The organism is Amycolatopsis sp. NPDC102389, from assembly GCF_044765885.1.
Lineage (GTDB): Bacteria > Actinomycetota > Actinomycetes > Mycobacteriales > Pseudonocardiaceae > Amycolatopsis.
Genome location: NZ_JBIWKX010000004.1, coordinates 53,625 through 239,668 on the forward strand (window position 1 = coordinate 53,625; position 186,044 = coordinate 239,668).

The following is a 186,044-nucleotide window of genomic DNA, read 5'->3' on the forward strand; positions in this document are numbered from 1 at the left end:
GTGACGGCCTGGCATCGGCGAAGAGGCGGCGAGAGGAACGGAATGCCGGTTGACGGCCGGGTGGCCCGCGGTGACGCGACGAGGCGGATCGTGCTTCGGCGCGCTGTCGACATCGCGTCCGTCGAAGGGCTCGACGGGTTGTCCCTCGGTAGGCTCGCCACCGAACTGGAATTGAGCAAATCCGGGGTGTTCGCCCTGTTCGGTTCCAAGGAGGAATTGCAGCTCGCGGCGGTCGAGACGGCGAGCGCGATCTTCGCGGAGAACGTCGTCGAGCCGACGCTGAAGGTCGAGCAGGGGATCGAGCGGCTGCGCACGCTGTGCGCGAACTGGCTCGACTACTCGGAACGCCGCGTGTTCCCGGGCGGCTGTTTCTTCTTCAACACCGGCGCCGAATTCGACGCGCGGACCGGCCGCGTGCACGACGCGGTCGCGAACGCGAGCCGGGCCTTCGCCCAGTTCATCCGGTCGACCGCCGTCGAAGCGCGGAAGGCCGGGCACTTGCGTGAGTCGGTCGACGTGAACCGGCTGGCTTTCGAGCTGCACGCGCTGGGGCGGGCCGCGAACGCCGATTCGGTGATGTTCGGCGGTACTGAGCCGTACGCGGTCGCCCGGGCCGCGATCACCGCCCGTCTCGACGCCGCGGCCGTGCGATGAACGGGCCGTTCCTTGCGAAATTCGCAAGGAACGGCCCGTTCATCGCCCGCTACTTCCAGTCGACCTGCGTGGACCGATAGAAGTCGATGCCCTGCTGAACCCATCGCGGGCTCTGTTTCGCGAGCCGGAGCCGGTAGGCGTCCCAGGTCCGGGATCCCTTCGGCGACCAGCCGATCTCGGCGTATCCGGGAAGCCTCGGGAACGCCATGAACTCGATGTGGTCACTGGTGATCAGCGTTTCCGACCACAGCGGAGCCTCGACGCCGATGACGTTCTTCTCCGTCACACCCCGCAGATAAGTGGCCGGATCCCAGTCGTAGCCGTCCTTGACCTCGATCAACGCGGCCCAGTCCTGGCCGAGCGGGGTCCCGGGGTGGTACTTCATGTCCAGGTACGCCTTGTTCGCGGGCGACATCAGGATCTTGTTGCCGCGGGCCGCTGCGGCGGCCACGTCCGCGTCCGTCCCGGTCGTGCCCCAGAACTGCGGGACGGCCGAAACCGGCGGATTCGTCTTGGCGATGTCGTGCCAGCCCGTGATCGTCTTGCCGTACTTCGCGACGATCGGGTTCACCTTCGTGGCGAAGGTCTGGTAATCCGCCGGAGTGGTCGAGTGCGCCTCGTCGCCACCGATGTTGATGTACTTCCCGGGGGTGATCGCCGACAGTTCGCGGATGACGTCGTCGACGAACTTGTAGGTGATGTCCTTGCCGATGCACAGCGAGCTGTAGCCGACCTCGATATCCGTGCGCGGCGGTATCGGCTTGCCGTCGCAGTTCAGTTCTGCGTACGAATACTGGGCCGCGTTGGTGTGTCCCGGCATGTCGATCTCGGGAACGATCGTGATGTGCCGCGAAGCCGCGTAGCGCACCAGGTCCTTGTACTGCTCCTGCGTGTAGTAGCCGCCGGGAGCGCCGCCGACGGCCGTCTGCCCGCCCACGGTCGCGAGCTTCGGCCAGCTCTTGATCTCGATCCGCCAGCCCTGGTCGTCGCTCAGATGCAGGTGGAGGTTGTTGATCTTGTACTGCGCGATCTGGTCGATGTACAGCTTGACCTGCGCGGGGGTGAAGAAGTGCCGGGCGACGTCGAGCATCGCGCTGCGGTAGCCGAAGCGCGGGTAGTCGAGCACCGTGCCGCCCGAGACCACCCACGAACGCTTCTGGACGGTCTTCGACTCGATCTCCGACGGGAGCAGCTGGCGCAGAGTCTGCACGCCGAGGAACAGGCCCTCGTCGGTGTTCGCCTTCAAGGTCACGCCGGAAGGCGACACCTTGAGCTGGTAGCCCTCGGTGCCGACGCGGCCGCTCGCCTGCCCGGTTTCGAGTGAGATGGCGGGGCCGCCGCCGCGGTGACCGGTGACGACGGGCAACCGGTAGCCGGTGGCGGGCCGGAGCAGCCCGGCCAGGTACTCGGCGACCTGCTTGCCTTCGCGGTCGGTGCGGATGACGGTCGCGGGGCCGAGACGGAAGTTCGCGCGAGGGTCGGGTTTCGCGTCGACCGGCGCGGGGACGACGTCGGTGACGGTCCGTTCGGCCTTCGCGTGCTGTCCCGCGCTCGCCGTGGCGGGCAGACCGAGCGTCACGAGGCTCAGGACGGCCACGCCGAGCACGGCTCTGGACAGGCGTTTACTCATGGAGCACCTCCGGTCGGATAACTGGAGACTCTCTTCCCTGAGAAGGTATAGACCAATAGGGCAAAGGCGACAACACCCGATCGGACCAGCACGCCGTACCGATCACCGGTCACTCGCCGCGCAGAACCGCTTTCAAGGCATCGAGAACGCTCGCGTCCTCGATCGTCGAGGGCACCTGCTCGTCGCGGCCGTCGGCGATGCCGCGCATGGTCTTGCGCAGGATCTTCCCGGAGCGCGTCTTCGGCAGCGCGTCCACAATGGACACGTCGCGGAACGCGGCGACCGGGCCGATGTCGCGCCGCACCAGCGCGACCAATTCGGCCTTGAGCGTCTCGGCGTCGACGTCGGCGCCTGACTTCAGCACCACGAAACCGCGCGGAAGCTGCCCCTTCAGCTGGTCCCGGACGCCGATCACCGCACATTCGGCGACGGCGGGATGCGACGCCAGCACGGCCTCCATCGAACCGGTCGAAAGCCGGTGGCCCGCGACGTTGATGACGTCGTCGGTTCGGCCCATGACGAACAGGTAGCCGTCTTCGTCGACGTATCCGGAGTCGCCCGTCAGGTAGTGGCCTTCATACCGCGAGAGATACGCCTCGTGATACCGCTCGTCGTCCTGCCACAACGTCGGCAACGATCCCGGCGGGAGCGGCAGCTTGATGGCGATGGCGCCCTCCCGGCCGGCGGGGAGCGGGTCGCCCGCCTGGTCCAGGACCCGCACGTCCCAGCCCGGTACCGGTTTCGTCGCCGAGCCGGGTTTGACCGGCATGGGTTCCAGTCCGCGCGGATTCGCCGCGATCGGCCAGCCGGTCTCGGTCTGCCACCAGTGATCGATCACCGGCACCCCGAGCTTGTCGTGCGCCCAGTGATAGGTCTCCGGATCGAGCCGTTCACCGGCCATGAACAACGTCTTGAATCCGCTGAGCTGGTATTTTCCGATTTCGACGCCGTCCGGATCGACCTTCTTGATCGCCCGCAACGCGGTCGGCGCGGTGAACAACGCCTTCACCCCGTGGTCGGCGATGACCCGCCAGAACGCGCCCGCGTCCGGGGTCCCGACCGGTTTGCCCTCGTACATGACCGTCGTCGCCCCGATCAGGAGCGGCGCGTACACGATGTAGGAATGGCCGACGACCCAGCCGACGTCGGACGCCGTCCACCAGACGTCACCAGGCTGGATGTCGTAGATCGCGCCCATCGACCAGGCCAGCGCGACCGCGTGCCCGCCGGTGTCGCGCACGACGCCCTTCGGCTTCCCCGTGGTGCCGGAGGTGTACAGGATGTACAGCGGGTCGGTGGCCGCGACCGGCACCGGATCGGCGGGGGATGCCTTCGCGACGAGCTCGGTCCAGTCGGCGTCGCGCTCGCCCAGTTCGGCGCGAGCGCGCTCCCGCTGCAGCACCACGACCTTGTCCGGCTGGTGGGCGGTTCCCGCGAGCGCCTCGTCGATGATCGGCTTGTACTCGACGATCCGCGTCGGCTCGATCCCGCACGAAGCGGCGACGATGACCTTGGGTTTCGCGTCCTCGATGCGCGCCGCGAGCTCCTTGGGCGCGAAGCCGCCGAAAACGACCGAATGCACCGCGCCGAGCCGGGCGCAGGCGAGCATCGCGACCGCGGCCTCGGGAACCATCGGCATGTAGACGATGACGCGGTCGCCCTTCCCGACACCGAGGGAGGCGAGCGCGCCGGCGAAGCGCGCGACGTCGTCCAGAAGCTGTGCGTAGGTGAACCGGCGGACCGAATCGGTGACGGGCGAATCCCAGATCAGTGCGGTCTGCTCGCCGCGGCCGTCCCGCACGTGCCGGTCGAGCGCGTTGAACGCCGTGTTCAGTTCGCCGTCCGGGAACCACCGGTAGAAGGGCGCCTTCGACGCGTCGAGGGCCTGCGTCGGCGGGCGGGTCCAGTCGATCGCCTGTGCGGCCTCGAGCCAGAAACCCTCCGGGTCTTCGAGGCTCCGCTGGTACGACTCGGCGTGCATCGAATGCTCCTTCGCGTTCGGGTATCCGGACCCATCATGGACTTCCGGGCGGGCCGATGCCTGGTGGTAACGGCGGAGAGACGCCCCCGACAACCCGGCAACCCTGCGAGGGCATGGAGCGTCCTAAGCTGAACTAGGGGGAAAACCGCCGGAAACGGCCTCGACGAGCGAGGGGAGCAGGGTCCATGGGACTAGCGAGCGCGCTGCTTTCGTTCGCGCACAGCCTGTTCGGGCCAGGGATCTGGCCTGGGGACTGGGTGTGGGCGACGAGCACCGCGGGAGCGCTGGTCGCGCTGCTGCCCGCACTGGGAGCGATGATCGTCGCGATCATCCGCAAAGGCACCGGCAACCGCTACGACGTGGTGACCCTGTCCGTCTTCGGCGGGATCGGCGTCGTCGCCGTCTTCCTGCTGCCGTGGCTGCTGGCCACCGGCGTGTCGCAGACGTATCAGGAGGCCGCGTCCAAATCGGGCGGCCAATCCGGCTTCTCGAGCAGTGATCTGTCGACCTTCAACACCGACTACAGCCCGCTGATCGGCAGGCAGAGCGAATATCTCGGCCGCGGCCAGAACGTGTACGAGGTCCTGTTCTACCCGAACGGGATGCAGCTCGGTTACGTCTTCTACCTGATCCTGCTGGTCGGGCTGCCGGCGCTGTCGCTGCTGTTCGTGATGCTGCAGGCACGCACCGCGTTCCGCCGGGGACCGAAGTGGCCCTCGCGGTTCTTCTGGATCCCGTTCGTGCTGATGGTGCTGGCGAGCGTCGGCATGGGCGCGAACACCGCCGTGCACTTCTGGCTCGGGTTCCTGCCGTTCAGCGTGCTGGGGCTGATCCCGGTCGCGCTGGTCGGCCCGCCGCCGTGGTCGGTGATCAACCGGCCGGACCCGCAGCCCCGGCAGAAGATCGAGCCGTACCGTCCGGAGCCGCCCGCCCCGAAGCCGCAGCCGCAGCTGCCGCCCCCACCCGCCAAGCAGTACCCGGCGACCGCGCTGGCGCAGGCGCCCGAACCTCCCGGGCTGGCCGCGGTCCCGGGCCCGATCCCGCCGCCTCCGGGTTCCCGCAACTCCGGCGGCAGCCGCTACAAGCGCGTCCGGCGGCTCGGCCACGGAGGCTTCGGCACCGTCTGGGAAGCGGTCGACACGCAGCTCAACCGCACGGTCGCGCTGAAGATCGCGCACGCGCCGGACCGGGACACCGAAGAGCGCATGCAGCGCGAGGCCCGTGCGCTGGCCGTGGTGAACCACCCCAACTGCGTCAAGGTGTACGACCTCGTCGAGGAACCCGACGGGCTCGCGCTGGTCATGGAGTACCTAGAAGGGCGCTCGCTGGCCGAGATCGTCGACTCGCAGGGCCCGCTCGACGACATCGCCGCCGGACGGCTCTGGTCGACCATGGCGGGTGCGCTCGCGGCGGCGCACGAGAAGGGTGTGCTGCACCGGGACCTCAAGCCGTCGAACATCATCCTCGACCGCAACGGGCTCGCCCACCTGATCGACTTCGGCATCGCCCGCAGCCAAGGCGACTCCAAGATGACCGCGACCGGGATGATGATCGGCACGCCGGACTTCGTCGCTCCCGAGCAGGCGATGGGCTCGCCGGCCAGCCCGGCGTCGGACGCCTGGCAGCTCGCCGCGACGGTCAGCTACGCGCTGTCCGGCCAGCCGCCGCGCGGCACCCGGGAGACCCCGATGGCCGCGCTGATGGCCGCCGCCCGCGCCGAACCGGTGTCGAAGCTGCCGAACCGCAGCGCCCACGCCCGGATCCTCATCGCGTCGCTCGACCAGGAGCCGCGCCGTCGCCCGACGCTCACCGCCGTGCGGCGCGACGTCGAAGGCTGGCTCGCCCGCGCCGGCAAGTCGCCGGACGGCCCGGTGACGCAGATCGTGACGCGTCGCCCTCCGCAGCCTCAGCCGCAGCCCCACCAGCAGCCGCAGCCGCAACGCCACCCGCGCTGACCTGCGAAAAGAGAGCAAGGGACCTTTGCTACCACTTATCTCGACATCGAGACAAGTGGTAGCAAAGGTCCCTTGCTCTCCCTCAGGCGACGACGACCCAGGTCCCGCCCTGCCAAGCCATGGTGAATGCCTTGGGGTCGGAGGCCATCATGGCGATCTGCGGCGCGATCGCGCCCGGCGGGACGACGACCTTGTCCGGCCCCTTGCTCTGCAGCTTCGCCCGGTCGACGCGGGTTTGCTTCAGCTTCTTCACGTCGTCGGCCGACAGCATCCCGAACTGGATCGGGGTGAGTTGGCGGCATTCCTTCATCCCGCCGTCGAACGCCGGCCCGGTGATCCGGCAGACGGTTTCGAGGTCCTTCTCGCCCAGCGCGTGGTGGTACTCCTCCATCACGCTCGCGGCCCCTTCCGGGGTGTGCGCCACCGCGCCGCCGGTGGCGGGCTTGCTGGCCTCGGAGACCGTCGCCGCGGTCGCCGAAGGCTTCGAAGCACTGGCTTGTGTCGTGCTCGTGGCCGGTGCTTCGGAGGTGCTCGGAACGGCTGAACTCTGCGGCGACGCCGCGCCCGGCGTCTGCTCCTCACAGCCGCCGATCAAGAACAAGGCCGCGGCCGCGCAGGCCGCTCCGAGCGGTCGGATCGTCATGATGCCCCCTGTAGAGCTGCTGTTGACCAGGGAAGAGTAACAACTCAAGGGCAAGTGTCACACTTGAATCGGGAAATCAGGAGTCGCCGGTGATCAGGCCCAGCATCGATACCGACAAAATGAGCTGAGCGGCCTTCTTCTTGCCGACGAAGTCGACCTGAACGACCTGGCCGTCGCTCAGCTGGACGCTCAGGGCACAGAGCCTGGCCTCCAACGTGCCGGACCGCCCGTTCCGCACCTCGGCGCCAGGCTTCGGCGGCACGGTTCCGAGGTCACCCGTGCACGTCGTGTACATCCCGACGGCCTTCGCGTACGGGACCTCGTGAGAAATTCGAACTGACAGTCGCTCAGCACGCCCTTGGCGTTCGTGAGCCCGAGCGGCTGCAGATCCGGTTTGAGTCAACCGGTCGGGTTCACCGCCAGGACGGAAGCCACAGCTCGGCGTTCCAGTGCTCGTTGGTGATCGCGTTGCCGTTCAAAATCGGCCACAACCAGGCGAAGTTGGCCACGACGAGCCCCACGTAGAGGGCGACGACGAGCAGCCCGGTGCCCCGGCGTTCGAATCCGCGTTTCGCGCTCCCGAGGATCTGCCCGAGGATCAGCGTCAACCCGAGCACCAGGAACGGCGCCAGCGGGGTCGCGTAGAAGTAGTACATCTGGCGGTCGAGGTTGGTGAACCACGGCAGGAACCCGGCGAGGTAGCCGACGAGCACGGCGGCGTAGCGCCAGTCCGCTCGGAAGACCGACCGCCAGACACTCCAGCCGAGCATCGGCAGCGCCAGCCACCACATCGCCGGCGTCCCGATCAGCATTGTCGCCCGCACGCAGGTCGACTCGCCACAACCGGTCGCGTCGGTGCCGCCCGCGTACGCGTAGAGCATCGGCCGCAGCCCCATCGGCCAGGTCCACGGCTTCGACTCCCACGGATGCGGTTTGTCCTTGGGGGTCACCAGGTTCGCGTGGAAGTCGAGCACGTTCATCGAATAGTCGCCGAGCGACCGCAGCGCGGGCGGCATCCAGGCCCAGAAACCGGGATCGATGTCCTTGATCGCCACGTAGTTGCGGTCGGTCGCGGTCTCGCTCGCGAACCAGGCCCAGTAGCAGGCGAAGTACACCAGGATCGGGATGACGACGATCGCCCACAGCGCGGGCAGCACGTCGCGGCGCAGCGTGCCGGTCCAAGGTCGCTGCACCCCGGCGGCCCGGCGTGCGGCGACGTCGAAGAAAACGGTGAGCAGGCCGAACGCGGCGATGTAGTAGAGCGCCGACCATTTGACGCCGAAGGTCAGCCCGATCATCAGGCCGCCGGCGAACCGCCACCACCGGAAACCCAGCTTCGGTCCGAAGCGGGATTCGTCGATCCAGCCTTCGCGGACGGCCACGGCGAGCCGTCGCCGCACCTGGTCGCGATCGCACAGCAGACAGGCGAACGCGGCGAGGACGAACAACGCGATGAAGATGTCGAGCATGCCCATGCGTGACTGCAGGTGCAGGACGCCGTCGCTGATCACCAGGATCCCGGCGACCGCGCCGAGCAGCGTCGACCGCGTGAGCCGCCGGGCGACCCGGATGGTGAGGAAGACGATCAGCGTGCCCGCCAGCGCCGGCATGATCCGCCAGCCCCAGGCGTTGTAGCCGAACAACCATTCGCCGATCGCGATGAGATGCTTCGCCAGCGGCGGGTGGACGATCAGTTCGTAGCCGTAGTTGTCCTCGTAACCGCCGTTGCGCAACATCTGCCACGCCTGCGGGACGTAGTGCTTCTCGTCGAAGACGGGGGTGCCCTTGTCCGTGGGCGTTCCCAGGTTCTGGATCCGGACGATGCCGCCGATGAGTGTCAGCACCAGCGTGACGATCCAGCCGCGCAGGCGGTCCGTCGGCATGCCGCGGCCGAGGAGGGTGGCCTCCCGGTCATTCGGTGGCCTGAGCGCGTCGACCGGATCCGGCCGCACGCTCTCGTCGTCACGGGTCAGCAGTGCGGTCACGGGGCATGATCCTACGGGCGGAAGAGTGAACTCGGTGTCCGGATCTGCGAACCGGTTAACCTTCGGGAATGACCGAAGGACGCCTCGTGCTGGCAGCCACCCCGCTCGGAGACGTCCGTGACGCTTCGCCGCGCCTGTCCGAAGCCCTCGCGACGGCGGACGTGATCGCCGCCGAAGACACCCGGCGCCTGCGCTCCCTCACCGCGGCCCTCGATGTCTCGCCGGTCGGACGCGTCGTCAGCTTCTACGAGGACGTCGAGACCGCCCGTCTGCCGAAACTGCTCGAATCGCTTCAATCGGGGGAGACGGTGGTCCTGGTGACCGACGCGGGGATGCCGAGTGTCTCGGATCCCGGATTTCGCCTGGTGGCGGCCTGCGTCGAGGCGGAGGTGCCGGTGACCTGCCTGCCCGGCCCGTCCGCGGTGACCACAGCGCTCGCACTGTCCGGCCTGCCCTGCGACCGGTTCTGTTTCGAAGGTTTCGCTCCGCGCAAGCCCGGTGAACGTGCGAAATGGCTCGGCTCGTTGAAGGACGAGCCCCGTACGGCCGTGTTCTTCGAATCCCCGCATCGCCTCGCGAGCACGCTCGCCGACGCCGCCGAGGTCCTGGGCCCCGAGCGCCGGGCCGCCGTCTGCCGCGAACTGACCAAAACCTACGAAGAGGTCAAACGCGGCAATCTGCCGGATCTGGCCGCTTGGGCCGCCGAGGGGGTCAAGGGCGAGATCACCGTCGTTCTCGCGGGTGCGCCGCCGCGTTCGGTGAGCGTCGAGGACCTGGTCTCGGAGGTCACTTCGCGGGTCTCGGCAGGCGAACGCCTCAAGTCCGCCGCCGCCGAAGTCGCCGAGGCGACCGGGGTGTCGAAGAAGGAGCTCTACGACGCCGTTCTCGCGTCCCGCAAGCGCTAGGACAACAAGGCCGTCACGGCCGCGTGCGCCTTTCCGGCATCGGGTTCGGCGCCGGTGATGACGTCGGTGTAGATGAAGGACTCGCCGATCCGCACCAGCAGATAAGCCAGGTCTTCGACCGGCAGCGGCGGAGTGAGCCGCCCGGCCTCGACCTCTTCGTCCAGAAATTCGCGCATCTTCGCGATCGCGCGGCTCTGCACCACGCTGGCCTTCGTCGTCAGGATCCGCAACGCCCGCTCGGGCTCGTTGCGCAGGAACTCCCGGAACGGTTTCGAGCCGTTCACGGTCCGGACGAAGGTGCCGACGAGCTCCGCGATCCCTCCGGCGCCGCGGCCGAGCTTGCCGGAAGAGCGCGCCTCGAAGACCTCCACGGTCATCGACCAAAGGATCTCGCCGAGCAGCTGATCCCGGCCGCCGACCCATCGGTGCAGGGTCGCCCGGCTGATCCCCAGCTCGCCCGCGAGTTCGCCCATGTCCACCCGGCGCCCCTCCAGGAAGCGGGCGCGCGCGATCGTGAACGCGCGCAAGGCGTCCGGGCGCGGCGAAGTCAGCTGGCGTTCGAGTTCGGTTTCGATAAGTGAAACATATCACGCCATGTCTCATGGATGAGACATATGCAAGAATGTCTCGTCTCGACGAGGAGGATGCGGATGCGCGCAGTACAGGTGACCGAGTTCGGCGGACCCGAGGTGCTCAACCTCGTCGACCTTCCCGATCCCGTCCCCGGCCCAGGTCAGCGGCTGGTCGAGGTCGATCGGATCGGTATCAACTACGCCGACACGCACCAAGCCGAAAACTCGTATCTCGCACCGAGCAAGCTTCCGCTTGTCCCCGGCGGCGAGGTCGTGGGCCGTACCGCCGACGGCGAGCGGGTCGTCGCCCTGCTCAACGGCGGTGGCGGCTATGCCGAGCGCGCGGTTGCCGACGACGTCACCAGCTTCGCCGTTCCCGACGGCGTAGACGATCTGACCGCGCTCTCCTTCATCGTCCAGGGCACCACCGCCTCGCTCCTGCTGCGCAAGAGCGCGCACCTCGAACCCGGCGAAACCGTCGTCGTGCACGCGGCCGCGGGCGGGGTCGGCTCCATCGCCGTGCAGCTCGCGAAGGCATGGGGAGCGAGCCGGGTCATCGCGACCGCCAGCAGTGACGAGAAGCGCGCCCTCGCCCTCGAACTCGGCGCCGACGTCGCCATCGATTCGCGCGCCGAGAACATGACCGACGCGCTTCGCGAGGCGAACGGCGGCAAGCGCGTCGACATCGTGCTCGACATGACCGGCGGCCCGGTCACGGACCAGAGCATCGCGGCCCTCGCGCCGTTCGGCCGTCTCGCGTTCTACGGCATGGCCAGCCGCGAGAACCCGAAGCCGATCGAAGCCCGCAACCTCCTTAGGCACAGCACCGCCGTGGCCGGGATGTGGTTGCCGCACGCCTTCAAGCTCCCCGGCAACGTATTCGGGCGCGCGCTCGACGAGCTTTTCGAGCTGGCTCTCGCCGGCCGGGTCCGGGCCATCGCCGGAGGCGAGTACGCGCTGTCCGACGCGCGCGCCGCCCACGAGGCCCTGCGTTCGCGCGGCACGATGGGCAAGCTCCTGCTGGACCCCGCCAAGTAGGTCAGCCGAGCAAGCGCTCCAGCGGAGCGGACTTGTGCAGGCATTCCTGCCATTCCGCTTCGCTGTCGGAGTCGGCGGTGATCCCGCCGCCGACTCCGAGCGCGATCGTGCCTTCGTGGATTTCGAAGGTTCTGATCGCGACGTTCAGTTCCACTCCGGCGATCGGCGAGGCGAGCCCGATCGCGCCGGTGTAGACACCGCGCGCGGTGGGCTCCAGCTCGGCGATCAGATCCAGCGCCCGGATCTTCGGCGCGCCCGTCACCGAACCCGGCGGGAACGTGGCCGCGAGCAACGCCGCGTCGTCGATCCCGTCGGCGAGCGATCCCTCCACAGTGGACTCGAGATGCCAGACCCCCGGGGCGGGCCGGACCGCGAGCAGTTCGGGGACACGCACACTGCCGGTGGCGCACACCCGGCCGAGATCGTTGCGGACGAGATCGGTGATCATCACGTTCTCGGCGACGTCCTTGGTGGATTCCCGAAGCCGTCGCGCGAGGTGTTCGTCCGCGGCGTTCCGCCGAGGCAGGGTGCCCTTGATCGGCGTCGACCGGACGTGTCGTCCATGCCTGGCAAGGAAAAGCTCAGGGGAGAACGACACGACCGAGCCCCAGTCGCCGGCGAGGAACGCCGCCCGGCGGGCTCCCAGGCGACGCACGCCTTCGGCGAACAGCGCGATCGGATCGCCCGTGAACCTTCCGCTGAAGCGGGCGCAGATGTTCGCCTGGAAAAGCTCGCCGGCTTCGATCGCGTGCACACACGCCTTGACGGCGTCGAAGTGCTCCGAAGGAAGCGGCCGTGACAACGGTCCGGAACTCCAGATCGTCGCCTCGGGAAGCTCGGCGAGCGCGGATTCCACCGCGGACACCTCGTCGACCGGATCCGGATCGCCGTCGGGAACCAGGGCTTCGAACCACCACGCCCCGTCCGCGTCCAGCCGGAGAACCCGGTCGACCCAGCCCCACGCGGCAGGCGGAAGCGCCCCGGAGCGGCCCGAGGGGTCGGTCAGGTCGTAACTCAGGTAGCCGAACCAGCCACCTCCGACCGTGCCGGGTGCCGCGTCGCGAACGTCAGGCATCCGGGTGGGGATCGCGAACGCTTCGGCCACGTCATGGACCGGAGTCAAGGAAGCGCTCAGCGCGATGACCGCACGCGACGAGAACCACTCTCCGCAAAGCGCGGCGGGCGGCGCGAGCCCGAGCTTCTCGGCGCGTACCCCGAGGACCGCCAGTGCCCGTTCGGGCCCGACGTCCGTCCGCAGCCTCCGGCACATCAACCGCACGCGACATTGTCGCCGTCAGAGTGGCCGGAAAGGCAACCCGCGCCCGCGGGAAAGTGAGATCCGCGACCACGTGGTGACGTCGTGCACATCCGTCGTCACGGAGTGAGCATTACAACAGCACGTCCGTGAGCTTGAAGGGATAGACCACGGCGTCCTGTGCGATCGGTCCGTCCACGCCGGGCAACCCGGTGCCGAATCCGTGCTGATGCAATCCCAGCCGCGAGTGGAACCATCCCGGCCTTCCCGGGATTTCGTTGTGCCTGACCAGCCACAACACCACTTCGCTGTCCGCCCACTTGTCCGGCCGCAAACGGTCCGTCCAGCAGTCGAGCCCCGCGTACACGAGGACCCGTTCGACGCGCGCCGCTTGCCTGACGTGTTTGATCCACGCCTTGATGAACCGGTCGTCGACGCTGGGCGCCTCCACTTCGAGCGCGGGCGCGAGCGAACCGGGTGCGAAGGCGCCGAGCGCGCTCGCCGTCCGCACGAAATGGTCGGCTTGGTCATGGACGGCGCCAGGGCGTGCGTAGTGCCGCGCGCCGGTGTGGATACCGGCGTGCTGCGCGCCGGCCAGATTGCGTTCCGCCGCGGCGTCCCGCCAGTTCGTGTTTTCGGTGACGGTGACCGACGCGAACCGGATGTCGGCGCCACGCACCGCCGCCCAATCCGTCACCACCTCACGGTGGGACAGGGTGACGCCGTGCTCACCTTCCGGATCTATCAAACCCACACACCTCGAATTTCGCCCCAGTACGACCGAAAGGTCACCTTACGTCCGCGGAGCGGCCGCAAGGTGACCTTTCGGTACAGCGTGTCTCAGGCGTTTTCGCGTTGGAACGTCCGCGAGCCCCACCAGATGGCCAGAACGGCCATGACCAGCACCACGACGCTCCCGGTGAACAGAGCGTCCATCGAGAAGTCGCCGCGGAAACTGTTCCGCTCGACGTCCACCACGTGCCGGAACGGATTGATCCGGGAAATCGTGTACAGCCAATCCGGCGCCGAGCCCGCGGTGATCGGGATCAAGATTCCGGAAAGCAGCAGCAGCGGCATGAGAACCGCGTTGAGCAAAGCCGGGAAGGCGTCTTCGCTCTTGAGGGTCAGCGCCAGCGCGTACGAGCACGACGCCAACGTGACCGACAGGAGGAAGACGATCAACAGGCTGAGCACGACACCGCCGAACGGCGCGTTCAGATCGAAGACCAGATACGCCAGCGCGATGATGAGCAAGGCCTGGACGACGGTCTGCAACGCGTTGGCGAGCACCTTGCCCAGCAGCAACGCCACCCGGCTCACCGGGGTGACCCGCATCCGTTCGACCACGCCCGAGCGGAACTCCGCGAGGAGCCCGAACCCGACGAACGAGCTGCCGAACAACGCGAGCTGCGCGATGATCGCCGGCGTGAAGATCATCCATCCGTCCACATCGGACAGGCCCTGTGCGTTGAGCGCCTTCACCAGAAGCGGTCCGAAGAAGAACAAATAGAGGAGCGGCTGCATGATGCCGATGACGAGCCACGTCGGGTTGCGCAACGCCGCGAGCATGTCGCGGCGGAAGATCAACCAGGTGTCATGCAACATGCGTGGCCTCCTTCTCCGCCGCGTCGTCGATCGGCGCGCCTTCTTCGGCGTCGCGCAGGCTCCGGCCCGTCAGGGTCAGGAACACGTCGTCGAGCGTCGGCCGGTGCACCTGCATGGACGCCATCGCGATGCCGCGCGCGTCGAGCGCCCGCAGCAGTTCCGGCATCGCGGTGTCCCCACGTGGCACGCGGAAACGCACGGTGCCGTCGGTGACGGTCATTTCGTGCACCCCTTCGAGGCGGCCCGCGACCTCCGCGGTCTCCGCCGCCGATTCCGGTGAGACCCCGATGACGACACTGTCGCCGGAAACCCTCGCTTTCAACGAGTCCGGTGTGCCTTCGGCGACGATCTTCCCGTCGTCGATGACGATCAGCCGGTCGGAGAGCGCGTCGGCCTCGTCGAGGTAGTGCGTGGTCAGGAAGACCGTGACTCCCTGCTCGTCGCGCAGCCTGCGGATGTGGTCCCACAGGTTCGCCCGGCTCTGCGGGTCGAGCCCCGTCGACGGTTCGTCCAGGAAGACGAGCCCGGGCGAGTGGATCAGCCCGAGCGCGATGTCGAGCCGCCGGCGCTGCCCGCCCGACAGCGTCGCGGTCGTCCGCTGGTCGAGCCCGGCCAGGTCCAGTTGCTCGGCGAGGACGGCACCGCGCGCGAGCGCGTCCTCCTTGCTCATCCGGTACAGCCTGCCCTGGAACTCGATCTCCTCGACGACCTTGCTCGCCGGCGCCGTGCCGCCGCCCTGGGCGACGTAGCCGATTCGCCGGCGCACCCCCAGTGGGTCGGCGAGCAGATCGCAGCCGCCGACCGTCGCCTCACCGGCGGTGGGCTTGAGCAGCGTCGTCAGCATGCGCAGGGTCGTGGTCTTCCCCGCGCCGTTCGGTCCGAGGAAGCCGACCAGTTCCCCGGCCGACACGTCGAGATCGACGCCTTTGACGGCGTGGACCTCGCCCCCATTGCGGCCCTTGCGGCGGAAGCGCCGCTCAAGGCCGCGTGCCTTGATCATGTCTACTCCTTTCGAAGCGCAGCTAGTCAAGTTTGACTAGTGGCTGGACGCACTGTGCCCTAGGAGTCGTTCCGTGGTCAAATTTGATTACTTGGGCGGCGCGCCGAATACGGCTTCGTCGCCCTCGCCCGCCATCACGTACTCGCCGGCTTCAAGACGGCCGATCAAATCCCGCATCCAGGTCACGTTCGCTTCCGCGTGCACGCTCCACAGGCGGTACAGCTCGCTCACGTGGGGAGGCTTCCCCAGGTCGACGGCGTGTTCACGGGCGTAATGGGTCGACTGGGCGTGCGCTTCCATATTCGCCAGCTGCTGTTTCAGCAAAGCCAGCACCTGCGCGCGGGGCAGCGTCGGCATAAAGGTGACGGCCGCCGAAAGCGAGTACCCCGTGGCGTCGTCGCTCGACAGCGCCCTGCCGAGCTGCACGAGGAACTCGGTCTCGCCGTCTTCGGTCAGCCTGTACGCGATCCTGTCGGGCCCACCGCCCGCTTCGACGTCCTCGACCTGTTCCAGAAGACCTTCGGTGGTCATCTTCTTCAGCGCGTGATAGATCGAACCCGGCTGGACGTTGCCCCACTTGTCGGCCGCCCACGAGAGAAGCTCGCGCCGGACCTGATAGCCGTGTGCCTTCCCGTACATGCGCACGACACCCAGCACCAGCAGACGCGTGGCGGACACCGAGGCCTCCGATCCTCTCCCGGACAACAATGCCTTAGACGACGTCCGTAGGCTAAACAAGCATGAGCACCCCAGTGTTGACTGCGGTGGCCTGGCCCTACGCCAACGGCCCCCGCCACATCGGCCACGTGTCCGGATTCGGCGTCCCGTCCGACGTCTTCTCCCGCTACCAGCGAATGGCCGGCAACCGGGTGCTCATGGTGTCCGGTACCGACGAACACGGCACCCCGATCACCGTCCAGGCCGACAAGGAAGGTCTGACCTCCCAGCAGACGGCCGACAAGTACACCCGCCAGATCGGCCAGGACCTGCAGGGGCTCGGCCTCACCTACGACCTGTTCACCCGCACCACCACCGGTAACCACGCCGAGGTCACGCAGCAGATCTTCCTCGCGCTGCACCGCAACGGTTACGTCGTCCCCAAGACGACCCGTGGCGCGATCAGCCCCTCGACCGGCCGCACCCTTCCTGACCGGTACATCGAAGGCACCTGCCCGATCTGCGGCTACGACGGCGCGCGCGGTGACCAGTGCGACAACTGCGGGAATCAGCTCGACGCGGCCGAGCTGATCAACCCGAAGTCCCGGATCAACGGTGAAACGCCGAAGTTCGTCGAGACCGAGCACTACTTCCTCGACCTGACCGCGTTCGTCGAAACCCTGGGCAAGTGGCTGTCCAGCAAGACCGACTGGCGCCCGAACGTCCTCAACTTCACGAAGAACCTGATCGACGACATGCGGCCGCGGCCGATCACCCGCGATCTCGACTGGGGCGTGAAGATCCCGCTGGACGGCTGGCGCGACCAGCCGCTCAAGCGCTTCTACGTCTGGTTCGACGCGGTCATCGGCTATTTCTCGGCGAGCGTCGAGTGGGCGCGCCGAACCGGCAACCCGGACGCCTGGCAGGAGTGGTGGAGCAACCCGGACGCCCGCTCCTACTACTTCATGGGCAAGGACAACATCACCTTTCACGCCCAGATCTGGCCTGCGCTGCTCTTCGGCCACAACGGCGAGGGCGACCGAGGCGGCGTGCCCGGCAAGTACGGCAAGCTGCACCTGCCCGACGAGATCGTTTCCAGCGAGTTCCTCACGATGAGCGGCTCGAAGTTCTCGACCTCGCGCGGCACGGTGATCTACGTCCACGACTTCCTGCGCGACTTCGGCCCGGACACGCTGCGGTACTTCATCTCCGTCGCGGGTCCCGAGACCCAGGACACCGACTTCACCTGGGACGAGTTCGTTCGCCGGACCAACTTCGAGCTGGCCAACGAGTGGGGCAACCTCGTCAACCGGTCGATCTCGATGGCGCATAAGAACGTCGGGGCCATCCCGCGTCCCGACGCCCCCACGGCCGCCGACGAGGAGCTCAAGGAGCTCTCCCGCAAGGCGTTCGACACCGCCGGTGCCCACCTGCAGCGGTCGCGGTTCAAGGCGGCGGCGAGCGAGGCCATGCGCGTCGTCACCGCCGCCAACCGGTACCTCTCGGACCAGGAGCCGTGGAAGCTCAAGGACGACCCCGCGCGGCGCGACAGTGTTCTGCACACCGCACTGCAGGTCGTCTCCGATGCCAACACGCTGCTGACCCCCTTCCTGCCCCACTCGGCGCAGAAGGTGCACGAGGCCCTCGGCGGCACCGGCGTCTGGGCGGCCCAGCCGGAGCTTCAGGAAGTCGAGGACCTCGACATCCCCGGCCGGATCAACCCCATCATCACCGGGGACTACAAGGCCGAGCAGGCGCGCTGGAAGTCCGTGCCGATCGAGGTCGGCAAGCCGCTGGAGAAGCCGACCCCGCTGTTCGCCAAGCTGGACCCGGAACTCGGCGAGACCGGTCCCGAATGGGCGCCGATCTCGAAATGAGCAACTGATGGGTGCGGAGAAGAAGGAGCCGCCGCCGATCCCGGACAGGTTGCCGGTTTCGGTGGTGGACGCCCATACCCACCTCGACGCGTGCGGCGCGGTCACCGCGGCTGATGTGACAGCCATGGTCGATCGCGCCGAACGCGCCGGTGTGTCACGGGTGATCACCGTCGCGGACGATCTGGCGGCTGCTCGCTGGGCCGCGCAAGCGTCTACTTGGGACCCTCGGGTCTGGGCCGCCGTCGCGATCCATCCCACGCGCACCAAGGAGTTCGGCGAGGCCGAGAAGTCCGAAGTGGAGAGTCTCGCGAAAGAGTCCCGAGTGGTCGCGGTCGGCGAGACCGGCCTCGACTACTACTGGGACTATTCGCCCCACGACGCCCAACAGGACGCCTTCCGGTGGCATATCGATCTCGCCAAGCGCATCGGCAAGCCGCTGATGATCCATGATCGAGACGCCCACGACGACGTCCTCCGGATCCTCGAGGAAGAGGGCGCGCCCGAGCAGGTCGTCTTCCACTGTTTCTCGGGGGACGAGCACATCGCGCGCCGGTGCGTCGACGCGGGATATGTCCTCTCGTTCGCGGGAACGGTCAGTTTCCGCAACGCCCGCGGACTCCACGAGGCGGCGCGAATCGTTCCGGCGGACCAGTACCTCGTCGAAACGGACGCTCCGTTCCTGACCCCGCATCCGTTCCGTGGCCGGCCGAACGAGCCCTACTGCGCCGCCTACACGGTTCGGCACCTCGCCTCCTTCAGAGGCGAGGCGGTGCACGAGGTGGCCGAATCGGTGCGAAAGACCGCTGAGCGGGTCTTCCGTTTGCCGACAGTCACCTCCGGTTGAACGGATTGCGACATTAGTGATCAACAATGCTCCACTCTGATGAGTGACCAACGTCACGACACTCCGGGCGGTGTTTGCGCAACCCGGCGAGGTTCGTTACTGTCCCGTGATCGTGCCGGTCGGTACCCGCTCATGCGGTTTCCGGCTGATACGCCCACAGTCACGTCAGTGCACGTCGGGGAAGCGGAACCAGGAGCGGTACGGCCTGGAACCGTGACGATGGCGCTGGCTGCGGGTGTCGGACTTCTAGAGGTGTGCCGAAGTGCGCATCGAGACGAAGGACGTAGTGGAGTGGTTGTCGAGCTCCTCGACGTCTTGGGAAAGGGAACGACCCAGTGACTGGTAGCAGTAGGCAGGATGGCTCGCGCCTCGGCGCAGAGACGAACACCTTCGCTTCCTCCGGTTCGGTTGCCGTGCTCGACCGCGACACTCAGTACGGCGAGCTGGACTACTCCGACGATCCGCGCATCACGCATCAGGACGTCCTGGCCGCGCTCGGCCCCGACGCCGACACCCTGATGGCGGAGATCGACGTCGACGTCGACGAGCTGATCCGCCTGATCAGCGCCGAGACCACCATGCTCCCGCCGATCGTCATTCCGGACGAAATGGCCGAAGACCGCACCGCGGGCGCGCCGATGAAGGCCGCGACCAAGGACGAGGTCATTTCGAGCGCGACCCGTGTTTGGAAGAAGCGGTTCCTCAAGGGGACCGTCATGGCGGTACTGCTCACCCTCGGTGGTGGCGGCGCGGCCGCGATGGCGATGAACAAGAGCGTCACGCTCGACATCGACGGCAAGCAGCAGACCGTCCACAGCTTCGGCGACACCGTCGGTGAGGTCCTCGAAGACGCCGGTCTTTCAGTCGGCGCGCACGACTCGCTCTCGCCCTCGCCTCAGGCCGAGGTCGGCGACGGCGGCGTCATCAAGCTGGAGCGCGGCCGCAAGCTGAACCTGATCGTCGACGGCGCACCCCAGCAGGAGTCCTGGGTCCGCGCGACCAACCTCGGCGAGGCGTTGAACCAGCTCGGTCGCGCCGACCTCGCCAAGGCCGGCACCTGGACTTCGCTCCCGCAGAACGGTGAGCTGCCGCTCGAGGGCGCCACCGTCGAGGTCAAGACCCTCAAGAACGTCACGGTCTACGACGGCGCGAACGAACCGCGAAAGGTTCAGACCAACTCGGTGACCACCCAGGAATTCCTCGGTGAGCTCCGGATGACCCTCGGCCCGGACGACGAGGCCGTCGGCGGCCTCGACGTCAAGCTGGTCGACGGCGCCGAGGTCCACATCAGCCGGACCGGCGTCACCATGGTCAAGCAGAACGAGGAAATCGCGCCGCCCGAGCAGAGGGTCGACGACCCGGAGCTCGAAAAGGGCAAGACCAAGGTCGAGGACCCGGGCACCCCAGGGCAGAAGACCGTGACCTACAAGGTCACCAAGCGCAACGGTAAAGAGGTCGGCCGCGAGAAGGTCTCGGAAGAGGTCATCACCGAGGCCAAGCCCAAGATCGTCAAGGTCGGTACCAAGAAGCCCGCCGATCCGGTCATCGGAGACGCCGGCGCCTGGGACCGCATCGCGCAGTGCGAGTCGACCGGTAACTGGGCCGCCAACACCGGTAACGGCTACTACGGTGGCCTGCAGTTCAACAAGAGCACCTGGGACGCTTACGGTGGCGACCAGTACGCCGCGTACCCGCACCAGGCCAGCAAGGCCCAGCAGATCGCTGTCGCCGAGAAGGTCCGCGACGCGCGTGGTGGCTACAGCGCTTGGCCGCACTGCGGCAAGAAGGCCTGACGCCAGATCATTCTCCTTTCCTGAAGGTCACCATGTGGGTTTGCCCGCAAGGTGGCCTTCAGGCCGTTAGAGGCTTCTGAGGTTGTGTCGCGTTTCCGGATCTCGGTCTCGAGAGTCGTGCCCACCAACGAGGGGGACGTATGTGGGCGACATTCCGGGAGCCTTCAGCCGCAGTGCCCTCTCGAACGCCTCCGCCGCGATGAGGGCCTTGGCGGCCCTGTGGTCGCGCCTGGGTGGACGTGGGACGGCTCGCGGGTCCCTCGCCGGGCTCTGCGGGCTGAGGCTGTTCAGGGGCCCGTTCCGAGGTCTGCCGGGGCATGGGGATGTCGGGGCCGGCCTCCGCGAGATCGACGATCTCCGCGAACGCGTCGCCGCGTCTCTCGGCCGGTGCACGGTCATCGGCTTCTCCGCCGGGGGCTGGATAGGCCCGCGGCACCAGGAGCGCGTTCAGGCGGGCGCCTGTCTCGGGGTCGAGGTCGCCGCGCATGTCCCAACGGCCGGTTCGTTTCTGGCGCAACCAGAATTGGCTTCGCTGATGGTTCGGAGCGGGGTCGTCTTTGGGGTTTCCGTCAGGGTTCAGTTGTGCGAGCAGATCTGTGCCCGCCACCGTGACGTCGCGCGGTCTCGCGACGCAGGCGAGCTCGACCAAGCCCTTCTCGGCCTCGAGCCGTGCGCTCGCGGTGACGTGCTCGGGCAGCTTCTTCATGACCGTGACGATCCGGTCGATACTGGCCTCGGCCAGCGCGCCGGTGGTGGCCGAGGTACCGGTCAGGGGCGCGACGGGGTCGATCGACGTGCCGTCGCGCGCCCGTCTCGAATTGAGCGCCAGCGCTCTGCCGGTCACTCTCTGAGCCTCTGCTCGAGGTACCCGGGCCACATGCTCGTAGAAGACGGCGATCGAGTTGTGTCCGTAGAGATCACGGACACCACGTGACTCGATCTCGGCCAGGATCTGGCCGACTTCGGCGACAAGACGTCGCCCTTCGCGTAGCCGCGTCTGCAACTCGTCGAGAAGCAGTTCGGCGTCACCTTCCGGCAGATTGAGCGGGAAGGCCTTGGGAATGTTTGTGCTGGTCATCCCTCGATTGTCGAGGCATATTCGAACGAATGCACGGTATCGATCGGGTGGATGATCATTACGCTCCGGCTGCGCGAACCTGCGCCCATCACCCTTGAGTGGGATGCGTGTCGCTTCGGAAAAGCCATCCGGATGGTGGGGCCGGATCAGGCCTGCCCATGGCTCGGGCGACGCATCTGGTCCCACTCCTCACGGAGCACCCCGTAGACGACGGCGTCGTGCACTCCGCCGGGCCAGCGTCGAGCGCGTCGGAACCGGCCTTCTTCGACGAACCCCAGCCGCCGCCCGACGGCGATCATCCCGGGGTTCCCCGAGAACGTGGCGAAGTCCAGGCGGAGGGTGTCGGTGCGGGCGAACAGGTAGGTCGTCCACATACGCATGGCGTCGGTGCCGTACCCGCCGCCCCAATAACGTTCGTCGTAGATGACCAGCCCCATCCGCCGCCAGTCGGTCTGCCTGCTTTCCCAGTACCAGCTGACCCTGCCGATCAGCCTGTCGTCCCTCAGGTCGCATACGGCGAGGCTGGTGCGGGGATCGGGTGGCTCGGCCTTGATGGTGGTGAGTTCGCGTGCCGTCGAGTCGGCGGCCGCCGCGGTCGGGGTACCGAAGTAGGGACCGTTCGTTTCGTGCCAAGGCCGTGTGGGATCGAGCAGATCGCGAAGAGGTCGGAGGTCGCTCGGCCTCCAGTCGCGCAGCCGGACTTTCCCGCCTTCGAGTACGACGTCGTCCACCGGCCAATCGTGGCCTGCCGGGGCTGGTTACGATCGTCGGGTGACTGAACTGCTCGGTCCTGCGGAGATCAGGGCGCTGGCGGCCGAGCTGGACGTACGTCCGACCAAGAAGCTCGGCCAGAACTTCGTGCACGATCCCAACACGGTGCGACGCATCGTCGACCTTTCGGGGGTCGGCGAAGGCGACATCGTGCTGGAGGTCGGGCCGGGCCTCGGCTCGTTGACGCTCGGGCTGCTCGCGACCGGCGCCGAGGTCGTCGCGGTCGAAATCGATCCCGTGCTGGCCGGGCGATTGCCGAACACCGTGGCCGAACGGGGCGGGGCCGAACGACTGACGGTCGTCGGCGCGGACGCGTTGCGGATCACCGCGGACGACCTGCCCGCGCGGCCGACGGCGCTCGTCGCGAATCTGCCGTACAACGTCGCCGTTCCCGTCGTGCTCCACCTGCTCGCCGAGCTGTCGTCGCTGACCAGTGGCCTTGTGATGGTCCAGACTGAGGTCGCGGACCGGATGGCGGCCGGCCCGGGGAGCCGGACTTATGGCGTGCCAAGCGTCAAGCTCGCTTGGTACGGAAAGACGCGCAAGGTCGCCGCGGTGCCTCGCGCGGTGTTCTGGCCGGTTCCGAACGTGGACTCCGCGCTTGTCGCCTTCGAACGGGGTGATGTGGTGTCGTCCGTGGACAGGGAAAGACTGTTCGCGGTGGTCGACGCCGCCTTCTCCCAGCGGCGGAAGACTTTGCGAGCCGCGCTGGCGTCATGGGCCGGTTCCGCCGAACGCGCGGGGGAACTGCTCGAGAAGGCGGGTATCGATCCCAAGACCCGCGGTGAGCAATTGGATGTTCATCAGTTCGCGCGGATCGCCGCGGCCGCCGGCTGATCGCCTGCCGCAAGTGTGACCGGCGCCGCGCGGACGCGGGCTGGGCCAGGTCAGCACAAGTGCGTAAGCCTTCTTCTGGATCTGTATGAGCCACCGTTGTCTTAGCAGGTAGCGCGCCTGACGGAAGCCGGCGCCGCCGATCACTGTTCCAATATATGGACAGCGGATCCTGTATAATGGACGCGACCAGACGTGTGATCTGCGCCTACGCGCTTGCTTTCATCTAGTGGGATCGGTTTTACTCAGTGGGCCATCCCGAGCGACTGAGAGACCTGGCTCGCCGAAGTCGCAGCAACCACCCTCCACAGGGCAGGTGCTACCGCCAGGACCGATGGAGGCTGTGTCTAATGAACAGGGTCACCCACCCGCTCCTGCTGACCAGGCGACGTGTCGTCGATGAAGGTCGCCGCACGGTAAGTGCGTGTCGACGCTCCACCGTTACTGCCTGAGTCCTTCTCCCTTACCTCTGAAATCCGTCCCTTCTCGGACGGTTACTCGGTGACGGTCGGCGCGCTCGAAAGAAGCAGCGCCCCATTCGCATGGAGCCTTTCGTGATCACTGTCGAAAACCTGTCCAAATCCTTTCCCCTCAACGGAAATCCCGTCGTCGCACTGCGCGATGTAAGCGTGGACATCCAAGCGGGCTCGCTGTTCGGGGTCGTCGGCCCGGCCGGCTCCGGCAAGTCGACCCTCGCCCGTTGCATCGGCCTTCAGGAGCGTCCCGACCGCGGTGTCGTCCGGCTCGACGGCCTCAACACCGGAACCCTCGACGGACGCCGTCTGCGCGAAATCCGTCGGCAGGTCGGCGTCGTGAGCACCAAACCGGAATTGCTCGCCGAGCGCACCATCGCCGGCAACATCGCTTCGCCGCTCGAGCAGCTCGGCCTCGACGGACCGCAGCGTCGCAACCGGGTCGGCAACCTGCTCGACCTGGTCGGGCTCACCCCCCGTGCGGGGCAGCGGCCGGGCGAGCTGTCCGAAGGGCAGCTGCGCCGAGTGGCCATCGCCAAGGCGCTGGCCGCCGGGCCGTCCGTGCTCTTGGCCGACGACCCGACCGCGGGTGTGCAGTCCGAGGAGTCCGGCGCGGTCTTGACCGTGCTCGACCGGGCGCGCGCCGAGCTCGGAGTCACCGTGCTGCTCACCACTCCCGACGCCGGCGTGGTTCGCCGGGTCTGCGACGACGTCGCGGTCCTGGAGGCCGGGGCGATCATCGAACGTGGGACCGTGCTCGACCTCGTCTCGGACCCGAACAGCCGGACCGCGCAGGCGCTCCTCCCCGCGATCGAGACCGGGCGGGCGCAGGCTTCGAAGTACGACCGCGCGGTGGACGTCGTGCTCGTCGGCTTCGCCTCGGTCGGTGCGCTGCTCCCGGAAGCCGCCGGTCGCTTCGACGTCGAACTCGCCACGATCGGTGGCGGTCTGACCCGGATCGGCGACACGCCGGTCGGCCGGTTCCGTCTCGGTGTGCGCGGTGAGCGCGCGGACGCCGCGCTCGCCTGGATCGCCGAACGCGGCGGCCACGTGACCCACCCGGTCCGCGGACCGCAGGGCGTCGCCGCCTGATTCCTCCACGAACGGGCCGCCCAGGACGAATTCAGTCCGGGGCGGCCCGTTCGTGTCCGACTCGTCCTGTTCTCTTTTCTCCTGGTGACGGCGCAAGTGGAGCGGCCACGTAGGCTTGACAGGTGCTCGCCGTCGTACCGCCCCCAGTGACCGTCAGGGTTCCCGCAAAGGTCAACTTGCACCTGTCGGTCGGTGACGTACGCCCGGATGGCTACCACGAGCTGGTGACCGTGTTCCAGGCGCTTTCCTTGACCGACGAGGTGACCGTCGCGGTCACCGAGGACCCGGGCGTCGAGGTCTACGGGGAAGGCGAAGGTTCCGTACCGACAGGGGCCAACAACCTCGCTTGGAAGGCTGCGCAGGCGTTGGCGGCCCACGTCGGCAAGGCGGACGGCGAGTCCAAGGTCAGGGTGGTGCTGCGCAAAGGCATCCCCGTAGCGGGTGGGATGGCCGGTGGCAGTGCCGACGCGGCCGCGACCCTTGTCGGTCTCGCGTCGCTTTGGAAGCTCGACATCTCCCGAGACGAGCTGGCTGGTATCGCCGCGAAGCTCGGCAGCGATGTCCCGTTCGCGCTCTACGGCGGGACGGCGTTGGGCACCGGCCGAGGTGAGCAACTGGTGCCGGTCTTGTCGCGGCACACCTTCCACTGGGTCCTGGCCTTCGACCAGCGTGGTCTTTCGACTCCCAGGGTGTTCGGCGAACTGGACAGGTTGCGTGAAGAGGGCAGCCCGCCGCGAATCGGTTCGCACACTCCGGTGGTCGAGGCGTTGGCGTCCGGCGACCCGCGGCAGCTGGCGCTGCTTCTCGGCAACGACTTGCAGGCGGCCGCTGTCTCGTTGCGTCCGGGACTGCGCCGCACATTGCGGGCGGGGGTCAACGCGGGCGCGCTCGCCGGCACCGTCTCCGGATCCGGCCCGACCTGTGCCTTTCTCTGTGCGGATGCCCAATCGGCCGTCGAGGTCGCCGCGGAGCTGTCCGGTGCGGGTGTCTGCCGCACGGTGCGCGTCGCACACGGGCCGGTGCCCGGAGCCCGGCTGGTAGGGGGCGACGACGCGCCACGGCCGTCACCGCCGCGGGTGCACGCCTGAGGGTGTCCGAAATGGACACCGACTAATTCGTTGTGGTGCGAGCTTTTTGGAAAGGATCGGCTGAGGCATGGCCAACTTGGTCAACCTGGAGTCGGTGAGCAAGTCCTTCGGGGTGCGCCCGCTGCTCGACGGTGTTTCGCTCGGTGTGGCGGAGGGGCAGCGTATCGGTGTCGTCGGTCTCAACGGGGGTGGGAAGACGACGCTGCTGGAGGTTCTCGCTGGGATCAGCGAGCCGGACACAGGACGCGTCAGTCAGGTCCGCGGCTTGCGGATGGCCGTGGTCACCCAGCGGACCGAACTCCCCGAGGGCAGCACGGTCGGGGATGTCGTGCTGGAGCGCTACGGTGCCGAGCACGAGTGGGCCGCCGACGCGCGAGTCCGGTCCATTATGGATGGTCTGGGGATCACCGCTCTCGGCGTCGAGAAGGAAACGGCGAACCTGTCCGGTGGCGAACGCCGCCGGGTGGCGCTGGCGGCCGCTCTCACCGGTGAACTGGACCTCGTGGTCCTCGACGAACCGACCAACCACCTGGACGTCGAAGGGGTGCGCTGGCTTGCGGATCACCTGCTGAACCGCAAGATCGCGGTCGTGGTCGTCACTCACGACCGGTGGTTCCTCGACACGGTCGCGAGCCTGACCTGGGAGGTCACCAACGGTCGCGTCGAGCAGTACGAAGGCGGGTACGCGGACTGGATCTTCGCGCGGGCCGAACGGGCGCGGCTGGCGGCGACGGCCGAGGAAAAGCGGCAGAACCTGGCGCGTAAAGAGCTCGCGTGGCTGCGTCGCGGCCCGCAGGCCAGGACCTCGAAGCCGCGCTATCGCGTAGAGGCGGCGGAGGCGCTGATCTCCGACGTGCCGGAGCCGCGTGATTCGGTCGAGCTGCAGGCGTTCGCGCGTCGACGGCTGGGGAAGACCGTGCTGGAGATCGAGGACGCCACGTTGACCGTCGGCGACCGCACTCTGCTCGATCACGTCACGTGGCGGATCGGGCCCGGCGATCGGATCGGTCTGGTCGGCGTCAACGGGTCGGGCAAAACGACGCTCCTCAAGCTGCTCGGAGGCGACACGGAGCCCGAGACTGGGCGACGCATCCAGGGCAAGACGGTCAGCCTCGCGCATCTACGGCAGGAGCTCGACGACCTGCCGGGTGATCTGCGCGTGTTGCAGGCGATCGAAGAGGTCTCCGGCCGGGTCGTGTTCGGCAAGCAGGAGCTCACCGCTTCGCAGCTTGCCGAGAAGCTGGGGTTCCCCGCGTCGAGGCAGTGGACGCCGGTCGAAGACCTTTCCGGTGGCGAACGGCGCCGCCTGCAGATGTGCCGGCTCCTGATGGCCGAGCCCAACGTGCTGCTGCTCGACGAGCCGACGAACGATCTCGACATCGACACCTTGCAGCAGCTCGAAGATCTGCTGGATTCTTGGCCGGGCAGTCTCGTCGTCGTCTCGCACGACCGGTACCTCGTGGAACGCGTCTGCGACACGATCGTCGCCTTGTTCGGCGACGGGCAGGTGACCCACTTGCCGGGCGGGATCGAGGAGTACCTGGACCGGCGCGTCAAGAGCCTCGAAAAGGCCGGCGGGGACCGGAAGGCGGGCAATACGCAGGCCTCCGCGCCCAAGAAGAGCGCCGCGGAACAACGCGCGGCGCAGAAGGAGCTGTCCCGTCTCGAACGCAAGCTCGACCAGCTCCACGCGAAGGAAGAGAAGCTGCATGCGGCGCTGCTCGCCGCGGCGACCGACCCGACGAAGCTCATCGAGCTGAACACTGAATTGAAAGCCGTCGAAACGGAGAAGGAGGAGGTCGAGGCACAGTGGCTCGAGACCTCCGAAGCGATCGAATGAGTTCACTCGACGGCGAGCGGGTCTTCCAGCGCGGACAGTAGTGTGACGCGCATGAGTCGGTTCGTGGACACGCTCGTCGCCACCGCGGCGGGGCGAGGTCAGCAGCGGGGAATGGTCACTGGGGAGCCCAAGGAGCCGGTTCGGCGTACCTGGGCCGAGATCCACGAGCAGGCCAAGCGGGTCGCCGGGGGCTTGGTGACGGCTGGGCTGGAGCCCGGCAAAGCGGTCGCGGTATTGGCGGCGGCGCCGTCGCTGATCGCGCCGACGGTTCAGGCGGTATGGCTCGCCGGCGGCAGCGTGACGATGCTGCACCAGCCCACGCAGCGCACCGACCTCGCCGAATGGGCCGAGGACACCGTTCGTGTGCTGCGGATGATCGGATCCGGCCTCGTTCTGCTCGGTGAGCCGTTCGACCAGCTGGCGCCGGTGCTCACCGAGCACGGCATCGCCTTCCAGGTCATCACCGAACTGCTCGAGGCAGAGCCGCTGGCGGAGCCGGTGTCGACGGCCGAATCGGACACGGCGCTCCTGCAGCTGACCAGTGGGTCGACAGCCGACCCGAAGGCGGTCCGGATCACCTACGGAAACCTGTATTCGAACGTCAAGGCGATGGTCGAACGCGCCGAGTTCGATTTCGACGTCGACGTAATGGTTTCGTGGCTGCCCACCTTCCACGACATGGGGATGGTCGGCTTCCTGACGGTCCCGATGACGTTTGGCGTCGAACTCGTCAAGATCACGCCGCTCGAGTTCCTGTCGGGGCCGTTGATCTGGCCGCAGCTGATCAGCAAATACAACGGCACGACCACGGCCGCGCCGAACTTCGCGTACGCGATCGTGGGCAGGCGGATGGCCCGTGTCGAGGACGACGACGCGTACGACCTCTCGAAGCTTCGGATCGCGCTGAACGGCGCCGAGCCGATCGACGAAACGGCTGTGCGGACGTTCGTCGATGCCGGGGCACGCTTCAAGATGCCCGCCGAATGCGTCTTCCCGGCATACGGCATGGCGGAGGCGACTCTCGCGGTTTCGTTCGCGCCGTTGTTCACAGGCTTGACGCTCGACGTCGTCGAAGCCGACGCGCTCGAGGCGGACAACCGCGCGGTGCCGGTCCCCGAGGGCGACCCGCGTCGCGGGACCGACGAGGTCCGGTCCTTCGCGGTGCTCGGGCCGCCGCTCGACGGGCTCGAAGCCGAGATCGTCGACGACAAAGGCACCGTGCTCGGAGAACGCGAGGTCGGGGAGATCCGCCTGCGTGGCGAGGCCGTGACGCCGGGGTACCTGACCATGGAAGGTCCGCTCGCGACACAGGACGAGGACGGCTGGCTGCTCACCGGCGACCTCGGTTACCTGGTCGACGGCATGATCGTGATCTGCGGCCGCCGCAAGGACGTCATCATCATGGGCGGCCGGAACCTGTATCCGACCGACATCGAACGGGCGGCGACCTCGGTCGAAGGGGTGCGGGCGGGGAACGCCGTGGCCGTGCGGCTCGACGCCGGCAGCCGGCGGGAGCGGTTCGCCGTCGTCGTCGAATCGAAACTCGCCGGGGACCCGGAAACCGAGAAGGCGCTGGCGAAGGAGGTCGCGGCCAAGGTACGCGGTGCCGTCGACATGCGGCCCTTCGCCGTTGTGGTGCTCCCGGCAGGAAGCCTGCCCAAGACGCCCTCGGGCAAGGTGAAGCGGGCAGCGACAGCCGTCCAGTTCGCGGACAAGATCGCCAAGAACGCGGCGACCAGCTGACACGAAAGGGCCGGGCCCGCGAGTATCGCGGCCCGGCCCTTTCGCTGCACCTCCCGTTGGTCAGCGGCGTCGCCACAGTGGCTTGCGGTTGTGGGTGTGTTCCAGGGCGGGCGCTATGTAGTAGCCGGAGGACTGGGACAGTCCGGCCAGCGTGCCCTCGACGTCTCGCAGGAACGCGTCGACGGCTGCCGGGTCGTAGCCTCGTTTCGACAGTGGCGCCTTGGCGAACGCCACGTTGTGGACGTCCGAAACCGACAGGTCGTCGTCGCCGTCGAGAGTCGCCGCGACCCGTTCGAGGAAGGCGTCGACCGCGGGTTCGTGATAGCCACGGGCACCGATCGGCGCCCTGTCGAACTGCCGGGTTCTGGCCTCGAACGCGGTGACGGGCACTAGCGCTCCCGCAGGGACTCGACGGCACCGCGGTCCGGGACGGCGCGCTCGGCGGTCGCCTCGTCCGCTTCGCGGGCGCCGGGCACGCCGAGTGCGTGCTGGCCGGTCCGGTGGGCGAGTTGCCCCTCGACCTTGTCGAGGAAATCGTCGACTTCGCGTTCGTCGTAGCCGCGCTTTCCGATCAACGGACGCGAGAACATGACGTGGTGGACCTCGGCGGCCGTCAGGTCGTCCCGGTCCGAGATCGTGTCGGCGATCCGTTCCAGGAACGCGTCGACCTCGTGTTTGGCGTATCCGCGCCGCCCGATCGGGGCGTTCGGGAAAGTGGCGCCGGTGATGTCTTCGGCCGTAAACGACATGAAACTCTCTCCGGTTTCGGTGGGGAATGCGATCTCCGCATTCCGTCCTAACGGGTTTGAGAGTTCCCCGGAAGAGTTCGCGCTATTCCACGACTCGATCAGGGGCGTGGTGAAACGCCTTCGAGTGACGAGGTGTAACGCACCGCCATGTGAGCGGGTTCACCCAGCGTGGAAGGTGTTCTGGGCCGCCGCGAGGCCGGTGCTGATAAGCGCTTCAACAGCGTCGGCGCAACGATCGATCTCGAAAGCGAGCTCTTTGCGTTCGACCGTCGAGAAGTCTTTCAGCACGAAATCGGCCGGATCCTGCCGCCCTGGCGGGCGGCCTACACCGAAACGGACACGGTAGTAGTCCTTCGTGCCCAGGGACTTGGTGATCGAGCGGAGACCGTTGTGGCCGTTGTCGCCACCGCCCAGCTTCATCTTGATCGCGCCGAAGTCGACGTCCAGCTCGTCGTGGACGACCACGACACCGGCCGGGGGGATCTTGTAGAACCGGGCCGCGCCCACGACCGGGCCGCCCGAGAGGTTCATGTACGAACGCGGCTTGGCCAGGACCACGCGCCGCCCCGCCAGCCTGCCTTCGAGGATTTCGGCGCCGCTCTTGTGGGCTTTGAACTTGCCGCCGACGCGGCCGGCCAGTTCGTCGAGCACCATGAAGCCGACGTTGTGCCTGTTGCCCGCGTATTGAGGGCCGGGATTGCCGAGGCCGGCGAGCAGGATCTGCTCGCCGGCCCCGGGAAGTACTGCTTCGGTCACACCGGTGACTTTATTCGGCGTCCTCGGCGGGGGCTTCCGCAGCCTCGGCCTCTTCGCCCTCGAGCGAGGACTCGGACGGCGACTCGTTCACGGCGACGACCAGCGCGTCGGCGTCGGTGACCAGGGTGGCGCCCTGCGGCAGGGTGACCTGCGAGGCGAGGATCTGGGTGCCGGCTTCGACGCCTTCGACCGAGACCTCGACCTGCTCGGGGATGTGCAGCGCCTCGACCTCGATCTGGATGGTGTCGAGGTCGGTGGTGACCAGGGTGCCCGGGCCGGGGGTGCCGGTGACGACGACGGGGATGTCGACGGTGACCTTCTCGCCGCGGATGACGACCAGCAGGTCGACGTGCTCGATGTAGTTCTTCAGCGGGTGGACGACGATGGTCTTCGTCAGCGCCAGCTCGCTCTTGCCTTCGAGCTCGAGGGTGATGACGGCGTTGCTGCCGTTCTCACGCACGACGCGGGCGAACTCGAGGGCGGGCAGGGCGTAGTGACGCGGTTCCGAGCCGTGCCCGTACAGCACCGCGGGGATCTTGCCGGCGCGACGCGTGCGGCGCGCGGCACCCTTGCCGAATTCGGTGCGGGGCTCGACGGACAGGGTTACCTCGGACACGGTGTAGCACTCCTTCAATTCACCAACATGTTCAGCGAAAGCATGCTGAGGCGGGGATGGTTCGGGCGGTTCAGGTGTTCGGCGGCGAATTCCACAGGCGTGCTCGACCGCGTGTGGCCACTCAAGCCGCCGCGTCGATCACGTCGGGCACCAGGTGCTCACGGAACCCGCCTCGCCGAGACCGGGAAAGTGTAGACCAACCGGTCGTGCCGGGGTCCCGCCGGGTGGCTCGTTCAGGTGACAAGTCGGTGACAGCTGCTCCGGGAACCCGCGGATGCGGTGGTGCGTGACCCCTTTTCTAAGGTGTGATCTCCTCGCACTCGAGACAAGAGGGGGCGGAATGGCGGCACGACGGTCGAGGATCGGCGCGATCGCCGCCTTGTGCTGCCTCGTGGCCGGTTGCGACGTCGCGATCGACGGGGCGGCCGGGATCTCACCCGCCGAGCAGCAGAGGGCGGACCGGCGTACCGAGCAGCGCGGCGCTGTCGAGAGCGCGCTGAAGGCGCTTGAGCAGGCGCCGGCCGTCGTCTACAAGTCGACGACCAAGGACGCTTCCGGCAATCCCGCCGAACTGCAGTTCCGGATCACCCGCAACGGCAGCGCGCACGGCGCGTTGCCGATCGACGGCCAGACCATCCAGGTCGTCGCGGCGGACAAACAGCTGTACCTCTCGGCGACGCCGGAGTACTGGAAGGCGCACGGGCTCGGCAACAGCGAGCAGTACGGCACCAACTGGGTCCGCACGGACAGCTCGGACCTGCCGGTGAACGCCGTCGAGGTGCTCAGTCCGCGTAAGGCCGCGTCGACGCTGAGGTCCGCAGTGGCCGCGATGAACCCGCTGACCGATCCGGTCCGGTCGAAGTTGCCCGACGGGACCGAGGTCTACGACGTCGGCAGTGGGCTCGGGGCACTGCGGGTGACCACCGCCGCGCCGCATCGCGTCGTCAGTTTCGCGCCTTCCCTCGTCGCGGCGGCCGGCGGCAAGACGCTCGGCGCCGAGATGCGGGTCGAGCCGCTCGGCGGGGACGCGCTCAAGAAACTCCAGACCGATCTGGACGGCGCGATCGGCGGAATCGGGCAGCCGTTCGACGCGCTCACCCAGGTCAGCGTCAGCGTCGTCAACGACAAGCTGGACTGCACGGACTTCGTCGGAACCTGCCGGGCGACCATCGACGTCGCCAACACCGTCATCGGCGGCGTGAGCGGGACGCCCGTGCATCTGACGCTGACCGTCGATTTCACCGCGCAGTCCCTCGGAGGGCAGAGCTGTACGGCGAACGCCGACGCGGCACCCGGCGCCACGACGAGCATGACCTGCGAGGTCAAGTTCAAACTGCCGAATCGGAACGCCAGCTATCAGGTGCAGGCGAAGCCGTCGGCACGCGGCGAGGTCCGGGCAGCGGTCGACGTCAACGCCGTCCGCGAGAAGCTCAAGTCCGAGTTCGCCGCATTGGGTGGCTGACCTGCACACTCACCTCGGGGTGCGTTGCATACGTTGAAGTAGCCGAACTCGCGTTCTTAGCATCGGCGTGGTCGCCGATGAAAAGGGAGAAACGTGATGGCGAAGTTGGTCGTGTTCGGAGGAACCGGGTACGCGGGCGGGAAGATCACCGAGGAGGCACGCGGCCGCGGTCACGAGGTCCTGGTGGTGTCGAGGAACGCCGAAGGCGAGGGGACCAGGGCGGGGTCGCTCTACGACGAGGCCTTCCTGGCCGACGTCGCCAAGGGCGCGGACGTTCTGGTCATCGCGGTTCACGGGCAGAGCGGCCTGCTCGATGCGGTGCCCTCGATCGCCCAGGTCGCGAAGGACAACGGCGCGCGGATCGGCGTCGTCGGCGGGGCCGGCAGCCTGAACGTGGCCGAGGGCGGGCCGCGGCTGATCGACACCCCCGAGTTCCCGGACGAGTACAAGGGCGAGGCGGGTGCGCACGCCGAAGTGCTGGAAGCGTTCCGGAAGCTTCCTGAGGACGTCGATTGGTTCTACCTCAGCCCGGCCGCCGAATTCGGCGCGTGGGCCGAGGGCGAGCGGACCGGCGAGTTCCGGCTCGGCGGAGACGTGCTCCTGACCGACGAGAACGGCGGATCGAAGATCAGCGGCGCCGACTACGCGATCGCGTTCGTCGACGAGATCGACAAGCCGGAGCGCCGCCGTCAGCGTTTCTGCGTCGCTTACTGACCGGACAGTTCCTTCACGATCGGCGCGAACGTTTCCAGCATCGGCTCGAACACCGTGATGTAGGAGAAGCCGTAGCGTTCGCGACGCTCCTGGAGCTGCCGGACCATCTCCTCGGTGGTCCCGAAAAGCAATTGGGGCGTTTCGAGCAGGACGTCGACGTCGAGGGTGTCCTGGTCCTTGAGCTCTTCACGCCAGGACTCGGCGGCCGCGCGCCGGTCGTCGGTGACCACGACCCGCTGGACGAGCATGTTCAGCTCGGGCTCCCGGCCATTCGCGTGTGAGCGGAAGAAGGCGACGCGTTCGTCCATGCGGTCGGCGTCGTCGAGGCGGAAGGTGCCCGGCGGCTTTCCCGGTGCTTGACGAAGGCCCGCGAAGCCGACGATGTCGGCTTCGCGGGCGGCGAGGGAGAGCACGCCGTCGCTGTTGCCCGCGAGGAGCAGGGGCGGGGGCGTGATCCCTTCGGTGGCGAAGTGTTCACGCAGGTGGTCAAGGCCCTTGGTGAGGTGCTCGATGCGTTCCTTCGCCGGGATCCACGGCAGGCCGGCATCGTCGAATTCCGATTTCATGTGACCGGAGCCGAGGCCGAGGTCCAGCCGATCGCCGGTCATCTTCACCGTCGTGACGACGTCGCGCGCGAAGAGCGCGAAGTTGTAGAAGGGCACGTTGGAGACGAGCGTGCCGACGCGGGGCCGTTGAGTCACCGCGGCGGCCATGGTCAGCGCCGGGAAAGGCGCGTTCCGCCCCGGGCCGAGGTGATCCGGTACGGAGATGACGTCGTATCCGAGGGCCTCGACTCGGCGGCACTTCGCGACCCAGTTTTCGCGGTTCTCGGCGCCCCACAGGTTCACGCCGAACTTGAATTTCCCCATGACGGCAACCTAGCCACGTGGGGAGGCCGGCGCGCTCCGTTTCGCGAGGGGCCGAAAACGAAGCAGGGGACCTTTGCTACCACTCTCCAAAAGAGAGTGGTAGCAAAGGTCCCCTGCTTCGTTGAGGATCAGGCGTTGCCGTCGAAGAGGGACGTGACCGACCCGTCCTCGAAGACCTGCTGGATGGCCTGCGCCAGCAGCGGCGCGATGGACAGCACGGTCAGCCCGGGGAACCGCTTCTCCTCGGGGATCGGCAGCGTGTTGGTGACGATCACCTCGCGCGCCTTGCAGTTCGACAGCCGCTCGGTGGCGGGGTCGGACAGGATGCCGTGGGTCGAGGCGATGACGACGTCGGCCGCGCCTTCGTCGAGCAGGGCCTCGGTGGCCTTCACGATCGTGCCGCCGGTGTCGATCATGTCGTCGATCAGCACGCACAGCTGGCCGCGGACCTTGCCGACGACGCGGTTGGCGACGGCCTGGTTCGGCTTGTCCGGGTCGCGGGTCTTGTGGATGAAGGCGATCGGACGGTCACCCAGCTGCGCCGCCCACTTCTCGGCGAGGCGCACCCGGCCCGAGTCCGGCGAGACGACGGTGATGTTCTCGTCCTGATAGGTCTTGTTGATGTGCGCGGCCAGCACGTTCTGCGCGAGCAGGTGGTCGACGGGACCGTCGAAGAAACCCTGGATCTGCGCGGTGTGCAGGTCGACCGTCATGATCCGGTCGGCGCCCGCGGTCTTGAACAGGTCCGCGATCAGGCGCGCTGAGATCGGCTCGCGGCCCTTGTGCTTCTTGTCCTGCCGCGCGTACGGGTAGAACGGCATGATCACGGTGATCCGCTTGGCGCTCGCGCGCTTGAGCGCGTCCACCATGATCAGCTGCTCCATCACCCATTCGTTGATGGGCGCAGGGTGGCTCTGGATCACGAACGCGTCGGTCCCGCGCACCGATTCGTTGAACCGGACGAAGATCTCGCCGTTGGCGAAGTTGTGCGCGGTCTGCGGGACGACGGCCACGTTGAGGTGCTTGGCCACCTCTTCCGCGAGCTCCGGGTGCGCGCGCCCGGAGAACAGCATCAGGTTCTTCTTCGGTGTTCCGGACTTCGAGCTCATGCTGGCGACTCCCCGTCGTTTCCCTTATTCGAATCGGACACGGCGGTGGTGTCCTGCTTCGCGGCGGAAGCTGCTTCCGCCGCGGGTGTGCCCGGCCTGCGCCGGGACACCCAGTCTTCGATGTTGCGCTGCGGCCCGGTGGACACGGCGAGCGCGCCCGGGGGCACGTCTTGCCTGATCACGGTGCCTGCCCCACTGTAGGCGCCGTCGCCGATGGTCACCGGGGCGACGAACGTGTTGTCCGCGCCGAGCCGCACATGGGAGCCGATCGTGGTGTGGTGCTTGTTCACGCCGTCGTAGTTGACGAAGACGCTGGAACACCCGATGTTGCTGTTCTCGCCGATGGTCGCGTCGCCGACGTAGGTCAGATGCGGAACCTTCGTCCCCGCGCCGATGTCGGCGTTCTTCGTCTCGACGAAAGCGCCGAGTTTGCCCTTGGTCCCCAGTTTGGAGCCGGGACGCAGGTAGGTGAACGGGCCGACCTTCACGCCGTCGCCCAATTCCGAATCCGAACCGTGCGTCCGCACCACCGACGCGCCCGCGCCGACGGAGACGTTCTCCAGGGTGCTGTCCGGGCCGATCTGCGCGCCCTCGCCCACCGAGGTCGAGCCCTTCAGCTGGACACCGGGTTCGATGACGACGTCGCGAGACAAGGTCACGCCCGCGTCGATCCAAGTGCTCGCCGGGTCGACGACGGTGACGCCCGCCCGCTGCCAGCCACGGACGATCCGGCGGTTCAGCTCGGCGCCGAGGACGGAGAGCTGGACGCGGTCGTTGACGCCTTCGGTCACCCACGGGTCGTCGATGACCAGCGCGCCGACCCCCTTGCCGTCGCCGCGGGCGATGCCGAGGACGTCGGTGAGGTAGAGCTCGCCCTGCGCGTTGTCGGTCGAAAGCTTCGAAAGCCCGTCGACCAGGACGGAAGCGTCGAAGGCGTAGACGCCGGAATTGATTTCGGCGATTTCGTGCTGTTCGGGGGTGGCGTCCTTCTGCTCGACGATCGAGGTGACGACGCCGTTCTCGTCGCGAATGATCCGGCCGTAGCCGGTCGGGTTCTCGACGACCGCGGTCAGCACGGTGACCGCGTTGCCGGTGGAGGTGTGCTCGGCGACCAGGGAAGCGAGCGTTTCGGTGTCGAGCAGCGGGACGTCGCCGTAGCTGACGACGACGGTGCCGGTCAGCCCGGCGGGGAGCGCCGAGAGCGCGCACGACACGGCGTGCCCGGTGCCCTTCTGCTCTTCCTGGACGGCCGTGACGACCTCGCGGCCGAGTGCCTCGCCGACCTTCGCCAACCGGGCGCCGACCGAGTCGCGACCGTGGCCGATGACCACGACCAGGTGCTCCGGGGTCAGTCCCGCGGCGGCCCGCACCGCGTGCTCGACCAACGGGCGGCCGGCGATCGGGTGCAGCACCTTCGGGGTGGACGAGCGCATGCGGGTGCCCTCACCCGCGGCGAGGATCAACGTGCTCAGCGGGCCGGTCACGGCACTCCCAACATTTCACCAACGGTGGTTGTCGGGCATTGATCCTACGTGGGCTGCTCGGCGTCCCACGCGGGGTCGGTCGGAGCATCCTCGCCGGGCCATCCGGTCACCGGATCGATGGCCATCGAGTTCACCGACGAAACCTGGTTCCCGCCGCCGCGTTTCGCCTGGTACATGGCCGCATCGGCGCGGGCGAGGACCTGTTCGGCCCGTTCCTGCGGGCGGAGCGAGACGAGGCCGACGGAGAGGGTGACGCCATGCGAAAGATGGTGCGGCAGAGATGCGACGGCATTCACAGAACGACCTAGCGCCTGCTTCGCCGCGGACGCCGGAGCCCCAGGTAGAAGCACGATGAACTCGTCTCCGCCGTAGCGGGCGACGACGTCGTCACCACGCAGGGCGTCGCGCAGCGTGCTCGCGATGACACGGAGCACGTTGTCGCCCTCGGCGTGGGACTGCTTGTCGTTGACGTCCTTGAAACCGTCGAGGTCGACCAGCGCGACCGCGAGCGGCTGGGCGTCGGCGGACGACGCCAGCGAACGCAGCTTTTCGTCGAGCGCGCGCCGGTTCGGCAGCCCGGTGAGCGGGTCCTGCAACGCCTGCTGGGTGATGGCGCCGTGCTCGGCGGAGAGCCGTTCGTGCTCCCGACGTGCGTTGAGCGTGGCGATCTGCGATTCCCGCAGCGACCACATCTCCGTTTCCAGGATGGTGGCGTAGTCGATCAGCGACTGGCTCGCGCCGGACGCGTAGTCCGGTGTGGTGTCGAGCCTGGCCAGCTCGCGGGCGAGGTTCAACCGCATCGACGGCAGCGAGCCGTCCTCGTTGTCCTCGCGAACCTCTTTGAGCACCTGCAGCGCGTCCTCGCGGCGGCCGTCGTTGTCCAGACAGCGCGCCAGCGCGATGGCGATGATCTCGCGTTCGTGCGGGAACACCAGTTCCGGATTCAGCAGCGAGTTCAGTCGGTCGATATGCGACGAATCGGGCGACGCCAGCGCGGCCGCGGCGGCGAGCACGCCGACCTGGTCGATCGCGGGCACTCCGGTCTTGCGCGGGAACAGCGACTCGGTGAACGGGCCTTCGGCGGCCTGGGCCATCGACGCCGCGGTGCGGAACTTGTCCGCTCCCTCGTCGTATCGCTCGATGCGTTCGAGGCGCAGGCCCCAGCCGAGCAGCATCTTGACCCGGTTGATCAGCTGGAGCGCGATCTCGTGCGGGCTCGCGCTGTCACGGATCGCCTGCGCGGCGCGGGCGATCGCCTCCTCGGCCGCCTCGTAGACACCCAGCTGGTTCAGCACCAGCCAGCAGTCGACCAGGGTCGTGGACAGCATCCGGTCCCAGTTGCGCCTGCCGACCTGGCGGTCCGGGACCGCGGAGTCGTCGAGGATGGCCAGCGCCCTGGCGATCTCGGTGAGGGCGGCGTCCTCCTGTTTGGCGATCACCAGCCGCCGCCCGCGCATGGCGTGCGCGTCGGCCCGCATCAGCGCGAGACCGTGCCGCCTGGTGTGCGCCAGCATTTCGTCGAGCCTGGGTTCGGCTTCGGCGGCGAGACCGCGGGTGACGAGCCTGGCCATCGCCGAGTAACGCAGCAGCTGGGCGACCAGCAGGGGCTCGCCGCGACGCTGCGTCTCGTCGAGGAGCTCGTCGAGGCTGGTGACGATGTCCAGCTGTTCGGCGAAGCTGACGCGCTGTATGGCCGCACCGAGTTCGCGCGCGCGGCCATACAGCCAGGCGTCGGACATCTCCGCAAGCGCCGGCCGCCTGCCACTGGTCGTCGCGTCCTCGGTCAGCCGCACACACCCCCACCGTTGAAAACGCCGCTGGTCATCTGTTCGTCTGCTCCGCCGCCAGGATTCGAACCTGAACTGTCAGAACCAAAATCTGAAGTGCTGCCGATTACACTACGGCGGATCGATCCTGGTCAGGATAGCCATGTCGGGGACATCCTCGTGCGCCCGGGGGTGACCTCACCGTCGCGGGCACTCCACAGGGGACGAAACCTCCTGTACCGTAACTTACGGCATCGTAGGTAAGGTCACCCTTAGGGAAACCCTGGGGGTTGCGCATAGAAAAGAAGTGACTGCATGACGGCTACCCTGGACCGTTCCCAGAAGCCCGCGAAGGGCCCCAAGCCGGTAATCGAAGGACATCGATCGAGCGGCGTGCAGCTCTCGGTCTACCTCGGGGTCATCTTCCCGCTCGCCGCGCTGCTCGCGGCCGTCCCGTTCGCCTGGGGCTGGGGACTGACCTGGGTCGACGTCGGCCTGTTCGTGGTCTTCTACGCGATCAGCGGGCTCGGAATCACCGTTTCGTACCACCGCTACTTCACGCACGGCTCGTTCAAGGCCAAGCCGTGGCTGCGCGTCGCGATGGCGATCGCCGGCAGCATGGCCGTCCAGGGCCCCGTGATCACCTGGGTCGCCGACCACCGGCGCCACCACGCCTTCTCCGACCGCGACGGCGACCCGCATTCGCCGTGGCTGTTCGGGACGACGCCGGTCGCCATCGCCAAGGGTTTCTGGCACGCGCACATGGGCTGGCTGTTCGACCGCGACCAGACCAACGCGGAGCGGTTCGCGCCGGACCTGGTGAAGGACCCGGCCATCAAGAAGGTCGACGACCTGTTCTGGCTGTGGAGCCTGCTCACCCTGGTGCTGCCCGGGATTCTCGGCGGGCTGATCACCTGGTCGTTCTGGGGCGCGGTGACCGCGTTCTTCTGGGCCGGGCTGGTGCGGGTCTGCGTGCTGCACCACGTGACGTGGTCGGTCAACTCGGTCTGTCACATGATCGGCGAGCGCCCGTTCGCCGCCCGGGACAAGTCGGCCAACTTCTGGCCGCTGGCGATCTTCTCCTTCGGCGAGTCGTGGCACAACCTGCACCACGCCGACCCGACCTCGGCCCGGCACGGCGTCCAGCGCGGTCAGATCGACATTTCCGCGCGTCTGATTTGGATCTTCGAGAAGTTCGGCTGGGCTCATGACGTGCGCTGGCCGACCCCGCAGCGCCTCGCGCGCATCGCCGCCGAAAGCAAATAGCGAGGTCGCGTTAGTCTTCTGCGATGGCGGGGAGAAGGCGGACCAAACGTGAAGCGGTCACCGGGGCGCGTCCTGTCGCTCCGGTGGCCCGGGTGCGGATGACGGGGACCGAGCGCAGACAGCAGCTGCTCAACGTCGCCAGGGCCCTTTTCGCGGAGAAGGGTTTCGAAGGCACGTCCATCGAGGAGATCGCGCATCGCGCGAACGTCTCCAAACCGGTGGTGTACGAGCACTTCGGCGGTAAGGAAGGCATCTACGCCGTCGTCGTCGACCGCGAGACGCAGCTGCTGCTCGACCGGATGGTCTCCACCCTCCACGGTGGACACCCGAGGGTGATGCTGGAGCAGGCGGCGATCGCGTTGCTCTCCTACGTCGAAGACTCGCACGACGGCTTCCGCATCCTGGTGCGGGATTCGCCGGTCGCGAGTTCGACCGGCACGTTCTCGACGGTGCTGAACGACATCGCCAGCCAGGTCGAGCACATCCTCGCGCAGCAGTTCGCCGCGCGGGGCTACGACGAGAAACTGGCCGCGCTGTACGCGCAGGCGCTCGTCGGGATGGTGGCGCTCACCGGGCAATGGTGGCTCGACGCCCGGAAACCGAAGCGCGACGAGGTGGCCGCGCATCTGGTCAACCTCGCCTGGAACGGTCTGTCCAATTTGGAGCACAAGCCCAAGCTGCGGCTGTACTGAGAGCTGCGTCGCGCGGCAGTAACGTTTCCCGGGTTTCGAGCGCTACGTCCCCCATAGAGATCATCCAGCTGGGGGAACGACCGTGGAAAACTATCCCGCGCCCGCCATCGAACAGATGGTGCCGCAGTCGCAGAAGAAGAGAACGTGGCTGAAGCCCGTCATCCGCTTGGGCATCTTCGGCGTCATCGCCCTGATCGCGTTCTTCGTCGCGAATCCGTTCACGGCGTCGAGCACCGAGGTCGGCGCCTGCCTCAAGGGCAATGTGGACAATGCGGACAGCGTCAAGAACGCCGAATGCGGAACGCCCGACGCGAACTTCAAGGTCGTCGGGAAACAGGAGAACAAGTCGGAAATCGGGCTGAAGCTCTCGGGTGGATCCGAATGCGACGACTATCCGACGACGGACGCCTACTTCTTCCAGGGAAAGAAGGGGGCCAGTGACGGCACTCTGCTCTGCCTGGAAGATCTGAAGAACCCGGGCGAGCGGGCACCGGTCGTCGGCGACTGCCTGCCGTCCGACGTGGTCGAGGCGAAGAAGCTGACGAAGGTGGATTGCGCGAACGCCGGCTACAAGGTGCTCGCCATCGAGAAGAGCACGGCGTTCCTCGTCGACGACAGCACGGTGTGCACCCAGGTGCCGTCGACCGACGAGAAGATCGCGTGGCAGCGGTCCGGCGGCGGGCTTCCGCAGTCGCGGGTGCTGTGCCTGGACAAGCTCAAGTAGCGGTCAGCGCAGGAGGCCGGTCTCCCGCAGGTGGTCGAAGATGATCTTGCCCACCGTGGAGACCCGGTCCCTGTCCTCGTAGCCCAGCCACGCGATTTCCTCGATCTCGCTGCTGGCCGCGAGTGTCCCGCTGAATTCGGCGAGGTAGCAGGTCGTCCGGACCAGGAGTCCTGACGCGTGCCCGTCGGCCCGGGCTTCGAACGCTCCAGCGGGCTTCATGCTCGCGGGATCGATCTCGACGTTCAGTTCCTCCCGGATCTCCCGGATCAGCGTCTCGGCATCGCTTTCGCCGGGCTCGCGTTTGCCGCCGGGCAGGTAGAACACGGACTTGCCACGCGAGCGGGCGCCGAGGACGCGGCCGTCCTGGAAGTGGAGCCAAGCGATCTTGTCGATCATGGTTCAGCCCAGCGCCGCGGCGGTCTCGGCGGTCGTGAGCACTTCGCCCAGCCGCGGGAACACCTTCGTGATCGCCGATTCGTGGGAGATCGCGGCGATGCCCGCCATCGCGTCCGAAACGGCGATGGTCTCGTAGGCGTGGTCGATCGCGGCCCGCAGTGTCGATTCGACGCCGTACTCCGTGGCGATCCCGGCGAGCACGAGTGTCTTCACGCCGAGCCCGCGCAGGAGTTCGTCGAGTCCGGTGCGGTAGAACGCGCCGATCGTGTTCTTGGTGATCAGGTGTTCGCCTTCGCGAGGCGTCAGTTCGGCGACCAGTTCACTGCCGGGCGGCTGCTCGTCGACGCCCGGCCGATGTGCCCGCACGTGGACGATCGGCGAGCCGGCCGCGCTGAAGACGTCTCGCAGCAGGACGGCGTTCGACACGACTTCGGTGCCTTCGATCGGGACGGTCTCCAACGCGACGATCCGGGTCTGGAGGTCGATCAGGACGAGCGCCGTCGTCGCCGGGTCGATCTTCGTCATGGGGGAAGCCTAGTGTCCCTATGCTGGAGGCATGGGGCAGAACAGGGAAGTAGTGGTCACCGGCGGCGGAACGGGAATCGGCTACGCGGTCGCGGCGGCGTTCGCCGCGCGAGGTGACCGGGTGACGATCACCGGCCGTCGCGAGCAGGTCCTCACCGAGGCAGCCGCGCTGCTCGGCGCGAACCCGGTCCCGTTCGACGCGGCCGACCCGGACGCCGTGGAACGGGCGCTGGGCGAATTGCCGGAGCACGTCGACGTCCTGGTCAACAACGCGGGCGGGAACACCGATTTCCGGAACGGGCCCGCCGAAGACCTGAAGACGTTCGCCGCCCACTGGCAGGCCAATCTCGACGCGAACGTGTTCAGTGCCGTACTGGTCACCCGCGCCTTGCGGGAAAGGTTCGCCGACGGCGCGCGGATCGTCACCATCGGCTCGATCGCCGCGCGCACCGGGGCGGGTTCCTACGGTGCCGCCAAGGCCGCCCTGGAGGCGTGGAACATCGACGTGGCAAGGGAATTCGGGCCGCGCGGGATCACCGCGAACATCGTCGCGCCCGGACTGGTCGGCGACACCGAGTTCTTCCAGGGCAAGCTCTCCGACGAGCGCCGGGCGTGGCTGATCGGCAACACGCTGACCAAACGCGCCGGCGAGCCCGCGGACGTCGCCGAAGTGGTGGCCTTCCTGGCGAGCCCGGAGGCCCGGCACGTCACCGGCCAGATCGTCCACGTCAACGGCGGCGCGCACCTCGGCCATTAGGCGCCGGGCGTGACCTTCAGCAGTTTGTCGTCCTGGCCTTCCGAAGTGGTGATGTAGAGGGCGCCGTCCGGGCCGCTTCGGACGGCGCGCAGCCTGCCGAACTTGTCGTCGAATTCCGGCGGCAGCGTCACTTCGGTGACCTTGCCGGCGTCGTCGAGGCGGAACAGCAGGAGCTTCTGGCCTTTCAACGCGGTCACGGCGAGCGAGCCTTCGAGCGCTCCCCACTGCGATCCGGTCAGGAATTCCGCGCCACAGATCGCTTCGGTGATCTCACCGGTCGTCCACAAAGGACTGACGGCGTCCGGGAAGCGCTGCTTGTCGGTCATCGGGACGCTTTCGTCGTAGCTGGTCTCGGTGCCACCCTTGGACGGGTCCCAGCCGTAGTTCGCGCCCGCGCGTTCCAGGTTGACCTCGTCGTCGATGGTCGGCCCGTGCTCGGCGGTGAACACCTGCCCGGTGCCGGGACGGACCGTGACGCCCTGGACGTTGCGGTGCCCGTAGGTGAACACGCGCTGTTCGTTCGGGTTCGCGGACGTGATGAACGGGTTGTCCGGCAACGCGTTGCCGGTCTTGGCGTCGATTCGCAGCACCTTGCCGCCGAGACTCGTCCGATCCTGCGGATGCTGCGGGCGGGCGGTGTCGCCGGTGCCGACGAGCAGCGCGCCGTCCGCGCCGAACGTGGGACGGCAGCCGGAATGCCTGCCGCTGGGGTTCACCGGCAGCCCGGTCAGCAGATCCTTGACCTTCGTGGCGCTCGCGCCGTCGTCCGAAAGCCGCCAGGTGACCAGCCGGATGTCGACGGCCTTGTCTCCCTCCTTGTGGGTCTGGCAGGTGATGAACTCGCGCGAAGTCGCGAAGTCCTTGCTGATCACCATCCCCATCAGGCCGCCTTCGCCGCGTACGTGGACGTCGGAGAAGTCCGCGGCGACGTCACGCTTCGCGCCGCCGTCGATCAGGGCGAGCTTCCCGGGGCGCTGGGTGACGAGGATCTTCCCGTCCGGCAGGAAGCCGACGTCCCAGCCGTGCTCGAGCCCGGCCGTCACCTGCTCGGCCTTCAGTTTCGACACCGGGGGCTTCGAGGTGACCGGCGGCGCGCTCTGCGCCGTCTCGCTCGACGCCCCGGAACAGGCCGTGACCAGCAAGGACAGGGACGCGAACGCGACGACCGCGGAAGTGCGCATGGCATCAGCATGCCAGCCTCGCCAATCGCCCGCGAAGAACGAACCGGTCATCCGGTGAGGATCGCCGCAGTCTCGGCGTCGGCGGGAAGGAACGTCTCCAGTTTCAATTCCGAAACCGTGACGTCGGCCGCGGTCGCGAACGTCGTGATGGCCGTGATCAGGCGCAGTTCGCCCGCCGAAGTGGACAAGCGCATCGGCACCGCGAACCCGAGATGATCGGGGCCGGGCGGGCCGGGCTCCGGAACGTAACCTTCGAGTTCGGCCAGCAGCGCGGTGAGCCGCTCGTCGGGCGCGTGCGCGATCTCCTGCGTCAGCCGTTCCAAGATGTGCCGGGCCCAATCCGCGAGGTTCCGCACCCTCGGCGCCATCCCCTTCGGATGCAGCGCGAGCCGCAGGGTGTTGACCGGTTCTTCCAGCAGTTCCGGCGCCACGTCCTCGAACAGCAGGCCGAGCGCGTCGTTGCGGGCGACGAGCACGCCGTACCGGTCGACCACGATGGCCGGATACGGCCGGTGCCCGTCGAGCAGCCGCCGCATACCGTCGAGGACCGGCCGCAGCCGCGGGTCGTCCAATGCGGTTTCGGGGAAACCGGGAGCGAACCCGGCCGCGAGCAGCAGGCCGTTGCGTTCCCGGAGCGGGAGTTCGAGCGATTCGGCGACGCGCAGCACCAGGCCGCGGCCGGGGATCGACCGCCCGCCTTCCAGGAAACTCACATGCCGTTGGGTGGTCCCGGCCCGAAGCGCCAGTTCCAGCTGGGAAAGCCGCCGCCGTTCGCGCCAGCCCCGGAGCGCGGGGCCGAATCCGGAAACCATGGCGTCATCTTGGCCGAGCCGTCGTCGGCATCGCCATTCCCTCGAAGGAATTGAGACGATTCCCCGCCGCGGAGATGCTTCCGGCATGAAATTCGGTCTGGTCGTCCCCACTTATCGGTCCACCCTCGACGCCGGGCGCACCGCGCCGGAGATGGTCGCCATCGCGGTCGAAGCCGAACGCCTCGGCCTTGATTCCGTCTGGGTCGGCGACACTCTCGCGAAAGCGCCTATCGATTCCTTGACGTTGCTCGGCGCGTTCGCCGCCAGAACCGAGCGGGTCACCCTCGGCACCGCCGCGCTGCTGCCGGCGTTGCGGGATCCGCTCCTTTCCGCGAACGCGATCCTCTCGCTCGACCTGCTCAGCCAAGGCCGCGTCACGCTCGGTGTCGGTGCCGGATTCGCGGGTCGCAGCGAACCCGAGTTCGGCTTCACCCGGGTCCCGTGGGAACGCCGCCGCGCCCGGCTCGACGACATCGTCGCGTTGTGGCGGCACGTCTGGAGCGGGAAGAGCGGCCCGTTCCACGGCGACGTGCTGCACTACGACACCCTGCCGGAGTACCCGGAACCGCACCGCCCAGGTGGCCCGCCGGTGTGGCTGGCCGCGTTCACCCCGGGTGCGCTGAAGCGGGCGGGACGGCTCTACGACGGCTGGTTGCCGTATCCGCCCGACGTCGCCGACTACTCCGATGGTCTCGCGAAGATTCGCGAAGGGGCTGTACGCCCCGTGACGCCGGCGTTGTTCGCGACAGTGCTCATCGAGAATGACCCGATCAGGGCACGCGAGCGGCTGGAGGACTACGCGCAGCGGAATTACGGCGTTCCGCTGGACTTCGTCGAGAAGATCCAAGCGATGATCGCGGGCAGCCCGGCGCAGGTCGCCGACCGGTTGCGCGAGTACCAGGACGCGGGTGCCGAACACGTGCTGATCCGCATCGCGACGCAGGAACCGGCCGAGTTCGACGAGCAGCTTCCGAAGGTCGTCGACGCCCTGCCCAGGTAATCGCGCGGCGGACTGTCGGTGCCCCCACGTAGGCTGGGACGGTGACAAACGCTCCATTGTCCGGACTCCTTCATTCCATCCTTCCCGATCCGGCCCTTCGCGGGGTCGTCGAGCGGGCCGGTGCCCCGGTGCTCGAACTCCAGGGCGCGATCGCCACCCGCCAGCTGGTCGCGGGCGCCCTCGCCGCGGACGAGGGCGCCGGCCGCCCCGTACTCGCGGTGACCGCCACCGGCCGCGAGGCCGACGAGCTGACCGCGTCTCTGAAGTCGTTCCTCGGCGAAGGCGCCGTCGTCGACTTCCCGTCCTGGGAGACGCTGCCGCACGAGCGGCTGTCCCCGCGGGCGGACACCGTCGGGCGGCGGCTGGAGGTGCTGCACCGGCTCAAGACGGGTGCCGACGACCTGCGCGTCGTCGTCGCGACCGTCCGCAGCCTGATCCAGCCGATGGCGCCCGGGCTCGGTTCGCTCGCGCCGATCGACCTGGTCGTCGGCGAGGAGCAGAGCTTCGAAGGGCTGCTGGAGCGGCTGGTCGAGCTCGCGTACACGCGGGTGGACATGGTCGAGAAGCGCGGCGAGTTCGCCGTGCGCGGCGGCATCCTCGACCTGTTCGGGCCGACGGCGCAGCATCCGGTGCGGGTCGAGTTCTGGGGCGACGAGGTCAGCGAGATCCGTGCGTTCGCGGTGTCCGACCAGCGGTCGCTGCCGGGGGAGATCCAGCACGTCAGCGCGCCGCCGTGCCGTGAGCTGCTGCTCACCGAGCCGGTCCGCGCGAAGGCCGCCGAGCTGGCGACGACGTACGAGGCCGATGCGCAGCTCACCGAGATGCTCACCAAGCTGTCCGGCGGGATCCCCGTCGAGGGCATGGAGGCGCTCATCCCGGTGCTGTGCGAGGGCGAGCTGGAGCTGCTGACCGACGCGATGCCCCAGGGCGCGCACGTGCTGCTGGCCGATCCGGAGAAGATCCGCGCCCGCGCGGCCGACCTGGTCCGCACCGGGCAGGAGTTCCTCGAGGCGTCCTGGACCACGGCCGCCGCGGGCGGCCAGGCGCCGATCGACCTCGGCGCGTCCGCGTATCGGGACCTCGCGGAGATCGCGAAGCACGCTCAGGAGACGAAGCGCCCTTGGTGGACGCTGACGCAGCTCGCGAGCGACGATCCCGACGTCTACCGCGTCTCGATCGAGGCCGCGCCGAACTACCGAGGTGAGGTCGAGCGCGCGACGACCGATCTGCGCGCGCATACGGCAGCGGGCGGGACGGCCGTGCTCGTCGTCGCCGGGCACGGCACCGCGTCCCGCGCCGTCGAGCAGCTGTCGGCGGGAGACGTGCCCGCCTCGCTCGCCGAAGGCATCACAGGTCCGCTGACGCCGGGCGTCGTGACGGTGACGTGCGGCGGGCTGTCGGACGGTTTCGTCTCGCCCGAGCGTGCCCTCGTGGTGCTGTCCGAATCGGATCTCACCGGCCGGGGTTCGGGCGCCGGGACGTCCACAAAGGACTTCAGCACCAAGATGCCGTCGCGGCGCCGCAACGCCGTCGACCCGCTCGCTCTCAAGACGGGCGACTACGTCGTGCACGACCAGCACGGCATCGGCCGGTTCGTCGAGATGGTGCAGCGCACCGTCGCCGGCGCGACGCGCGAGTACCTGCTGCTGGAGTACGCCTCCTCCAAACGCGGGCATCCGGGGGACCGGCTGTTCGTCCCGACCGACCAGCTCGACGAGGTCTCGCGTTACGTCGGCGGCGAGCTGCCCACGCTGAACAAGCTCGGCGGGTCGGATTGGAAGAACACCAAGGCCAAGGCGAAGAAGGCGGTCAAGGAGATCGCCGCCGAGCTCGTGCAGCTCTACGCCGCGCGGCAGGCCGCGCCGGGGCACGCGTTCGCGGAGGACACCCCGTGGCAGGGCGAACTCGAAGACGCGTTCCCGTTCACCGAGACCAACGACCAGCTCGCCGCGATCGACGAGGTCAAGTCGGATATGGAACGCGGCGTCCCGATGGACCGCGTGATCTGTGGCGACGTGGGCTACGGCAAGACCGAGATCGCGGTACGCGCGGCGTTCAAGGCGGTGCAGGACGGCAAGCAGGTCGCGGTGCTGGTGCCCACGACGCTGCTCGCGCAGCAGCACCTCAACACCTTCACCGAACGGATGAGTTCGTTCCCGGTGAAGATCAAGGGGCTCTCGCGGTTCACGAACAAGCCCGAATCCGACGCGATCCTGGAGCAGCTGGCCGCCGGCGATGTCGACATCGTGATCGGCACGCACCGCCTGCTGCAGACCGGGATCCGGTACAAGGACCTCGGCCTGGTGATCGTCGACGAAGAGCAGCGGTTCGGCGTCGAGCACAAGGAACACATCAAGGCGCTGCGGACGCACGTCGACGTGCTGACCATGTCGGCGACGCCGATCCCGCGGACCTTGGAGATGTCGCTCGCCGGGATCCGCGAGATGTCCACGATCCTGACCCCGCCCGAGGACAGGCACCCGATCCTGACCTACGTCGGCGCGTACGACGACAAGCAGGTCGGCGCCGCGATCCGGCGCGAGCTTCTGCGTGACGGCCAGGTCTTCTACGTGCACAACAGGGTTTCTTCGATCGAGAAGGCCGCGAAGCGCATTCGCGAACTGGTGCCGGAGGCGCGGGTCGTCACCGCGCACGGGCAGATGAACGAGGACAAACTCGAGAAGATCATCCAGGGTTTCTGGGAGAACGAGTACGACGTGCTCGTCTGCACCACGATCGTCGAGACCGGGCTGGACATCTCGAACGCGAACACGCTGCTCGTGGAACGCGGTGACCTGCTGGGGCTCGCGCAGCTGCACCAGTTGCGCGGCCGGGTCGGGCGCGGGCGTGAGCGCGGGTACGCGTACTTCCTGTACCCGCCGGAGGCCCCGCTCACCGAGACGGCGCACGACCGGCTCGCGACCATCGCGCAGAACACCGAACTGGGCGCGGGTATGGCCGTCGCGATGAAGGACCTGGAAATCCGCGGCGCGGGCAACATCCTCGGCGCGGAACAGTCCGGGCACATCGCGGGCGTCGGTTTCGATCTGTACGTGCGGCTCGTCGGCGAAGCGGTCGACGCGTTCCGGCGGCACGCGGGCGCGGACACGGCGGAGGAGGAAGAACTCGCCGATGTCCGGGTCGATCTCCCGGTGGACGCGCATATCCCGCACGACTACGTGCCGGGCGAGCGGCTGCGGCTGGAGGCGTACCGCAAGATCGCGGCCGCGCCCGACCGGGCCGGGCTCGACGCCGTCCGCGAGGAACTGATCGACCGCTACGGCCAGCCGCCCGCCGCGGTACGGAGGCTGCTCGCGGTCGCCGCGTTCCGGCACACCTGCCGCGCGGCGGGGGTCACCGAGGTCGCCGTGCAGGGCACGTCGATCCGGTTCGCGCCGCTGCCGCTGGCGGATTCGCAGCTGGTGCGGCTGAAGCGCTTGTACCCCAAGGCTCTCTTCAAGGCGGTGACGAACACGGTTTCCGTGCCGAAGCCGACGGAGGGCCCGGCGGGCGGTCGTATGGGCGCCCCGGCGCTGCGCGACGAGGAACTGCTGGACTGGTGCGCGAAGCTGCTGACGAATCTGATGAAGTCGCCGGCGCCCGTCGCCTGAGACGGCCGTCGGGGCGCGTTGGTCGTGAGTGGGGATTCGGCTTAGAACCCGAATCGCCACTCACGACTGTTCTCACGCCCGAAGCGGTATGAGAGGGTAGGCCCTGTGATGCGGATCATGGGGCGCCGTCGCGCGCTGGTCGGGGTTCTTGCCGGTTCTCTCCTTCTCGCCGGATGCAACGCCGGTCCCGGACAGGTCGGTGCCGCGGTGATCATCGGCGGCAAGACCGTTTCGGTGGATCGAGTGCAGCAGCTGATCGACAAAGCCGTCCGTGAGCACCCGTACGGGCAGCAGCTCGCCAGTGAGCACAAACTCGACCTCGTCGGCCGCGAGATCGTCCGCCAGGAGATCCTGCACGACCTCACCGAGCGCGCCGCTCAGCGGGAAGGCGTCCGGGTCGACGAGTCCCTCGTCGTGAACGCGTTGCAGAACGACCCGCTGGCCAAGCCGATGGAGGCCAACCCGCAGAACGACCCCGCGCTGAGCGTCCAGCAGCTCGTGGCGCGGGTGCGGGACCACCGCGATGCCCTGGTCGACGCCGCGCTGCAGACCCAGCTCGCGATGAAGTACCTGGACAAGCTCACCGTCACCTTCGATTTCAGCTCGGTCTCCTCGACCGACGCCACCGGTTCCGACGCGGACAAGCTGCGCGACCAGGCGATCGAGAAGGCACGGAAGTTCGCCGCCTCGCCGAACGCGGCCGCCGAGCTCATCGCGCAGGACCAGCAGACCGCCGACACCCAGGCGGGCACCGGCCAGAAGCTGCCGGCGATGCAGTCGCCCGCGACCGCGGCCACCGTCCTGTTCGGTCTCGAACCCGGCACCGTCGCCGCTTTCCAGCCGACACCGCAGCAGCCGCTGTGGGTCGTCGTCGTGGTGCGTGAGCGGGCCGCAGACAAGCCCGTCGCGTCGGATCAGGCCGCGCAGCCCAGCGCTCAGCAGCTGGCAGGAGTGGGTATCCGGCTCCTTCAGCCGTACCTCGACCAGGTCGACCTCAAGGTGAACCCGCGCTACGGCGTGTGGGATGTTGTGGGCATGGACCTCGCGCCCAACGAAGCTTCGAAGAAGGGCATCGTGCTGCCTGTGCACGGTGCCGCACCGCAAAACCCGTGACCGCTGCCGTCGTCGTGATCGCCCGCGGGGCGACACTGCCCGCCGCGGCACTCCCGATCCTGCGAAGCAGCGCCGCCGTGTACGCGGCTTCCGATGTCGATCCCGACGTTTTCGGGGTGCCCGCGCTCGGTGACACGCAGGCGCGCGACCTCGTGCTCATCGCGGGTTCGCGAAGGGAAGCCAAGGCCGCGGCGCTGATCAGGTCGGGTGCGCGGGTGATCGAAGGGCCCATTCCGCCGCTGGTCGAGGCCGCCGAGGTGATGGACCGCCTCCGGTCGCCGGGCGGATGTCCGTGGGACGCCGTCCAGACACACGAGTCGCTGCGCCAGTACCTGGTCGAGGAGACCTACGAGCTCCTCGACGCGATCGAGGAGGGCGACAGGGCCGCCTTGCGTGAGGAGCTCGGCGATGTCCTGCTCCAGGTGCTGTTCCACGCGCGCGTCGCCGTCGAGGACGCGGCCGATCCGTTCGGGATCGACGAGGTCGCGTCCGGTTTGGTCGCGAAACTCGTCGGACGTCATCCGCACATATTCAGTGACGCGCCCAAGGTCGAGACCGTCAGCGACCAGAATCTGAAGTGGGAAGAACTGAAGCAGGCCGAGAAGAGCCGTAAGTCCATTGTGGACGGCGTGGCGCTCGGTCAGCCCGCCGTGGCGCTGGCCGGGAAGCTCGGCCAGCGCAGCGGCCGGGCCGGGATCCCGCTCGACCTGTTCCCCGACGGCGCCGAGGCGGCGGCCCAGCTGTTCCGGGTGGCCGCGACCGCGCGCCGGGCGGGGATCGATCCCGAAGGTGAGCTCCGCGCCGTCGCGAAGCGGTTCGCACGCGACATCCGGGACGCCGAACAGGCCGCGCGGGACGCCGGTCTGGAACCGACGACGCTGGAGGCCGACGGCTGGCGCAAGTTCTGGCCGAGCTAGATCGTCAGCACGAGCTTGCCCTGAACGCGTCCGGACTCGCTCAGTTCGTGCGCCTTCGCCGCCTGTTCGAGAGGGAAGACCTCGGCGATCGAGACCCGCAGTGAACCGGCGTCGGCCAAAACGGCGATTTCCGCCAGATCCGATCCGGACGGCGAGACGTAGAACTCGTCGAAACGGAGACCGAGTTCTTCGGCCTTCCGACGGCTCTCCGTACGGTCCGGCCCGTGGCCGACGATGTCGATCAACGCACCGCCCGGCTTGAGCGTGTCCAGGGAGCGAGGACCGTATTCGCCGGAGATCGGGTCCAGCACGACGTCGACGACCTGCGATTTTGAAAAATCGCTGGTCGTGTAGTCGATGAGTTCGTCCGCGCCGAGGTCGCGCAGGAATGCGTGCTTCGCCTCCCGGGCGGTTCCGATGACGTACGCGCCTTTCGCCTTCGCGATCTGGACGGCGAGGTGGCCGACCCCGCCCGCCGCGGCGTGGACGAGCACCCGGTGACCCGGTCCGACCGGGAAGAGCCGGGTGAGCGGCTGCCAAGCGGTGAGCGCCGCGATGGGGAGCGCGGCCGCCTCGACGTGATCGAGACTTTTCGGTTTCGGCGCGAGCGCTTCCTCGCTGACCGCGATGTACTCGGCGTACGAGCCGTTCGGCGGGAACGTGATGCCATAGACCTCGTCGCCGGGGCGGAATCGCGTCCCGGCCGAATCGACCACACCCGAGAAATCGAGGCCCACGGTCAGCGGCAGCTCGCCGGTGACCAGCCCGTTGCGGATCTTCCAATCCGCCGGATTCACCCCGGCGGCGTGGACGCGCACCAGGACCTGGCCCTCGCCCGGAACGGGCTTTTCCGATTCGGTGAGCTCGAGAACGCCGGGCCCGCCGAAGGAGACTTGCTGGATCTTCCTCATGGTGACGAGCATGTCGGGACCTGGTACCCGTTGTGAAGTAGGCACTCTCCTGATATCTAGGTACCTCATGGGTACCAACGATGAGCGGCGGTTATTCGAGGAATGGGTGGCCGTGCACGGCCGTGACTGCCCGTCCAGGACGGTCATCGAAGTGCTCGCGAACAAATGGGCGCTTTACGTCCTCGGCGCGATCCGGCGTTACGAGCGGCCGATGCGGTTCAGCGAACTTCGCCGGTTGCTCGACGGGATCACGCAGAAGATGCTGACCCAGACCCTCCGCTCCCTGGAACGGGACGGGCTGATCCGGCGAGACGTCTATCCCACCGTCCCGCCGCGAGTCGAGTACGGGCTCACTCCGCTCGGTGTCGACGTCGGCAGGCTGACGAACGCCGTCGCCGAATGGGCCGTCGATAACGTCGACCAGATCGTCGCCGCCCGCTCCGCTTTCGACGAGAAGGCCGCTGAGGCCGCGAAGCCGCTGTGATGCAGGACACAATCGGGTGAGAACCGTTTCGATGATCTCGGCGTCTTGCGGGATGTGAAGGGAACGGAACCGGACGAAGAGCAGCTCGTCCGCCGCACGGCCAAAGGAGACCGTGCGGCGTTCGAGGAGCTCTACCGCCGCACGTCGCCGTGGCTGGCCGTACGCCTGCGCCGTCGCTGCGCCGATGAACAGATCGTCGCCGAGGTGATGCAGGAGACCTACCTCGCGGTCTGGCGCGCGGCCGGCGCGTTCGCCGGTTCGGCCGTCGGCGGGAGCGCGGTCGGCTGGCTGTGGACGATCGCCGCGAGGCGGCTGGTCGACGCCTTCCGCCGCCGGGCGAAGTTTGCGCAGCCGCCGCCGGTCGCGGAACCGGCCGTCTCGCCGGCGGCCGAAGACGAGGCGCTGGCCGGTGCGGTCGGTGACCACGTCGGTGACGCGTTGCGACGGCTCGCTCCCGAACTCCGCCAGGTCCTGCAGGCCATGGTGCTCGACGGGCTGACCGTCCGCGAGACCGCGGTCCTGCTCGGCGTGCCGGAAGGAACCGTCAAAACCCGCGCCAGGCGGGCTCGGATCGCGATGCGGGAGGCGCTGTCGTGAACAAGGAACACGTGTCCGAACAGCTCCTCGCCGGTTACGTCCTCGGGGACGACGGCTTGGCCGGTGACGAGGTGTGGGCGGTCGAAGCCCATCTCGAATCGTGCGCGGAATGCCGGGGGAGGTTGTCCGCCTTCAGCCTGCCGTCGGTGTCGGCGCTGGTGGACGACGTCTGGGCCGGGCTGGGGCCGAAACTCGCCGAAGCGGGACCGAGCCCGATGCGGAGGCGGTGGGCCGGACGGCTGCACACCTGGGTGACGCCGGTGATGCTGCCGTGGCTGGTGATGATCCTCTTGATCCCGGCGATCGGCCTCCTGCTGGACGGGATCGGGTTCACCGGGAGCAAGGGCTACTCGTTCGTCCAGCTGTTCTCGCCGGTCCTGCCGGTGCTCGGGGTCGCGGTTTCGTGGGCGAAGGGGCTCGACCCCGCGTACGAACTCGTCACCTCGACGCCGAGGGCCGGGCTCTACCTGCTGCTCCGCCGGACGACGGCGGTCCTCGCCGTCGTCTTGCCGATCCAGGGCCTTTCGAGCTGGCTCGCCGGCGGCGGATTCGGGCTCGGTCTCCTGCCGAGCCTGGCCTTCACCACCGGGACGCTCGCGCTCGGCGGGCTGATCGGGGTGACGCGGGCGGCCTATGTCCTCGCCGGGGTCTGGGTGGCGGTGATCTTGGCGCCCGCGGTGGCTTCGCAAGGGCGTGCCACCGCGCTCGAACCCCGGCTGCTCCCGGTGTGGGGCGCGATCTTCGCGGTGACCGCGGTCGTGGTGGTGCTCCGGCGGAGCGTCTTCGGCCTGCTCACCGGATCCGAACGTTGAACGAAGGGGAGAACATGATGCGTGCTGTCGGGGCCGCAGAGGTCGCACCGACGACCTATGCGTGGCAAATCAAGGCGGAGGGACTGAAGGTCCGGGTCGGCAAACGCAAGTTCGCCGTGAACGGGCTCGACCTGGACCTGGGCGCGGGGGTGCACGGTCTGCTCGGCCCGAACGGGGCCGGGAAGACCACGCTGATCCGGGCACTGGCGACGGTGCTCCGGCCGGCGGAGGGAGGGCTGGCGCTGCTCGGTGAATCCGTCGGGGGGTTCACCGATCAGCGCCGCCTGCGCCGCCGTATCGGCTATCTGCCGCAGAATTTCGGTTTCTACAAGCGTTTCACCGTCCGTGAGTTCGTCGAATACATCGCCTGGCTCAAGGAAATGTCCAAAGAGGACATCCCGGCGGCGGTGCAGCGGTCGATCGAACGGGTCGGGCTCGCCGATCGCGCCGACGACAAGATGAAGACCCTGTCCGGCGGCATGGTGCGCCGGGTCGGGATCGCGCAGGCGATCGTGAACGATCCGGACATCCTCCTGCTGGACGAGCCGACCGCCGGACTCGATCCCGCGCAGCGCGTGCGGTTCCGGGAGCTCATGCAGGAACTGGGCCGGGACGCCTGCGTCGTCGTCTCGACGCATCTCGTCGAGGACGTCGCGACGGCCTGCACCGACGTCGTCCTGTTCGAAAACGGGAGGCTCGTCTTCCAAGGGACTCCGGACGAACTGGCCGCGGCCGGGAGCGAGGAGCACGTCGGCGACAGCCCGATCGAGCGTGGCTATTCGGCGCTGCTGGGGCACGAGCCGGGGAAGGGGAACTGGTGAACACGCGCGTCCTGCGGACCGAAGTCCGCCGTTCCATCGCCCCTTGGGCCACGCTCGCGATCCTCGTCGTCGCGTTCGGCTTCCTCTATTCGTTCAGCGGTCCGTGGACAAAGGCGCCGCTGGCCTGGAACGAACACTGGACGCACGCGGCGGAGTGGAGCCGGTTCCTGCTGGTGTTCCTGTGGCCGATCGCGATCGGCGCCGGTGTCATCCAAGGTATGCGCGACAGCCGGTCCGGCACGGTCGAACTCATGACCACCATGCCGCGTCCCGGATGGCAGCGGGCCGCGAAACTCGCCGGCGCGCTGGGCGGCCTGCTGGTGCTGGGCTATCTGCTCATCTTCGCCGTCGGTGCCGTCCAGGCCGCCTTCAACGGCGGGTTCTTCACCTTCGGCTGGCTGCCGATCGTCGTGGCCGGTGTGCTCGCGATGCTCGCGGGCGCCTGGATCGGGCTGGGGATCGGCCGGTTGCTGCCGCATCCGCTGACCGCGCCCGCGGTGGCCGTCGCCGCTTTCGTGACCGTTCTCCTGTTCCAGTTCGCCGGATCGGAGGGCAGCGCGCTGGCCGGGATCGTGCCGTTCCGGGTCTCCATGCTCTCTCCGGCGCTGGACGTCGTCAGGGATCCGTTCAGCACCACCGCGAGCCGGATGGATCTCGGGCAGGTGGTCTGGCTGGCCGGGCTGGCCGCGACCGGATTCCTCCTGCTGGCGGCCCGATCCAAGCGGGCGAAGGGACTCGCCGTCGTCCCAGCCCTGGTGGCGGTCGTGATCGCCTTGCCCGTTCTTCCCGGCAGCACGGCCGAAGCCGAGGTCTCCGACCCGGCCGCGACGGAGATGGTCTGCGACGGCCCGGTCTGCGTGCCGCGCATGCTCGAGGCCGAACTGCCCCGTCTCGCCGGGCCGGGCAAGGAAGCGTTGCGGCTGCTGGGAACTCTGCCGGACGCGCCGGTGAAGGTCGCGGTACTGGACCGGCGGCTGGGCTACGACGAGGTGCCGCCGCGTGCCGCCGACACCGTCTACGTGGACCTGGTGGATTGGTCCATCCGTTCGGCCTTGAACTCGGACGACATGACGCGGACACTGGTCGCCGGTGCCGGGACTCCGACCTGCTACAGCCTCCATGGCGTCAACGGGTCCTTTTTGGACGAACTCACCGCGCGGTCGATCTCGGCGAGCTGGTTCGTCGGCGAGTGGCGCCTGTCCGGGGCGACCTGGCTGAGCGAGGACAAGAAGAACGAGGTCGTGCGGAAGTGGGAGACCTTCCGCGCCCTTCCGCCCGAGGTACAGCGAGAGCGGATCATCGCGCAGCGGCGGGCGGGCCTGACCTGTCAGGGCACCCAGATCGACATCCTGCTCGGAGGCGCGCGATGAGGTGGGCGGTGCTGTACGCGCGGTCACGCGCCATGCCCGCGTCGTTCGCGGGACTGGTGGTGAGCATGGCCCTGATCTGGTTCCTGGCGCGGGACCACTGGTCGGAGATCCCGGTTTCCCTGGCGCTCCTGGTGGCGATCGCGGTGACCGCGATCGGCCTCAGCGGCCAGGACACCGATCTCGACCGGACCGCGGCGATCCGCTGGGCGCCGCGCCGCGTCGTGCATCTCCTGCTGATCGGCGGCCTCGCCGTCGGCGCCGCGCTGCTGCCGCGGCTGTGGGAGGTGGATCGTGTCCCGGTGGAGATCGTCGTGCGGAACGCGGGCGGGCTGCTCGGTCTCGCCGGGATCTCCGCGGTCCTGTTCGGCGGGGCCTTCGGGTGGGCGTTGCCGCTGCTCGGGTTCGCGGTCGCGGTCACGGTCGCGGTCACCACGTCGGGCTCGGAGAGCTCGCACCGGGTGATCACTTGGCTCTTCCAGCCCACCGGCGTCGCGGAAGGCACGTGGACCGCGGTGGTGCTGACCGTGGCGGGCCTCGGGATTTACGCGGTCTTCGGTAACCGCCGCTGAAGGGCCGGGAAAGGGTCGTTGTCGACGACCCTTTCCCGGCCTCGCGGGTCAGACGTTCCGGTTGTGCGGAACGAGATCGAGCGGGTCGTGGTCCGGATCGTCGACACCGAGGCTGATGATCCGCGTCGGGTGGATCCGGATCACCGCGCCGTCGAAATGCCCGTCGGCCGTGCGGGCGCCGGTCAGCGCCTCGGCCCGGCCGCGGATCTCCAGGCAGCGGATCCTCGGCGGGTCCTGTGAAGGCATGTCGTCCACCACGAACGCGGCCTGCCCGTTGGCGGCCACGTTCCGGAACTTCTTGCTCTTCGCCAGTTCGTAGCCGGTGATGTCGATCGTCTCGGTCTCGGTGTTGTAGGCGTAGCCGACGGGGCTGACCTGCAGCGTGCCGTCCGGCTGCGCCGTCGCGAGCCGTCCGAGCCCTTGGGTGGCGAGGTAGTCGAGTTCCGCTTCACTGAACATGACGCCCAGTGTGTGACCTCCACTTAACTGGAGGTCAAGAGAACCGTCAGACCGGTAAGTGTCACGTCATCACTACCTGGACCAGGCGCGTTTGTTTCTTGAATGAGGTACTGGTCATCAGATGGTGGTTCGTCGGCCGGGCGGCGCCCGAGCAATTGAGGCGGGTTTCGTAACGGTGTGGTGTCGGCTGTATCGCCTTACACCACCTGGGCGATGAGAACTTTGATCTATTCGGTGGCGAGAAGGGTGACGGCTGTGGCGAACAAGGACGCTGCTCCGAATTCGCGGGGTACGGCGGTCGATCGAGCGGTCAGGCTCTTCCAGTTCCTCGCGCGAAGCCAGCAGCTCAAGTCGAACTCGCCCCGCACCACCGACAGGTACGACTCGGTCCAGTGGTTCTGGCAATTGCCCGAGCATCCGGCCATCCGGTCGACGCACCGCGAGGAAGCGCCCGAGCCGGGCGATGTCTTGCTCTCGGTCGAGAGAGTCGCGCACCAAGAACCACCCGAGCCGGACACGGAGCTGAAGTCTTGGCTGGACGGTGAATGGGACGACCCGAACGCACAGCCACGGCTGCGCGAGTCGATCGGTGAAGGTGATCAGCGCGTCTTGCTCGAGAAGACGCCAGGTATTCGCAACGCCCACGTCGAATGGGCGGCTCGGTGGTCGAAGTGGGCTGAACGTGAACAAACCGACCAGCCTGCCCGGGACGTCTACAATGATTTGTTCTCCGCCTATGTCACCGCGGCCGCGCATGCGGAAGAGCTCGAACTGGTCATCGGCGTCGGCTGCCTGTCGTGGGCCCCGCCCGGTCACTACGTCGTCCGCCGGCACCTCGCCACGGTGCCCGCGACGATCCATTTCGACGACGCTACCGGCCGGTTGACTCTCCACCAGGCCGAAACGGCTGACGGCTTGAACATCGAGCTGGACATGCTTGATCCTGGTCGTGTCGCCAACCCTCAGCATGTGGTGCAGATCAGGAACGAAGGCCGCGAGGTCACCGCCGCGGTGCTGAACCGCGAGATCGTGGGCGGCGTGTTGCGGCGTCTCGTGCACGCTCTCGATGGAGACGCCGCGTACCTCGACGAGGACGACGTGCAGAAGCCCGGTACGCACGCGGCGGCGGCGTTCGCCCCCGCCTTGATTCTGCGCAGGCGTTCGAGCCAGGGAATCGTCGACATCCTCGATTCGGTCGCCGCGCAGATCGACGAGTCCGGTGTCGTTCCGGACGGGCTGCTGCCACTCGTCGACCCGGACCACCGACCTGCGGCGGAGCGCTCTCCTGAACCTGGTGCCTTGGTCGAGGTCGACGATGAACCCTTCTTACCGCTTCCGGTCAATGACCGGCAGCTGCGTGTCCTGGCGCAAGTCGACTCGAAGGCCCAAACTCTCGTCCAAGGTCCTCCTGGGACCGGCAAGACGCACACCGTCGCCGCATTGCTGTCCCACCTGCTCGCACAGGGGAAGCGGGTCCTCGTCACCGCGCACACCGATCGGGCGCTGAAAGAAGTCCGGGCGAAGCTGCCGGAAGCCATCGCGCCGCTGGCCGTTTCGGTCGTCGGATCCTCGCGGTCGGACCTGGCCGACCTCAAGGTCGCGGTGGAGCGGATCAGTCATATGGCCAGTGAGTACGACGCTGGCGGGGCGCGAAGGGCCATCGACGATCACCTTGGCTCGATCGAGGACCTGAGGCTTCGTCGCGCCGGTTTGTACCGGCGTTTGATCGACGCGCGTGGCGGGCAAGTGGTGAAGCACGACATTTGTGGCTACCACGGCACCCTGGCCGGCATCGCGCAAAGGCTGGAAGCGGAACGTCCGCGTTTCGGTTGGCTGGAGGGCCTGGTCGACGTGCCCGGTGTCGTTCCGTCCCCGATCGCCGCGAGCGACATCGCCGAATGGCATCGGAGTGTCGTGGACGATGCGCTGAACGCCGACGAGGCGGAGTCTCGACTCAAGTTGCTGCCGCTCGCTGATGTGCCCACACCAGAGGCGTTCTTCGTGCTCGTGGCTGCGGAACGACAGGCCATCGCAGTGGAAGAGGGGCACGGAAGCCTTACGCAGCACACTGCGTTCGACGCTGTCCGCCGCCTCGATCAGGCCACGCGAACCGTTCTTCGCGAGCGGCTCAACGGGTTCGCACGAGAAGCCGAGGACCTTTCCAGGCGTCGCGAAGAGTGGATGAACGACGCGCTTTCCGACGTGCTCGTCGGGCGTGCGAACCACTGGCGGTCGCGCTGGAACCAGATCGCCCAGCTCATCGGACGCGTCGGTCCGCTCGTCGAGCGCCTCGGCCCGGTCACCGAGGTACGGGTCGATTCTGCCGACATGGGTGTACTCGTCGCGCTGGCAGGGACACTTCGCGCACATGTCGGTACCGGTGGAAGGCTCAAGGTCAATCCAGACGGTTCGCCCAAGACCGGAGCGCTCGCCCCCAAGGCCGTCAAACAGGCACTGCCGCTGTTCCAGGCCGTCCGGGTGAATGGAATCCCGCCGACCACGGCAGACCAGCTCGACGCGTTCCTCATCTGGGCCGACGGCAGCAGGACACTGGACGCGCTGGACCGGGCGTGGCCGGAGTCGGTGCGTATTCCCGCCGAAGACACATTGGGCGAGCGTCTGCAGTGGCATGTGACCGAGCTGGAGCAGCTGCGTCGAGTCTTGGCGCTGGGCGAAGCCCTCGAAACGGAGGAACGAGGTTTGGCAGGACGCGGCCTCCCGCGCCCGAACTGGACCGACCTCCATGCTGTGCAGACCTACGCCCGGCTCGTCGATGCCGCCGCGGCTTCCGATGCACGCACCGCCGCGACCACGCCGTTGCTGGACGTCGTCCGGGTCATCACTGACGTAGCCCAGTGGGCGGACGCGGCGCCATGTGTGAAGCACCTGATGCAGGCTGCAGAGCAACGCGACCACGAGTCCTACGCTGCCGCTCACCGGAGGATGGTGCGCCTGACGGAAGTCGCAGAGCTGGCGCGTCGACGCGACGAGATCGCGGCTACTCTCGCTCACCTGCTGCCGCGTGTTCATGGGGCGGTGTCGGCGGATCCTCGTGACCCCGCCTGGCTGGAGCGGCTGGCCGATTGGGAGTCCGCGTGGTCGTGGACCGTTGCGTTGAAGTGGCTACTGGCACGGAAAGACGAGGACGTCAATTCACTCCAGGCCGAGGTGCTGAACGTCGAGAAGCAGATACGCGGCCGGGTCGAACGGCTGGCGGCCGAGCGGGCGTGGGGGCATGCCGTGTCCCCGGAGCGGTTGTCCGGTAAGGCGCGCGCCGACCTGCTTCAATACGCGCAGCTGGTCAAACTGCTCGGCAAGGGCACCGGGGTGTACGCGAACCAGCGCAGGGCCGACATCAAGGCCGCGATGGACCGTTGCCGCCCGGCCGTACCGGTTTGGATCATGCCCGTCTATCGGATCGCCGAGCAGTTCCGTATCCAGCCCGACATGTTCGACGTCGTCATCGTGGACGAGGCATCGCAGGCGGGTTTGGAGGCGACGTTCCTTCAGTACCTCGCGCCCAAGATCGTGGTCATCGGCGACGACAGGCAGGTTTCGCCCACGGCGGTGGGTGTCGACCAGCAGCAATTGCGCCACCTGGCAGACCAGTACCTGTGGGACAACCCGTATCGGGCGACATGGCAGGAACCGAAGAGCAGTCTGTTCGACGAAGCGAAGAAGCGCTTCGAGGGCATGACGACGCTTGTGGAACATCGTCGCTGTGTACCGGAGATCATCGGCTTCTCGAACCGGATCGCTTACGAGCCGGATGGCATCCGGCTGGTGCCCGTACGCCAATACGGTGCGGATCGTCTTGAACCGATCAAGCCGGTGTTCCTCGAGAACGGCTATGAGCGTGGCGTGACCGACAAGGTCAACCCGGTCGAGACGGACGCCATCGTCGACCAGATCGAGAAGTGCATCGCCGATCCTCGGTACGACGGGTTGACGTTCGGCGTCGTTTCGCTGCTTGGCCGCGCCCAGGCGAAGAGGATCGAGAAGCGCTTGTTGGAGCGCATCCCGCCCGAGGAGTGGAAGGCACGTGAACTGCGATGCGGTGATTCGGCCGACTTCCAGGGCTCCGAACGCGACGTGATGTTCCTGTCCATGGTGAAGGCGGCCGAACCGGGTAAGCGGATCGCGTCGCTCACCCAAGACATGTATGTCCAGCGTTTCAATGTCGCGGCGTCCCGTGCCAAGGACCAGATGTGGGTCTTCCACTCCCTGCGCCTGTCCGACTTGGGCAATCCCGAGGACATGCGTTTCCAGCTGCTGGACTACTGCTACGCGCTGTCCGGGCGGGCCGACGACGTGGATGGCGCCAGGTGGTCGAGCGTCCCTGACGATGAGCGCGTGAAACCCTTCGACTCGTTGTTCGAGCAGCGTGTGTTCAACCGGATCGTCGATCGTGGGTACAGCGTCGTCCCGCAGTTCCCGGCTGATGGCTATCGAATCGACCTGGTGGTCGTAGGTGCCAAGGCCAGGCTGGCGATCGAGTGTGACGGTGACGCCTGGCACGGCCCTGAGGCGTATGGCCGCGACCTCGCCAGGCAGCGTGACCTCGAGCGATGCGATTGGCGGTTCTTCCGCATTCGCGAGTCGGAGTTCTACGTCGATCGGCCGGCGGTCCTGGCCCGGCTGTGGGACACGTTGCACAGTTTGGACATTCACCCCTCCGGATGGACATCGGATGGTGAAGATCCGTCGGCTGTGGAGCCACGACAACAGGTGGAGGACACCGAGGTTGCTCCGATGACGGTTCGGCTTGAATCGGTGGTGCCAGAACGACCAGCCCTCACTGAGCCGGTTGTTTCGCAGCAGACCTCGCACGTTCCGGCGGTGGATCCCGTTGTGCTGCCGCAACCTGTGGCCGCTGCCGAGAACCCGGAAGTGGCAGGGACAGTGCTCTTGGAGCGCGAGGATGAGTTGCCGCCGATGACTGACGGGAAGCAAAAACCGCCCGGAGCGGATTCCATCCTCGCCGGGTACGGGCAGTTCAGTGGAGCCGCCGTCCAGGTGGGCACAGCGTCTAGGCGGGAACTGGTGGAAGGTCTGGTGCGGATCGTCGAGGCTGAAGGGCCCGTCCTCGGCAGCAGGCTGCACACAGCCTATGTCCGGGCGTCCGGAGCCGTCAGGGTCACGAAGCTGGTCGCAGGTGAGCTGAACAAGGCGATCGCGCAGGCGGTCAGGCAGGGTCAACTGGTCGAAGACAACCCACTCGGCAAGAGCGGGGTCAAGCCACGCACCTACCGGCTTCCTGGTCAGCCGGAGGTGATGACTCGCCAGTTGGGGCCACGTTCTTTCGAGGAGATGCCTCCGACCGAGCTGGCGACGTTGCTCGATCACGTCACCGACAGGGACGGCGATATGGGAGCGGAAGTGTTGCAACGGGCCGTCTTGGAACTGCTCGGTTTGAAAAGGCTCACCGACAACGTCAAGAATCGCTTCGCCGAGGTTTGGGCTCTTCGGTCTTGAGAGATCGTCTTGCGTTCGGGTAAGCGAAGGTTCTCTGGTCGACGTGACCGGACCGGTCACGTTGGACTGTGTGGATTTCGGGTCATCCAACGCCCCAAAATCCACACAGTCGAGGCAGAGACCGGCATTAGGCCGAAATCACTGCCTTGCCTGTGAACATGACGCCCAGTGTGTGACCTCCACTTAACTGGAGGTCAAGAGAACAGGCCCTCGCCCCAGAAACCGCCTTCGCGCACACCCGGAGGCACGGCGAAATGGGCGGATCCGTTGTGCTGCAGGTACTCCATCATCGCGTCCTTCGACGACAGCGCCTGCTGCATCGGCACGAACTGCTTGCGCGTGTCCCGGTTGAAGGCGAGGAAGAACAGCCCCGCTTCGAGATGCCCGACGCCGTCGGAACCGTCGACGAAGTTGTAGCCACGACGCAGGATCCGCGCGCCGTTCAGGTTTTCGTGCGAGGCCAGCCGGACGTGGGAGTCCTCCGGGATCAGCTTCTCGCCGCCGGCGCCGCCGACCTGGAAATCGGGGGTGTCGAATTCGGCGGCCTGGCCCAGTGGCGCACCCGTGCCCTTGGACCGGCCGACGATTCCTTCCTGGCCCTTCAGCGATTCCCGGTCCCAGGTCTCGATGTGCATCCGGATCCGCCTGGCCACCAGGTACGACCCGCCCGCCATCCACGGTTGCCCGTCTTCGGCCGCCGCCCACACCTGGTCGCGCAGGACGTCGGTCTCCTCGGCCTTGATGTTGCGCGTCCCGTCCTTGAAGCCGAACAGGTTCCGCGGCGTGGACTGCGCCCGTGACGTCGACGAGCTGCGGCCGAAACCGAGCTGCGACCAGCGCACCGCGGTGACGCCGAAGCCCAGCCGCACCAGGTTGCGGATGGCGTGCACCGCGACCTGCGGATCGTCCGCGCACGCCTGGATGCAGATGTCACCGCCGCCGCGCGCGGGATCGAGTTTGTCCTGCGGGAACAGGGGGAGGTCGATCAGCGCGGCGGGTCGTTTCGGGGCGAGCCCGAACCGGTCGTCGAACAGCGAGGGGCCGAAACCGATCGTCAGCGTCAGCGAGGACGCCGCCAGGTCGAGCGCCTCGCCGGTGTCGCTCGGCGGGGCGGCGGGGGCGCCACCGACGGCGCCGCCCGTCCCGACCTCCTGGCCCACGGTCATCCGCCGGGCCGCGTCCGTCCACGTGCGCAGCAGCTTGACCAGCTTTTCGCGATCCCTCGTCGTCACGTCCAGCGCGACGAAATGCAGGTTCTCCTGCACGGGAGTCACGATCCCCGCCTGGTGCTCGCCGTGGAACTCGACGACGCTCTGCGCCGCCTGCGCCGGGCTGCCCTCGCCGAGCAGCCGGTTCGCGCCGAAGCCCGCCGCGGCGCCGGTGCCGACGAGGGCGGCGCCCGCGCCCGCCATCCCGAACAGCTTCCGGCGGGTGACCGGGGTGTGCTCCGCCCCGGTCATTGCGCCGCGACCTCGGCGACCTTGCTCAGCGGTTCGCTCAGCGCGTCCACCGCCGACGCGAATTCCTTGACCTGGTCCTGGCTCAGCGTGGTGTACAGCTTGAAGCCGTCGCCTTCCCGCTGCTTGTCCAGCAGTGCCTGCACGTTGCCGAACTCCTTGTCCAAAGTGGACACCAGGGCCGGGTCCTTCTCCTGCAGCAGCGGGCGCAGCGAGGCGATCGCGGCCTTCGAACCGTCGAGGTTGCCCTGGAAGTCCGAGAGGTCGGTGTGCGAGAACGCCTCTTCCTCGCCGGTGATCTTGCCGGTGGCGATCTCGTCGAGGAGCTCCTTGGCGCCGTTGGCCAGGTCGAGCGCGTTCAGTTCGATCGACGCCGACTTGGTGACCAGTTCCTTGACGTCGGCGAGCAGCTGATCGGCGATCTGGCCCGCGTCCGGCTGCAGGCCGGTCACCCAGAGATCCTTCTCCAGCCGGTGGAACCCGGTGAACTTCTGGCCCGGTTCGAGGTCGGCCTCGCGCGCGTCGATCTTCGGGTCGAGGTCGCCGAACTTCTCGGCCACCGGCTCGACCCGCTCGAAGTAGACGCGTGTGCGGGCGTACGCGGCCTTCGCCTCGTCGACCTTGCCCGCCTTCACCAGAGCGACGAACTTGGTGGTCTCCTCCTCGAGCGCCTTGGTGTTGTTCGCGACGTACTCCGCGTAGCTCTTGACCGCCTGCGCCTTCTGCGAGTTCGGGTCGTTCTGCTTCGCGCCGCCGCCGGTGACGGTGAAGTCACCGCGGATGCCGGTGCCGGTCATGCCCGGTTTGCACGCGGTCTGGTACTTGCCCGCTTCGGCGACCTGGACGATGAGCCGCCGGTTCAGCCCCGGCGCGATGTTCTCGACCTCGCCCATGATCCGGTCGCCCTCGGCGTAGAGGTAGAACTCGGTGACCTTGGTGCCCTTGTTGGTGATCTCGAAGGTCACGTTGCCCGCGTTCGCGGTGTTCACCGAGACGGCACAGGCGCTGTCGGAGGCTTCGACCTTGATCGGGCCGCCTGCCTCGGCGGGCTTTTCCTCGCCGCCACCGCAGGCGGTGAGCACCAGGGCGCCGGCGCCGGCGAGCGCGACGAGCGGGAATCGACGGGACAAGAGGTCACTCCTTGATCGCGGCCGCGACGGGCGCCGCGGCCTTCTTCTTGGGCCTGAGGAACAGCGGCAGCACGATCGCGACGTACGCGATCCACGCGACGGCCTGCAGGACCGTCGTCTGCTGCGAATAGTTGAAGATCCCCTTGAGCAGCGCGCCGTACCAGCTGTCCTCCGGCAGGACGGCCGACGCGTCGAACGCGAGCGTGGTCAGCCCGGGCAGGAAGGCGGCCTCCTGCAGATCGTGCAGGCCGTAACCGAGTACGCCCGCCGCCACGAACACCAGCAGGACACCGGTGATCGTGAAGAACTTGCCGAGGTCGAAGCGGACGGCGCCGCGGTAGATCAGGTATGCCAGCACGACCGCGACGAGGATGCCGGCGGTGAAGCCGATCAACGGCTCGGTCGTGCCGCCCTGCGCGGTCTGCACGGTGGAATAGAAGAACACCGCCGTCTCCAGGCCTTCGCGGCCGACGGCGAAGAACGACAGGACGAGGACCGCGACCGGGCCCACGTCGAGCGCTTCGTCGAGTTTCCCGCGCAGTTCCGCGGCGATCGTCCTCGACGCCTTGCGCATCCAGAAGATCATCGCCGTCACGAAGCCGACCGCGACGATCGACAGCGTGCCGCCGAGCAGCTCCTGCTGTTCGAAGGTCAGCTGGGCGGTGGAGTAGGTGAGGATCGCGCCGACCCCGACCGACAGCAGGACCGCGACGCCGACCCCGAGCCAGACCCAGCGCAGCGCGTGCCGTCGTTCGGTCTTGACGAGGAACGCGACGAGGATGCTGACGACGAGGGCCGCTTCCAGACCTTCACGCAGGCCGATGAGCGCACTCGCGAACCACACGTCGTTCTCCCTGGTCGTGCCGACTGAACCCTCCTGGTTTTAGGTAAGGCTTCCCTGAAAGTCCAGGGGGAGTGACGTGGTCTCGAACTGGACGAAACGCTTGAAGAGGTCTTGATCGGACGGGGCGTTCGTGAGCATCCCCAGGTCAGCGCGACGTCGACGGTTCACATAACGAATCGGCCGCCGGGGACCGGTCGCCGATTCGTTTTACCGTCAGTTGGCTTCGTAAGCCGAATGGGTCATCGCCCGGAAGTGTGGCGAAGTAACCTGTCCGGGTGGCCGAAACCGCCCAGAGCACCGACGCCCCGGAGCACCATGCGCGCCCTCTGCCGCCGTACGTCCCCAGGCTTGCCTTCGCGGGCGGGCTCGTCCTCACGGGCGTGGTGCTGATCATGACGGTCGGGGTGAACCGGCCGGCCGGGGAGGAGCCGCCACCTCCGGCGCAGCAGCCCCAGCCCGCGCTCGCGGTTCCCGACCAGAAGCCGCGGCCGGGGGTGGCGACGCCGCGCGCCGGGCTCGCCGCGCCGCCCGACCGGCCCACCGTTTCCGACGCTGCCGAACTGGAGACCTGGGCGAAACGGGTCGCCGCGAAGACCCGGCTCTCCGTCACCGATCTGTCCGCGTACGGCCGGGCCGAGATGTGGCTCCGGCGGCAGAAGCCGGGCTGCCATCTGTCGTGGGCGACCCTCGCCGGTATCTCCCATGTCGAGACGGCGCAGGGCAGGCCCGGGCCGATCACGCTCGCGCCCGAAATCTGGGCCAAGCACTCCGCCCGGGCCAGGAGCGACGGCAAACAGCCGGACCCGAAGGATCTCGACGACGCCGCCTTCGCCACCGCCCGCTATCTGTGCGCCGCCGGCGACGACGTCGCCACCCCCGACGGCTGGTGGAAGTCGATGCGGGTCTTCAACCCCGCGGTGCCCTACGTCCAGGATGTCTTCAGCGCGGCCGACACCTACGCGGACGCCAGCGTCGCGCCCTGATCTTCGAGCGCCAGGTCGAAGTTGAGCGCCGCGGCCATCCGGTAGGCGTCGCCCGCCGCGACGACGAGCTGCGCCATCGGATCGACGACGTTCCCCGCCGCCCAGACGCCGTCCACGTTCGTGCGGCCCTGCGCGTCCACCGCGATCGAGCCGCTTTCGGTACGAGCGCAGCCGATCTGGGCGAGAAGGCGGTCGTGCGGGACGAACTTCGGGCCGACGAACACGACATCGCGTTCGACGAATTCGCCGTCGACGAGCCGGACGCCGGTCAGCCGGTCGTTTTCGACGGCGAGCTCGGACACCTTCCCGTCGACGATCCGGATGCCCAGCCCGGTCAGCTTCGCCCGGTCTTCGGCCGAGAGCTGCTGAGTATGCGTGAAGAAGGTCAAGTCCTTGCTCCATTGCCAGACGATCAGCGCCTGGTGGACCGCCTTGTCGGAAGTGGCGAGTACCCCGAAACGCTGATCGCGCACTTCCCAGCCGTGGCAGTACGGGCAGTGCAGCACGTCGGTGCCGAAGCGCTCCGCGACGCCTGGGACGTCCGGCAGTTCGTCGGCCAGCCCGGTGGTCACCACGATCCGGCGGCCGCGGACGACCCGGCCGCCCGCCAGTTCCACCGCCTTGTCGTGCCGCAGCCGGTGGACGACGTCGTCGACGATCTCCACGCCGTAGCCGCGGACTTCGTCACGGCCTATCGCGACCAGTTCTTTGGGTGGAATGCCGTCCCTGGTCAGGAAACCGTGGGCGTGCGCGGCGGGCGCGTTGCGCGGGGTGCCGCCGTCGATCACGACCACCCCGCGCCTTGCCCTGCCCAGCACCAAAGCCGCGCTGAGACCCGCCACGCCACCACCGATGATCACCACGTCGTATTCGTCGTTCATGCTGCCGAGCATCCGGATTCGCGCGAAAGTTGGCAAAGTTCATTGCCGATTTGGCAAACTGGAGGCATGGAGGACATCGAACGACGGCTCGCCGAGGTCGGCCCCAAGCTCAAGGCCCTTCGGAAGGAACGCGGCACCACTCTCTCCGCTCTCTCGGAGGCGACGGGGATCTCCGCCAGCACGCTCTCGCGGCTCGAATCGGGCTCCCGGAAGGCCACGCTGGAGCTGTTGCTCACGCTGTCGGCGGCACATCAGGTCCCGCTCGACGAACTGGTCGGCGAGCCCGAACCCGCCGACCCGCGGGTCCGGATGAAGGCACAGAAGTTCGGCCGGTTCACCGCGTGGGCGCTGACCGCGCAGCCGGGCCAGCCGCAGGCGTTCAAACTGCTGATCCCGGTCGAGGACATCGAGCCGGTGCAGCGCACGCACGAGGGCTACGAATGGATGTACGTCCTCAGTGGACGGTTGCGGGCGCTGCTCGGCGATCGCGACTTCACGATGGGTCCCGGCGAGGCCGCGGAATTCGACACGCGGGTGCCGCACTGGTTCGGCAGCGCGGGCCCGGGGCCGGTGGAGCTGCTGGTGCTGTTCGGCAAGCAGGGTGAACGGGCCCACCTGCGGGCCAGGTCGAAGTGAGAGCAAAGGTCCCTTGCTCCCCCGGCGACGGGCTCAGTCGCGCAACGCGATCCGCGCGCTGACCTCGCTGATCGCTTCCAGATATTCCGGGATCGGGTGCATCGCCGACGCGATCCGCATCTGCGCGAGCGCCTCGGTCAACCGGCCGAGGCGCTGGAGGGTCCGTCCGAGGACGAACCGCGCGTAATGATCGGTGGGATCCAGCTCCAACACCCGGGTGAAAGCGCGCTCCGCCCGCCGCAACTGTGCGGAGTGGAAATACGCGCGGCCTGCCAGCAACTGAACACTCGGTTTGTCGGTTTCGTGCTCCAGCAAGGGCTCGAGGGCCTTGAGCGCGTCGAGCGGCCTGCGGCTTTCGACCAGCGCCTCCGCCTGTCGGAAGGCGCGGAACCGTGACTCGCCGGACGAGTCCTGACCTGGTTCTGGGGCGGGTTCGGCATCCATCATGGTCCGCTCCACGATACGCCTGGGCAGGGTCGATCTCGACTGCTGAAACGGTCATGGTGGACTGTCCTGCCATGAGCAGTGCCGAAGCGGATAGGCCCGAAAACGAGCCCGGATACCTCGGGCTCGCGCCATACCTTTACTACGCCGACGCCACCGAGGCGGTCGCGTGGCTGGTCAGAGTGTTCGGGTTCACCGAAGAAGTGCGCTTCGCCGACGCCTCCGGAGAGGTGTTCCAGGCCACGCTGTGCGCCGGTCCGGCCAAGATCCAGCTGGCCGGCGTCGGCCCCGAGTACTGGCAGGCCAAGGGTGTCGACGGCCCGGTCGGGCAGCTGAACATCGTCTACGTCGCCGACGTCGACGCGCAGTACGAGCGGGTCCGCGCCGCGCTGGGCGACGACGCCGACATCGACGCGCCCCAGGATCAGCCGTACGGCGCCCGCGTGTTCACCGTCTCCGACATCGGCGGCAACAGCTGGACCTTCTGGCAGCAGTTCTCCGACACCGTCGAGCTTCCGTCGGGCTGGAAGGAAGTCCGGGCGGACGAACCTGCCGATTCTTAGGTTCGGTCAGCGCGCATTGTGGCGCGTGCCTCCAACGGGTGAACTGCGGTGACGGCTAGGCTGGGCCCGGTCACCGCAGGCACAACCCACATGAGGAGCATGGCGTGGCGCTCATCGAGCAGGTAGGCGCTCGCGAGATTCTGGACTCGCGAGGCAACCCGACGGTCGAAGTGGAGGTGGCTCTCGACGACGGCACGCTGGCGCGGGCCGCGGTCCCCTCGGGTGCGTCCACCGGCGAACACGAAGCCGTCGAGCTGCGTGACGGCGACACCGGCCGGTACAACGGCAAGGGTGTCGAGCGCGCGGTCGCGGCCGTCCTCGACGAGATCGGCCCCGACCTGGTCGGCACCGACGCCGTCGACCAGCGCATCGTCGACCAGAAGCTGGTCGACCTCGACGGGACGCCGGCGAAGTCCCGCCTCGGCGCGAACGCCATCCTCGGTGTTTCGCTCGCCGTCGCGAAGGCCGCCGCCGAATCGGCCGAGCTGGAGCTGTTCCGCTACCTCGGCGGCCCGAACGCGCACGTGCTGCCGGTGCCGATGCTGAACATCCTCAACGGTGGCGCGCACGCCGACACCGATGTCGACATCCAGGAATTCATGATCGCGCCGATCGGCGCCGAGTCGTTCCGCGAGGCCCTGCGCTGGGGCACCGAGGTCTACCACTCGCTGAAGTCGGTCCTGAAGGGCCGCGGCCTGGCGACCGGCCTCGGCGACGAAGGCGGCTTCGCGCCCAGCCTGAAGAACAACCGCGAAGCGCTCGACCTGATCCTTCAGGCGATCGAGAAGGCCGGGTACGCCCCGGGCCGCGACGTCGCGCTCGCGCTCGACGTCGCCGCGACGGAGTTCTTCTCCGACGGCGCGTACACCTTCGAAGGCGCGAAGAAGAGCGCCGAGCAGATGTCCGCCTACTACGGCGAGCTCGTCCGCGACTACCCGCTCGTGTCCATCGAGGACCCGCTGAGCGAGGACGACTGGGACGGCTGGGTCCAGCTGACCACCGAGATCGGCGAGAAGGTCCAGCTGGTCGGCGACGACCTGTTCGTCACCAACCCGGACCGCCTCGAAGAGGGCATCACCCGCCGCGCCGCCAACGCGCTGCTGGTGAAGGTCAACCAGATCGGCACCCTGTCGGAGACCCTCGACGCGATCTCGCTGGCCACCTCCTACGGCTACAAGTCGATGATGAGCCACCGGTCCGGCGAGACCGAGGACACCTTCATCGCCGACCTCGCCGTCGCGACCGGTGTCGGCCAGATCAAGACCGGCGCCCCGGCGCGCGGCGAGCGGATCGCCAAGTACAACCAGCTGCTCCGCATCGAGGAGACCCTCGCCGACGCGGCACGCTACGCCGGCGACCTCGCGTTCCCGCGGTTCAGCACCGAGGGATAACGAACGATGGCGGACCGGGGGAGGGCGCGGACCCGTCGTAGCGGGCGCGCGAGCGGTGGCGGCTCCAGCAGGGGCCGCCGGCCGGAGCGCGCCCGTCGCACGACGACGACGGAGGTCCGCGCCCGAACCCGGCTGCGCCGCAGCCTGGCGGCGAAACGGGCGTCGGGTGCCGCGAAGGTGCTCGGCATGTCCACCACCCGCCGGGCCGCGGTGGTGGCGATCGTGGTGTGCGCGCTCGCGTTCACCATCGCCGTCCCGCTGCGCACGTACCTCAGCCAGAAGTCCGAGGTGAACGAACAGCAGCAGCTGCAGTCCGAGCTGCAGCGCAGCGTCACCCAGCTCGAAGGACGCAAGGCCGAGCTGAGCGACCCGGCGCAGATCGAGGCCGAGGCCCGAAAGCGGTTCGGTTTCGTCAAGCCCGGCGAGACGCCGTACATCGTGCAGCTCCCCGAGGACAAGGCGCCCGAGCAGGGGCAGCCGCAAGGTCAGCAGCCGGTCCCCGCGGGCTCCTGGTACGAGAAGCTGTGGGATCAGGTCGCGGGCGGCTGAAGCTCTCCCTTTAGCCTTATGGGTGTGAACAGCACGGAAAAGTCTTCATACGAGCCTGTGACCGACGCCGACCGCGAGATCATCGCGGAACAGCTCGGCCGGGCACCCCGTGCGCTGCGCGCCGTCGCCGCGCGCTGCCCGAGCGGCCACCCGTCGGTCGTGCAGACCAGCCCCCGCCTCGACGACGGCACGCCGTTCCCCACGCTCTACTACTTGACCTGCCCGAAGCTGACTTCGATGGTCGGCACGCTCGAGGCGTCCGGGCTGATGAAGGAGATGACCGACCGGCTCGCGGAGGACCCCGAGCTGGCGGCCGCCTACCAGCGGACCCACGAGAGGTACCTCGCCGAACGCGACGCCATCGATTCGCTCGGGCACGAGGTCAGCGCGGGCGGAATGCCCGGCCGCGTCAAATGCCTGCACGTCCACCTCGCGCACACGCTCGCCGTCGGCCCCGGGGTGAACCCGTTCGGTGACGAAACCCTCGCGCTGCTCAAGGCCAACGGATGGCCGTCGGGCGACTGCCAGGGGTAACACCGGCCGCCGGTGTACAGATAGTTCCTCCAGGTGGGTTAATTCACCCGATGTCGGCAACTGGTCCTCCTCAATGGGGTGAAACCGGTCACGGTATGCGGCAGGCTGTGTACCAGTCGTGGGTTGTCGGGGTGGGCGAGTACCGGATCGCCGAATGGTGATCCGCCGGGAGGGTTCTGAGGTATGCGCGTGAGGCACGTGCCAGGCGCGGTGACCGGTGCTGTGACCATGGGCTTTCGCCTGAGATACCTACCTCGAGCCGCCAGGAGACTCTGTCTCCGGCACCGCACGATCGCCGCGGTGACCGGAGGTGTCCTCGCCATCGTCCCGGCCGGTGCCGCGGTCGTCGGGACCGGCAGCTGGATCGCGACGGCGAGCACGATCCACAGCGACAACGTCGCCCTCGTCGGCGGCTATGACCCGAAGAACCCACTCGTCCAGCAGATCGGTGTCGACGGCAGCCTGCCGAACGCGCCGACCCCGCTCCCGCTCCCTGCGGACGAACTCCCCAACGGACCGCTCGGCATCCCGGTCACGGCGCTCGCCGCGTACCGCAACGCCGCCGACATCCTCATCGCCGAACAGCCCGGCTGCCATATCGACTGGGCTTTGATCGCGAGTATCGGCCGCATCGAGTCCAACCACGCGCGCGGCGGTTACGTCGACGCCAAGGGCAACACCCTCGAACCGATCCTCGGCCCGCAGCTCAACGGCGCCGGACCGTTCGCGGCCATCCCGGACACCGACGGCGGCAAATTCGACGGTGACCCGGTGTGGGACCGCGCCGTCGGCCCGACGCAGTTCATCCCGTCGACCTGGGCCCGCTACGCCTCCGACGGCAACGGCGACGGCGAGTCCAACCCGAACAACATCTTCGACGCGGCGCTGGGGACGGGCCGGTACTTGTGCTCCGGCGGTCTCGACCTGTCCAAACCGGATCAGCTGCGCGCGGCCGTGTTCCGCTACAACAACTCGGACACCTACGTGAACACCGTGCTGATCTGGGCCGAGGCCTATCGCACGGGAGTGCTGCCGACGCCGGACAGCAAGGTGCCGATCGGCGCCCCGAACGCGGCGGCCGCTCCGCCGCCCACGTCGGTGCCGCCGCCTCCGGTGCCGTCGACGCCGCCCGGTTCGGTGACGCCGCCGCCGTCGAGTTCGCTGCCGCCGAGCAATTCGGGTTCGTCGTCCAAATCGTCGTCGTCGACCCCGAAGCTGCCGCAGTGCCCGACGGTCACCGTGACGGAGACGCAACCGACTTCGACCACGAGCACGAGTCCGACGACCACGACGCCTACTCCCGCGCCGACCTGCTCTTCGCCGACGACGACCACAACGACGACGACGGTGACGTCATCGGGCTCCAGCACCAAACCCACCTGATCGCATTGACTACTCCATCCATGCCCCCGCCACCACCCTCAACGGAGAAGCTCCGCTCCGCTGTAATCTCCGGGGCATGCCTCGTGTTGCCGCGATCGACTGTGGGACCAACTCCATCCGCCTGCTCGTCGCCGAGCTGACCCCCCGCCACGACGGGACGGTCGACCTGCGCGACCTGCACCGCGAGATGCGGATCGTCCGCCTCGGCCAGGGTGTGGACGCCACCGGCAGGCTGGCCCCCGAGGCGCTCGAGCGCACCCGTAAGGCACTGGCCGACTACACGATCGCCGCGCGCCGCAAGGGCGTGGAGAAGGTCCGCATGGTCGCGACTTCCGCGACTCGCGACGCGAGCAACCGCGACGAGTTCTTCGCGATGACGCGTGAGGTGCTCGGCACCGAGGCCGAGGTCATCAGCGGCGACGAAGAGGCCCGCCTTTCGTTCGCCGGCGCCGTCGGCGAGCAGGATCCCGACGACGGTCCCTTCGTGGTGGTCGACGTCGGCGGCGGCTCGACCGAACTCGTGGTCGGCACCTGGGACGGCCGCCAGGCCGAGGTCATCGCGGCCAAATCGGTCGACATCGGCTGTGTGCGCATCACCGAACGCGCGCTGAAGTCGGACCCGCCGACCGCGGCCGAGATCGCCGAAGCCCGCGAGCTGGCCGCGAAGGTGCTCACTGAGGCCTTCGACGTCGTGGACGTGTCCACCGCCAAGACGTGGATCGGCGTCGCCGGGACGGTCACGACCCTGACGGCCGTGGCACAGGGCCTGTCGGAGTACGACTCCGAGCGCACGCACCTCTCGAAGCTCTCCCACGCCGACATCGACCGCGTCGCGCAGTCGCTCCTCACGGCCGACCACGCGACCCGCGCGGCGAACCCGGTGATCCACCCGGGCCGGGTCGATGTGATCGGCGGCGGTTCGGTGATCGTGCAGGTGCTGGCGGAGCAGTTCGCCACGCGCGGTGGTCCCGACCAACTGGTGATCTCCGAGCACGACATCCTCGACGGGATCGCGTTGTCGTTGGCTTGACAGTCGGGTTTTCTCTTACGTGAAGCCATTTCTTTAGGTGATCAAGCGGTGACCTCCAGTCGGGATTGGGCCGTTCGGCCCAGTCTCGTTCCTACCAACGTTGTGCTCTGACCGGGTGGTCCGGAAGACCGTCACACATTTGCAACACCAACGCACTGTGATCGGCTTCACCGGTCCCATAGCGTCGTCTCACCTTCTGGGCGGTAGGGCGCGACCAGCGCTCGCCGGACTATCCGACGACGAGAGTTGGAGTTGGACATGCGGGCTTCACGCGGGTTCTGGGGAGCGACGGCGGTGGTGGCCACGGCGGCCCTGCTGCTGACGGCCTGTGGGGGTGGTGGATCCGGTGAGAACAAGGGATCCGGCGCCACCGACGCCAACGCGTCGGTTTCGGTCTACGGCACCGAGCCGGAGAACTCGCTGATTCCCGCCAACACCAACGAGCTGGGTGGCTCCAAGGCCCTCAAGCCGGTCTTCTCGGCGCTGGTCGGCTACAAATCCGACACCGCCGAGCCGTACAACCTGATGGCCGAATCGATCACCACGACCGATTCGAAGGTCTTCGACATCAAGATCAAAAAGGGCTGGAAGTTCCACGACGGGACCGAGGTCAAGGCCAAGAACTTCGTCGACGCCTGGAACTACAGCGCGAACGGCAAGAACGGTATGCAGAACGCGTCGTTCTTCGAGCAGATCCAGGGCTACGACGAGATCAGCGCCAAGGAACCCGCCGTCAAGGAGATGTCCGGGCTCAAGGTCGTGAACGACTATGAGTTCCAGGTGACCCTCAAGGGTCCGTTCTCCGTGTTCGCCACCAAGATCGGTTACCTCGCGTTCGCGCCGCTGCCGGACAAGTTCTTCGCCGACCCGGAGGCGTTCGCCAAGGCCCCGATCGGGAACGGGCCGCTGAAGTTCGTTTCGCGCACGCCGAACCAGAACATGAAGCTCACGCGGTTCGACGAGTACCAGGGCGAGGACAAGGTCAAGTTCAAGGACCTGGAAGTCCGCATCTACACCAGCCAGGAGACCGCGTACCAGGATCTGCTGAGCAACCGCCTCGACTTCATGGAGGCGCTGCCGCCCGCGGCGAAGGCCGGAGGCAAGTACAAGACCGACCTCGGTGAGCGGCTGGTCGAAGGCAAGCTGCTCGGCATCAGCGCGCTCGCGCTCCCGTACTACGTCCCCGGTTACAACAACCTGGACCTGCGCAAGGCGATCTCGCTGGCCATCGACCGCGAGCAGATCGTCAAGACCGTCATGAACGACACCTACGCGCCCGCCGACGGCTACGTGTCGCGCGGTATCGAGGGTTTCCGGCCCGGTGTCTGCGAGTTCTGCAAGTTCGATCCGGCGAAGGCCAAGGAATTCTTCGCGAAGTCCGGCTACACCGGCAAGCTGACCATCGCTTCGAACGCCGACGGTGGCCGCAAGGAGCCGCTGGTCGCGGCGTGCAACAGCATCAAGAACGCGCTCGGCGTCGAATGCGACTTCGTGCCGGCGACCGACTTCGGGCAGTGGCGCAGCATCGTCAACAACCGCCAGCTGACCGGTATGGGCCGCTCCGACTGGTCCGCCGACTACCCGTCGATCGAGAACTACCTGAACCCGCGCTACAAGAGCACCGGTTCGTCGAACGACTCCACGTACAACAACCCGGCCGTCGACGCGCTGCTGACCCAGGCGGACCAGACCGCCGACAAGGCGGCCGCGATCAAGCTGTACCAGCAGGCCGAGGACCTGATCGCGAAGGATCTGCCGCAGATCCCCGTGTGGGAAGAGAAGGGTGTCGGGGGCAAGTCGAACCGGCTCAAGACCGTGAAGCTCGACTTCGGCCGTCTCGCGGACTACTCGTCCATCGAGGTCGCGGCGAAGTAATCGCGTGGTCGTGCGGTGGGGGGGGGGGGGGGGGGGGGGGGGGGGGGGGGCCGGGCGCCGCCCCCCCCCCCCCCCCCCCCCCCCCCCCCCCCCCCCCCCCCCGCCGGACCCACAGCTCCCACCACGCGATCCCCAGGACGGCACGCCCATGCCCCAATACATCCTCCGACGCCTACTTCAACTCATCCCGGTCTTCTTCGGCACGACGTTCCTCATCTACGCCCTCGTGTGGGCGGTGCCCGGTGACCCGTTCGCCGGCAAATGCGGCCAGGTCGCCTGCCCGCCCGCCTACATCGAGATGATGACGGACAAGTTCAACCTCGACGATTCGATCTTCGTCCAGTACTTCAAATACCTCGGCAACCTGTTCACCGGCGACTGGGGCGAGACCTTCAACGGCGTCTCGGTCGGCGAGCTGATCGGGAACGCCTATCCGGTGACCGTCCGGCTCGCCCTCATCGCGGTGGCCATCGAAGCGATCATCGGCCTGTCCGCCGGCATCCTGACCGGCCTGCGCGGCAAGGGTTTCCTCGACAACCTCGTGCTGATGTCCACCACGTTCCTGATCTCGATCCCGGTGTTCGTCACCGCGATCGTGCTCCAGATCGTCCTCGGTTCGGAGCTGGGCATCATCGACGCGAGTGTGTCCGAGGACGCCACGATCGGCGAATTGATCGTGCCGGGCATAGCGCTCGGCAGCCTTTCCATGGCCTACATCGCCCGGCTGACCAGAACGAGCATCGCGGAGAACCGGCACGCCGACTACGTCCGCACGGCCGTCGCGAAAGGACAGCCGCGCAGCCGGGTCGTCGGCGTGCACCTGCTCCGGAACTCGGTGATCCCGGTGCTGACCTTCATCGGCACCGACATCGGCGCGCTCATGGGCGGGGCGATCGTCACCGAAGGCGTGTTCAACATCAACGGCATCGGCGGGCTCATCTTCCGCGGTATCCAGAACCGGGAGGGCGCCACCGTCACCGGCGTCGTCGTCCTGCTGGTGATGGTGTACCTGCTGGTGAGTCTCACCGTCGACCTGCTCTACGCCGTTCTCGACCCGAGGATCCGTTATGACTGACCCCAACGTCGCCGGCGGCGTGTCCACTGTGGACGTCGCGAGCGCCGGAGTCGCCGACGATTCCGCGGTGGCGCACAAACCGCGCAGTCTCGGCGGCGACGCCTGGCGGATGCTGCGCAAGCGGCCGTCGTTCATCATCTCCGCCGCCATCATCGCGCTCGTCGTGCTCATCGCGATCGCGCCCGACCTGTTCAGTTCCCGGCCCGCCGGGTTCAGCGATCTGCTCCACGCCAACGAAGGACCGTCCGCGGACGCCTGGTTCGGTTACGACAACCAGGGTTACGACGTCTACGCGCGGACCATCCACGGCGCGCGGGCGTCGCTGCTGGTCGGTGTCTTCGCGACGGTGCTGACGATCCTGATCGGCTCGGTGGTCGGGATCGTCGCCGGGTACTACGGCCGTCTCGTCGACAGCCTGTTCTCGCGGGTGGGCGACATCTTCGCGGCGCTGCCGTTCGTGCTCGGCGCGATCGTCATCCTGACCACGTTCAACGCACCCGGCTCGAACCCCGGCGCGGTCACCATCATCGTGCAGGTGGTGGTTTCGATCGCCGCGCTGAGCTGGCCGGTGGCGATGCGCATCATGCGGTCGGCGACGCTGGTGGCCAAACAGCTCGACTACGTCAAGGCCGCGCGCGGTCTCGGCGCGAGCACGCCGCGCATCGTGTTCCGGCATCTGCTGCCCAACACGGTCGCGCCGGTGCTGGTCTACGGGACCATCGCGCTCGGCGCGTTCATCGGCGCGGAGGCGACGCTGGCGTATCTCGGTGTCGGTGTGCGGCCGCCGGTCGTCTCGTGGGGTGTGATGATCAGCGACGCGCGGGACTACTTCCGGGTGAATCCGCACATGCTGTTGTTCCCCGCCGGGTTCGTCACCATCACCGTGCTCGCGTTCGTCATGCTCGGTGACGGGATCCGCGACGCGCTCGACCCGAAGGCCCGGTGATCGGCTGTGACCGACGAATTGCTGTTAGAGGTGGAAGATCTCCACGTCGAATTCCGCACGTCCGACGGCGTCGCGACCGTGCTCAACGGGGTCGACTACGCCGTGCACGCCGGGGAAACCCTCGCCGTGCTGGGAGAATCGGGCTCCGGCAAGAGCGTGACCGCGCAGACGGTGATGGGCATTCTCGACAGCCCGCCCGCCGTCGTCACCGGCGGCGCCGTCCGTTACCGCGGCGAGGATCTGCTCACCGCCACCGAAGAGCGGCGGCGTGAGATACGGGGCGGGGAGATCGCGATGATCTTCCAGGACGCGCTGTCGGCGTTGAATCCCGTCTTCACCGTGGGATTCCAGATCGAGGAGCAGCTGCGGGTCCGGCTCGGCATGTCCAAAAAGGACGCGCGCAAACGGGCGATCGAACTGCTCGACATCGTGCGCATCCCCGCGGCGGCCCGCCGGGTCCGCGAGTACCCGCACCAGTTCTCGGGCGGGATGCGGCAGCGCGCGATGATCGCCATGTCGCTCGCGCTCGACCCGGATCTGCTGATCGCGGACGAGCCGACGACCGCGCTCGACGTCACCGTGCAGGCCCAGATCATGGACCTGCTGGCGGAGATCCAGGCCGAACGGCGGATGGGCCTGATCCTGATCACCCACGACCTGGCGGTGGTCGCCGAGGTCGCCGACCGGATCGCCGTGATGTACGCGGGCCGGATCGTCGAACAGGCCGACGTCACCGAGCTGTTCCGCTCGCCGGGGCATCCCTACACCGAGGCGCTGATGGCCTCGCTGCCGCGGCTCGACCTCAAAGGACAGACGCTGGAGACCATCAAGGGCCTGCCGCCGAGCCTGCTGAACGTGCCGCCCGGCTGCCCGTTCCATCCGCGCTGCCCGCGGGCGGAAAGCCGGTGCGAGACCGAACGGCCCGCCCTGCACAACCTCGGCTTCGGCCGGGTCAGTGCCTGTCACTTCGCCGACGAGGTGGTGAGCGGTCGTGTCTGAGCCGATTCTGCGGGTCGAGAACCTGGTGAAGTACTTCCCGGTGCGGGCCGGGATCCTTTTCAAACGCACCATCGGGCATGTGAAGGCCGTCGACGGGGTCTCCTTCGAGCTGATGCCGGGGGAAACCCTGGGCGTGGTGGGGGAGTCCGGCTGTGGCAAGTCCACGCTGGCCCAGGTGCTGATGCGGCTGGAGGAACCCACGGGCGGGCTCGCGACCTTCGAAGGTCGCGACATCTTCGCGTTGCGCGGAGCCGAACTGAGGAAGCTGCGGCGCGAGATCCAGATCGTGCTGCAGGATCCGTACACCTCGCTGAACCCGAGGATGACGGTCGGCGACATCATCGGCGAACCCTTCGAAATCCACACCGAGGTGGCGCCGAAGGGGTCACGCGCGGCGAAGGTGCGGGAGCTGCTCGACGTCGTCGGGTTGAACCCCGAGCACATCAACCGCTATCCGCACCAGTTCTCCGGCGGGCAGCGTCAGCGCATCGGGATCGCGCGGGCGCTGGCGTTGCGGCCGAAGGTGATCATCTGCGACGAACCGGTTTCCGCGCTGGACGTTTCGATCCAGGCGCAGGTGATGAACCTGCTCGGTGAACTGCAGAAGGAATTCGGCCTTTCCTATGTGTTCATCGCACACGATCTGTCCGTTGTCCGTCACCTTTCCACGCGGGTGGCGGTGATGTATCTCGGCAAGATCGTGGAAATGGGGACGGAAGAGGAGATCTACGAACATCCGTCACATCCCTATACGCAGGCGCTGCTGTCCGCGGTGCCGGTCGCTGATCCGGCGTTGCGCGGGCAGCGGCAGGTGATTCGCCTGGAAGGCGACGTGCCGAGCCCGCTGGATCCGCCGTCCGGCTGCCGGTTCCGCACGCGGTGCTGGAAGGCTCAGGACATTTGCGCGGATCAGGAACCCGAATTGATCACGCGGTCCGGCGGGCATTTGTCGGCCTGTCATTTCGCGGAGGAGAAAACCGTCGTCCCCTGACTTTCGTAGGGACTTCGTTGATAAGCAGAGATCGCTGACGTAGCTTGCACGAACAGTTTTCTTCAGGAGGCAGGAAGTGAAAAAGCCCAGATCTCTCGTCATCGCGCTGGCGGTACCGCTGTTCGGCGCGATCGTCGCTGCTCCGGTGGCATCAGCGCAACCGGCGCTTTCCGGCGCCGCGACCGAATTCTCGGTACTGGCCCGCGAAGGTCAAAGTGTCGCTTCGGTCGAGAAGGCGATCCGCGCCGCCGGTGGCACCGTCGTGACCAGCAACGCCGCTGTCGGCCTGATCACCGCGACCGCGCCCGCCAACGGTTTCGCCGAACGGGTCTCCGCGGACCGCGCCGTTTTCGGTGCCGCCAAAGCGAAGCCGATCGGCACCGCGCCGAAGAGCGGCAAGGTCAAGGACAAGCCGGGCGTCGTCGAGAAGGAGGGCCGTGGCGCCACGTCGGCCAAGAAGCCGGTGCAGGCCAACGCCGTCGGCATGGACCCGCTCGACGACCAGCTGTGGGGACTCAAGTCGGTCCGGTCGGACCTTTCGCGCACCAAGCAGCCGGGCGACAAGCGGGTGAAGGTCGGCATCATCGACACCGGTGTCGACGGGAGCCACCCGGACATCGCGCCGAACTTCGACCGCGCGGCGTCGCGGAACTTCACGAAGGACATCGTGTCCGACGTGAACGGCGCCATCGTCGACGGACCGTGTGAATTCCGCGGCTGTGTCGACCCGGTGGACCACGACGACAACGGCCACGGCACGCACGTCGCCGGCACCATCGGCGCCGCCGCGAACGGTTTCGGCGTCTCGGGCGTCGCGCCGAACGTGACGCTGGTGAACCTCCGCGCCGGCCAGGACTCGGGCTCCTTCTTCCTGCAGTCGACCGTGGACGCGATCACCTACGCCGGCGACGCCGGGGTGGACGTCGTGAACATGAGCTTCTTCACGGATCCCTGGCTGTACAACTGCACCGCGAACCCCGCGGACACACCCGAGCAGCAGGCCGAGCAGCGCACCATCATCGAGGCGACGACCCGCGCGCTGAACTACGCGCACCGCAAGGGCGTCACCCAGGTCGTCTCGCTGGGCAACCAGCACAGCGACCTCGGCGCCCCGCAGCCCGACGCGTCGAGCCCCAACTACCCGTCGAACAGCACGCACCCGCGGCAGATCGACAACGCGAGCTGCCTCTCGCTGCCCGTCGAAGGCCCGCACACGATCGGCGTCTCGTCCTTCGGTCCTTCGCAGGCGAAGGCGGACTACTCGAACTACGGCGTCGAGCAGATCTCCGTCTCCGCGCCCGGCGGATACTTCCGTGACGGTTTCGGCACCCCGTGGTACCGCACGCTCGAGAACGAGATCCTCTCGACGTACCCGCGCAACGTCGGCGTCGCGGAGGGCAACATCGACGCGGCCGGGAACATCACGCCCGACGGTGTCACCGCCGGTATCCAGAAGGCGACCGCCGCCGACGGCCGGGTCGGCTACTACCAGTGGCTGCAGGGGACGTCGATGGCGTCGCCGCACGCGACCGGTGTCGCCGCGCTGATCGTTTCGCAGTACGGCAAGGGTTCCCGCGATTTCGGGATGAACCCGGACGCCGTGCAGCGGGTGCTCGAGGGCACGGCTTCGGACATCGCCTGCCCGACGCCGCGGACCGTCGACTACCTGAAGGAAGGCCGGGACGCGTCGTTCACCGCCACCTGCACCGGTGACGCCGCGTTCAACGGCTTCTACGGCCACGGTGCCGTGGACGCCTGGTCGGCCGTCACCCGCGGTTCGCAGTTCCTGCGAGGCTGACCCCTCGGTTTCCTCCGTACAGTCCGGACAGATCCGCGCCACCCGACTCCGGGTGGCGCGGATTTGCCTTTTCAGACCGCTTCGCGCGGAGGATCGGGCACTTCTCTGTAACGTCACCCGTTCGGGTGACGATGCGCAGAGTGATCGGGACAGCTTGGCGTTCCGGCCGTCGGGCTGACTTCTACTGGGGGTTTCGTGACAGTCGACAACTATGTGGTTTCTGGGCACCCGAGACTCGAGCAGGTTGTTCGGCGCATCGCCGATCGATCCTGCTCGGTAGTCTCTTTCGATATTTTCGATACCATTCTTTGGCGCCGGACTCCGCGCCCGGCCGACGTGTTCGGCCTGGTGGCGGCCCGTCTGCGGAGGGCAGGCAAATGTCCGGAATGGATTTCGGACGCCGCTTTCCGCCGTATGCGCATCGCGGCTGAAAGAAACTCGCGAAAAGGCCAGGAGGCGCTGGGAAGCGAAGTTTCCCTCTTTGGTATTTGGCGGGCCATGCCGCTTGCGTTGTTCCCCGGCGCCACCCTCGACGAACTCGTCCGGGCCGAGGTCGACGCGGAGCGTGAGCTCACCGAGGTCGACCTCGACATCGCCGAAGTCATCCGGCTGGCGAAGGACAACGGTGTCCCGGTCGTCCTCGTCTCCGACACCTACTTCACCGAAGAGCAGCTGGGCCACCTGCTGGACCGTCCCGAGCTGGAGGCGCTGAAGGGCGCCCGGATCTTCCGGTCCCATGAGCACGGTGTGGACAAGGCCTCCGGGTTGTGGGACGTCGTCCTTTCGGATCTCGGCCGCAGGCCGGAGCAGGTACTGCACGTCGGCGACAACCCGGTCGCCGACGTCGAGGTGCCCGGTGAGCTCGGCATCCGGACGGTGCACTACGAACGGGTCGACGAGGGTCTGGCCGGGTTGCTCGACCGGGAAGGGGAGCCTCAGGACCCGTTCGGGCCGTATTCCCCCGATCTGGATCCCGAGCACGGTGACTTCGGGATCACCAGCCTTCGTGCCAAGACCTTGCAGGCGCACACGCCCGGTGGTGCTTCGTCGACCCGCTTCGCCTGGCGGTACGGAGCGTCGGTCACCGGCCCGGTGATGACCGGATTCGCGGAGTGGGTCGCCCGCACGGCGCACGAGGCCGGCACCCCGGTGGTGTGGTGCCCCATGCGGGAGGGTGAACTTCTGGCCGAACTGGTCGAGAACGCCGCCCTGGCGCGAGGCTGGGACGTCGCCGCCAAACCGGTGTGGTTGTCCCGGCAGGTCACCTCGATCGCTGCGCTGGACAGCGCCGACCGGCACTCGATCCACGAGTTCGTCCGGCAACGTCATCAGCTGACCGTCCGGCAGCTGCTGGAGATGCTCCACCTGCGGGTCGGTGACGTACCGCACCTCGCGCAGGACCTCGACACGGTTCTGGACAACGACGACATCGTCGGCCGCCTCGCCGTCGCGCTGACCGAAACCCCGCACCTGGTGAACCGGCTCTCCGTCACCGCGACGGCGGCGAGAGAACGGCTGATCCGCTCACTGCGCGAGGCCGGCGCTTTCGATCGACCGGACCTCACCCTCGTGGACCTCGGCTGGGGCGGCACCATCCAGCTCCAGCTCGCGAGGGTGCTACGGCTGGCCGGCATCGACATCGCCCCCTCGGGCCTCTACCTGGCCACCGACGACAGGTCGGAGAAGGTGCTGCTCGCGGGCCTGCGCGCGGAAGGTTTCCTCGGCCAGGCAGGACATCCGCGGGAGATCGTCGGGACCATCGTGCGCAGCCCGGAGGTCCTCGAACAGTCGGTGAACGCCCTTTGCGGTTCGCTCATCGACTTCACCGACGAAGGGACGCCGGTACTCGGCGTCGCCGCGGGAAGCGACGCGCAGAACGCCGAACGCTCCGCCATCCAGGACGGCATCCGAGCCTTTCAGCACCAGTGGAACCGCTACGTGACCGCATCGGACGGTGCCTGGCCGACACTGACCGGCATCGGCCGCGACAGGCTGGCGAACATCCTGGTCTCCGGGCTGAAACTGCCGACCGCCGCCGAGGCTTCGGTGTTCGGGAACTGGGAGCACGAGGACAATTTCGGCTCCGACATGGTCACCCGGGTCCTGCCGGAGGACCTCGTCCCGGCGGTGCCGTACCTGTCGCCGAGCGATCTCGACGATCTGGGCATGCGGGACTCGTTCTGGCCGGCACTGCTCGCGGCGTCCGATCCGCACCTGGGCGCGGCCGCCCGCGCCGTGCGCGACGGTGTCATCGATCCGGCGATGTTCGAACCGGCGGGCGAGCCTTCCGCGACTTCGGTGCGGTTCCGCACCACCGACGGAGAGTGGTTCGACGGCGCCGACCGCCGGGTGCGGATCAACCACAACGGACTGTCGTTCGCGCGGCTGGACGTCCAGGCGGTCGACGTCGAGGAGATCGCGCTGGCGGTGCCGGGCAGGCCCGCGCTCGTGCGGGTCGACTGGATCGAGGCGAACGTCATCGCGGGCGGGCGGCCTCAGGTGCTGCGCTGGAACACGGCCGAAGACTTTTCCCGGCTGCACTACGAGGACTGCACCTGGCTCGGCGCGAACATGGTCGAATTCCATTCGCCGCTCGCCGCGATCTGGCTGCCGCTGGCGGCCCGAGCCGGCGCGCCGGTGAGCTCGTTCCAGCTGACCGTCGCGTTCGCGATGCTGCCGCGTTCGCGGTCCGGGCTCGGCCACCGCATGCCCGCCGCCGGCCGCACACAGCGGCTGTCGGCGAAGGTGCGCGACGAGTTGCGTGAGCACGGCGCCGCCGGTCTCGCCGTCGGCGCGGCGCGGGTCGCGGCGAGGAAGCTGAGGAATCGGTGACGGACTTCGAAGTCGGCACCAGGGAAGATCCGCACGCGCAGCCGAGGGCGGCGCGGAACGCGCCGGTACTGCTGCATTCGATGTCGGTCTTCCGGGAGATCTTCGAGGTCGTTTTCACCCGGCGCGAGATCCGCACGGTCGTGGAGATCGGGGTCGAATCCGGTCAGGTCAGCGGAATCTACGCGGAACTCGGCGCGTCGGAGGTCTATTGCGTCGACCCCGCGCCCACCGAGCGGGTGCGGGAGACGGTCAAGGCCCACGACGCGCTGCACCTGGTCACCGTGCCGTCGCCCGAGGTGCTGCCCCAGTTGCCGGTCGCCGATCTCTACGTGCTGGACGGCGATCACAACTACGCCGTGGTGAAGGGGGAACTCGCCTGGATCCTGGAACACGCCCCGGACGCCGTCGTCGCGATGCACGATGTCCTCTGGCCATGGGGCAGGCGGGATCTGTACTACGAACCGTCCGCGCTCTCCCCGCGAGACCGGCATCCGGTGAGCGAGGACGGGCCGACGGTCTGGCACGACGGCCTCACACCGGCGGGGTTCGTGGGCCTGGGTGCCTTCACCGTCGCTCAGCAGGCCGGCGGCGAGCGGAACGGCGTCTTGACGGCTGTCGAAGACGTGTTGGCCGAGCATCCGGATTGGCGATTCGAACTCGTGCCCGCGGTCTTCGGGATGGGTCTCCTGTACCGGACGGAGCATGAGTCCGCAGACGGGCTGCAGCGCGCGCTGCGGCCGTACACGTCGTCGAATCTGTTGGCCGCCATGGAGAACAACAGGATCGCGCTGTACACCAGGGTGCTGCAGTTGCAGTTCGAGGCGGCGGCGCAGGCGGGGCATCTGGATGAACTGGCGGGCACTGTCGCCGTGCAGCGGCGTGAGATCGACCGGCTAACCGCGGAGTTGCACCGGGCGTGGGCCGTGCTCCGGTCCGGGCGCTAGGCCGTAAGTACATGAAGGCCCTCTTCCTTGCGTCAGGCGCAAGGAAGGGGTCCTTCATGTACTCAGGAACCGTCCGTCAGGAGGCGGTCTTGATGAACTTCGCCAGGTCCTTCGCCTGCCGCACCCGCGACTCCTCGTGCACATACATCATGTGCCCGGCCGGGTAATACGCCGTGTCGATGTTCTCCCGCAGTTCCTCGGGAATCTGCAGGCGCGCCAGCACGTGCTCCGACGCGAAGTACGGCGTCGCGCCATCGTAGTGACCGAAGGCGACGTGCACCCGAAGATGCGGGTTCGCCCGCATGGCCGACGCGAGAGAGTCCACAGAGGACACCGAGCGGCCCTCGAAGTCGGAGTACGACCAGGCCTTGAAGACCTCCGTCGACAGGATCTCGTACGGCAGGTCGTTCTCGTAGCCGAGTTCGGCCCGCACGTAGTGGTTGAGCCCGCCCGTGTAGGCGCCGATGATCCGCGAGATCGACGGGTCGTCGCTCATGTGCTCGCGCCCGCCGTCGGGCTCCCAGGTGGTGAACCGGCCGTCCATCCGGCCGACGACCAAGCCCTTGTCCCGCAGTAGTTCGGTGAAGTACCGGACGTGTTCGATCCGCAGGTTGACCCGGTCCACATAGGATTCACTGAGGCCGGTCAGGGAAGCGAGCGTCGCCACCGCTTCGGCTCGGTCCTGTGTGGACAGACGCGCGCCGCGCGCGAGAGCCCAGGGGAGTTCCTTGGCCGCGAAATCCTCGGCGTCGGCGAGGACGTCGTCGAGTGGCCGGTCGCCGTGGAGTCCGTGGTAATGCGCGATCGCCGCGTACGTCGGCACGTAGAGCGAGTACGGCAGGTCGTTGCCCTCGGTGAACCGCAGCGTGCCCAGATCCAGCACGGACGAGATCAGCAGGAGCCCGTTGAAGTACATCCCGTGACGTTCCTGCAGATGCGACGCCAGCCCGGCCGCGCGGAGCGTGCCGTACGACTCGCCCGCCAGGAACTTCGGCGACAGCCAGCGCTGCTTGCGCGAGACCCACAGCCGGATGACCTCGCCGATGGACTCGATGTCGGCGGTGTACCCGTGGTATTCCTTGGCCGCCTCGCCGTCCACGGCGCGTGAATAGCCGGTCGACACCGGGTCGATGAACACCAGGTCGCTGTGCGCCAGCAGGGTTTCCTGGTTGTCGGTCAGCCCATAGGGCGGCGCGACCGGGTCGTCGACATCGCCCGAAAGCACGCGGCGCGGACCGAGCAGGCCCATGTGCAGCCAGACGCTCGCCGAGCCGGGCCCGCCGTTGAACGCGAACGTGACAGGGCGCGAGCCGGGCTCCGCGTCGTCGAGCGTGTAGGCGGTCAGGAACACCTCGGCCTTGGCCTTGTGGCCTTCGGACTTGCCGTCGGTGATGACCTCCTTCCGCAGCACGATCCGCCCGGTCTGGGCCGTGTAGGCGAGCTTCTTGCGCTTGAGCGTCAGCGTGTGCTTCGTGGTGACCAGGTCGTCGGTCGGCTCGACCTTGGTTTCCACCGACGGAGGGTCCTTCTCGTCGGTGGCCTTCGAATCGGGATTGGTGTCGGGCATGCCTCCAACTTACTGGCAGTCTGTAAGCGTGGACATCGTCACGGCGCATGATCGCCCGGGCACGCCCCGGCAGGCGATCGAGATCCAGGAGACCCTGCGTGGCCTGGTCGATCTCGAGGATCGCTGTCCACAAGAGATCGCCACGGTCACCGGATTGGACGTCGCTTACGACGAGGGCGGCGACCTGATCGCCGCCGCCGCGGTCACCCTCGAGACTTCCGGATTCCGCGTCGTGGAAAAGCGAACCGTCGTTTCCCGGGTCTCGTTCCCGTACGAACCGGGCCTTTTCGCGTTTCGCGAGCTTCCTCCGCTGCTCGACGCCCTCCGCGCGCTCGACCACGTACCGGATCTCCTGGTCTGCGACGGCCACGGCCTGGCGCACCCGCGCCGGTTCGGGCTCGCGTGCCATGTCGGTGTCGTGACCGGTCTGCCGTCCATCGGGGTCGGCAAGACGCGGTTCGTCGGTGAGCACGACGAACCCGGCGCCACCCGTGGCTCGCGGGCACCGCTGGTGGACGAGGGCAAGGTCGTCGGCGCGGTCCTGCGTACCCAGGACGGCGTGAAGCCCCTCTATGTCTCCGTCGGCCACAAGATCTCGCTGGACAACGCGTGCCGCCAGGTGCTGCGGCTGTGCCCGGCGTTCCGTCAGCCGGAGACGACCCGGCGCGCCGACCGCCTCGCCCGCGACGCGTTGAAGGAGGCGCTATGAGGTTCCACTCGCTAGCCGAACTCGACGCCGAAGTCATCGGCTGCCGGGCCTGCCCGCGGCTGGTCGCGTGGCGCGAGGAGATCGCCGTGGTCAAACGCGCGGCGTTCGCCGGCGAGACCTATTGGGCCCGGCCGGTGCCCGGTTTCGGCCCGCCGGACGCGTCGCTGGCGATCGTCGGGCTCGCCCCGTCGGCACATGGCGCGAACCGGACCGGCCGCCTGTTCACCGGTGACCCTTCCGGCGACGTTCTCTTCAAGGCGCTTCACCGGGTCGGGGTCGCGTCGCAGCCGACGTCGACCCGGATAGGTGACGGGCTCGAGCTGCGAGGCACCCGGATGGTCTCCCCGGTGAGATGCGCGCCACCGGCCAACAAGCCCACACCTGAGGAACGGGAAACCTGCCGATCGTGGCTCGCGGCCGAGCTCGCGTTGCTGAAACCGACGCTGAAGGCCGTCGTGGTGCTCGGTGCCTTCGGCTGGCAGGCGCTGCTGCCGGTGCTCGCGGAGGCGGGCTGGCCGGTGCCCGCGCCACGCCCGAAATTCGGTCACGGAGTGGAAGTGGAACTCGGCGACCTGCGCCTTTTCGGCTGTTACCACGTGTCGCAGCGCAATGTCCAGACCGGCCGCCTGACGCTTGACATGGTGTGCGACGTCCTGGCCTCCGCGACCTCGGCGGCCGGTCTGAACTGAATCGGTGCGGAAACCGTGGCGACGCTGGTCACAGCCGGATGGGGTCTGCGAGCGATCTCAGCAGATGGGTGCGACTATAGGAATATGGCTGGTGTTAAGTCGGAACCGACACGGATCCTCGTCCTTGGTGGTGGATACGTCGGGCTCTACACGGCGTACGGGCTCCAGAAGATGCTCCGGGCCAACGAAGCGTCCGTGACGGTCGTTGATCCGCAGCCGCACATGACCTATGCCCCCTTCCTGCCCGAGGCGGCGGCCGGTGCGATCGAACCGCGGCACGTGGTCGTGCCGCTGAGGCGCGTGCTCAAGCGCTGCCACGTGCTCACCGCGCGCGTGACGAAGATCGAGCACGAGCGCAAAGCCGTGACGGTCGAGGCCGCCGACGGGCACGTCGAGCAGCTGAACTACGACGTCCTCGTGGTCGCGCTCGGCGCCGTCGCGCGCATCCTGCCGATCCCGGGCCTCGTCGAAGAAGGCATCGCCTTCAAGACCATCGGCGAGGCTATCTACCTGCGCAACCACGTCATGACGAAGCTGGACGAGGCCGCCAGCACGCTCGATCCCGAGCAGCGCAAGCGCCTGCTGACGTTCACCGTCGTCGGCGGCGGGTTCGCCGGTATCGAAGCCCTCGCCGAACTCGAGGACATGACCCGGTTCGCGGTGGAGAACTATTACCCGAACCTCAAGGTCGAGGACATCCGCTGGGTGCTCGTCGAGGCGGCGGGCCGGATCCTTCCCGAGGTGCGCGAGACGCTCGGTGTGTACACCGTCGAGCAGCTCGAAAAGCGCGGCATCGAAGTCTATTTGTCGACAGCGGCGAAGTCGTTCGAGAACGGCCACGTCGTGCTCTCGGACGGGACCGAGTTCGACACCGACACGATCATCTGGACCGCCGGTGTGAAGGCGAACCCGGTGCTCGCCAGCTCGGATCTGCCGCTGGACAAGCGCGGCCGCGTCGAGGCCACCGCCGCGATGCAGGTCGTCGGGCACCCCGACGTCTGGACCGCCGGTGACAACGCCGCCGTGCCGGACCTCTCGCGTACCGAGCAGGACCCGACCGCGACCTGCCCGCCGAACGCGCAGCACGCCGTTCGCCAGGCGCGTCTGCTGGCGAAGAACATCATCAAGGTGATCCGCGGCGGCAAGCCGAAGGACTACTACCACAAGAACCTGGGTGCGGTGGCCAGCCTCGGCCTGCACAAGGGTGTCGCCGACGCGCTGAACCTGAAGATCAAGGGCTTCCCGGCCTGGCTCTTCCACCGCGCGTACCACCTCAAGGCGATGCCGACGTGGAACCGCAAGATCCGCATCCTGTTCGACTGGATGCTCGGTGGCCTGTTCCGGCGCGAGGTCATCTCGCTCGGCCAGATCAACAACCCGCGCGAGGAGTTCGACCGGCTGTCGAAGTCCTGAGTCCGTAGGTCCGTGAAGGCCTCCTTCCCTACCTTGAGCGTGGGGAAGGAGGCCTTCACGGCGTTCAGGGTGTGCCGGTGCAGGCATTCCGGAAGTCCGTACCCGCTGTTCCGCTCGCCACCGGCCTGGCTCCGACCGAACTGGCAAAGCACGTTTTGGAGCGGATCGAGCGCGACAACGCGCACGCCCGCTCCCGGAAGAGGCGTTTCCGTTGGCGGGCCGTGTCCATCAGGATTCTGCTGCTCGCGCTGTCCGCGGCGTCCACGATCATCCTCGGTTTGCAGAACCTCAACGGCTGGACAGGCGTGGCGTTCGCCCTCGTGGCCGTGACGACCGTCATCGGCGCGCTCGAGCCCTTCTTCGCCTGGCGCTCCTTGTGGGTCCTGATGGAAGAGGTCCAATTCCGGCTCTATCGGCTGCGCGACGAGCTCAGCTTCTACATCGCGTCGACCCCGCCTGACCAGGTCGATCCACAGCTGGTCAACGCGAAGTTCGAGGAGTACCAGGCCGTTTGGAACGAGCTCGGTCTCCGTTGGCTCGAATATCGGCGTACTGAAGCGGCGAACTGAAGGGCATCCCTTAGGCTGTGCCGTGCCCCGGTAGCCCAACTGGCAGAGGCAGTCGACTTAAAATCGACCCAGTGCGGGTTCGATCCCCGTCCGGGGCACGAACGGCGTCCCGGACATGGAGTGTTCCGCCCTGTGGACGTCCTGGTCCGCGCGGACCGCCGCTGCCGACAATGAGCCGCATGACCGGAACCGGCCTGACCGACGAAGCCACCTACGACCGCACTCGGATCGAGCAATGGCGGGCGGGGAAGGCGCTGTCGCGGCGCGGGATGCTCCGGCTGGCGGCCGGTGGCTCACTAGCGCTGACGGCGTTCGGATCGCTGCCGGCGGGGACCGCGTCGGCGGCCACACCGATCGCGAAACCCCTGCCGCCGGAGATCTTCGAGGTCTACGGCACCAACGCGGAGACACGCTGGGAGGCGCTGAGCGGTCAGGGTTATCTGACCCCGGTCGAACGGTTCTTCGTGCGAAACCACACCGCCACGCCATCGATCGACGTAAACACCTGGCGGCTGAAGCTGTTCGGGACCGGGCTGAGCGGAGGGCCGGTCGAGTTCGGCTACCGGGATCTGCTCCGGTTGCCGTCGGAGACGATCACGTCCGCCATCGAATGCGCGGGCAACGGGCGTAGTCACTTCACCGGTCAGCAAGGGCAGGCGGTCTCCGGCACGCCCTGGAAGCTCGGCGCGATCGGCGTCGCGCGCTGGCGTGGTGTCCGGCTTTCCACCGTCCTGGCCAAAGCCGGGCTGACGCGGCGAGCGGTGGACGTCCTGCCGGAAGGGCTGGACGCGGACTACGTCACCGGCGGGGTCAACCTGGGGAAGGTGCGCCGTCCTCTGCCGGTCGCGAAAGCGCTGCAGGACGTTTTGCTGGCCTACGAGATGAACGGGCGCCCGCTTCCGCCGGATCATGGCTATCCGGTCCGGCTGGTGGTGCCGTCCTGGGTCGGGATCTCGTCGATCAAATGGCTGGGGCGCATCGAAGTCTCGGAAACGCCACTGGTGTCCCCGTGGAACACGCAGTACTACCGGCTGCTCGGGCCGGACTATCCGGCGGAAGGCACGCTCGTGACCCGGCAGGTGGTCAAGAGCGCGTTCGAACTGCCCTGGAACGCCGAGTTCGCGGCCGGCGGCAGGCAGGTGCTGCGCGGTCGTTCGTGGTCGGGCCACGGCCGGATCCGGCGGGTCGAAGTCGATACCGGGGCCGGTTGGCGGCAGGCGAAGTTCGTGGGCGCCGCGGCGGATCGAGGCTGGCAGCGTTGGGAGATCCCTTGGCGCGCCGGTGTTCCCGGTGCCCACACCCTGCGGGCGCGAGCCACGGACATCACCGGGCTCACCCAGCCCGATGTCACCCCGTACAACACCCAGGGCTACCTGTTCGACGCCGTCGTCCGGCATCCGGTCCGGGTGGTGTGAGATGACGCAGCCGGTCGCGGTGAGCGTCGAGCCGGCCGTCGAGCTGACACTGGCGTTACGGGTGAGCACCGACTCCGAGCACGCCGCCGCGATCGCCGCGCGCCTGCTTGAGTCCTTTGAGGACACTGTCGGCGTGACGCTGACGGCACGGACCGTCCAAACCGGTCAGGTCGTCGAACTCGCCGGACGACGGCGGTCCCAGGAGTCCGTCCCGCCGCTGCGCATCGAGCCGGATTCGCGGCGAGTGCTGCTGCGTGGCGAGGTACTGGAGTTCACCAGGCTCGAGTTCGACCTCCTGCTGTTCCTGAGCCGGAACCCGGACCGCGTCTTCGACCGCGTCACGCTCATGTCGCGGGTGTGGGGCCTGTCCGGTGGCAACGGGCGGACCGTGGACGTCCACGTCCGCAAGATCCGCGGGAAGCTGGAACCCGTGCTGACGCCGATCACGACGGTGCGCGGGGTCGGTTACCGGTTCGACGGCGCGGGCCAGGTGCTCATCGCGGACTGAGAGAAGGATCCGCGGTGTTCGACTCCGCGGTTTCGGCCGTCCTGGGATCGGAGGAGACCGTCGAGTTGTAGCGAGCCACGGTCGTCCGGAGGTGATCGGCGTGCTGGTAGATCTCCTCGACTGTCGTGATGGGGATACGGGTCTCGACCTTGTTCTCATCGAAGACGCCGAGATACTTCTTGGCTCGGTTGAACCACAACCGAGCGATAGGCTTGCGATTGTTGTCGTCCAACAGCACGCCGAAGTAGGTCTTAGTGTCGCGGGCGACGATCCTCGCCGCCGGGACCTCTCCGCAGACGATGGCGCGGACGATTCGGTACCCCTCGAGTTCTTCTTCGGTTGTGACCACATCGCCGTTGTTGTCACGTTGCCTTGCTTCCGCAGGAGTTGCGGGGGATTTCTCTGTGGGGATTCCCTGCTCGGGAAGGTCGGGTGCGCCGGCTGAAACGCTGACGAAGGAATCTGGTCCGCCCAGCGCGTTCTTCAGCCGGTCGTTAACCTGCTCGTTGAGAAACTGGCGGGCGGCCTTATCCACAAGTGGAGCGAACTGGTCGCGAACCCGCTGAGTGAAGGACCCTTCGTAGACTCGGCCTGCCAGGAACTTCACCCACTCGTCCTCGGGCGTCTTGAACTGGGTCGCCAGGATTCGTTTGATCTGGCCGATGTACTTGAGTTCTTCCGCCGCGTTGATCACCGAGTCCAAGTTGAAGGACTCTTTGCTCAACTTCGCGAGTTCGGGAATGAGCGTCTCGTCGATATCCGAAAAATCAAGGACAAGGAAGGGTTTCGCGTCCATGCGGTTCGGTGCGTCGAGATCGGTGTAGAACTGGTAGGTCTCGCCGTTCGTGAGAATGGCGATCCTTGCATTGGTCACAGCGAAGTATCGGAAGAGCTGGGACGCGTGCTCAATGCGAAGAGGGTCATTGATCTTCTTCGCCTCGACAAGCACCTGCACTTGTCCGTCGTGCACGATGGCATAGTCGATCTTCTCGCCCTTTTTGGTGCCGACGTCAGCTGTGAATTCGGGGATGACCTCCGCGGGGTTGAAGACGTCGTACCCGAGGACCGTGCTGATGAAGGGCATCACGAAAGCGTTCTTGGTGGCCTCTTCCGTCTGAATGTCGGCCTTGTGCTTCCGGATTTTCAGAGCCAGAGCTTGTGCGCGCTCTGCGATCTCCATGGTGATGTCCTCCATTTGGCACGTTCTTCGGTGCGTGATGGCCGCACCTTCCCCAGTTGCTCTCGCTGTGTTGCGGGACCTAGGTCGTAGACGGAAGCTCGCGTGTTACACCTCGTGACTCGATGGTGATGTCGAACGTCGGCATGCGATCGTCCGGCAACGCCGACAAGGGACCACCCGGAACGTGACGAGCCATGAGCCGGCCCTCACAGCCGTCACCCGGGCAAAGCCGGGATGTCAGGATACGAACCGTGATTCCCACTTACGTCCTGATCCATGGTTCCAGCAGTGCCTCGTTCACCTGGGGCCCGCTGCAACGCGAGCTCGCCCTGCTCGGCCACCGCACACTGGCCGTCGACCTTCCCGGACATGGCTTCGCCGCCGGTTTCCACCCCGCCTACCAGGCACCGCAAGACCTCGAAACGCTGGCGACGACGCCCTCGAACCAGGCGGGCGTCACCTTGGCCGACGCCGTCGAGCACGTGGTGGACGTCGTGCGCAAGGTCGCCGAGCACGGTCCGGTCATCCTGGTCGGGCACAGCCGCGGCGGGCTCGCGCTCACCGGCGTCGCGAACGCCGTTCCCGAACTGATCGACCGGATTGTCTACATCTCGGCGTGGTGCTGCGTCGACGCGACGGTGGGTGAGTACATGCAGGCGCCCGAGTACGCGAGCAGCGCGCTCAACAACGTCGGCGGGGTCGTCGTCGCGAACCCCGCCGAGCTCGGCGCGCTCCGGATGAACTGGCGCACCGCCGATCCCGAGCTGCTGGCCGCGTTGAAGATCGCGATGATCGAGGACGGCACGGAGCAGGAGTTCTTCGCCTACCTCAACACGCTCGAACCGGACGAGAGCCTTGACGCGGGTACCGAACTCGCCGACGCCGCCACGTGGGGCCGGATCCCGCGCACCTACATCAGGCTGACCGAAGACCGGTCGATGCCGCTCGCGCTGCAGGACCGGTTCATCAAGGAGGCGGACGCGCTCACTCCGGACAACCCGACGGACGTGCGGTCGCTGGCGAGCAGTCACGTCCGGTTCCTCGTTCACCCGCAGGAGGCCGCCGCCGTGCTCGCCGAGCTCGCGAGATGACGGACACGCAGTTCACCAAGGGGCACCTGGTCACCTTGCTGATCAGCTCCGCGATCGGCGTGGGATTCGGTGCTGGGTGGTGGTTCTTCGGCGCATCCTCCGTTTCCGGCGGATCGATGCCGCTGGTCGTCGCCGGTGTCGCCGCTGTGCTTGGGTTGGCGGGCTGGCTAGCCCTGGCCGCACGCCGGGGCGCCGGTCTGCCCGCGGGTGGTGGGCGGGAGGAAAGCCCGTTCGGCAAGCGGTACGGGATCGCCGTGCTGCTCATGCTGGTGGGGATCTTCGCCGGGGCCAGGGTGCTTTCGGCGGTCTTCGAAGTTCCCGAAGCCGTGCCCGCGTGGGTGCTCTTCGTGGTCGGCCTGCACTTCCTGCCGTTCGCGAAGTTGTTCGGCTCACGGCGTTTCCTGGTGCTGAGCGCCTTGTTGTGCGCTGTCGCCGTGCTGGCCGCGGTATCGGCGCTCGCGGGCTGGGCCTCGGCCTGGCAGCTGGTGCCGGGCTTCGGAGGTGCCATGGTCCTCTGGGGGACCGTCGTCGCCGGGCTGCTGAGTACGAGCCGTCAGGGAGCGACGAGCCCGGCTTCGTAGGCGAAGATCGTCAGCTGGACCCGGTTGGTCGCGTCGAGTTTCGCGAAGATCCGGGTGATGTGGGTCTTCACCGTCGCCTCGCTCAGGTGCAGTTCCGCGCCGATTTCGGCGTTGGTCCCGCCCTGGGCGACGGCGGTGACGATCTGCCGCTCCCGTTCGGTCAGGGTGCCCAGCCCGGCTCGCGCCCGATGACGGCGCGGGCTCGTCCTTGTCGCGACGAAATGCCCGATGAGTTTCCGCGTCGTCCGCGGCGACAGCATCGCCTCACCCGCCGCGACCACGCGCACCGCGTCGATGATCTCCTGCGGTGAGCCCTCCTTCAGCAGGAATCCGCTGGCGCCCGCACCGAGCGCGTCGAAGACGTACTCGTCGAGGTCGTAGGTGGTGAGCACGAGCACCTTCGGCGGGTTGGGCAGCGCGGTGACGGCGGCGGTCGCGGTGAGGCCGTTCATCCGCCGCATCCTGATGTCCATCAGCACGACGTCGGGCGCGTGCATGGTCACCTTCGGCACGGCCTCGTCCCCGTCACCTGCTTCCGCGACGACCTCGATGTCGCCCGTGCTCGACAGGATCATCGACAAACCGGTTCGCACGAGCGGGTCGTCGTCGACGAGCAGCACTCGCAGTGGGCGCTGGTTCACCCGGACAGGTTAGTGGTGTCCCCACGGCAGCCAAGCCCGGACGGCGAATGTGCGCTCTTCGGTGGGGCCGGCGCTGACGTTCCCACCGATCAGCGTGACCCGTTCGCCGATCCCGGTCAGTCCGGCGCCCGCGCCCGGCGCCTTGCCGATGGGAGCCGCCGCGGGCAGCGGATTGACGACCTCGACGGTGAGCCCGTTCCCCGGCCCGCCGCGAACCGAAACCTCGGCCGTCGTACCCGGAGCGTGTTTCAGGATGTTGGTCATCGACTCCTGGACGATCCGGTACGTGGTCGTTCCGAGCAACGCCGGCGCGCCGCCCGCGTCGTCGAGCAGGATCGTCACGTTGACCCCCAAACCGGCCCGGCGGGCATTGGCGACCAGTTCGGGGATGTCCGCCAGCGTCGGCTGCGGCGGTTCCGGATGGGTTCCGTTCTCGCCGTTTTCGCCGAAACCCTGACCATCGCGCAGGACTCCGATGACCTGCCGCAGATCTTCGAGCGACTGACGCGCCGTCGTGCGGACGGTCTTCGCCGCTTCCGTCGTCGCGGGTCCCTTGCTGACCTCGAGCGCGCCGGCTTGCAGCGACAGCAGCGAGAGCCGGTGCCCGAGGACGTCGTGCATTTCGCGCGCGATCCGGGTGCGTTCCGCGCGGCGGGTCATTTCGGCGCGGAGTTCCTCTTCCTTGGCCTCACGGATCGCAAGCGTGTCCTGCATCCCGCGGACGACGCCGACGGTGAGCGGTACGGCCGTCATCACGACGGCGACCGTCAACGTCCCCATCAGCTGTACGGCGGAGAACTGCTTTCCGACGATCTGCCCCGCGACGGTCACGTCGGGATGGCGGTTGGCGTCGCCGAACAACGCCCACGCGGTGGCGACGTAGACCAGGACGGACCCGACCCACAGGACGCGGTCGCGGCGGCGCGCGGCCAAGGCGGCGAGGGCGACCAACGCGGCCAGCGCGTCGGATCGGAAGCAGAGCGGCGGTACCAAGGCGATGCCGAGGACGAGTTCCGGCCATTTGTGCCGCCAGCAGAGCATGACCGCGGCCGCGATCCCGGTGAAGAAGCCGAGCGTGGACCACCACGTCGGGTCGAACGATTGCGTCGCCGGAAGATAACCCTGGGCGCTGAAGACGAAAATGCTGCTGATCACGCACGCCGCGACCGCCACCACGGTGAGCACCACACCGAGCACACGCCTTGCCATGCGCTGAGCGTACGCAGACCCGCTTGGCCGGCCGCATCAGCGGAACCGGTCCTTCACGACCCGTGAATTACGACTTTCGTCGTAACGGGTTCGCGCGCCGAGGACGACGCGGGCGCCTCGCGATCGCTGGTTGTATGCCGCGTCGTTCATCCCGTTGGAAAGGAAAACCCCGTGACCCAGCAAACCCCCTACACGCCGGCCCCGCAAGCCCCCGCCAGCCCGATGCCGCCCCGCAACGGCATCGGCGTCACGGGCTTCGTCCTCGGCCTGGTGGGGCTGGTCTTCTCCCCGATCCCGTTCGTCGGCGTCGTCGCCTGGCCGCTGGTGATCCTCGGCCTGATCTTCTCGATCATCGGTCTGATGCGCGTCAAGAGCGGGAAAGCCTCCAACAAGGGGCTCTCCATCACCGGTATCGCCTTGTCCGCGCTCGGGCTCGTGGTCTGCGTGGTGTGGATCTTCGTTTTCAACGCGGCGGTCAACGAGGTCAACGACGAGATCAACCGCACCGCAAAGGTGTCCTACGAGATCACCGGCGACGCCACGAACGTCGAGGTCATCTACGGCGAGGTCCTCAACCCCATCACGGAGACCGTCCCGGCGCTGCCGTGGAACAAGGAAGTCGAGAACAAGGGCGTCTACAAGGGCGGGACGCTCACGGTCACGACGGGTGAGACCGGTGGCTCCGTAACTTGCAAGATCACCGTCGACGGCGCGGTGGTTTCGACCAAGACCGCTTCGGGCGAATTCGCCATGGCCGCCTGCACCGGAGTGTGACGATCGGGCGGTGAAAGGCCTCCTTCGCCATTCTCGGGGTGGCGGGGAGGCCTTCGCCATTCCGGCATGATGCGGTCATGACCCATCCGTTCGCCCCGCCCGCCCACGAACGTCACTGGATCGAAACCGTCACCGACCTGGCGAGGGACTTCGCCGCGAATGCCGCCGAGTTCGACGAAACGGCCGAGCTGCCCATCGCCAACCTCCGCGCGTTGCACGCGGCCGGACTCGACAGGGCGACCTTGCCCGCGGAGTTCGGCGGCGAGGATCTCAGCTATCGGAGCTACGGCGAGATCGTCCGGATCCTCAGCGCGGCCTGTTCTTCGACAGCGTGTGTCTGGGTGATGCACATCGGCGCCGCCGTAGGGCTGGCCCAGCTGTCCGCCCCCGACGTAGGTCGCTTCTACGCCGAAGAACTCATCGGCGGCAAGCGGTTCGCCAACGCGCTTTCGGAACCGAGCAGCGGCAACATGTTCCTGATGCCGCAACAGGTCGCCGAACCCGTCGACGGCGGGTACCGGCTCACCGGCGCCAAGCGCTTTGTTTCCGGCTGCGAGGTCGCCGACCACTTCCTGGTCAACGCGCTCGTCGGCGGCGCGCCCGCCTTCTTCGGCGTCTCGCCGGACGACACGATGACCTTCGTCCCCATTTGGGACACGATGGGTCTGCGCGCCAGCCGAAGCCAGCTCGTCTCCTTCGAGGGGACCATCTTGCGGGAGGACCGCAGGTGCCCGCCCTCGACCGAGCGGCGCCCGAACCACATCGCGGCGGGTCTCGCCTTCCTGTCCTTGGGGATCGCCGACGCGGCGGAGGACGCGCTGGTCTCACATTCCCGAAGCCGTGTCATCCCCGCGACCGGGGAACCGCTCGCCGGAATGCAATGGCTGCAATTCGAAGTCGCGGATGTCCACACGCGTCTCGAAGCCGCGCGTATGTACGCACGGAACATGGCGTGGCTGGCGGATCAGAACTCGCCGGAGTTCCTGCCCGCGACCATGACGGCGAAGGTGCTCGCGAACGACATCGCCCGCGACGTCGCCCAAGTGGCGCTGAAAGCGGGCGGCGGTTCGGGCTTCCTTCGCACCTCGCCGATCCAGCGGCTGTTCCGGGACGCGCAGGCGGGCGGCCTGATGGCCTACTCGGCCGAAGTCTGCAAGGACCGGATCGGCAAGACGGTGCTCCTGCCGCAGGACTGACCTCGGATGGCCGGCCGGGTGACGTCACGCCCGGCCGGTCCCGCCGAAGCGGGTCAGCAGCAGCCGGTGCCGCAGCAGTCGCAATCGCACCAGTCGTCGTTACGCATGGTCATCCACCTCCTCCCTCGGGTTCGCGGTCAGGTGGGCACCAGGCGCCGGGAAGCGGATCGGCGCAGTTGTCGCTGGACATCCCGGACAGCATGGAAGTGAGTTCGGCGCGCAGTTCGCCGAGCCGGGCCATCTCCGCTTCGATCTCGGCGAGATGGCGTTCCAGCATGGTTTCGGCGGGTTCGCACGGGCACACCCCGGTGTCGCGCACGCTCAACAGGTCACCGATCTCCGTCAGCGTCAGCCCGAGCCGCTGGGTGCCGCGGATGAACCGCAGCCGGTCGATGACACCCTCGTCGTAGCGCCGGTGTGCCCCGGTCGTCCGCGCGGGCGCCGGCAGAAGACCGATGCGCTCGTAGTAGCGCACTGTGTCCGGCCGGACTCCGGCGCGAGAGGTCACCTCGGACATGGTCAACGCCGTCAGCGCTTTGGTCGCTTCGGTTCGCATGATGCGAGGGTAGAACTTGGACCCGGCTCCAGAATCAAGTTCGAATTCGACGGGGCTCGCGAAGAGAAGACGACGGCCCGGCGCGACCGGATCATTCGAGAGGGTGAAAACGGCGAGAGGACGGCACGGTGACTGACTTCCGGAACGTGATCAGGGACCTCACCACGGAGGGCGAACAGGTCGACGCCCTGGTGGCCGGCCTGGACGACGCGGGATGGGAGCTGCCGACGCCCGCCGCGGGCTGGTCGGTCAAACACCAGCTCGCGCATCTCTCCTTCATCTTCAAGATCGCCGGGCTGTCCGCGGGCGAGCCGCAGAAGTTCGGCGAAGTCATGAAGAGCTCGATGGCGCGCGGTTTCGACGCCGCGGTCAACGCGGCCCTCGACGACTACCTCGGCGACCCCAACGAGGTCCTGCTCGGCCGCTGGCGTGCCGAACGCGACGCCGGGATCAAGGCGCTCGCCGCGGTCCCGGCGGACCAGGTCGTCCCGTGGCTCGTCAATCCGCTGCCGCCGGCGATCCTCGCCTGCGCCGGGATGATGGAACTGTTCGCCCACGGTCAGGACATCGCGGACGCGCTGGGAGTGCGGCCGGAGCGGACGGACCGGCTCGCGTACCTCGTCGGCTTCGCCGTCCGGGTGCGGGACTTCGGCTACGAGGCACGCGGCCTGACCCCGCCGGAACAGGAATTCCGATTCGAGATCACCGCGCCGTCCGGACAGCTGTGGACGTTCGGACCCGAGGACTCCCGGCAGCGGGTCACCGGGAGCGCGGAGGACTTCTGTCTCCTGGTCACGCGGCGCCGTCACCGCGACGATCTCGACGTCCGCGCCGAGGGCGCGCTGGCGGACCAGTGGCTCGACATCGCGCAGGCGTACCGCGGTCCCGCGGGCGAGGGACGATCGCCGGGACAGTTCGGCCGGTGAAAATCCCGCCGCTTCCGCGGTGATCGCGCATCCTGGAAGTCGCGATCAACCTCCGCTCGGTGCGATCGTCGTTGGCACACGGGGTCTAGGAGGCGATCGTGGCACGGGTGTGGCTGATCAGACATGGCGAAAGCGAATCCAACGCGGGGCTTCCCGGCTGCGAGCCGGGGGCTTCGGCGCTCACCGAACTCGGCCGGCGGCAAGCGCTCGAAATCGCGGACTCGCTGGCCGAACCGCCGCGTTTGATCGTGACGTCGCCGTTCTTGCGGGCGCGGCAGACCGCCGAGCCGACGATCGAACGCTTCCCCGGCGCGGAGCGTGAGGAGTGGCCTGTCCAGGAGTTCACTTTTCTCGGCGAACTCCATGGACAGGTCACCACCACTGCCACCCGAAAGCCGTACACGGAGGCCTACTGGTCCCGTGCCGATCCGCACCATGCGGTGAACGGCGCGGAATCCTTCGCCGCCCTCTTCATCCGGACCCAGGAATTCCTGGCGCGGCTGGGAGAACGGGAACCCGGGCCGATCGCCGTCTTCACGCACGGGCTCTTCATCCGCGCGGTCATGTGGTCACTGCTGACCGGTACCACCGCCCCGGACAGCCGGGCCATGCGGGGATTCCGCACTTTCGCCGACACGTACGTCGTGCCGAACGGCAACATCACCGAACTGCGGTACACGCCCGGGAAGCGAATTCCGCGCATGGTGGTCCCGCTCGCTTCCCGGTTCGCCGACCGCTAGGGCTTCAGCAGCAGCTGGAGTTCGTTCACCCCGGTCATGTGCGGGCTGGGGATGAACGACGGCGGAACGGCCGGATCGGTGCGCAAATCCGGGAAACGGTCCAGCAGGATGTTGAGCGCCGTCTTGCCCTCCAGCCTGGCGAGCGGGGCACCGATGCAGAAATGGATACCGCGGCCGAACGCCAGATGCGGGTTGTGCGTCCTCGCCGGATCGAAGACGCCCGGATCCGTGAAGGTGCGCGGATCCCGGTTCGCGGCCGCGACCCAGATCCCGAGCATGCTGTCCGCCGGGATCGTTCGGCCACCCAGTTCGACTTCGGTCGTCGTGGCGCGGGCGACGAGCGCGAACGGGCTGAGGAATCGCAGTGATTCCTCGATGGTGGCGGGCAGCAGCGTCCGGTCCTCGCGGACACGCCGGTACTCGTCCGGATGGGAATCCAGGCACAGCACCGTGTTCCCGAGCAGCATCGTCGTGGTGATGTGCCCGGCGAGCAGCAGTACGTTCGCGAAGTTGACGACTTCGTTCTGCGTGAGTTTCGCGCCGTCGACTTCGGCTTCGACGAGTTTGGTCAGCAGGTCCTCGCGCGGGTTCCGCCGCCGGTCATCGACGTGTTCGGAAAGGTAGTCCACCAGGTTCTTCACCTGTGCGGCCGTTTCCTCGGCGGCCTTCTTGTCCTCCTCGGTCTGCTTGATCAGCGACCGCTGCTGGCTGTTCCGCAGCAACGTGTCGACCCATTCCTTGAACAGGTCGCGATCGCTCGCCGGGATGCCGAGCAGTTCGGCGATGACGATCACCGGCAGCGGGTACGCCAGATGGGTCACCAGTTCCATCGAGTCCGCGCCGTCGACCGCGTCGAGGAGCTCGTTCGTCAGCGCGGCGATCCGCGGCTCGAGATCCGCGACGACCTTCGGCGTGAAGGCGTGGCTCACCAGCGTGCGCAGTTTCTTGTGATCCGGCGGATCCATCTGGAGCAGGTTGCCTTCGACGAACAGATCCTTGTCCGGCGAGAGCTCCTTGGGGATCAGCCGGGTGGTGTCGGAAGAGAAGACCTTGGGATCACTCAGGGTCTTCAACGCCTCGGCGTGGCCGTAGACGTTCCACATACCCGTTTCGGGGTCGAAACGGACCGGTTCGGCCGGAAATTCGTCCCGAAGCCAGAACTGGCCTTCGTGGACGCCCCAGGTTTCGGCGATCGTGGTCATGACTTGCCCCCTTCTTCTCGTGGTGGAGGAGCGCGGATCAAGCGGGCTCCTCGGGGCCGTCCTTCCGGTAGATCCAGGCGCGATAGGAAGAGATCAGATCCTGGAACGCCTGGATCACTTCGGCCGCGGTGGCGGCCAGATTCGCCGTGGACGGTGGCTCCGGCGGCTCGAACGCCGTCCGGATGATGTGCGCGAGAGCGTCGGCCTTCTCTTCGATGGTGAGGTCGGCGCCGTCGCTGGTGAAGCTGTCCATCAGGTAGAACCCCAGCGCCGAGGCACGCAGGGAAAAGAGCAGATTCGGGATGTCGTCGCGCAGCAGGCCCCGGTCGGTCATCGTCTTCAGGTACCGCTCGGTCACGACCGCGTCCTGATCCTGCAGAGGATGTTTCTTCAACCGGCCCAGCAGTTCGGTGTTGCCGGTAATGAGCGCGCCGAGCAACGGGTTTCGCTGGGTGTAAAGGAAAGCGGCGCGCTGGAACCGGTGCGGGACGACTTCCGCCGGATCTTCGTCCAACCGATCGAGAAGGTTCTCGGCGGCACGGAGGGATTCGCGCAGGAGCAACGCGTGGAAGAGGGTTTCCTTCGTGGGCCAATGCAGGTAGATCGTGCCCTTCCCGATGCCCGCCTGGCTCGCGATGTCCTCGATGGTCACCTTGCGATAGCCCAGCCGCGACAGCAGGACGCCGGCCGCGTCGAGGATGCGATCGGCGCGGCCGGCGGTGCGGTCCGGACGTTCTGCCACGTGCGCTCCCTGTCTCTGACTTCGTGACCAGATTTGTTCATCTGGTCATCCAGTCAGTTCGAAGGTAGCGCCAGGTGGACTGGTCCGGCAAGGAAATCGACGAGTTCTTAACGCAGACGGTGGGCTTGCAGGAACTTCCAGATGACCGGAGTCGCGTCGATGACGGTCGGAGTGGCGGAGTCGTTGTTCGGCGCGGTGCTCGGCCAGACGTGCCCGGCGCCTTCGATCCGGTAGTGCTGAAGCGAGCAACCGAGCCATCGCTGGACGGTGACGTCGGCTTTCGGCGAGTACTCGATCGGACGTGGGAAGCAGCCGTTCCGGTCCGCCCACGCCGCGAGCCAGTCCGGCAGCGTCGGCAGACCCTTGGCGGGATTCCCGGCGTAGGGGATCGTCGCGTCGGCCGTGCCGTGGAAATCGAGGATCGGCGCGGGGCGCGACGGGTGGCACTCGCCGCCTTGTGGATAGAACGCGCCGGCGACCGGGGCGAACGCCGCGATCCGGCCCGGCATCCGGCAAGCGAGGACGCCGACGAACCCGCCGCCGTTCGACTTGCCCGTCGCATAGATCCGGTGGGAGTCGACGCACAGTTCACGCTGGAGCGTGTTCAGCAGGTCGCTGGTGAAGAGCACGTCGTCAGCGGCCGCCGAATACGGTGCGCCGGTCCATGCCGACTCCCCGTCCGTGCCCGGAAGTCCTTGCGGGTAGACGGAAATCGCGTCATACGCGGAAAATCCGGACAGTTCCTCCTGGTACTTCGACGTCCGTTTGTGGCCATGGAACGACAACACCAGTGGGTACGGCCGTGAAGGCCGGTACTGCGCCGGCACATGGACCGTGTACTCGCGGACCAGGCCGCCGGACGTCAAAGTCCGCAATGTCGTCGCCCCGGCGGGGACCGGGGACGGACGCTGGCAGCCGGTCGTCCGCACCGGATGATCGACCGGCGAGGGCGTGGCCGACGCCATCGGGGCGGTGAGCAGGCTCAGTCCGGCAGCGGCGGCGGCCGCCAGCGCGAGACGACGCAGGTATTTCGTGGGACCAGGCACGCGATCCTCCTTGATCGGGCGGCAGGGCGGTGATCAGGGTCACTCCTGACGCCGGCCTGGTCAGCATTGTGTTCATTGAGTTTTCGGACCGCTTTTCACGTCACCCTGCCGGGCGACCGTCTGACCGCCCCTGACCTGGGCCGCGGCTGGTCAGCCGCAGGCGCGTTTCGCCGTGAGCACGCGGGACAAGGCCTCGTCGACCCGGGCGGCCGGGAGCTCGCCGGACGCGAGCGCTTGCTCCAACGTGGTCAGCACCGCGCCGACGTTGCCGCCGGAGGACCACAACGCCTGATCCGCCCCCGCCTGCAAGGCCTTGAGTACGGCCGTTGGCAGCGGGTACTGCGACGTGATCGCCTTCATCGCCCCGAGATCGTCCGTGATCACCGGGCCGTCGAACGCGTAGTCCTTCCGCAGCAACCGGTACGCCGACGCCGACAGCGTCGACGGTGTACCGCCGGTCAGATCGGGCACGTCCAGATGTCCGACCATGACGCCGATCTCGCCGTACTCGCCGATGTCGCGATACGGAACCAGGTCGACCTTCCGCAACGAGGCCAGCGGCGGTGTCCGCACCAGTCCCTTGTGGGAATCGCCGGTGGCGTGCCCGTGCCCGGGGAAGTGCTTCAGCACCGGCTGCACTCCGGCGTCCCGCAAGCCCTGGGCGAACGCCAGGACGTACTTGCGCGCGGCTTCGGGGTTCGCTCCGAACGACCGGTCGCCGACGATGTCACGGTCCGGCTGATCGGTGATGTCGGCGTCGGGCGCGTAATCGACGGTGACGCCACGGGCCAGCATCTGCCGCCCTCGCTCGGCGGCCTTCACTCGCACCTGTGCCGGCGTCAGGGTCGAGGCCATCTTCCGTGCGCTCGGCATGTCACCGTCGAGGGCGTCGATCCGCTGAACGCGACCGCCTTCCTCGTCGATCGCCACCGATACCGGGACCTTCGCCGCACGCTGGACCTCGTCCAGCGCGCGGTTCCGCAGGAGGGCCGTCTCGTTGCCGCCGAGGAAGATCCCGCCGACCTGCTGATCGCGGACCAGCTTCACCGCCGCCTGCGGGTCGCCGGCGTTGACGCCGACCACCACCAGCTGGGCCAGCCGCTGCCGGGGGCTCATCCCGGCGATGACGGCTTCGCAACCTGGAGCGGGCGCCTGCTCGACCCTCGGTGACGGCGAGGGCGCGGGCCTGCTGGAGCTGGGCGGGGCCGGAGCGACGCTGCTGCTCGGCGGAGGAACCGTCCCCGCCGGCTGCGCGGACCCGGCTTCGTCGTTCGCCGTACCGCACTGCACGCTGGTGAGCAGAACGGTCGCGGCTCCCAGGATGACGGTCGCCCATCGCTTCGTCGTCTTCGGTCGCCCGGAGTTCATCGGCTCGTTTCGTTCGTCGTCCATGCCGGTATCGACGGTAACCCCACTTGCCCTTTCGTACGCGCTTGCATGCCCTTTGGTCCCTGAGCGCGCCTGTCGGATCTCCGGCCTCACCTCCTTCCTATTCCGTGTTCGCCCTCGTCAAACGGATGTCCGGACTTGACAACTCGATCTGCTCCGCCGTAGATTACCACATGGTTATGGAACCGCAAGGTTATCCACCGAAGCAGTAGGCGCCGAGGGCAGCCGCTCGTGAGAACTCGAACATGTGAAACGAAAGGCGGGCGACCGTGACACAGGATCTGCTCGATGTCACCTTCGCGGCGCTCGCCGATCCCACCCGCCGTGCGATCCTCGCGCGGCTGGCGCGCGGTGAGGCCACGGTGACGGAGCTGGCCGAGCCGTTCGCGATGAGCCAGCCCGCCATCTCCAAGCATCTGAAGGTGCTGGAGCGGGCGGGGCTGGTGGCAAGGGGGCGTGATGCCCAGCGCCGCCCGTGCCGGCTGGTGGCCCAGCCGTTGAAGAACGCGAACGAATGGCTCGGTGGCTACCGCCGCTACTGGGACGAGGCCTTCACGGAGCTGGATCTCGTCCTCGAAGGGGAGATCCGGCACCAGGAACGCCAGGGCGAGACCGACTGATCACCCGCACGAGCGGAAAGGAACAGCACGATGGGACGAACTCTCAGCGTGACGAAATCCGGCGATCTCGAGATCGTCATGACGAGGTCCTTCGACGCACCGAGGGCGTTGGTGTTCGACGCGTGGACCAAACCCGAGCTGGTACGCCGGTGGTTCGGGCCACGCGACTGCGAGGTCGTCGAATGCGAGATCGACCTCCGGGTCGGCGGCAGATGGCGCTACCGGCTGAGCCACGGCGGCGGGATGGAGATGCTGCTGCAGGGCGTCTACCAGGAGATCGACCGGCCGGGAAGGCTCGTTTCCCTCGAGACGAACGAGGACTGTGAAGCATCGGAAGGTCAGGCTCTGGCGACTCTGACGTTGGTCGAACACGACGGGGTCACCACGCTGACCCAGGTGGTGCGGTACGACTCGAAGCGGATCCGGGACGCCGTGCTCGAATCCGGGATGGAGCGGGGCGTCGGTGAAGGCTTCGACAAGCTGGCCGAGGTCGTGGCCGCTCCGGCGGGGGCGGGCACACGATGAACGCCATCGCCGATCGTTATCGCGTCCGGGCCGACGCCTTCGAGAGCAAGGTCGCCGCTGTCGAGGCCGGGCAGTGGGAGAGCAAGTCGCCTTGTGCGGACTGGAACGCCAGGGATGTCGTCGGGCACATCGTCGACATGCACGGCGTGATCCTGCGCCCCTTCGGACGTGACCTCGGGCCGGCGCCATCGCTCCTGGACGATCCGCTGGGCACTTTCAGGGCGGCTCGCGCCGATGTCGAAGCGATCCTCGGCGATCCCGTTCTCGCGGCCACGGAGCACGAGACGCCGTCGGGGAAGATGACCGCCGAACAGCACATCGATCAGGTCGTCAGCGCCGACATGGTGATCCACGGCTGGGATCTGGCCAGGGCCACCGGTCAGGACGACACGATCGATCCGGACGAGGTCGCGCGGATGTGGCCGGCGGCGCAGGCGATCCCCGACCAGATGAGGATCCCGGGTGCCTTCGGGCCCGGCATCGTCGTCTTCGGCCCCGAAGTGGAGGTGCCCGAAGACGCGCCCTTGCAGGACAGGCTGCTCGGACTGATGGGCCGCGACCCGAACGCGTGACACGGAGCAGACATGACCCCTCGGCCGCGGCCAGGACACGTTCCAGAACCGACAAGAAAGGTGGTGAGCAAAGAGATCCGGTTCTGGATGCGGGTTTTGGCGATCTCCGGTCATCTCCGGAGAGGGCTGCCGGTCCGATTCGCTCTTCACGCCCCGCTCGACGAGGCGGATCACGACGTCCGCTACGGCGCCCGGCTCGACGGCTGCACCGATTTCCCGGCGCTCGAACCGGCCTCGGCGAAGTTCGCCTGTTCGGCGCGCAGCTGATCTTCGCCGCCCGTTCTACAGTGCGGGGATGGTCAAGACGGCAGTGGAAATCGCGGCGGCTGTGCGTGCCAAGGAACTCGACCCGGTCGAGGTGACACGTGAGGCGCTGGCCCGGATCGAGGCGGCGGACGGGGTGGTCGGCGCGTTTCGCCGCGTCAGGGTGGAGGAGGCGCTCGCCGAGGCCGCCGCTGTCGCCGAACGCGCCGACCTGGCCGATCTGCCCTTGGCTGGAGTGCCGGTCGCCGTCAAGGACGTCGCGCCGATCGAGGGCGAATTCGCCTCGTGGGGGTCACGCGCAGGTTCGTCGACGCAGTCCACAGAGGACGGTGAGATAGCGCGGCGGCTGCGCGCCGCCGGTGCGGTGATCGTCGGCCTGACCCGGGTGCCGGAGCTGTGCATCTGGCCGTCGAGCGACGATCCGGACGGGACAGCGCGTAATCCGCGCAACCCGTCGTACGCCGCCGGCGGTTCGTCGGGTGGGAGCGCCGCGGCCGTCGCGGCCGGACTGGTGCCCATCGCGCACGGCACCGACGGTTTGGGCTCGATCCGGCTGCCGTCCGCGATGTGCGGGATCGTCGGTCTCAAACCGGGTAAGGGCGTGGTCCGTGTACCGGGGGAGAACGGCTGGTTCGGTCTGTCCACGCACGGTCCGATGACGACCACGGTCGCGGATGCCGCCGTGCTGATGTCGGTCCTCGCCGAACAGCCCGGCTTGGCGGACCTCGGCGACCCGAAGCGGTCCCGCATCGCCCTGTCGACCCAGGTCCCGTTGACGAGGGCGCCGCTGCCGCGCGCGTTCAGCCGGGCCGTCGCACGGGCCGGAGAGCTGTTCCGCGGGGCCGGGCACACAGTTGCGCCCGGAACACCCCGGTACAGCGCCGGAGCGATCGGTGGCCTCCTCGCGCGCTGGGTCGCGGGTCCGGCCGAACAAGCGGCCGAGTTCGATCTCGGCGCGCTCCAGCCCCGGACCCGTACACACGTCCGGCTCGGGCGGCTGATGGCCAAGCGTGTCCGGGAAACCACCCGGGAGCGCTGGCTGGAGCGTGCCGAAGAGTTCTTCGCCGACCACGATGTCCTGGTCACGCCCATGATCGCGACTCTCCCGCTCAAGGCGCGCCCGTGGCACGACAGCCGATGGATCGCGAACGTGCTGCCGTCCCTGCGGGTGGCGGGTTTCGCCGGCCTGTGGAATCTCGCGGGGTATCCGGCGATGTCGGTGCCGGTCGGCGTGCATCCTTCGGGCATCCCGGCCTGCGTTCAGCTCGTCGCCGCGCCCGGCGGGGAAGCGCTCCTGCTGGGCCTCGCCGCCCAGCTCGAAGCGGCCAATCCCTGGCCACGCACCACCGCCTCCTGACAACGGCCGAAAGAGAGCAAGGGACCTTTGCTATCACTCTCCAAAAGAGAGCGATAGCAAAGGTCCCTTGCTACTTCGCGCTGGTCAGGAGCCTGCTTTGGCCGGTGACGGCTTCTGGCCGTTCGACTTCGGGCCGCCGTTCTGCTCGCTCTGTCCGTTCTTCGGCGCAGCGGCGGCAGGCGCCGAAGGAGCGGGCTTGGCGGGAGCGGGTTTGGCGGCGGCCGGAGCGGCGGCCTTCGACGCGGGCGGCTCGGCCGGTTTCCCCGACGGCTTCGCCTCCTCGGCCTTGCTGTCGCCGCCGACGAGCTTCGAAGCGTGCGGGATCACCGACTCCTCGGGCAGCGCGGCGAGCATCGCCTCACTGCCCTTCAGGACCTCGTCGGCCTGCAGGAGGCTCTTGCGGGCCTGTTCGCGGATCTCCGCCAGCCGCTCGACCTTCCGCTGGGCGGCCGTCGTGCGCTGGGCGGCGGTCGTCGTGGCCTCGTCGAGCCGGCGCTTGGCCTCGGTCGTCGCCTCGTCGATGCGGCGCTTGGCCTCCGCGGTGGCCTCCGCGATCCGGCGTTCGGCCTGGTTCTTGCTGGCCGTCTGCTGATCGGTGATGTGCTTCTCGTGCGACGCGCGCTGAGCCGCGATCGTCTGCTCGAACTCGCGCTCGATCTTCCGGCGCTTGCGCTCGGCCTCGTTGTCCAGCAGTTCCCGGCGCTGGGCGGCCTCGACGGTCAGCCGCTGGACCTCGGCTCGGGTCTCGGCAAGTGCGGATTCGTGCTCGGAGTGCAGCGCGTCCGCCTGCTTGTCCAGCTCGGCGACGAGCCGCGTGTAGCGCTCGCGGAGCTTCTTCGAGGCTTCACTCGAAGAAGCCCAGTGCTTCTCGGCGGCGACTTCGGCACGCTTCGTGATCTCATCCGCGCGCGCCTGCGCGAGCGTGACGGTGCGCTGCATCCGCTCGTCGAGGTCTTCGAGCCGCTCCGGCGGCTTCTTCAGTTCCTCGATCCTGGCGTTCAGCTTCGCCACCTCGTGGCGCACGGTTTCGAGTTCGCGCGTGGCCGAGGTCGCCTGCGCGATCGCGGCGTCGCGGTCGCTGATCACGCGATGCAGCTGGGCTTCGAGATGATCCAGATACTGGCGCACTTCGTTCCGGTCGAAGCCGTGCCAGGCCTGGGTGTACTCGCGCCGCAGGGGCAACAGGCCATTGTCTCGCTCGGGAACCATGGCCACGACGGTACCTGCGTACCCGGGGTCGCCGTTGTCAGGCTTGGTGATTCACCGACGTGTGTCGGCTCTCAGCTGCGTTCCCTCACCTGAACGGCCGCTACCCGTGTGCGCAGTGTCACCAATGGAAGCCGCGGCTGAGCCGAGCGAGCGCCATCGCCGCGCGGGACAGATGCTGCTCGCCCTTCCCGATCTTGAGCCCGCCCTCGCCGCCCGCGGCCGCGGAGTCCGGGAACACGCGGAATCCTTGGTAAGCCACGGCATCCGTGAGACCCGGCGTGAGCGTGTACGCGAGCCCGATCGCCTGCCCGGCGGGAGTGCCGATGTGCTTCGGGCGCTCCCGCAGCGCCTTCATCACCATGTCCGCGGCCTGATCCGGGGATTTGGTCGGAAACGCGTCGTAGATCTTCGTCGGCCGGATCATCGGTGTGCGCACGAGTGGCATGTGGATGGTCGTGAAGGTGATTCCGTCGCCGTGGGTCTCGGTCGCGGCGATCCGCGAGAAATAGTCCAAAGCGGCCTTCGACGCCGCGTACGCCGAAAAGCGCGGCGCGATTCCCTGCACGCCGATCGACGAGACGTTGACGATATGCCCGAATTTTCGCTCGGACATATGCGGCAGCACCGCGAGGATCAGCCGCACCGCGCCGAAGTAGTTGATCGCCATCGCGCGTTCGTAATCGTGGAACCGGTCGTACGACAGTTTGATCGACCGCCGGATCGAGCGGCCGGCGTTGTTCACGAGCATGTCGATCCGGCCGTGCTCGGCGAGCATCGCGTCGACGGCCTTGTGCACCGATTCCTCGTCGGTGAGGTCGGCCGGGTACACCGACGCCGTGCCGCCCGCGGCGATGATCTCGTCCCGCACTTCTTCGAGTTCGTGACGGCGCCGCGCGACGAGCAGCGGCACCCCGCCCGCGGCCGCGACCTTGATCGCGGTCGCGCGGCCGATCCCCGAGGACGCGCCGGTGATGATCACGCGACGGCCGTCCAGTTCGCCGCGGGGGCCGTGCTTGCGCGCGCGGAACGGGTCCAGGTGCTCACGCCAGTAGCGCCACAGGGTGGGCGCGTACTCCTCGATCCGGGGCACCTCGACACCCGAACCGATGAGCGCCTTGCGCGTCGACGCCGACGAGAACACCGACGGGAACGCCATGGTCTCCAGCAGCACCGGCGGGATGCCGAGCCGCTCCATCACGGCGTCGCGCGCGATGGTGAAGCCAGGGATGTGCTCGCTCAGCTTCACGAGGTTGACGATGCCCTTGGACACGCGTTCGTTGAGCTGCACGGAGATGGTCGGCGCGCCGGCGGCCTTCGCGAAGGCGTTGTAGACCGAGACGACCGGCTGGGGCTCCGGGTTGACCAGGTGGAACGCGCGCCCGTCGAGCCCCTTCGTGGTGATCAGCGCGTTCAGCGATTCGGCCACGTAGTCGACCGGGACGACGTTGGTGTCGCCGAGGTCGGGGCCGACGATCGGCACGTCGGGCAGCCCGGCGAGCCTGCTGATCGCGGGGAACAGGTAGTACGGGCCGTCGATCTTGTCCATCTCGCCGGTCTCGGAGTTCCCGACGACGACCGCGGGCCGGTACACCCGCCACGGCACGTCCTGCTGTTCGCGCACGAGGCGCTCCGCCTCGAACTTCGTGCGGTGGTACGGCGTCACGAGCCGCTGGCCGACGTCGAACATCTCCTCGGTGAACATGCCCTCGTGGTCACCGGCGACGGCGACCGAGGACACGTGGTGCAGGCAGCCCGCGTTCAGTTCGGCGGCGAGTGCGATCACCTGCGCGGTGCCTTCGACGTTGGCCTTGATGCTGGCTTCGTCGTCGGCGGTGAGGTCGTAAAGGGCGGCGAGGTGCACGACGTGATCGACGCCGCGAAGCTTCTCTCGATCCTCTTCGGCGACGCCGAGCAGCGGCTCGCCGAGATCACCGGTGACGAGGGTGACGCGTTCGGGATGCGGCCAGGCGTTCACGAGTTTCGCGAGTTTGTCCCGTGAGGACGCTCGGACGACGAGCGCGACCTTGTCGACGTCGTCCCTGGTGAGCAGTAGCCGGGTGAACTGGCGCCCGATCAGTCCGGTCGCCCCGGTCACCAGAAAAGTCGCCATCTGCCTCACCCTTCACCGTGCTCGCCCGCGTCCCCCGGCATTCTGCTGCATTAGGACGGCGAGGACCACCACGGCGCCGGTGAAGTTACTCACGGGTAACTAGACCGGGTCGGCGATGACGACCCGGTTCTCGGCGTAGCCGGTCTCCCCGCCGACCCAGCGGCCGCCGCAGGTGACGAGGACTATCCGATGTGGACCGGACTGGCCGAACAGCTCGTCCGCCCGCTGCGGCAGCTCGTTCTTCTTCAACGTGATCAGCTGGGAGACCTTGTACTGCCAGGACTTCCCGGCCTTGTCGACCACGGTGACGGCGCCGCCGATCCGCTCGGTCCACAGTTCCGCGAAGGGGCCCGTCGCGCCCTTCCAGTTCACGTGCCCGGCGAACACGCTCGCCCCGGTGGCCGAGCTCAGCTCGGCGCCCCACCAGGTCACCTCGCCGAGATTCTCCGGCACCGGAAGCTCGGCGCCCGGCCCTAGTTCCTTGCGCACGAGTTTCGCCGCGCCGCCCGCGGGCAACCGGATCGTCCCCGGGCCTTGCGGTTTCGGGGCTTCAGGCTCCTTCGACGCCGGCGGGGCGGCCGTCGGCGTCGTCGGGACGACGTCCGGTGGGGGAGGGACCTCTTGCTGCGCGGGCGCGGCGGGCGCGCCGCCCGCGACGGAGACGGAGACGGGCTGAGCCGTCCCCGTCACCACTGTCGTCGGCGGCCAGACGATCAAGGCCGCGACGAGGTCCGCGCACAGGACCGTGACGGCTCCCAGCGCGAACCCGCGTCGTACTGACATTCCAGAACCTCTTAGCGTCGCGAAGACCGCCGCGCGGCCACGCCCACCATCACCGAACCGAGCAGCGCGAGCGCGCCGACACCGAGGATGCCGGCGGTCGACGCCGAGTTCTCGACGGTGCCCTGCATCATCGCCACCGGCCGGTCGCCGGCGGGGATGGTGCGCGGAACCTCGTTGGGCGTGTTGGCGACCTTGAGCGCCAGCGTCTCACCCGGCTTGAGCTCGCCGCAGGCGGACGGCGGATTCTTCGGGTCGAACGCGTTGGTGTACCCCGGCGGCGCGCTGACCTCGACCACGCAGATCTCCTGCGGGGTCCGCAGGTTCTCCACGGTGACCGTGCCGTTCTCGCCTTCGGTGGTGACGACGGCGGGTTTGCCGTCGGCGCCGTTGAGCGGCTTGCCGTCGTGGCCGACGGCGGCGGTGGACTTGTCCTTGGCGGTGATCCGCAGCGCGGCGCCCGCGATGCCCTTGCCGGTCTTCGCGTCGACCTTGGTCACCTGGACCTTGCCCGGCTTCGAAACGACGGCGACCCCTTGGGCCTTCAGTTCCTTCTCGCCACCGGTCGACACGACCTTCTGCACGCCGGTCTCGACGGGGAACTGCACGTACGGCCGGTCCGCGGGGGCGGAAAGCGAGCTGGCCAGCTTCGGCTGGTCACCGGTGGGCGTCACCTTGACCGTGACGGTGCCGTCTTCGCCGGTCTTCACGGTGGTGGCCTTCTCGGACTTGGCGTTCGACGTCGACGCGGGCTTGGTGCTCTCGCCGTTGTCGACGGTCGCGTTCGACGGCGTGAGCTGCACGGGCACGCCGGAGACGCCCTTGCCCTTGGCGTTCTTGACGCTGATCGTCCACTCGCCTGCGGTGCCGATGTGCTGGTCTTCCTTCGGCGGCGCGATCGCGGTGGTCCACGGACCGCGGTTGGCCTCGGCGTCCTTGGTCAGCTTCTCGACGGCCGCGGCGGCGTCGGGCTTCTGAGCCTTCAACTTGTCGAGGTGACTCTGGACGTCGTAGCCGACCTTCTCCGGGGGGAGGCTCGGCTTGAGGTCGTCGGCGGAACGCGGTTTCGACGTCCACGAGTGCAGCAGGTGCGCCAGCGCGGCGGCCTCGGCGTTGTCCTTGGTGCCGCCGTAGCGGAGCAGCAGGTAAGAGATGTTGGCGGCGGTGTCCTCGGGGAGCTTCGCGCCCCACTTGTCGAGGAGTTCGTCACCGGGCTTGTACTTCTCGTTCGTGTCCGGAGCCTTCAGCTGGAAGGAGACGCAGAACACGTGCTTCCCGTTGACGACGTACGAGCCGAGCCAGTCGCGTTCTCTGGGCTTGCTGTCGACCGTCTGGCCGGGCGTGACCTGGTAGCCGACGCCCTCCTCCTTGGCGGCCGAAGCCGGTGTCGCCGCGACGGTGGCGGACAAAGCGCCTAGCAGGCACGTCGCGATCAGGCTGGTCAAGGCGCGCGAACGCACGCTCGGGCGTGTGGTCCACCCCATGGTGTGTTGACTCCTTTGGCCGTGCTCTGCCCCGGCGCATTTACGTCGGCGCAGGCCACACGATCGATAGGTTCCCCGACACGCCTTCGGTGATTATCCGAACACGCACCGTGGAGGGTGGCCTGTGATCAGCGGTTTTGGCAAGAGGTCATCAGGTGGGGTATCGGTGAACGGTCGGTGATCTCCGCCGCATACGGTGTGGGGGATGGGCGTCGCGCCGATTATGAGTAAAGTCGTCTTTACTTCGACGGGAACCGGGCGGCCCACGCGGTCGTTGAACCCGATGCAGGTGCCAGTAGATCCAGGAGGATCAGGTGCGATCCAGTAGCAACCCGGCGTTCCGGAACCTGCCGCGTGGCGCGGCGCAGTACGGACCCAACGTAGGCTTCAACCAACCCCAGGGCGGCGTGCCCGGCTACGGCCCTCCGCAGACCTCCGCCGGCGCCGCCGACCGTCCGATGACCGTCGACGACGTCGTCATCAAGACGGCGCTGAGCCTCGGCACCGCGCTGGTGACCGGTGTGCTCACCGCGATCTGGGCGATCAGCCAGCTGCCCGTGGACGCCGCGGGCCGGGTCACCGGTATCAGCGGCGGCGTGATCGGCGCTCTCGTCGGCGGCATGATCGTCGGCCTCGTGATCTCGCTCGTCATCATCTTCAAGCAGAAGCCGAGCGGCCCGCTCACGCTGGCGTACTCGGCCGCCGAGGGTGTCTTCCTCGGTGCGATCAGCGGTCTTTTCGAAGCGCTGTACCCCGGTATCGCGCTGCAGGCGATCATCGGCACCGCGGGTGTGTTCATCGCGATGCTGGTCGTCTACAAGACCGGCGCGGTCAAGGTCACCCCGAAGCTGACGAAGTGGATCATCGGCGCCGTCGTCGGTGTCGCGATCCTGATGCTGGTCAACCTCATCACCAGCTTCTTCGGCTTCAACCCGCTGCGCGACGGCGGGCCGATCGCGATCATCTTCAGCCTCGTGGTGATCGGTGTCGCGGCGTTCAGCTTCCTGCTCGACTTCGACCAGGCCGACCGGATGATCCGCGAAGGCATGCCGTCGAAGTGGGCGTGGTTCGCCGCCTTCGGTCTGATGACCACGCTGGTCTGGCTGTACCTCGAGATCCTGCGGCTGCTGTCGTACTTCCAAAACGACTGACGCCGATTCTCCGCGAAAGGGCGCTCCGAGCGATCGGGGCGCCCTTTTCCGTGGTGACGAATACCCTGCTGGCATGACCGGACACAGGCGTTCCAAGTGGTTCTGGCTGGGCATCCTGCTGCCGGTCGCGATCGTGGTGCTCAGCGCGTCTTCGTGGGTCATCGGGTATCTCTCCAACACGGACGACATCCGGGTGGGCGACTGCTACGCGGTCACCACCTTCGGCGACGTCGACGAGGATCCGGCCAAGGCGGACTGCGGCTCTGTCGAGGCCAACGCGAAGGCCGGCGCGAAGACCGACGCCGGCGGCGCGTGCCCGGCGGGGGAGTACGACCAGCTCACCGTCGACAAGACGTTCGCCTCGTACCGGCTCTGCATGATGATCAACGCGAAGCAGGGCGACTGCCTCGAGAACTTCCTCGCCGACAGCGTGGCTTATCAGAAGGTGCCCTGCTCGGACCGCGCGAAGGACGCCGAGGTCCTGAAAGTGGTCGACGGTGTCGTGACCTGTGACGACACGGGAGCGACCGATCTCAAGAGCTACTCGACGCCGCCCTCGACGGTCTGCGTGAAGAGCCTCAAATAGGGCCCTCGACCAGGAGCTTTCACCCGTTCGGGGTCCCGGTTTATCCGGTTGATCACGGTACGTGTTTGATACCGAGGTTCTTATTCCTCTTCACACCTGTGAGGTTTCTCGGTGACCACTTCCCAGCCGGCCCCTGGGGGCCAAATGCCGGTGGGACAGCCCGACGTTTTCGGTCAGCCGTCTGCACCCAAGAAGTCCAAGCTCACTTGGCTGAGATTCGCCATCCCGGTGCTCGTCGTCGTGATCGGCGGCGGCCTGTTCCTCTTCAATTACGTCACCGGGACGGGCAGCGCCCAAGCCGGCGACTGCCTGAGCGTGACCGAGTTCTCCCGGAAGGCCGACGATCCGAAGAAGGCCGATTGCGGCGCGCAGGAGGCGAACGTCAAGATCGCCGCTCGCGTGGGCGGCGGCGAATCCTGCCCGGAGGGCGACTACGACAGCATCTCGATGTCCGGCCGGATCTCGTACAAGCTGTGCCTCATGCCCAACGCCGGACAGGGTGACTGTCTCAAGGGCTACATGTCGAAGACCGACGGCTACCAGAAGGTGTCCTGCACCGACCCCGCCAAGGACGCGGAACTGGTGAAGATCGCCAACGTCGCGGACGAGGCGTCCTGCGAGGGCACCGAAGCCAAGCGGGTGGCGACGTATTCGACGCCGCCGACCACGATCTGCATCAAGACGGCGGAGTAAACCGAAGCGCGTGAAGGCCCCCTTCCCTCGGCTCAGCTGCGGGAAGGGGGCCTTCACGCGATTCCGGGGGAGCAAGGGACCTTTGCTACCACCCGCCATCCGGCCGCGTCGGAGCCGCCGTTCGTCGCACAGTGTGGGACGGGCTGCGATCGGGTGGTCACCGGTCCTAACGTTGCTCGTCCCCCACCCCGCCGATCGATCTGGAGTCCAGGTGGCGACGACGGAAACCCAAGCCGGTGAGAAGAAGCTCCTCGACTTCCCGACCTCCTGTGCCGCCCCGGTCCCGCGACCGGAAGAGCCGGTCAAGGTCGTGCCGCTGGCGGTCGCGGGTGCCCTCGCGGTCGGACTGACGTGGTACGTCTGGGCCGCGCACGGGGCGAAGTTCGGGGTCCTGCTCATCCTCGGCCTGCTGCTCGGCCTTGCGCTCTTCCACTCCCGGTTCGGCTTCACTTCGGCCTGGCGCCAGCTGATCGCGGTCGGGAACGGCCAGGGACTGCGGGCGCACACGCTGCTGCTCGGCACGGCCGCGACGTTGATCGCGCTGATCGTGGGCACCGGCTCCGGTCTCTTCGGCAGCACACCGAAGCCGACCGCGGGCGGGCTGGGGCTCGCGCTGTTCGTCGGCGCGACGATCTTCGCCATCGGCATGCAGCTGGGCGGCGCTTGCGCGTCGGGAACGCTGTTCGCCGTCGGTTCCGGGCAGTCGACGATCGTGCTGACCCTCGGCGGCTTCATCACAGGATCGGTCCTCTACACGTGGGCCTATCCGCTGCTGTCGGGCTGGCCCGAGTTCAAGGGCGTCCTGCTCGCCGACCACGTCGGCTGGTTCGGTTCGTGGGTGATCACCGTCGCCGTCCTCGCCGCGATCGTGCTGGGGACGCGGTTCGTGCAGAAGCGCCGCAACCCGCCGCCGGTCGACGTCGTCCCGACCGCGCGCGGGTTCGCCCGGATCTACCGCGGTTCCTGGCCGGTCCTCGTCGGTGCCGTCGTCCTCGGGGTGCTGGCGGGCGCGGTCTTCCTGGTCTCCGGCGGGATCTGGGGCGTCACGAGCGCGTTCAGCCTGTGGGGCGCCAAGATCCTGCAGGTGTTCGGCCTGCACCCCGAGACGTGGGAGTTCTGGCGGCTCAAGGCGAACGCGGCTTCGCTGGCCGGGCCGATCTGGAAGGACAAGAACAGCCTCACCGACATCGGCATCATGATCGGCGCGGGAGTGGCGGCCGCGGCGGCGGGAGCGTGGAAAATCCACAGCTCGATCCCGTGGCGGACCGCCGTCGCCGCGGTGCTCGGCGGGATCCTGATGGGCGTCGGCGCGCGGATGGCGGGCGGCTGCAACATCGGTGCCTACCTCGGCGGTATCTCGGTCGGCAGCCTGCACGGCTGGCTGTGGGGCGTCTTCGCGCTCGGTGGCACCTGGATCGGGCTCAAGCTGCGGCCGCTGTTCGGTCTCGGCAATCCGGCCCCGACGGACAGCGTCTGCTGATCACTCTTCGTGACACCTTGTACGCGGGTCTGCCCTTTCGGCCCGCATACAGGGAAAAAGTTGGCAGGTAAAACCCGTGTTCGGCTACCCTCGGCTACATACCCGAGCTTGCGCCTTGACGCACAAGCTCGGTTGGGGAAGGCCCGGCGCTGTGCCGGGCGTCGATTCCGTAGCCGCGACCACGGGGGTCGTCGCGTCCACTCAGTAACAGGGACGGACTTTTCATGTCAACGCAAAGCCCGGCCGCACCGGGCGGCGACAAACTCGACGCGGGCGTGCTCAAGGTCGCCGGCGTCGTCATCCTCGGCGCGATCATGGCGATCCTCGACACGACGGTCGTCAACGTCGCGCTCCAGAAACTGACCATCGAGTTCCAGACCTCGTTCGACACCATCCAGTGGATCGCGACCGGTTACATGCTCGCCCTGGCGACGGTCATCCCGATCACCGGCTGGGCTTCGGACCGGTTCGGCACCAAGCGGCTCTACATGACCGCGATCGGGCTGTTCCTGATCGGCTCGATGCTCGCCGGGATGGCCTGGGACGTCGAATCGCTGATCGTCTTCCGGATCCTGCAGGGCTTCGGCGGCGGCATGCTGATGCCCGCCGGAATGACGATCCTGACCAGGGCCGCCGGCCCGCACCGGATCGGGCGGGTGATGGGCGTGCTCGGCGTGCCGATGCTGCTCGGCCCGATCGGCGGCCCGATCCTCGGCGGCTGGCTGGTCGACGCGGTGAGCTGGCGCTGGATCTTCTACATCAACGTGCCGATCGGCCTGATCACCATGGCGATGGCCTGGCGCCTGCTGCCGAAGGACCGGCCGGAACCCAGTGAGCGGTTCGACTTCGTCGGCATGCTGATGGTCTCGCCGGGTCTGGCGGCGCTGATCTTCGGGGTTTCGAACATCCCGTCGGCGGGCGGTGTCGGCGCGGTGGACGTCTGGCTGCCCGCGCTGGCCGGGATCGCGTTGCTGGTGGCGTTCGTGTTCCGGGCGAACCGGGTCACGAACCCGCTGCTCGACCTGAAGCTGTTCAAGAACCGGTCGTTCTCGGTCGCCATGGTGACGATGACGTTCTTCTGTGTCGCGTTCTTCGGCGCGATGCTGCTCCTGCCGACGTACTTCGTGCTGGCACGCGGCGAATCGGCGATGAACGCCGGCCTGCTGCTCGCCCCGCAGGGCGTCGGCGCGATGCTGACCATGCCGATCGCGGGCCGTTTCGCGGACAAGATCGGCGCGCGGAAGATCGTGCTGCCCGGTCTCGTGCTGATGCTCGCCGGGTTGATCGCCTTCACCCAGATCACCGCGGCGACGCCGTACTGGCTGCTGCTTTCGGCGCTGTTCGTGATGGGGCTCGGCATGGGCGCGACGATGATGCCGATCACTTCGGCCGCGTTGCAGACGCTCAAGCCGCAGGACATGGCGAAGGCGTCGACGGCGACGAACATCCTGCAGCAGACCGCCGGGGCGATCGGTTCGGCGGTGCTGTCGATCATCCTGGCGGCGTTGCTGGCCGGGAAGTTCGGCGTCCCGACCGCGCAGGGCCAGCTGGCCGCGACGGCGGCGGTGATGAACCCGGCGACGCGCGAAGCGGCTTCGGGACTGACCGCGGACGCGTTCTCGACGACGTTCCTGTGGTCGATGATCCTGCTCGCGCTGTGCCTGATCCCGGCGGCGTTCCTGCCGAAGACCAGGCCCGCGCTGCCGGAGGGCACGGCCGACGGTGAGGTCGCGGCGGCACCGCCGATCATGACTCACTAGGCACGGAAAAGAGAGCAAGGGACCTTTGCTATCACTCGCTTAGCGTGGCTAAGCAATCGATAGCAAAGGTCCCTTGCTCTCTTTCCGCAGGTCAGAGGGTCAGGAGAGGCGCTCCAGTACCATCGCCATGCCCTGGCCGCCACCGACGCACATCGTCTCGAGGCCGAACTGCTTGTCGTGGTGCTGCAGCGAGTTGATCAGCGTCGAGGTGATCCGCGCGCCGGTCATGCCGAACGGGTGGCCGACGGCGATCGCGCCGCCGTTGACGTTCAGCTTGTCGAGGTCGATCCCGAGGTCCTTGTACGACGGGATGACCTGCGCGGCGAACGCCTCGTTGATCTCGACGAGGTCGATGTCGCCGATGGACATCCCGGCGCGCGCGAGCGCCTGCTTCGACGCCTCGACCGGGCCGTAGCCCATGATCTCCGGCGACAGACCGGAAACGCCGGTGGAGACGACGCGGGCGAGCGGCGTCAGCCCCAGCTCGCGAGCCTTGGTGTCGGACATGATGATCACCGCGGCGGCGCCGTCGTTGAGCGGGCAGCAGTTGCCCGCGGTGATACGGCCGTCGGGGCGGAAGACCGGCTTGAGACCGGACACGCCTTCGAGGGTGACGCCGGCGCGCGGGCCGTCGTCCTTCGAGACCACCGTGCCGTCGGGCAGGGTGACCGGGGTGATGTCCTTGGCCCAGAAGCCGTCGGCGATGGCCTTCTCGGCGAGGTTCTGCGAACGGACGCCGAACTCGTCCATCTCCTCACGCGACACGTTCTTCAGCCGCGCCAGGTTTTCGGCGGTCTGGCCCATCGCGATGTAGACGTCCGGCAGGGCGCCGTTCTCGCGCGGGTCGGTCCAGCCGTCGGCGCCTTCGGCCGCGACCTGCGCGGTGCGGGCCTCGGCGTCGGCGAACAGCGGGTTGTGCGTGTTCGGCCAGGAGTCCGAGCTTCCATTGGCGAAGCGGGACACGGTCTCGACACCGGCGGAGATGAACACATCGCCTTCGCCTGCCTTGATCGCGTGCAGCGCCATGCGGGTGGTCTGGAGGCTGGAGGAGCAGTACCGCGTGATCGTGCAGCCGGGAAGGTGGTCGTAGCCGAGTTCGACGGCGACGGCGCGGCCCATGTTGAAGCCCTGCTCGCCGCCGGGGAGACCACAGCCCAGCATGAGGTCTTCGATCTGGGCCGGGTCGAGTTCGGGGACCTTGTCGAGCGCGGCGCGGACCATCTGCACGGTGAGGTCGTCCGGGCGGATGCTCACCAGCGATCCCTTGCCGGCGCGGCCGATCGGGGATCGGGCGGTGGAGACGATGACGGCTTCGGGCATGGAACGACACTCCCTTGTTTTCGATCCAGACGCGCTAAGCGGTTGCTCACCTCGCATCCTCCACCGGAGGGACGTGCGGGTCAAAGGCGAACGCGACCCACGCCACTCTCCGAAAGTGCGGTTTTCCCGCCGCCCGGTTGAGTGGACACAGCACGACCTGCGGCGTTTAGGCTGTGGGAGTGGAATACGTCGAGCACATCGTGGACCTCGTGGGCAACACCCCTCTGGTCAAGCTGAACGCACTGGCCGAGGGGCTGCAGCCGCTCATCCTGGCCAAGGTCGAGTACGTCAACCCCGGCGGCAGCGTCAAGGACCGCATCGCGCTGCGGATGATCGAAGCCGCGGAGCGTTCCGGCGAACTGAAGCCCGGCGGCACCATCGTCGAGCCGACGTCCGGCAACACCGGCGTCGGGCTGGCCATGGTGGCGCAGCGCAAGGGCTACAAGTGCGTGTTCGTCTGCCCGGACAAGGTCAGCGAGGACAAGCGCAACGTGCTCAAGGCCTACGGCGCCCGCGTCGTGGTTTGCCCGACGGCGGTGGCGCCGGAGCACCCGGACTCGTACTACAACGTCTCCGACCGCCTCGTGCGTGAGATCGAGGGCGCCTGGAAGCCGAACCAGTACGCCAACCCCGAGAACCCCGCCAGTCACTACCACTCGACCGGCCCGGAGCTCTGGAGCCAGACCGAGGGCAAGATCACGCACTTCGTCGCGGGCGTCGGCACGGGCGGCACGATCTCGGGCACCGGCAAGTACCTCAAGGAGGTCAGCGACGGCCGCGTCCAGGTCATCGGCGCCGACCCCGAAGGCTCGGTGTACTCCGGCGGGACCGGGCGGCCGTACCTGGTCGAGGGCGTCGGCGAGGACTTCTGGCCGGACACCTACGACCGTGACATCGCCGACCGCATCATCGCGGTGTCGGACGCGGACTCCTTCGACATCACCCGCCGCCTCGCGCTCGAAGAGGGGCTGCTCGTCGGCGGTTCGTGCGGGATGGCCGTCGCCGCCGCGCTCAAGCTCGCCGAGGGCCTCGGCCCGGACGACGTCGTCGTCGTGCTCCTGCCCGACGGCGGCCGCGGCTACCTCACCAAGGTGTTCAACGACAGCTGGATGTCCTCCTACGGCTTCCTGCCTCCGGACTCCAGCGGCGCGACCGTCGGCGACGTCCTGATGAAGAAGAGCGGCTCGCTGCCCAACCTCGTGCACAGTCACCCGAACGAGACCGTCGCCGAAGCGGTGGCGATCCTTTCGGAGTTCGGTGTCAGCCAGATGCCCGTGGTCAGCGCGGAGCCGCCGGTCATGGCGGCCGAGGTCGTGGGCGCGGTCAACGAACGCGACCTGCTCGAGGCGCTCTTCACCGGCAAAGCCCAGCTCGCCGACCGGCTCGAGCAGCACATGTCGCCCCCGCTTCCGACCATCGGCGCCGGTGAACAGGTCGGCGCGGCGATGAACGCGCTCTCGGGCGCCGACGGCGCGCTGGTGCTGGTCGACGGCAAACCGGCGGGCGTCGTCACCCGGCACGACCTGCTCGCGTTTCTCGCGGGACGGTAAAGAGGCATTTCATCGGATGGTCGGGCCGGGGCGTTACGAGCGGCCCACCCGGCTATCCGATAGCGTGTCCGGTGAGTTGAACTTTTATGTCCTCGTCAAGGGGGTTCAAGACCCAAATGAGTGCTCCGCAGCCACCGAATCAGCCTTGGGGTGGCGCCCAGCCACCGCAGGGACCCCCGAGTGGCCCTCAGCCGCAGCAAGACAACCCGTTCGGTTCCCCGGAACCGACCCAGGTGGTGCAGCCCGGCCAGCCGGCCCAGCCCGACTACGGGCAGCCGCAGTACGGCCAGCAGCCCTCCTATGAGCAACAGCAGCCCCAGGGCGGCGGGTTCGGCGACACGCCGGAGCCCACGCAGGTCGTGCAGCCGGTCCAGCCGGGTTCGAGCGACGCGAACGCGACCCAGGTTGTGCAGCCGGTGAGCGGTGGCGGGGAAAGCCCCACCGCCGAGTCCACCCAGCTCGTGCCGCCGGGTTCGCAGCCGCCCGCCATCCCGTACGCCCCGCCGCCGAGCGCGGCCGACAACCCGGCCGCCGGTTCCTACGGCGCCCAGGGTGGCGGCTTCGGTCAGCAGCAGGGCTTCGGCGGTTCCCAGCAAGGCGGGTTCGACCCGTCGCAGGGCCAGCAGCAGCCTGGTTTCGGTCAGCCGCAGCAGGGCTTCGGCGGGCCGCCGCAGGGCGGCTTCGGCCAGCAGCCCGGTTTCGGCGGGCCGCCGCAGGGCTACAGCCCCGCGAGCGCCGGCGGGGGCGGCGGGAACCCGATGTTCGGGTTCATCGCCGGCGGTGTCGTGGCGTTGCTCGGCCTGATCGCCTTGATCGTGTCGTTCGTCTACTTCGGTGACGCCAGCGACTACTCGAAGATCTTCGACAGCGCCCCGAACCAGGAACAGATCGACAAGTTCCTCGACGAGGCCGGGGTGGCCGGTCCGGGCGCGACCTGGTTCTACGTGATCATGCTTCTGGTCGGATCGCTCGTTTCGATCGCCGGCGGTGTGGGGCTCGCCCTCGCGGGCAAGCTCCCAGGCACGGTGAAGAAGATCGCGCCGATCGTCGTCGCCGCGGGTGGCGCGCTGCTGGTGCTGTTCGGCGTGCTCCTGCTCAGCGGTTCGACCCCGTCGTCGGACTTCCTGGACAAGCTGCCGCCGTCCGCCAGGGAAGGCGCCGGTATCGGCGGTGGCCTGCTGCACCTGCTCCTCGGCATCGTGATCCTGATCGTCGGTGTGCTGGGCCTGATCCCGGCGACCGCGCAGTTCGTCGGCCTCGGTGGCGGCGGTTCGGTGCTGGGTGCCCCGCAGAGCGGCCAGCCCGGTGGTTTCGGCGGTCCGCCGCAGGGCGGCGGCTTCGGCCAGCCGGGCCAGCAGCCCGGTCAGCCGGGTCAGCAGCCCGGTCAGCCGGGTCAGTACGGCCAGCCGCAGGGCGGTTTCGGTCAGCCCGGGCAGCCCGGCCCGTCTTCGGGTGGTTTCCCGCAGCAGGGTCAGCCCGGTGGTTTCGGCCAGCAGCCTGGCCAGCAGGGTCCGCCCAGCGGCGGGTTCGCCCAGCCGGGTCAGCCGCAGCAGCAGGGTGGCTTCGGCCAGCCGCCGCAGCAGGGTCAGCCCGGCGGTTTCGGGCAGCAGCCCGGCCAGCAGGGTCCGCCCAGCGGCGGTTTCGGCCAGCCGGGCCAGCAGCCCGGTCAGCCCCCGCAGCAGTGGTGATTCGCCGCCACTGAACGGTTTCGTTCGGAACACCCCCGGCCCGCGGCCGGGGGTGTTCCGTTTCTCCGGGGTATGCCGATTCGCCTGCCACGGCCTGGGCCCGCGGGCTAGGGTGAGCGCCGTTGACCGCCCAACCTGGCTCGACGGGAGCGACGTGACCGGTCCGTACGGATATCCCGCCCACCAGCCCGGACCGCCAGGTTTCGGGTATCCCGCACCGCAGGCCAAGCCGTCCGGGGCGACGGCGATCATCGCCGCGGTGCTCGGACTCGTCGGGGCCCTCGCGTCCGGTTACCTCCCGATCCGCTACTTCATCGAGCTCCCGTCGGGGTTCAGCCTCTCGAACCTGCCCGGATTCGCGCTCGTCGAGCTGGTGCTGTACCTGGTCGCCGCGCTGTTCCTGCTGATGGGCGCGTTGACGACGTTCTTCCGTTCGCTGATCGGCGCCATCCTGCTGATCCTCGGCTCGCTGCTCGCCATCCTGTCCGTCGTGCTGGAGCCGATCGCGTTCCGCGTGCCGTACCGGATCCACCTCGACATCCTGTTCCGGTTCGCGACCTTCGACGGCGTTCTCCGGCTGGTCATGGTCGTGTTCGGCCTGGTGGCGCTGCTGCTGGCGGTGCTCCCGCCGACGTTCAGGTACCTGCGCTGGCGGCCTGCCCCGGTGCAGCCGTATCGGCCGCGGAATCAGGTTCCCCCACAGGGCGGATGGTGAGATCCTGAGCCGTCCGGCTCGGCTTGGGGGAGTTCGATGAGTCAGAACCAGTCTTCGGGGACCGCGATCGGCGCGGCCGTCCTCGCCTTCCTGTGCGGCATGCGGTACTTGTCCGAGGCGGGCGCCTTCGTCGTGCAGCTCGTCTTTCTCGAGCCGGCTCCCCAGTACCTCGTCGGAACGGCGTGGAACGGGGCACTGACGGCGACCCTGTTCGTCGGCGGCATCCTGTTGCTGCTGCGCAGGACGCTCGGCCGCGCTCTCGTCGCCGCCGGGGCGGCGCTCGCGCTGGCGGCGACGTTGTTCGCGAACGGTGCGGTCGGCGCCTACTTCTTCGCCGAGGTGGACGGAGAGGCGCTGGTGGCGGCGGACGAGGTCGCGTTCGTCCTGTTCGTGATGACCCTCTCCTCTCTGGTGCTGTCGGTGATCCGGCCGACTTCGGACTGGCTGGAGGGAAAGCGGAGTGACGACGAAGAGCCGTCGAAGCAGGATCGGCTTCCCGGCTGGTAGCCGGGGCGGCAGAATGAGCCAAGGATTTCGGCAGGGGGAGAAATGACTTACCAGCACTACCCGCCGCAGGGCGGATACCCGGCACCCGGTGCCTACCCGCCGCCGGGAATGGCGCGGCAACCGAGCGGCGCGACCGGGATCATCGCCGGGATCTTCGCGATCCTCGGCGGGCTCTGGTTCCTCGCCGGAACCGTCACCCACGTCATCGAGCTCTCCCATTTCGTCATGTCGTTCCTCGTGGTCGGCGCGGCGCTGGACCTCGTCAGCGCGGCTCTGCTCTTGGGCGGCGGGATCCTGCTGCTCCTGCGCAAGCGCGCCGGGCGAGTGCTCACCGTGATCGGAGCCGCGTCCGCGATCGGGTTCGTGGCGCTGACCTTCCTGCTCCGCGCGATCGGCTCGCATTTCTACTTCTCGTACGGCGGGGTGACCCTGTACTTCGGCTTCGGCTGGCTGCTCTTCGTGGTCCTGATCCCGGCGATCGTGACCCTCGTGCTGGCGCTGATCCCGCCGACGGCGCGCTGGCTGGCGGCCAAGAACACGGCCGCGGGCGCCGGGCAGCCGCCGAACTTCGGCTACCCGCCGCCGCAGCCCGGATACCCGTCCGCTCCCGGTGCCCAGCAGCAGGGACAGCCACCCGGGCAGTGGTGAATTCAATCCCAGACGATGGGATCTCGAGCGGGTGGCCGTACCCTTGAAGGTATGGCCGACGATTACTCTCTGCTGGGCTTCGAGACGCGCGCGATCCACGCCGGGCAGACCCCTGATCCCCGGACCGGCGCGGTCATCGTGCCGATCTACCAGACCTCGACCTACGCGCAGGACGGCGTCGGCGGCACGCGCGAAGGCGACTACGAGTACTCCCGCACCGCGAACCCCACGCGCACCGCGCTGGAGGTCGCGCTCGCGGCGCTCGAAGGCGCGCGGCACGGTCTGGCGTACGCGTCGGGGATGGCGGCCAGCGACGTCCTGCTCCGGGCGACCCTGCGGCCCGGAGACCACCTCGTGCTCGGCAACGACGCGTACGGCGGCACGTTCCGGCTGATCGACAAGGTGCTCAGCCTGTGGGGCGTCGAGCACACGGTCGCCGACCTGGGGAACATCGCCGAGGTCCGGGCGGCGATCCGGCCCGAGACGAAGCTGATCTGGTGCGAGTCGCCGACGAACCCGATGCTGGGGATCGCCGACATCGCCGCGCTGGCCGAGGTCGCGCACGGCGCCGGGGCCCGCCTGGTCGTCGACAACACCTTCGCCACCCCGTACCTGCAGAACCCGCTTTCGCTGGGTGCCGACGTCGTCCTGCACTCGACGACCAAGTACCTCGGCGGGCACTCCGACGTCGTCGGCGGCGCGATCCTGACGAACGAGGACGAGCTGCGCGAGCAGCTGTTCTACCTGCGCAACGCCGCGGGCGCGGTGCCCGGACCGTTCGACGCGTGGCTGACCCTGCGCGGGATCAAGACGCTCGCGCTGCGGATGGAGCGGCACAGCGACAACGCCGAACTGATCGCCCGGATGCTGCTGAAGCACCCGAAGGTCGAGCGCGTCTACTACCCGGGCCTGCCGGAGCACCCCGGCCACGAGGTCGCCTCGAAGCAGATGCGGCGCTTCGGCGGGATGATCTCGTTCACCCACGTCGACGGCGAGCAGGCCGCTCTCGAAGCCGCGTCGAAGACGAAGCTGTTCATCCTCGCGGAGTCGCTGGGCGGGATCGAGTCGCTCATCGAGCACCCGGGCCGGATGACTCACGCGAGCACCGCCGGGTCGACCCTGGAGGTGCCGGACAACCTGCTGCGCCTGTCCGTCGGCATCGAGGACGGCAGCGACCTGGTCGACGATCTGGTCAAGGCCCTGGGCTGACCGCCGCCGAGCCCAGAGCGTGAGCAAGGGACCTTTGCTGTCGTTCGCGTAGCCATGCTAAGCAAATGACAGCAAAGGTCCCTTGCTCTCTTCGCGCTGGTCAGCGCGGTGTGGTGGGAGGAAGCGCCCGGTTACGGGCGGAAGTTGCTGGGGGTCGCGCCGGTCTTCGCGTCCGCCTCGTGCGAAGTCCCCTGCGGCGCGGCGGGCAGCTCCGAGCCGTCGACGCAGCCGCCGACGAGCTCGATGTGGTTGTCGTGCCGGATGTACTGGCCCGGATCCACGCAGCCGGCGCGGTCGACCGTGTACACGGCGGCGCCGGTCAGCAGCGCGGCCGAGGTGAGCGCCAGCACGACCGGGAGCATCCCGGCGGAACGGGTCGCCCGGACCCTGCCGATGTTCCCCCGTGCCATATGCGCTCCCTGGTCGCCTACGCCGCCGCCGTCAAGAGTACCCGGACCGCGAACCTGTCCTGTGACGTATCCGTCAGGTGGCATCATCCGGCCGCGAATCGGCCCGCGAATCACCGGGTCCTAAGTGGACGGTTGTCCGGTGATCGCGGCGACCGCGAGTTCGCGTTCGGGCTCTCCGACCTCGGGCAGGGTGAACCGCAGGGCCCGGATGTGACCGAGCAGCTCGGGATCGGGCGCCACGTCGTGCTCACGCAGGTAGTAGGCGACCGCGCCCGGCCAGTACCACCGGCCGTCCGTGCGGAAGTTCAACGGCACCAACGGTTCCCTGTCGGGATCGAAGGCGTCGGCGTCGTAGGTTCGCGACGCGAGCACGACCGGCGCGCCGTCGAGGTACTCCAGTACGCGGTCCCGCTCGGCGGGGGACAGCGGCTCACGGTTCACCACCGGGCGCCCCGACTCGTCGAGGCCGTCGTAGACCCGCGGCGATTTCAAGGCTTCCGGCGCTTCCGCGGGCGGGGTGGCCGCCGGTGCGGGCTCCATGCCTGCCCGTTGCCGCAACCACGGCGGGATGCTCTCCTCGGCGCGCGGGAAGAACCGCAGTTCGTCCTGGAAGCCGATCGGAGGCGGCGCCTGACGCCACGGCGGCTCCACATCCGCGAGGAAATCCGTGCTGAGCACGGTCGCCGAGCCGTAGACCAGGATCGCGCTCAGCCAGGTCCCGCGGCCGGGCTGGTACATCCCCGCCCGCAGGTTCCCGAGCAGCTGCACGGCTTCCGGACTCGGCTGCGCCGGGCGCGGCAGACCGTCCTGACCGGTGACGAGCAGGTCGACCTCGACATGCCTGCCCGCCGCCCGGTACTCGACGCGCATCTGCTGCCAGCCGGGCGGCAACGGCGTCGCGAGGGCATGGCCGATCTGCCAGACGAGCTGCTGTTGCTGCTGCTGGTTCAACGGCGCCGGCGGCTGGGTCATCGTTCTTCCTCAGTCGGTCTTGGCGCCGGAGGCGGCCAATCCACGCTTGAACCAGTCCGGCATGAACGCCTCGCCGCGGGGAAAGCGTTCCTGCTCCAGTGCGAACTCGTCCGGGGACGGGTACGGCTGGAAGTCGGGCTCGTTCTGCCAGTTGTACTGCACGCGGAACCGGGACGGAGGTTCGATGACGAGCCTGGCCGAGAACCAGGTTCCTTCGCCTTCTTGGTACATGCCGCCGCGCAGGCGCTGGAACATGCGCCACGTCTCGACGGACGGTTCCCACACCTGGTAGGTGCCGTTCGGGTCGAGCACGCCGACCGCGACGTCGATGTTCTTGCCGACCACCCGGTAGTCCAGCACCACCTCACGCCAGCCCGGCGGCAAAGCGCCGACCACCGACAAGGTGATCTCGCCGAGAAGCTCGTTCTGCGCGATGGGGTCGAGCTGAGGCCATTGAGCCATCCGGTAAATCCTCCTCGTGGTCACCGCTGGAGTAGCGATGACCCATCATGGCACGGGCGCCGGTTCAGGCCGGTGCGTCCCGTTCCTGCTCCAGTCGCGCGCCTTGGGCGACCACGTTCCGCAACCACGCCGGGACGTGTTCCTCTTCGCGAGGGAACGCTTCCAGGTCGCGGGTGAAGGTGGTCGGATGCAACGGCGGCCACCAGTTCGGGTCTTCGTCGAAGTTGAACGTGAACTCGGGTGCCGCACCGGACGTCAGCACGAGCTTCGCCGAGAACCACGTTCCGCGACCTGGTTCGTACATCCGGGTCCGCAGTTCGCGGAATCCGCCGCGCACCGCGGCGGGCAGGTCGATGTCCCCGCTCCGCCCGTCGGCCAGCCGGATTTCCGTCGCGTAGTCGTAGGCCAGCACGGTCGCGGACACGGTGAGGCTGATCTTCGCCCAGCCCTCCGGCGCGGCCTCCGCCAGCGCGGACGCGATACCGGTGGTCAGCTCGTCCGTCATGGGGTCGCTCCGTAGTGGGTGTCCGGGCCGTAATTGACCTTGGAGGGATCATTCGGGAAGTCGCGTTGCCTGGTCACTCGTGACACCTCGACCGGTCCGGGGAGAAGATTCCCCTGACCGTCGACCGCGTACACGACCTCCTGCCAGCGCATGACCACGTTCTCCGGAATGCCGTTGCTGTCGCCTTCCATCCTGACCTGATAGTTCTCGACCTTCTGGCCGGGCACGGCGTCGAACTTGCCCAGCTCCGCCTCTTGAGCCCGCCAGGACGCGTCATGGATCCAGCTGTCCTTGTAATGACCGCTGTTGGAGGCGGCCATCTGGGGATGCATGTTGACGTATTCGCCGGGGCCACCCATCTCATGCGCGGAGAAGTGCCCGCCCGCCCATTCGACGTGTGCGTACGTGTTCCCGTACTCCGGGTGATTCTGGTAGGCCGCCTTACCTTCTTTGCCCGACCTGCCTTGCGACGTGTCGTCGCGGAAGTCGTCGTTCTTCCCCTTGAAGACCGGGTCGCCGGTCATCGCGCTCGGCTTCCCGTTCGCACCGACTTCGAAGGTCCAGTGCTTGCTCGGGTCATGGAAGTTGGGCACGCGATACTGCGTGTTGGGCTGCAGGGGGTAGCGCAGGTCGGGGTTGTGGAAGGGCTTCGAGGTCGGCAGCGTCGTCTCGACGTGCGTCACCTTGCCGGCGTCGTCGGTGAAGAACCGGCTGGTGGCACCGTTCTTGTACTCCACCTTGTACTCGGCGTTCATCGCCAGCGGCTTTTCACCGCGCAGAGCCTGCGGAACCCCTTCGGGATCCGGCTGGCTGTTCCGGGTGCGAGGCTTGACGTCTTCGAGGGTCTTGGGCGAGTCGATCGGGGCGTGCGGGTCCGGCCGGTTCCGCGGCCCGTCGAACTCCGAGTCGGCCCCTCGGTTCCAGGTGGCGAACCGTTCGTTGAACTCCGGCGAGTCTGGGCGGATCGTCCGGGGCTTGGGCACGTCGTCGTACGGCGGATGACCGGCGTTGTCGCCGTCGCCGCGGCTCTGGGCGCTGTCGGCGTCCACGTCCTGCTTGTCCGTGTGCGAGGTGTCCGGCGTGAAGCCGTCGTCGCTCGCCCGGCGGGCGGTGCCGTCGGGGCTGTGGACGTCCCATTCGCCGTTCGGCGGGATCCGGGGCCGGGTGCGGCCGTCTGGGCCGATCTCGTAGTCGGACGAGAAGACGCGCCCGTTCGAGTCGGTCCACGCCGGCTTGCTCGGCGCCATGACCTCGGTGTCGAGCTCCCGCGACAGACGCCGCGCGAAATCGTTCGAGCCCGCGTCGCAGCCGATCAGCCGGATCGGGCGGCCGTCGTAATCCCCGTTGCGCCGCAGGATGTCCGCGAACTCTTCCGGGGTGTAGGTGCGGTTGCCGATACGGGCGTGCCCGTCCGGCGTGACATGCACGTCGACGGTGTAGCGGCCGTCCGGATCCGGCTGGACCCGGTGCGGCAGGTCGCCCATGTCCGAGTCGCCGCGGTGGTACGAGCTACCCGCGGGGGTGCTCTCCGAATGCCGTTGGTTGACCTCGTCCGGCGTCAGCGGACGATCCGGCTCGCCGTCGGGACCGCGGTCGTGCGGCGTGCCGTCGGGGTGGCCGTTCGGGTCCTGGCGCGGTCCGTGCCCGTCGGGGCCGTGACCGTCCGGCGAACGCGGCGGCCCGGAGTGGCCGCCGGGGCCGCGTCCGCCCGGTCCGGTGTTGCCGGGACCGGTGCCGCCGGGCCGGTTACCGGGGCCGTGCGTGCCCGGCGTGCCGGTGTGCGGCTGGGCGCCGGGGCCGAAGTCGTTGCCCCGCGCGACCGGCTGCGGCTGATGCGGCTGGTTCGGCCTGCCGCCGGGGCCGGTCTGACCGGGACCACGGCTGGGGCCCGTGTGGGTGTCGGGCGTGCGCGGGGCGTGCGTGTCCGGGGTGCGCGGCGAACCGGGCGTGCCCGTCCAGCCGCCACCCTGCGGCCTGCCGCCGGGCGTGCCCGGGGTGCCGCCGGGGGTGCCACCCGGAGCGCCTTGTGGCGGCATGCCGCCGGCGACCGGCTGACCCTGCGGCGGGACACCGGGCGAACCGTCGCCGCCGGTACCGCCGCGCTGCGAAGGCAGGTGTGACGGGCCGGCGTCGCCGAGGCGCGGTGCGGTGGGCGCCGTGCCACTGGTCGTCGTGCCACTGTCGGTCGGCCTCGTGGGGCTGCCGCCGTCGTTGCCGCCGTGGTGGCCGGGCGACGGGTCGGACCGAGGTGTGGGTGAGCCGCCGCCGTCACCGCCGTGCGTCCGGGGCGAACCACCGCCGCCGTCGCCGGTGTGGCTGGGGGAACCGCCGCTGTCCGCGCGAGTGTGCGGTGCGGGGGAGCCGGTGTCGGGTGCGCGGCTCGGCGAGCCGCTGTCGGTACGGGTGTGCGGCGCGGGCGAGCCCGCGTCCGGTGTGTGGCTCGGGGAGCCGCCGCTGTCCGTACGGGTGTGCGGAGCGTCCGGTGTGTGGCTCGGCGAGCCGCCGGTGTCGGTGCGGGTGTGCGGGGCGGGAGAGCTGTCGGGCGTGTGGCTCGGGGAGCCGCCGCTGTCCGCGCGAGTGTGCGGGGCGGGCGAGCCGCCGTCGGGTGTGTGACTGGGTGAACCGCCGGTGTCCGCGTGGTTCGGGGTCGGCGAGCCACCGTCGGACGCGCGGTTCGGGGTGCCGGAATCGCCGGGAGAGCCACCGTCGGACCGGGTGTGCGGAGCCGACGTGTCGGAGCGGGCGGCGCTGGGCGAACCGTTGCCGCCGTCCGGTGTGCCGCCGGAGTTTCCGTCCGAAGTGGACGGTCCGTCGCCGGCGCGGTCGGGAGAGCCGCCGTCGGAGCGGGAAGACGAGCCGCCACCGTCCCTGGTGGACGATGAGCCGCCGCCGTCGCCGCGAGTGGTGCTCGACGGACTGTCGCCGGAGTTGCCGGTCGAGCCGGAATCACCGGAGCTGCCGGAGCTGCCCGAGCCGCCGTTAGAGCCGTTCGAACCGTTGGAGCCGTTCGAACCGTCGCCCGAGCCGCTGCCGGAGTCCCCCGAGCCGGAGCCGGAGTCCCCCGAACCGCTACCGGAGCCGTCGCCGGACCCGGAACCGTCGCCGGAGCCGCTGCCACTACCAGAACCGTCGCCGTCCGGGCCGTCCCCGGAACCCGAGCCCGAGCCACCGCCGGACCCACCGGATCCGCCGCCGCTGCCGCCGCGCTGGATGAAGCCGCCCGGCTTGATGTTCTTGGTGTTGATCACGTCCAGGCCGGTGACCTTGCCCGCGATCTTGCCGAAGATCTTGATGATCTTCTCGAAGACGTCGGCCAGCTTGCCGAGCAGCGGCGAGACCCGCCGCATCGCGTCGCACAGTTCCTTGAGCTTGTCGGCGATCTTCGCGGCCCACTTGGCGATCGCGGTGACGGCCTGCGCGACCACCACGGGCGTGCCGAAGCCGAGGGAGAACACCGTCTCCATGACCCACGCGATGAGCTTGCCGACCGCGTCCGCGATCAGCTGGCGGATGAATTCGCGGACGAACGCGACGATCTCGCCGAAGATCATCACGACGGTGCTGATCGCGCCCGCGACCGTCGCCGCGCCGCTGATCGCCTCGGCCTGTTCCGCGGCCTGCTTGCGGTACTGGTCGGCCGCGTCACCCGTCCAGCCGGATGTGCCGTTCTTGACCGCGTTCGAGAACTCGACCTGGGTGTCTTCGAGCTTCTTGGCTACGTTGCCCCAGGTTTCGGAGTACGACTGGATGACCGGCGGATCGCCGGCGACCGCGTCCAGCATGTCCTTCAGCGGCTGCATGTGTTCCATCAGGAACGAAGCCACCGACGACATCAGGTAACCGAACGGGTCGATCGCGGCGCTGGCGAGCTCGCCGGCGAGGCTCAGCACACCGAGCCCGCCGCCGATCCAGTCGCCGTTCGAGATGCCGTTGAAGGCGTCCATGGCCGACTCGGCGACACCGACGCCCGCCCCGTAGCCGTATTCGCTGTTCCCGGCCGTCAGCGGTCCCGGGCCGTCGCCATCCGTCGGCGCGTTCGCGACGAGCGGGTTCCCCTCGGGCATCAGTCAGGTACCTGCGCCTTCTTGAATTCGGCGGCGAAGTTCTCGTCCTGCGTCTGGTAGGCGTTCGACGCGGACCGCACGTTGTTCGCCACCGTCGTCGCGGCCTCGACGGCCTTGTTCAGCGCGTTGATGCCGAACTCCTCGACCGGGTCGAGCATCATCCGGAACGGCTGGCAGATGATGCCGTACGCGTCGGTCGGCATGCTCACCTGCTGCGCGGCGTCGACCGCCGTGCGCAGGCCGTCGGCGATGCCGTCGATCTGCTTCGCGTGCGCGTCGAGGTCGGCGCCGAGCTCATAACCCTTGCCTGCCATGGTTTCTCCCCTCTACCAGGCCGGATGAACGTCTACGAAAGGATGCTGCCGCCGAAATCGTCGTCATCGTCGTCCTGCGTGCGGCGGCGGCGCGGGATCGGCTTCGGCTGAGGTGGATTCTGGGGCGGACTCGCCTGCGCGGGCGGCGGCGAGGGCTCGTCCTCCTCCGGGCCGAAGCGGTGGTGTCGATCGGGTTCCGGCGGCGCGAGGTTCTCTTCCGGCGGCGCTTCCGGGAAGGTGCTCTGCGCTTCCGCGATCACCCTGTTCGCCGTCTCGTCGGTGGTGCCGACGGTCTCGGCCATCGCCGCCTGCAGCAGTTCTGGGATCCGCGACTGCGCGAGCTGGACGAGGCGCATGACCTGCGACGAGACCTCCGCCATCCGTTTGCCGCTCGCGGCTTCGGAGATGACGAGGTTGGTGAGGAGGCCCTTCGAATCGATCGTGACCTCGATGGTGTTGTCCTTCGACCGCTCGGTCACGGTCTGGCCCTGCATGCGGGCGGCCATCGCCTGATAGCGCGCGGCGGTCTCCTGGATCTGCTTCGTCCAGTTGTCCACCATTCGTTCGCTGGCGTCGACGTTGTCCGGCATCGGGACCCTTCCACGAGCTGCATGCTGGCGTCTTCACACTGACGGTCCGAAGACGCCACCGGTTCCGGTGTTCTCGAAGTTTCGTCGAACAGCCTAGTGCTCGTCCGGTGTACCACCTCGGGACGACAAAGTCGGCCCCATCACGCAGTGAAAGGGCCCCTCACCACACGAAGTGCGATGAAGAGCCCTTTCACGCCTTGCGAACTGCCGGGGTCAGAGATTGCCTCGGCGCTCCTGCTCACGCTCGATGGCTTCGAACAGGGCCTTGAAGTTGCCCTTGCCGAAGCCGAGCGAACCGTGCCGCTCGATGAGCTCGTAGAACACCGTCGGGCGGTCGCCGATCGGCTTGGTGAAGATCTGCAGCAGGTAGCCGTCCTCGTCGCGGTCGACCAGGATGCGGTTCTCCTTGAGCTTCTCGATCGGCACCCGGACCTCGCCGATCCGCGCACGCAGTTCCGGGTCCTCGTAGTAGGAGTCCGGGGTGTCGAGGAACTCGATGCCCGCCGCGCGCATCGCCTTCACCGTCGTGACGATGTCGTTGGTGGCCAGCGCGATGTGCTGGCAGCCCGCGCCGCCGTAGAACTCGAGGTACTCGTCGATCTGCGACTTCTTCTTCGCGACCGCCGGCTCGTTGAGCGGGAACTTGACGCGGTGGTTGCCGTTGGAGACCACCTTGCTCATCAGCGCCGAGTACTCGGTCGCGATGTCGTCGCCGACGAACTCCGCCATGTTCACGAAGCCCATGACACGGCGGTACCAGTCGACCCAGTAGTCCATCTTGCCGAGTTCGACGTTGCCGACGCAGTGGTCGATGGCCTGGAACAGCCGCTTCGGCGCGCCTTCGGGGCGGACGATGGCGCTCTCGCGCGGCACGTAGCCGGGCAGGTAGACGCCGGTGTACTTCGACCGGTCGATCAGCGTGTGGCGGGTCTCGCCGTAGGTCGCGATCGCGGCGATGCGCACGGTGCCGTGCTCGTCGGAGACGTCGTGCGGCTCCTCGAGGACGGTGGCGCCCTGCGAGCGGGCGTGCTCGATGCACCGATCGACGTCGGCCACTTCGAGGGCGAGGTCGATCACGCCGTCGCCGTGACGGCGGTGGTGGTCGAGCAGCGGCGAGTCGAGCTGGACGCCGCCGGTGATCACGAAGCGGGCCGAGCCGGACTTCAGCACGAACGACTTGCGCTCGAAGTTCCCGGTCTCGGGGCCGGAGTACGCGACGAGCTGCATGCCGAACGCGACCTGGTAGAACCACGCGGTCTGCGTGGCGTTGCCCGCGATGAACACCACCGCGTCCATCGACTTCACCGGGAAGGGGTCGGTCGAAGTGTCGTGGTCGACGAGGCCGACGAGCTGACGCAGCTGGTCGTAGCTCACGTCGTCAAGAGCACCCTGGGGTTCCACTGTGTGCGTCATGCCAAGAAGCATCGGAGCACATGACAAAATGCGCAACGGTCAAAGATTTCACTGCGCACTATGACCAGTCGATAGGCGGGATGCGCGGTCAAAGCGGACAACCTGTTCAGGAGGTAGGCCCGATGTCGGAAGCGCTCGACGCACTGGACGCGCGGCTGCTGCTGTTGCTCACCGACTCGCCCCGGCTCGGCGTGCTCGAATGCGCCCGCCGTCTCGGCGTCGCGCGAGGGACCGTGCAGGCGAGGCTGGACCGGTTGACCGAACGCGGGATCCTCGGCGGGTTCCCGCCCGAGCTCGATCTCGCGGCGATGGGATACGGCCTCACCGCGTTCGCCGTCCTGGAGATCGCGCAGGGCCGCCGGGCCGAGGTCGCGGAGGCGCTGTCCGCCATCGACGAGGTCTGTGAGGTCCACGCGACGACCGGGCAGGGCGACCTCTTCGTGCGGATGGTGGCGCGCAACAACGACGACCTGCAGCGGGTGGTGGACGAGGTGGTCGGCGCGCCGTACGTGCGGCGGACGTCGACGTCGATCGCGTTGTCGACGCCGGTTCCGCCGCGCGTACGGCCGCTGCTGGAACGGCTGGCGCGGAGCTAGCCGACCTGGCTCAGGTACCGCTTCGCCGACCGCTGGACCGCCTCGTGCCCGTCGGTGCGGATGATCGCGTCCCACCAGGCGCCGTAGATCGCCTCGAACTCGTACGGTTCGAGCAGCTCGGCCGCGCGCCGGACGACCTCGGGGCGCTCCGGGATCAGGTTCGGGTAGCTGTACATCATGCCGACGAAGCGACGGTCCGGGATGACCTGCAGGATGTCACCCGAGAGCACCGCGCCGCGGCCGTTCTCCCCGCCCGGCCAATGCAGCACCGTGCCGCCGGCGAAATGCACGCCGAGGTTGATGAGCCGCAGGTCGGGGGCGACGTCGAGGGTCGCTCCGCTCCACAGCTTGATCGCCGGATCCGGCCTGCCGATCCACTGCCGGTCGCCCTCGTGCAGGTAGATGGGGGCGTCGAAGGCGTGGGCCCACTCGACCATGGTGGTGTAGTAGTGCGGGTGGCTGATCGCGATGCCGGTGAGCCCGCCGAGGTCACGGACCTCGGCGACCAGGTCGTCGTCGATGAAACCCGCGCAGTCCCACAGGAAGTTGCCGGATTCGGCCTTGATCAGCAGGGCGCGCTCGCCGATGGCGAAGTTGGGAGTGGACCCGACTCCGATGAGGCCGGGTCCCTGCTCCTCGATCCGCGCTTGGTACGTCCCGCTCGCGCGAATGGTGTTCAGATCGGTCCACCGCTGTCCGGCCTGCGGGACGTACTGACGTTCGTCCTCGCAGATCGGACAGTCGGACCGGGGTTCCGCGTACTGCATGCCACAGGCGACGCAGATGGGTAGCTCGCTCATCGTTTCCCTCCAGAATTTCTCCGGAGATCACGCTAATGGCTCGCCTTTGCGCCCGGCCACGGGCCGGACACGGGAAAACTCACTTGCCGGTGTACGGCACGGCCTTGACGAGCGTCACCTTCTGGATGCTGCCGTTGGGCAGCTCGTACTCGCGGGTCTCGCCCTCTTTGGCGCCGAGCAGCGCCTTGCCGAGCGGCGACTCCGGAGAGTAGACATCCAGGTCACCCTCGGTGCCCTCTTCGCGGGTCGCCAAGAGGAAGTTCTCGTCTTCGTCGTCACCGTCGTAACGCACGGTGAGGACCTTGCCCGGTCCGGCGCTGCCGTCGTTGGCGGGCGGCTCGCCCACCTTGGCCGAGCGGAGGAGCTCCTGGAGGTGGCGGATGCGGGCCTCGTGCTGGCCCTGCTCTTCGCGGGCGGCGTGGTAACCGCCGTTCTCCTTGAGGTCGCCCTCTTCCCGGCTGTCGTTGATCTTCGCAGCGATGACCGGGCGGAGCTCGATGTAGTGGTCGAGTTCCTGCTTGAGCCTGTCGTAGGCATCCTGGGTCAGCCAGGTCACCTTTGTGTCGCTCACGGTCACCATCTCCTAGTAGGGCCTGCCAGGCTTGGGTGTACAAGCCGGCCACCGGACCGGCATGGCGCGCCGGCCTGGCTGAGATAAAGGAAAAACACGGCCCGTCTTGGGCCGTGCCGGTAGATCAGAGTAACACGGCGCGAGGCATCGCCGCCGGTGGAATTCGGTCGCGCCTCGGCGTTGGGCGCCCGTTTCACCCCGTTGGCCGCTATGGCCTTGACAGGTACCGTGGTACGTCGTATGAGCATCCGAAGATATCAGCCGTGACCGGCTTTCCGATGCTCTTGATGGTGGTGGTCACCCTGCTGTTCTTCGAACCAGGCTGAACGAGGACCTCTTTACGGCCGCTTTCCGCACCGGCCTTGTCGCGGACCCGGACGACGCACACGCCAGGACGGTTCACATCGTCCCTGGTCACGTTGATGGTGATCTCCATCGCGTCGCCGGGCTTCTCGTCGAACGAGACGCGTTCGCCCTCGATGGGCGCGCTGCCGAAATTCGTGTACGCGACATAGGCGATCCCGCCGCTGACCAGCAGTGCGATCACCACGAACACCAGCCGACGCCAGCGGGCGGGCTTCGCGGCACGGGTCTTGCCGTACCGGCCTTCGGGCACGTCCGTCCGGGTGCTTTCCGCGCTGGGAGCGTCCTGTCCCGTGCTCAACCCGGGCCTCCCGGTGGTGTCGTCGTGCTCGCAGGGACAATGGAGTCGTATGCGAGTGGTTCCCCTCGAGTATCCGCGCCCGGCCGGGCGGGCCGTCAGGCAGGGTCGCAGGGGAATAGGGAACGAGAAGGGGACGTTCGGAGCATGGTGTCTGCCAATGAACCGCCGAAGTCACGCCTCCGCCTGATGGCGGTGCACGCGCACCCCGACGACGAGTCGAGCAAGGGTGCGGCCACCATGGCCAAGTACGCCGCCGAAGGACACGAGGTCATGGTCGTGACCTGCACCGGCGGCGAGGCCGGCAGTGTGCTGAATCCGGCCATGGACCGTCCCGAAGTCGTGGCCAACATGACCGAGATCCGCCGCGAGGAGATGGCCCGCGCGGCCAAGATCCTCGGCGTGAGCCACACGTGGCTCGGGTTCGTCGACTCGGGCCTGCCCGAGGGCGACCCGCTGCCCCCGGTCCCGGAGGGCTCGTTCGCGGTCATCCCGCTCGAAGAGTCCACCGGTGCCCTGGTGAAGGTCATCCGCGAGTTCCGCCCGCACGTGATCGTCACCTACGACGAGAACGGCGGGTACCCGCACCCCGACCACATCCGCACGCACGAGATCTCGGTCGCGGCCTTCGACGCCGCGGGCGAGGCGGAGCGGTACCCGGACGCGGGCGAGCCGTGGCAGCCGATGAAGCTGTATTACGTGCACGGGTTCTCGCGCGCCAGGATGACCGTGTTCCACGAGGGCCTGCTCGCGCGCGGCCTGGAGTCGCCGTACGAGGAGTGGCTCAAGTCGTGGGACCCGGAGAAGGCCGACGTCATGGAGCGGGTGACCACCCGCGTCGAATGCGGCGAGTACTTCGAGCAGCGTGACGAGGCGCTCAAGGCGCATGCCACCCAGATCGACCCGGACAGCCGCTGGTTCGCCGTCCCGCGCGATCTGCAGCGCGAGGTCTGGCCGACCGAGGAGTACGAGCTGGTCCGCTCATTGGTGGACAGCACCCTGCCGGAGGACGATCTGTTCGCCGGCTTGAAGGAGGGCTGATGAGTTTCGTGGTGCCGGCGTTCGCCGTCGTTCCGGTGACGGTGTCGTCGCAGTTCCTGGCGCAGCAGCCCGGCAACGGCGACAACGGCGGCCAAGGTGAGGACTTCGGCAAGTCGTCGCCGGTGGGTTTCCTGATCCTGATCCTGTTCCTGATCGCCGTCGCGTTGCTGGTGCGGTCGATGACCAAGCACCTGAAGCGGCTGCCGGAGAGCTTCGACGAGCCTGCTTCCTCGGAGGCTCCCGCCGCCTCGGAAGCCGCTGAAGCTCCCGAAGCCCCGAAGGCCGACACCGAGCCGGTCGCGAAGACGGAGAAGCCGACCGCCAAGTCCGACTGAGCCCTCGTGAGTGGTAAGTGTCGTTCTAACGACACTTACCACTCACGAGGGAAGCGCGTCAGAGGCGCGGGTCGACCGGATCCGACTCCAGCGCCAGCACGGCGAACACGCATTCGTGCACCCGCCACAGCGGTTCCCCGCGCGCCAGCCGCTCCAGCGCCTCCAATCCCAGCGCGTATTCGCGCAACGCCAGCGCCCGCTTCCGGTTCAGCCCGCGTTTGCGGAGCCGCGCCAGGTTCTCCGGCAGCGTGTAGTCCGGCCCGTAGATGATCCGCAGGTACTCCCGCCCGCGCACCTTCACTCCCGGCTGCACCAGCCCGCGTGCGCCGCGGGTCAGGTTGGCAGCCGGTTTGACGACCATGCCCTCGCCGCCCGCGCCGGTCAGCTCCAGCCACCAGTCGACGCCACGCGCGACCGACGCCGGGTCGGTGGTGTCGACGGCCAAAGTCCGCGTGCGCGTGAACAGGTCGCCGGTGAGCCGGTCCAGCAGCGCGAGGTGTCCCTCGTGCGGCCGGTCGTGGTACGTGCGGCCTTCGGACGCCAGGATCTGGAACGGCGCCAGCCGGATACCGTCGAGGCCGTCGGTCGGCCAGCAGTAACGCCGGTAGGCCTCCCGATAGGCGTCCACAGTGGACTCGCGGATCCGTGTCCGGTCAAGGAGTCCCGACACGTCCACCCCGCGAGCGGCGGCCGCGTCCAGTGAGGCGACGGCGGCGGGCAGCACGGACTGCGCCGCCGCGCCCACGGCCGCGTACTGGCCCGAGATCAGCGACCCGGCCTTCGCGCTCCACGGCAGCAACTCCGTGTCGAGCAGCAGCCAGCCGGTGTCCAGCTCCTCGAACAGCTCCGACGCCGCCTCCCGCACACCGGCGAGCAGCCGCGCGTTCTGGTCCGGCGTGAAGAACGGACGGCCGGTGCGGGTGTAGACCGCGCCGGGCCCGTGGATCCCGAATCGCGCGGGAGCCACGTCGTCGTCACGGCACACGAGCACGACGGCCCGCGAGCCCATGTGCTTCTCCTCGCACAGGACGTGATCGACACCCGCCGAGCGGAACTCGGCGAAAGCCTCCTCGGGGTGTTCGAGGTAGTCGTCCCTGGCGGACGTCGAACACGGCGCCATGGTCGGTGGCAGGTACGGCAGCCAGCGCGGGTCGACGGCGAAGCGGCTCATCACCTCGAGCGCCGCCGCCGACTGCTCGGCGGAAACCCCGACCCGGCCGTGATGCCGTGTCTCGATGATCCGCTTCCCGGTGACGTCGCCCAGTTCCAGCACCGCGGGCTCGCGTCCGCCCAACGGCCGCGCCGGTTCGAGCGGACGCGACGGCTCGTACCAGACCTTTTTCGCCTTCACCGAGACGACTTCCCGCTCCGGGTAACGCAAAGCGGTCAGCTTGCCGCCGAAGACGCAGCCCGTGTCGAGACACATGGTCCCGTTGATCCACTCCGGTTCCAACGTCGGCGTGTGTCCATAAAGGACCATCGCGGTGCCGCGGTAGTCGCGAGCCCACGGCAGCCGCACCGGCAGGCCGTACTCGTCGGTCTCTCCGGTGGTGTCGCCGTAGAGCGCGGTGCTCCGCACCCGGCCGGACGCGCGCCCGTGGAACTTCTCGGGCAGGCCCGCGTGCGCGACGACGAGCTTGCCGCCGTCGAGGACGTAGTGCGCGATGAGTCCTTCGCAGAAGGCGTGCGCCTTCGCGCGGAAGTTCTCGTCCTGCGCGGAAAGCTGCTCCAGTGACTCCGCGAGGCCGTGCGTGGTCTTGACGTTGCGCCCGTTCAGCGCGCGGACCAGTTTCTGTTCGTGGTTCCCGCAGACGACCAGCGCGCTGCCCGCCTCGGTCATCGCCATCACCCGGCGCAGCACGCCCGGGGTGTCGGGTCCGCGGTCGACGAGGTCGCCGACGAACACGGCGGTCCGCCCTTCCGGGTGCGCACCGTCGACGTAACCCAGTTCGGTGAGCAGTTCGTCCAGTTCCTCGCGGCAGCCGTGGACGTCGCCGATGACGTCGAACGGTCCGGTCAGCTCGCGGCGGTCGTTGCGCAGCGGCTCGACGACGATCTCCGCTTCGGCGACCTCGGCTTCGCTCCGAAACACGTGCACGCGACGGAAACCCTCGCGCTCCAACGACTTCAGCGAGCGGTGCAGCTCGCCGCGCTGACGTCGGACGACGTGCTCGCCGAAGTCGCGGTCGGGCCGGGACTCGTTGCGTGCCTGGCAGACCTTCACGGGCAGGTCCAGCACGATCGCCGTCGGCAGGACGTCGTACTCCTTCGCCAGCTTCAGCAGGCTCGCCCGGGACGCGCGTTGGACGTTCGTCGCGTCGATGACGGTGATCCGGCCCGCTTCGAGCCGCTTCGCCGCGACGTAGTGGAGCACGTCGAACGCGGCGGCCGAGGCGCTCTGGTCGTTCTCGTCGTCGGCCACCAGGCCGCGGAAGTAGTCGCTGGACAACACTTGGGTGGGCGCGAAATGCGTCCGCGCGAAGGTCGACTTGCCGGAGCCGGAGGCGCCGACGAGCACGACGAGGGACATGTCGGGGATGGTCAGTTTCATGCCACGGCCTCCTTTCGAGACGTGAAGACCGCCATTTGGGTCGGCGGTCCTGATTCCTGGGACTCATGTCCCACCGGCAGGTGGCGGACGTCGTAGCCGCGCCGGGAAGCGACGCCCTCGGCCCACGTGCGGAACTGCTGGCGTGTCCATTCGAAACGGTGGTCGGCGTGCCGGAACCGGCCCTCTCCGAGGAATTCGAAGTGGCGGTTGTACTCGGCGTTCGGCGTCGTGACGAGTACGGTCCGCGGCGCGGCGACCCCGAACACGGCGTGCTCCAGCGCGGGCAGGCGCTCTTCGTCGACGTGCTCGATCACCTCCATCAGCACGGCCGCGTCGTACCCGGCCAGCGACGGATCGGCGTAGGTCAGCGCGGACTGCTTCAACGTGATCCGTGACTTGTCCTTCAGTCGCTTGTCGGCGATGTCGAGCGCGCTCGCGGACACGTCGACACCGACGATTTCCGTGAAAGACGGCTCCTTCTGCAGCACTCGCAGCAACGCGCCACCGCCACAGCCGAGGTCGAGCACGCGCCGCGCGCCCGCCGCCCGGAGCGCCGCGAGCACACTGCCCTGACGCTGCACGGCCAGCGGTTCGGGCCGGTCCGGCAGCTCGGTGACGCGCGCTTCGGCCTCGGCCGGCACGTCGTCCGCTTCCGCCAGCCGGGCGAGCGCGTACGAGACGATCGGGCGACGTCGTTCGAGGTACCGGTTGGTGATCAGCTCTCGTTCCGGATGCTCGGCGAGCCAGCCTTCGCCGACGCGCAACAGCTTGTCGGCTTCGTCCTGGCCGATCCAGTAGTGCTTGTCGCCGTCGAGGGCGGGCAACAGGACGTACAGGTGCCGCAAGGCGTCGACGACGCGCTGAGTGCCGGTCAGCCGGAGATCGACGTAGCGGGAATCGCCCCATTGCGGGAACTCGGGGTCGAGCGGGATGGCCTTCGCCTCGACCTGCCAGCCGAGGGGCTCGAACAGCTTGTGGACGACCTCGGCGCCGCCGCGCGCGGTCAGCGACGGGACGCGGATCTCCAGCGGGAAGCGCTCGTCGACCAGCTCCGGCCGGTTCGCGCACCGGCCCGCGAGCGCCGTGGTGAAGACGGCCCGCAGCGCCACCGCCAGATACGAGCCGCCCGCGTACGGCCGGTCGTTGACGTACTGGGTCAGCGACGTGCCGCCACCGCGCACGAGCTCGACCGGGTCGATCTCGACCAGCAGCGCGACGGTGCAGCGTTCGTCGGCCGCCTCGGGGTAGAAGACGTGCGCCGTCCCGGCCGAGAGCGCGGACGACTGTGCCTTCTCCGGATGCTTGTGCAGGAGAAAGCCCAGGTCGGTGGCGGGGTTCCGGGTGGTCGTCATGGTCAAGAGCACCCGATGAGTGTCGCGCAGACGGCCGTTCTGCGCGCCCGCTTTTCCGCGTGCGACCCTGGTGGCATGTCGAACCGCCTGAAGGCCGCGACCAGTCCGTACCTGCTGCAGCACGCCGAGAACCCGGTGGACTGGTGGCCGTGGGGTGAAGAAGCGCTGGCCGAGGCGAAACGGCGGAACGTGCCGATCCTGCTCTCGGTCGGCTACGCCGCTTGCCACTGGTGCCACGTCATGGCGCACGAGTCCTTCGAGGACGAAGCCACCGCGACACTGATGAACGCGAACTTCGTCAACATCAAGGTGGACCGCGAGGAGCGCCCGGACATCGACTCGGTGTACATGGCGGCCACCCAGGCGATGACCGGTCAGGGCGGCTGGCCGATGACGTGCTTCCTGACCCCGGAGGGCGAGCCGTTCCATTGCGGCACTTACTATCCGCCGTCACCGCGGCCGGGGATGCCGTCGTTCTCGCAGCTGCTCGTCGCGGTCGCCGAAGCCTGGGGCGAGCGCCCCGACGAGCTGCGTTCCGGCGCCCGGCAGATCATCGCCCACCTCACGGAGAAGAGCGGGCCGCTGCCCGAGTCCGTTGTGGACGGTGCGGCGCTGGAAGCCGCGGTCGCCACGCTGCGCAAGGAGTACGACGAGGAAAGCGGCGGATTCGGGGGAGCGCCGAAGTTCCCGCCGACGATGGCGTTGAACTTCCTGCTCCGCCACCACGAGCGCACCGGCTCCGACCTGTCCATGGTCGAGTACTCGGCGGAGGCCATGGCGCTGGGCGGGCTGAACGATCAGCTCGCGGGCGGTTTCGCGCGCTACTCGGTCGACGCCCGCTGGGAAGTGCCGCATTTCGAGAAGATGTTGTACGACAACGGTTTGCTCCTGCGTTTCTACGCGCAGTTCCACGGCGTGACCGGACACGAGTACGCGCGGCGGACGGTCGAGGAGACCGCGGAATTCCTGCTGCGCGACCTAGGGACGGCCGAAGGCGGGTTCGCCGCGTCCCTTGACGCGGACACCGATGGCGTCGAGGGGCTGACCTATGTCTGGACTCCCGCGCAACTCGCCGACGTGCTCGGCGAGGAGGACGGTGCGTGGGCGGCTGAGCTGTTCCAGGTGACCGAGCGGGGCAATTTCGAGCACGGCGCGTCGACCCTCCGGCTGCGTGAGCCGCATCCAGAGGACGAAACGCGTTATGCGCGGGTCCGGCGCGCGCTGCTGGCCGCGCGCGACGAACGTCCTCAGCCCGCCCGCGACGACAAGGTGATCGCCGCGTGGAACGGGCTCGCGATCGGCGCGCTCGCCAAAGCGGGCTCGCGGCTGGATCGTCCACAGTGGATCGAGGCGGCGGCCCGTGCGGCGGCTTTCCTGATGGACACTCATTTCGTGGCCGGACGCTTGCGCCGGACTTCCCGCGACGGCGTCGTCGGCACGACGGCGGGGGTGCTGGAGGACTACGCGTGCCTCGCCGAGGGGCTGCTCGAACTCCACCAGGCGACCGGCGAACCGCGGTGGCTCGCCGACGCCGTCACCCTGCTGGACCTCGCCTTGGCCCATTTCGGCGTCCCGGACTCGACGGGTGCCTACTACGACACGGCCGACGACGCGGAAGTCCTGGTGCAGCGGCCTTCCGACCCGACCGACAACGCGAGCCCGTCGGGAGCCTCGGCGTTGGCGAACGCCTTGCTGACCGCGTCCGTGCTGGCGGGGCACGACCAGGTCGGCCGCTACCGCGAGGCCGCCGAGCAGGCGCTGGCCCGCGCGGGACGGCTCGCCGCCCACGCGCCGCGGTTCGCCGGGCACTGGCTCACCGTCGCCGAGGCGGCCGCCGCCGGTCCGGTGCAGGTCGCGGTCGTCGGGCCGGACGCCGCTTCACGTAAGGACTTGCTGGCCGCGGCCGTCGCGTCGGCACCGGACGGCGCCGTCGTCGTGGGCGGGACCCCGGACGCCGACGGCGTGCCGCTGCTGGCCGAACGCCCGCTGGTCGACGGCGGCGCCGCCGCGTACGTGTGCCGCGGGTACGTGTGCGAGCGCCCGGTCACCACCGCGGAGGAACTGCGGTCTCAGCTCACCAGTCCCACGCCATAGGGGCGAAAGCGCCGCCGCCGGTCTGCGGTGCCCCGACCGGCTTCACCGCGACCTGCGGCTTCGGCTTCGGTTTGGCCGGCGTGGTTTTCGGCGGCTTCGATGGCTTAGTTGTAGTGGTGGTCGGCGGCGTTCCGATGATGGTGAAGGAGCGGGAGGTCTTCGTGCCGTTCGAGCAGGTGAAAGTCGCCGTGTACTTGCCCGGCGTCTTGCCGGCCTTGCCGTAGCCGGCGACCTTCCCCCAGTTGCCCCCGATCGTCCACTGAAGCGGCGCCGCGAATCCCGGCGATGTCACCGGGGTCGCCGGTCCGCAGCCGCCCATCGCGGCCTTCGTCTCGGCGTAGATCTCCCCGCCGGGTTCGACTTCGGTCGGAGCCAAGAACCAGGAAACGTCCTTGGCCTCCGCCGCGGCCGGACCGATCACCGCCAGCTGGGCGGCTCCGAGCACGAGAGCGCCGACCATGACCTTCTTGAGCATGAGGTTCCCCTTCCTCGCCGACTGCTGGTGGGTACACGTCCGCGCAGGTCATCAGGTTGCCCTGGGTTTTCGCCGGGGGAGAACACGCGTGAGTATCGGCCGTTGCGCGCGTAGCGTCGGTAGCGTTGTAATCATGTAATCGCGGAGGCGAGCATGCACACCTACTTCAGGACGGCGAGGCACATGGGACGCGGAGGCTGGAAAGGCCGGGGCGGCTGGCAGCAGGCGGACATCCCGTCGGCGGACGACGCGGCCGCGTGGTTCGGCGGCAGGCTCCCGGAGGGCTGGTTCACCGGCGATCCCGAGGTCACGGTGGATCGCGAAGAGATCGTCATCGTCGGCGAGCTCCAGCCGCTGACCGGCGAGTACGCCGACGACGCCGCCCGTGCGGCGGCCGAGGACGGCCGGATCAGCCGGTTCCGCGAGGAGACCCGCGACGAACGGATCGAGATCGCGCGCCAGGCCGAGCACCGGTATCAGCGCAAGGTCGCCTGGGGCGCGAGCCTCGGCGGCACACGGCACCTGTTCACCACGCATTCCGCGCCGGTCATGACCAGGCTGCGTCAGCCGGAACGCCTGGTCCTCGACACCCTCGTCGACGCCGGTGTCGCGCGGTCGCGGTCGGAGGCGCTCGCGTGGGCGGTCCGGCTGGTCGGGGAACACGCGGACGCCTGGCTCGCCGAACTGCGGGAGGCGATGACCAAGGTCGACGATCTCCGCTCACAGGGACCGGACCTTTCCTGAGGCCGGGGTCCGCCCGTAGAGTCGGGATTCCGCCGTCTTCACCGAAGTCCTCTTGCGAAAGAAGGCGTCATGGACGGCGGATTCTCCCGGCGTTGGCTGATCAAGGGCGGTCTCGTGGTGGCCGCGAGCCCACTGCTCGCGCCCACCGCCCCGGCACTTCCCTGGCCCGAGGCCGAAGACATCGTCGCGCGGACGAAACGTCCGGTGTTCCCGGACCGGACGTTCTCCATGCTCGATTTCGGCGCCAAGGGTGACGGGAAGACCGACGACACCGCCGCCATCAGGAGGGCGATCGACACGGCCAGCGCGCGCGGCGGCGGACACGTCGTCGTGCCGAAAGGCACCTTCGTCACCGGTGCGGTGTACCTCAAGAGCAACGTCGACCTGCATCTCGTTGCGGGCGCGGTGCTCGCTTTCGGTTCCGACGCCTCGAAGTTCCCGAACGTGCTCACCCGCTACGAGGGCATCGAGTGCGTGAACCGGTCGCCGATGATCTACGCCTACAAGGAATCCAACATCGCCGTGACCGGGAAGGGCACCCTCGACGCGGCGGGCACGGCGTCCTGGAACAAGGGCAAGGACCGCGAATACCTGGAATCGCTGGTGGCCAAGGGAATCCCGGCGGAGAAGCGGATCATTCCCGGTTCCGGGCACGCCATGCGCTCCACGTTCGTCGAGCCGTACTCGTGCGACACCGTGCTCATCGAAGGGATCACGCTGAAGAACCCGATGTTCTGGCAGCTGCACCCCACGCTCTGCCGGAACGTCACGATCGACGGAGTCCGCACGGACGCGAGCACCGCGCACTCCAACACCGACGCCTGCGATCCCGAGTCCTGCGACCACGTCGTGATCGTGAACTCCCGCCTCGGCGCGCACGACGACAACATCGCGCTCAAAGCGGGCAGGGACGCCGACGGGCGCAGGATCGGCGTGCCGTGCCAGAACATCGTGGTCGCGAACTGCGTGATGGACGGGAACTGGGGCGCGATCACCTGCGGCAGCGAACAGACCGGCGGCATCCGGAACGTCTACGCGCACAAGCTCACCGTCACCGGTGAGACGAAGTACGGGCTGTACGTCAAGTCGAACACCTTGCGCGGCGGGTTCACCGAGAACGTCAACCTGCACGGCGTCTCCGGCACGTTCGCGCGCTCGGTCGTGTACGTCCTGCCGGACTACAACGGACAGACCGGCGCGTACGTCCCCCGGTTCGGGCCCTTCACCGTCAGCGATTCGGTGAGCACGGAATGCGGGCAGGCGGCGTTCGACGTCCGTGGGTTGCCCGGCTCACACGTTCGGGGGCTGCGGGTGAGCGATTGCCGCTTCGATGGCGTCGCGAACACGGAGAACACCCTGAAACACGTCGACGACCTGCGGTTCGAGAACACGACGATCAACGGGGACCCGGTCTGATTCGTCCTGCGCTTCCCGATGCGGTGCGGCAGGCTTGGCGAAGTGGACACACCAGGACTTCCCGCGAAGATCGACCCGGACGCGCTGACCACCGTCCTCGATGGACGGTGGTCAGAACTCCGCCGCGCGGTGCGCGCGCAGATGGCCGCGGAGGACTTCAAGGACCCGGTCGACATCGACACCGAAGCGCATCGCGCCCAGGTGCTCGAATGGCTGCGCCTGCTCGCCCGCACCGACCGGCCGGGGCTCGGCTTCGACCCGGCGTACGGCGGCGGTGGCGACGTCGGCGGCGCGCTGACGTCGTTCGAGATGCTGGGCTTCGGCGACCTCTCGCTGATGGTGAAGGCCGGTGTCCAATGGGGCCTGTTCGGTGGCGCGGTGCAGCTGCTCGGCACCGAGCGCCACCACGAGCGCCACCTGCGCGCGATCAAGGACCTGGAGCTGCTGGGCTGTTTCGCGATGACCGAGCACGGCCACGGTTCGGACGTCCAGCATCTGCGCACCACCGCGACCTACGACCCGGCGGCGCGCGAATTCGTCGTGCACACGCCGGACCGGGACGCGATGAAGGAGTACATCGGCAACGCCGCCCGCGACGGCGAACTGGCGGTGGTATTCGCGCAGCTGATCACCGGTGGCGAGTCACGCGGCGTGCACGCGTTCCTGGTACCGATCCGCGGCGAGGACGTGCGCGGCGTCGACATCGAGGACTGCGGCCGCAAGGCGGGCCTCAACGGCGTCGACAACGGGCGGCTCACGTTCGACCAGGTGCGGATCCCGCGCGAGGCGCTGCTCAACCGGTTCGGTGACGTCGCCGAGGACGGGACGTACACGAGCCCGATCGAAAGCGACGGCCGCCGGTTCTTCACGATGCTCGGCACGCTCATCCGCGGCCGGGTCAGCGTCGCCGGCAGTGCCGGCAGCGCGACGAAGCGCGCGCTGGCGCTGGCCGTCCGCTACGGCGAGCGGCGGCGGCAGTTCGCGCGGCCGGACGGCGAGGAGGTCGTCATCCTCGACTACCGCGCCCACCAGCGGAAACTGCTGCCCGCGCTGGCGACGTCGTACGCGTTGCACTTCGCACAGGAAGGGCTCGTCGCGAAGCTGAACGACCTCGCCGAGGACGCGCCGGAAGAAGAGCAGCGAGAGCTGGAATCGCGCGCCGCCGGGATCAAGGCCGTCTCGACCTGGCACGCGACGGCGACCATCCAGGCGGCCCGAGAGGCCTGTGGCGGCTCCGGATATCTCTCGGAGAACCTGCTCGCCGGGCTGAAGGCCGACACGGACGTCTTCACCACCTTCGAGGGTGACAACACCGTGCTGCTGCAGCTGGTCGCGAAGGGCTTGCTGACCAGCTACAAGGACCACTTCGAGGATCTCAGCCCGCTCGCGACCGCGCGGTTCGTGGCGGAGCAGCTCGTCGAGGCCGTGATCGAACGGACGTCCGCGCGCAAGGTCGTCGAACGGCTCACCGAAGCCGACGACGGCGACGTGCTCTACTCGCGCGAATGGCACCTGAAGCTGTTCGAAGACCGCGAAGAGCACGTACTCGGCGGCGTCGCGCAGCGCCTGCGTAAGGCGGGCTCAGACCCCTTCGGTGTCTTCAACGACGCGCAGGACCACGTGCTGCGTGCCGGACGCGCACACGTCGACCGGGTGGTGCTGGAGGCGTTCGTCGACGCCATCGAGCGTTGCGCCGACGCGGAGGCCCGCGAACTGCTGGAGCGGGTCTGCGATCTCTACGCCCTCGCGAACATCGAGGCGGACCGTGGCTGGTTCATGGAACACGGACGCCTGACCTCCGGGCGTTCGAAGGCCGTCACCGCCGCGGTGAACGCGCTGTGCGCCGACCTGCGCCCGCACGCGCGGACCCTCGTCGACGCCTTCGCTATCCCCGAGCGGTACCTAGCGGCTCCGATGCTGCGGGACTGATCTCGGCACGCTGCTCGGCGAGCTCGGCCCGCAACGCCTTGACCTCGCGGGTCAGCTCGTCGAGATGCTCGCGGGTCACGGCCTGCGCGCTCTCGTCGGCCTCGGTCACCCGGCGGATCAGCCACGACGCGAGCGTCGCGGTGACCACACCGAGCAGGGCGATCCCGGCCACCATGAGCCCGACGGCGACGACCCGGCCGGTGCCGCTGACGGGATAGCGGTCGCCGTAGCCGACCGTGGTGATCGTCGTGATCGACCACCACACCGCGTCCGGGAAGTCGGTGATCGGCGCGTCGGGCTGGGTGCGTTCGGCGTCGAGCACGGCGAGCGCCGAACAGAACACGATGAGCGCCGTCGCACCGACCGTGTAGACCACGACGCGGCCGCGCAGCGACAGGCCGGCGTTGCGGTTGAGGACGTTGAGCACCGTGACCAGCCGGAGCAGCCGAAGCTGGCGGATCAGCGGGAGCACGATGATCAGCAGGTCGAAGAGGTTGTCCTTCAGGAAGGCCCGTTTGTCCTCGGCGTGCTTGAGGCGGACGCCGTAGTCCAGGGCGAAGACCGCCCACGCGACCCACGTGACGACCTCGCACCAGACGCGCCCGGTGTGCCCGAGCGAGGGCTGGAGGATCGGCCAGGCGTACGCGGCCAGGAACAGTACGGCGGCGGCGTTGAGCGGCCACTCCATCCGCTTTTCCCACATCGAACGTCTCCTCACCTGGCCTTTCCCAGGTGCGTACGTTAAGCGATGTCGAGGGCCGTTCCATAGAGTTTGTCGGTTTTGAGGGTGATGTAGAGCCTCCGCTCGCCTTCGGGTGTTCGCGTGACTTCGGAGAGTTCCGCTTTCCCTTCCGCGACAGCGAAACTCCAGTGGTCGGCGCTGGAGACGTAGAGAGAGGCGGTCGGGTTGTTGCGCAGCTGCTTGACCTTGAGGCGGTCTTCGGTCGTGCTGATCCGGATCTCGCGCGTCTCGGGGTCCCACGTGTAGACGACGGTGGAGAGGTGCGGGCGTCCGTCGCGTTTGAGGGTCGCGAGGGCGCCGAAGGTGTGCTCGGCGAGGAAGTCGCTGAGGGCCGCGTCGTCGAGGCGGCGGGGCGGTGCGTTCTTGGCCATGGGGCGATCATGGCTCCCCGGCCGGGGAGCCGGAAGAAGGCACTTTCTTGTGCCAGAGGGAACACGCTTGTGTCCGACCTGGTCACCTTGGTGGGGGGGGGGGGGGGGGGGGGGGGGGGGGGGGGGGCCCCAGCCCCCCCCCCCCCCCCCCCCCCCCACCCCCCACCCCCCCCCCCCCCCCCCCCCCCCCCCCCCCCCCCCCCCCCCCCCCCCCCCGCCGCCCGCCCCGCCCCCCCCCCCCCCCCCCCCCCCCCCCCCCCCCACCAACGCGCCTCAAAGCCCAGCTAGGCGTACATCGCCAACCAGATCGCGATGTAGTGCGAGACCGCCGCAAGAACCGTGCAGGCGTGGAAGTACTCGTGGTAGCCGAAGGTGTCCGGGAAGTGGTTCGGCCACTTCACCGCGTAGAACACCGCGCCCAGCGTGTAGAACAGCCCGCCGACGCAGAGCAGGACGAGCGCCGCGACGCCGGCGTGCGTGGCCAGTTCGGGCAGGACGAAGACGGCGACCCAGCCCAGCGCGATGTAGATCGGCACGCCCAGCCAGCGTGGCGCGTTCGGCCACAGCATCTTCAGGGTGACGCCGCCGATCGCGCCGCCCCACACGATCGCCAGCACGATGTACCCGGTCGGCTGGGACATGGCCAGAAGGGTGAACGGCGTGTAGGTGCCGGCGATGAACAGGAAGATCATCGAATGGTCGGCACGCTTCATCCATTCGTATGCTCGTGGGCTCCACAAGCGACGGTGGTACAGCGCGCTGACGCCGAAGACGCCGAGCACGGTCAGGCCGTAGACCGAAGTGGACAAAGCGGCGATACCTGACACAGTGGACGCCGCGAGGCTGATGAGGGCCGCTGCTCCGGCGACAGCGCCGAAGAAGGACCAGAAGTGGATGTGCCCACGCAACCGAGGACGCGTGTCCACCACGGGCGTGGGGCCGGACGGTTGGGGTTCGGTCACTACGCTCACCCACCCAGGTTACGGCACCGTAGGTTTTTCGCCAGTGTCCGTGGCGCGTCCCACTGAGGCTTGCGAGGTGACTAGTCTCCACTGGCGTGAGTCTTCGGTCCTTCTTGTCAGACGTCGTGTACAGCGCCTACGGCAGGCGCCTGATCCAGCAGGCCAAGGGGCGCCATCCACGCCACATCGCCATCATGCTGGACGGCAACCGCCGCTGGGCGCGCGAAGCGGGCTTCACGGACGTCGCCGACGGCCACCGGGCCGGCGCCAAGAAGATCGCCGACTTCCTGAGCTGGTGCAACGAGGCCGACGTCGAGGTCGTCACCATGTGGCTGCTTTCGACGGACAACCTCGGGCGCGCGGCCGAGGAGCTCAGCCCGCTGCTGAAGATCATCACCGACGTCACCGACGAGCTCGCCGCGCCGCACACGCCCTGGCGGCTCCGCATCGTGGGAGCTCTCGACCTGCTGCCTCCCGAGGTCGCGAAGGCCCTCAGCGCGGCCGCGGAGCGCACCGAGGGGCGCTCCGGGATGGAGGTCAACGTCGCGGTCGGTTACGGAGGGCGTCAGGAGATCGCCGACGCCGTCCGCAAACTCCTGCTCCAGCACGCCGACGAGGGCACCTCGATCCGCGAGCTCGCGAAGATCCTGGACGTCGACCATATTTCCGAACACATGTACACCTCGGGCCAGCCGGATCCGGATCTGATTATCCGCACCTCGGGTGAGCAGCGGCTTTCCGGATTTCTGCTCTGGCAATCGGCGCATTCGGAATTCTGGTTCACCGAAGCTTATTGGCCCGCGTTCCGCCGGGTCGATTTCCTGCGCGCGATGCGTGATTACGCGTGGCGGCATCGGCGCTTCGGTTCCTGACCTCGGACATGACGAAGGCCCCGGAGTGCACTTCCGGGGCCTTCGGCAACCACACCTGAGATCAGTGGCCGTGGTGCTCCATCGAGTGGGCGATCAGCGCCGGGGTGAGCGCGATGCCCGTGTAGGCACCGGCGACCAGCGAAGCGGCGCCGTAGCCCAGCGCGCCGCCACCCTCGATGAAGGTGTTGTAGGCGTCGCCGAACGTGGGGTCCGGGGTGCCCGAGGTGTCACCGGTGGCGGCGAACGCGGTCCCGCCGACCATCATGATGCCCGCGGCGACGGCGGAAACGAAACCAGCCTTCTTCAGCACTTCGCACTCCTTGGTAGAGATGTTCAGGGATCGGGGGCACCGAATCCGGTGGGGGTGTCCCGCAGTGAGAAAATTACTCGCTATTCAGGATTTGTGACCGTCTCGTAAGCCCATTGTGTGAGGCGAAAAAGGTGCGTTTCACTCGGTCCGGTTCTCTGTCTCGGCCACAAAATGCGGTCTGCCACCACGCGTGGTAGAACCCTCGATCCCATCAGGTGAACGCCCTCTGTCGCGTTAATCCATCCGGGTCGCATCGACGAGCGTCCCTGAATGGAGATCATCACTACACACTGTGACGGTGACCAGGTGTTGATGTCACGCGACCGACAGTGAGATGACGGTTTGGCGAATCACCGTGGTGGCTGCCTGCGCGATCGGCCGGACGCAGGTACCTTCCGGAAGTGAGGGTTCGCGTCCCATGCGGACTCTCACGGGAGGCCCTGGTCGTGGCGGTAGTCGACAGGGCGGCACAGCCGCCCAGTGGATGCACGAGGGGGCCGGCACCCGGCCCTCGTGGCCGTGCCGACTGACGCGGTGAGCGTCAGAAGGAGCGGTTAGCCAGGGAAGTGCCCGGCCCAGCGAGTGCGGGCGTGGTGCCACGCCCACGAGGGAGATGCCGTCGTGACTGCGCAGCGTTCACCCCGCAAGGCCTCTGGCCGTTCTTCGACCGGTGCCTCTGGCCCGGAGAAAGCCTCGATCTCGCCCGAATCCCAGCGGTCCACTTACGTGCTCGACACGTCGGTCCTGCTCTCTGATCCCTGGTCGGTGACCCGTTTCGCCGAACACGCGGTCGTGCTCCCGCTGGTCGTCATCAGTGAACTGGAGGCGAAACGTCACCATCCCGAACTGGGGTGGTTCGCGCGCGAAGCGCTCCGCATGCTCGACGACCTGCGTCGTCAGCACGGCAGGCTCGACGCACCGATCCCGATCGGTGACCATGGCGGCACCCTGCAGGTGGAGTTGAACCACTCCGATCCCACGGTGCTCCCGGTCGGCTTCCGCACCGACTCCAACGACCACCGCATCCTCGCCTGCGCGCTCAATCTGGCGGCGGAACGCGCGTCGGTCACGCTGGTGACCAAGGACATCCCCCTGCGCGTCAAAGCGGGCGCCGTCGGCCTCGAAGCCGACGAGTACCGCGCGCAGGAGGTGACGCCCTCGGGCTGGACGGGGATGGCGGACGTGGACGTCCCGCAGACCCTCATCGACGCGCTGTTCAGCGGCTCTTCGGTGGATCCGGCGGAGTTCGGGATGCCCGAGGTCGGTGAGCTGCCCTGCCACACCGGGTTGAGGCTGCTCGCGGGCAGTTCGAGCGCGCTCGGCCGGGTCACCGCGGACAAGCGGATCCGGCTCGTGCGGGGCGACAAGGAGGCGTTCGGTCTGCACGGCCGGTCGGCCGAGCAGCGGGTGGCGCTGGATCTCCTGCTGGACTCCGACGTCGGCATCGTCTCGCTGGGCGGACGAGCCGGGACGGGTAAGTCGGCGCTCGCGCTCTGCGCGGGGCTGGAATCGGTGATGGAACGCCGCCAGCACCGCAAGGTCGTCGTGTTCCGGCCGGTGTACGCGGTCGGCGGCCAGGATCTGGGCTACCTGCCCGGTTCCGAGAGCGAGAAGATGCAGCCATGGGCGCAGGCGGTGTTCGACACCCTCGGCGGGCTGGTCAGCCAGGACGTCCTCGACGAGGTCTTCGACCGCGGCATGCTCGAGGTGCTCCCGCTGACCCATATCCGCGGGCGGTCGCTGCACGACACGTTCGTCATCGTCGACGAGGCGCAGTCCCTGGAGCGCAACGTGCTCCTGACCGTGCTTTCGCGGCTGGGCACGGCCTCGCGGGTCGTGCTCACGCATGACGTCGCGCAGCGCGACAACCTGCGGGTCGGGCGGCACGACGGCGTTTCGGCGGTGATCGAGAAACTCAAGGGTCACCCGCTGTTCGCGCATGTCACGCTGACCCGGTCCGAGCGGTCGCCGATCGCGGCGCTCGTCACCGAGATGCTGGAGGACCACGGCTAGTCACCTGCCATGAACGGGCCGTTCCTTGCGAATTTCGCAAGGAACGCCCCGTTCGTAGCGGCTAGCTGACCGGTTTCGCCCAGGGGAGTGGCCGTCCGTCCACGTCGTCGGTGAGTTCGACGCCGAGCATGGCCGAAAGGGTCGAGCCCAGATCGACGACGTCCAGGTCCGGCAGCTTCGCGCCCGGCTCGAAACCGGGACCACTGGCGAGAAGAAGCCCGTCCGGGCGGTGGTCCCCGGTGCGCCAGTGCTCGTCCGGGCCGTAGACGACGCCGGTCTTGGGCGACCAGACCGTCTCGATCGGCCCGGTGCGGGCCCAGTCGATCAGCAGATCCGGCAGCGTGTCGTCGGCCTCGCGGTCGTAGTGGTCGCTCGTGCGGGAAACCTCACGTACCACCGGTTTCCCCGACGCGACGTTCACCAGCGAGAGCAGGTCTTCGGTCAGCTGCTCGCATACGGCCTCGTACTCGGCGCCGGGCTGGACGACGCCGTTCGGTTCGCGACCCGCCAGGTTGATCCGCACCCCGCCGAAGACGAAGTTGTTGGGAGACAGATAGAACCGCTGCTTCGACCGCTGTTCGGCGGTGGCCCAGTTCGGCACGGCCGGTAGCGGAGCCGCCGCCAGCCGCTTGCGCAGCAAGGGCATCGCGGCCGACGCGAGCTTTGTCCTCAATGGACTGGGGAGCGCGGAGTAGGCGCGCTTGACCGCCGTCATCGCGCCGCCGCCCCGCATTCCTTCGGTCTCCACGGTGTCGAGGAGCCGTAGGATCTCGTGCAGCAGATGGCTTCCTTCGTATCGCGATCCCATGCCGTGGCTCAGCAGCACGAAGACCGTGGTGTCCGGTCCGGCGAGCGCGAGATGCTCGCCGATCGCCTCGTCGAGGCCGCGGTAGACCGAGCGGATCGGGTCCAGTTCGGCGGCGAGCGTGACGTCGTGGTCGCGGTGCCCAGGGTCGTGCAGATGCCACTGCTGGTGGCCGATGCTGTGGGATTCCCCGTACACCGAAAGGAAAAGATCCCAATCGCCCTCGGCGAGCAGCTTGGTCGACACCTGGGTCTTCTGCCCGATCCCGGCGACGAGCCCGTGGGTCAGCGCGCGTTCCTCGTCGGGTGTCCGATGTGGACCTTCGCGGTGGAGGTAGTCGTCCGGTGCCCAGTCGCGGACCAGATCGGGTTCGGCGGTGAGGATGGGAGTGAGCCCGAAGTCGGCCTCGATCTCCTTCGCCAGCTCCGGCGGTGAAGTGTGGAAGCCGAAATGCCGGTCGTGGCAGGCGTATTCGCTTACCATGACCCCGTTGAGCGGTTTGTCCGCACGGGAATGCGGGACGTCGAGCACGGCGACCCGTTTGCCGGCGTCGGAAAGTGTCTCCCAGAACGGCGTTCCCCGGATCTCCAGCGGGCTGGTCAGCCGCCGTTCGTAGGTCTTGGTGTCGACCTCTTCCCAGCAGTGGAATCCGGTCCGCGCCGCCGTGCGCGCGGTGAAGAAGCTGCTCCACAGCGAGCCGACGAACAGGCCATAGGGATTGTGCGTGGTCGCCGAAGCGCTGGTTTCGAGCAGGCGCGCCAACGTCGGTACCTCACCCGCGGCGGCGAGATCGCGGATCGTGGCGGGATCGCACGCGTCGAGTGCGACCACGAGGATCTTGGCGGGCTCGGTCATACTCGGTGCTCCGGTCCTGAATGCTTGCGGCGGATGGCCGCGAAGTCGTCGTCGTAGGTCGGCCCGTGGGAAAGCCGGTCCCCGGAAGTCGTCGTGTAGAAGCAGGAGATCGCCGGGACGACCAGGGGCGCGCGGTCCGCGGTCAGCGCGAGGAGTAGGTCCCAATCGCCCATCTCGACCAGCGATTCGTCGAATCGGGCTTCGGGAAGTCCTGCCCGGTGCGCGACGGCGCCGATGTCGGCGAGGTTCTCCTGTAACAGGGTTTCCCGGTCGTAGCGCCGGAGGAACAATGTCGGCAGCCCGCCGATGTCGTCGATGACGAAACCGCCGTAGGCCGCCGTGATCTCCGGATGCCCGCCGAACGCCCAGCCCAAGGCCTTGAGCCACAAGGGATGCATCGTGTTGTCGTCGTCGAGGTAGGCGACCACGTCGCCGGTGACCTCGGCCAGCCCGGCGTTGCGGGCGGCACAGACGCCGCCGTGCTCGACCCGGATCGAACGGATCCGCGGGTCTTCGAAGCCGGCGATCACCTTCGGCGTGGAATCCGAACTGGCGTCGTCGACGATCACCAGTTCCCAGTTCTCGTAACGCTGCGCCAGCACCGAAGCGACGGCGCGCGGCAGCAGCGTGGCCCGGTCGTGCGTGGGCAGGACGATCGAGATCTTCGGTGCGGCAAGGAGTTCGTGCTGATCGAGCCAGTGCGTGAAGGTGCGGACGTCACGCGCGGCTTCGAGATCTTCGGTCCGGAGATGCAGGCCTTCGAACGCGGTGTCGTGGCCGCCGAGCCAGCCGTCGAGCGCTTCCTGTCGCGCGTCGAGCGCGGCCTGCCTCGCCTCGACGGTGGTGGTGCGCGCGTCGCCGTCGCGCAAGGCCCGGCCGTGGTCCTCGAGCCAGGCGGTGTGCTGGTCCAGCGCCGCGCGCAACCGCTTGATCTCCGCGGCCTGTTCCGCGACAGCGGACCGCAGTGCGGCGATTTCCCCGTTTTCCGTGTGGCGGCGGTCGTCCATCGCCGCCGCCACCATCTGTCTCAGGCGTCTCACCCGGTGCACCTTAGTGCTTCGGGCGCCGCGGATCACCAGCCTGACGGCAACGGACGTCCTTCCGCGAAGCCGGCGGCGGACTGGATCCCGAGCAGCGCGCGCTCGTGGAACTCCTCCAGTGTCCGGGCGCCCGCGTACGTGCAGGCCGAACGGACACCGGAGCCGATGGAGTCGAGCAGGTCCTCGACGCCGGGGCGAGCCGGGTCCAAGGCCATCCGCGACGCGGAGATGCCCTCTTCGAACAGGCCCTTCTTGGCGCGCTCGAAGACGTTGTCCGTACGCGTGCGGGCGCCGACGGCACGTTTCGACGCCATGCCGAACGATTCCTTGTACGGCTTGCCCTGCTCGTCGTAGCGCAGGTCGCCGGGGGATTCGTGGGTGCCCGCGAACCACGAGCCGACCATCGCGGCGGACGCGCCCGCGGCCAGCGCGAGCGCGACGTCGCGCGGATGCCGCACGCCACCGTCGGCCCAGACGTGTTTGCCCAGTTCCCGTGCCGCGGCGGCGCATTCGGCGACGGCGGAGAACTGCGGGCGCCCGACACCGGTCATCATCCGGGTCGTGCACATGGCGCCGGGACCGACGCCGACCTTGACGACGTCCGCTCCCGCGTGGATCAGGTCGCGCGTGCCCTCCGCGGTGACCACGTTCCCGGCGACCACCGGCACCCGAGGGTTCACCGACCGGACGGCCTTGAGTGCGGAGATCATCTTCTCCTGGTGGCCGTGTGCGGTGTCGACCACGAGCACGTCGACGCCCGCCGCGAGGACGGCCTCGGCCTTCGCCGCGACATCGCCGTTCACGCCGATCGCGGCGGCGACGCGCAGGCTTCCACTGTCGTCGACGGCCGGGGTGTAGATCTCCGCGCGCAGCGCCGCGATCTCGGTCAGGACGCCCGCGAGACGGCCGTTCTCGTCGATGCCGAGCGCGAGACGGCCACCGTGGTCGTGCAGACGCTCGAACACCTCACGCGGCGGAGTGTTCAGGGGCACCGTGACGACCGCGGGCTCCGCGACGTCGGCGAGCCGCGCGAAGCGGTCTACGCCGGCGCAGGCCGCTTCGTCCACGACGCCGACGGGCTTGCCGTCCTCGTCCACCACGACGACGGCGCCGTGGGCGCGTTTGCCGACCAGGTTCAGCGCGTCGGCCACCGCGTCGCCGCCGGTCAGCACGAGCGGGGTGTCCCACACGGTGTGACGGCTCTTGACCCAGGAGACGATGTCGGCGACCGCGGCCGTGTCGACATCCTGGGGCAGGACGACGAGCCCGCCGCGTCGGGCGACCGTCTCGGCCATCCGGCGGCCGGCGACGGCCGTCATGTTGGCGACCACGATCGGGATCGTCGCGCCGGTGCCGTCCACAGTGGACAGGTCGACGTCGAAGCGGGACTCCACGTCCGACCGGTTCGGCAGGAGGAACACGTCGTCGTAGGTCAGGTCGTGAGCGGGCCGGTGCCCGTCGAGAAAGCGCACGAGGCCCCAGGATACCCGCGTGGGACAATGCCGGCATGACCGACCGGGACCGTGACGAAGCCGGACGAGCCCGTAACGCGCGCCCGCGGGACGGCCTCGGCAGGCCGCTCCCGTACGGCGCCGACGGTGTCGAACGGCAGCCCGAGGGCATCGAACGGAGCCCTGAGGACACCGTCTCCGAGGCCCAGCGCCTGCTCGACGCGGGCCGCCCGTTTCACGCGCACGAGGTGTTCGAGGACGCGTGGAAATCCACCGACGGGCCGGAGCGGGAGCTGTGGCGTGGTCTCGCGCAGCTCGCGGTGGGCCTGACCCACGTGGCCAGGGGGAACGGCAACGGCGCGGCGTCGCTGCTGGAGCGCGGCGCGGAGAACATCGAGCCGTTCCGCGAGGCCCGGCCGCACGGGATCGACATCCCGGGGTTGCAGGCGTGGGCGCGAGAGATGGCCGAAGAGGTGAAGGTGCGGGCTCGAGTGGAGCCGGTCGCGCCGCGCCTACTGGGCCAGTAACGCCGAGCCCGAGCGGTACAGCTCGATCAGCAGCGGCCGCAGGGCCAGTCCCGCCGGGGTGAGCCGGTAGCTGGTCCGGGTGGGGAAGCCCGGCAGTTCCTCGCGGACGGCGAGGCGTCGCGCGGTCAGGTCGCCGAGGCGTTCTGTCAGCACCTTCGCGGACACGTCGGGCAACGCCGCGCGTAGGTCGCTGAAGGACCGGGCGCCGCCCATCAGTTCTCGCAGCACCAACGTCGTCCAGCGGCCCGAGATCGCGGCGAGCGCGACCTCGACGGGGCACTCCGGCTCCGGCCGCCGGGTGCGGCCGCGGGTGTCCGGGACGAGTTCGCCGTCGAAGGTTTCCGTTTGGTGACCTGCTTCGCGGTCGGTTTCGCTGTCCGCATGACGCATTCGTCCAGTGTGCCTTTGACCACCGACCCCGCCGAACATCCCTTCGTCTTCCAGGCCGCCTTCAACACCGGATCCGCCGAAATCCTCGACACGGTCTACGAGCCGGACGCCGTGTTCGTCCGCCGGGACGGCGTGCGGGTGAGCGGCGCGGAACGCCGGGCCGCGAACGGCGGGATTCTCGCGCTCGGGCGGCCGATCGAGGTGACGCCGCGCCAGGTGCGCGTGGCCGGTGACCTGGCCCTGCTGATCGTCGACTGGAGCATCGAAGGGCACTTGGCGGCGACGGCGACAGACGTCGCGAGGCGCGGCGAGGACGGGCTCTGGCGCTACGTGATCGACAACCCCTTCGGCATCGCCGCACCTTGAGTACTCGACATACCGCGAGTATGTTACTTCGAGTAGGAATACTGCCCAGTAGGTAACGGCGTGAGGAAACGCGGATGAGCGAGCCCGAGGAACTGCTGGCCGAGCCGCTGAAGCTGCGGTGCGGCGCGATCCTGCCGAACCGGCTGGCCAAGGCCGCGCTGAGCGAGCAGCTGGGCGACCGCCGCAACCGGCCGACCGCCGAACTGGCCGAGCTGTACCGGACGTGGTCGCGCGGCGGCGCCGGGACGCTGATCACCGGCAACGTCATGGTCGATCCCACCGCGCTCGGCGAACCGCGCAACGTCGCGGTGCCCCGCGAACCGGACGCGACCGAGTTCAAGCCGTGGGCACGGTCGGCGGACGGGACCGAGACGCGGTTGTGGGTCCAGCTCAACCATCCCGGCAGGCAGAGCCCGCGCTTCCTCTCCCGGCAGCCGGTCGCGCCGTCGGCGGTGCCGTTCGGCGACCGCGGCATCCGCTCCGTGTTCGCGACGCCGCGCGCGCTGACCGCCGACGAGATCGAGGCGATCATCGACCGGTTCGGCGTGGCCGCGCGGACCGTCGTCGACGCCGGGTTCGCCGGTGCCCAGATCCACGGCGCGCACGGCTACCTCGTGTCGCAGTTCCTTTCCCCGCTGACCAACCAGCGCACCGACGGCTGGGGCGGCGACGCGCTCCGACGGCGTCGGTTCCTGCTCGAAGTCGTCGCCCGGGTACGCGCCGAGGTCGGCGACGCCGTGCCGATCGCGGTCAAGCTCAACAGCGCGGACTTCCAGCGCGGAGGTTTCAGCGAGGAGGACTCGCTCGAAGTCGTCCGCGAATTGGGGGAAGCGGGCATCGACCTGCTGGAAGTCTCCGGCGGCACCTACGAGAAGGCCGCCATGATGGGCTCGGCCAAGGCGAGCACTGCCAGTCGTGAGGCGTACTTCCTCGACTACGCCGCGAAGGCGCGACAGGTCACCGACGTTGCTCTGATGGTCACCGGCGGCTTCACGAGCCCGGAGGGCATGGCGGACGCGCTGCGTTCCGGGGCCCTGGACGTCATCGGCCTCGGCAGGCCGCTGATCGTCGACCCTGCGCTGCCCGCACGGCTGCTCGGCGGCGAGGACGTCCGCGCCCGGCGCACCGCGCCGAAGACCGGGATCCGGCTGGCCGACAGCCTGCTCGAGATCCAGTGGCACACCCAGCAGATGCACCGGGTGGCCGCCGGGAAACCGGTGGACCGGCGGCTCGGCGCGGTGCGGACGCTAGTACGTGCCGGCGTCGCGGATCCGCTCAACGCTTTCCGGCGGGTCCGGGGCTAAGTAGTCGTCCACGTCGTCCTTGCGGCTGAAGGTGCGGTCGAAACCGACCGCGGCCGCCGCGAGGCCGATGAACAGCACGCCGATCAGGACACAGTTGAACGCGACACCGCCGTAGCCGTTGATGCCCGGGTCGACGAACGGGTACGGGTAGAACCCGATCATCGCGCCGCGCGCCAGCGTGACCGCGAGCCAGGCCAGCGGGTACAGCAGCGACCACCACAGGATCCGCCACGACAGCTGGCCGCGCGGCCCGAACAGCAGCCAGCCCGCGACGCACATCAACGGCGACACCTTGTGCAGCATCGTGTCGGCGAACACCGCCCAGCCGTGCAGTTCGTAGAGGTCGGCGAGCGCGACCTGGAAGACGACGCCGGTCACCGTGATGCCGACGAGCCCGGTGAGCCGCAGTACGCCGAACAAGGTCGACCGGCCCGCGACGCCGAGCGCGAGCAGCAGGCTGCCGGCGCCGACCAGGATGTTCGAGTCGATGGTGAAGAACGCGAGCAGGTTGGCCACGCGTCCGGCCGGGGTGTGGAAGGTGCCGCCGGTGGTGCCCGCGGAGACCGGGATCTGCGCGGCGAGCCCGGCGATCACCACCAGCGCCGTCGCGCCGAACCAGGCACGCGCGATCTTGGAAGCCTGCATTCCCCCTACTTTATGGGTGATCGAGTGGGGACGTCCCGTCACCACCGCACGTCGCCACTCGATCGGGGGCGGGACGCCGCCGGGTCTTCCCGCCCAGCGGGTCATATCGTGGGAAGCGATGGACGTCGAGCGCAGGCCCGGACGCCGCGGCCGGGTCGCGCGGGGTCCGGCGGAGGACAGCGGACCCGTCGCCGAGTTCGCGCGGCGGCTGTGGGAGCTGAAACGGGCCGCCGGTGACCCTTCCTACGACCGGATGCGTGACGAGTACGGCGCGCTCGCGTCGAAGTCGGCGCTGTCGGCCGCGGCCCGCGGACAGCGGCTGCCCAGCTGGGAAACATCCTGGGAGTTCGTCCGTGTGCTGGCCGCCGGAGTGCTCGGCGGTGACGAGGACGAGGTCCGCCACGAATGGCGCGGCGAATGGGAACGCGCGCGGGACGCGCTGACCGCCGGGCCCGAACCTGCCCCCGTCCGCGCTCCGGAGCGTTCGCGTCGGACGGCCTTCGTCCTCGCCGGGGCCGTGGCGCTCGTGCTCGTCGCGGCGCTGGTGTTCGTCTTCACCGCTCCGTTCGATTCCGAACCCGCCGCGCCGGTCGGCGACGCGTCGGAATTCATCGCCGACGTGACTGTGCTCGACGGCAGCGAGGTCGCGGCCGGGTCGACCTTCGTGAAGACCTGGGAGTTCCGCAACGCGGGAACGGTCGGATGGGTCGGCCGCTATCTGGTCCGCGCCGGTTCGTTCGGGAATCCCGGCGAATGCGGCACGCCCGAACGCGTACCCGTCCCGCAGACCGCGCCCGGCGAGCACGTGCGCGTCTCCGTCGAGGTACACGCGCCCGACCGTCCCGGGCATTGCCAGGTGTACTGGAAGATGGCCGACGAACAGGGCCACATCCTGCTGCCGAACACCCGCGCCGTGTTCTTCTCGGTCCGCGTCATTTGACTTTCCGGGCCGATGGCCAAAGCGCTGACCTGCACGGACAATGATTCTTCGGCCACGGCCATTTCGCGGCCGTGAATCGCTTCCGCGGCGACTTCCGGCGCCCTTAACGTCATCGGCGTCCGGGAATTCCGGACGGGGATTTTCCGAAACACTCTCACATTATTTGCGGAAAGGGAATCCATGCGTCCGTACGTCAAGGTCGCCGCACTGGCCGGGGCCACGCTCACCGTGGCGCTCCTGCCGGTCACCGCCGCACAGGCGGCTCCGGCGCCCGCTTCGGGCAGTGATCCGATCATCACCTGCGAATCCGGCTACCACGGCTGGATGCGCCGGGCCGGGAAGGACGCGATCTGCCTCAAGCCGGGCACGCGCACTTGGGACGTCAAGGTCTTCGAATGCGCGGGGGATCTGACCGTGCATTTCAAGAACGGCGAGAAGGCCTATTGCGGGGGAAACATGAAGATCGGCCTCGACCTGGCCGTCCAGTCCAATGTCGTCAAGACCGTTGTGGGGAACCGATGAAGAAGAAGCTGTTCGCCGTCGTCCCGGTCGCGCTGGCCGGCACCCTGCTGATGGCACCGTCCGCTTCGGCGGCGTCGAAGGTCTGTGAAGGCGGGCCGTTGATGGGCGGGAAGACGAAGGTCGTCGAGGTGAGCGCGGGGCAGAGCATCGACATCACCGTGCACAACCACGACTACCGGGGAATGCTCGTCCAGATCATCGACGACGTCTTCGACAAGGGGCTCTGGAGCGGGGCCATCGCGCCGGGCAAGGAGCGCACGGTCAAGCACGGCGTGCTCGGGGAGCCGCCGGTGTATCACAAGATCCGGTTCGAGGTGACCTCCGACCTGTCGAACAACTACACGTACAAGATCTCTTCGGACCGCTGCTACTGACGCGTTTAGTCCTCTGAATGCGGTAGTTGCGGGGGTTTCAGGGCTTGAGGAGGCCGCGCACGGTGTCGATGGTGTCGGCGTCCGCGGCCTCCTTGTCCGGCCGGTAGCGCACGACCCGCGCGAAGCGCAGCGCCAGCCCGCCCGGATACCGCGTGCTCACCTGCGCCCCGTCGAGTTCGATTTCGACGACGAGCTCCGGCCGCACGTGGACCGCCCAGTCCGTGCGGTGGGTCTCGATCTCCTGGAACGTCTTCGTCTGCCAGGCCAGCAGCTCGTCGGTCATGCCCTTGAACGTCTTGCCGACCATGATCGGCGGGCCGCCGTCGGGGTCGCGGGCGCCGAGATGCAGGTTCGACAGCGTGCCGGTGCGCCTGCCGTGACCCCATTCCGCGGCGAGGACGATCAGGTCGATCGTGTGCACCGGCTTCACCTTCAGCCACGCGCGCCCGCGGCGCCCCGCCGCGTAAGGCGACGCGAGGTCCTTGACCATCACGCCTTCGTGCCCGGCGGCCATCGCCGCTTCCAGCACTCCCTCGGCCGAGGCGGGCCTGATCTCGCCGGGGATGACGTGTTCGCCCGCGACCCGGCGCAGGGCGGCGTTGCGTTCGGACAGCGACGCGTCCAGCAGGTCGGTGCCGTCGAGGTGCAGGCAGTCGAAGAAGTACGGCCGCAGCAGCAGCGCCTTGACCTGCTCCTCGCGGCTGCTGCCGAACCGGCTCATCGTCTGCTGGAACGGCCTGGGCCTGCCGTCGTCGGTCAGGGCCAGCGTCTCGCCGTCGAGCACCACCGACGTGCACGGCAGGGAACGCACCAGCTCCACCAGCTCGCCGACGCTGCCGGTGATCTCCCGCAGCGTCCGCGTGTAGATGTGCACCTCGTCGCCTTCGCGGTGGACCTGGATCCGCGCACCGTCCATTTTGTACTCGACGATCGCCTCGGCGTGCTCGGTGATCGCCTCGTCCAGGGACTCCGCCGGGGAGGCTAGCATCGGCCGGATCGGCCTGCCCAAGGCCAGCTTGAACTCCGCCAGCCGCTCCTGGCCGCCGGTCATGGCCGCCAGGCCCGTCACCGGGAGCTGCCCGGACAGCATGAACGCCCGCCGGACGTCGTCGGCCGGGATCTCGGCCGCCGCCGCGATGGCGTCCACCATGATCCCTTCGAGCGCGCCCTGCCGGAGCTCGCCGGTGAGCAGCCGGAACAGGAACTCCTGCTCGTCCTTCGTCATCTTGGTGAGCAACGCCCGCAACGTCTCCGCGCGCAGCTTCACCGAGCCCGAACCGGACGCCGCCCCCACCGTGTCGAAGGCGGTGTCCACCTCGGCCACGGTCAACGACGGCTCGGCGGCCGGCGCCGCGTCCAGTGCGGCCAGCGTCCGCCAGCCGGTGCCGATGCGGCCCTGCGTCAGCTGTCCGGTGAGGAACGCGATGACAGCGGGCAGCTCCAGCTCGCCCGCGGCGCGCAGCACCGCGGCCAGGGTGGCGATCTTCGCCTTCCTGGACCTCGTGGCGGCCAGCTCGGCCGACGCGGTCACCACCGCGGTGAGCAACATGGGTCCATCATGGACCCGGGCACCGACAGTTTCGCGTTCAGGCGTGCGCGGGATCGGCGACCCAGCTGGCGAGCAGGCGGAGCGCGCGTTCGCTGTCGGAGCCGGGCTCGGCGGTGTAGATCACCAGGGCCTGGTCGGGATCGTCGGGCAGCCGCAGCGTCTCGTAGCGCAGCCGGAGTTCACCGACGATCGGGTTGATCATGACCTTCCGCGCGTGCGCCTTCTCCCGCACGGTGTGCCTCGCCCACAGCTTCCGGAAGTCCTCGCTGCCGAGGGAGAGCTCGCCGACCAGCTGGGCGAGGTACGGGTCGTCCGGATACTTCCCGCTTTCGGAGCGCAGGTTCGCGACGATCTCCTTCGCCACGGTTTCCCACTCGGGATGCATCTCGCGGGCGCTCTCGTCGAGGAAGAACAACTTCGGGATGTTGCGCTCGCCCGCCGGGAGCGCGGCGAAGTCGAGGGAAAGGGCGGTCCCGAGGGAATTCCAGGCCAGCACGTCGCCGTAGCGGCCGAGGACGAGCGCGGGGGACTGGATGGCGTTCAGCATCATCTGCAGCTCCGGCCGGACCCGCTGCGCCCGTGGCCGCGCGACGCGTTTGCGTTTCGGGGCGGCCAGATTGCGCAGGTAGGTGTCCTCGTCGCGATGCAGCCGCAGCGCCCGGCTCAGCGAATCGAGGACGGAGTCGGACACGTTGCGCGCCCGGCCCTGCTCCAGCCGCGTGTAGTAGTCGACGCTGATCCCGGCCAGCTGCGCCAGCTCCTCGCGGCGCAGCCCCGCGACCCGCCGCTGGTTGAACCCCGTCGGCAGGCCGAGGTCCGCCGGGTCCAGCGCGGCCCTGCGTGTCTTGAGGAATTCGCCCAGTCCGGCCGTCTCGGTCATGTCGACAAGTATCCCGGAACTGGCGGCGCGCGTGCCTGGCCCTGACAGACCCAGGCTGGTGGGGATTTTTGGTCCAGTGAGACCACTCTGATTTGGCTCTGTAGTTCGGGCCAAAAGGCCGCCATCGTGAAGGGCATGGACAACGAAAGAAGAGCCGTGACGATCGGCATACTGGGAGTGCTGATCGTCGGCGCGTCCGTGCCGGTCACGGGAATGCTCGACGGCTACCCCGTGATCACCGGACAGGCGCTGCGGTACGCGCTGGCGGGCGTGCTCCTGCTGGCGTGGGCGCGGCTGAGCGGGCGCCCGTTGCCGTTGCCGGGCGCGCGTGACCTGCCGTCGCTGATCGCCCTCGCGGCGACCGGGATGATCGGGTTCCAGGCGTGCCTGCTGTTCGCGCAGCGCTACGCCGAACCCGGTCTCGTCGCCGCTTTCCTCGGCGGCACACCGCTCGTGCTCGCGCTCGCCGGCCCGCTGGCGAAGGGAAAACGGCCGACGTGGGCGCCGGTGACGGGGGCGGTGCTCGCGGGACTCGGGATCGCCGTGCTGTCCGGCGGCGGCGCGGCGCGCTGGCAAGGGCTGGTGCTCGCCGCGCTGGCCATGGTCTGCGAAGCGCTGTTCACGCTGCTCGCCGTCGGCGTGCTCGAAAGGCTCGGACCGTTGGCGACCGCGACCTGGGGGTGTTTCGCCGCGGGTGCCGGCGGGGCGGTCGTCGGGACGATCGCCGACCCGTCCGGCGCCTGGGCGTGGCCGGACGGGCGTGAACTGATCGCGCTCGGCTACCTGACGGTCGTCGTCACGGCGATCGCGTTTCTTCTTTGGTACTCGGCGGTTTCGGCGCTGGGCGCGGACCGGGCCGGGGTGCTGGTCGGGCTGATGCCGGTCTCCGGCCTCGCCGTCTCGCTCCTGCTGGGCATGCAGGATTTCCGCTTCTCCCAAGTGATCGGGGTGGCGCTCGTGTCTTCAGGCGTCGTGATCGGCCTGCGCCGCCGCGAGCTCGGTGAGCCTGGCGCATTTGACGTCGAAGTGCTTGACGACGTCGCCGCCGATGATCGCGACCATGACCGCGCGCAGCGGCCCGGTGAGCGTGATCTCCTGGACGAACTCCGTGCCCTCCCCGACGGCGGTCAGCCGCAGCACGAGATCCATGGCGCCGAAGGGGATCGGCTGGCGGAAGGCGATTTCGCGGTCCTGGGCCAGGGACGTGATCGTGAACGGCTCGGCGACCCGTGAGTGCACGCGGCCGCGAAAACCGGTCGGTACGAGGAAACCGGTCGAGCCTGCTTCGGCGGGACCGTGCAGTTCGACGCCGGCGAGATCGGGATCCCAGTCGGGCCAACGGGTGAAGTCGGCCAGCGGCGCCCAGAGCGCGGACGGCGGGCAAGGAAGGATTTCGCGGGAGGTTCTCGTCCAAGTCATACCCGGACGATATACGGAACTATGAGTCTCGTAAACTGGGGTCATGGCGAGAGGCAGGCCGAGGGAAGAAGGAATCGACGACGCGGTCCGCGCGGCCGTGCGGGCGTTGCTGACCGAAACCGGTTACCAGCGCTGCACGATCGACGCGGTCGCGGCGCGGGCGGGCGTCGGCAAGGCCGCGGTGTACCGGCGATGGCGGTCGAAGGCGGAACTCGTGTTCGCCGCGGTGATCCATCCCGTCGAGCTCGAACCGCCGTCGGACACCGGCTCGCTGCGGGGCGACGTGGCGGCGGTCCTCGAAGTGATCCAGTCCTCTTTGGACAGTGCGGAACTGCGGCAGGCGCTGCCGTCGCTGCTCGCCGACGTCCGGGCGGATCCGGTGCTGGAAGCCCGGTTCGGCGAGGTCTTCCTCGGCCGTGAACGCGGATACCTGGTCCAGATGCTGGATCGGGCCGTCGCGAGAGGGGAACTCTCACGACGGCCCGATCCGGCTCTCGTCCACGCGATCCTGCTCGGCCCGGTGCTGACGTGGCTGCACCTGTTCACCGAGACACCGCCTTCGGATGGGCTCGCGGCTTCGCTCGCCTCACCGCTTCATGCGGCTGTGGTCGCTCTCGGCGCTTAGCGGCCTCCGCGTGCCATGCGGAGGACGTCGAGAGCCTCGTCCAGCTGGGCTTCGGTGAGCTTGCCGTTCGCGACGTGACCGCGTTCGATCACGACCTCGCGGATCGTCTTCAGCTCCTTGAGCGCCTGCTTCGCGATGGCCGCGGCCTCTTCGTAGCCGATGTACTTGTTCAGCGGCGTCACGATGGACGGCGAACCCTCGGCGTACTCGCGCGCGCGGCCGGCGTTCACCGTCACGCCCGCGAACACCTTGTCCGCCAGCAGCCGCGAGACCGCCGCGAGCAGCCGCGCCGATTCGAGCACGTTGCGCGCGATCACCGGCAGGTTCACGTTGAGCTGGAAGTTGCCCGCCGCGCCCGCGAAGGCCACCGCCGCGTCGTTCCCGATCACCTGGGCGACCACCTGCAGCGTCGCCTCCGGGATCACCGGGTTCACCTTGCCCGGCATGATCGACGAACCCGGCTGCAGATCCGGCAGCGCCAGTTCGGCGAGCCCGGTGCGCGGACCGGAACCCAGCCAGCGCAAGTCGTTCGCGATCTTGTTCAGCGACACCGCGACCGTGCGCAGATGCCCGGACGTCTCGACGACGCTGTCCTGCGTCGCCTGCGCCTCGAAGTGGTCGCGCGCCTCGGTCAGCGGAAGTCCGGTCACCGAAGCCAGTTCCTGCGAGACCGCCGAGCCGAAGCCTTCGGGCGCGTTCAGCCCGGACCCGACGGCGGTCCCGCCGATCGGCAGTTCACCGAGCCGCGGCAGGCCCGACTTCAGCCGTTCGACCCCGAACCGGACCTGCGAGGCCCACGCGCCCGCCTCCTGGCCGAAGGTGATCGGAACGGCGTCCATCAGATGCGTGCGGCCGGACTTCACGATGTCCGCCCATTCGCCCGCGCGCGTCTCGATGGCGGCCGCCAGGTATTCCAGAGCGGGGATCACATCGGAGAGCACTGCTTCCGTCGCGGCGACGTGGATCGTCGTCGGGAAGGTGTCGTTCGAGGACTGCGAAGCGTTGACGTGGTCGTTCGGGTGCACGTCGCGGCCGAGCGCCTTCGACGCGAGCGTCGCGATGACCTCGTTGGCGTTCATGTTCGACGACGTCCCGGAACCGGTCTGGAACACGTCGATCGGGAAGTGCGCGTCGTGCTTGCCTTCGGCGACCTCGTCCGCGGCCTTCGCGATGGCCTCGGCGACGTCGGCGTCGAGCACGCCGAGCCGCGCGTTGACCCGCGCCGCGGCGGCCTTCAGCAGGCCGAGCGCGCGGATCTGGGCGCGCTCCAGGCCCCGGCCGGAGATCGGGAAGTTCTCGACGGCGCGCTGCGTCTGCGCGCGGTAGAGGGCGTCGACGGGGACGCGCACCTCGCCCATGGTGTCGTGTTCGATCCGGTATTCCTGTTCAGCCATACCCCAAGTCTCGCGCAGCGTCTCCCGGCGCGCTCCGTGTCTTTCGGCACGCGAGGGCTAGGATCGATTGTGTTCTCGATCACGCCGCCCACCACCGGCCGGGAGAGTGCCGAATGAGCGAGTCCACTGGGGAAACGTCGTACGACCTCGTCATCATCGGGGCAGGTCCGACGGGTCTTTTCGCCGCCTACTACGCGGGATTCCGCGGTCTTTCGATGGCCGTCGTGGATTCACTGCCGGAAGCGGGCGGCCAGGTCACCGCGATGTACCCCGAAAAGATGATCTACGACGTCGGCGGGTTCGCCGAGGTCCGCGGCCGCGATCTGGTGCGGGGCCTGCTCGACCAGGCGGCGCCGTTCAAGCCCGCGTATCTGCTGGGGCGCAAGGCCGAGAAACTCGAAACCGTCGAAGGCGGCGTCACCATCACGCTCGACGGCGGACAGGTCCTGCGGGCAGGCGCGGTGCTGATCACCGCCGGGATCGGCGAGTTCACCCCGCGGCCGTTGCCCGCCGGCGACGGCTGGCTCGGCCGCGGCATGGTCCATTTCGTGCCCTCGCTGAAGGCGCACGAAGGGCAGCACGTGGTCGTCGTCGGCGGCGGGGACTCGGCTTTCGACTGGGTGCTCGCCCTGCATCCGGTCGCGGCGAGCGTCACCCTCGTGCACCGGCGCGCGAAGTTCCGCGCGGCCGAGTCGATCGTGCGGCAGGCGCGGGAACTCGGCGTGCGGATCGTCACCGACGCCGAAGTCACCCGGTTCGTCGATCGCGATGGCGCGCTGGTCGAGGTCGAGGTCCAGGTGAAGGGTGCGGAGCCCGAGATGCTGCGCGCCGACACGGTGGTCGCCGCGCTCGGTTTCACCGCGGATCTCGGGCCGATCGAAAGCTGGGGACTCCAGATCGACCACCGCGCGATCGCCGTCGATTCGACCATGGCGACCCCGCGGGAACGGGTCTACGCGGCGGGCGATGTCGCGGCGTATCCGGGGAAGGTGAAGCTGATCGCGACCGGGTTCGGGGAAGCGGCGACGGCGGTGAACAACATCGCGGTCATGCTGGACCCGGAGGCGCATCTGTTCCCGGGGCATTCGAGCAACGCCGAGTAGCGCCTCAGGCCGTGGGCGTGATCTTCTCCGCGATCCACTGCGCGTACGCCACCACCGAAGTCGCGATCGACGGCGAGGTCGCGCACACCGGATCCGCGTTGCCCGGGCGGCTGATCGTGCCCAGCAGCACCCATTTCTCGTCGACCTTGGCGATCTCCGGCCCACCGGAATCGCCGTAGCACGAACCCGTGTTCCCGCCGGGGTTGTCGGTGCACAGCTCGACGGCGCCGTCGAACTTCGCGGTGCACCGCGCGCCTTCGACGATCTTCGTGTCCAGCTGCTGCAGTTTCGCCGGACCCTTGCCACAGCCCGAAGTCGGGCATGTCTGGCCCCAGCCGAGCAGCCGTGTCGGCGTCCCGGGCGCCACGACGGCGCCGATCGCGATCGGCGCCGCCTTCACCGGGGCGGCCAGCCGCACCAGCGCGAGATCGCCGCCCGCGTGCTCGGGTTCGGTGTTGAAGGACGGGTTCACGATGATCTCGGCGGGTTTCGCGAGCTCGCCGCCCTGGGTGTTGTCGTTGCTGCCGATCCGCGCGCCCAGGTTCGCCGGATTCTTGCCCTCGACACAGTGCCCCGCCGTCACGAGCCAGTCCGCCGCGATCAGCGTCCCCGCGCAGAAAGCCTTGCCGGAGGCGGAATGCAGCGAAACGACGAACGGATACGGCTCGTCGGCCTCTCTGCCGCCGACGAGGTCGCCCGCGCCCGTGGCCTGCCCGACCGGCGTGAAGACCATCGCCGCGAGCAGGACCACGAGCACGCGCTTGAGCACGGTTTCTCCTTACGGGAGCGGGGGAACTACGTCATCTTCCAGGGAATCGTCGAGGTGGCCGTCGAAGTTGACGGACGAGTACGAGCGGAGCTTGGTCAGCCGGTGGTAGCCGTCGATCATCCGGACCGTGCCGGACTTCGACCGCATCACGATCGACTGGGTCGTGGCGCCGCCCGCGCGGTAGTGCACGCCGCGCAGCAGGTCGCCGTCGGTGACGCCGGTGGCGCAGAAGAACACGTTGTCGCCGCGGACGAGGTCGTCGTTGCCGAGCACGCGGTCGAGGTCGTGACCCGCGGCCAGCGCCTTCTCGCGCTCCGCGTCGTCCTTCGGCCACAGCCGGCCCTGCAGTTCGCCGCCGAGGCACTTCATCGCGCAGGCCGCGATGATGCCTTCGGGGGTGCCGCCGATGCCGAGCAGCATGTCGACGCCGGTGCTGGGCCGGGCCGCGGCGATCGCGCCCGCGACGTCGCCGTCGGAGATGAACCGGATCCGGGCGCCCGCCTCGCGGACCTCCTTGATCAGCTGCTCGTGCCGCGGCCGGTCGAGGATGCACACGGTGACGTCGGAGACGCTGGAGTTCTTGGCCTTCGCGACCCGGCGGATGTTCTCCGAGATCGGGGCGGCCAGGTCGACCTTGCCCGCGGCGTCCGGGCCGACGGCGAGCTTCTCCATGTAGAACACCGCGGACGGGTCGAACATCGCGCCGCGTTCGGCGACCGCGAGCACGGCCAGCGCGTTCGGCATGCCCTTGGCCATCAGGGTCGTCCCGTCGACCGGGTCGACCGCGACATCGCAGTCCGGCCCGTCGCCGTTGCCGACCTCTTCCCCGTTGAACAGCATCGGGGCTTCGTCCTTCTCGCCTTCGCCGATGACGACGACGCCGCGCATCGACACGGTCGAGACCAGCTGGCGCATCGCGTCCACGGCGGCCCCGTCCCCGCCGATCTTGTCCCCGCGCCCCACCCAGCGGCCCGCGGCCATCGCGGCGGCTTCGGTCACGCGGACCAGTTCCATCGCGAGGTTGCGGTCGGGCGCTTCAGGACGTCGAGAAGAGCTGGCGGACGAGGTGGGGGTGGGCATGCGGCCTCCCGGGTCAGGAACTCGGCGGGGTCCCAGTCTCTCAGATACCCACGGTGGTTCGGTGGCGCGCGAGCATGGTGAACGTCACTGACCGTCGCCGGCCTCGTCCTCGACGGACGACAGCGCGGCCTCGATCCGCTCACGCGCGCCCTCGAGGTGGTGCTCGCAGACCTTCGCCAGCTGCTCGCCCTTCTCCCACAGGGCGAGCGACTGCTCCAGGGACAGCCCGCCCGCTTCGAGCTCGCGGACGACCTCCACCAGCCTGTCGCGGGCCTGCTCGTAGCCGAGTTCGGCGGTCTCGCCACCGGGTTTGCTCACGCTGTGCTTCCTTCTACCGGACGTCGGTGCTTGCCGATACCCGCGCACACTACCGCGCCGGCCATGGCGTTGTCGTAACCCACGAAGGCGAGAGCGAACTCCTGGCCGTCACCCTCAGCGATCGCGCTGACGAGGTTCTCCTGGGCCCGCGCCACCCGTTTGCGGTGCACGGAACCGTCCGCGAACCACCATCGGGTGCCGACGTGCTCGGCCGTCGCTTCGGAGAGTTTGCGCAGCTGGGAATCGAGACCCCGCTTTGTCGAAAACTCGCAGCCCGCCAGCAGCACGGTCCAGCATTCCCCGGCCGCGCGGTCGGTCAGCAGCGCGTTGCGCAGCACCTCCGGCGCGTCGGCACGTCTCGCGGCGTCGATGGTCAAAGGCAGGAAACTCGCCGTCAACGCCCCTCCTCCGGCTCTCCTGAGACGACGGCGCCGAGCGCGCCGTCGACCACGCGGACGCGCAGTTTCGCGCCGTCCACGACCTCGGAGACGGACCGGAGTACCTGGAGGTTGCCTTCGGAATCGGTGTACTGCACCACGGCGTAGCCGCGTTCGAGGGTCGCCGCCGGGCCGAGCGCGGTCAGCCGCGCGCGGGCGCTGGCGATCTCGGCCTGGTCCTTCGCTAGCAGCGTGAGCATCGCGCGGCGCCCGCGCTCGCGGTGGATCTCGACGTCGTCGGAGCGCCGCTGGATCGGGCCGAGCGGATCGGCGAGCACGGGACGGCTGCGCATCTGGTTCAGCAGCCTGACCTGCGTGTCCACCCAGCCGTGAAGGGCGCGGCGGCCGCGATCGCGCATCTGGTGGACGCGCTGGGTCTCCTCGCGCACGTCGGGCACGATCCGCTTGCTGGCGTCGGTCGGGGTCGAGCAGCGGAGATCGGCGACGTGATCGAGCAGCGGGGTGTCGGGCTCGTGCCCGATGGCGCTGACCACCGGTGTCCCGGCCGCGGACACGGCGCGGCACAGCGCTTCGTCGGAGAACGGCAGCAGGTCTTCCACGCTGCCGCCGCCGCGCGCGATCACGATGACGTCGACGTCCGGGTCACGGTCCAATTTGGACAGTGCCTGGAGGATCTGCGGGACGGCGAGCGAACCCTGCACGGCGGTGTTGATCACCTTGAACGCGACATGCGGCCAGCGGGCCTGCGCGTTCACCAGCACGTCGCGTTCGGCGGCGGACGCGCGTCCGGTGATCAACCCGATTCCCTTGGGCAGGAACGGGATCTTGCGTTTGCGCTCCGGCGCGAACAGGCCCTCGGCGGCCAGCAGCCGCCGCAGCCGCTCGATTCGCGCGAGCAGTTCGCCGATGCCGACCGCGCGGATCTCGTTGGCGCGCAGGCTCAGCGAACCGCGGTTCATGAAGAACGTCGGCTTCGCGTGCACCACGACGCTCGCGCCCTCGCGCAACGGCGGTTCGATCGTGCGCAGCAAGCCCATCGGGCAGGTCACCGACATCGAGACGTCCGCCGACGGGTCGCGCAGCGTCAGGAACGCGGTGTTGGTGCCTTGGCGGGCGGAGATCTGCGTGACCTGCCCCTCGACCCAGACGGCGCCGAGCCGGTTGATCCACTCGCCGACCTTGCGGGCCACCGTGCGGACCGGCCACGGGTTTTCGGCGGTGGTGGACGGACCCGCGGCTGAGGTGGGTTCGGCGCTCACGGGCCTTCCGTGCCGTCGCCGTCGGCCTTCTTCACGTTCCCGATACGCCGTGCGAGCATGCCGACGAACGACGCCCTGTCGGCGTTCGCCCGCTCGTAGGCCAGCAGCTCTTCCAGCTGCGCGAGGTCGAACCGGCGCAGGCGGGCGCGCAGCTGCGGCAGGGTGAGCGTGTCGTAGTCGTCCAGCCCGGCGGGTTTCGCATCGACGGGTGCCGCGGAACTGTCGAACTCGCCGTCGGCGTGCTCCTCGGCGAGCGCGCGCTCTTCTTCAGCCCACGGGTCCTCGGTGAGCGCTTCGAGGTCGTGAAGGTGCCCGTTCGTCTCCGCGCGCGGTTCGGGGACTTCAGGGTCTTCCCGCAGCGGGATTACACACGAGTCGCGTTCGTACCGGCGTTCGCCGAGGTCCGGCGGGAGATCTTCGTCGAAGGTCGCCCAGCTGGGCGTGTCCTCGACCGGGCGGAGGCCCGACAGCGCGTCGTCGCCCTTGATCGCGAGCTCGGTGACGTGCTGCTGGACGCGCATGGAGAACTGGAGCACCTGGCTGACCACCGTGACGGGGAGCCCGGTGAGCTGCTTGGGAAGTTCGCGAACCCGCTCGGCGGTGGTGACGGCGAGGCCCGCGGCGACCCGGAGGGGGAGCGGGAGAGGCTTCATGCGTCTAGCCTGCCGTATTTGGTCCATCCTGCCCAACCGAACGGGTGGGTCGGCTCACAGGACGTGACTCCACGCACATACTTTCGAGGGGTTCCCTGGTCACCTGAACGTGAGTGCGAGGAGCCCCCGGGGCAGCCCGTACCCTGGGGGCATGAGTTCTGCGAGTCCCGGAATCACGCCCGCCGGCAGTCCGACGATCAGCGAGTCCGGTGTGCCGGCAGGTGGCAAACGTGTCCTGCTGGCCAAGCCTCGCGGCTACTGCGCGGGGGTCGACCGCGCGGTCATCGCCGTCGAAAAGGCACTCGAGCTCTACGGCGCACCGGTGTACGTGCGCAAGGAGATCGTGCACAACCGGCACGTCGTGGAGACCCTGCGCGAGCGCGGGGTGATCTTCGTCGACGAGACCTCCGAGGTGCCCGAAGGCGAACTGGTGGTGTTCTCCGCGCACGGCGTCTCGCCCGCGGTGCACGCCGAAGCCGCCGAGCGCAACCTGCGGACCATCGACGCGACCTGCCCGCTCGTGACCAAGGTGCACAAGGAAGTCAACCGGTTCGCGAAGGACGACTACGACATCCTGCTGATCGGCCACGAAGGCCACGAAGAGGTCGAAGGCACCGCCGGCGAGGCTCCCGACAAGGTGCAGCTCGTCGACACCGCCGAGGACGTCGACAAGGTCGAGGTCCGCGACCCGTCGAAGGTCATCTGGCTTTCGCAGACCACCCTTTCGGTGGACGAGACCATGGAGCGCGTCGATCAGCTGCGGGACAAGTTCCCGGGCTTGGCCGACCCGCCCAGCGACGACATCTGCTACGCCACCACGAACCGCCAGGTCGCGGTCAAGGCCATGGCCGCCGAGTGCGACCTGGTGCTGGTGGTCGGCTCGACGAACTCGTCCAACTCGAAGCGGCTGGTCGAGGTCGCGCTGAAGGCGGGGGCGCGCGCGTCGCACCTGGTCGACTTCGCACACGAGGTCGACGAAGCCTGGCTCGAAGGTGTCGAGACCGTCGGCGTCACCAGTGGCGCTTCTGTGCCGGAGGTGCTGGTCATGGACCTGCTGGCGTGGCTGGCCGAGCGCGGCTGGGACAGCGTCGACGAGGTCACCACGGCGAACGAGAAGATCGCGTTCGCGCTGCCGCACGAGCTGCGCAAGGCCGCGAAGGCCTGACGTTCCTTACGAGAAGGGGCCGTCCGAGGAACTCCTCGGGCGGCCCCTTCTTTGATCGGGCTCAAGCCGCTGGTCAGCGGCTCAGGTGGTAGCAAAGGTCCCTTGCTTCACCGCTCGTCGTCCCACGGTCGGCGGCGGGGCGGCTGCCCTCCGCGGCGCGGGTCGTCCGCACGCGGCGGACGGCGGCGAGGGGCGCCGGGGGCGCTTTCGCCACGGGGGTCGCGGCGGCGGGGTTCGCCGTCCTCGGGCGGCCGCGGCCGCCGGGGCTGACGTCCCGGGGGCGGTGGTTTGCGGGCGCCGGGCTCGGCGTCTCGGCGGGGGCGTCGCTCGTCGTCGACCGGAGGACGACGGCGGGGCGGCGCACCGTCTCGCGGAGCACCGCGGCGGGAAGGCGGAGGCGGCGTCTGACCGGTCCGGGACGCCGGACGGCCACGGCCTGGCGCGGCGGCCGCGGCGGGACGGCCGGCGGGCTTGGCCTCGTCGCGACGTTCCGGTTTGGTACCCGGCTTCACCTTCACCGGGGCCTCGGGATCGCGTTCGCGGTAGATGCGGAAGACGCCGATCGCCAAGGTGACGCCGGTGGTGATGGCCATCGTCGGGAAGCCGTTGATCAGCGGCGTGCCGACGTCGAAGGCTCTCGAAAGGAGATCTGTGCCCTTGCTGCCGTCCGAGGTCAGGAGGATTACTCCCGGGACGGTCACGGCGAGGACCAGGGGCGGCTGCACCATCGGGCCGAACAACCCGCGGCGCTGGACGGCCACCACGGCGGCCACCGCGCCGAGCGCGTAGCAGGCTTTGAACAGCAGGCCCAGGTCCTTCTGCATCATCATGTCGACGAAGGCGCCAAGGATGGCGAGCCCGAAACCCACCAGGACGGCCGCCCACCAGGGCAGCCCGCGCCTGGCGCCGACGAGCGGACGCTCGTCCCAGGCAACGGGGACGTCGTCGGCATCAGGATCGCTCTGGCGATCGCGAATCGCGGTCACAGGCTCCACCGTATATCCAAGCTGCGGACATACCGCCAACAGGCGGTGTGTCCATCGCCTGGTAGTGGTCATTCCGGACCACCCGGACGGACCGCCCGGGTACTTACCGGAGGTACTACGAGTAGGCGGGCGACAAGGTTGTCTGCCGGGCCTAAACGGAGCCTGTGATTCCGGAAACCGCAGGTGAGGAAGGCTGCTGCCGACGCCCCTGCACCTCATCGCACGCGGTGAAGGGCGCTTTCCCCGCATCGCATGCGGGGAAAGTCCCCTTCAGCCCCTGACGCAGCGAACCTCGAACGAGCGATTCACGAAGCAGGGAGTTCGTCCGCCTTCCTGATCAAGGGCACCGGCGCCGGGCTGCCCGCGGCGTCCGTCAGCGGCGAGACCGTGCTCCGGAAGCTCTCGAGCGCCTCCAGCTCCCGCCGCCGGGCGGAGATGAAACGCTGCAGATGGGTGCTCGACAGGTTCAGCGCGTCGACCGCGTTGCCGGCGGCCCGGTGCGCGGCCGCGGCGCCCGCCCGGACCTGCTCGACGTCCTCGACCAGCGCCCGTTCGGTCGCGGCGAACAGCGCGGCGGAGGCCAGCACGGCGAACCCCGTCGGCCCACAGAGGAAGACCCGCCGGTCCAGCATCCAGCGCAGCAGCTCGGGGTCGGTGTCCAGCGCGGCGACCACGGCCGCGTCGGAGGGGACGAACATGATCGTCCCGTAGATCGCGTCGGCCCAGCGCTGGTAGCCCTTGCCCGCCAGCTCGGCCGCCCGCGACCGGAGCTGCCGGACGTGGACGCGCAACGCGTCCAGCCGTTCTTCTGGGTCGTCGGTCTCGACGGCTTCGGCCCAGCAGGCCATGCTCGCCTTCGCGTCGACAGGCACTGTCCGGCCGCCGCCGACCCGCAGCACCATGTCCGGTTTCGCGGCGCCGCCGCCCGCCAGATCGGTCTGCAGCGTGAAGTGCAGCTCCTCGCGGAGCCCGAGCGCGCGTGCGGTTTCCAGGAGCACCTGCTCGCCCAGCTCGCCCCGGCCGCTGATCGAGGCGAACGCGACCTCGTACCGGCGCAGCGCGAGCTGCTGCTGATCCCCCTTCGCCCGCTCGGCGGCGACCAGTTTCGCCGCCGCGTCCGCCCGCCGCATGCCGTCGTTGTACAGCCGCCACAGCAGCGCGACGGCCACGAGCAGCAGCAACGCGAGCACGACGGCCGCGGTGGTGATCACCGTCGCCACCGGTACCTCCCCTCCGGATCCGAGTCGGGGACATCATGGCGGAACCCACCGACAAAAACGGAACGGCTCGGTCGCGCTCCGTATCTGACCTGCGCCGTCCCCGGCGTGTCGGAAAGCGCGGTGCCGCCAAGGGCGCGCCTCCCCTCTCCGGCCGGTGCGCGGCCCTACCTTGGGCTGCGTGAAGCTCCTGCACACGTCCGACTGGCATATCGGCCGCACCTTCCACGGCGCCGATCTGCTCGCCGAGCAGGAAACCGTGCTCGGCCATCTCGCCGACCTCGTGGCCGCCGAGTCGGTCGACGTCGTGCTCGTGTCCGGGGACATCTACGACCGCGCGGTGCCCTCCGCGGAGGCCGTCCGCGTGGCCACCACGGCGCTGGGCCGGATCCGCCAGGCCGGGGCGAAACTGGTGATGACACCGGGCAACCACGACTCCGCGCCGCGGCTGGGCGCGTTCGCCGAATTCGCCGCGGCGGGCGGGCTGTATCTGCGTGCCACGATCGACGGTCTCGCCGAGCCGGTGCTGCTGGCGGACGAGCACGGCGAGGTCGCGCTCTACGGGATCCCGTACCTCGAACCGGAGCCCGCGCGCCACGCCCTCGGCGTGCCCGAAGCCCGCGGCCACACCGGCGTCCTCACCGAAGCGATGCGGCGGATCCGCGAGGATCTCGCCACCCGGCCGTCCGGGACGCGGTCGGTGGTGCTCGCGCACGCCTTCGTCACCGGTGGCGAGCCGACCGAATCCGAGCGGACCATCGCGGTCGGCGGCGTCGAGCAGGTGCCGGGTTCGGTGTTCGACGGCGTCGACTACGTCGCACTGGGCCACCTCCACGGCCCGCAGACCCTCGCCGAGCACCTGCGCTATTCGGGCAGCCCGCTGGCGTATTCGTTTTCCGAGGCACGCCAACGGAAATCGGTCTGGCTGGTGGAACTCGGCGCCGACGGACTGGCCGAGGTCCGGCGCCACGAACTGCCGGTGCCGCGCCGGCTCGCGACGCTGCGCGGCGAGCTGGCGGATCTCCTCTCGGATCCGGAGCACGACGGCCTCACCGACCATTTCCTCTCCTTCACCGTCACCGATCGGGTCCGTCCGATCGACGCGATGCGCAAGCTGCGTGAGAGGTTCCCGTACGCGGTGCACATGGACTGGCAGCCGGAAGGCGGCCACGACGGAGCGACGCTGAAGTACGCCGAAGCCGTCCGCGGGCGGTCCGACGTCGAGATCACCCGCAGCTTCCTGGAGGACTGCCGCGGCTCCGCGCCGTCGGAGAGCGAGGAGCGGCTGGTGCTGGCGGCGCTGGGCGCGGCGGGCAGGGAGCGCGAAGTATGAGACTGCACCGGTTGGAGGTCGCCGCTTTCGGTCCGTACGCGGGCCGGGAGGTGGTGGACTTCGACGTGCTCGGCGCCGACGGGCTGTTCCTGCTGCACGGCGACACCGGCGCGGGGAAGACGACGCTGCTCGACGCGATCGCGTTCGCGTTGTTCGGCACCGTCCCCGGCGCTCGCGGCGAGGTCAAACGGCTGCGCTGCGACCTCGCCGAGCCGGACCAGGTCACCGAGGTCGTCCTCGAACTGACCGTGCAGGGCCAGCGGATGCGGATCGCGCGCAATCCCGAATACCAGCGGCCCAAGCGCCGCGGCGAGGGAATGACCGTCCAGCAGGCGAAAGCGGTGCTGAGCTGGGTCGGCACGGTGCCCGCCGGGCACGTGGCCGAGGGCATCACGCGGATCGACGAGGTCGCGCGCACGGTCGAGCGGCTCATCGGCATGACGCACGAGCAGTTCTTCCAGGTGGTCCTGCTGCCGCAGGGCGAATTCGCGCGGTTCCTGCGCGCGAACACGGCCGAGCGTGAGGAGCTGCTGGAGCGCCTGTTCGGCACCGAGCGCTTCTCCGATGTCGAGAACTGGTTCGCGAATCTGCGTGCCGAACGCGGCCGCGAGTTGTCGGCACGGCAGCAGTCGTTGCGGGAGTGGGTCGCCCGCTTCGCACAGGTCGCGCGGCAGGAAGCCCCCGAAGAGGGGCAGGCCGAGTGGGTCGGCGAGGTGCTCGCCGAGTCGGCGCGTCGCGTCGGCGAAGCGAAGGAACGCGACACGAAGGCCCGTGCGGCGGCCAAGAAGGCCGAGGCCGTCTGGCAGGAGAACCGGTCCACCGCCGAACGGATCCGCCGGGTGCGCACGGCGTACACGCGGCTGTCGGTGATCGCCGAGCAGGCGGACCAGCGTGCGGAGTGGGCGGAAGAGGTCGAGGCGGCTCATCGTGCGGCGGGGGTGGTCGCGGAGGCCGATCTCCTCGATCGCAGGTTGGATCAGCTCACGGAGGCCGAAGCCGTCGAGGCTCTCCGGGCTCAGGAAGTGCCCGACGCCGCAGACAGTTCCGCCGCCGAGCTTCGCGCTCGCGCCGGCGGGTTGCGGGAAGAAGCGGGCGCGCTCGCCGAACTCGTGGCGGAAAGCGAACAGCAGCAACGAGATCTGGCTCGGCGCGATCAACTGAACGCGGCCGCCGAGAAGGCGAAGAAGCAGGCTGAGGAGTTCGCCGCCGAACTGGGTGCCGCGCCCGAGAAGGTCGCGGCTTTGCGTGCCGAAGCAGCCGCTGCCGCCGAAGCCGAAGCGAAGCTCGAGGGCGCCCGCGCTCGTGTCGACGAGCTGACCGCGCTGGCCCGCGACGCCGACGAGATGCCTCGGGCGCACCAAGCCGTCACGCAAGCGCGTGGAGTGGTCAGCGAGGCCGTGGACGGCCATCAGCAGGCCCGGCAGCACCGGCTGGACCTGCGGGAGCGGCGACTCGAAGGGATGGCGGCCGAGCTCGCGGCCGGTCTCCGCTCGGGCGAAGACTGCCCGGTTTGCGGGGCGACGGAACATCCTTCGCCGGCGACGCACACCGGCGGCCTGGTCGATCCCGAGGACGAACGCCGCGCCGAAGTCGCGGAGCAGCAGGCGCATATGCGGCGTGAGAAGGCGAAAGCCGCGTTGCAGGAGGCCGAAAACCGCCTGGCGGTCTTGGTCGAGCGGCTGGGCGAGCACACCGCCGAGACCCTGCGGGCCGGGCTCGGTGAGGCCCGCGATCTGGTCGCCACGCTGTCCGAGGCGGCTCGTCGGAAGCCTGCTCTCGAGGTGCGGCTTCTTGAAATGGAACGGAAGATCGAGCAGCTGACCGAACGTCGCCGCGCGGCCGAGCGGACCGCCGTCGAGGTCGAGACCGAGGCCCGAGGCCTCGTCGAACGGCTGGCAGAACGCGAAGAACGGTTGGAATCCGCACGCGGCGAGTTCGCCGATGTCGGGGCGAAGCGCCGGCACCTGCTCGGCTTCGCGACCCGTCTCGACGCGCTGGCCGAAGCACGGCTCGCCGTCACCGGAGCCCGTGAACGCCGTGACGAGCAGGCGAAACTGGTCAAGGAAGCGTTGCGGGCCAAGGGTTTCGCGAATCTCGACGAGATGCGCGCCGCGGCGCGGCCGGATGAGCAGATCACGAAACTGGAAGCCAGCCTCGCCGACGCGAAGGTGATGGAGCGGGCCGCCCGTGAGGAACTCGCGCAACCCGACTTGTTCGGTATCTCGCCGGAGGACGAGATCGACGTCGGCGCTTCGGCGGACGCGGCGCAGGACACGCGAGGCGAGGCCGAACAGGCGCTCGTGGCGCTGCGCGCGGCCACTTCACAGCACGCCGACCTGACGAAACTGGCCGAGCGGGTGACGTCCCTGATGGCGGACCTGGCGCCGGTCGAAGAGCGGTACCTCGAACTGAAGGCGCTGGCCGAAGTGGTCAACGGACGCGGGCAGAACGCGCGGAAGATGTCGCTGCGCTCGTACGTCCTCGCCGCGAGGCTGGAGGAGGTCGCGGTCGCGGCGACCGCGCGGCTGCGGACGATGAGCCAGGGCCGCTACTCCTTCGTGCACTCCGACGCCGCCGGGGCGCGGGGCACCCGTGGCGGGCTCGGCCTCGACGTGCTCGACGACTACTCCGGCACCATCCGGCCCGCGAAGACGCTTTCGGGCGGCGAGTCCTTCCTCGCGTCACTCTCACTGGCCCTGGGCCTCGCCGACGTCGTCGCCGCCGAAACCGGCGGAGCGCTGCTGGACACACTGTTCATCGACGAGGGCTTCGGCACGCTGGACGCCGAGACGCTCGACATCGTCATGAACATCCTCGACGAGCTTCGCGCGGGCGGGCGAGTGGTCGGGCTGGTGTCGCATGTCGAGGAACTGCGGCAGCGGATCCCGACGCGGCTGCGGATCCGGAAGGCGCGTACGGGCTCTTCGGTGGAGATCCACGCCGCCTGACCCGCGTTGAGCCTCGTGAGTGGTAAGGACGGTTCTATTTGAGCCGAAGGTCAAACGTGGCGTGTTCTCGGGCGGGCCGATGGTGGGCTGAAGGCTCCCTTCGTCGCGTCTAATGCGGTGAAAGAAGCCTTCGGCCCTGGTCAAGCTCGGGTCGTGAGTGGCGTTTCGGGTTAGAACC

175 protein-coding genes, 2 tRNA genes, 1 pseudogene and 1 riboswitch (1 of these 179 only partly in view) are annotated in these 186,044 nt (G+C 68.4%); of the genes and pseudogenes, 96 read left to right on the top strand and 82 right to left on the bottom strand.

Features of this window, described 5'->3' with window-relative positions; all coding sequences use genetic code 11:
• Together ACIRGA_RS05810 and ACIRGA_RS05815 are read left to right on the top strand one after the other, a co-directional pair.
• Positions 1–53 carry the end of an MOSC domain-containing protein gene (locus ACIRGA_RS05810; protein WP_400936968.1) on the top strand. Its footprint begins 643 nt before the window's first position, so 53 of the gene's 696 nt are visible here — the last part of the coding sequence; its start codon lies off the left edge, out of view; the stop codon is at positions 51–53.
• Positions 43–654 carry a TetR/AcrR family transcriptional regulator gene (locus ACIRGA_RS05815; protein WP_400936970.1) on the top strand — a complete coding sequence of 204 codons (612 nt, stop codon included), beginning with the start codon at positions 43–45 and terminating at the stop codon, positions 652–654. Before ACIRGA_RS05810 ends, ACIRGA_RS05815 begins: the two co-directional genes overlap by 11 nt.
• Positions 655–703: 49 nt before the next feature.
• Here the strand turns inward: ACIRGA_RS05815 and ACIRGA_RS05820 are convergent, their stop codons facing one another.
• Complete coding sequence (locus ACIRGA_RS05820; protein ID WP_400936973.1) at positions 704–2,284, bottom strand: beta-N-acetylhexosaminidase; 1,581 nt, start codon at positions 2,282–2,284, stop codon at positions 704–706.
• A gap of 109 nt (positions 2,285–2,393) precedes the next feature.
• Complete coding sequence (locus ACIRGA_RS05825) at positions 2,394–4,265, bottom strand: propionyl-CoA synthetase (RefSeq protein WP_400936976.1); 1,872 nt, start codon at positions 4,263–4,265, stop codon at positions 2,394–2,396.
• Positions 4,266–4,450: 185 nt separating this feature from the next.
• Here ACIRGA_RS05825 and ACIRGA_RS05830 point away from each other — a divergent pair, with 185 nt between their 5' ends.
• Positions 4,451–6,220, top strand: a complete 1,770-nt coding sequence (locus ACIRGA_RS05830) for a serine/threonine-protein kinase (RefSeq protein WP_400936979.1) — start codon at positions 4,451–4,453, stop codon at positions 6,218–6,220.
• Positions 6,221–6,302: 82 nt separating this feature from the next.
• On the opposite strand, the gene ACIRGA_RS05835 is transcribed toward ACIRGA_RS05830, so the two are convergent.
• The 3 genes from ACIRGA_RS05835 to ACIRGA_RS05845 all read right to left on the bottom strand — a co-directional run bounded on the left by ACIRGA_RS05835 (position 6,303) and on the right by ACIRGA_RS05845 (position 8,848).
• Positions 6,303–6,863 carry a hypothetical protein gene (locus ACIRGA_RS05835; RefSeq protein WP_400936982.1) on the bottom strand — a complete coding sequence of 187 codons (561 nt, stop codon included), beginning with the start codon at positions 6,861–6,863 and terminating at the stop codon, positions 6,303–6,305.
• Between the two features lie 76 nt (positions 6,864–6,939).
• Entirely contained in the window at positions 6,940–7,125 is a 186-nt protein-coding gene (locus ACIRGA_RS05840; RefSeq protein ID WP_400936985.1) for a hypothetical protein, read from the bottom strand.
• A 151-nt stretch (positions 7,126–7,276) separates the two neighbouring features.
• On the bottom strand, positions 7,277–8,848 hold the full coding sequence (locus ACIRGA_RS05845; protein ID WP_400936988.1) for a dolichyl-phosphate-mannose--protein mannosyltransferase: 1,572 nt from the start codon (positions 8,846–8,848) through the stop codon (positions 7,277–7,279).
• A gap of 68 nt (positions 8,849–8,916) precedes the next feature.
• Between ACIRGA_RS05845 and rsmI the strand changes: the two genes are divergently transcribed.
• Positions 8,917–9,753 carry a 16S rRNA (cytidine(1402)-2'-O)-methyltransferase gene (gene rsmI, locus ACIRGA_RS05850; protein ID WP_400936990.1) on the top strand — a complete coding sequence of 279 codons (837 nt, stop codon included), beginning with the start codon at positions 8,917–8,919 and terminating at the stop codon, positions 9,751–9,753.
• Here rsmI and ACIRGA_RS05855 read toward each other — a convergent pair.
• Complete coding sequence (locus tag ACIRGA_RS05855) at positions 9,750–10,280, bottom strand: QsdR family transcriptional regulator (RefSeq protein ID WP_400936992.1); 531 nt, start codon at positions 10,278–10,280, stop codon at positions 9,750–9,752. The genes rsmI and ACIRGA_RS05855 overlap by 4 nt on opposite strands.
• Before the next feature lie 123 nt (positions 10,281–10,403).
• Between ACIRGA_RS05855 and ACIRGA_RS05860 the strand changes: the two genes are divergently transcribed.
• A complete protein-coding gene (locus ACIRGA_RS05860) occupies positions 10,404–11,363 on the top strand; it encodes a zinc-binding alcohol dehydrogenase family protein (protein WP_400936995.1) in 960 nt (319 codons plus the stop codon).
• Position 11,364: 1 nt separating this feature from the next.
• Here ACIRGA_RS05860 and ACIRGA_RS05865 read toward each other — a convergent pair whose 3' ends face one another.
• The 5 genes from ACIRGA_RS05865 to ACIRGA_RS05885 form a co-directional block, all read right to left on the bottom strand.
• Positions 11,365–12,642, bottom strand: a complete 1,278-nt coding sequence (locus ACIRGA_RS05865; protein WP_400936998.1) for an aminodeoxychorismate synthase component I — start codon at positions 12,640–12,642, stop codon at positions 11,365–11,367.
• Positions 12,643–12,751: 109 nt separating this feature from the next.
• Complete coding sequence (locus tag ACIRGA_RS05870; protein WP_400937001.1) at positions 12,752–13,366, bottom strand: glycoside hydrolase family 25 protein; 615 nt, start codon at positions 13,364–13,366, stop codon at positions 12,752–12,754.
• A gap of 92 nt (positions 13,367–13,458) precedes the next feature.
• Positions 13,459–14,223, bottom strand: a complete 765-nt coding sequence (locus ACIRGA_RS05875) for an ABC transporter permease (RefSeq protein ID WP_400937004.1) — start codon at positions 14,221–14,223, stop codon at positions 13,459–13,461.
• Positions 14,213–15,223 (bottom strand): ATP-binding cassette domain-containing protein, encoded by a 1,011-nt coding sequence (locus ACIRGA_RS05880; RefSeq protein WP_400937006.1) that lies wholly within the window; start codon positions 15,221–15,223, stop codon positions 14,213–14,215. The genes ACIRGA_RS05875 and ACIRGA_RS05880 overlap by 11 nt, the downstream gene beginning before the upstream one ends.
• Positions 15,224–15,310: 87 nt before the next feature.
• Complete coding sequence (locus ACIRGA_RS05885; protein WP_400937009.1) at positions 15,311–15,901, bottom strand: PadR family transcriptional regulator; 591 nt, start codon at positions 15,899–15,901, stop codon at positions 15,311–15,313.
• A 62-nt stretch (positions 15,902–15,963) separates the two neighbouring features.
• On the opposite strand from ACIRGA_RS05885, the gene metG reads away from it, so the two are divergent.
• From metG to ACIRGA_RS05900, 3 genes are all read left to right on the top strand, one after another.
• On the top strand, positions 15,964–17,757 hold the full coding sequence (gene metG / locus ACIRGA_RS05890) for a methionine--tRNA ligase (protein WP_400937011.1): 1,794 nt from the start codon (positions 15,964–15,966) through the stop codon (positions 17,755–17,757).
• 7 nt (positions 17,758–17,764) lie between these two features.
• Positions 17,765–18,601: a TatD family hydrolase gene (locus ACIRGA_RS05895; RefSeq protein WP_400937013.1), complete on the top strand. Its 837-nt coding sequence runs from the start codon at positions 17,765–17,767 to the stop codon at positions 18,599–18,601.
• A gap of 413 nt (positions 18,602–19,014) precedes the next feature.
• Positions 19,015–20,394, top strand: coding sequence for a transglycosylase family protein (locus tag ACIRGA_RS05900; RefSeq protein WP_400937363.1), 1,380 nt, complete (start codon positions 19,015–19,017; stop codon positions 20,392–20,394).
• Between the two features lie 58 nt (positions 20,395–20,452).
• Here ACIRGA_RS05900 and ACIRGA_RS05905 read toward each other — a convergent pair whose 3' ends face one another.
• Together ACIRGA_RS05905 and ACIRGA_RS05910 are read right to left on the bottom strand one after the other, a co-directional pair.
• Entirely contained in the window at positions 20,453–21,472 is a 1,020-nt protein-coding gene (locus ACIRGA_RS05905) for a DUF222 domain-containing protein (RefSeq protein ID WP_400937016.1), read from the bottom strand.
• A gap of 146 nt (positions 21,473–21,618) precedes the next feature.
• Positions 21,619–22,203 (bottom strand): GNAT family N-acetyltransferase, encoded by a 585-nt coding sequence (locus ACIRGA_RS05910; RefSeq protein ID WP_400937019.1) that lies wholly within the window; start codon positions 22,201–22,203, stop codon positions 21,619–21,621.
• A 40-nt stretch (positions 22,204–22,243) separates the two neighbouring features.
• Between ACIRGA_RS05910 and rsmA the strand changes: the two genes are divergently transcribed.
• From rsmA to ACIRGA_RS05935, 5 genes are all read left to right on the top strand, one after another.
• Positions 22,244–23,080 (top strand): 16S rRNA (adenine(1518)-N(6)/adenine(1519)-N(6))-dimethyltransferase RsmA, encoded by an 837-nt coding sequence (gene rsmA, locus ACIRGA_RS05915; RefSeq protein ID WP_400937022.1) that lies wholly within the window; start codon positions 22,244–22,246, stop codon positions 23,078–23,080.
• A gap of 247 nt (positions 23,081–23,327) precedes the next feature.
• A riboswitch (SAM riboswitch) is annotated at positions 23,328–23,418 on the top strand.
• A 213-nt stretch (positions 23,419–23,631) separates the two neighbouring features.
• Positions 23,632–24,642: a methionine ABC transporter ATP-binding protein gene (locus ACIRGA_RS05920; RefSeq protein WP_400937025.1), complete on the top strand. Its 1,011-nt coding sequence runs from the start codon at positions 23,632–23,634 to the stop codon at positions 24,640–24,642.
• A gap of 122 nt (positions 24,643–24,764) precedes the next feature.
• Positions 24,765–25,730 (top strand): 4-(cytidine 5'-diphospho)-2-C-methyl-D-erythritol kinase, encoded by a 966-nt coding sequence (locus ACIRGA_RS05925; protein ID WP_360120181.1) that lies wholly within the window; start codon positions 24,765–24,767, stop codon positions 25,728–25,730.
• Between the two features lie 67 nt (positions 25,731–25,797).
• A complete protein-coding gene (locus ACIRGA_RS05930; RefSeq protein ID WP_400937029.1) occupies positions 25,798–27,570 on the top strand; it encodes an ATP-binding cassette domain-containing protein in 1,773 nt (590 codons plus the stop codon).
• A gap of 51 nt (positions 27,571–27,621) precedes the next feature.
• Positions 27,622–29,313 (top strand): fatty acyl-AMP ligase, encoded by a 1,692-nt coding sequence (locus ACIRGA_RS05935; protein ID WP_400937031.1) that lies wholly within the window; start codon positions 27,622–27,624, stop codon positions 29,311–29,313.
• Between the two features lie 60 nt (positions 29,314–29,373).
• On the opposite strand, the gene ACIRGA_RS05940 is transcribed toward ACIRGA_RS05935, so the two are convergent.
• The 4 genes from ACIRGA_RS05940 to ACIRGA_RS05955 all read right to left on the bottom strand — a co-directional run bounded on the left by ACIRGA_RS05940 (position 29,374) and on the right by ACIRGA_RS05955 (position 31,434).
• A complete protein-coding gene (locus tag ACIRGA_RS05940) occupies positions 29,374–29,703 on the bottom strand; it encodes a DivIVA domain-containing protein (RefSeq protein ID WP_038508226.1) in 330 nt (109 codons plus the stop codon).
• Complete coding sequence (locus ACIRGA_RS05945; RefSeq protein ID WP_400937034.1) at positions 29,703–30,062, bottom strand: DivIVA domain-containing protein; 360 nt, start codon at positions 30,060–30,062, stop codon at positions 29,703–29,705. The genes ACIRGA_RS05940 and ACIRGA_RS05945 overlap by 1 nt, the downstream gene beginning before the upstream one ends.
• Positions 30,063–30,221: 159 nt before the next feature.
• Positions 30,222–30,818: an aminoacyl-tRNA hydrolase gene (gene pth, locus ACIRGA_RS05950; RefSeq protein ID WP_400937037.1), complete on the bottom strand. Its 597-nt coding sequence runs from the start codon at positions 30,816–30,818 to the stop codon at positions 30,222–30,224.
• Positions 30,819–30,828: 10 nt separating this feature from the next.
• On the bottom strand, positions 30,829–31,434 hold the full coding sequence (locus ACIRGA_RS05955; protein ID WP_400937040.1) for a 50S ribosomal protein L25/general stress protein Ctc: 606 nt from the start codon (positions 31,432–31,434) through the stop codon (positions 30,829–30,831).
• Between the two features lie 340 nt (positions 31,435–31,774).
• Between ACIRGA_RS05955 and ACIRGA_RS05960 the strand changes: the two genes are divergently transcribed.
• Both ACIRGA_RS05960 and ACIRGA_RS05965 read left to right on the top strand, forming a co-directional pair.
• Complete coding sequence (locus ACIRGA_RS05960; protein ID WP_400937043.1) at positions 31,775–32,896, top strand: hypothetical protein; 1,122 nt, start codon at positions 31,775–31,777, stop codon at positions 32,894–32,896.
• Positions 32,897–32,992: 96 nt separating this feature from the next.
• Complete coding sequence (locus tag ACIRGA_RS05965; RefSeq protein WP_400937045.1) at positions 32,993–33,610, top strand: NAD(P)-dependent oxidoreductase; 618 nt, start codon at positions 32,993–32,995, stop codon at positions 33,608–33,610.
• On the opposite strand, the gene ACIRGA_RS05970 is transcribed toward ACIRGA_RS05965, so the two are convergent.
• From ACIRGA_RS05970 to ACIRGA_RS05990, 5 genes are all read right to left on the bottom strand, one after another.
• Positions 33,604–34,479, bottom strand: a complete 876-nt coding sequence (locus ACIRGA_RS05970; RefSeq protein ID WP_400937047.1) for a TIGR03621 family F420-dependent LLM class oxidoreductase — start codon at positions 34,477–34,479, stop codon at positions 33,604–33,606. The two genes, ACIRGA_RS05965 and ACIRGA_RS05970, sit on opposite strands and share 7 nt — an antisense overlap.
• Before the next feature lie 128 nt (positions 34,480–34,607).
• Positions 34,608–35,588, bottom strand: a complete 981-nt coding sequence (locus tag ACIRGA_RS05975) for a ribose-phosphate diphosphokinase (protein ID WP_400937050.1) — start codon at positions 35,586–35,588, stop codon at positions 34,608–34,610.
• Positions 35,585–37,072, bottom strand: coding sequence for a bifunctional UDP-N-acetylglucosamine diphosphorylase/glucosamine-1-phosphate N-acetyltransferase GlmU (gene glmU, locus ACIRGA_RS05980; RefSeq protein ID WP_400937053.1), 1,488 nt, complete (start codon positions 37,070–37,072; stop codon positions 35,585–35,587). Before glmU ends, ACIRGA_RS05975 begins: the two co-directional genes overlap by 4 nt.
• Before the next feature lie 44 nt (positions 37,073–37,116).
• On the bottom strand, positions 37,117–38,865 hold the full coding sequence (locus ACIRGA_RS05985) for a diguanylate cyclase domain-containing protein (RefSeq protein ID WP_400937057.1): 1,749 nt from the start codon (positions 38,863–38,865) through the stop codon (positions 37,117–37,119).
• A 43-nt stretch (positions 38,866–38,908) separates the two neighbouring features.
• Positions 38,909–38,980, bottom strand: a tRNA-Gln gene (locus ACIRGA_RS05990).
• Between the two features lie 173 nt (positions 38,981–39,153).
• Between ACIRGA_RS05990 and ACIRGA_RS05995 the strand changes: the two genes are divergently transcribed.
• From ACIRGA_RS05995 to ACIRGA_RS06005, 3 genes are all read left to right on the top strand, one after another.
• The gene (locus tag ACIRGA_RS05995) at positions 39,154–40,104 is read left to right on the top strand and encodes an acyl-CoA desaturase (protein ID WP_400937060.1); all 951 of its coding nucleotides are present in this window, start codon (positions 39,154–39,156) and stop codon (positions 40,102–40,104) included.
• A 98-nt stretch (positions 40,105–40,202) separates the two neighbouring features.
• Positions 40,203–40,796 (top strand): TetR/AcrR family transcriptional regulator, encoded by a 594-nt coding sequence (locus ACIRGA_RS06000; RefSeq protein WP_037318732.1) that lies wholly within the window; start codon positions 40,203–40,205, stop codon positions 40,794–40,796.
• Positions 40,797–40,878: 82 nt separating this feature from the next.
• Positions 40,879–41,520, top strand: coding sequence for a hypothetical protein (locus tag ACIRGA_RS06005; protein ID WP_400937063.1), 642 nt, complete (start codon positions 40,879–40,881; stop codon positions 41,518–41,520).
• A gap of 3 nt (positions 41,521–41,523) precedes the next feature.
• Here the strand turns inward: ACIRGA_RS06005 and ACIRGA_RS06010 are convergent, their stop codons facing one another.
• Positions 41,524–41,916 carry an NUDIX domain-containing protein gene (locus ACIRGA_RS06010; protein WP_400937066.1) on the bottom strand — a complete coding sequence of 131 codons (393 nt, stop codon included), beginning with the start codon at positions 41,914–41,916 and terminating at the stop codon, positions 41,524–41,526.
• 3 nt (positions 41,917–41,919) lie between these two features.
• Positions 41,920–42,441 (bottom strand): isochorismatase family protein, encoded by a 522-nt coding sequence (locus ACIRGA_RS06015; RefSeq protein WP_400937068.1) that lies wholly within the window; start codon positions 42,439–42,441, stop codon positions 41,920–41,922.
• Between the two features lie 31 nt (positions 42,442–42,472).
• Between ACIRGA_RS06015 and ACIRGA_RS06020 the strand changes: the two genes are divergently transcribed.
• Entirely contained in the window at positions 42,473–43,198 is a 726-nt protein-coding gene (locus tag ACIRGA_RS06020) for an SDR family NAD(P)-dependent oxidoreductase (protein ID WP_400937070.1), read from the top strand.
• Here the strand turns inward: ACIRGA_RS06020 and ACIRGA_RS06025 are convergent.
• Both ACIRGA_RS06025 and ACIRGA_RS06030 read right to left on the bottom strand, forming a co-directional pair.
• On the bottom strand, positions 43,195–44,379 hold the full coding sequence (locus ACIRGA_RS06025; RefSeq protein WP_400937073.1) for a PQQ-dependent sugar dehydrogenase: 1,185 nt from the start codon (positions 44,377–44,379) through the stop codon (positions 43,195–43,197). The genes ACIRGA_RS06020 and ACIRGA_RS06025 overlap by 4 nt on opposite strands.
• A gap of 47 nt (positions 44,380–44,426) precedes the next feature.
• On the bottom strand, positions 44,427–45,191 hold the full coding sequence (locus ACIRGA_RS06030) for a helix-turn-helix domain-containing protein (RefSeq protein WP_400937075.1): 765 nt from the start codon (positions 45,189–45,191) through the stop codon (positions 44,427–44,429).
• 85 nt (positions 45,192–45,276) lie between these two features.
• On the opposite strand from ACIRGA_RS06030, the gene ACIRGA_RS06035 reads away from it, so the two are divergent.
• The 4 genes from ACIRGA_RS06035 (at position 45,277) to ACIRGA_RS06050 (ending at position 51,832) form a co-directional block, all read left to right on the top strand.
• Entirely contained in the window at positions 45,277–46,191 is a 915-nt protein-coding gene (locus tag ACIRGA_RS06035; RefSeq protein ID WP_400937078.1) for an LLM class flavin-dependent oxidoreductase, read from the top strand.
• Between the two features lie 56 nt (positions 46,192–46,247).
• The gene (gene mfd / locus ACIRGA_RS06040; RefSeq protein ID WP_400937365.1) at positions 46,248–49,802 is read left to right on the top strand and encodes a transcription-repair coupling factor; all 3,555 of its coding nucleotides are present in this window, start codon (positions 46,248–46,250) and stop codon (positions 49,800–49,802) included.
• Positions 49,803–49,910: 108 nt separating this feature from the next.
• Complete coding sequence (locus ACIRGA_RS06045; RefSeq protein ID WP_400937080.1) at positions 49,911–50,915, top strand: hypothetical protein; 1,005 nt, start codon at positions 49,911–49,913, stop codon at positions 50,913–50,915.
• A complete protein-coding gene (locus ACIRGA_RS06050; protein WP_400937083.1) occupies positions 50,912–51,832 on the top strand; it encodes a MazG family protein in 921 nt (306 codons plus the stop codon). The genes ACIRGA_RS06045 and ACIRGA_RS06050 overlap by 4 nt, the downstream gene beginning before the upstream one ends.
• Here ACIRGA_RS06050 and ACIRGA_RS06055 read toward each other — a convergent pair.
• Complete coding sequence (locus ACIRGA_RS06055) at positions 51,829–52,743, bottom strand: NADP-dependent oxidoreductase (RefSeq protein ID WP_400937085.1); 915 nt, start codon at positions 52,741–52,743, stop codon at positions 51,829–51,831. The genes ACIRGA_RS06050 and ACIRGA_RS06055 overlap by 4 nt on opposite strands.
• Positions 52,744–52,810: 67 nt before the next feature.
• Between ACIRGA_RS06055 and ACIRGA_RS06060 the strand changes: the two genes are divergently transcribed.
• Genes ACIRGA_RS06060 through ACIRGA_RS06085 form a run of 6 tightly spaced genes read left to right on the top strand, consistent with a single transcriptional unit; the run spans position 52,811 to position 57,396 of the window.
• Entirely contained in the window at positions 52,811–53,227 is a 417-nt protein-coding gene (locus ACIRGA_RS06060) for a winged helix-turn-helix transcriptional regulator (RefSeq protein ID WP_400937088.1), read from the top strand.
• 54 nt (positions 53,228–53,281) lie between these two features.
• Positions 53,282–53,824, top strand: coding sequence for an RNA polymerase sigma factor (locus ACIRGA_RS06065; RefSeq protein WP_400937091.1), 543 nt, complete (start codon positions 53,282–53,284; stop codon positions 53,822–53,824).
• Positions 53,821–54,636, top strand: coding sequence for a zf-HC2 domain-containing protein (locus tag ACIRGA_RS06070; RefSeq protein ID WP_400937094.1), 816 nt, complete (start codon positions 53,821–53,823; stop codon positions 54,634–54,636). Before ACIRGA_RS06065 ends, ACIRGA_RS06070 begins: the two co-directional genes overlap by 4 nt.
• A 17-nt stretch (positions 54,637–54,653) precedes the next feature.
• A complete protein-coding gene (locus tag ACIRGA_RS06075) occupies positions 54,654–55,457 on the top strand; it encodes an ABC transporter ATP-binding protein (protein ID WP_400937097.1) in 804 nt (267 codons plus the stop codon).
• Complete coding sequence (locus tag ACIRGA_RS06080; protein ID WP_400937100.1) at positions 55,454–56,827, top strand: hypothetical protein; 1,374 nt, start codon at positions 55,454–55,456, stop codon at positions 56,825–56,827. Before ACIRGA_RS06075 ends, ACIRGA_RS06080 begins: the two co-directional genes overlap by 4 nt.
• A gap of 8 nt (positions 56,828–56,835) precedes the next feature.
• Positions 56,836–57,396 carry a hypothetical protein gene (locus ACIRGA_RS06085; RefSeq protein WP_400937368.1) on the top strand — a complete coding sequence of 187 codons (561 nt, stop codon included), beginning with the start codon at positions 56,836–56,838 and terminating at the stop codon, positions 57,394–57,396.
• 48 nt (positions 57,397–57,444) lie between these two features.
• Here ACIRGA_RS06085 and ACIRGA_RS06090 read toward each other — a convergent pair whose 3' ends face one another.
• Positions 57,445–57,855, bottom strand: a complete 411-nt coding sequence (locus tag ACIRGA_RS06090) for a PPOX class F420-dependent oxidoreductase (RefSeq protein WP_400937103.1) — start codon at positions 57,853–57,855, stop codon at positions 57,445–57,447.
• A 255-nt stretch (positions 57,856–58,110) separates the two neighbouring features.
• On the opposite strand from ACIRGA_RS06090, the gene ACIRGA_RS06095 reads away from it, so the two are divergent.
• Complete coding sequence (locus ACIRGA_RS06095; RefSeq protein WP_400937105.1) at positions 58,111–63,330, top strand: AAA domain-containing protein; 5,220 nt, start codon at positions 58,111–58,113, stop codon at positions 63,328–63,330.
• A gap of 194 nt (positions 63,331–63,524) precedes the next feature.
• On the opposite strand, the gene efeB is transcribed toward ACIRGA_RS06095, so the two are convergent.
• From efeB to efeU, 3 genes are read right to left on the bottom strand one after another with little or no spacing between them, the layout of a single operon-like run.
• Positions 63,525–64,790 (bottom strand): iron uptake transporter deferrochelatase/peroxidase subunit, encoded by a 1,266-nt coding sequence (gene efeB / locus ACIRGA_RS06100; protein WP_400937108.1) that lies wholly within the window; start codon positions 64,788–64,790, stop codon positions 63,525–63,527.
• Positions 64,787–65,917, bottom strand: a complete 1,131-nt coding sequence (efeO, locus tag ACIRGA_RS06105) for an iron uptake system protein EfeO (RefSeq protein WP_400937111.1) — start codon at positions 65,915–65,917, stop codon at positions 64,787–64,789. The genes efeB and efeO overlap by 4 nt, the downstream gene beginning before the upstream one ends.
• 4 nt (positions 65,918–65,921) lie before the next feature.
• Entirely contained in the window at positions 65,922–66,761 is an 840-nt protein-coding gene (efeU, locus tag ACIRGA_RS06110) for an iron uptake transporter permease EfeU (protein WP_400937114.1), read from the bottom strand.
• Positions 66,762–67,036: 275 nt separating this feature from the next.
• Here efeU and ACIRGA_RS06115 point away from each other — a divergent pair, with 275 nt between their 5' ends.
• The gene (locus ACIRGA_RS06115; protein ID WP_400937116.1) at positions 67,037–67,744 is read left to right on the top strand and encodes a murein transglycosylase; all 708 of its coding nucleotides are present in this window, start codon (positions 67,037–67,039) and stop codon (positions 67,742–67,744) included.
• Here the strand turns inward: ACIRGA_RS06115 and ACIRGA_RS06120 are convergent.
• Positions 67,717–68,637, bottom strand: coding sequence for an NAD(P)/FAD-dependent oxidoreductase (locus ACIRGA_RS06120; protein WP_400937119.1), 921 nt, complete (start codon positions 68,635–68,637; stop codon positions 67,717–67,719). The genes ACIRGA_RS06115 and ACIRGA_RS06120 overlap by 28 nt on opposite strands.
• Positions 68,638–68,691: 54 nt before the next feature.
• Here ACIRGA_RS06120 and ACIRGA_RS06125 point away from each other — a divergent pair, with 54 nt between their 5' ends.
• The gene (locus ACIRGA_RS06125) at positions 68,692–69,261 is read left to right on the top strand and encodes an XRE family transcriptional regulator (RefSeq protein WP_360081899.1); all 570 of its coding nucleotides are present in this window, start codon (positions 68,692–68,694) and stop codon (positions 69,259–69,261) included.
• 33 nt (positions 69,262–69,294) lie between these two features.
• Here the strand turns inward: ACIRGA_RS06125 and ACIRGA_RS06130 are convergent, their stop codons facing one another.
• Complete coding sequence (locus tag ACIRGA_RS06130; RefSeq protein WP_400937122.1) at positions 69,295–69,708, bottom strand: tetratricopeptide repeat protein; 414 nt, start codon at positions 69,706–69,708, stop codon at positions 69,295–69,297.
• Between the two features lie 71 nt (positions 69,709–69,779).
• Between ACIRGA_RS06130 and ACIRGA_RS06135 the strand changes: the two genes are divergently transcribed.
• The 14 genes from ACIRGA_RS06135 to ACIRGA_RS06200 all read left to right on the top strand — a co-directional run bounded on the left by ACIRGA_RS06135 (position 69,780) and on the right by ACIRGA_RS06200 (position 86,615).
• Positions 69,780–70,268: a VOC family protein gene (locus tag ACIRGA_RS06135; RefSeq protein ID WP_400937125.1), complete on the top strand. Its 489-nt coding sequence runs from the start codon at positions 69,780–69,782 to the stop codon at positions 70,266–70,268.
• A gap of 104 nt (positions 70,269–70,372) precedes the next feature.
• Positions 70,373–71,659, top strand: coding sequence for a phosphopyruvate hydratase (gene eno, locus ACIRGA_RS06140; RefSeq protein ID WP_400937127.1), 1,287 nt, complete (start codon positions 70,373–70,375; stop codon positions 71,657–71,659).
• Between the two features lie 186 nt (positions 71,660–71,845).
• Entirely contained in the window at positions 71,846–72,208 is a 363-nt protein-coding gene (locus ACIRGA_RS06145; RefSeq protein ID WP_123799156.1) for a septum formation initiator family protein, read from the top strand.
• A gap of 18 nt (positions 72,209–72,226) precedes the next feature.
• The gene (locus ACIRGA_RS06150; RefSeq protein WP_400937130.1) at positions 72,227–72,742 is read left to right on the top strand and encodes a DUF501 domain-containing protein; all 516 of its coding nucleotides are present in this window, start codon (positions 72,227–72,229) and stop codon (positions 72,740–72,742) included.
• A 183-nt stretch (positions 72,743–72,925) separates the two neighbouring features.
• Entirely contained in the window at positions 72,926–74,125 is a 1,200-nt protein-coding gene (locus ACIRGA_RS06155; RefSeq protein ID WP_400937133.1) for a lytic transglycosylase domain-containing protein, read from the top strand.
• Positions 74,126–74,201: 76 nt separating this feature from the next.
• A complete protein-coding gene (locus ACIRGA_RS06160) occupies positions 74,202–75,155 on the top strand; it encodes an exopolyphosphatase (RefSeq protein WP_400937135.1) in 954 nt (317 codons plus the stop codon).
• A 258-nt stretch (positions 75,156–75,413) separates the two neighbouring features.
• A complete protein-coding gene (locus ACIRGA_RS06165) occupies positions 75,414–77,030 on the top strand; it encodes an ABC transporter substrate-binding protein (protein WP_400937138.1) in 1,617 nt (538 codons plus the stop codon).
• A 148-nt stretch (positions 77,031–77,178) separates the two neighbouring features.
• Positions 77,179–78,105: an ABC transporter permease gene (locus tag ACIRGA_RS06170; protein ID WP_400937140.1), complete on the top strand. Its 927-nt coding sequence runs from the start codon at positions 77,179–77,181 to the stop codon at positions 78,103–78,105.
• Entirely contained in the window at positions 78,098–79,051 is a 954-nt protein-coding gene (locus ACIRGA_RS06175; RefSeq protein WP_400937142.1) for an ABC transporter permease, read from the top strand. Before ACIRGA_RS06170 ends, ACIRGA_RS06175 begins: the two co-directional genes overlap by 8 nt.
• 6 nt (positions 79,052–79,057) lie before the next feature.
• Complete coding sequence (locus ACIRGA_RS06180; RefSeq protein WP_400937145.1) at positions 79,058–80,050, top strand: ABC transporter ATP-binding protein; 993 nt, start codon at positions 79,058–79,060, stop codon at positions 80,048–80,050.
• Positions 80,043–81,041, top strand: coding sequence for an ABC transporter ATP-binding protein (locus tag ACIRGA_RS06185; protein WP_400937148.1), 999 nt, complete (start codon positions 80,043–80,045; stop codon positions 81,039–81,041). The genes ACIRGA_RS06180 and ACIRGA_RS06185 overlap by 8 nt, the downstream gene beginning before the upstream one ends.
• Before the next feature lie 76 nt (positions 81,042–81,117).
• Positions 81,118–82,839 (top strand): S8 family serine peptidase, encoded by a 1,722-nt coding sequence (locus ACIRGA_RS06190; RefSeq protein ID WP_400937150.1) that lies wholly within the window; start codon positions 81,118–81,120, stop codon positions 82,837–82,839.
• A 195-nt stretch (positions 82,840–83,034) separates the two neighbouring features.
• Positions 83,035–85,671 carry an HAD family hydrolase gene (locus ACIRGA_RS06195; RefSeq protein ID WP_400937152.1) on the top strand — a complete coding sequence of 879 codons (2,637 nt, stop codon included), beginning with the start codon at positions 83,035–83,037 and terminating at the stop codon, positions 85,669–85,671.
• Complete coding sequence (locus tag ACIRGA_RS06200) at positions 85,668–86,615, top strand: class I SAM-dependent methyltransferase (protein WP_400937154.1); 948 nt, start codon at positions 85,668–85,670, stop codon at positions 86,613–86,615. The genes ACIRGA_RS06195 and ACIRGA_RS06200 overlap by 4 nt, the downstream gene beginning before the upstream one ends.
• A 76-nt stretch (positions 86,616–86,691) precedes the next feature.
• Here the strand turns inward: ACIRGA_RS06200 and ACIRGA_RS06205 are convergent, their stop codons facing one another.
• A complete protein-coding gene (locus ACIRGA_RS06205) occupies positions 86,692–88,182 on the bottom strand; it encodes a S10 family peptidase (protein WP_400937157.1) in 1,491 nt (496 codons plus the stop codon).
• Between the two features lie 28 nt (positions 88,183–88,210).
• Between ACIRGA_RS06205 and nfi the strand changes: the two genes are divergently transcribed.
• From nfi to ACIRGA_RS06240, 7 genes are all read left to right on the top strand, one after another.
• Positions 88,211–88,891 carry a deoxyribonuclease V gene (gene nfi, locus ACIRGA_RS06210; protein ID WP_400937160.1) on the top strand — a complete coding sequence of 227 codons (681 nt, stop codon included), beginning with the start codon at positions 88,211–88,213 and terminating at the stop codon, positions 88,889–88,891.
• Positions 88,888–89,580: a uracil-DNA glycosylase gene (locus ACIRGA_RS06215; protein ID WP_400937162.1), complete on the top strand. Its 693-nt coding sequence runs from the start codon at positions 88,888–88,890 to the stop codon at positions 89,578–89,580. Before nfi ends, ACIRGA_RS06215 begins: the two co-directional genes overlap by 4 nt.
• Before the next feature lie 84 nt (positions 89,581–89,664).
• Positions 89,665–90,993, top strand: coding sequence for an NAD(P)/FAD-dependent oxidoreductase (locus ACIRGA_RS06220; protein WP_007028829.1), 1,329 nt, complete (start codon positions 89,665–89,667; stop codon positions 90,991–90,993).
• A gap of 77 nt (positions 90,994–91,070) precedes the next feature.
• Positions 91,071–91,562 (top strand): SLATT domain-containing protein, encoded by a 492-nt coding sequence (locus tag ACIRGA_RS06225; RefSeq protein WP_400937165.1) that lies wholly within the window; start codon positions 91,071–91,073, stop codon positions 91,560–91,562.
• A 24-nt stretch (positions 91,563–91,586) separates the two neighbouring features.
• Positions 91,587–91,660 (top strand) — tRNA-Leu (locus ACIRGA_RS06230).
• An 81-nt stretch (positions 91,661–91,741) separates the two neighbouring features.
• Positions 91,742–92,977 carry a sulfite oxidase gene (locus ACIRGA_RS06235; RefSeq protein WP_400937168.1) on the top strand — a complete coding sequence of 412 codons (1,236 nt, stop codon included), beginning with the start codon at positions 91,742–91,744 and terminating at the stop codon, positions 92,975–92,977.
• Position 92,978: 1 nt separating this feature from the next.
• A complete protein-coding gene (locus ACIRGA_RS06240) occupies positions 92,979–93,485 on the top strand; it encodes a winged helix-turn-helix domain-containing protein (protein WP_400937170.1) in 507 nt (168 codons plus the stop codon).
• On the opposite strand, the gene ACIRGA_RS06245 is transcribed toward ACIRGA_RS06240, so the two are convergent.
• Positions 93,472–94,665, bottom strand: a complete 1,194-nt coding sequence (locus ACIRGA_RS06245; RefSeq protein ID WP_400937370.1) for a type I restriction endonuclease — start codon at positions 94,663–94,665, stop codon at positions 93,472–93,474. The genes ACIRGA_RS06240 and ACIRGA_RS06245 overlap by 14 nt on opposite strands.
• A gap of 251 nt (positions 94,666–94,916) precedes the next feature.
• On the opposite strand from ACIRGA_RS06245, the gene ACIRGA_RS06250 reads away from it, so the two are divergent.
• On the top strand, positions 94,917–95,756 hold the full coding sequence (locus tag ACIRGA_RS06250; RefSeq protein ID WP_400937173.1) for an alpha/beta fold hydrolase: 840 nt from the start codon (positions 94,917–94,919) through the stop codon (positions 95,754–95,756).
• Complete coding sequence (locus tag ACIRGA_RS06255; RefSeq protein WP_400937175.1) at positions 95,753–96,337, top strand: DUF7010 family protein; 585 nt, start codon at positions 95,753–95,755, stop codon at positions 96,335–96,337. The genes ACIRGA_RS06250 and ACIRGA_RS06255 overlap by 4 nt, the downstream gene beginning before the upstream one ends.
• Here the strand turns inward: ACIRGA_RS06255 and ACIRGA_RS06260 are convergent.
• Positions 96,310–96,957 (bottom strand): response regulator transcription factor, encoded by a 648-nt coding sequence (locus tag ACIRGA_RS06260; RefSeq protein ID WP_350576663.1) that lies wholly within the window; start codon positions 96,955–96,957, stop codon positions 96,310–96,312. The two genes, ACIRGA_RS06255 and ACIRGA_RS06260, sit on opposite strands and share 28 nt — an antisense overlap.
• Before the next feature lie 30 nt (positions 96,958–96,987).
• Complete coding sequence (locus ACIRGA_RS06265; RefSeq protein WP_400937177.1) at positions 96,988–98,187, bottom strand: sensor histidine kinase; 1,200 nt, start codon at positions 98,185–98,187, stop codon at positions 96,988–96,990.
• A gap of 222 nt (positions 98,188–98,409) precedes the next feature.
• On the opposite strand from ACIRGA_RS06265, the gene ACIRGA_RS06270 reads away from it, so the two are divergent.
• Together ACIRGA_RS06270 and ACIRGA_RS06275 are read left to right on the top strand one after the other, a co-directional pair.
• On the top strand, positions 98,410–98,961 hold the full coding sequence (locus ACIRGA_RS06270) for a DUF4190 domain-containing protein (protein WP_400937373.1): 552 nt from the start codon (positions 98,410–98,412) through the stop codon (positions 98,959–98,961).
• A gap of 77 nt (positions 98,962–99,038) precedes the next feature.
• Positions 99,039–100,157, top strand: coding sequence for an acyl-CoA dehydrogenase family protein (locus ACIRGA_RS06275; RefSeq protein ID WP_400937179.1), 1,119 nt, complete (start codon positions 99,039–99,041; stop codon positions 100,155–100,157).
• Positions 100,158–100,266: 109 nt separating this feature from the next.
• On the opposite strand, the gene ACIRGA_RS06280 is transcribed toward ACIRGA_RS06275, so the two are convergent.
• On the bottom strand, positions 100,267–100,713 hold the full coding sequence (locus ACIRGA_RS06280; protein ID WP_400937182.1) for a MerR family DNA-binding protein: 447 nt from the start codon (positions 100,711–100,713) through the stop codon (positions 100,267–100,269).
• Between the two features lie 128 nt (positions 100,714–100,841).
• On the opposite strand from ACIRGA_RS06280, the gene ACIRGA_RS06285 reads away from it, so the two are divergent.
• A complete protein-coding gene (locus tag ACIRGA_RS06285; protein ID WP_400937184.1) occupies positions 100,842–101,639 on the top strand; it encodes a TIGR03084 family metal-binding protein in 798 nt (265 codons plus the stop codon).
• A gap of 98 nt (positions 101,640–101,737) precedes the next feature.
• The gene (locus ACIRGA_RS06290) at positions 101,738–102,379 is read left to right on the top strand and encodes a histidine phosphatase family protein (RefSeq protein ID WP_400937187.1); all 642 of its coding nucleotides are present in this window, start codon (positions 101,738–101,740) and stop codon (positions 102,377–102,379) included.
• Here the strand turns inward: ACIRGA_RS06290 and ACIRGA_RS06295 are convergent.
• The 4 genes from ACIRGA_RS06295 to ACIRGA_RS06310 all read right to left on the bottom strand — a co-directional run bounded on the left by ACIRGA_RS06295 (position 102,376) and on the right by ACIRGA_RS06310 (position 106,761).
• Positions 102,376–103,581, bottom strand: coding sequence for a cytochrome P450 (locus tag ACIRGA_RS06295; protein ID WP_400937189.1), 1,206 nt, complete (start codon positions 103,579–103,581; stop codon positions 102,376–102,378). The two genes, ACIRGA_RS06290 and ACIRGA_RS06295, sit on opposite strands and share 4 nt — an antisense overlap.
• A gap of 37 nt (positions 103,582–103,618) precedes the next feature.
• Positions 103,619–104,323 (bottom strand): TetR/AcrR family transcriptional regulator, encoded by a 705-nt coding sequence (locus ACIRGA_RS06300; RefSeq protein ID WP_400937191.1) that lies wholly within the window; start codon positions 104,321–104,323, stop codon positions 103,619–103,621.
• Positions 104,324–104,430: 107 nt separating this feature from the next.
• Entirely contained in the window at positions 104,431–105,369 is a 939-nt protein-coding gene (locus ACIRGA_RS06305) for an alpha/beta hydrolase family esterase (RefSeq protein ID WP_400937193.1), read from the bottom strand.
• 150 nt (positions 105,370–105,519) lie between these two features.
• The gene (locus tag ACIRGA_RS06310; protein WP_400937195.1) at positions 105,520–106,761 is read right to left on the bottom strand and encodes a glycoside hydrolase family 3 N-terminal domain-containing protein; all 1,242 of its coding nucleotides are present in this window, start codon (positions 106,759–106,761) and stop codon (positions 105,520–105,522) included.
• A 266-nt stretch (positions 106,762–107,027) separates the two neighbouring features.
• Here ACIRGA_RS06310 and ACIRGA_RS06315 point away from each other — a divergent pair, with 266 nt between their 5' ends.
• The 5 genes from ACIRGA_RS06315 (at position 107,028) to ACIRGA_RS06335 (ending at position 110,096) form a co-directional block, all read left to right on the top strand.
• Positions 107,028–107,378 (top strand): ArsR/SmtB family transcription factor, encoded by a 351-nt coding sequence (locus tag ACIRGA_RS06315; RefSeq protein ID WP_400937197.1) that lies wholly within the window; start codon positions 107,028–107,030, stop codon positions 107,376–107,378.
• Positions 107,379–107,408: 30 nt separating this feature from the next.
• A complete protein-coding gene (locus ACIRGA_RS06320) occupies positions 107,409–107,903 on the top strand; it encodes an SRPBCC family protein (RefSeq protein ID WP_400937200.1) in 495 nt (164 codons plus the stop codon).
• Entirely contained in the window at positions 107,900–108,475 is a 576-nt protein-coding gene (locus tag ACIRGA_RS06325; RefSeq protein ID WP_400937203.1) for a TIGR03086 family metal-binding protein, read from the top strand. Before ACIRGA_RS06320 ends, ACIRGA_RS06325 begins: the two co-directional genes overlap by 4 nt.
• Before the next feature lie 63 nt (positions 108,476–108,538).
• A complete protein-coding gene (locus tag ACIRGA_RS06330) occupies positions 108,539–108,742 on the top strand; it encodes a hypothetical protein (RefSeq protein ID WP_400937205.1) in 204 nt (67 codons plus the stop codon).
• A 28-nt stretch (positions 108,743–108,770) separates the two neighbouring features.
• Complete coding sequence (locus tag ACIRGA_RS06335; protein WP_400937207.1) at positions 108,771–110,096, top strand: amidase; 1,326 nt, start codon at positions 108,771–108,773, stop codon at positions 110,094–110,096.
• 84 nt (positions 110,097–110,180) lie between these two features.
• On the opposite strand, the gene ACIRGA_RS06340 is transcribed toward ACIRGA_RS06335, so the two are convergent.
• From ACIRGA_RS06340 to ACIRGA_RS06355, 4 genes are all read right to left on the bottom strand, one after another.
• The gene (locus ACIRGA_RS06340; protein ID WP_400937210.1) at positions 110,181–111,305 is read right to left on the bottom strand and encodes a cell division protein DivIVA; all 1,125 of its coding nucleotides are present in this window, start codon (positions 111,303–111,305) and stop codon (positions 110,181–110,183) included.
• 118 nt (positions 111,306–111,423) lie between these two features.
• The gene (locus ACIRGA_RS06345; protein ID WP_400937212.1) at positions 111,424–113,415 is read right to left on the bottom strand and encodes an SDR family oxidoreductase; all 1,992 of its coding nucleotides are present in this window, start codon (positions 113,413–113,415) and stop codon (positions 111,424–111,426) included.
• A gap of 99 nt (positions 113,416–113,514) precedes the next feature.
• On the bottom strand, positions 113,515–114,198 hold the full coding sequence (locus ACIRGA_RS06350; protein WP_400937214.1) for a class F sortase: 684 nt from the start codon (positions 114,196–114,198) through the stop codon (positions 113,515–113,517).
• An 11-nt stretch (positions 114,199–114,209) separates the two neighbouring features.
• Positions 114,210–115,679 (bottom strand): SpaA isopeptide-forming pilin-related protein, encoded by a 1,470-nt coding sequence (locus ACIRGA_RS06355; RefSeq protein ID WP_400937217.1) that lies wholly within the window; start codon positions 115,677–115,679, stop codon positions 114,210–114,212.
• 314 nt (positions 115,680–115,993) lie between these two features.
• On the opposite strand from ACIRGA_RS06355, the gene ACIRGA_RS06360 reads away from it, so the two are divergent.
• From ACIRGA_RS06360 to ACIRGA_RS06380, 5 genes are all read left to right on the top strand, one after another.
• The gene (locus ACIRGA_RS06360; RefSeq protein WP_400937220.1) at positions 115,994–116,830 is read left to right on the top strand and encodes a Bax inhibitor-1/YccA family protein; all 837 of its coding nucleotides are present in this window, start codon (positions 115,994–115,996) and stop codon (positions 116,828–116,830) included.
• Positions 116,831–116,903: 73 nt separating this feature from the next.
• On the top strand, positions 116,904–117,416 hold the full coding sequence (locus ACIRGA_RS06365; protein ID WP_400937222.1) for a hypothetical protein: 513 nt from the start codon (positions 116,904–116,906) through the stop codon (positions 117,414–117,416).
• A 111-nt stretch (positions 117,417–117,527) separates the two neighbouring features.
• The gene (locus ACIRGA_RS06370; RefSeq protein ID WP_400937223.1) at positions 117,528–118,109 is read left to right on the top strand and encodes a hypothetical protein; all 582 of its coding nucleotides are present in this window, start codon (positions 117,528–117,530) and stop codon (positions 118,107–118,109) included.
• A gap of 211 nt (positions 118,110–118,320) precedes the next feature.
• Positions 118,321–119,589 carry a YeeE/YedE family protein gene (locus ACIRGA_RS06375; RefSeq protein WP_400937225.1) on the top strand — a complete coding sequence of 423 codons (1,269 nt, stop codon included), beginning with the start codon at positions 118,321–118,323 and terminating at the stop codon, positions 119,587–119,589.
• Positions 119,590–119,813: 224 nt separating this feature from the next.
• Positions 119,814–121,349 (top strand): DHA2 family efflux MFS transporter permease subunit, encoded by a 1,536-nt coding sequence (locus ACIRGA_RS06380; RefSeq protein ID WP_400937228.1) that lies wholly within the window; start codon positions 119,814–119,816, stop codon positions 121,347–121,349.
• A gap of 99 nt (positions 121,350–121,448) precedes the next feature.
• Here the strand turns inward: ACIRGA_RS06380 and ACIRGA_RS06385 are convergent, their stop codons facing one another.
• Positions 121,449–122,669 (bottom strand): acetyl-CoA C-acetyltransferase, encoded by a 1,221-nt coding sequence (locus ACIRGA_RS06385; RefSeq protein ID WP_400937231.1) that lies wholly within the window; start codon positions 122,667–122,669, stop codon positions 121,449–121,451.
• A gap of 179 nt (positions 122,670–122,848) precedes the next feature.
• Here ACIRGA_RS06385 and ACIRGA_RS06390 point away from each other — a divergent pair, with 179 nt between their 5' ends.
• The 6 genes from ACIRGA_RS06390 (at position 122,849) to ACIRGA_RS06415 (ending at position 128,986) form a co-directional block, all read left to right on the top strand.
• Positions 122,849–124,219, top strand: coding sequence for a cystathionine beta-synthase (locus ACIRGA_RS06390; protein ID WP_400937233.1), 1,371 nt, complete (start codon positions 122,849–122,851; stop codon positions 124,217–124,219).
• 233 nt (positions 124,220–124,452) lie between these two features.
• Positions 124,453–125,907: a hypothetical protein gene (locus ACIRGA_RS06395; protein ID WP_400937236.1), complete on the top strand. Its 1,455-nt coding sequence runs from the start codon at positions 124,453–124,455 to the stop codon at positions 125,905–125,907.
• Positions 125,908–126,061: 154 nt separating this feature from the next.
• Positions 126,062–126,622 (top strand): hypothetical protein, encoded by a 561-nt coding sequence (locus ACIRGA_RS06400; RefSeq protein ID WP_400937239.1) that lies wholly within the window; start codon positions 126,062–126,064, stop codon positions 126,620–126,622.
• 36 nt (positions 126,623–126,658) lie between these two features.
• Positions 126,659–127,129 carry a hypothetical protein gene (locus tag ACIRGA_RS06405; RefSeq protein WP_400937242.1) on the top strand — a complete coding sequence of 157 codons (471 nt, stop codon included), beginning with the start codon at positions 126,659–126,661 and terminating at the stop codon, positions 127,127–127,129.
• Positions 127,130–127,171: 42 nt separating this feature from the next.
• Positions 127,172–127,777 carry a hypothetical protein gene (locus ACIRGA_RS06410; RefSeq protein ID WP_400937245.1) on the top strand — a complete coding sequence of 202 codons (606 nt, stop codon included), beginning with the start codon at positions 127,172–127,174 and terminating at the stop codon, positions 127,775–127,777.
• Positions 127,778–127,828: 51 nt separating this feature from the next.
• Complete coding sequence (locus tag ACIRGA_RS06415; RefSeq protein ID WP_400937248.1) at positions 127,829–128,986, top strand: cystathionine gamma-synthase; 1,158 nt, start codon at positions 127,829–127,831, stop codon at positions 128,984–128,986.
• Positions 128,987–129,117: 131 nt separating this feature from the next.
• Here ACIRGA_RS06415 and ACIRGA_RS06420 read toward each other — a convergent pair whose 3' ends face one another.
• From ACIRGA_RS06420 to hppD, 8 genes are all read right to left on the bottom strand, one after another.
• On the bottom strand, positions 129,118–129,396 hold the full coding sequence (locus ACIRGA_RS06420; protein WP_400937251.1) for a hypothetical protein: 279 nt from the start codon (positions 129,394–129,396) through the stop codon (positions 129,118–129,120).
• 120 nt (positions 129,397–129,516) lie between these two features.
• Complete coding sequence (locus tag ACIRGA_RS06425; RefSeq protein WP_400937254.1) at positions 129,517–130,368, bottom strand: ferredoxin; 852 nt, start codon at positions 130,366–130,368, stop codon at positions 129,517–129,519.
• Positions 130,369–130,377: 9 nt separating this feature from the next.
• Positions 130,378–130,830, bottom strand: coding sequence for a hypothetical protein (locus ACIRGA_RS06430; protein ID WP_400937256.1), 453 nt, complete (start codon positions 130,828–130,830; stop codon positions 130,378–130,380).
• Between the two features lie 64 nt (positions 130,831–130,894).
• Complete coding sequence (locus ACIRGA_RS06435; RefSeq protein WP_400937258.1) at positions 130,895–131,335, bottom strand: hypothetical protein; 441 nt, start codon at positions 131,333–131,335, stop codon at positions 130,895–130,897.
• Positions 131,332–135,399: a hypothetical protein gene (locus tag ACIRGA_RS06440; protein ID WP_400937261.1), complete on the bottom strand. Its 4,068-nt coding sequence runs from the start codon at positions 135,397–135,399 to the stop codon at positions 131,332–131,334. Before ACIRGA_RS06440 ends, ACIRGA_RS06435 begins: the two co-directional genes overlap by 4 nt.
• Positions 135,399–135,713 (bottom strand): type VII secretion target, encoded by a 315-nt coding sequence (locus tag ACIRGA_RS06445; protein WP_400937263.1) that lies wholly within the window; start codon positions 135,711–135,713, stop codon positions 135,399–135,401. The genes ACIRGA_RS06440 and ACIRGA_RS06445 overlap by 1 nt, the downstream gene beginning before the upstream one ends.
• 32 nt (positions 135,714–135,745) lie before the next feature.
• Complete coding sequence (locus ACIRGA_RS06450; protein ID WP_400937265.1) at positions 135,746–136,303, bottom strand: YbaB/EbfC family nucleoid-associated protein; 558 nt, start codon at positions 136,301–136,303, stop codon at positions 135,746–135,748.
• Between the two features lie 213 nt (positions 136,304–136,516).
• Entirely contained in the window at positions 136,517–137,716 is a 1,200-nt protein-coding gene (gene hppD / locus ACIRGA_RS06455; RefSeq protein ID WP_400937267.1) for a 4-hydroxyphenylpyruvate dioxygenase, read from the bottom strand.
• A 122-nt stretch (positions 137,717–137,838) separates the two neighbouring features.
• Between hppD and ACIRGA_RS06460 the strand changes: the two genes are divergently transcribed.
• Positions 137,839–138,312 (top strand): Lrp/AsnC family transcriptional regulator, encoded by a 474-nt coding sequence (locus ACIRGA_RS06460; RefSeq protein ID WP_038508367.1) that lies wholly within the window; start codon positions 137,839–137,841, stop codon positions 138,310–138,312.
• On the opposite strand, the gene ACIRGA_RS06465 is transcribed toward ACIRGA_RS06460, so the two are convergent.
• The 3 genes from ACIRGA_RS06465 to ACIRGA_RS06475 form a co-directional block, all read right to left on the bottom strand.
• Positions 138,309–139,112, bottom strand: a complete 804-nt coding sequence (locus ACIRGA_RS06465) for an MBL fold metallo-hydrolase (RefSeq protein WP_400937269.1) — start codon at positions 139,110–139,112, stop codon at positions 138,309–138,311. The two genes, ACIRGA_RS06460 and ACIRGA_RS06465, sit on opposite strands and share 4 nt — an antisense overlap.
• Positions 139,113–139,191: 79 nt before the next feature.
• Entirely contained in the window at positions 139,192–139,692 is a 501-nt protein-coding gene (gene greA, locus ACIRGA_RS06470; RefSeq protein ID WP_016337198.1) for a transcription elongation factor GreA, read from the bottom strand.
• A gap of 199 nt (positions 139,693–139,891) precedes the next feature.
• Positions 139,892–140,347: a DUF4307 domain-containing protein gene (locus ACIRGA_RS06475; protein WP_400937271.1), complete on the bottom strand. Its 456-nt coding sequence runs from the start codon at positions 140,345–140,347 to the stop codon at positions 139,892–139,894.
• 144 nt (positions 140,348–140,491) lie between these two features.
• Between ACIRGA_RS06475 and mca the strand changes: the two genes are divergently transcribed.
• Together mca and ACIRGA_RS06485 are read left to right on the top strand one after the other, a co-directional pair.
• Positions 140,492–141,385 carry a mycothiol conjugate amidase Mca gene (mca, locus tag ACIRGA_RS06480; RefSeq protein WP_400937274.1) on the top strand — a complete coding sequence of 298 codons (894 nt, stop codon included), beginning with the start codon at positions 140,492–140,494 and terminating at the stop codon, positions 141,383–141,385.
• On the top strand, positions 141,385–141,720 hold the full coding sequence (locus tag ACIRGA_RS06485; protein WP_400937276.1) for a hypothetical protein: 336 nt from the start codon (positions 141,385–141,387) through the stop codon (positions 141,718–141,720). Before mca ends, ACIRGA_RS06485 begins: the two co-directional genes overlap by 1 nt.
• Before the next feature lie 58 nt (positions 141,721–141,778).
• On the opposite strand, the gene ACIRGA_RS06490 is transcribed toward ACIRGA_RS06485, so the two are convergent.
• Together ACIRGA_RS06490 and ACIRGA_RS06495 are read right to left on the bottom strand one after the other, a co-directional pair.
• Complete coding sequence (locus tag ACIRGA_RS06490) at positions 141,779–144,271, bottom strand: polynucleotide kinase-phosphatase (RefSeq protein ID WP_400937279.1); 2,493 nt, start codon at positions 144,269–144,271, stop codon at positions 141,779–141,781.
• Complete coding sequence (locus tag ACIRGA_RS06495) at positions 144,268–145,635, bottom strand: 3' terminal RNA ribose 2'-O-methyltransferase Hen1 (RefSeq protein WP_400937282.1); 1,368 nt, start codon at positions 145,633–145,635, stop codon at positions 144,268–144,270. The genes ACIRGA_RS06490 and ACIRGA_RS06495 overlap by 4 nt, the downstream gene beginning before the upstream one ends.
• Before the next feature lie 63 nt (positions 145,636–145,698).
• On the opposite strand from ACIRGA_RS06495, the gene ACIRGA_RS06500 reads away from it, so the two are divergent.
• On the top strand, positions 145,699–147,717 hold the full coding sequence (locus ACIRGA_RS06500) for a thioredoxin domain-containing protein (RefSeq protein WP_400937284.1): 2,019 nt from the start codon (positions 145,699–145,701) through the stop codon (positions 147,715–147,717).
• On the opposite strand, the gene ACIRGA_RS06505 is transcribed toward ACIRGA_RS06500, so the two are convergent.
• Positions 147,698–148,192: a hypothetical protein gene (locus ACIRGA_RS06505; RefSeq protein WP_400937286.1), complete on the bottom strand. Its 495-nt coding sequence runs from the start codon at positions 148,190–148,192 to the stop codon at positions 147,698–147,700. The genes ACIRGA_RS06500 and ACIRGA_RS06505 overlap by 20 nt on opposite strands.
• A gap of 183 nt (positions 148,193–148,375) precedes the next feature.
• Between ACIRGA_RS06505 and ACIRGA_RS06510 the strand changes: the two genes are divergently transcribed.
• The 3 genes from ACIRGA_RS06510 to ACIRGA_RS06520 all read left to right on the top strand — a co-directional run bounded on the left by ACIRGA_RS06510 (position 148,376) and on the right by ACIRGA_RS06520 (position 152,281).
• Positions 148,376–148,936, top strand: coding sequence for a hypothetical protein (locus ACIRGA_RS06510; protein WP_192744116.1), 561 nt, complete (start codon positions 148,376–148,378; stop codon positions 148,934–148,936).
• A 69-nt stretch (positions 148,937–149,005) separates the two neighbouring features.
• The gene (locus tag ACIRGA_RS06515) at positions 149,006–150,352 is read left to right on the top strand and encodes a glycoside hydrolase family 28 protein (RefSeq protein ID WP_400937288.1); all 1,347 of its coding nucleotides are present in this window, start codon (positions 149,006–149,008) and stop codon (positions 150,350–150,352) included.
• A 42-nt stretch (positions 150,353–150,394) separates the two neighbouring features.
• Positions 150,395–152,281, top strand: a complete 1,887-nt coding sequence (locus tag ACIRGA_RS06520) for an acyl-CoA dehydrogenase (RefSeq protein ID WP_400937290.1) — start codon at positions 150,395–150,397, stop codon at positions 152,279–152,281.
• Here the strand turns inward: ACIRGA_RS06520 and ACIRGA_RS06525 are convergent.
• From ACIRGA_RS06525 to ACIRGA_RS06535, 3 genes are all read right to left on the bottom strand, one after another.
• Positions 152,238–152,984, bottom strand: a complete 747-nt coding sequence (locus tag ACIRGA_RS06525; protein ID WP_400937293.1) for a potassium channel family protein — start codon at positions 152,982–152,984, stop codon at positions 152,238–152,240. The genes ACIRGA_RS06520 and ACIRGA_RS06525 overlap by 44 nt on opposite strands.
• A gap of 38 nt (positions 152,985–153,022) precedes the next feature.
• Positions 153,023–153,394 carry a pyridoxamine 5'-phosphate oxidase family protein gene (locus ACIRGA_RS06530; RefSeq protein ID WP_400937295.1) on the bottom strand — a complete coding sequence of 124 codons (372 nt, stop codon included), beginning with the start codon at positions 153,392–153,394 and terminating at the stop codon, positions 153,023–153,025.
• A gap of 284 nt (positions 153,395–153,678) precedes the next feature.
• Complete coding sequence (locus ACIRGA_RS06535) at positions 153,679–154,320, bottom strand: hemolysin III family protein (protein WP_191255633.1); 642 nt, start codon at positions 154,318–154,320, stop codon at positions 153,679–153,681.
• A gap of 131 nt (positions 154,321–154,451) precedes the next feature.
• Here ACIRGA_RS06535 and ACIRGA_RS06540 point away from each other — a divergent pair, with 131 nt between their 5' ends.
• Positions 154,452–155,228: an isoprenyl transferase gene (locus tag ACIRGA_RS06540; protein ID WP_037306485.1), complete on the top strand. Its 777-nt coding sequence runs from the start codon at positions 154,452–154,454 to the stop codon at positions 155,226–155,228.
• Between the two features lie 61 nt (positions 155,229–155,289).
• Here the strand turns inward: ACIRGA_RS06540 and ACIRGA_RS06545 are convergent, their stop codons facing one another.
• Complete coding sequence (locus tag ACIRGA_RS06545; RefSeq protein WP_400937297.1) at positions 155,290–155,538, bottom strand: hypothetical protein; 249 nt, start codon at positions 155,536–155,538, stop codon at positions 155,290–155,292.
• Between the two features lie 726 nt (positions 155,539–156,264).
• Between ACIRGA_RS06545 and ACIRGA_RS06550 the strand changes: the two genes are divergently transcribed.
• Positions 156,265–157,551, top strand: a complete 1,287-nt coding sequence (locus ACIRGA_RS06550) for a PhoH family protein (RefSeq protein ID WP_400937376.1) — start codon at positions 156,265–156,267, stop codon at positions 157,549–157,551.
• A gap of 61 nt (positions 157,552–157,612) precedes the next feature.
• On the opposite strand, the gene ACIRGA_RS06555 is transcribed toward ACIRGA_RS06550, so the two are convergent.
• From ACIRGA_RS06555 to ACIRGA_RS06565, 3 genes are read right to left on the bottom strand one after another with little or no spacing between them, the layout of a single operon-like run.
• Positions 157,613–159,211, bottom strand: a complete 1,599-nt coding sequence (locus tag ACIRGA_RS06555) for an alkaline phosphatase family protein (protein ID WP_400937300.1) — start codon at positions 159,209–159,211, stop codon at positions 157,613–157,615.
• Complete coding sequence (locus ACIRGA_RS06560) at positions 159,208–160,251, bottom strand: glycosyltransferase family 2 protein (protein ID WP_400937302.1); 1,044 nt, start codon at positions 160,249–160,251, stop codon at positions 159,208–159,210. Before ACIRGA_RS06560 ends, ACIRGA_RS06555 begins: the two co-directional genes overlap by 4 nt.
• Before the next feature lie 32 nt (positions 160,252–160,283).
• The gene (locus ACIRGA_RS06565) at positions 160,284–161,723 is read right to left on the bottom strand and encodes a GuaB1 family IMP dehydrogenase-related protein (protein WP_400937305.1); all 1,440 of its coding nucleotides are present in this window, start codon (positions 161,721–161,723) and stop codon (positions 160,284–160,286) included.
• A 35-nt stretch (positions 161,724–161,758) separates the two neighbouring features.
• Here ACIRGA_RS06565 and ACIRGA_RS06570 point away from each other — a divergent pair, with 35 nt between their 5' ends.
• A complete protein-coding gene (locus tag ACIRGA_RS06570; RefSeq protein WP_400937307.1) occupies positions 161,759–162,229 on the top strand; it encodes a DUF309 domain-containing protein in 471 nt (156 codons plus the stop codon).
• On the opposite strand, the gene ACIRGA_RS06575 is transcribed toward ACIRGA_RS06570, so the two are convergent.
• Complete coding sequence (locus ACIRGA_RS06575) at positions 162,215–162,619, bottom strand: winged helix-turn-helix transcriptional regulator (protein WP_400937309.1); 405 nt, start codon at positions 162,617–162,619, stop codon at positions 162,215–162,217. The genes ACIRGA_RS06570 and ACIRGA_RS06575 overlap by 15 nt on opposite strands.
• A 9-nt stretch (positions 162,620–162,628) precedes the next feature.
• On the opposite strand from ACIRGA_RS06575, the gene ACIRGA_RS06580 reads away from it, so the two are divergent.
• On the top strand, positions 162,629–162,985 hold the full coding sequence (locus ACIRGA_RS06580; protein WP_400937379.1) for a YybH family protein: 357 nt from the start codon (positions 162,629–162,631) through the stop codon (positions 162,983–162,985).
• Positions 162,986–163,059: 74 nt separating this feature from the next.
• On the top strand, positions 163,060–164,289 hold the full coding sequence (locus ACIRGA_RS06585; RefSeq protein WP_400937311.1) for an NADH:flavin oxidoreductase/NADH oxidase family protein: 1,230 nt from the start codon (positions 163,060–163,062) through the stop codon (positions 164,287–164,289).
• On the opposite strand, the gene ACIRGA_RS06590 is transcribed toward ACIRGA_RS06585, so the two are convergent.
• The gene (locus tag ACIRGA_RS06590; RefSeq protein WP_400937314.1) at positions 164,233–164,934 is read right to left on the bottom strand and encodes a Pr6Pr family membrane protein; all 702 of its coding nucleotides are present in this window, start codon (positions 164,932–164,934) and stop codon (positions 164,233–164,235) included. The two genes, ACIRGA_RS06585 and ACIRGA_RS06590, sit on opposite strands and share 57 nt — an antisense overlap.
• 118 nt (positions 164,935–165,052) lie before the next feature.
• Here ACIRGA_RS06590 and ACIRGA_RS06595 point away from each other — a divergent pair, with 118 nt between their 5' ends.
• The 3 genes from ACIRGA_RS06595 to ACIRGA_RS06605 all read left to right on the top strand — a co-directional run bounded on the left by ACIRGA_RS06595 (position 165,053) and on the right by ACIRGA_RS06605 (position 166,770).
• Positions 165,053–165,874, top strand: a complete 822-nt coding sequence (locus tag ACIRGA_RS06595) for an NBR1-Ig-like domain-containing protein (RefSeq protein WP_400937317.1) — start codon at positions 165,053–165,055, stop codon at positions 165,872–165,874.
• A 180-nt stretch (positions 165,875–166,054) separates the two neighbouring features.
• Positions 166,055–166,396, top strand: a complete 342-nt coding sequence (locus ACIRGA_RS06600; protein ID WP_093936600.1) for a hypothetical protein — start codon at positions 166,055–166,057, stop codon at positions 166,394–166,396.
• On the top strand, positions 166,393–166,770 hold the full coding sequence (locus ACIRGA_RS06605; protein WP_395875057.1) for a hypothetical protein: 378 nt from the start codon (positions 166,393–166,395) through the stop codon (positions 166,768–166,770). The genes ACIRGA_RS06600 and ACIRGA_RS06605 overlap by 4 nt, the downstream gene beginning before the upstream one ends.
• A gap of 37 nt (positions 166,771–166,807) precedes the next feature.
• On the opposite strand, the gene ACIRGA_RS06610 is transcribed toward ACIRGA_RS06605, so the two are convergent.
• Both ACIRGA_RS06610 and ACIRGA_RS06615 read right to left on the bottom strand, forming a co-directional pair.
• The gene (locus ACIRGA_RS06610) at positions 166,808–168,319 is read right to left on the bottom strand and encodes an ATP-dependent DNA ligase (protein ID WP_400937321.1); all 1,512 of its coding nucleotides are present in this window, start codon (positions 168,317–168,319) and stop codon (positions 166,808–166,810) included.
• A 37-nt stretch (positions 168,320–168,356) separates the two neighbouring features.
• The gene (locus ACIRGA_RS06615) at positions 168,357–169,199 is read right to left on the bottom strand and encodes a helix-turn-helix domain-containing protein (protein WP_400937323.1); all 843 of its coding nucleotides are present in this window, start codon (positions 169,197–169,199) and stop codon (positions 168,357–168,359) included.
• A 135-nt stretch (positions 169,200–169,334) separates the two neighbouring features.
• Between ACIRGA_RS06615 and ACIRGA_RS06620 the strand changes: the two are divergent.
• Positions 169,335–170,165 (top strand): annotated as a pseudogene (locus ACIRGA_RS06620) (DMT family transporter); the annotation flags it as partial.
• On the opposite strand, the gene ACIRGA_RS06625 reads toward ACIRGA_RS06620, so the two are convergent.
• Positions 170,163–170,663: an SRPBCC family protein gene (locus ACIRGA_RS06625; RefSeq protein ID WP_400937325.1), complete on the bottom strand. Its 501-nt coding sequence runs from the start codon at positions 170,661–170,663 to the stop codon at positions 170,163–170,165. The pseudogene ACIRGA_RS06620 and the gene ACIRGA_RS06625 sit on opposite strands and share 3 nt — an antisense overlap.
• On the opposite strand from ACIRGA_RS06625, the gene ACIRGA_RS06630 reads away from it, so the two are divergent.
• Positions 170,662–171,243 (top strand): TetR/AcrR family transcriptional regulator, encoded by a 582-nt coding sequence (locus ACIRGA_RS06630; RefSeq protein WP_400937328.1) that lies wholly within the window; start codon positions 170,662–170,664, stop codon positions 171,241–171,243. The two genes, ACIRGA_RS06625 and ACIRGA_RS06630, sit on opposite strands and share 2 nt — an antisense overlap.
• Here ACIRGA_RS06630 and ACIRGA_RS06635 read toward each other — a convergent pair.
• Positions 171,240–172,637 (bottom strand): class II fumarate hydratase, encoded by a 1,398-nt coding sequence (locus ACIRGA_RS06635; protein ID WP_400937331.1) that lies wholly within the window; start codon positions 172,635–172,637, stop codon positions 171,240–171,242. The two genes, ACIRGA_RS06630 and ACIRGA_RS06635, sit on opposite strands and share 4 nt — an antisense overlap.
• Before the next feature lie 113 nt (positions 172,638–172,750).
• Here ACIRGA_RS06635 and ACIRGA_RS06640 point away from each other — a divergent pair, with 113 nt between their 5' ends.
• Entirely contained in the window at positions 172,751–173,740 is a 990-nt protein-coding gene (locus ACIRGA_RS06640) for an NAD(P)/FAD-dependent oxidoreductase (RefSeq protein ID WP_400937332.1), read from the top strand.
• 4 nt (positions 173,741–173,744) lie between these two features.
• Here ACIRGA_RS06640 and ACIRGA_RS06645 read toward each other — a convergent pair whose 3' ends face one another.
• From ACIRGA_RS06645 to ACIRGA_RS06670, 6 genes are all read right to left on the bottom strand, one after another.
• Entirely contained in the window at positions 173,745–174,509 is a 765-nt protein-coding gene (locus tag ACIRGA_RS06645) for a S1 family peptidase (RefSeq protein WP_400937335.1), read from the bottom strand.
• A gap of 9 nt (positions 174,510–174,518) precedes the next feature.
• Positions 174,519–175,589, bottom strand: coding sequence for a class II fructose-bisphosphatase (gene glpX / locus ACIRGA_RS06650; RefSeq protein WP_400937337.1), 1,071 nt, complete (start codon positions 175,587–175,589; stop codon positions 174,519–174,521).
• Between the two features lie 84 nt (positions 175,590–175,673).
• Positions 175,674–175,907, bottom strand: coding sequence for an exodeoxyribonuclease VII small subunit (locus ACIRGA_RS06655; protein WP_240599782.1), 234 nt, complete (start codon positions 175,905–175,907; stop codon positions 175,674–175,676).
• Positions 175,904–176,305, bottom strand: coding sequence for a hypothetical protein (locus ACIRGA_RS06660; RefSeq protein WP_400937340.1), 402 nt, complete (start codon positions 176,303–176,305; stop codon positions 175,904–175,906). Before ACIRGA_RS06660 ends, ACIRGA_RS06655 begins: the two co-directional genes overlap by 4 nt.
• Positions 176,302–177,564 (bottom strand): exodeoxyribonuclease VII large subunit, encoded by a 1,263-nt coding sequence (gene xseA, locus ACIRGA_RS06665; RefSeq protein WP_038508452.1) that lies wholly within the window; start codon positions 177,562–177,564, stop codon positions 176,302–176,304. The genes ACIRGA_RS06660 and xseA overlap by 4 nt, the downstream gene beginning before the upstream one ends.
• Entirely contained in the window at positions 177,561–178,217 is a 657-nt protein-coding gene (locus tag ACIRGA_RS06670; RefSeq protein WP_400937342.1) for a lipid droplet-associated protein, read from the bottom strand. The genes xseA and ACIRGA_RS06670 overlap by 4 nt, the downstream gene beginning before the upstream one ends.
• A gap of 151 nt (positions 178,218–178,368) precedes the next feature.
• Between ACIRGA_RS06670 and ACIRGA_RS06675 the strand changes: the two genes are divergently transcribed.
• Positions 178,369–179,382, top strand: a complete 1,014-nt coding sequence (locus tag ACIRGA_RS06675; protein ID WP_400937345.1) for a 4-hydroxy-3-methylbut-2-enyl diphosphate reductase — start codon at positions 178,369–178,371, stop codon at positions 179,380–179,382.
• Between the two features lie 107 nt (positions 179,383–179,489).
• Here ACIRGA_RS06675 and ACIRGA_RS06680 read toward each other — a convergent pair whose 3' ends face one another.
• Both ACIRGA_RS06680 and rmuC read right to left on the bottom strand, forming a co-directional pair.
• Positions 179,490–180,368: a DUF6542 domain-containing protein gene (locus tag ACIRGA_RS06680; RefSeq protein WP_400937347.1), complete on the bottom strand. Its 879-nt coding sequence runs from the start codon at positions 180,366–180,368 to the stop codon at positions 179,490–179,492.
• A 305-nt stretch (positions 180,369–180,673) separates the two neighbouring features.
• Positions 180,674–181,588 (bottom strand): DNA recombination protein RmuC, encoded by a 915-nt coding sequence (gene rmuC, locus ACIRGA_RS06685; RefSeq protein ID WP_400937350.1) that lies wholly within the window; start codon positions 181,586–181,588, stop codon positions 180,674–180,676.
• A 178-nt stretch (positions 181,589–181,766) separates the two neighbouring features.
• Between rmuC and ACIRGA_RS06690 the strand changes: the two genes are divergently transcribed.
• Positions 181,767–182,918 carry an exonuclease SbcCD subunit D gene (locus ACIRGA_RS06690; protein ID WP_400937353.1) on the top strand — a complete coding sequence of 384 codons (1,152 nt, stop codon included), beginning with the start codon at positions 181,767–181,769 and terminating at the stop codon, positions 182,916–182,918.
• Positions 182,915–185,866 carry an AAA family ATPase gene (locus ACIRGA_RS06695; RefSeq protein ID WP_400937356.1) on the top strand — a complete coding sequence of 984 codons (2,952 nt, stop codon included), beginning with the start codon at positions 182,915–182,917 and terminating at the stop codon, positions 185,864–185,866. Before ACIRGA_RS06690 ends, ACIRGA_RS06695 begins: the two co-directional genes overlap by 4 nt.
• Positions 185,867–186,044: the final 178 nt, after the last annotated feature.

Bases quoted from the DNA above. Each gene is read 5' to 3' on its own strand.
- ACIRGA_RS05875 (WP_400937004.1), bottom strand. From the start codon at position 14,223: ATGTTGCATGACACCTGGTTGATCTTCCGCCGCGACATGCTCGCGGCG.
- ACIRGA_RS06270 (WP_400937373.1), top strand. From the start codon at position 98,410: ATGCCGCCCCGCAACGGCATCGGCGTCACGGGCTTCGTCCTCGGCCTG.
- ACIRGA_RS06220 (WP_007028829.1), top strand. From the start codon at position 89,665: ATGGCTGGTGTTAAGTCGGAACCGACACGGATCCTCGTCCTTGGTGGT.
- ACIRGA_RS05820 (WP_400936973.1), bottom strand. From the start codon at position 2,284: ATGAGTAAACGCCTGTCCAGAGCCGTGCTCGGCGTGGCCGTCCTGAGC.
- ACIRGA_RS06130 (WP_400937122.1), bottom strand. From the start codon at position 69,708: ATGATGGATGCCGAACCCGCCCCAGAACCAGGTCAGGACTCGTCCGGC.
- ACIRGA_RS06530 (WP_400937295.1), bottom strand. From the start codon at position 153,394: ATGGCCAAGAACGCACCGCCCCGCCGCCTCGACGACGCGGCCCTCAGC.
- ACIRGA_RS06060 (WP_400937088.1), top strand. From the start codon at position 52,811: ATGGGTACCAACGATGAGCGGCGGTTATTCGAGGAATGGGTGGCCGTG.
- ACIRGA_RS05895 (WP_400937013.1), top strand. From the start codon at position 17,765: ATGGGTGCGGAGAAGAAGGAGCCGCCGCCGATCCCGGACAGGTTGCCG.
- ACIRGA_RS06415 (WP_400937248.1), top strand. From the start codon at position 127,829: ATGGCCGACGATTACTCTCTGCTGGGCTTCGAGACGCGCGCGATCCAC.
- ACIRGA_RS05830 (WP_400936979.1), top strand. From the start codon at position 4,451: ATGGGACTAGCGAGCGCGCTGCTTTCGTTCGCGCACAGCCTGTTCGGG.
- ACIRGA_RS06605 (WP_395875057.1), top strand. From the start codon at position 166,393: ATGAAGAAGAAGCTGTTCGCCGTCGTCCCGGTCGCGCTGGCCGGCACC.
- ACIRGA_RS06365 (WP_400937222.1), top strand. From the start codon at position 116,904: ATGACCGGACACAGGCGTTCCAAGTGGTTCTGGCTGGGCATCCTGCTG.
- ACIRGA_RS05825 (WP_400936976.1), bottom strand. From the start codon at position 4,265: ATGCACGCCGAGTCGTACCAGCGGAGCCTCGAAGACCCGGAGGGTTTC.
- ACIRGA_RS05995 (WP_400937060.1), top strand. From the start codon at position 39,154: ATGACGGCTACCCTGGACCGTTCCCAGAAGCCCGCGAAGGGCCCCAAG.
- ACIRGA_RS06295 (WP_400937189.1), bottom strand. From the start codon at position 103,581: ATGACCACGATCGCCGAAACCTGGGGCGTCCACGAAGGCCAGTTCTGG.
- ACIRGA_RS06205 (WP_400937157.1), bottom strand. From the start codon at position 88,182: ATGCCCGACACCAATCCCGATTCGAAGGCCACCGACGAGAAGGACCCT.
- ACIRGA_RS06465 (WP_400937269.1), bottom strand. From the start codon at position 139,112: ATGAGCGAGCTACCCATCTGCGTCGCCTGTGGCATGCAGTACGCGGAA.
- ACIRGA_RS06350 (WP_400937214.1), bottom strand. From the start codon at position 114,198: ATGTCAGTACGACGCGGGTTCGCGCTGGGAGCCGTCACGGTCCTGTGC.
- ACIRGA_RS06675 (WP_400937345.1), top strand. From the start codon at position 178,369: ATGAGTTCTGCGAGTCCCGGAATCACGCCCGCCGGCAGTCCGACGATC.
- ACIRGA_RS06485 (WP_400937276.1), top strand. From the start codon at position 141,385: ATGAGTTTCGTGGTGCCGGCGTTCGCCGTCGTTCCGGTGACGGTGTCG.
- ACIRGA_RS06135 (WP_400937125.1), top strand. From the start codon at position 69,780: ATGAGCAGTGCCGAAGCGGATAGGCCCGAAAACGAGCCCGGATACCTC.
- ACIRGA_RS06385 (WP_400937231.1), bottom strand. From the start codon at position 122,669: ATGCCCGAAGCCGTCATCGTCTCCACCGCCCGATCCCCGATCGGCCGC.
- ACIRGA_RS06510 (WP_192744116.1), top strand. From the start codon at position 148,376: ATGGGACGCGGAGGCTGGAAAGGCCGGGGCGGCTGGCAGCAGGCGGAC.
- ACIRGA_RS06165 (WP_400937138.1), top strand. From the start codon at position 75,414: ATGCGGGCTTCACGCGGGTTCTGGGGAGCGACGGCGGTGGTGGCCACG.
- ACIRGA_RS05880 (WP_400937006.1), bottom strand. From the start codon at position 15,223: ATGATCAAGGCACGCGGCCTTGAGCGGCGCTTCCGCCGCAAGGGCCGC.
- ACIRGA_RS06380 (WP_400937228.1), top strand. From the start codon at position 119,814: ATGTCAACGCAAAGCCCGGCCGCACCGGGCGGCGACAAACTCGACGCG.
- ACIRGA_RS06035 (WP_400937078.1), top strand. From the start codon at position 45,277: ATGAAATTCGGTCTGGTCGTCCCCACTTATCGGTCCACCCTCGACGCC.
- ACIRGA_RS06055 (WP_400937085.1), bottom strand. From the start codon at position 52,743: ATGAGGAAGATCCAGCAAGTCTCCTTCGGCGGGCCCGGCGTTCTCGAG.
- ACIRGA_RS06490 (WP_400937279.1), bottom strand. From the start codon at position 144,271: ATGAAACTGACCATCCCCGACATGTCCCTCGTCGTGCTCGTCGGCGCC.
- ACIRGA_RS06625 (WP_400937325.1), bottom strand. From the start codon at position 170,663: ATGACCCCAGTTTACGAGACTCATAGTTCCGTATATCGTCCGGGTATG.
- ACIRGA_RS06020 (WP_400937070.1), top strand. From the start codon at position 42,473: ATGGGGCAGAACAGGGAAGTAGTGGTCACCGGCGGCGGAACGGGAATC.
- ACIRGA_RS06320 (WP_400937200.1), top strand. From the start codon at position 107,409: ATGGGACGAACTCTCAGCGTGACGAAATCCGGCGATCTCGAGATCGTC.
- ACIRGA_RS06025 (WP_400937073.1), bottom strand. From the start codon at position 44,379: ATGCGCACTTCCGCGGTCGTCGCGTTCGCGTCCCTGTCCTTGCTGGTC.
- ACIRGA_RS06175 (WP_400937142.1), top strand. From the start codon at position 78,098: ATGACTGACCCCAACGTCGCCGGCGGCGTGTCCACTGTGGACGTCGCG.
- ACIRGA_RS05970 (WP_400937047.1), bottom strand. From the start codon at position 34,479: ATGGGGAAATTCAAGTTCGGCGTGAACCTGTGGGGCGCCGAGAACCGC.
- ACIRGA_RS06235 (WP_400937168.1), top strand. From the start codon at position 91,742: ATGACCGGAACCGGCCTGACCGACGAAGCCACCTACGACCGCACTCGG.
- metG (WP_400937011.1), top strand. From the start codon at position 15,964: ATGAGCACCCCAGTGTTGACTGCGGTGGCCTGGCCCTACGCCAACGGC.
- ACIRGA_RS06010 (WP_400937066.1), bottom strand. From the start codon at position 41,916: ATGATCGACAAGATCGCTTGGCTCCACTTCCAGGACGGCCGCGTCCTC.
- ACIRGA_RS06125 (WP_360081899.1), top strand. From the start codon at position 68,692: ATGGAGGACATCGAACGACGGCTCGCCGAGGTCGGCCCCAAGCTCAAG.
- ACIRGA_RS06245 (WP_400937370.1), bottom strand. From the start codon at position 94,665: ATGGAGATCGCAGAGCGCGCACAAGCTCTGGCTCTGAAAATCCGGAAG.
- ACIRGA_RS05945 (WP_400937034.1), bottom strand. From the start codon at position 30,062: ATGTCGTTTACGGCCGAAGACATCACCGGCGCCACTTTCCCGAACGCC.
- ACIRGA_RS06155 (WP_400937133.1), top strand. From the start codon at position 72,926: ATGCGCGTGAGGCACGTGCCAGGCGCGGTGACCGGTGCTGTGACCATG.
- ACIRGA_RS05815 (WP_400936970.1), top strand. From the start codon at position 43: ATGCCGGTTGACGGCCGGGTGGCCCGCGGTGACGCGACGAGGCGGATC.
- greA (WP_016337198.1), bottom strand. From the start codon at position 139,692: ATGGTGACCGTGAGCGACACAAAGGTGACCTGGCTGACCCAGGATGCC.
- ACIRGA_RS06240 (WP_400937170.1), top strand. From the start codon at position 92,979: ATGACGCAGCCGGTCGCGGTGAGCGTCGAGCCGGCCGTCGAGCTGACA.
- ACIRGA_RS06585 (WP_400937311.1), top strand. From the start codon at position 163,060: ATGAGCGAGCCCGAGGAACTGCTGGCCGAGCCGCTGAAGCTGCGGTGC.
- ACIRGA_RS06420 (WP_400937251.1), bottom strand. From the start codon at position 129,396: ATGGCACGGGGGAACATCGGCAGGGTCCGGGCGACCCGTTCCGCCGGG.
- ACIRGA_RS06595 (WP_400937317.1), top strand. From the start codon at position 165,053: ATGGACGTCGAGCGCAGGCCCGGACGCCGCGGCCGGGTCGCGCGGGGT.
- ACIRGA_RS06505 (WP_400937286.1), bottom strand. From the start codon at position 148,192: ATGCTCAAGAAGGTCATGGTCGGCGCTCTCGTGCTCGGAGCCGCCCAG.
- ACIRGA_RS06460 (WP_038508367.1), top strand. From the start codon at position 137,839: ATGTCGGAAGCGCTCGACGCACTGGACGCGCGGCTGCTGCTGTTGCTC.
- hppD (WP_400937267.1), bottom strand. From the start codon at position 137,716: ATGACGCACACAGTGGAACCCCAGGGTGCTCTTGACGACGTGAGCTAC.
- ACIRGA_RS06275 (WP_400937179.1), top strand. From the start codon at position 99,039: ATGACCCATCCGTTCGCCCCGCCCGCCCACGAACGTCACTGGATCGAA.
- ACIRGA_RS06430 (WP_400937256.1), bottom strand. From the start codon at position 130,830: ATGGCTCAATGGCCTCAGCTCGACCCCATCGCGCAGAACGAGCTTCTC.
- ACIRGA_RS06280 (WP_400937182.1), bottom strand. From the start codon at position 100,713: ATGCGAACCGAAGCGACCAAAGCGCTGACGGCGTTGACCATGTCCGAG.
- ACIRGA_RS06600 (WP_093936600.1), top strand. From the start codon at position 166,055: ATGCGTCCGTACGTCAAGGTCGCCGCACTGGCCGGGGCCACGCTCACC.
- ACIRGA_RS06355 (WP_400937217.1), bottom strand. From the start codon at position 115,679: ATGGGGTGGACCACACGCCCGAGCGTGCGTTCGCGCGCCTTGACCAGC.
- ACIRGA_RS06030 (WP_400937075.1), bottom strand. From the start codon at position 45,191: ATGGTTTCCGGATTCGGCCCCGCGCTCCGGGGCTGGCGCGAACGGCGG.
- ACIRGA_RS06590 (WP_400937314.1), bottom strand. From the start codon at position 164,934: ATGCAGGCTTCCAAGATCGCGCGTGCCTGGTTCGGCGCGACGGCGCTG.
- ACIRGA_RS05965 (WP_400937045.1), top strand. From the start codon at position 32,993: ATGGCGAAGTTGGTCGTGTTCGGAGGAACCGGGTACGCGGGCGGGAAG.
- ACIRGA_RS06310 (WP_400937195.1), bottom strand. From the start codon at position 106,761: ATGGACGACGAACGAAACGAGCCGATGAACTCCGGGCGACCGAAGACG.
- ACIRGA_RS06410 (WP_400937245.1), top strand. From the start codon at position 127,172: ATGACTTACCAGCACTACCCGCCGCAGGGCGGATACCCGGCACCCGGT.
- ACIRGA_RS06615 (WP_400937323.1), bottom strand. From the start codon at position 169,199: ATGACCGAGACGGCCGGACTGGGCGAATTCCTCAAGACACGCAGGGCC.
- glpX (WP_400937337.1), bottom strand. From the start codon at position 175,589: ATGCCCACCCCCACCTCGTCCGCCAGCTCTTCTCGACGTCCTGAAGCG.
- ACIRGA_RS05905 (WP_400937016.1), bottom strand. From the start codon at position 21,472: ATGACCAGCACAAACATTCCCAAGGCCTTCCCGCTCAATCTGCCGGAA.
- ACIRGA_RS05860 (WP_400936995.1), top strand. From the start codon at position 10,404: ATGCGCGCAGTACAGGTGACCGAGTTCGGCGGACCCGAGGTGCTCAAC.
- ACIRGA_RS06570 (WP_400937307.1), top strand. From the start codon at position 161,759: ATGACCGACCGGGACCGTGACGAAGCCGGACGAGCCCGTAACGCGCGC.
- ACIRGA_RS06090 (WP_400937103.1), bottom strand. From the start codon at position 57,855: ATGTTCAGTGAAGCGGAACTCGACTACCTCGCCACCCAAGGGCTCGGA.
- ACIRGA_RS06445 (WP_400937263.1), bottom strand. From the start codon at position 135,713: ATGGCAGGCAAGGGTTATGAGCTCGGCGCCGACCTCGACGCGCACGCG.
- ACIRGA_RS06695 (WP_400937356.1), top strand. From the start codon at position 182,915: ATGAGACTGCACCGGTTGGAGGTCGCCGCTTTCGGTCCGTACGCGGGC.
- ACIRGA_RS06500 (WP_400937284.1), top strand. From the start codon at position 145,699: ATGTCGAACCGCCTGAAGGCCGCGACCAGTCCGTACCTGCTGCAGCAC.
- ACIRGA_RS06150 (WP_400937130.1), top strand. From the start codon at position 72,227: ATGGGTGTGAACAGCACGGAAAAGTCTTCATACGAGCCTGTGACCGAC.
- ACIRGA_RS05835 (WP_400936982.1), bottom strand. From the start codon at position 6,863: ATGACGATCCGACCGCTCGGAGCGGCCTGCGCGGCCGCGGCCTTGTTC.
- ACIRGA_RS06575 (WP_400937309.1), bottom strand. From the start codon at position 162,619: ATGCGTCATGCGGACAGCGAAACCGACCGCGAAGCAGGTCACCAAACG.
- ACIRGA_RS06075 (WP_400937097.1), top strand. From the start codon at position 54,654: ATGCGTGCTGTCGGGGCCGCAGAGGTCGCACCGACGACCTATGCGTGG.
- ACIRGA_RS06630 (WP_400937328.1), top strand. From the start codon at position 170,662: ATGGCGAGAGGCAGGCCGAGGGAAGAAGGAATCGACGACGCGGTCCGC.
- ACIRGA_RS06340 (WP_400937210.1), bottom strand. From the start codon at position 111,305: ATGGTTCCCGAGCGAGACAATGGCCTGTTGCCCCTGCGGCGCGAGTAC.
- ACIRGA_RS06335 (WP_400937207.1), top strand. From the start codon at position 108,771: ATGGTCAAGACGGCAGTGGAAATCGCGGCGGCTGTGCGTGCCAAGGAA.
- ACIRGA_RS06015 (WP_400937068.1), bottom strand. From the start codon at position 42,441: ATGACGAAGATCGACCCGGCGACGACGGCGCTCGTCCTGATCGACCTC.
- ACIRGA_RS06515 (WP_400937288.1), top strand. From the start codon at position 149,006: ATGGACGGCGGATTCTCCCGGCGTTGGCTGATCAAGGGCGGTCTCGTG.
- ACIRGA_RS06450 (WP_400937265.1), bottom strand. From the start codon at position 136,303: ATGCCGGACAACGTCGACGCCAGCGAACGAATGGTGGACAACTGGACG.
- ACIRGA_RS06255 (WP_400937175.1), top strand. From the start codon at position 95,753: ATGACGGACACGCAGTTCACCAAGGGGCACCTGGTCACCTTGCTGATC.
- ACIRGA_RS06215 (WP_400937162.1), top strand. From the start codon at position 88,888: ATGAGGTTCCACTCGCTAGCCGAACTCGACGCCGAAGTCATCGGCTGC.
- ACIRGA_RS05975 (WP_400937050.1), bottom strand. From the start codon at position 35,588: ATGAGCTCGAAGTCCGGAACACCGAAGAAGAACCTGATGCTGTTCTCC.
- ACIRGA_RS06525 (WP_400937293.1), bottom strand. From the start codon at position 152,984: ATGTGGGAAAAGCGGATGGAGTGGCCGCTCAACGCCGCCGCCGTACTG.
- ACIRGA_RS05935 (WP_400937031.1), top strand. From the start codon at position 27,622: ATGAGTCGGTTCGTGGACACGCTCGTCGCCACCGCGGCGGGGCGAGGT.
- mca (WP_400937274.1), top strand. From the start codon at position 140,492: ATGGTGTCTGCCAATGAACCGCCGAAGTCACGCCTCCGCCTGATGGCG.
- rsmI (WP_400936990.1), top strand. From the start codon at position 8,917: ATGACCGAAGGACGCCTCGTGCTGGCAGCCACCCCGCTCGGAGACGTC.
- ACIRGA_RS05930 (WP_400937029.1), top strand. From the start codon at position 25,798: ATGGCCAACTTGGTCAACCTGGAGTCGGTGAGCAAGTCCTTCGGGGTG.
- ACIRGA_RS06325 (WP_400937203.1), top strand. From the start codon at position 107,900: ATGAACGCCATCGCCGATCGTTATCGCGTCCGGGCCGACGCCTTCGAG.
- ACIRGA_RS06425 (WP_400937254.1), bottom strand. From the start codon at position 130,368: ATGACCCAGCCGCCGGCGCCGTTGAACCAGCAGCAGCAACAGCAGCTC.
- efeB (WP_400937108.1), bottom strand. From the start codon at position 64,790: ATGACCGGGGCGGAGCACACCCCGGTCACCCGCCGGAAGCTGTTCGGG.
- ACIRGA_RS06345 (WP_400937212.1), bottom strand. From the start codon at position 113,415: ATGGCGACTTTTCTGGTGACCGGGGCGACCGGACTGATCGGGCGCCAG.
- ACIRGA_RS06440 (WP_400937261.1), bottom strand. From the start codon at position 135,399: ATGCCCGAGGGGAACCCGCTCGTCGCGAACGCGCCGACGGATGGCGAC.
- ACIRGA_RS06265 (WP_400937177.1), bottom strand. From the start codon at position 98,187: ATGGCAAGGCGTGTGCTCGGTGTGGTGCTCACCGTGGTGGCGGTCGCG.
- ACIRGA_RS06670 (WP_400937342.1), bottom strand. From the start codon at position 178,217: ATGAAGCCTCTCCCGCTCCCCCTCCGGGTCGCCGCGGGCCTCGCCGTC.
- ACIRGA_RS06145 (WP_123799156.1), top strand. From the start codon at position 71,846: ATGTCCACCACCCGCCGGGCCGCGGTGGTGGCGATCGTGGTGTGCGCG.
- ACIRGA_RS06405 (WP_400937242.1), top strand. From the start codon at position 126,659: ATGAGTCAGAACCAGTCTTCGGGGACCGCGATCGGCGCGGCCGTCCTC.
- ACIRGA_RS06170 (WP_400937140.1), top strand. From the start codon at position 77,179: ATGCCCCAATACATCCTCCGACGCCTACTTCAACTCATCCCGGTCTTC.
- ACIRGA_RS06635 (WP_400937331.1), bottom strand. From the start codon at position 172,637: ATGGCTGAACAGGAATACCGGATCGAACACGACACCATGGGCGAGGTG.
- ACIRGA_RS06610 (WP_400937321.1), bottom strand. From the start codon at position 168,319: ATGTTGCTCACCGCGGTGGTGACCGCGTCGGCCGAGCTGGCCGCCACG.
- ACIRGA_RS05960 (WP_400937043.1), top strand. From the start codon at position 31,775: ATGGCGGCACGACGGTCGAGGATCGGCGCGATCGCCGCCTTGTGCTGC.
- ACIRGA_RS06000 (WP_037318732.1), top strand. From the start codon at position 40,203: ATGACGGGGACCGAGCGCAGACAGCAGCTGCTCAACGTCGCCAGGGCC.
- ACIRGA_RS06640 (WP_400937332.1), top strand. From the start codon at position 172,751: ATGAGCGAGTCCACTGGGGAAACGTCGTACGACCTCGTCATCATCGGG.
- ACIRGA_RS06160 (WP_400937135.1), top strand. From the start codon at position 74,202: ATGCCTCGTGTTGCCGCGATCGACTGTGGGACCAACTCCATCCGCCTG.
- ACIRGA_RS06120 (WP_400937119.1), bottom strand. From the start codon at position 68,637: ATGCTCGGCAGCATGAACGACGAATACGACGTGGTGATCATCGGTGGT.
- ACIRGA_RS06045 (WP_400937080.1), top strand. From the start codon at position 49,911: ATGCGGATCATGGGGCGCCGTCGCGCGCTGGTCGGGGTTCTTGCCGGT.
- ACIRGA_RS06555 (WP_400937300.1), bottom strand. From the start codon at position 159,211: ATGACCGAGCCCGCCAAGATCCTCGTGGTCGCACTCGACGCGTGCGAT.
- ACIRGA_RS06435 (WP_400937258.1), bottom strand. From the start codon at position 131,335: ATGACGGACGAGCTGACCACCGGTATCGCGTCCGCGCTGGCGGAGGCC.